General features: G+C 48.5%; 184 protein-coding genes, 2 tRNA genes and 1 other annotated feature (2 of these 187 only partly in view). Of the genes, 104 read left to right on the top strand and 82 right to left on the bottom strand.

Annotation, left to right across the window (positions count from 1 at the left end):
* Positions 1 to 672, top strand: partial view of a tyrosine--tRNA ligase gene (gene tyrS, locus ACZ5R2_RS05035; protein WP_464901279.1) — the 3' portion only. It extends 516 nt beyond the left edge of the window; the window shows 672 of its 1,188 coding nt (coding positions 517-1,188); its start codon lies off the left edge, out of view; it ends in the stop codon at positions 670 to 672.
* Positions 673 to 1,333: 661 nt separating this feature from the next.
* Positions 1,334 to 2,179 (top strand): magnesium transporter, encoded by an 846-nt coding sequence (locus ACZ5R2_RS05040; protein WP_438459109.1) that lies wholly within the window; start codon positions 1,334 to 1,336, stop codon positions 2,177 to 2,179.
* Here ACZ5R2_RS05040 and dacB read toward each other — a convergent pair.
* Together dacB and ACZ5R2_RS05050 are read right to left on the bottom strand one after the other, a co-directional pair.
* Positions 2,158 to 3,600, bottom strand: a complete 1,443-nt coding sequence (gene dacB / locus ACZ5R2_RS05045) for a serine-type D-Ala-D-Ala carboxypeptidase (RefSeq protein ID WP_464901280.1) — start codon at positions 3,598 to 3,600, stop codon at positions 2,158 to 2,160. The genes ACZ5R2_RS05040 and dacB overlap by 22 nt on opposite strands.
* 150 nt (positions 3,601 to 3,750) lie before the next feature.
* Entirely contained in the window at positions 3,751 to 4,746 is a 996-nt protein-coding gene (locus ACZ5R2_RS05050; RefSeq protein WP_464901281.1) for a porin, read from the bottom strand.
* 552 nt (positions 4,747 to 5,298) lie between these two features.
* Between ACZ5R2_RS05050 and greA the strand changes: the two genes are divergently transcribed.
* The gene (greA, locus tag ACZ5R2_RS05055) at positions 5,299 to 5,772 is read left to right on the top strand and encodes a transcription elongation factor GreA (RefSeq protein WP_438459106.1); all 474 of its coding nucleotides are present in this window, start codon (positions 5,299 to 5,301) and stop codon (positions 5,770 to 5,772) included.
* Between the two features lie 171 nt (positions 5,773 to 5,943).
* On the opposite strand, the gene yhbY is transcribed toward greA, so the two are convergent.
* Complete coding sequence (gene yhbY, locus ACZ5R2_RS05060) at positions 5,944 to 6,240, bottom strand: ribosome assembly RNA-binding protein YhbY (RefSeq protein ID WP_438459105.1); 297 nt, start codon at positions 6,238 to 6,240, stop codon at positions 5,944 to 5,946.
* Positions 6,241 to 6,516: 276 nt separating this feature from the next.
* On the opposite strand from yhbY, the gene rlmE reads away from it, so the two are divergent.
* The 12 genes from rlmE (at position 6,517) to truB (ending at position 18,709) form a co-directional block, all read left to right on the top strand.
* Positions 6,517 to 7,146, top strand: coding sequence for a 23S rRNA (uridine(2552)-2'-O)-methyltransferase RlmE (gene rlmE, locus ACZ5R2_RS05065; RefSeq protein WP_464901282.1), 630 nt, complete (start codon positions 6,517 to 6,519; stop codon positions 7,144 to 7,146).
* 108 nt (positions 7,147 to 7,254) lie between these two features.
* Positions 7,255 to 9,207: an ATP-dependent zinc metalloprotease FtsH gene (gene ftsH, locus ACZ5R2_RS05070; protein ID WP_464901283.1), complete on the top strand. Its 1,953-nt coding sequence runs from the start codon at positions 7,255 to 7,257 to the stop codon at positions 9,205 to 9,207.
* A 64-nt stretch (positions 9,208 to 9,271) separates the two neighbouring features.
* Entirely contained in the window at positions 9,272 to 10,108 is an 837-nt protein-coding gene (gene folP / locus ACZ5R2_RS05075) for a dihydropteroate synthase (RefSeq protein WP_464901284.1), read from the top strand.
* 65 nt (positions 10,109 to 10,173) lie between these two features.
* Positions 10,174 to 11,514 (top strand): phosphoglucosamine mutase, encoded by a 1,341-nt coding sequence (glmM, locus tag ACZ5R2_RS05080; RefSeq protein ID WP_464901285.1) that lies wholly within the window; start codon positions 10,174 to 10,176, stop codon positions 11,512 to 11,514.
* 226 nt (positions 11,515 to 11,740) lie between these two features.
* On the top strand, positions 11,741 to 12,076 hold the full coding sequence (secG, locus tag ACZ5R2_RS05085) for a preprotein translocase subunit SecG (RefSeq protein ID WP_464901286.1): 336 nt from the start codon (positions 11,741 to 11,743) through the stop codon (positions 12,074 to 12,076).
* 22 nt (positions 12,077 to 12,098) lie between these two features.
* Positions 12,099 to 12,182 (top strand) — tRNA-Leu (locus ACZ5R2_RS05090).
* Positions 12,183 to 12,229: 47 nt separating this feature from the next.
* A tRNA-Met gene (locus ACZ5R2_RS05095) sits at positions 12,230 to 12,306 on the top strand.
* Positions 12,307 to 12,514: 208 nt separating this feature from the next.
* Positions 12,515 to 12,970 carry a ribosome maturation factor RimP gene (gene rimP / locus ACZ5R2_RS05100; protein WP_464901287.1) on the top strand — a complete coding sequence of 152 codons (456 nt, stop codon included), beginning with the start codon at positions 12,515 to 12,517 and terminating at the stop codon, positions 12,968 to 12,970.
* A gap of 36 nt (positions 12,971 to 13,006) precedes the next feature.
* Positions 13,007 to 14,494: a transcription termination factor NusA gene (gene nusA / locus ACZ5R2_RS05105; RefSeq protein ID WP_464901288.1), complete on the top strand. Its 1,488-nt coding sequence runs from the start codon at positions 13,007 to 13,009 to the stop codon at positions 14,492 to 14,494.
* A 21-nt stretch (positions 14,495 to 14,515) separates the two neighbouring features.
* Positions 14,516 to 17,227 carry a translation initiation factor IF-2 gene (gene infB, locus ACZ5R2_RS05110; RefSeq protein WP_464901289.1) on the top strand — a complete coding sequence of 904 codons (2,712 nt, stop codon included), beginning with the start codon at positions 14,516 to 14,518 and terminating at the stop codon, positions 17,225 to 17,227.
* 118 nt (positions 17,228 to 17,345) lie between these two features.
* Positions 17,346 to 17,765 (top strand): 30S ribosome-binding factor RbfA, encoded by a 420-nt coding sequence (gene rbfA / locus ACZ5R2_RS05115; RefSeq protein WP_464901290.1) that lies wholly within the window; start codon positions 17,346 to 17,348, stop codon positions 17,763 to 17,765.
* Positions 17,765 to 18,709 carry a tRNA pseudouridine(55) synthase TruB gene (truB, locus tag ACZ5R2_RS05120; protein WP_464901291.1) on the top strand — a complete coding sequence of 315 codons (945 nt, stop codon included), beginning with the start codon at positions 17,765 to 17,767 and terminating at the stop codon, positions 18,707 to 18,709. Before rbfA ends, truB begins: the two co-directional genes overlap by 1 nt.
* 84 nt (positions 18,710 to 18,793) lie before the next feature.
* On the opposite strand, the gene ACZ5R2_RS05125 is transcribed toward truB, so the two are convergent.
* The 5 genes from ACZ5R2_RS05125 to gltB (ACZ5R2_RS05145) form a co-directional block, all read right to left on the bottom strand.
* Positions 18,794 to 19,225 (bottom strand): DUF1499 domain-containing protein, encoded by a 432-nt coding sequence (locus tag ACZ5R2_RS05125; protein ID WP_464901292.1) that lies wholly within the window; start codon positions 19,223 to 19,225, stop codon positions 18,794 to 18,796.
* A 48-nt stretch (positions 19,226 to 19,273) separates the two neighbouring features.
* Positions 19,274 to 20,686, bottom strand: a complete 1,413-nt coding sequence (locus tag ACZ5R2_RS05130) for an FAD-dependent oxidoreductase (protein WP_464901293.1) — start codon at positions 20,684 to 20,686, stop codon at positions 19,274 to 19,276.
* An 18-nt stretch (positions 20,687 to 20,704) separates the two neighbouring features.
* A complete protein-coding gene (gene gltB, locus ACZ5R2_RS05135; protein ID WP_464902311.1) occupies positions 20,705 to 25,168 on the bottom strand; it encodes a glutamate synthase large subunit in 4,464 nt (1,487 codons plus the stop codon).
* Between the two features lie 602 nt (positions 25,169 to 25,770).
* Complete coding sequence (locus ACZ5R2_RS05140) at positions 25,771 to 27,240, bottom strand: glutamate synthase subunit beta (RefSeq protein ID WP_464901294.1); 1,470 nt, start codon at positions 27,238 to 27,240, stop codon at positions 25,771 to 25,773.
* Positions 27,240 to 31,781, bottom strand: coding sequence for a glutamate synthase large subunit (gltB, locus tag ACZ5R2_RS05145; protein WP_464901295.1), 4,542 nt, complete (start codon positions 31,779 to 31,781; stop codon positions 27,240 to 27,242). Before gltB (ACZ5R2_RS05145) ends, ACZ5R2_RS05140 begins: the two co-directional genes overlap by 1 nt.
* A 558-nt stretch (positions 31,782 to 32,339) precedes the next feature.
* Between gltB (ACZ5R2_RS05145) and mnmL the strand changes: the two genes are divergently transcribed.
* The 3 genes from mnmL to ACZ5R2_RS05160 all read left to right on the top strand — a co-directional run bounded on the left by mnmL (position 32,340) and on the right by ACZ5R2_RS05160 (position 36,192).
* On the top strand, positions 32,340 to 33,272 hold the full coding sequence (mnmL, locus tag ACZ5R2_RS05150) for a tRNA modification radical SAM protein MnmL/YtqA (protein ID WP_464902312.1): 933 nt from the start codon (positions 32,340 to 32,342) through the stop codon (positions 33,270 to 33,272).
* 80 nt (positions 33,273 to 33,352) lie between these two features.
* Complete coding sequence (gene arcB, locus ACZ5R2_RS05155) at positions 33,353 to 35,755, top strand: aerobic respiration two-component sensor histidine kinase ArcB (protein WP_464901296.1); 2,403 nt, start codon at positions 33,353 to 33,355, stop codon at positions 35,753 to 35,755.
* 128 nt (positions 35,756 to 35,883) lie between these two features.
* Complete coding sequence (locus ACZ5R2_RS05160; protein ID WP_464901297.1) at positions 35,884 to 36,192, top strand: hypothetical protein; 309 nt, start codon at positions 35,884 to 35,886, stop codon at positions 36,190 to 36,192.
* A 166-nt stretch (positions 36,193 to 36,358) separates the two neighbouring features.
* Here ACZ5R2_RS05160 and arcA read toward each other — a convergent pair whose 3' ends face one another.
* Positions 36,359 to 37,075: a two-component system response regulator ArcA gene (gene arcA, locus ACZ5R2_RS05165; protein ID WP_438459086.1), complete on the bottom strand. Its 717-nt coding sequence runs from the start codon at positions 37,073 to 37,075 to the stop codon at positions 36,359 to 36,361.
* A 330-nt stretch (positions 37,076 to 37,405) separates the two neighbouring features.
* On the opposite strand from arcA, the gene ACZ5R2_RS05170 reads away from it, so the two are divergent.
* Both ACZ5R2_RS05170 and ACZ5R2_RS05175 read left to right on the top strand, forming a co-directional pair.
* The gene (locus ACZ5R2_RS05170; RefSeq protein WP_464901298.1) at positions 37,406 to 37,816 is read left to right on the top strand and encodes a DUF3293 domain-containing protein; all 411 of its coding nucleotides are present in this window, start codon (positions 37,406 to 37,408) and stop codon (positions 37,814 to 37,816) included.
* A 14-nt stretch (positions 37,817 to 37,830) separates the two neighbouring features.
* Positions 37,831 to 38,331: a putative 4-hydroxy-4-methyl-2-oxoglutarate aldolase gene (locus ACZ5R2_RS05175; RefSeq protein WP_464901299.1), complete on the top strand. Its 501-nt coding sequence runs from the start codon at positions 37,831 to 37,833 to the stop codon at positions 38,329 to 38,331.
* Positions 38,332 to 38,394: 63 nt separating this feature from the next.
* Here ACZ5R2_RS05175 and ACZ5R2_RS05180 read toward each other — a convergent pair whose 3' ends face one another.
* Entirely contained in the window at positions 38,395 to 38,859 is a 465-nt protein-coding gene (locus ACZ5R2_RS05180) for a hypothetical protein (protein WP_464901300.1), read from the bottom strand.
* Positions 38,860 to 39,187: 328 nt separating this feature from the next.
* Positions 39,188 to 39,301 (top strand) — a sequence feature (Thr leader region).
* Positions 39,302 to 39,331: 30 nt separating this feature from the next.
* Here ACZ5R2_RS05180 and thrA point away from each other — a divergent pair.
* The 3 genes from thrA to thrC are packed head-to-tail and all read left to right on the top strand — an operon-like array spanning position 39,332 to position 44,039.
* A complete protein-coding gene (thrA, locus tag ACZ5R2_RS05185; protein ID WP_464901301.1) occupies positions 39,332 to 41,791 on the top strand; it encodes a bifunctional aspartate kinase/homoserine dehydrogenase I in 2,460 nt (819 codons plus the stop codon).
* 2 nt (positions 41,792 to 41,793) lie between these two features.
* A complete protein-coding gene (thrB, locus tag ACZ5R2_RS05190; RefSeq protein ID WP_464901302.1) occupies positions 41,794 to 42,762 on the top strand; it encodes a homoserine kinase in 969 nt (322 codons plus the stop codon).
* The gene (gene thrC / locus ACZ5R2_RS05195) at positions 42,759 to 44,039 is read left to right on the top strand and encodes a threonine synthase (protein WP_464901303.1); all 1,281 of its coding nucleotides are present in this window, start codon (positions 42,759 to 42,761) and stop codon (positions 44,037 to 44,039) included. The genes thrB and thrC overlap by 4 nt, the downstream gene beginning before the upstream one ends.
* Positions 44,040 to 44,144: 105 nt before the next feature.
* Here the strand turns inward: thrC and grcA are convergent, their stop codons facing one another.
* The gene (gene grcA / locus ACZ5R2_RS05200) at positions 44,145 to 44,522 is read right to left on the bottom strand and encodes an autonomous glycyl radical cofactor GrcA (RefSeq protein ID WP_464901304.1); all 378 of its coding nucleotides are present in this window, start codon (positions 44,520 to 44,522) and stop codon (positions 44,145 to 44,147) included.
* A 351-nt stretch (positions 44,523 to 44,873) separates the two neighbouring features.
* Between grcA and nfo the strand changes: the two genes are divergently transcribed.
* The 3 genes from nfo to ACZ5R2_RS05215 all read left to right on the top strand — a co-directional run bounded on the left by nfo (position 44,874) and on the right by ACZ5R2_RS05215 (position 47,368).
* Positions 44,874 to 45,740: a deoxyribonuclease IV gene (gene nfo, locus ACZ5R2_RS05205; protein ID WP_464902313.1), complete on the top strand. Its 867-nt coding sequence runs from the start codon at positions 44,874 to 44,876 to the stop codon at positions 45,738 to 45,740.
* Between the two features lie 306 nt (positions 45,741 to 46,046).
* A complete protein-coding gene (gene ung / locus ACZ5R2_RS05210; protein ID WP_464901305.1) occupies positions 46,047 to 46,748 on the top strand; it encodes a uracil-DNA glycosylase in 702 nt (233 codons plus the stop codon).
* Between the two features lie 68 nt (positions 46,749 to 46,816).
* Positions 46,817 to 47,368 (top strand): hemerythrin domain-containing protein, encoded by a 552-nt coding sequence (locus ACZ5R2_RS05215; protein ID WP_464901306.1) that lies wholly within the window; start codon positions 46,817 to 46,819, stop codon positions 47,366 to 47,368.
* Positions 47,369 to 47,435: 67 nt separating this feature from the next.
* Here ACZ5R2_RS05215 and ACZ5R2_RS05220 read toward each other — a convergent pair whose 3' ends face one another.
* The gene (locus tag ACZ5R2_RS05220) at positions 47,436 to 47,615 is read right to left on the bottom strand and encodes a DUF3545 family protein (RefSeq protein ID WP_438459075.1); all 180 of its coding nucleotides are present in this window, start codon (positions 47,613 to 47,615) and stop codon (positions 47,436 to 47,438) included.
* A gap of 831 nt (positions 47,616 to 48,446) precedes the next feature.
* On the opposite strand from ACZ5R2_RS05220, the gene ACZ5R2_RS05225 reads away from it, so the two are divergent.
* The 10 genes from ACZ5R2_RS05225 (at position 48,447) to deoD (ending at position 58,172) form a co-directional block, all read left to right on the top strand.
* The gene (locus ACZ5R2_RS05225) at positions 48,447 to 49,883 is read left to right on the top strand and encodes an alanine/glycine:cation symporter family protein (RefSeq protein WP_464901307.1); all 1,437 of its coding nucleotides are present in this window, start codon (positions 48,447 to 48,449) and stop codon (positions 49,881 to 49,883) included.
* Between the two features lie 121 nt (positions 49,884 to 50,004).
* A complete protein-coding gene (gene yaaA, locus ACZ5R2_RS05230) occupies positions 50,005 to 50,781 on the top strand; it encodes a peroxide stress protein YaaA (RefSeq protein WP_464901308.1) in 777 nt (258 codons plus the stop codon).
* Positions 50,782 to 50,812: 31 nt separating this feature from the next.
* The gene (locus ACZ5R2_RS05235) at positions 50,813 to 50,983 is read left to right on the top strand and encodes a hypothetical protein (protein WP_464901309.1); all 171 of its coding nucleotides are present in this window, start codon (positions 50,813 to 50,815) and stop codon (positions 50,981 to 50,983) included.
* A complete protein-coding gene (locus tag ACZ5R2_RS05240) occupies positions 50,970 to 51,779 on the top strand; it encodes a TatD family hydrolase (RefSeq protein WP_464901310.1) in 810 nt (269 codons plus the stop codon). Before ACZ5R2_RS05235 ends, ACZ5R2_RS05240 begins: the two co-directional genes overlap by 14 nt.
* 203 nt (positions 51,780 to 51,982) lie before the next feature.
* A complete protein-coding gene (locus tag ACZ5R2_RS05245; RefSeq protein WP_464901311.1) occupies positions 51,983 to 53,245 on the top strand; it encodes a NupC/NupG family nucleoside CNT transporter in 1,263 nt (420 codons plus the stop codon).
* Positions 53,246 to 53,513: 268 nt separating this feature from the next.
* Positions 53,514 to 53,684, top strand: a complete 171-nt coding sequence (locus ACZ5R2_RS05250) for a XapX domain-containing protein (RefSeq protein WP_438459070.1) — start codon at positions 53,514 to 53,516, stop codon at positions 53,682 to 53,684.
* 203 nt (positions 53,685 to 53,887) lie between these two features.
* Entirely contained in the window at positions 53,888 to 54,664 is a 777-nt protein-coding gene (deoC, locus tag ACZ5R2_RS05255; protein ID WP_464901312.1) for a deoxyribose-phosphate aldolase, read from the top strand.
* Between the two features lie 69 nt (positions 54,665 to 54,733).
* On the top strand, positions 54,734 to 56,080 hold the full coding sequence (gene deoA, locus ACZ5R2_RS05260) for a thymidine phosphorylase (RefSeq protein ID WP_464901313.1): 1,347 nt from the start codon (positions 54,734 to 54,736) through the stop codon (positions 56,078 to 56,080).
* Positions 56,081 to 56,100: 20 nt separating this feature from the next.
* Positions 56,101 to 57,321 (top strand): phosphopentomutase, encoded by a 1,221-nt coding sequence (locus tag ACZ5R2_RS05265; RefSeq protein ID WP_464901314.1) that lies wholly within the window; start codon positions 56,101 to 56,103, stop codon positions 57,319 to 57,321.
* Between the two features lie 131 nt (positions 57,322 to 57,452).
* The gene (gene deoD, locus ACZ5R2_RS05270) at positions 57,453 to 58,172 is read left to right on the top strand and encodes a purine-nucleoside phosphorylase (protein ID WP_438459066.1); all 720 of its coding nucleotides are present in this window, start codon (positions 57,453 to 57,455) and stop codon (positions 58,170 to 58,172) included.
* Positions 58,173 to 58,256: 84 nt separating this feature from the next.
* On the opposite strand, the gene ACZ5R2_RS05275 is transcribed toward deoD, so the two are convergent.
* The 4 genes from ACZ5R2_RS05275 to mtnN form a co-directional block, all read right to left on the bottom strand.
* Positions 58,257 to 58,883 carry a TRIC cation channel family protein gene (locus tag ACZ5R2_RS05275; protein ID WP_464901315.1) on the bottom strand — a complete coding sequence of 209 codons (627 nt, stop codon included), beginning with the start codon at positions 58,881 to 58,883 and terminating at the stop codon, positions 58,257 to 58,259.
* A 73-nt stretch (positions 58,884 to 58,956) separates the two neighbouring features.
* A complete protein-coding gene (gene btuF, locus ACZ5R2_RS05280) occupies positions 58,957 to 59,754 on the bottom strand; it encodes a vitamin B12 ABC transporter substrate-binding protein BtuF (RefSeq protein ID WP_464901316.1) in 798 nt (265 codons plus the stop codon).
* 111 nt (positions 59,755 to 59,865) lie between these two features.
* Positions 59,866 to 60,816 carry a cobalamin biosynthesis family protein gene (locus tag ACZ5R2_RS05285; RefSeq protein WP_464901317.1) on the bottom strand — a complete coding sequence of 317 codons (951 nt, stop codon included), beginning with the start codon at positions 60,814 to 60,816 and terminating at the stop codon, positions 59,866 to 59,868.
* A gap of 38 nt (positions 60,817 to 60,854) precedes the next feature.
* Complete coding sequence (mtnN, locus tag ACZ5R2_RS05290) at positions 60,855 to 61,550, bottom strand: 5'-methylthioadenosine/S-adenosylhomocysteine nucleosidase (protein WP_464901318.1); 696 nt, start codon at positions 61,548 to 61,550, stop codon at positions 60,855 to 60,857.
* A 320-nt stretch (positions 61,551 to 61,870) separates the two neighbouring features.
* Here mtnN and ACZ5R2_RS05295 point away from each other — a divergent pair, with 320 nt between their 5' ends.
* The 7 genes from ACZ5R2_RS05295 to ACZ5R2_RS05325 all read left to right on the top strand — a co-directional run bounded on the left by ACZ5R2_RS05295 (position 61,871) and on the right by ACZ5R2_RS05325 (position 71,230).
* Positions 61,871 to 64,009, top strand: a complete 2,139-nt coding sequence (locus ACZ5R2_RS05295; RefSeq protein ID WP_464901319.1) for a metallophosphoesterase — start codon at positions 61,871 to 61,873, stop codon at positions 64,007 to 64,009.
* Positions 64,010 to 64,197: 188 nt separating this feature from the next.
* Positions 64,198 to 64,467 (top strand): 30S ribosomal protein S15, encoded by a 270-nt coding sequence (gene rpsO / locus ACZ5R2_RS05300; RefSeq protein ID WP_252019585.1) that lies wholly within the window; start codon positions 64,198 to 64,200, stop codon positions 64,465 to 64,467.
* 308 nt (positions 64,468 to 64,775) lie between these two features.
* On the top strand, positions 64,776 to 66,908 hold the full coding sequence (pnp, locus tag ACZ5R2_RS05305) for a polyribonucleotide nucleotidyltransferase (protein WP_464901320.1): 2,133 nt from the start codon (positions 64,776 to 64,778) through the stop codon (positions 66,906 to 66,908).
* A 162-nt stretch (positions 66,909 to 67,070) separates the two neighbouring features.
* Complete coding sequence (gene nlpI, locus ACZ5R2_RS05310) at positions 67,071 to 67,967, top strand: lipoprotein NlpI (RefSeq protein ID WP_464901321.1); 897 nt, start codon at positions 67,071 to 67,073, stop codon at positions 67,965 to 67,967.
* Positions 67,968 to 68,251: 284 nt separating this feature from the next.
* Positions 68,252 to 68,665, top strand: a complete 414-nt coding sequence (locus tag ACZ5R2_RS05315; RefSeq protein WP_464901322.1) for a MarR family winged helix-turn-helix transcriptional regulator — start codon at positions 68,252 to 68,254, stop codon at positions 68,663 to 68,665.
* Positions 68,666 to 68,739: 74 nt separating this feature from the next.
* Complete coding sequence (locus ACZ5R2_RS05320) at positions 68,740 to 70,056, top strand: MATE family efflux transporter (RefSeq protein WP_464901323.1); 1,317 nt, start codon at positions 68,740 to 68,742, stop codon at positions 70,054 to 70,056.
* Between the two features lie 148 nt (positions 70,057 to 70,204).
* Complete coding sequence (locus ACZ5R2_RS05325) at positions 70,205 to 71,230, top strand: IS110 family RNA-guided transposase (RefSeq protein ID WP_464900235.1); 1,026 nt, start codon at positions 70,205 to 70,207, stop codon at positions 71,228 to 71,230.
* Between the two features lie 306 nt (positions 71,231 to 71,536).
* Here the strand turns inward: ACZ5R2_RS05325 and ACZ5R2_RS05330 are convergent, their stop codons facing one another.
* The 3 genes from ACZ5R2_RS05330 to ACZ5R2_RS05340 form a co-directional block, all read right to left on the bottom strand.
* Positions 71,537 to 72,415, bottom strand: a complete 879-nt coding sequence (locus ACZ5R2_RS05330) for a U32 family peptidase (protein WP_464901324.1) — start codon at positions 72,413 to 72,415, stop codon at positions 71,537 to 71,539.
* An 11-nt stretch (positions 72,416 to 72,426) separates the two neighbouring features.
* Complete coding sequence (ubiU, locus tag ACZ5R2_RS05335) at positions 72,427 to 73,440, bottom strand: ubiquinone anaerobic biosynthesis protein UbiU (protein WP_464901325.1); 1,014 nt, start codon at positions 73,438 to 73,440, stop codon at positions 72,427 to 72,429.
* A gap of 213 nt (positions 73,441 to 73,653) precedes the next feature.
* Entirely contained in the window at positions 73,654 to 75,687 is a 2,034-nt protein-coding gene (locus ACZ5R2_RS05340) for a putative bifunctional diguanylate cyclase/phosphodiesterase (protein ID WP_464901326.1), read from the bottom strand.
* A gap of 179 nt (positions 75,688 to 75,866) precedes the next feature.
* Between ACZ5R2_RS05340 and ubiT the strand changes: the two genes are divergently transcribed.
* From ubiT to prfC, 5 genes are all read left to right on the top strand, one after another.
* Entirely contained in the window at positions 75,867 to 76,388 is a 522-nt protein-coding gene (ubiT, locus tag ACZ5R2_RS05345) for a ubiquinone anaerobic biosynthesis accessory factor UbiT (protein ID WP_464901327.1), read from the top strand.
* Positions 76,378 to 76,878: a GNAT family N-acetyltransferase gene (locus ACZ5R2_RS05350; protein WP_464901328.1), complete on the top strand. Its 501-nt coding sequence runs from the start codon at positions 76,378 to 76,380 to the stop codon at positions 76,876 to 76,878. The genes ubiT and ACZ5R2_RS05350 overlap by 11 nt, the downstream gene beginning before the upstream one ends.
* 98 nt (positions 76,879 to 76,976) lie before the next feature.
* Entirely contained in the window at positions 76,977 to 77,387 is a 411-nt protein-coding gene (locus tag ACZ5R2_RS05355) for a DNA polymerase III subunit psi (protein ID WP_464901329.1), read from the top strand.
* A gap of 5 nt (positions 77,388 to 77,392) precedes the next feature.
* Positions 77,393 to 77,842 carry a ribosomal protein S18-alanine N-acetyltransferase gene (gene rimI / locus ACZ5R2_RS05360; protein ID WP_464901330.1) on the top strand — a complete coding sequence of 150 codons (450 nt, stop codon included), beginning with the start codon at positions 77,393 to 77,395 and terminating at the stop codon, positions 77,840 to 77,842.
* A 137-nt stretch (positions 77,843 to 77,979) separates the two neighbouring features.
* Complete coding sequence (gene prfC / locus ACZ5R2_RS05365; protein WP_438473791.1) at positions 77,980 to 79,560, top strand: peptide chain release factor 3; 1,581 nt, start codon at positions 77,980 to 77,982, stop codon at positions 79,558 to 79,560.
* A gap of 179 nt (positions 79,561 to 79,739) precedes the next feature.
* Here prfC and srmB read toward each other — a convergent pair whose 3' ends face one another.
* Together srmB and ACZ5R2_RS05375 are read right to left on the bottom strand one after the other, a co-directional pair.
* Positions 79,740 to 80,966 carry an ATP-dependent RNA helicase SrmB gene (srmB, locus tag ACZ5R2_RS05370; RefSeq protein ID WP_464901331.1) on the bottom strand — a complete coding sequence of 409 codons (1,227 nt, stop codon included), beginning with the start codon at positions 80,964 to 80,966 and terminating at the stop codon, positions 79,740 to 79,742.
* Between the two features lie 122 nt (positions 80,967 to 81,088).
* A complete protein-coding gene (locus tag ACZ5R2_RS05375) occupies positions 81,089 to 81,811 on the bottom strand; it encodes a tRNA1(Val) (adenine(37)-N6)-methyltransferase (protein ID WP_464901332.1) in 723 nt (240 codons plus the stop codon).
* 296 nt (positions 81,812 to 82,107) lie between these two features.
* Between ACZ5R2_RS05375 and prfB the strand changes: the two genes are divergently transcribed.
* The 4 genes from prfB (at position 82,108) to ACZ5R2_RS05395 (ending at position 87,173) form a co-directional block, all read left to right on the top strand.
* Positions 82,108 to 83,206 (top strand): peptide chain release factor 2 gene (prfB, locus tag ACZ5R2_RS05380; RefSeq protein ID WP_438459048.1). Its coding sequence is split into 2 segments (ribosomal slippage): positions 82,108 to 82,182 and positions 82,184 to 83,206, totalling 1,098 coding nucleotides; the frame shifts between segments, so codons are not numbered across the junction.
* A 38-nt stretch (positions 83,207 to 83,244) separates the two neighbouring features.
* Complete coding sequence (gene lysS / locus ACZ5R2_RS05385; RefSeq protein ID WP_464901333.1) at positions 83,245 to 84,768, top strand: lysine--tRNA ligase; 1,524 nt, start codon at positions 83,245 to 83,247, stop codon at positions 84,766 to 84,768.
* A 347-nt stretch (positions 84,769 to 85,115) separates the two neighbouring features.
* Entirely contained in the window at positions 85,116 to 86,447 is a 1,332-nt protein-coding gene (gene vpsR / locus ACZ5R2_RS05390; protein WP_464901334.1) for a cyclic-di-GMP-binding transcriptional regulator VpsR, read from the top strand.
* 474 nt (positions 86,448 to 86,921) lie between these two features.
* Positions 86,922 to 87,173 (top strand): DUF1127 domain-containing protein, encoded by a 252-nt coding sequence (locus tag ACZ5R2_RS05395; RefSeq protein ID WP_464901335.1) that lies wholly within the window; start codon positions 86,922 to 86,924, stop codon positions 87,171 to 87,173.
* 41 nt (positions 87,174 to 87,214) lie between these two features.
* Here the strand turns inward: ACZ5R2_RS05395 and ACZ5R2_RS05400 are convergent, their stop codons facing one another.
* The gene (locus ACZ5R2_RS05400) at positions 87,215 to 88,249 is read right to left on the bottom strand and encodes an NADP(H)-dependent aldo-keto reductase (RefSeq protein WP_464901336.1); all 1,035 of its coding nucleotides are present in this window, start codon (positions 88,247 to 88,249) and stop codon (positions 87,215 to 87,217) included.
* A 215-nt stretch (positions 88,250 to 88,464) separates the two neighbouring features.
* Between ACZ5R2_RS05400 and ACZ5R2_RS05405 the strand changes: the two genes are divergently transcribed.
* On the top strand, positions 88,465 to 88,776 hold the full coding sequence (locus ACZ5R2_RS05405) for a DUF6482 family protein (RefSeq protein ID WP_438459043.1): 312 nt from the start codon (positions 88,465 to 88,467) through the stop codon (positions 88,774 to 88,776).
* A gap of 41 nt (positions 88,777 to 88,817) precedes the next feature.
* Here the strand turns inward: ACZ5R2_RS05405 and mutH are convergent, their stop codons facing one another.
* Complete coding sequence (gene mutH, locus ACZ5R2_RS05410) at positions 88,818 to 89,483, bottom strand: DNA mismatch repair endonuclease MutH (protein ID WP_464901337.1); 666 nt, start codon at positions 89,481 to 89,483, stop codon at positions 88,818 to 88,820.
* Between the two features lie 664 nt (positions 89,484 to 90,147).
* Between mutH and rppH the strand changes: the two genes are divergently transcribed.
* Genes rppH through ACZ5R2_RS05435 form a run of 5 tightly spaced genes read left to right on the top strand, consistent with a single transcriptional unit; the run spans position 90,148 to position 95,436 of the window.
* The gene (rppH, locus tag ACZ5R2_RS05415) at positions 90,148 to 90,666 is read left to right on the top strand and encodes an RNA pyrophosphohydrolase (protein WP_438459041.1); all 519 of its coding nucleotides are present in this window, start codon (positions 90,148 to 90,150) and stop codon (positions 90,664 to 90,666) included.
* 2 nt (positions 90,667 to 90,668) lie between these two features.
* Positions 90,669 to 92,912 (top strand): phosphoenolpyruvate--protein phosphotransferase, encoded by a 2,244-nt coding sequence (gene ptsP, locus ACZ5R2_RS05420; protein ID WP_464901338.1) that lies wholly within the window; start codon positions 90,669 to 90,671, stop codon positions 92,910 to 92,912.
* Between the two features lie 19 nt (positions 92,913 to 92,931).
* Positions 92,932 to 93,729 carry a sulfite exporter TauE/SafE family protein gene (locus ACZ5R2_RS05425; protein ID WP_464901339.1) on the top strand — a complete coding sequence of 266 codons (798 nt, stop codon included), beginning with the start codon at positions 92,932 to 92,934 and terminating at the stop codon, positions 93,727 to 93,729.
* Between the two features lie 31 nt (positions 93,730 to 93,760).
* On the top strand, positions 93,761 to 94,588 hold the full coding sequence (gene lgt / locus ACZ5R2_RS05430; protein ID WP_464901340.1) for a prolipoprotein diacylglyceryl transferase: 828 nt from the start codon (positions 93,761 to 93,763) through the stop codon (positions 94,586 to 94,588).
* Positions 94,585 to 95,436, top strand: a complete 852-nt coding sequence (locus tag ACZ5R2_RS05435) for a thymidylate synthase (protein ID WP_438459037.1) — start codon at positions 94,585 to 94,587, stop codon at positions 95,434 to 95,436. The genes lgt and ACZ5R2_RS05435 overlap by 4 nt, the downstream gene beginning before the upstream one ends.
* 164 nt (positions 95,437 to 95,600) lie before the next feature.
* Here ACZ5R2_RS05435 and ACZ5R2_RS05440 read toward each other — a convergent pair whose 3' ends face one another.
* Complete coding sequence (locus tag ACZ5R2_RS05440) at positions 95,601 to 96,203, bottom strand: YtjB family periplasmic protein (RefSeq protein ID WP_464901341.1); 603 nt, start codon at positions 96,201 to 96,203, stop codon at positions 95,601 to 95,603.
* 99 nt (positions 96,204 to 96,302) lie between these two features.
* On the opposite strand from ACZ5R2_RS05440, the gene serB reads away from it, so the two are divergent.
* Positions 96,303 to 97,280, top strand: a complete 978-nt coding sequence (gene serB / locus ACZ5R2_RS05445) for a phosphoserine phosphatase (protein WP_464901342.1) — start codon at positions 96,303 to 96,305, stop codon at positions 97,278 to 97,280.
* 41 nt (positions 97,281 to 97,321) lie between these two features.
* Here serB and ACZ5R2_RS05450 read toward each other — a convergent pair whose 3' ends face one another.
* Positions 97,322 to 99,679: a PilZ domain-containing protein gene (locus ACZ5R2_RS05450; RefSeq protein WP_464901343.1), complete on the bottom strand. Its 2,358-nt coding sequence runs from the start codon at positions 99,677 to 99,679 to the stop codon at positions 97,322 to 97,324.
* A 126-nt stretch (positions 99,680 to 99,805) separates the two neighbouring features.
* Between ACZ5R2_RS05450 and radA the strand changes: the two genes are divergently transcribed.
* Together radA and fusA are read left to right on the top strand one after the other, a co-directional pair.
* Positions 99,806 to 101,185, top strand: a complete 1,380-nt coding sequence (gene radA, locus ACZ5R2_RS05455) for a DNA repair protein RadA (protein WP_464901344.1) — start codon at positions 99,806 to 99,808, stop codon at positions 101,183 to 101,185.
* A gap of 212 nt (positions 101,186 to 101,397) precedes the next feature.
* Entirely contained in the window at positions 101,398 to 103,485 is a 2,088-nt protein-coding gene (gene fusA, locus ACZ5R2_RS05460) for an elongation factor G (protein ID WP_464901345.1), read from the top strand.
* A gap of 198 nt (positions 103,486 to 103,683) precedes the next feature.
* Here the strand turns inward: fusA and ACZ5R2_RS05465 are convergent, their stop codons facing one another.
* Together ACZ5R2_RS05465 and ACZ5R2_RS05470 are read right to left on the bottom strand one after the other, a co-directional pair.
* The gene (locus ACZ5R2_RS05465; protein ID WP_464901346.1) at positions 103,684 to 105,375 is read right to left on the bottom strand and encodes an AMP-binding protein; all 1,692 of its coding nucleotides are present in this window, start codon (positions 105,373 to 105,375) and stop codon (positions 103,684 to 103,686) included.
* Between the two features lie 129 nt (positions 105,376 to 105,504).
* Positions 105,505 to 106,239 carry a helix-turn-helix domain-containing protein gene (locus tag ACZ5R2_RS05470; protein WP_464901347.1) on the bottom strand — a complete coding sequence of 245 codons (735 nt, stop codon included), beginning with the start codon at positions 106,237 to 106,239 and terminating at the stop codon, positions 105,505 to 105,507.
* Between the two features lie 502 nt (positions 106,240 to 106,741).
* Between ACZ5R2_RS05470 and ACZ5R2_RS05475 the strand changes: the two genes are divergently transcribed.
* The 13 genes from ACZ5R2_RS05475 (at position 106,742) to ACZ5R2_RS05535 (ending at position 117,697) form a co-directional block, all read left to right on the top strand.
* Positions 106,742 to 106,906 (top strand): Flp family type IVb pilin, encoded by a 165-nt coding sequence (locus ACZ5R2_RS05475; RefSeq protein ID WP_464901348.1) that lies wholly within the window; start codon positions 106,742 to 106,744, stop codon positions 106,904 to 106,906.
* A gap of 26 nt (positions 106,907 to 106,932) precedes the next feature.
* Positions 106,933 to 107,097, top strand: a complete 165-nt coding sequence (locus ACZ5R2_RS05480; protein ID WP_464901349.1) for a Flp family type IVb pilin — start codon at positions 106,933 to 106,935, stop codon at positions 107,095 to 107,097.
* Between the two features lie 28 nt (positions 107,098 to 107,125).
* Positions 107,126 to 107,290 (top strand): Flp family type IVb pilin, encoded by a 165-nt coding sequence (locus ACZ5R2_RS05485; RefSeq protein WP_464901350.1) that lies wholly within the window; start codon positions 107,126 to 107,128, stop codon positions 107,288 to 107,290.
* Between the two features lie 249 nt (positions 107,291 to 107,539).
* A complete protein-coding gene (locus ACZ5R2_RS05490) occupies positions 107,540 to 108,052 on the top strand; it encodes a prepilin peptidase (RefSeq protein WP_464901351.1) in 513 nt (170 codons plus the stop codon).
* A 9-nt stretch (positions 108,053 to 108,061) separates the two neighbouring features.
* Complete coding sequence (locus tag ACZ5R2_RS05495; RefSeq protein ID WP_464901352.1) at positions 108,062 to 109,417, top strand: P-loop NTPase family protein; 1,356 nt, start codon at positions 108,062 to 108,064, stop codon at positions 109,415 to 109,417.
* Positions 109,414 to 110,163 (top strand): Flp pilus assembly protein CpaB, encoded by a 750-nt coding sequence (gene cpaB, locus ACZ5R2_RS05500; protein ID WP_464901353.1) that lies wholly within the window; start codon positions 109,414 to 109,416, stop codon positions 110,161 to 110,163. Before ACZ5R2_RS05495 ends, cpaB begins: the two co-directional genes overlap by 4 nt.
* Positions 110,164 to 110,173: 10 nt before the next feature.
* Positions 110,174 to 111,640 carry a type II and III secretion system protein family protein gene (locus ACZ5R2_RS05505; protein WP_464901354.1) on the top strand — a complete coding sequence of 489 codons (1,467 nt, stop codon included), beginning with the start codon at positions 110,174 to 110,176 and terminating at the stop codon, positions 111,638 to 111,640.
* A gap of 11 nt (positions 111,641 to 111,651) precedes the next feature.
* Positions 111,652 to 111,909: a hypothetical protein gene (locus ACZ5R2_RS05510; RefSeq protein WP_464901355.1), complete on the top strand. Its 258-nt coding sequence runs from the start codon at positions 111,652 to 111,654 to the stop codon at positions 111,907 to 111,909.
* Positions 111,910 to 112,016: 107 nt separating this feature from the next.
* Positions 112,017 to 113,237, top strand: a complete 1,221-nt coding sequence (locus tag ACZ5R2_RS05515; RefSeq protein WP_464901356.1) for an AAA family ATPase — start codon at positions 112,017 to 112,019, stop codon at positions 113,235 to 113,237.
* 19 nt (positions 113,238 to 113,256) lie between these two features.
* Positions 113,257 to 114,729: a CpaF family protein gene (locus ACZ5R2_RS05520; RefSeq protein WP_464901357.1), complete on the top strand. Its 1,473-nt coding sequence runs from the start codon at positions 113,257 to 113,259 to the stop codon at positions 114,727 to 114,729.
* A gap of 9 nt (positions 114,730 to 114,738) precedes the next feature.
* A complete protein-coding gene (locus tag ACZ5R2_RS05525; RefSeq protein WP_464901358.1) occupies positions 114,739 to 115,713 on the top strand; it encodes a type II secretion system F family protein in 975 nt (324 codons plus the stop codon).
* A gap of 1 nt (position 115,714) precedes the next feature.
* Positions 115,715 to 116,659, top strand: a complete 945-nt coding sequence (locus tag ACZ5R2_RS05530) for a type II secretion system F family protein (protein WP_464901359.1) — start codon at positions 115,715 to 115,717, stop codon at positions 116,657 to 116,659.
* A gap of 12 nt (positions 116,660 to 116,671) precedes the next feature.
* The gene (locus ACZ5R2_RS05535) at positions 116,672 to 117,697 is read left to right on the top strand and encodes a tetratricopeptide repeat protein (RefSeq protein WP_464901360.1); all 1,026 of its coding nucleotides are present in this window, start codon (positions 116,672 to 116,674) and stop codon (positions 117,695 to 117,697) included.
* A gap of 38 nt (positions 117,698 to 117,735) precedes the next feature.
* Here the strand turns inward: ACZ5R2_RS05535 and chrA are convergent, their stop codons facing one another.
* On the bottom strand, positions 117,736 to 118,878 hold the full coding sequence (chrA, locus tag ACZ5R2_RS05540; protein WP_464901361.1) for a chromate efflux transporter: 1,143 nt from the start codon (positions 118,876 to 118,878) through the stop codon (positions 117,736 to 117,738).
* Between the two features lie 107 nt (positions 118,879 to 118,985).
* Between chrA and ACZ5R2_RS05545 the strand changes: the two genes are divergently transcribed.
* The gene (locus tag ACZ5R2_RS05545; RefSeq protein WP_464901362.1) at positions 118,986 to 119,894 is read left to right on the top strand and encodes a LysR family transcriptional regulator; all 909 of its coding nucleotides are present in this window, start codon (positions 118,986 to 118,988) and stop codon (positions 119,892 to 119,894) included.
* Position 119,895: 1 nt separating this feature from the next.
* Here ACZ5R2_RS05545 and ACZ5R2_RS05550 read toward each other — a convergent pair whose 3' ends face one another.
* Both ACZ5R2_RS05550 and ACZ5R2_RS05555 read right to left on the bottom strand, forming a co-directional pair.
* The gene (locus ACZ5R2_RS05550; protein WP_464901363.1) at positions 119,896 to 121,266 is read right to left on the bottom strand and encodes an O-antigen ligase family protein; all 1,371 of its coding nucleotides are present in this window, start codon (positions 121,264 to 121,266) and stop codon (positions 119,896 to 119,898) included.
* A gap of 77 nt (positions 121,267 to 121,343) precedes the next feature.
* Positions 121,344 to 122,348: a substrate-binding domain-containing protein gene (locus tag ACZ5R2_RS05555; protein ID WP_464901364.1), complete on the bottom strand. Its 1,005-nt coding sequence runs from the start codon at positions 122,346 to 122,348 to the stop codon at positions 121,344 to 121,346.
* Between the two features lie 233 nt (positions 122,349 to 122,581).
* Here ACZ5R2_RS05555 and ACZ5R2_RS05560 point away from each other — a divergent pair, with 233 nt between their 5' ends.
* The gene (locus tag ACZ5R2_RS05560; RefSeq protein WP_464901365.1) at positions 122,582 to 123,766 is read left to right on the top strand and encodes an NnrS family protein; all 1,185 of its coding nucleotides are present in this window, start codon (positions 122,582 to 122,584) and stop codon (positions 123,764 to 123,766) included.
* A 4-nt stretch (positions 123,767 to 123,770) separates the two neighbouring features.
* Here ACZ5R2_RS05560 and glpD read toward each other — a convergent pair whose 3' ends face one another.
* The 4 genes from glpD to ACZ5R2_RS05580 all read right to left on the bottom strand — a co-directional run bounded on the left by glpD (position 123,771) and on the right by ACZ5R2_RS05580 (position 129,372).
* Positions 123,771 to 125,333: a glycerol-3-phosphate dehydrogenase gene (gene glpD, locus ACZ5R2_RS05565; RefSeq protein WP_464901366.1), complete on the bottom strand. Its 1,563-nt coding sequence runs from the start codon at positions 125,331 to 125,333 to the stop codon at positions 123,771 to 123,773.
* 212 nt (positions 125,334 to 125,545) lie between these two features.
* Positions 125,546 to 127,081, bottom strand: a complete 1,536-nt coding sequence (gene glpK, locus ACZ5R2_RS05570) for a glycerol kinase GlpK (protein ID WP_464901367.1) — start codon at positions 127,079 to 127,081, stop codon at positions 125,546 to 125,548.
* 163 nt (positions 127,082 to 127,244) lie between these two features.
* Positions 127,245 to 128,276 carry a 2,3,4,5-tetrahydropyridine-2,6-dicarboxylate N-succinyltransferase gene (dapD, locus tag ACZ5R2_RS05575; RefSeq protein ID WP_464901368.1) on the bottom strand — a complete coding sequence of 344 codons (1,032 nt, stop codon included), beginning with the start codon at positions 128,274 to 128,276 and terminating at the stop codon, positions 127,245 to 127,247.
* Positions 128,277 to 128,763: 487 nt separating this feature from the next.
* A complete protein-coding gene (locus ACZ5R2_RS05580) occupies positions 128,764 to 129,372 on the bottom strand; it encodes a peroxiredoxin C (protein WP_438459007.1) in 609 nt (202 codons plus the stop codon).
* A 212-nt stretch (positions 129,373 to 129,584) separates the two neighbouring features.
* On the opposite strand from ACZ5R2_RS05580, the gene ACZ5R2_RS05585 reads away from it, so the two are divergent.
* The 17 genes from ACZ5R2_RS05585 (at position 129,585) to ureG (ending at position 147,086) form a co-directional block, all read left to right on the top strand.
* Positions 129,585 to 130,490, top strand: coding sequence for a hydrogen peroxide-inducible genes activator (locus tag ACZ5R2_RS05585; protein ID WP_438459006.1), 906 nt, complete (start codon positions 129,585 to 129,587; stop codon positions 130,488 to 130,490).
* Between the two features lie 742 nt (positions 130,491 to 131,232).
* The gene (aceB, locus tag ACZ5R2_RS05590) at positions 131,233 to 132,810 is read left to right on the top strand and encodes a malate synthase A (protein WP_464902314.1); all 1,578 of its coding nucleotides are present in this window, start codon (positions 131,233 to 131,235) and stop codon (positions 132,808 to 132,810) included.
* A gap of 108 nt (positions 132,811 to 132,918) precedes the next feature.
* Positions 132,919 to 134,229 carry an isocitrate lyase gene (gene aceA, locus ACZ5R2_RS05595; RefSeq protein WP_438459005.1) on the top strand — a complete coding sequence of 437 codons (1,311 nt, stop codon included), beginning with the start codon at positions 132,919 to 132,921 and terminating at the stop codon, positions 134,227 to 134,229.
* A 106-nt stretch (positions 134,230 to 134,335) separates the two neighbouring features.
* On the top strand, positions 134,336 to 135,250 hold the full coding sequence (locus ACZ5R2_RS05600; RefSeq protein WP_464901369.1) for a histone deacetylase family protein: 915 nt from the start codon (positions 134,336 to 134,338) through the stop codon (positions 135,248 to 135,250).
* 266 nt (positions 135,251 to 135,516) lie between these two features.
* Positions 135,517 to 136,803: an urea ABC transporter substrate-binding protein gene (gene urtA / locus ACZ5R2_RS05605; RefSeq protein ID WP_464901370.1), complete on the top strand. Its 1,287-nt coding sequence runs from the start codon at positions 135,517 to 135,519 to the stop codon at positions 136,801 to 136,803.
* 126 nt (positions 136,804 to 136,929) lie between these two features.
* Positions 136,930 to 138,558 carry an urea ABC transporter permease subunit UrtB gene (gene urtB, locus ACZ5R2_RS05610; protein WP_464901371.1) on the top strand — a complete coding sequence of 543 codons (1,629 nt, stop codon included), beginning with the start codon at positions 136,930 to 136,932 and terminating at the stop codon, positions 138,556 to 138,558.
* Between the two features lie 10 nt (positions 138,559 to 138,568).
* Entirely contained in the window at positions 138,569 to 139,726 is a 1,158-nt protein-coding gene (gene urtC / locus ACZ5R2_RS05615) for an urea ABC transporter permease subunit UrtC (protein ID WP_464901372.1), read from the top strand.
* The gene (urtD, locus tag ACZ5R2_RS05620; RefSeq protein WP_464901373.1) at positions 139,723 to 140,574 is read left to right on the top strand and encodes an urea ABC transporter ATP-binding protein UrtD; all 852 of its coding nucleotides are present in this window, start codon (positions 139,723 to 139,725) and stop codon (positions 140,572 to 140,574) included. Before urtC ends, urtD begins: the two co-directional genes overlap by 4 nt.
* Position 140,575: 1 nt before the next feature.
* Positions 140,576 to 141,271, top strand: coding sequence for an urea ABC transporter ATP-binding subunit UrtE (gene urtE, locus ACZ5R2_RS05625; protein ID WP_438458999.1), 696 nt, complete (start codon positions 140,576 to 140,578; stop codon positions 141,269 to 141,271).
* Positions 141,268 to 142,179 (top strand): urease accessory protein UreD, encoded by a 912-nt coding sequence (locus ACZ5R2_RS05630; RefSeq protein ID WP_464901374.1) that lies wholly within the window; start codon positions 141,268 to 141,270, stop codon positions 142,177 to 142,179. Before urtE ends, ACZ5R2_RS05630 begins: the two co-directional genes overlap by 4 nt.
* A gap of 25 nt (positions 142,180 to 142,204) precedes the next feature.
* On the top strand, positions 142,205 to 142,507 hold the full coding sequence (gene ureA, locus ACZ5R2_RS05635; protein WP_438458997.1) for an urease subunit gamma: 303 nt from the start codon (positions 142,205 to 142,207) through the stop codon (positions 142,505 to 142,507).
* 10 nt (positions 142,508 to 142,517) lie between these two features.
* The gene (locus tag ACZ5R2_RS05640; RefSeq protein ID WP_438458996.1) at positions 142,518 to 142,853 is read left to right on the top strand and encodes an urease subunit beta; all 336 of its coding nucleotides are present in this window, start codon (positions 142,518 to 142,520) and stop codon (positions 142,851 to 142,853) included.
* A 72-nt stretch (positions 142,854 to 142,925) separates the two neighbouring features.
* On the top strand, positions 142,926 to 144,629 hold the full coding sequence (ureC, locus tag ACZ5R2_RS05645) for an urease subunit alpha (RefSeq protein ID WP_438458995.1): 1,704 nt from the start codon (positions 142,926 to 142,928) through the stop codon (positions 144,627 to 144,629).
* 35 nt (positions 144,630 to 144,664) lie between these two features.
* On the top strand, positions 144,665 to 145,117 hold the full coding sequence (ureE, locus tag ACZ5R2_RS05650) for an urease accessory protein UreE (RefSeq protein ID WP_464901375.1): 453 nt from the start codon (positions 144,665 to 144,667) through the stop codon (positions 145,115 to 145,117).
* 52 nt (positions 145,118 to 145,169) lie between these two features.
* Positions 145,170 to 145,733, top strand: a complete 564-nt coding sequence (locus tag ACZ5R2_RS05655; RefSeq protein WP_464901376.1) for a HupE/UreJ family protein — start codon at positions 145,170 to 145,172, stop codon at positions 145,731 to 145,733.
* A 15-nt stretch (positions 145,734 to 145,748) separates the two neighbouring features.
* Positions 145,749 to 146,441 carry an urease accessory protein UreF gene (locus ACZ5R2_RS05660; protein WP_464901377.1) on the top strand — a complete coding sequence of 231 codons (693 nt, stop codon included), beginning with the start codon at positions 145,749 to 145,751 and terminating at the stop codon, positions 146,439 to 146,441.
* A gap of 21 nt (positions 146,442 to 146,462) precedes the next feature.
* A complete protein-coding gene (ureG, locus tag ACZ5R2_RS05665; RefSeq protein ID WP_464901378.1) occupies positions 146,463 to 147,086 on the top strand; it encodes an urease accessory protein UreG in 624 nt (207 codons plus the stop codon).
* A gap of 142 nt (positions 147,087 to 147,228) precedes the next feature.
* On the opposite strand, the gene rsgA is transcribed toward ureG, so the two are convergent.
* The 19 genes from rsgA to ACZ5R2_RS05760 all read right to left on the bottom strand — a co-directional run bounded on the left by rsgA (position 147,229) and on the right by ACZ5R2_RS05760 (position 174,823).
* A complete protein-coding gene (gene rsgA, locus ACZ5R2_RS05670) occupies positions 147,229 to 148,323 on the bottom strand; it encodes a ribosome small subunit-dependent GTPase A (RefSeq protein ID WP_464901379.1) in 1,095 nt (364 codons plus the stop codon).
* A gap of 275 nt (positions 148,324 to 148,598) precedes the next feature.
* Positions 148,599 to 149,270, bottom strand: a complete 672-nt coding sequence (locus ACZ5R2_RS05675; RefSeq protein WP_464901380.1) for a YoaK family protein — start codon at positions 149,268 to 149,270, stop codon at positions 148,599 to 148,601.
* A 96-nt stretch (positions 149,271 to 149,366) separates the two neighbouring features.
* Positions 149,367 to 151,091 carry a sodium:solute symporter family transporter gene (locus tag ACZ5R2_RS05680; protein WP_464901381.1) on the bottom strand — a complete coding sequence of 575 codons (1,725 nt, stop codon included), beginning with the start codon at positions 151,089 to 151,091 and terminating at the stop codon, positions 149,367 to 149,369.
* Between the two features lie 430 nt (positions 151,092 to 151,521).
* Entirely contained in the window at positions 151,522 to 153,345 is a 1,824-nt protein-coding gene (locus ACZ5R2_RS05685) for a hypothetical protein (protein WP_464901382.1), read from the bottom strand.
* A 178-nt stretch (positions 153,346 to 153,523) separates the two neighbouring features.
* Positions 153,524 to 154,300 carry a WecB/TagA/CpsF family glycosyltransferase gene (locus ACZ5R2_RS05690; RefSeq protein WP_464901383.1) on the bottom strand — a complete coding sequence of 259 codons (777 nt, stop codon included), beginning with the start codon at positions 154,298 to 154,300 and terminating at the stop codon, positions 153,524 to 153,526.
* Complete coding sequence (locus ACZ5R2_RS05695; RefSeq protein ID WP_464901384.1) at positions 154,257 to 155,465, bottom strand: aspartate-semialdehyde dehydrogenase; 1,209 nt, start codon at positions 155,463 to 155,465, stop codon at positions 154,257 to 154,259. The genes ACZ5R2_RS05690 and ACZ5R2_RS05695 overlap by 44 nt, the downstream gene beginning before the upstream one ends.
* A gap of 68 nt (positions 155,466 to 155,533) precedes the next feature.
* Positions 155,534 to 156,802, bottom strand: coding sequence for a phenylacetate--CoA ligase family protein (locus ACZ5R2_RS05700; protein WP_464901385.1), 1,269 nt, complete (start codon positions 156,800 to 156,802; stop codon positions 155,534 to 155,536).
* 268 nt (positions 156,803 to 157,070) lie between these two features.
* Positions 157,071 to 158,141 carry a glycosyltransferase family 4 protein gene (locus tag ACZ5R2_RS05705; RefSeq protein WP_464901386.1) on the bottom strand — a complete coding sequence of 357 codons (1,071 nt, stop codon included), beginning with the start codon at positions 158,139 to 158,141 and terminating at the stop codon, positions 157,071 to 157,073.
* Positions 158,142 to 158,143: 2 nt separating this feature from the next.
* The gene (locus tag ACZ5R2_RS05710; protein WP_464901387.1) at positions 158,144 to 159,352 is read right to left on the bottom strand and encodes a phenylacetate--CoA ligase family protein; all 1,209 of its coding nucleotides are present in this window, start codon (positions 159,350 to 159,352) and stop codon (positions 158,144 to 158,146) included.
* A gap of 176 nt (positions 159,353 to 159,528) precedes the next feature.
* Positions 159,529 to 160,740: a hypothetical protein gene (locus tag ACZ5R2_RS05715; protein WP_464901388.1), complete on the bottom strand. Its 1,212-nt coding sequence runs from the start codon at positions 160,738 to 160,740 to the stop codon at positions 159,529 to 159,531.
* The gene (locus ACZ5R2_RS05720) at positions 160,730 to 161,905 is read right to left on the bottom strand and encodes a hypothetical protein (protein ID WP_464901389.1); all 1,176 of its coding nucleotides are present in this window, start codon (positions 161,903 to 161,905) and stop codon (positions 160,730 to 160,732) included. Before ACZ5R2_RS05720 ends, ACZ5R2_RS05715 begins: the two co-directional genes overlap by 11 nt.
* Positions 161,892 to 163,136: a UDP-N-acetyl-D-mannosamine dehydrogenase gene (gene wecC, locus ACZ5R2_RS05725; protein ID WP_464901390.1), complete on the bottom strand. Its 1,245-nt coding sequence runs from the start codon at positions 163,134 to 163,136 to the stop codon at positions 161,892 to 161,894. Before wecC ends, ACZ5R2_RS05720 begins: the two co-directional genes overlap by 14 nt.
* 45 nt (positions 163,137 to 163,181) lie before the next feature.
* Positions 163,182 to 164,306, bottom strand: a complete 1,125-nt coding sequence (wecB, locus tag ACZ5R2_RS05730; protein WP_464901391.1) for a non-hydrolyzing UDP-N-acetylglucosamine 2-epimerase — start codon at positions 164,304 to 164,306, stop codon at positions 163,182 to 163,184.
* A gap of 85 nt (positions 164,307 to 164,391) precedes the next feature.
* Entirely contained in the window at positions 164,392 to 166,620 is a 2,229-nt protein-coding gene (locus ACZ5R2_RS05735) for a GumC family protein (RefSeq protein WP_464901392.1), read from the bottom strand.
* Between the two features lie 272 nt (positions 166,621 to 166,892).
* Complete coding sequence (locus ACZ5R2_RS05740) at positions 166,893 to 167,417, bottom strand: polysaccharide biosynthesis/export family protein (protein ID WP_464901393.1); 525 nt, start codon at positions 167,415 to 167,417, stop codon at positions 166,893 to 166,895.
* Positions 167,418 to 167,447: 30 nt separating this feature from the next.
* The gene (locus ACZ5R2_RS05745; protein WP_464901394.1) at positions 167,448 to 168,686 is read right to left on the bottom strand and encodes an outer membrane beta-barrel protein; all 1,239 of its coding nucleotides are present in this window, start codon (positions 168,684 to 168,686) and stop codon (positions 167,448 to 167,450) included.
* A gap of 22 nt (positions 168,687 to 168,708) precedes the next feature.
* The gene (locus tag ACZ5R2_RS05750) at positions 168,709 to 170,148 is read right to left on the bottom strand and encodes an undecaprenyl-phosphate glucose phosphotransferase (protein ID WP_464901395.1); all 1,440 of its coding nucleotides are present in this window, start codon (positions 170,146 to 170,148) and stop codon (positions 168,709 to 168,711) included.
* Between the two features lie 592 nt (positions 170,149 to 170,740).
* Positions 170,741 to 171,559, bottom strand: a complete 819-nt coding sequence (locus tag ACZ5R2_RS05755; protein WP_464901396.1) for a protein-tyrosine phosphatase family protein — start codon at positions 171,557 to 171,559, stop codon at positions 170,741 to 170,743.
* A 327-nt stretch (positions 171,560 to 171,886) separates the two neighbouring features.
* Entirely contained in the window at positions 171,887 to 174,823 is a 2,937-nt protein-coding gene (locus ACZ5R2_RS05760) for a heparinase II/III domain-containing protein (protein ID WP_464901397.1), read from the bottom strand.
* 455 nt (positions 174,824 to 175,278) lie between these two features.
* Here ACZ5R2_RS05760 and recQ point away from each other — a divergent pair, with 455 nt between their 5' ends.
* Positions 175,279 to 177,420, top strand: coding sequence for a DNA helicase RecQ (gene recQ / locus ACZ5R2_RS05765; protein WP_464901398.1), 2,142 nt, complete (start codon positions 175,279 to 175,281; stop codon positions 177,418 to 177,420).
* A 153-nt stretch (positions 177,421 to 177,573) separates the two neighbouring features.
* Here the strand turns inward: recQ and ACZ5R2_RS05770 are convergent, their stop codons facing one another.
* The 8 genes from ACZ5R2_RS05770 to ACZ5R2_RS05805 form a co-directional block, all read right to left on the bottom strand.
* Complete coding sequence (locus ACZ5R2_RS05770; RefSeq protein WP_464901399.1) at positions 177,574 to 180,564, bottom strand: heparinase II/III domain-containing protein; 2,991 nt, start codon at positions 180,562 to 180,564, stop codon at positions 177,574 to 177,576.
* A gap of 357 nt (positions 180,565 to 180,921) precedes the next feature.
* Entirely contained in the window at positions 180,922 to 182,166 is a 1,245-nt protein-coding gene (locus ACZ5R2_RS05775) for a DUF1501 domain-containing protein (RefSeq protein ID WP_464901400.1), read from the bottom strand.
* A gap of 14 nt (positions 182,167 to 182,180) precedes the next feature.
* Positions 182,181 to 187,301: a LamG-like jellyroll fold domain-containing protein gene (locus ACZ5R2_RS05780; protein ID WP_464901401.1), complete on the bottom strand. Its 5,121-nt coding sequence runs from the start codon at positions 187,299 to 187,301 to the stop codon at positions 182,181 to 182,183.
* A gap of 640 nt (positions 187,302 to 187,941) precedes the next feature.
* The gene (locus ACZ5R2_RS05785) at positions 187,942 to 189,717 is read right to left on the bottom strand and encodes an ABC transporter transmembrane domain-containing protein (protein ID WP_464901402.1); all 1,776 of its coding nucleotides are present in this window, start codon (positions 189,715 to 189,717) and stop codon (positions 187,942 to 187,944) included.
* A gap of 113 nt (positions 189,718 to 189,830) precedes the next feature.
* Entirely contained in the window at positions 189,831 to 191,060 is a 1,230-nt protein-coding gene (locus ACZ5R2_RS05790; protein WP_464901403.1) for an ATP-grasp domain-containing protein, read from the bottom strand.
* Positions 191,038 to 192,228, bottom strand: a complete 1,191-nt coding sequence (locus tag ACZ5R2_RS05795; RefSeq protein WP_464901404.1) for an aminotransferase-like domain-containing protein — start codon at positions 192,226 to 192,228, stop codon at positions 191,038 to 191,040. Before ACZ5R2_RS05795 ends, ACZ5R2_RS05790 begins: the two co-directional genes overlap by 23 nt.
* A 137-nt stretch (positions 192,229 to 192,365) precedes the next feature.
* The gene (locus tag ACZ5R2_RS05800; RefSeq protein WP_464901405.1) at positions 192,366 to 193,130 is read right to left on the bottom strand and encodes a class I SAM-dependent methyltransferase; all 765 of its coding nucleotides are present in this window, start codon (positions 193,128 to 193,130) and stop codon (positions 192,366 to 192,368) included.
* A 356-nt stretch (positions 193,131 to 193,486) separates the two neighbouring features.
* Positions 193,487 to 194,389, bottom strand: a complete 903-nt coding sequence (locus tag ACZ5R2_RS05805; protein WP_464901406.1) for a LysR family transcriptional regulator — start codon at positions 194,387 to 194,389, stop codon at positions 193,487 to 193,489.
* Between the two features lie 206 nt (positions 194,390 to 194,595).
* On the opposite strand from ACZ5R2_RS05805, the gene ACZ5R2_RS05810 reads away from it, so the two are divergent.
* Positions 194,596 to 196,275 (top strand): amidohydrolase, encoded by a 1,680-nt coding sequence (locus ACZ5R2_RS05810; RefSeq protein WP_464901407.1) that lies wholly within the window; start codon positions 194,596 to 194,598, stop codon positions 196,273 to 196,275.
* A gap of 90 nt (positions 196,276 to 196,365) precedes the next feature.
* Positions 196,366 to 196,863 (top strand): hypothetical protein, encoded by a 498-nt coding sequence (locus ACZ5R2_RS05815; protein WP_464901408.1) that lies wholly within the window; start codon positions 196,366 to 196,368, stop codon positions 196,861 to 196,863.
* Between the two features lie 295 nt (positions 196,864 to 197,158).
* Here ACZ5R2_RS05815 and ACZ5R2_RS05820 read toward each other — a convergent pair whose 3' ends face one another.
* The 5 genes from ACZ5R2_RS05820 to ACZ5R2_RS05840 form a co-directional block, all read right to left on the bottom strand.
* Positions 197,159 to 199,033: a 5'-nucleotidase C-terminal domain-containing protein gene (locus ACZ5R2_RS05820; RefSeq protein WP_464901409.1), complete on the bottom strand. Its 1,875-nt coding sequence runs from the start codon at positions 199,031 to 199,033 to the stop codon at positions 197,159 to 197,161.
* Between the two features lie 326 nt (positions 199,034 to 199,359).
* Positions 199,360 to 200,145, bottom strand: a complete 786-nt coding sequence (locus ACZ5R2_RS05825; RefSeq protein WP_464901410.1) for a TSUP family transporter — start codon at positions 200,143 to 200,145, stop codon at positions 199,360 to 199,362.
* A 7-nt stretch (positions 200,146 to 200,152) separates the two neighbouring features.
* Positions 200,153 to 201,826: an ABC transporter permease gene (locus tag ACZ5R2_RS05830; protein ID WP_464901411.1), complete on the bottom strand. Its 1,674-nt coding sequence runs from the start codon at positions 201,824 to 201,826 to the stop codon at positions 200,153 to 200,155.
* Between the two features lie 65 nt (positions 201,827 to 201,891).
* The gene (locus ACZ5R2_RS05835) at positions 201,892 to 202,854 is read right to left on the bottom strand and encodes an extracellular solute-binding protein (protein ID WP_464901412.1); all 963 of its coding nucleotides are present in this window, start codon (positions 202,852 to 202,854) and stop codon (positions 201,892 to 201,894) included.
* A 10-nt stretch (positions 202,855 to 202,864) separates the two neighbouring features.
* Positions 202,865 to 203,845 (bottom strand): ABC transporter ATP-binding protein, encoded by a 981-nt coding sequence (locus ACZ5R2_RS05840; RefSeq protein ID WP_464901413.1) that lies wholly within the window; start codon positions 203,843 to 203,845, stop codon positions 202,865 to 202,867.
* A 240-nt stretch (positions 203,846 to 204,085) separates the two neighbouring features.
* Between ACZ5R2_RS05840 and ACZ5R2_RS05845 the strand changes: the two genes are divergently transcribed.
* On the top strand, positions 204,086 to 204,949 hold the full coding sequence (locus ACZ5R2_RS05845) for a hypothetical protein (RefSeq protein WP_464901414.1): 864 nt from the start codon (positions 204,086 to 204,088) through the stop codon (positions 204,947 to 204,949).
* A 558-nt stretch (positions 204,950 to 205,507) separates the two neighbouring features.
* Here the strand turns inward: ACZ5R2_RS05845 and ACZ5R2_RS05850 are convergent.
* The 4 genes from ACZ5R2_RS05850 to ACZ5R2_RS05865 all read right to left on the bottom strand — a co-directional run bounded on the left by ACZ5R2_RS05850 (position 205,508) and on the right by ACZ5R2_RS05865 (position 209,515).
* The gene (locus ACZ5R2_RS05850) at positions 205,508 to 206,293 is read right to left on the bottom strand and encodes an ABC transporter permease (RefSeq protein ID WP_464919426.1); all 786 of its coding nucleotides are present in this window, start codon (positions 206,291 to 206,293) and stop codon (positions 205,508 to 205,510) included.
* Entirely contained in the window at positions 206,271 to 207,059 is a 789-nt protein-coding gene (locus tag ACZ5R2_RS05855) for an ABC transporter ATP-binding protein (RefSeq protein WP_464901416.1), read from the bottom strand. The genes ACZ5R2_RS05850 and ACZ5R2_RS05855 overlap by 23 nt, the downstream gene beginning before the upstream one ends.
* A 4-nt stretch (positions 207,060 to 207,063) precedes the next feature.
* Positions 207,064 to 208,044: an ABC transporter substrate-binding protein gene (locus ACZ5R2_RS05860; protein ID WP_464901417.1), complete on the bottom strand. Its 981-nt coding sequence runs from the start codon at positions 208,042 to 208,044 to the stop codon at positions 207,064 to 207,066.
* Between the two features lie 577 nt (positions 208,045 to 208,621).
* The gene (locus ACZ5R2_RS05865) at positions 208,622 to 209,515 is read right to left on the bottom strand and encodes a LysR family transcriptional regulator (RefSeq protein ID WP_464901418.1); all 894 of its coding nucleotides are present in this window, start codon (positions 209,513 to 209,515) and stop codon (positions 208,622 to 208,624) included.
* Between the two features lie 140 nt (positions 209,516 to 209,655).
* On the opposite strand from ACZ5R2_RS05865, the gene ACZ5R2_RS05870 reads away from it, so the two are divergent.
* Positions 209,656 to 210,117: a DoxX family protein gene (locus tag ACZ5R2_RS05870; protein WP_464901419.1), complete on the top strand. Its 462-nt coding sequence runs from the start codon at positions 209,656 to 209,658 to the stop codon at positions 210,115 to 210,117.
* Between the two features lie 384 nt (positions 210,118 to 210,501).
* Here ACZ5R2_RS05870 and ACZ5R2_RS05875 read toward each other — a convergent pair whose 3' ends face one another.
* The 5 genes from ACZ5R2_RS05875 to cowN all read right to left on the bottom strand — a co-directional run bounded on the left by ACZ5R2_RS05875 (position 210,502) and on the right by cowN (position 216,087).
* A complete protein-coding gene (locus ACZ5R2_RS05875; RefSeq protein WP_464901420.1) occupies positions 210,502 to 211,212 on the bottom strand; it encodes an NlpC/P60 family protein in 711 nt (236 codons plus the stop codon).
* Positions 211,213 to 211,644: 432 nt separating this feature from the next.
* On the bottom strand, positions 211,645 to 213,171 hold the full coding sequence (locus ACZ5R2_RS05880) for a hypothetical protein (protein ID WP_464901421.1): 1,527 nt from the start codon (positions 213,169 to 213,171) through the stop codon (positions 211,645 to 211,647).
* A gap of 14 nt (positions 213,172 to 213,185) precedes the next feature.
* Positions 213,186 to 214,706, bottom strand: coding sequence for a hypothetical protein (locus ACZ5R2_RS05885; protein WP_464901422.1), 1,521 nt, complete (start codon positions 214,704 to 214,706; stop codon positions 213,186 to 213,188).
* A 369-nt stretch (positions 214,707 to 215,075) separates the two neighbouring features.
* Positions 215,076 to 215,492 (bottom strand): VOC family protein, encoded by a 417-nt coding sequence (locus ACZ5R2_RS05890; RefSeq protein WP_464901423.1) that lies wholly within the window; start codon positions 215,490 to 215,492, stop codon positions 215,076 to 215,078.
* Positions 215,493 to 215,799: 307 nt separating this feature from the next.
* Entirely contained in the window at positions 215,800 to 216,087 is a 288-nt protein-coding gene (gene cowN / locus ACZ5R2_RS05895; RefSeq protein ID WP_464901424.1) for a N(2)-fixation sustaining protein CowN, read from the bottom strand.
* A gap of 717 nt (positions 216,088 to 216,804) precedes the next feature.
* Here cowN and ACZ5R2_RS05900 point away from each other — a divergent pair.
* Both ACZ5R2_RS05900 and ACZ5R2_RS05905 read left to right on the top strand, forming a co-directional pair.
* The gene (locus ACZ5R2_RS05900) at positions 216,805 to 217,128 is read left to right on the top strand and encodes a helix-turn-helix domain-containing protein (RefSeq protein ID WP_464901425.1); all 324 of its coding nucleotides are present in this window, start codon (positions 216,805 to 216,807) and stop codon (positions 217,126 to 217,128) included.
* Complete coding sequence (locus tag ACZ5R2_RS05905; protein ID WP_464901426.1) at positions 217,128 to 218,369, top strand: type II toxin-antitoxin system HipA family toxin; 1,242 nt, start codon at positions 217,128 to 217,130, stop codon at positions 218,367 to 218,369. Before ACZ5R2_RS05900 ends, ACZ5R2_RS05905 begins: the two co-directional genes overlap by 1 nt.
* A gap of 47 nt (positions 218,370 to 218,416) precedes the next feature.
* Here ACZ5R2_RS05905 and ACZ5R2_RS05910 read toward each other — a convergent pair whose 3' ends face one another.
* Positions 218,417 to 219,412 carry a transposase gene (locus ACZ5R2_RS05910; RefSeq protein ID WP_464901427.1) on the bottom strand — a complete coding sequence of 332 codons (996 nt, stop codon included), beginning with the start codon at positions 219,410 to 219,412 and terminating at the stop codon, positions 218,417 to 218,419.
* Between the two features lie 168 nt (positions 219,413 to 219,580).
* On the opposite strand from ACZ5R2_RS05910, the gene ACZ5R2_RS05915 reads away from it, so the two are divergent.
* Positions 219,581 to 220,183, top strand: a complete 603-nt coding sequence (locus ACZ5R2_RS05915; RefSeq protein ID WP_464901428.1) for a sce7726 family protein — start codon at positions 219,581 to 219,583, stop codon at positions 220,181 to 220,183.
* Here the strand turns inward: ACZ5R2_RS05915 and ACZ5R2_RS05920 are convergent.
* The 4 genes from ACZ5R2_RS05920 to ACZ5R2_RS05935 all read right to left on the bottom strand — a co-directional run bounded on the left by ACZ5R2_RS05920 (position 220,116) and on the right by ACZ5R2_RS05935 (position 224,320).
* Positions 220,116 to 221,225 carry a beta family protein gene (locus tag ACZ5R2_RS05920; protein ID WP_464901429.1) on the bottom strand — a complete coding sequence of 370 codons (1,110 nt, stop codon included), beginning with the start codon at positions 221,223 to 221,225 and terminating at the stop codon, positions 220,116 to 220,118. The two genes, ACZ5R2_RS05915 and ACZ5R2_RS05920, sit on opposite strands and share 68 nt — an antisense overlap.
* On the bottom strand, positions 221,226 to 222,452 hold the full coding sequence (locus ACZ5R2_RS05925) for an ImmA/IrrE family metallo-endopeptidase (RefSeq protein ID WP_464901430.1): 1,227 nt from the start codon (positions 222,450 to 222,452) through the stop codon (positions 221,226 to 221,228).
* Between the two features lie 10 nt (positions 222,453 to 222,462).
* Positions 222,463 to 222,924 carry a DUF6932 family protein gene (locus ACZ5R2_RS05930; protein ID WP_464901431.1) on the bottom strand — a complete coding sequence of 154 codons (462 nt, stop codon included), beginning with the start codon at positions 222,922 to 222,924 and terminating at the stop codon, positions 222,463 to 222,465.
* A gap of 154 nt (positions 222,925 to 223,078) precedes the next feature.
* Positions 223,079 to 224,320 (bottom strand): integrase domain-containing protein, encoded by a 1,242-nt coding sequence (locus ACZ5R2_RS05935; RefSeq protein ID WP_464901432.1) that lies wholly within the window; start codon positions 224,318 to 224,320, stop codon positions 223,079 to 223,081.
* Between the two features lie 1,035 nt (positions 224,321 to 225,355).
* Between ACZ5R2_RS05935 and ACZ5R2_RS05940 the strand changes: the two genes are divergently transcribed.
* The 3 genes from ACZ5R2_RS05940 (at position 225,356) to ACZ5R2_RS05950 (ending at position 228,617) form a co-directional block, all read left to right on the top strand.
* Positions 225,356 to 226,438, top strand: a complete 1,083-nt coding sequence (locus tag ACZ5R2_RS05940; protein ID WP_464901433.1) for a site-specific integrase — start codon at positions 225,356 to 225,358, stop codon at positions 226,436 to 226,438.
* 65 nt (positions 226,439 to 226,503) lie between these two features.
* Positions 226,504 to 228,312 (top strand): DUF3987 domain-containing protein, encoded by a 1,809-nt coding sequence (locus tag ACZ5R2_RS05945; protein ID WP_464901434.1) that lies wholly within the window; start codon positions 226,504 to 226,506, stop codon positions 228,310 to 228,312.
* Positions 228,312 to 228,617, top strand: coding sequence for a hypothetical protein (locus tag ACZ5R2_RS05950; protein ID WP_464901435.1), 306 nt, complete (start codon positions 228,312 to 228,314; stop codon positions 228,615 to 228,617). Before ACZ5R2_RS05945 ends, ACZ5R2_RS05950 begins: the two co-directional genes overlap by 1 nt.
* 61 nt (positions 228,618 to 228,678) lie before the next feature.
* Here the strand turns inward: ACZ5R2_RS05950 and ACZ5R2_RS05955 are convergent, their stop codons facing one another.
* Together ACZ5R2_RS05955 and ACZ5R2_RS05960 are read right to left on the bottom strand one after the other, a co-directional pair.
* Positions 228,679 to 229,542 (bottom strand): hypothetical protein, encoded by an 864-nt coding sequence (locus tag ACZ5R2_RS05955; protein ID WP_464901436.1) that lies wholly within the window; start codon positions 229,540 to 229,542, stop codon positions 228,679 to 228,681.
* A 528-nt stretch (positions 229,543 to 230,070) separates the two neighbouring features.
* Positions 230,071 to 230,686, bottom strand: the 3' portion of a protein-coding gene (locus tag ACZ5R2_RS05960) for a PmeII family type II restriction endonuclease (protein ID WP_464901437.1). Its footprint extends 116 nt past the window's final position; 616 of the gene's 732 nt are visible here — the last part of the coding sequence; its start codon lies beyond the right edge, outside the window — the gene reads right to left on this strand; it ends in the stop codon at positions 230,071 to 230,073.

Consider the following 230,686-nt stretch of genomic DNA (forward strand, 5'->3'; position numbering starts at 1 on the left):
CAAGGCTATGACTCGGTGGCAATGGAAACCGACGTTGAGCTTGGCGGTACTGACCAGAAGTTCAACCTGCTGATGGGTCGTGAGCTGCAAAAAGCACACGGTCAAAAGCCGCAGGTTATCTTGACCATGCCACTGCTGGTTGGTCTTGACGGCGTGAAGAAGATGTCGAAGTCAGCGCACAACTACATTGGTGTTAGCGAAGCGCCAAGCGAGATGTTCGGTAAGATCATGTCGATCTCTGATGATCTAATGTGGAGCTACTACGACCTACTGTCGTTCCGTCCTCTAGGAGAGATCGCTGAGTTTAAAGCAGGCGTTGAAGCAGGCAAAAACCCACGCGACGTAAAAGTACTGCTAGCCAAAGAGATCATCGCACGCTTCCACTCAGAGGCCGATGCAGAAGCGGCTGAGCAAGAGTTTGTTAACCGTTTTGCTAAAAACCAGATCCCAGACGAAATGGCTGAGTTCAGCTTCGAAGCTGGCCTGCCGGTGAGCAACCTGCTTAAAGAAGCGGGTCTGTGTTCATCAACGTCTGAAGCGATGCGTATGGTGAAACAGGGCGCAGCGAAGATCGACGGTGAAAAAGTGGCAGATGCCAAGTTTACCCCTCAAGCAGGCACGTTCGTGTTCCAAGTGGGCAAACGTAAATTTGCGCGTATCACGATTCAATAATGCCCTCAGGGTGCAATAGTTGATGGGTGGGTCAGGATGGAAACATTTTGACCCACTTTTTTTTGAGGGGCGGGGAGCGGGGTTCACTTCGTTCCGAGGTGCGAGGTGTTTGCCACGCGTGAGAGATTCCTAGCGCATCATTGGCTTTGTCTCTCTAAATCTTATCCCTTTTATCATAAGGCCTTATAGCGGATTACAGTCCACTTCGACATGCGATTGAGTATGCCGCGCGTGATGGACACCTCGAACCCCGTAGGGCTTTGCCCGTCCCCGCGCCTCGCCCCTTTGTCTTAAAAATATCATGATCTGACTCACAATTGTTGTTATACTCCGCCGCGCTGCAATTGTTGCAGTACTTTTGGAGATAACTATGAACAATACCGACCATCCTCCTAGTATGAAGGGAGAAGAATAATCCGCTTCGGTATTGGCGATCTCTGTCTCTACCTTGCGGTAGAGAATCGACTTTTCTAAAGAGCTCACTTGTTTAAAGAACTTACTTTTTCAAAGAACGAGCAGCTCTAACAACTTCTTGAAACGTTCCTCTCTTATTTTTCTCCTGTTTATCTAGATTCGAGATATTCTGCAGTCGCAGCGCGAGTGTTGCGTGGCTGTGTGTGTCTTTGATGGTCGTTACCTGTTGCCAATCGGGAGATTCGCCATGACGGTAATGAGCAATACTACTTTGGAACAAGCGCCACGTTATTCTCGTGAAGAGATCGGGGCGGCACGGAATGCATTTTTACAGTACAACCAGGATAAGCAGGTTGAACTGTTGACTGTGATGCCAATGGAAGAGGCAGTGGCCATTTTGCACTACTGCTCACTGGGGCATGTACAAGATTTGATAAACCAACTCGATATCGATGGTCACGACAAACTGGCGCGTCACTTTGCGCACCACTTGGGTTTGATCCACTCGGAAGTCGAGCCGGCCAACACCTATTTATCGACCTCGGTGTTTGGTCACTTTAAGCAGCGTATCGGGTGGATTGTGGCGTTGGCGCTGCTGGGTATCGTTTCGGGCTTGATTATCGCCCAATACGAAGACACCTTGAGCCAATTGGTGCTGCTCGCTATCTATATGCCGGTAATCGCGGCAGCGGGTGGTAACACAGGTACTCAGGCGGCAACCCTGGTTATCAGGGCACTCGCCACGGGCGAGCTGAAAAAGCGCCAGTGGGTTGAGGTGCTGTGGAAAGAGAGTCGCGTGGCTATCTGTATCGCGGCGGTAATTGCGCTGGTGATTGTCGGTCGTATCCTAGTGTTTAGCGATAGCAGCTCAACTGGTGGTTTTGACCTGAATACCATCGCACTAGCGATTGCGGTTGCGCTGTTTATTCAGGTGACGATTTCGACCATTTTGGGTGGTTTGCTACCGATTTTAGCGCGTGCGTTTAAGCTTGACCCTGCAGTACTGGTGAGCCCCGTACTGGCGTCAATCGTTGATATTTCAGGCATGTGGATCTACTTCACCGTGGTGAACTACTTCTTAGGCATTGCCTGAGAAAACTCAACCACTTGCTGATAAAACTCGGTCTCAAATAGCGTAATTGGCGCGGTGGTAGCAATACCATCGCGCTTTTTTATTGGGTGGTAATCAGCAACAAACTGAACAAACAGGGTTTGCGGCTTACCTTGCTGATCTAAACCAAATCCCGCCATATTATAAGTGCCGTATACCGAGCCACTTTTAGCAATAATGTTACCCTTCACTGGCGCCTTGCGCATGCTGCGGCGGTATTGCAAAGTCCCGGACTCGCCCGCGGTCGGCATCAATTCAATTAAGCCCAAGCGCTCCTCTTGCTGCCAGATATAGCGCAGCACCTTAGCCATATCTTCACTGGTCAGCAGATTATTGCGTGAGAGGCCAGAACCATCGGCTAAGCGTGCATGGGTTAGGTCAATGCCACTGTGCTCAAGCACCACCTGCTTGATCGCCTCTGTACCATTGGTAAAGGTTCCCGGTGTTTGAAAGACCACATGACCAAGGGTTTTGGTTAGGTTATCCGCAATCAGGTTATTGGAGCTTTTGAGCATCTTGACCAGCAGTTGATCGAGTTCGACGGAAGTATGCTGCGCAAGCGGCTGACCATATTGGAAATCGGGCTTAGCACCGACGTGGATATGCCCTTCAAAGGCGATATTGTGTTGGATAAGCAGTTGTTCAAGCACGAGCGAGACATACTGCGCCGTGTTTTGCACCGCAAAGCGCAGGGGGAGCGGCTTATCTCTGGCCACTAGGCAGCCATCAAGATGATAGTGGTTATTGTCATCTGGGGTAAGCTCTAGCGTGCAGTGCGTTTCTTGCTGCACTTGTGTAGACACCGTGGTTGCGCGGGTGGTGGCGATGATCGGTTGATGCTGGGGAACGAACACCCGTGTTGAGCCGTCTTGATTGGTGTAAATCGACGCTTGGATACAGTTTTTATCTAGTGAGATAGCACTTGATGGCGCGCTGTAGCAGACGCCTAGGATATCCCAGGGCCAGCCAACGGCGCGCTCGTAGCCATCGAACACACTGTTATCGAGCCAGATGTCACCTTGAATAGTCGTGATGCCTTGCGCTTTGGCTTGGGTTAATAAATTGCTCAGGTGCTCACGTCTAAGTAGAGGGTCGCCGCTAAAGCGGATAATCAGGTCTTCTTGGTGTCGGTAGATCTCGGTCGTAAAGCGAAAGTCTTCGGCTAGAGTGAGCTTGGCCGCTAGCGCTGTGACGAGCTTGAGCGTACTGGCGGGTGGGAAGAGTTGTTGGTTGTTGCCCAATGCTTGTTTTGAGCTAGATTCACCTAATAGTTCGATCTGAGTGGTAACACGGCTTCCGTAAGGGAGCGTTTCGATAATGTTCTGCGCGGCAATCGAGGTGGAGATGATTAAGCTAGCCAAGAACAGCCCTTGGCGAGAAATATAAGCAAGCGGTTGTATCATCGGAGTCGGTCCATGACGTCAGGTTAGTGCTTGTTTATCTTAGCTTGTTTTGTATTAGGGTGTGACATTTGTTCGAAAAGACTTTGAATATTATTGTAAAAAACGCCTGCTATGTAAGCAGGCGTTATGTAGCTTAGTCAGAACTAAGACTTAAAAGTCGTAACGTAGACCAAGAGCCAATTCATCTTCAGCATCTGCGCTTGAACCTGCGTCTTTGGTGCTCAACAGGTTGAAGTTGTATGAGATATAGCTGCGGAAAACAGGGTTAAAGTAATAGGTTGCATCGATTGCGAAGTTATCTACTGCATCGTTGTCGTCAACTTCTAGGTAGTTATAGGATGTGGTGAAAACCAGCTGATCAAGGGTGTATGCAGCCGCGAATTCATAACCTGTAGAATCTGCTTTGCCAAAACTAGTAGCTTCGTTTGTGCCATCCACAAACACACCGGCCAAGTACAAATCGTTCAATGTGAAAGATGCTGCAAGCATATATTGGTCGCTTTCAACATTCGCATCTTTATCACCTTGAGCAGCATAACCTGCTCCCAGCGCTACACCAGTATCACCGATGTTGTAGATACCTGAAAAAGAGTAACCATCTGTTTTGTTATCACTAAAGTTACCACTGGCCGTTTCGATACGATCAGCAAATCTGTAGGTAGCCTTTAATCTAAGATCTTGAAACGCTCCAACATACCCTAGTGTGTTATCGATTCTGTTAGCAACTTCGAGCTTATATGCAGCTGAGTTACCGTGATATGCCATGATATCGGTGAAGTCAGTAATTACGCCCAGAGCACCATCATTTTTACCATAAGTTACTTCACCAAAATCCCCGCCGAGGCCTGCGTAGGTATAACGATGCTCGATGCCAGTGGTAAGGTCATTAGGGTCGGTGTCTGCTGTGGTGTACTCAGCTTCATAAAACCCAACACCGTATAGTTGATTGGTTATTTCAGTTATACCTTTGACGTTGAAACGGATTCGCGTTTTATCTTTTGCTTTGCCATCTTGGATGGATAATCTGGCTTCAGCACGACCACCGATAGATAGTGACGTGCCATCTTTGCTATATACTTCGCCAGCGTTTGCGCCGGTAGCCACTGCAGCAGCTGCCACTGCTAATGCGATCACATTTTTTTTCATCTTATTAGTCCTAATTTATTGTCCATAAATCATTGTCGTTATTGTCGCGAGGTGAAGGGGACCTCCCCCGCGCGAACCATCTTGTGATTAAATTTCAACCAGTTCAAGGGGGTTGTGTCACGTTTGTAGGTTTCTTATTGCCAAATTGTGATCTGTGCAGCGTAAATATTGTGCTTTGGTTGATAAATTGATAATTAGTTCTTATGAATCAGTTACTTAATGACGTATCTTTTATAAGGGAATGATAGATTTATTATCCAAGCTGCTGATTTTTAGGGGTTTAATCGCAGTTTTGGTGAAGGCAAAAAAGTGCTACAGGTGAACTTTTTCACTATTTGACTGTCACGTTCGAGAGAGAAGGTTCAATTCTGCCGATAAAGGGCCTTGCGACTTCGCAAGTCGTGATTCAACGCGCAGAATGATCAATTTAGATGATTTACCGCGCGAGTTTGTTTACACTCAACACATCATCCAAGTTCTATCCACTTCCTGATCATATGATTGGGCGGTGTTTTTTTGTCCAAAGACATCTTTGGCATAGGGGTAAAAATAATGGAAAAGGTTCCAATGACTGTTCGTGGTGCGGATCTTCTGCGCCAGGAGCTTGATCGCCTACTTAAACTGCGCCCACAAATTTCTGAAGCTATCGCAGAAGCGCGCGAACTCGGCGACTTGAAAGAGAATGCCGAATATCACGCCGCGCGTGAAGAGCAGGGGATCTGTGAAGCGCAGATCCGTGACATCGAATACAAGCTGTCTGTGGCGCAAATCATCGATGTGACGCAAATGGACAACAACGGTAAGGTTATCTTTGGTTCAACCGTTACGTTGATCGATATCGATACTGACGAAGAGAAGACCTACCAGATCGTTGGTGACGACGAGGCAGACATCAAAGCCGGTCGTATCTCAGTCAGTTCACCGATTGCTCGCGGCCTTGTGGGTAAGATGGAAGGTGATGAGGTGACGATTACCACGCCGGGTGGTGCGAAAGACTTCGAGATTGATAGCGTCGAATACCTATAAAACACAGGGGCGAGGTGCGGGGACGGGCGTTGCCCTGCGGGGTTCGAGGAGTTTTGCGCACTTGGTATGTTCTTCGAACACAGTCTGTTTCGCTCAGCGCTTGTGAAAATTTGGTACAAAAAAGGTCGCTTTGGGCGACCTTTTTTTTGCTCTGCGACTGGAGTAATTTGATTACTTGCGCGGCAGCTCGATTTTACGCTCTTCGGTTTGGCGGTACAGTACCAGTGTTTTACCGATAGTCTGTACTTTTTCGCCGCCGGTTTCACGCACGATAGCATCGATGATCAGGTTCTTTGTCTCACGGTCTTCCGATGCAACTTTTACCTTAATCAATTCGTGGTGGTTGAGAGCAATTTCAATTTCCGCTAGAACAGCCTCTGTCAGTCCATTTGCGCCAAGTAGCACAACTGGTTTTAGAGAGTGTGCTAGGCCTTTTAGATGCTGCTTTTGTTTAGTGCTTAGGTTCATTACGCGGCCAATTTTCTTTAGTCTTAGGGTTGAAAAGCACCATTTTAACGCCATCTATGGTGGAAGACTATAATTTATTAACCCAATCCTCACTGCGCTTAAGGTTGCGGCGCCCACTTTTAGCAAATAAATAATTGGTTTTTTTACCATAATTGCATAGTTAGACTATCATGTTAGTTAATGACCCTGTCAATAACTGCGCTGCTTCTCCAACCTAGAGTCTGAGGATTGGACCATTGATACAACCGCTCCGTTTGGTGCCTTACTGGGAATAGAATGAGTAAACAAAAGCACTCGGCCAGCTCTGGTCGCTGGTTGAAGGAACACTTCGATGACAAGTACGCGAATGAAGCACGCAAAAAGGGTTACCGTTCGCGCGCGTACTTCAAAATGGAAGAGATCCAAACAAAAGATAAGCTGCTTAAACCCGGCATGACGGTGGTGGATCTTGGCGCTGCGCCTGGGGGATGGTCACAATATGCTGCTAAAATTGTTGGTGAAGCGGGACAGATCATTGCGTGTGACCTGTTACCTATGGATCCAATTGCCGGCGTGAGTTTCCTTCAGGGTGATTTTCGTGATGATGCAGTGCTTGAGGCTCTGCTAGAAAGAATCCAACCGTCGATGGTTGACGTAGTAATGTCTGATATGGCTCCCAATATTGCAGGTAACAACTCAGTCGATCAGCCCAGAGCGATGTACTTGGTAGAGTTAGCGCTGGATATGTGTCGACAAGTTCTAGCCACTAATGGTAGCTTTGTGGTTAAGGTCTTCCAAGGAGAGGGCTTTGACCAGTACGTAAAGGAAATACGTGAGATGTTTAGAACCGTTAAGGTGCGAAAACCAGATTCATCACGAGCGCGTTCTCGTGAGGTATTTATTGTAGCCACTGGTTACAAAGGCTAACTATTTTGCCCTTGCTGGCGAGAGTTAACACTATAGCTACAGCCAATAAACTGTAGTACCCTACCTTTAATTACAATTAGTTATCGAGAGGCTGACACCTTGAGTGACATGGCAAAAAATTTAATTCTGTGGCTAGTAATCGCTGTCGTGCTAATGACGGTTTTCCAGAGCTTTGGCCCTGGAGACGGGAATAGCAGAACAGTAGACTACACCGCGTTTGTACAGGATGTTGGCCAAGGCCAGATTCAGGAAGCAACCTTTAAAGACAGTGAAATTACCTTTACGCGTAGAGGTAATGGCACTCGCTTTGTAACTTACATGCCAGTGTATGACCAAAAACTGCTGGACGATTTGATTAACCAAAACGTGAAAGTTCAGGGCACCCCACCTGAAGAGCAAAGCTTGCTTGGCTCGATTTTCATCTCTTGGTTCCCAATGATCTTGCTGATCGGTGTATGGATTTTCTTCATGCGTCAGATGCAAGGCGGTGGTGGCAAAGGCGCGATGTCGTTCGGTAAGAGCAAGGCGCGCATGATGAGTGAAGAGCAAATCAAGACCACCTTCAGCGACGTCGCCGGTTGTGATGAAGCAAAAGAAGACGTAAAAGAGCTGGTGGACTACCTGCGTGACCCAAGCCGTTTCCAAAAGTTGGGTGGTAAGATTCCAACTGGCGTATTGATGGTCGGTCCTCCGGGTACCGGTAAAACGCTACTTGCAAAAGCGATTGCGGGTGAAGCGAAAGTACCATTCTTTACCATCTCAGGTTCAGACTTCGTTGAAATGTTCGTTGGTGTTGGTGCATCTCGTGTGCGTGATATGTTCGAGCAGGCGAAGAAAGCTGCACCTTGTATCATCTTTATCGATGAAATCGATGCCGTAGGTCGCCAGCGTGGCGCGGGTGTCGGTGGCGGTCACGATGAGCGTGAGCAAACCCTAAACCAAATGCTGGTTGAGATGGATGGTTTCGAGGGTAACGAAGGTATCATCGTTATCGCGGCAACCAACCGTCCTGACGTGCTTGACCCTGCACTACTGCGTCCTGGTCGTTTTGACCGTCAAGTCGTGGTTGGTCTACCGGATGTACGCGGACGTGAGCAGATCCTCAAAGTGCACATGCGTAAAGTGCCACTATCGGGTGACGTTGAACCGTCGCTGATTGCACGTGGTACGCCAGGCTTCTCTGGTGCAGACCTTGCAAACTTAGTTAATGAAGCGGCACTATTTGCAGCACGTGGCAACAAGCGCAACGTATCAATGGTTGAGTTTGAACTGGCGAAAGACAAAATCATGATGGGTGCAGAGCGCCGCTCTATGGTGATGTCTGAAGAGACCAAAGAGTCAACCGCCTACCATGAAGCCGGACACGCGATTGTCGGCCGCTTGGTGCCTGAGCATGATCCTGTGTACAAGGTGTCTATCATCCCACGTGGTCGTGCACTGGGTGTGACCATGTATCTACCAGAGCAAGACCGTGTGAGCATGTCTCGCCAGCACTTAGAGTCGATGATTTCGAGTCTTTATGGTGGTCGTCTAGCAGAAGAGCTGATTTACGGTTCTGACAAGGTGTCAACGGGTGCTTCGAACGATATCGAGCGAGCAACCGATATTGCGCGTAAGATGGTCACTCAGTGGGGCTTCTCGGATAAACTTGGTCCACTGCTCTACGCAGAAGAAGAGGGCGAGGTCTTCCTTGGCCGCAGCGTGACCCAGACCAAGCATATGTCGGATGACACCGCTAAGTTGATTGATAATGAAATCCGTCAAATCATTGATCGCAACTACGATCGAGCAAAGCAAATCCTCGAAGACAACATGGATATCATGCACTCGATGAAGGACGCGTTGATGAAGTATGAGACCATCGATGCCGGTCAGATTGATGATCTGATGGATCGTAAAGACGACATCCGCGAGCCTGCTGGTTGGGGTGATCAAGCGAAAGCACAGTCTGAAGCACCTGCACAAGCTGCAGAAGCGAAACCTACCGAGCAAGCTCAGCCTGAGAGTAAGCCTGAAGCGAAACCAACCCAAGAGCCGTCAAGCGACCAAGATGCTGACTAACGCTCTTTGAGTTAACTCACAATCAAACCCCGACATGCTCGGGGTTTTTGTCTATTTAGTGATTATGTTTATTCAATCCAAACACAAAACACTCGATTTATCCTCACCCCGAGTAATGGGTATCCTCAATGTCACGCCTGATTCCTTCTCTGACGGCGGTCAATACAACTCGCTAGACTCCGCATTGGCACAAACTCAAGCTATGATTGATGCGGGTGTCAGCATCATAGATATTGGCGGCGAGTCGACACGTCCCGGTGCGCCAGATGTGATGTTAGAGGAAGAGCTGGGTCGGGTGATCCCGGCCATCAAAGCGATACGCCAACATCACCCTGATGTCTGGATCTCTATCGATACCAGCAAGGCTGAGGTCATGCGCCAAGCACTTGAGAGTGGCGCAGACCTGATCAATGATGTACGTGCGCTGCAAGAGCCCGGTGCACTAGCGGTTGCTGCCGAGTATCAGGTCCCTGTATGCCTCATGCATATGCAGGGTCAGCCGCGTACCATGCAGCATAATCCGGAGTATGATGACTTGCTGCAGGATGTCAGCGAATTCCTTAACGAGCGCGTCGCCGCGTGTGAGCAAGCCGGTCTTGGCAAAGATAAGCTGATCCTAGACCCAGGCTTTGGCTTTGGTAAGACGTTGGAGCACAACTATCAGCTGTTAGACCAGCTCGATGGTTTCCATCAGTTGGGCCTGCCTCTTTTGGCAGGAATGTCGAGAAAGTCGATGATTTTTAAGCTGCTCGATAAAGCACCCGCACAAAGCGTCAATGGCAGCGTGGTGTGCGCGACCATTGCCGCAATGAAAGGCGCGCAGATTATTCGCGTGCATGATGTTGAGGAGACGGTAGAGGCGATGAAGATTGTCTCTATGCTCAAGAATTCAGAGCGTTAGACTGATGCAAGTTGTCAGTCTGCGACGATAACAATATACAATGATTAACAACGAAGGTTATTACTATGTCTAATACACGACGTTATTTTGGCACCGATGGTGTGCGTGGTAAGGTAGGTCAGTACCCAATCACGCCAGATTTTGTTCTAAAACTTGGCTGGGCTGCGGGTCGCGTCCTAGCTAAGCAAGGCACCAAGAAGGTCATTATTGGTAAAGATACGCGTATCTCTGGCTATATGCTGGAGTCGGCGTTGGAAGCCGGTCTTGCGGCTGCGGGTCTGAAAGCAACATTCACCGGTCCAATGCCAACCCCAGCGGTGGCCTACCTGACCCAAACCTTCCGCGCGGAAGCGGGGATCGTGATTTCAGCGTCGCACAACCCGTTTTACGACAACGGCATCAAGTTCTTCTCGGCTGAGGGCACAAAGCTACCAGACGAGGTTGAGTTGGCGATTGAGGCTGAACTCGATAAAGAGATCGAGTGTGTGGAGTCTTCACTGCTGGGTAAAGCTACTCGTTTGAATGACGCGGCAGGTCGCTATATTGAATTTTGTAAAAGCACCTTCCCGCACGCTCTGAGCCTAAAAGGCCTTAAGATCGTGGTCGACTGTGCGCATGGCGCGACTTACCATATCGCGCCGTCGGTCTTCTCTGAGCTGGGTGCTGAGGTGATTGCGATGGGTGTTGAGCCAAACGGCACCAATATCAATCATGAGGTCGGAGCGACCGATGTACGCGCTCTGCAGCAGCGCGTAGTCGCTGAGCAGGCGGATCTAGGTCTTGCCTTTGACGGTGATGGTGACCGCATCATGATGGTTGATCACCTGGGTAACAAACTTGATGGCGACCAAATCGCCTACATCATTGCCCGTGATGCATTGCGCCGTGGCGAGCTTAAGGGTGGTGTCGTTGGTACGCTAATGACCAACCTTGGTATGGAAAATGGCCTTAAACAGCTCGGTATTCCTTTTGCACGTGCCGCGGTCGGCGATCGCTACGTGATGGAGCAACTGCTTGAGCGCGGCTGGAAGATTGGTGCTGAGAACTCAGGCCATGTTATCTTGCTTGATAAGGTCACCACAGGTGATGCAATTGTAGCAGCGCTGCAAGTACTGGCTTCTGTCGTCGGTAGTCACATGACGCTTAACGAGCTGTCTCAAGGCATGACACTATACCCTCAAGTACTGGAAAATGTGCGTTTTACCGGTGATTCGAACCCACTAGAGGCGCAAGCGGTACAAAGTGCCACTGAAGAGGTTGAGGCGCAACTCGGTGACAAAGGACGTGTGTTGCTGCGCAAGTCTGGCACTGAGCCTTTGATCCGTGTGATGGTCGAGGGTGAGGATGCTGAGCTGGTACAAGCAAGTGCAACTAAGATTGCCGATGCTGTGCGAGCAAGTTGCTAATTTTTAGCTATATTCTATCGACGTTAGGCTGAAAATAGGTCTTGGCGTCGATATTTTGAGCACTTGACGGCGGTATTACACTTTTTTGTGAAATATCGCTTGTCAGGGTATGATGGTTCGGCTAGTATTGGCTCCGCCTCCAGAGAGGAGGGTGCTTGTTTGACGCTGGAGTTCATGATGAACTCAAAGCGTATTTAGCTGAACAATTTAGACATAGGTGGAAAATATGTTTCAGGTTCTACTTGTGATTTATCTGTTGGCGGCGCTTGGTGTCATTGGCCTTGTGTTGATTCAACAAGGTAAAGGCGCAGATATGGGAGCTTCTTTCGGCTCTGGTGCTTCAAACACTGTTTTTGGTGCATCGGGCTCAGGTAACTTCCTAACTCGAATGACTGCATTATTTGCAACAGTATTCTTTGTGATTAGCTTGGTTCTAGGCAATATGTCAACACATAAGCCTGAATCTAACTGGGTTGACCCACTACAAGGTCAAGTTATCCAGCAAGCTGATGACAGTGCGAATGATATCCCTGCTGAAAGCGGTGACGAAATTCCACAATAATTGAAGCTTTAATTAGCTTTGTGCCGAGATGGTGAAATTGGTAGACACGCTAGCATGAGGTGCTAGTGCCTTTGGTGTGAGGGTTCGAGTCCCTCTCTCGGCACCATTTTTTACAAACTTGTAAACTGAGTATATAATGCTCAGCAAGTCGGACGCGGGGTGGAGCAGCTTGGTAGCTCGTCGGGCTCATAACCCGAAGGTCGTCGGTTCAAATCCGGCCCCCGCAACCAATCTTAATTGAGTGACACACTGATTAAGATATTGCAAGTTTGGCAGTGCGCGTCACTGCAGATTGGGTCATACTCAATCTATCAGGGTCCAGCAACAAAAAACCCCGACTTTCGGGGTTTTTTGTTATCTGAATTTTGTAAATTCAGGTAATGCATGGAATTTAAATTGGGCTCTTATGCCCTTTTTTTGTTTCTGGAGTACGTCTAAATGACAGGTTTAGAGCGACAACTTACTGAAATGCTTGAAGTGCCAGTGGAAGCTTCAGGCTATGAACTGGTTGGCATCGAATTTATTCGTGCGGGCCAACACTCGACACTGCGCATCTTTATTGACCACGAGAATGGCATCAATGTTGACGATTGCGCGGAAGTTAGCCACCAAGTGAGTGCAGTATTGGATGTTGAAGATCCTATTTCTGTCGCTTATAGCTTAGAGGTGTCTTCTCCAGGACTAGAAAGACCGCTATTTAAAGCGGCTCACTATGAACAGTTTATTGGTCACGAGGTAAATCTTGTCTTGAAGATGGCCGTGGGCAACCGCCGTAAGTGGAAAGGAACGATCCACGCTGTGGATGGCGAGACCATCACGGTAGCTGTTGAAGGACAGAATGAAGAGTTTGTTTTGAGTAACATCTCAAAAGCCAACCTTATCCCGAAATTTTAGTTCTCCTAGAGAAATTGAGCTTAAGAGGCTAGATAAATGAGCAAAGAAATTTTAGCGGTAGTTGAAGCGGTTTCTAATGAGAAAGCGGTACCTCGTGAGCGCATCTTTGAAGCGCTGGAGATCGCACTAGCGACTTCTACTAAGAAAAAATACGAAATCGAAATCGAAACTCGCGTTGAGATCGATCGTAAAACCGGTGAATTCGAGACTTTCCGTCGTTGGGAAGTGGTTGAAGAAGTAGAAAACCCAACTCGTGAGATCTCATTTGAAGCGGCACGCTATGAAGATGAGAACATCCAACTGGGTGAGTTCATTGAAGATGATATCGAGTCGGTAACTTTTGACCGTATTACTACTCAAACCGCGAAGCAAGTGATCGTACAAAAAGTACGTGAAGCTGAGCGCGCGCAGATCGTTGAGCAGTTCATCGATAACGAAGGTGAGCTAGTCACTGGTGTGGTTAAGAAAGTAAACCGCGACACCGTGATCCTAGACCTAGGTAACAACGCAGAAGCGGTTATCCTACGTGATGATCAACTACCACGTGAAAACTTCCGTCCAGGTGACCGAGTACGTGGTCTACTGTACCGTGTTGCACCAGAAGCGCGTGGCTTCCAGTTGTTTATCACTCGCTCTAAGCCTGAAATGTTGGCTGAGCTATTCCGCGTTGAAGTCCCTGAGATTGGTGAAGAGCTGATTGAACTAAAAGGTGCTGCACGCGATCCTGGTTCTCGTGCTAAAATCGCGGTGAAAACCAACGATAAGCGTATTGACCCTGTGGGTGCGTGTGTTGGTATGCGTGGCGCACGTGTTCAAGCCGTTTCTGGCGAACTGGGTGGCGAACGTATCGATATCGTACTTTGGGATGATAACCCAGCGCAATTTGTTATCAATGCAATGGCACCAGCGGACGTAGCTTCAATCATCGTAGATGAAGATGCCAACTCAATGGATATTGCGGTTGAAGCTGACAACCTTGCCCAAGCTATCGGTCGCAGCGGTCAGAACGTACGTCTAGCTTCACAACTGACAGGTTGGACGCTAAACGTAATGACGGTTGAAGACCTACAGAAGAAGCACCAAGAAGAGTCTCAAGCGTCAATTGACAACTTTATGAAGCACCTAGACATCGAGCAAGATTTTGCTGAGATGCTAGTGGAAGAAGGCTTCTCAACACTTGAAGAAGTTGCTTACGTTCCTGTAAACGAGCTGCTTGAAGTAGAAGGCCTAGACGAAGACCTAGTTGAAGAGCTACGTGGTCGTGCGAAAGATGCACTGACGACACTAGCCCTGGCACAAGAAGAGTCTTTCGACGGTCTAGAGCCAGCAGACGATCTATTGGGCCTTGAAGGCCTTGAGCGCGAAATGGCGTTCAAACTAGCTGCAAAAGGTGTAGTTACTCTAGAAGATCTCGCTGACCAAGGTATTGATGATTTAGAAGGTATTGAAGGCCTAACCGAAGAGCGTGCGGGCGAGCTAATCATGGCTGCGCGTAACATCTGTTGGTTTGGCGAAGAAGCATAATTTCAGCGAGGAGGGAGCTACATGACAGAAGTCACAGTAAAGGCCTTAAGTGAAGAGATTGGTACGCCAGTTGAACGCTTAGTAGAGCAACTTGCTGATGCAGGAATGAAAAAAACGGACACGGACACTGTTTCAGAAGATGAGAAGCAACAATTGCTTACTCACCTTAAGCGTGAACACGGTGATACGTCGGGTGAAGCTCAACCAACTCGTTTGACTCTACAACGTAAAAAGCGTAGTACACTAAGTGTTAATGCTGGCGGTGGTAAGAGTAAGGATGTTCAGGTTGAAGTGCGCAAGAAGCGCACCTACGTTAAACGTAGCTCCATTGAAGATGAAGCGAAGCGCGTCGCCGAAGAAGAAGCGAAGCGTCTAGCGGAAGAAACGGCAAAACGCGAGGCTGAAGAGCTAGCCAAGCGTGAAGCTGAAGAAAAAGCAAAACGTGAAGCTGAAGAAAAAGCCAAGCGTGAAGCAGACGAAAAAGCGAAGCGTGAAGCTGACGAAAAAGCGAAACGTGACGCAGAAGAGAAGGCGAACAGCCAAGCAGTAGAATCTGCGAAGCCATCGTCGGAAGATAAATTGAAGCAAGAAGCAGCGCAAAAAGAAGCCGATGAGCTAAAACGACGTCAGGAAGAAGAAGCTCAACGTAAAGCTGAAGAGGAAAGTCAGCGCCAGCTTGAAGAAGCACGCGAAATGGCAGAGAAGAACAAAGAGCGTTGGTCTGCAGAAGAAAAGAAAAAGGGTAGTATGGAAAATACAGATTACCATCTGACAACTTCGAGCTACGCTCGTGAAGCTGAAGACGAAGCTGATCGCCGTGAAGAAGGTGGTTCTCGTCGTAAGAAGAAGAAGAAAGCAACTTCTAACGACCAGAACCGTAATGCACGTGGCGCGCGTGGTGGCCGTAAGGGCAAACTCGCGAAACCAGCAAAACCTGCTTCAATGCAGCACGGTTTTGATAAGACAGCAACCGTAGCGAAATCTGACGTTGTTATCGGTGAAACCGTTGTTGTTTCTGAGCTTGCTAACAAGATGTCGGTTAAAGCGACTGAAGTTATCAAAGTGATGATGAAGATGGGTGCAATGGCAACCATCAACCAAGTGATTGACCAAGAAACTGCTCAACTTGTAGCAGAAGAAATGGGTCACAAGGTGATTCTGCGTAAAGAGAACGAGCTTGAAGAAGCGGTTCTATCTGATCGTGATAACGATGCAGACGTATCACCTCGTGCTCCGGTTGTTACCATCATGGGCCACGTTGACCACGGTAAGACCTCAACACTGGACTACATCCGTCGTACACACGTTGCTTCAGGCGAAGCGGGCGGTATTACCCAGCACATTGGTGCCTACCACGTAGAAACTGACAACGGTATGATCACCTTCCTGGATACTCCAGGACACGCAGCCTTTACAGCAATGCGTGCTCGTGGTGCACAAGCAACGGATATCGTTATTCTTGTGGTTGCAGCGGACGATGGCGTAATGCCACAAACGGTTGAGGCAATTCAGCACGCGAAAGCGGCAGAGGTTCCTCTTATCGTCGCGGTAAACAAGATCGATAAAGAAGGTGCAAACCCAGATAACGTTAAGAACGAGCTTGCTCAATACGACGTTATTCCTGAGGAGTGGGGCGGTGAGAACATGTTCGTTCACATCTCTGCGAAACAGGGCACGAACATCGATGGTCTACTAGAAGCTATCCTGCTTCAGTCTGAAGTTCTTGAGCTGACGGCTGTGAAAGAAGGCATGGCATCTGGTGTTGTGGTTGAATCACGTCTTGATAAAGGCCGTGGTCCAGTAGCAACTGTACTGGTTCAATCTGGTACGCTGAACAAGGGCGACATCGTTCTTTGTGGTCAAGAATACGGCCGCGTTCGTGCAATGCGCGACGAGCTAGGCAAAGAGATCACAGAAGCCGGTCCATCTATTCCAGTTGAGATCCTAGGTCTTTCTGGTGTCCCTGCATCGGGTGATGAAGCGACAGTTGTACGTGATGAGCGTAAAGCACGTGAAGTAGCGAACTACCGTGCTGGTAAGTTCCGTGAAGTTAAGCTAGCGCGTCAGCAGAAATCTAAGCTAGAGAACATGTTCTCTAACATGGCTGCAGGCGAAGTTGCTGAGCTAAACGTGGTACTGAAAGCGGATGTACAGGGCTCTGTAGAAGCAATTGCAGACTCACTACTGAAACTATCAACTGACGAAGTGAAAGTGAACATCGTTGGTTCTGGTGTTGGTGGTATCACTGAGACTGATGCTGTACTGGCTGAGGCGTCTAATGCTATCATCCTTGGCTTTAACGTTCGTGCCGATGCATCTGCTCGCCGTGCGATTGAAGCTGCAAGTGTTGATCTACGTTACTACTCAATCATCTACCAGCTAATCGACGAAGTGAAACAAGCGATGGGCGGTATGCTTGCACCAGAATTCAAGCAAGAGATCATTGGTCTTGCTGAAGTTCGTGACGTGTTTAAGTCGCCTAAACTTGGTGCCATCGCAGGTTGTATGGTAACTGAAGGTCTGATTAAGCGAAGCAACCCAATTCGCGTTCTACGTGATAACGTGGTTATCTACGAAGGTGAACTTGAGTCACTACGTCGCTTTAAAGATGACGTTCAAGAAGTTAAGAACGGCTACGAGTGTGGTATCGGCGTTAAGAACTACAATGATGTTCGCGTTGGTGACCAGATCGAAGTCTTCGAAATTGTCGAAGTTAAACGTACTCTGGACTAATTGACAAAAATTACTAATGTTATCTTGTTAGATACTTAGTGATTGGTTGTTGAATACACCATGGGGGGCTGGTATTTACCATCCCCCCATTCTTGCTAATTGAGAGTAATAAAAATTTATGTCTAAAGAATTTAGCCGCACGCAGCGTGTTGCACAGCAGCTGCAAAAAGAATTGGCGTTGATCCTCCAGCGCGAGGTGCGTGATTCTCGCCTTGGTATGGTGACGATTTCTGACGTTGAGGTCTCTCGTGACCTAGCATATGCCAAAGTGTTTGTGACCTTCCTGTGTGTGGGTGAGCAAACGCCTGAGTCTTGCCTAGAAGCGCTACGTGAGCACGAAGTGCACATCCGTATGATGCTGGGCAAGCGCATTCGTCTACGCCTAACGCCTGAAGTGCGTTTCTTCTACGACAGCACCTTGGTTGACGGCATGCGCATGTCTAACCTCGTGTCTGAGATCGTCAACGAAGACAAGCGTAAGATTGAACAAGCCGGTCGTGGCAACGATGAAGAGGCTTCATCGGGAGAAGAGAGCTAATGGCACGTCGTCGTAAAGGTCGCCCAGTCAATGGGGTGATCCTACTGGATAAGCCAACGGGCATTTCATCGAACGATGCGCTGCAGAAAGTCAAACGCATCTATTTTGCTGAAAAAGCCGGTCACACAGGCGCACTTGACCCGCTTGCGACGGGCATGCTGCCAATCTGTTTGGGTGAAGCGACCAAGTTTTCTCAATTCCTATTGGACTCAGATAAGCGCTACCGCGTGATCGCTAAGCTTGGTGAGCGCACCAACACCTCAGACTCTGATGGTGAAGTGGTTGAGACGCGTCCTATCGATGTCGATCTTGCTAAGCTTGAAGCGTGCATCGATAAGTTCCGTGGTGAATCGGACCAAGTGCCGTCAATGTTCTCGGCACTTAAGTATCAAGGCAAGCCTCTTTATGAGTACGCTCGTCAAGGTATTGAGGTGCCGCGTGAAGCGCGCAAGATCACCGTGTATGAGATCATCTTACACCGCTTTGAGGGCGATGAGGTAGAGATGGAAGTGCACTGCTCTAAGGGCACTTACATCCGTACTATCGTTGATGATCTTGGTGAGATGCTTGGCTGTGGCGCGCACGTCACTATGCTGCGTCGTACCGCCGTTGCTAAGTACCCTTACGAGAGCATGGTGACCCTTGAGCAACTTAACGAGCTGCTTGAGCAGGCACACCGCGAAGACAAAGCGCCGCGTGAGCTACTTGATCCTCTGCTACTGCCTATGGATACTGCTGTTCAGGATTTACCTGAAGTTAACTTGGTGCCTGAGTTGGTGGATATGGTTCAACATGGCCAGCCGGTACAAGTCTTTGGCGCACCAGAAGGGCCATTGCGCCTAACGGGCGGTGAGGGTGACAACAAGCTGTTCGTTGGTGTGGGGGAGCTCAACAACGATGGTAAGGTCGCACCTAAACGCCTCGTTGTTTATCGCGACCAATAGTCTTCTCTCGATCAATAGTTTTCCGCGATCAATAGAGCCAGACTCAAATTAGAAAACCCGAAGCTTGGCTTCGGGTTTTTGTTTTTATGGGATAAGTAAATCCGCCTCGCGCAGTTTACTGCGCAGCTGCTCAGCACGTTTCCTATTGACCCCAAAATCGGAGTGTCCAACCCGTGATTCAGAGCGGACTATCAGGTTTTGCCCGTCAATTTTAAGCTCTAAGTCATCGACAAAGCGCATGACCCGTGAGGTGCACTCGATGCGCAGGTAATCTGCCGCTTTATCAGTGCGCTTAGCGCCAGGAAGAGTAACAGCAACTTCTTCAACTTGTTCTAATGTCACTCCTTGTTTGAGTGTAAATGGCTCAAGGGTGAACCTTTCTCGCTCATCAATGGTCGAGACACAATTGGGCTTGTCACCACACGGCTGCGCTGTGCGATCGGTCATCTGTTCTACTCCTTGGCTGCATGCGGTCAGCGCGAATAGACTCAGCGCTACAAAAACCGTTTTACTCATACCAGCATCCTATGGTTTCAACCCGATTGGGTTATTGCTTGGTAAAGATTAGATCTCGAGATAGTCGAGGATCCCTTCGGCGGCTTTTCTGCCTTCATCGATTGCGGTCACGACCAAGTCTGAGCCACGCACTGCATCACCGCCAGCGAAGATTTTCGCATTGGTGGTTTGATATTGAAACTGTTGATTTTTCGGCGCTTTGATTCGACCCCAGTGATCTATCTCGACATCATACGGCTCAAGCCAAGCCATTTGATGGGGCTGAAAGCCAAACGCCATGATCACCGCATCGGCCTCTAGTACGTGCTCACTGCCCGCGACAGGCTCTGGTCGCCGGCGTCCTGCTTGATCGGGCTCTCCGAGTGCTGTTTTGACTACTCTAACGCCACTGACCTGCCCCTGCGCATTAACCTCAATGCCGACGGGTTGAAGGTTAAATAAGAAGTTCACGCCCTCTTCGCGCGCATTTTTGACTTCACGCCTTGAGCCGGGCATGTTTTCTTCATCACGGCGATAGGCACAGGTCACCTTCGCTGCGCTTTGGCGTATCGAAGTGCGTACACAGTCCATCGCGGTATCACCACCCCCTAACACCACCACACGTTTGCCTGCCATGTCGATGAATGGCTTATCATGAGCCATCTCCATCACCTTGTAGGTGTTAGAGACCAAAAATGGCAGGGCGTCATAGACGCCTTGAGCATCTTCATTATCGAGATTCGCGCGCATATTTTTGTAGGTCCCTACGCCAATAAACACGGCATCATACTCATCGATGAGTTGCCGCATGGGCACGTCTTTACCCACTTCGATGTTCAAGCGAAATTCAACGCCCATCTCGGTGAAGATCTTGCGCCGATTCTGCATCACCGACTTCTCCAGTTTGAACGACGGGATGCCAAAGGTCAGTAGGCCGCCAATCTCCGGGTAGCGATCAAACACCACTGGTTTGACGCCATTGCGTACTAAGATATCGGCTGCGGCTAAGCCCGCTGGCCCTGCGCCGATAATCGCGACTTTCTTGTCGCTCCATTCCACCTTGGACATATCGGGCTTCCAGCCCATCTCAAAGGCTTTATCGGTGATGTATTTTTCGATGTTGCCGATGGTCACGGCACCAAAGTCATCATTGAGGGTACATGACCCCTCACACAGGCGATCCTGAGGGCAGACTCGTCCGCACACCTCTGGCAGGCTATTGGTTTGATGTGCAAGCTCTGCCGCCTCAACGATTCGCCCTTCGTTGGCGAGCTTTAGCCATTGCGGGATATAGTTGTGTACTGGACACTTCCACTCACAATAGGGGTTGCCACAGTCTAGGCAGCGATCGGCTTGCGCAGTCGCTTGCTGCTTGGTAAATGGCTCATAAATCTCGACAAACTCAATCTTACGGATATTGAGCGGCTTTTTAGCGGGGTCTACGCGCTTGACGTCAATAAACTGATACACGTTCTGACTCATTGCTCTTATCCTCCTTGATTACTGGGCTTGCACGCGCAGCTCAGCAGCGCTGCGACTCTGATGACCAAGCAAGGTACGCAGGTCGGCAGCCTTGGGTTTGACTAGGTAGAAGCGGGGGATCCACGCATCGAAGTTGGCGAGAATACTTTCCGCATGCACAGATCCAGTCTCGTCAAGGTGCTCGGCAATCAGCCCGCGCAGGTGCTCTTGATGGATATACAAGTCTGACAATGCCACGGCCTCAACCGACTCGTGATTGACACGTCCTGTGAAGTCGTCATTCTCATCCAATACATAAGCAAAGCCTCCGGTCATCCCCGCACCGAAGTTGACGCCAGTGGCACCCAAAATTGCGATGATGCCACCGGTCATATACTCACAAGCATTGTCTCCAGCGCCCTCTATCACTGCAATGGTGCCAGAGTTACGTACCCCAAAGCGCTCACCGGCGGTGCCTGCAGCAAACAGCTTTCCGCCGGTCGCGCCATAGAGGCAGGTATTGCCGATAATCGAGGCCTGATTACAACGAAAGGCGGTGCCCAGATGAGGCTTAATCACCAGCTTGCCCCCTGCCATGCCTTTGCCCACATAGTCGTTGGCATCACCGGTCAGATAGAGCTCAACACCACCGGCATTCCAAACCCCAAGTGATTGTCCAGCTGTGCCATCAAGGTAGATTTTGATTGGGGTTGCGGCCAGTCCTTGGTTGCCATAGCGCTTGGCGACCTCACCAGATAAGCGAGCACCAACCGAGCGGTCGGTGTTTCGTACCTGATAAAAAAGGCTTATCGATTGCTGATGCTCAAGAGCTGCCTGTGCGTCGTCAACCATGGTTTGATTGAGCGTGGCTTTATCAAACGGTGAGTTTGGCTGTGTCCAGTAAACAGGCTGGCCAGTCGGAGAGAGCGGTGCGTCCAAGATGCCACTGAGATCGAGTTTGGTTTGCTTAGCGGTGACGCCATCGACGACCTCGAGCAGGTCAGTACGGCCGATGAGATCAGTTAGCTTCTCTACACCCAGCATCACGAGCAGCTCGCGCACCTCGTCTGCAAGACCAGTGAAGTAGTTGACCACCATCTCAGGCAGCCCTTTGAAATACTCTTTGCGCAGCGTTTCGTCTTGAGTGGCAACGCCGGTCGCGCAATTGTTGAGGTGACAGATACGCAGGAACTTACAGCCCATCGCCACCATAGGCGCCGTACCAAAGCCAAAACTCTCTGCGCCGAGAATCGCTGCTTTGACCACATCAAGGCCGGTCTTAAGGCCGCCATCCACCTGCAGGCGGATTTTATGTCGCAGACCGTTAGCAACCAATGCCTGCTGAGTTTCAGCCAGGCCAAGCTCCCACGGACTACCCGCATACTTGACCGAGGTAAGGGGGCTAGCAGCCGTACCGCCATCGTAACCAGAAATGGTGATCAGGTCGGCGTATGCTTTAGCCACGCCAGTGGCAATGGTGCCCACCCCTGGCTCTGAAACCAGCTTGACGGAGACCAGTGCGTTTGGATTGACCTGCTTGAGGTCAAAGATCAGCTGGGCGAGATCCTCAATCGAGTAGATATCGTGGTGTGGTGGCGGAGAAATCAGGGTCACGCCTTGCACAGAATAACGCAGCTTAGCGATTTCTGCTGTCACCTTATGACCGGGGAGTTGCCCGCCTTCACCGGGTTTAGCCCCTTGTGCGACCTTGATTTGTAATACATCGGCATTGGATAGATAGTGCGGGGTGACACCAAAGCGACCCGAGGCCACCTGCTTGATGCGTGAGTTGCGCTCTGTACCAAAGCGGCGTGGGTCCTCACCCCCTTCGCCTGAGTTCGAGTAACCACCGAGGCGATTCATCGCGATAGCCAGCGCCTCATGGGCCTCAGGGCTGAGGGCGCCAATCGACATAGCTGCAGAATCAAAGCGTTTGCACAGCTCGCTGTTTGCTTCGACTTTATCAAGGGTAAGGGGCGTTTGGGCTGGCTTTAGCTTGAACATATCACGCAGCATCGCAATAGGGCGCTGGTTGACCTGATTGGCAAAGCGCTGATAATCACTCTCTTGCCCAGATTTGACTGCGGTTTGCAACGTGCCAACCACATCGGGGTTATAGGCATGAAACTCACCGCCGTGGACGTATTTGAGTAGCCCACCGTGTTCAACGGGTTTGCGTTTCGCCCAGGCGCGGCGAGCAAGGTTGTGCAGGTCCTGCTCGAAATCACTAAAGTCAGCCCCCTCAATGCGGGTAGCAACGCCGTGAAAACACAAATCAACCACGTTTTGACTAAGACCGACCGCTTCAAACAGCTGTGAGCAGCGATACGAAGCCACCGTAGAGATACCCATCTTGGACATGATCTTAAACAGTCCTTTGTTGATCCCTGCTTGGTAGTTGAGCATCACATCACGATAGCTTTTATTCAGTGCGCCATTGTCGATGGCCTTACCCAGCGCTTCATAGGCGAGATAAGGGTAGATAGCGGTCGCGCCAAAGCCGAGCAGCACGGCAAAATGGTGTGGGTCACGAGCGGCTGCAGTCTCAACCACGATGTTGGCATCGCAACGCAGGCTCGCCTCGGTGAGGCGGCGCTGCACAGCCCCCACCGCCATTGCAGCAGGAATTGGCAGCTTGCCCTTGACTAGCGCGCGGTCAGACAGGACTACGAGTACTGTGCCGTCACGCACCACCTGTTCCGCTTTATCACACAAGGTGATGATCGCCTCCTCGAGGGTGCTCTCTTGCGGGTCGAAGTTAATGTCTAAAATCGTATTGCGATAGTGCTCATCACCGAGCTCAAGCAGTTGCTGCATGTCTGAGAACAACAATACCGGTGAGCTAAAGGTCACGCGGTGGGCATGGCCGTCGGTTTCGCAGAACACATTCATCTCTTGGCCAATGCTACTGGCAAGCGACATCACGTGTTTCTCGCGCAGTGGGTCGATAGGCGGGTTAGTCACCTGAGCGAACTTCTGCCTAAAGTAATCGGTGATCAAACGCTCTTTTGACGACAGCACCGCCATCGGTGTGTCGTCACCCATTGAGCCGGTGGCCTCTTGACCGAGATCGCCAAGCACGCGCACCACTTGATCCAGCTCTTCATTGGTCATGGCAAACTGCTTTTGATAGGTGCTTAGCAGGTTATCATCAAAGCTGCGGGTGCCAACCTGATCATCGGGAAGTTCAGTGAGTGGGGTTAGGGTCTGGACATTGCTTTGCATCCACTCTCGGTACGGATGGCGCGACTTGAGGTCATTGTCTATCTCCGATGAGTTCCATAACTTGGCCTCTTTGGTGTCGATAACCAGCAGCTCGCCCGGTCCAACGCGCCCCTTGTGAGAGACCTCGTCAGGTGCATAATCCCAAATCCCAACCTCAGAGGCGAGGGTGATCAAGTTGTCCTTAGTGATCACATAGCGCGCCGGACGCAGCCCGTTGCGATCAAGATTACACGCGGCGTAGCGTCCATCAGAGAGCACGATACCGGCGGGGCCATCCCACGGCTCCATGTGTTTGGAGTTAAAGTCGTAGAAGGCGCGCAGGTCTTGGTCCATATCGGGATGGTTTTGCCAAGCTGGCGGCACGAGCATGCGCATCGCGCGAAAGATATCCATCCCACCGGCTAGAAATAGGTCGAGCATGTTATCCAGGCTCGAAGAGTCAGAGCCGACCTCATTAACGAACGGAGCGGCGGTCTGCAGATCAGGCAGCAGCGGTGAGGCAAACTTATAAGCGCGGGCACGCGCCCATTGGCGGTTGCCCTCAATGGTGTTGATCTCACCATTGTGCGCGAGGTAGCGAAACGGCTGAGCCAGTGGCCAGCGGGGTTGGGTATTGGTTGAAAAGCGCTGGTGGAACAGGCAGATCGCAGACTCCATCCGCAGATCAGCAAGATCAAGGTAGAAGCGTGGTAGATCGGCCGGCATGCATAAGCCTTTGTACACTACAACTTGAGTTGAAAGGCTACAGATATAAAACTCATCATCGTCGCTGATGTGTTTTTCGATTCGGCGCCGCGCAATGTACAGGCGCCGCTCAACGTCTTTTTCTCGCCAACCGGCGGGTGCTGAGATAAACACCTGTTGGATACTTGGCATTGAAGCCAGGGCGATGGGGCCAAGCACCTCGGGATTGGTCGGTACCTCGCGCCAGCCTGAGATGGTGAGTGTCTCTTGAGCAAGCTCTTTGTTGATAATATCGCGTGCTGACTGGGCCTTAATGGGGTCTTGACTGAGGAACACCATGCCAACGGCGTATTGCTTGGCAAGATGAAAGCCGAGCTCTTCGGCGACCAAGCGCAGATAGGTATCGGGCTTTTGTAGCAGCAAACCGCAACCGTCGCCGGTTTTGCCATCGGCGGCAATCCCACCGCGGTGGGTCATGCGATCCAGTGCGGATATCGCGGTGCGCACTAGCTTGTGGCTGGTTTCACCCTGCATGTGCGCAATGAGGCCAAAGCCACAATTGTCTTTCTCTAATGAAGGGTCATATAACGCCATAGCAAACTCTCCCTGTGCCATCTGCTTCCGTGCCATATTTTTTTGCTCTTGAGACAAGTTTAGCTGCCAAGCGCATTTTTGTTATTAGGCGACAAACTGCATACGTACCTTCTAGTACGACGGAGGTAGATGGATCATTCTTCAAACAAATTCACCACTTAGGTGATTTTTGAATGTAAATATACCCAAGTGACCTCAAGATGCCGCTTCAGCGAGATTTGCTTGGTTTGCAGCCAAGGCGGTCACTTGAAGATTTAGTGGCTCTAAATCGAGAGTGACCAACGCCGGCTGCGAGCCAAGCAAACTCGCCCGAAGGGAGCCAATATACAGGCTCATCTCCGCGTCAAATGACCTTGAAAGGGGTTGCCATTTCTGCAGCCATTTTCCTTGATATGAGCCTGTATATTGGCTCTGAAGTCTGCATCTTGAGGTCACTTGGGTATAAAATGCTGCCATCTCTGGCGTGAATTTAACAAATTATATGGGCGATCTGAAAAGATCAAGCTTTAGATTGGTTGATTCGACGTGCTGCATTAGAAAAGAGACAGAAAAAAGACCAGCCAAAATGGCTGGTCAAATTTCAAAAGGAAGGAAATTGAAAGTTACACAGACAGCATCAGCGAGTCTGCTTTTGCTTCTAGATTGGTGCCACCCATAAGGTACTCATCCACCGCACGAGCACACTCACGACCTTCATTGATACAACGCACAACCAGTGACTGACCGGTGCGCATATCACCTGCAGCAAACACACCGGCTTGGTTTGTTTGGAAGTCTTGGGTTGCGACATTGCCGCGCTCATCAAGCTTGATATCCAATTGTGCAAGCACGCCGGTTGGCTCTGGATGTAAGAAGCCCATGGCCAAGAACGCCATATCACAAGGAATCACGCGCTCAGAGTTCGCCACCTCTTCAAAGCCCGGGCGCTCACCTGGCTTGGCGTCTTGCCACACGATGTCAGCAATACGCAGACCAGTAACCTCGCCTTGATCGTTACCGATAAACTCCTTGGTTAGGATGTTCCAGTGACGCTCACAGCCTTCCTCGTGCGAGGTCGTGGTCTTCATGATCATTGGGTATTGCGGCCATGGCATGTTTGCCGGGCGCTTCTCTGGCGGTACTGGCATGATCTCAACCTGAGTGATGCTCGCCGCTTTGTGGCGGTTTGAGGTACCGACACAGTCTGAGCCAGTATCACCACCACCAATCACCACCACATGCTTATCTTTGGCATGGATCTCTTCACCTTTGAGGTCCATGTCATTGGCACGGCGGTTGTTTTGCGCTAGGAAGTCCATTGCAAAATGCACGCCTTTGAGCTCACGACCCGGTACAGGCAGATCGCGCGGCACGGTTGAGCCACCGGTCAGCAGCACGACATCAAATTCTTGACGCAGCTGCTGTGCATTAACCTCAACGCCAACGTGTTGGTTGACCTTGAACTGTACTCCGGCCTCGGCCATCAGGTTGACCTTGCGATCAATGATGTCCATGCCCAGTTTAAAGTCAGGGATACCAAAGCGCAGCAGACCACCAACCTTCTCATCACGCTCAAACACGGTCACAGAGTGACCGGCGCTATTAAGCTGCTCGGCCGCCGCAAGACCCGCTGGGCCAGAGCCGATGATCGCCACGGTTTTACCGGTGCGCGAGCGTGGCGTTTTTGGCTTAGCGTAGCCCTCACGGTAGGCGGTCTCGACAATCGTCTTCTCGATATTACAGATAGTGATTGGGTCTTGGTTTATCCCTAGCACACACGCGCTCTCACACGGCGATGGGCAGACACGACCAGTAAACTCAGGGAAGTTGTTGGTCGAGCTTAAGATGTTCCATGCCTCTTCCCAGCTGTCACGATACACCGCATCGTTAAACTCAGGGATGATGTTACCAATCGGACAACCGCTGTGACAGAACGGCACACCACAGTCCATACAACGTGAGGCCTGGGTGTTGATCTTGTCACCAAACTCCTCGTTGAGGACAAACTCTTTGTTGTTCTCGATACGAACCTCAGGAGCGAGCTTGCCTGGCAGCTCGCGACCATGTTCTAAAAATCCAGTAGGCTTACCCATTATACGGCCTCCGCTTCTGCTGCTTGCTCTTCCTGTGCCTTGCGCTTTTGCAGTACTGCTTTGTAATCGCGTGGCATGACTTTCACCATAGTCGCTAGGCTGGCTTCAAAGTTGTCTAGGAACGACTGAGCGACTTCACTTGCTGTGAATTCGACCTGCTTGGTGAGCATCTCTTTGAGTAGTTGACGATCTTCCTCTTCGATAGGGTCAAGGTCGACAAGTTCAGGGTTCAGCTTGGTTTCAAAGTCACCAGACTTGTCCCACACGTAAGCGACACCGCCGCTCATACCCGCCGCAAAGTTGCGACCTGTTGAGCCAAGGATCACCGCAACACCACCGGTCATGTATTCACAGCCGTGGTCACCCACGCCTTCAACTACGACTTTCGCGCCTGAGTTACGTACACAGAAGCGCTCGCCGGCCATACCACGGATGTAAGACTCACCTGATGTCGCGCCGTAGAAACACACGTTACCCACCACGATGTTGTCTTCGGCAACAATGGTTGATTTCGCGTCTGGGTACAGTACCAAGGTACCGCCTGATAGGCCTTTACCCCAGTAGTCGTTCGCATCACCCTCAACCTCGAACTTGACGCCTTTGGCTAGGAAGGCACCAAACGATTGACCCGCAGAGCCGGTGAACTTGACGTTCATTGGCTGTGGCAGACCTTGGTCTTTGTAGACCTTCGAGATCTCATTCGACAGCATGGTACCTGCTGAGCGGTCCGTATTGATGATTGGGAACTCAGCGTTGACCGCTTCACCCTTCTCAAGCGCTGGAATTGCCGCTTGAATCAACTGACGGTCGAGAACTTGCTCTAGGTTGTGGTTTTGTTCCGTCTGGTTGTACACGCCATCTTCTTCACGTGCCTGCTCGATGTGCAGCACTGGCGTCAGATCGAGGTTCTTGTATTTCCAGTGGTTAACGTCGTCACGAACTTTGAGTTTGTGTGATTGACCGACCATCTCATCAATGGTGCGGAAACCAAGCTCAGCCATGATCTCACGCAGACCTTCTGCAAGGTATTGGAAGAAGGTCACCACATCTTCTACGCGGCCATCAAAGCGCTCACGCAGGGTCTTGTTCTGGGTGGCGATACCGACAGGACAGGTGTTCTTATGACACTTACGCATCATGATACAGCCTTCAACCACAAGCGCTGCGGTTGCGACGCCCCATTCTTCTGCGCCAAGCAGCGTTGCGACGGCAAGGTCACGTGGCGTTTTCATCTGACCATCCGATTGCACCACGATACGGTTACGTAGGCCGTTTTTCAGCAGTGTTTGGTGCGTTTCGGCCAAACCAAGCTCCCACGGCAGGCCCGTGTGGCGAATTGATGACATAGGTGAAGCACCCGTACCACCGTCAAAGCCAGCGATCAGAACTACGTCCGCTTTGGCTTTTGCAACGCCTGAAGCAATCGTACCTACACCTGCTTCAGAAACCAGTTTGACGTTGACACGACCATCGCGGTTTGCGTTCTTCAGGTCAAAAATTAGCTGCGCTAAATCCTCGATCGAGTAGATATCGTGGTGTGGCGGTGGAGAGATCAGACCCACGCCTGGGGTGGAGTGACGTGTCGCACCGATCCAGTCATCGACCTTATCACCTGGTAGCTGACCGCCTTCACCTGGCTTAGCGCCTTGCGCCATCTTGATCTGAATCTCATCAGAGTTAGTGAGGTAGTAAGAGGTTACCCCGAAGCGACCAGAGGCCACCTGTTTGATCGCCGAGCGCTCCCAATCACCGTTTTCTTTACGCTCGAAACGGGTTGGGTCCTCACCACCTTCACCTGAGTTAGATTTCGCGCCGATGCGGTTCATTGCCACGGCTAGGGTTGAGTGCGCTTCGTAGGAGATCGAACCAAACGACATTGCACCAGTGGCAAAGCGCTTAAGGATGCTCTCGATCGGCTCGACTTCCTCTAGCGGGATAGAGCCGGCTGGGTTTTTCACAAAATCGAGCTGGCTGCGCAGGGTCGCTGCATTATCACCTTGGTCATCGACCGCTTTGGCGTACTGCTTAAACTGAGCAAAGTCTTTATTGCGAGTTGACTCTTGCAGCAGTGAGATGGTCTCTGGGTTGAACAGGTGCTTTTCACCACGCTGTTTCCACTGGTACACGCCGCCGACATCCAGTACTTGTACCGGGATCTCGCGAGTAGGGTAGCCGATACGATGACGAACCAGCACTTCTTTGGCGATATCATCGATAGTCAGGCCTTGAATACGCGATACGGTGCCGGTGAAGTATTTATCGACGACAGACTTGCTGATACCCAGCGCCTCGAAGATCTGCGCGCCGTGGTATGACTGCAGGGTCGAGATACCCATCTTGGAGAAGATCTTCAATAGACCGCCGTTGATGGCTTTGCGATAGTTATCGAACAGATCGCGGATGCTGGCTTCAGGGTCAAGCTTCTTGATGCGCTGCAGCTCAACCATGCTCTCGATCACTAGGTATGGGTTAACCGCGTTTGCGCCGTAACCAACCAGAGTCGCGAAGTGGTGCGTTTCACGCGCATCACCCGTCTCAACCACGATGTCACACTTAGCACGCAGACCCTTGCGGATCAGGTGGTGGTGCACAGCGCCAACCGCCAGCATCGCTGGGATGGCTGCGTGGTTCGAGTTCACCGCGCGGTCAGTCAGGATGATGATTGAGTAACCGTCAACCACGGCATCTTCAGCGTACTGACAGATACGCTTAAGCGCACGCTCAAGCTTGCCTTGGTCTTCGCTCGCTTGGAACACGATATCTAGCGTTTTCGCTTGCAGGTGCTCGTTATCAATCGCACGTAGCTTCTCAAGCTCAGAATTAGCCAATACTGGCGACTCTAGCTCGACTTTTTGACAGTGCTCTGGCGATTCTGCCAGCAGGTTCTGATCCTTACCGAGGTAAGTATTCAGCGACATTACCATGCGCTCACGGATCGGGTCGATCGGTGGGTTGGTCACCTGGGCGAACAACTGCTTAAAGTAGTTGGATAGGTGCTGAGATTGATGTGAAAGAACCGCCAGCGGCCAGTCGGCACCCATGGCAGACAGAGGCTCTTTCGCGTCTTTCGCCATTGGGATGATGATCTCGTTGATTTCTTCAGAGCTGACGCCAAACGCCTGCTGTTTATGCAGCAGTTTTTCCGCCGATGGTTGGCTGAACTGGTTGCTCGCATCCGGCAGTTTTTTCAGGCTCAATAGGTTCTCTTTAACCCATTTCTCGTACGGCTGAGCGTTGGCGATACCGTCTTTAACTTCTTCATCTGAGATGATGCGGCCTTGCTCTAGGTCGGCAACGAAGATACGACCTGGCTGGAGACGACCACGGAACTCAACATTCTCAGGCTCAATCTCAACCACGCCAGACTCAGAGGCCATGACCAGGAAGTCATCTTTGGTCACTGTGTAGCGCGATGGGCGCAGGCCATTACGGTCAAGCGTTGCACCAACCTGTACACCGTCAGTGAAACACACCGATGCCGGGCCATCCCATGGTTCCATCACGTTCGCGTGGTACTGATAGAACGCACGACGAGTTGGGTCCATGTTTTTGTTTTCTTGCCATGCCTCAGGGATCATCATCATCAGCGCATGTGGCAGGCTGCGACCAGAAAGAACTAGGAGCTCAAGTGCCATATCGAAGTTAGATGAATCCGAGCTGCCCTCTTGACAGATCGGCAGTAGCATATCGATCTCAGCCTGGGTAAACAGGTCTGATTCAATGATCGCCTCACGCGCCTTCATCCAGTTGAGGTTACCGCGGACGGTGTTGATCTCACCGTTGTGGGCAATGTAACGGAAAGGCTGCGCTAGGCGCCATTTCGGGAAGGTGTTGGTCGAGAAGCGCGAGTGAACCAGCGCCAGCGCCGTCACCATAGTTGGGTTTTGCAGGTCAAGGAAGTACTGCGGTACTTGCTCAGTGGTTAGCTGACCTTTATAAACCAAGGTTTTGTATGACATTGAGTTGATGTAAAAATCATCACCAATGTTCGACACGCTCTCTAGACAAACGCGTACTGTGTAGTTACGCAGTACATATAGCTTACGCTCAAGCTCTTGTGGCGTGATGCCAGGGCCGCCAGAGACAAACACATGCTCAAACTGAGGCTCAGTGCTAAGAGGGTCGGCACCAATCATTGAGTTGTCGGTTGGCAGTACGCGATAGCCGATCACATCCAGCTCAAGGCGTTTGGCGTTGCGCTCTAAAATATCACGACACTGTGCGCGCTTGTGTTCGTCTTTCGGGAACAGCACGACACCCACGCCGTATTTATCGAAAGAAGGCAGCTTGATACCAAGCTTCACCGCTTCTTCGAGGAGGAATTCATGGGGTTTTTGCAGGAGTATGCCTGCGCCATCACCCGAGCATGGATCGCAGCCTTGACCGCCACGGTGTTCCATGCGAGCAAGCATATCCAATGCCTGTGTTACGACGTCATGTGATTTACGGTTCTTGAGGTGAGCAACAAAACCGATACCACAGGCGTCATGCTCCAGCTCAGGAGTATACAGACCCTGTGTATTTTGCTCTCTATCTACCATAGATACATCCTTCCAATTTAATTGCAGACGCACTCAGCCAAACGTTTGTTCCGCGCGAGGGCGCGAAATAGGGACGCTAGGTCACTTTGTGAGGTGTCTATTCCTTTCTAATAATGATTCCCAGCCACCATGCTGGTGGCCTGATTCCATTCTGTCACTCGCAGGAAATGTGTTGCGAGAAAAACAATCCTTGGAGATATTGCGCAGTTATTTTTCACTTTATAGTGATTTATATAGGTGGGTTGCAATACCATCCGAACATTTCGTCACTTAATCTGGTGTGTCAATCTACTAGATCATCAGAAACGTGTAAGTATCCTACAATTTTGCACCACAGTTTGGCAATCGAAAACCATACTGGTGCAGAGAAAAATCGTCATAAAAATGCCGCATATCGATTAACAGACAATTAACAACCGAGAAAGACACACAAGGCGAGGTTTTGTTGTCCCCAGCTATCCTCATTTCCCCCAACTGGTGGTATTATGCGCGACCTTCGTTGACACGGATGTAATTTACTTTCATTGAACGAAGCCAGCACGACTAACAGGTGAGATGATGCAACTACATGAACTGGTCAACACAATTGGGCAAGACTTGCAGCGCCGTTACGGTGAGAAAGTCCATAAGCTAACCCTGCATGGCGGTTTTAGCTGTCCAAACCGAGACGGCACCATAGGTCGCGGCGGGTGTACCTTCTGTAATGTTGCCTCATTTGCCGATGAAGCGACTCAACAAAAATCGATTCAGCTCCAGTTGCAAGACCGCGCCGGTGAGGTTAAGCGAGCGAAAAAGTACCTTGCGTACTTTCAGGCCTACACCAACACCTATGCTGAGGTGCAAGTCCTCAAGAACATGTATGAGGAAGCGATCTCTTCTGCTGATATCGTTGGCCTGTGTGTGGGCACGCGCCCGGACTGTGTGCCGGATGCTGTACTTGAGCTTCTCGCGGGTTATGTTGAGCAAGGCTATGAGATCTGGCTTGAGCTGGGTTTGCAAACGGCCAACAATGGCACGCTCAAGCGCATCAATCGCGGCCATGACTTTGAGTGCTACGTTGAGATGACCCAAAAAGCACGTGCGCTAGGGATTAAGGTCTGTACCCACTTAATCGTTGGTCTGCCCAAAGAGACCCATCAAGACAACATTGAGACTATGGGTAAGGTCCTTGAGGTAGGCACCGATGGTATCAAGCTTCACGGCCTACACATTGTTGAAGGCAGCACTATGGCCAAGGCCTGGCGTGCAGGGCGCCTAGACGCGCCAGAGCTTGAGACTTACGTCGAGACCGCATCAGAGATGATCCGTATGACGCCGCCAGAGGTGGTGTTCCATCGCGTCTCTTCCTCAGCAAGACGTCCGACACTGCTTTCGCCGCTATGGTGTGAAAACCGCTGGTTGGCGATGACCGAAATTGGTCGCTCATTGGATAAGTTAGGTGCTCAGGGCAGCCTAGTCGGACAGCCATTTGTTTATCAGCCGCCGGCGTAACACGAAACTTTAACGAAACCATTGAACCTGCTAGGTAGGGTGATACCCTTATTAAACTGCATTCAGGTTTGGAGTCGTTAATGAAGCAAATCAAAGGCCTTGCCCAGTTCTATGTTGACCTGTTGGTCAAGCTGGGTATCGTGCGCTTCTCTATGCTGCTCGCCATCGCTTTGGTAGCGTTGGCGGTGGTGGTCCAAGTGGGTATTACCCTCGCTTTTGAGGGGAGTGTTGATGACCTTGATATCGTCCGCTCGGTCTTTTTTGGCCTATTGGTCACGCCGTGGGCGGTGTATTTCTTATCGGTGGTGGTCGATCAACTCGAAGAGTCGCGTCAGCGACTGTCTAAAATGGTCTCCAAACTGCGTGATATGCGCAATCGTGACCAAGAGCTCAACTACCAATTGCAGCAAAACATCGCCAAGCTCAATCAACAGATTGAAGAGCGGGTCAAGGCGGAAGAAGCGCGCGAGGAGGCAATGCTCGACCTCGAGAACGAGGTTTACCATCGCGAGAAGACCCAGCTTGAGCTGGCTGAGCGTACCGCACTGCTGCGCTCATTTATCGATACCTCACCTGACCTTATCTACTACCGTAACGCCGAAGGGCTTTTTTCTGGCTGTAACCGCGCCATGGAAGAACTGCTTGGCCGCACTGAGCGTGAACTAGTCGGACTAACCCCGTGGGATGTTTATGACGAAGAGACCGCAGAAACCATTGTCACTACTGACCAGCAGGTGTTCTCCGAGAATCAATCCGTGACCTATGAGCAGTGGCTTGAGTACCCCGACGGTCGTAAGGCCTACTTTGAGCTGCGCAAGGTACCGTTTTACAGCAAAAATGGTCGTCACCTTGGGCTAGTTGGCTTTGGGCGTGACATTACCGAGCGTAAGCGTTATGAGGAATCCCTTGAGCAGGCCAGTCGCGATAAGACCACCTTTATCTCCACCATCAGCCACGAGCTGCGCACCCCCCTCAATGGCATCGTCGGCTTGAGTCGAATGCTGCTCGATACCCAGCTGGATAAAGAGCAGCGCAAGCACCTGCAAACGATCAATGTCAGTGCCGTAACTCTAGGTAATATATTCAACGATATCATCGATATGGATAAGTTTGATCGCAGTAAGCTTGAGCTGCTGCCTGCGCCGGTCAATTTTGAGGATCTGGTGGTGGAGATTGAGAACATCGCTGCCCTGATGGCCGAGCAAAAAGGTCTGCGCTTTAACCTAGAGCGCTTGAGTGACTTGCCGAGCATGATTGAGGTTGATGGTACTCGCCTGCGTCAGGTGCTGTGGAACTTGATCAGTAACGCCATGAAGTTTACCAAAGAGGGCGGGGTCGTGATGAGCGTTAGTGCCACGGTGCAGGCTGAGCGCGCTCAGATCACGATTGAGATTGAAGATACCGGGATTGGTATCCCAGAGCCCGAGCTCGAAAAGATCTTTGCGATGTATTATCAGGTAAAAAGTGGCGAACACAACCTGCATGCCGTGGGCACTGGTATTGGACTGGCGGTATCTAAGCTTCTGATCAATATGATGAATGGAGATATCACCGCCTCAAGTGAAGAGGGCTTTGGTAGCGTGTTCACCATTGACATCGATGTGCCGCTGGCCGACGCACCCGCAGAGATGCAACTGGCGGAGTATCAGCAGTGCAGCCTGAACATCTTTATGGTTGAAGATATCGAGCTGAATGTCACTGTGGCACGCTCACTGCTCGAAAGTCTTGGTCATTCGGTGACTGTGGCCATGACGGGTCAAGAGGCGCTAAGCCGCTTTGAGCCTGATGTCTATGATCTGGTGCTTTTGGATATTCAACTGCCCGACATGACGGGCTTTGAGGTGGCACATCAGCTGCGTGAGCGCTACACCAACCTGCCACCTTTAGTCGCGCTAACGGCAAATGTGATTAAAGACAAGACGGAGTATCTTAACCAAGGGCTCGATAATGCCATCAGCAAGCCGCTCTCGGTTAAGGCCATCTCAAAAGTGATCGGCAAGGTCTGTTGTGATCAAGGTTGTGGGAATGCAACGCTGGGTAAGGCAGTTGGCGGTGACGTTGAAGCCGCTCAGGCCCCAAGCAGTCCACCAGAGCCATCGAATAATAAGGTCATCTCAGCAGAGAAGTACCAGCAAATGCTCGATATCGAGATGCTGACCTCCTACATTGATATAGTCGGCACAGCGCCTGTGCTCGATAACGTCGCGTTGTTTGAGCAGAGTATGCTAGATTACATTGAGATTTTAGACTCCAACATGATGGCCAAAGATAAGGCCGGAATCGTGTCGGAGGCACATAAAATCAAAGGGGCGGCGGGCTCAATTGGGCTTAAGCACATCCAAAGTGTGGCGCAAAAGGCACAATCACCGGATTATCCAGCCTGGTCGGAAAACATCGATGACTGGGTCAATGAGATAAAATCGCAGTATGTCGCGAACATCGAGATACTCAAGCAATGGCTACAAGAGAGGGACGCACAATGAGGCGAATGCTAGTATCCACCCTAATTTGTATTGCAATACTTGGCTGTCAATCCATGCCCAACTCGCCGTTTTCTAGGTCGGTCGAGTATCACTGGTCAGTCACACTTAACAGTGTATTGTGGTTCAATATGATGCCGGCACTTGGTGATACCCCAGAGTTGCGTCTTCACGGGGCGTTGACACTGATTAATATTGATGGATTTAGTGCAGCAATGGAGATCATTGAGGTTGAACTGCATCAAAACGGTGAGAAGTATCGGATCGGTGCTGAACAATATGAGCTTCGCGCCCACTCGCAAAATCAATGGGAGGTGGTGTTTAACCTACCCATCCCCCTAGATGACCGCCGACCTGTCGACGTCTTGGTGAAGGTCTCTGAACAAGGGAAGACGTTTTGGGTGGTTGAGGAGGATGTGGGGATTGATGTCGTCTATTAAACACAGGTTCGAGGTTCGAGGACGGGCGTTGCCCTTCGAGGAGCGAGGAACCCATCGCGCGTGAAAGACTCCTCGCACCTCGGAACGCAGTGTAACCCGCACCTCGCCCCTGCAAGCATAAAAAAAGCCGCACATTTTTGTGCGGCTTTTTTTATGCTTGTGTCGGTTAGTCTTCCAACTCACCACAAAAACGGTAACCCTCACCATGGATAGTGGCGATGATTTCAGGTGTGCCTGATACCGATTCGAAGTGTTTACGGATGCGACGGATAGTGACGTCTACTGTGCGATCGTGTGGTTTAAGCTCACGGCCAGTCATCTTCTTCAGTAGGTCAGCACGTGTTTGAATTTTGCCTGGGTTCTCACAGAAGTGCAGTAGTGCGCGGAACTCAGAGCGAGGCAGCTTGTAGCTCTCGCCTGCTGGGCTCACTAGTGAGCGGCTGTTGATGTCGAGCGTCCAGCCGTTAAAACTGTACTTCTCAACCACACGCTTCTCTTCCGGCGCAGCGGCAGCGTTCATTGAGCGGCTAAGCAGGTTGCGTGCACGGATGGTCAGTTCACGTGGGTTAAATGGTTTGGTGATGTAGTCATCCGCGCCGATTTCTAGGCCAAGGATCTTATCGACTTCATTATCACGACCGGTTAAGAACATAAGTGCGATGTTGGCTTGCTCGCGAAGCTCGCGCGCAAGAAGAAGACCGTTCTTACCAGGAAGGTTGATGTCCATGATGACTAGGTTGACGCGTTGTGCTGAAAGCACTTGGTGCATCTCTTCACCATCGCTGGCTTCGAAAACAGCATATCCCTCTGCTTCAAAAATGCTCTTTAACGTGTTGCGAGTTACTTGCTCGTCTTCAACGATAAGAATCTGCGGAGTCTGCATTGGCGGTTCCTAAACTTGTAAAAATAAATGCTAAATATGAAACTCAAGCAACTGATCAACATACGAGCTACCAATTGCTAATAATAAACCAAAGTCGTTAAAAAATCAGGGGCTTTGGCAATCCGCCATCCGTGGAGCCATTCTATTATGCAGATACAATCGCTTATACGATCATACCTACTAGATTTTGATGAGCGGATTCTATAGATTTAACAGCATTCTAACAATAGTTTGATGTTAAATTCCTGCTTTTTTTTGATTTGTATCAATAGTAAACGGTTCAGTAATATCAATCAAAAATAGGTCAGGCTATAAAGAGTGATAACTGATATGACCAAGCCGCTACAAAATGAGTATACGCAGGTGCGTTTCGAACTCAGTACACAAGACTATCAGTGCTGGCGTCATTTATCGTTTGTTATTGTGACAGCATGGAACCCTGGAAGCCTGCACTTGTCACAACAAGAGAATGGAAAAAGAAATGCAGCGCTTGAAACAGACTTGGAGTCTGTTTTTTCACATAAGCTGTTGGTTGGTAACGAAAATCTTTCGTGGTCTGAATGGTCTTACCTGGTAAGGTTAGACATAAAAGACGGATTAAAACTGGCCAAAAAGTATCAACAAAAAGCGATTTATTGGGTGGAAAATGAGCAGGTTTTCTTGGTGTATTGCCAGGATAAACAACCTATAGCGATAGGCCATCTGGGCTCTTTTTTACGCCAGAAAAGGATTCAAAATTAACTCATGGAGGATATATGCAAGATATTACACCAGATATCTGTGACCACTATTCAGAGCAGGTAAAGTTGATTGATCTGCCTCTGCAGAACTATGGGCGAAGGACTGCATTTTGGGGTGAAGTTGTAACAATTTGTTGCTATCACGATAACTCCAAGGTGCGAGAGGTATTATCTCAACCAGGTCAAGGCAAGGTGTTGTTTGTTGACGGTAATGGTTCTTGCCAGAAAGCGCTACTCGGCGATCAGTTGGCTATTCTGGCGATTGAAAATGGTTGGGAAGGGATCATCGTCTATGGTGCGATACGCGATGTTGCCGCATTATCTGAGATGGACCTGGGTGTTAAAGCCCTTGCTGCTTGCCCTTTTAAGACCGAAAAACGTGGCCTTGGTAAGGTTAACGTCACCCTAACAATGCAGAACTACATGGTTCAGCCCGGTGACTATATCTATGCCGATTGGAACGGCACGCTGCTATGTGATCAAGCTCTTGATCTAGATACTGTTTTGAGTAACTAATGTTACTTTAGTGAGGTTTGGGGAGCGTTTAGAAATGCAAGCGTGTATTAAAGGTAAATAGGCCTAAAAGCGGAACCCCAAACCGAACTCAACCCCACCTTCAAGGTCTTGATAATCAAGCGTGGCATGGATATCGAGGTTTTCATGCAGGCGTAAGCGGCTCGTCAGCTCAGCAGAAAGCGTAGTCTCCGCTTCAGCTTCGTCAACTTGGTCATAGTCTTTATAGGTGTGCAGTGTTCCGTGAATTGACAATCGCTCAGTCACACTATAACCCACACCACTGAGAAGACTATTATCCCCCTCATTGAGGCGCGCCCCAATGTAGACATCAAAATTATCAAACACGCTGTAGGCATAGCCGCTGTCGATGCTCATAGTTTGATAAGCAGAGGTGATGGTGTAGCTTGAGACAAATAGCTTGTGCGATGAGACTGCTTTTTGATTGGGTAGTTGAGGTAGAATAGTGGCCGAAACCCCTGTGCTGGTACAGGCGGCAACAATGCACAGTAACGGCATAAACTTACGCATTGTAATCCTCCCTAAAACCAGCTCCTTAGCCAAATTAGTAAAGCACAGTTTGAGCGATGCGACTACGTTAAGCACAAATTTATCCCCCCTTTATCTCGATTTTTCGCAGTGGCTCAAATTTTAGTCAGAATATGTTTCTATTCCGTTACTTAAGTCACGGGGAATTGACGGGCTGCAAGGCATTTGCCTAATTTGCTCTAACTAAGTTAAATAGGGTTAATTGATTGTTTGTATAAATTAACGATTGACTTACCTATCAAAAATACGGTACTCATAGATACAGTTCACTGAAATATTGAAGAAATAGCTGTTATGTTTGCGCCACGCACTGTAATCACCACAACCACGATTATTACCGACATGACCACTGTTGGGGCGGGCTGCTGAACGAAATAAATTTCAAAAAAAGGCCTGTATCCCCAGCGGAACAGGCCTTTTTTTATAACCAAATTTGACCATTGGGAGTGAAGGGATGCGAGTTTTAAAATTTGGGGGCTCATCGTTAGCCGACGCTGATCGATTTTTGCGTGCTGCAGATATCATCGCTAATAATGCCCAGCAAGAAGAGGTGGCCGTGGTGCTCTCTGCGCCGGGCAAAACCACCAACAAACTGGTTGCGGTGATCGATGCTGCGCTGGCTGGCGGTGAGGTGGATCAGCAGATCAATGATCTAGAAATCGGACTATTCGAGTTGTTTGAGCAGGTACAAGCGGGCGTGGGGCAACTCAACGCACAAGGCTTTACCAGCCAAGTCAAAGACTCGATGGAGAATCTGCGTCAGTTTGTGCACGGGATTGCGTTATTAGGGATGTGTCCAGATAACGTCAATGCTCGGATTATCTCTAAGGGGGAGCGTGCCTCAGTCGAGCTGATGAAAGCCGTGTTAGAGGCGAAAGGCCAACCAGCCAGCCTAATTGACCCGGTAAAATACCTGCGTGCCCAAGGCCCTTCTCTCGAGGCAATGGTCGACGTCGAAACGTCATCGCATAACTTCTTCACTCACCCGTTGCCGGTAGAGCACGTTAAGATCATGCCAGGCTTTACAGCAGGTAATGATCAAGGCGAGCTAGTGACTCTAGGGCGCAACGGCTCTGACTATTCTGCGGCGGTTCTGGCTGCCTGCCTACGCGCTGAGTGCTGCGAAATTTGGACCGATGTCGACGGGGTGTACAACTGTGATCCTCGCTTGGTCGAAGATGCACGCTTACTCAAATCGCTTAGCTATCAAGAGGCAATGGAGCTTTCCTATTTTGGTGCCTCGGTATTGCACCCAAAAACCATCGCACCTATCGCGCAATTTCACATCCCATGCTTGATTAAGAACAGCTTTAATCCTCAAGGTGCCGGTACGTTGATCGGTCAAGACACCGGTGAGGACAACCTATCGATTAAAGGCATCACCACGCTGGATAACTTGGTGATGGTCAATGTTTCTGGCCCAGGTATGAAGGGCATGGTCGGCATGGCTAGCCGCGTCTTTGGTGCAATGTCTTCGGCAGGTGTCTCGATTGTCCTCATTACTCAGTCTTCATCTGAATACAGCATCAGTTTCTGTATAGAATCGGGTGACCGAGTGAAAGCGGAGATGGCGCTGAGCGAACACTTTGAGCTTGAATTGAAAGATGGCCTGCTAGAGCCGGTTGAGTTTATTAACGACCTTGCGATTGTCACACTGGTTGGTGATGGCATGCGCACCTCACGCGGTGTTGCCTCACAGTTTTTCTCCTCTTTAGCTGAGGTGAACGTCAATATCGTTGCGATTGCTCAAGGCTCATCTGAGCGTGCAATCTCGGCGGTGATCCCGGAAGATAAAATCTCAGAAGCGATCAAGGCGTGTCACGAAAACCTATTTAACTCGAAACACTTCCTTGATGTGTTTGTCGTTGGTGTCGGCGGCGTCGGTGGTGAGCTGGTGGATCAGATCCAACGTCAGCAAAGCAAGCTGGCCGGGAAGGGAATCGTGATCCGAGTGTGCGGCCTTGCGAACAGCAAAGGGTTGCTCCTTGATGGTGATGGGCTGCCACTAGAGAGCTGGCGCGATCGCATGCGTGATGTGTCAGAGCGATTCTCAGTGGCGAGTCTTGCCGCTCACGTGCAACGCAATCACATTATCAACCCAGTCTTAGTCGACTGTACTTCCAGTGAGGAGATCGCCAACCAATACGCCGACTTCCTCGCTGCGGGCTTCCACGTGGTAACACCAAACAAGAAAGCCAACACAGCAAGCATGGCTTACTATCACCAGCTGCGTGATGTGGCGCGTAACTCTCGTCGTAAGCTGTTGTATGAGACTACCGTTGGCGCAGGTCTCCCTGTTATTGAGAACTTGCAGAACCTCATCGCGGCAGGTGACGAGCTTGAGAAATTCAACGGCATCTTGTCAGGCTCACTGTCATACATCTTTGGTAAGCTTGATGAAGGCATGACGCTGAGTGAAGCGACCAATATCGCCAAAGAGAATGGTTTTACTGAACCTGATCCACGCGATGATCTATCGGGCATGGATGTGGCGCGCAAGCTTTTGATCCTTGCACGTGAAGCGGGTATGAACCTCGAGCTTGAAGACGTGGTTGTCGATCAGGCGCTGCCACCGGGCTTTGACGATTCAGGCTCAGTGGATGAGTTTATGGCGCGCCTACCACAAGCGGATGAATACTTCCGTGAGTTGTCGGCCCAAGCGGCCGAGCAGGGTAAAGTGCTGCGCTATGTGGGTGAGATCCTCGATGGTCAGTGCAAGGTTCGCATTGCATCGGTCGATGACAACGACCCTATGTTCAAGATCAAAGACGGTGAAAATGCACTGGCGTTCTATAGTCGCTACTATCAGCCGATTCCACTGGTGCTGCGCGGTTATGGCGCGGGTACAGAGGTGACTGCAGCGGGTGTCTTCTCGGATGTGATGCGCACCCTTGGCTGGAAATTAGGAGTATAAGCATGAGTCATGGACTAGATGTTACTGTTTATGCCCCGGCATCGATTGGCAACGTGAGTGTTGGTTTTGATGTGCTTGGGGCGGCGGTGTCGCCAATGGATGGGCAGCTTTTGGGCGATTGCGTCAAGGTCACTCGCGGCGTGGAGCCATTTTCGCTGCGCTGTGTTGGGCGGTTTGTCGATAAACTGCCTCAAGACCCAGAGCAAAACATTGTGTTTAACTGCTGGCAGGTGTTTGCGCGTGAGCTGGAAAAAAAGCGTATCGACCTGCTTGCGGTTGATATGACCCTTGAAAAGAACATGCCAATCGGCTCGGGGTTGGGTTCTAGTGCTTGTTCGATTGTGGCTGCGCTTGATGCACTCAACCGCTTTCACGGTCAGCCGCTGAATGAGATGGAGCTGCTTGCCCTGATGGGTGAGATGGAAGGTCAGATCTCTGGCGGCGTACATTATGATAATGTAGCTCCCTGCTACCTTGGTGGCTTACAACTGATGCTTGAAGAGCTCGGCATTATCAGCCAGTCAGTACCCTGCTTTGAGGAGTGGTACTGGGTAATGGCATACCCAGGCATCAAGGTCTCAACGGCTGAGGCACGCTCGATATTGCCATCTCAATATCGACGCCAAGATGTCATCGCTCATGGTCGTCACCTTGCTGGCTTTATTCATGCCTGTCATTCAGGGCAAGATCAGCTGGCAGCGAAGATGATTAAAGATGTGATTGCCGAGCCGTATCGAGAAAAACTCTTGCCAGGGTTTGCCAAAGCGCGGCAATATGCATCAAGCGCGGGCGCCTTGGCAACCGGAATATCAGGCAGTGGCCCGACTCTGTTCAGTATCTGTAAAGAGCAGGATGTGGCAGAGCGTGTGGCCAACTGGTTGGAACAAAACTATGTACAAAATGAAGAAGGATTCGTCCACATTTGCCGATTGGATCAAATGGGTTCGAGAGTGACAGGAAGCGAGCTATGAAGCTGTACAACATTAAAGAAAACGATGAACAAGTCTCCTTTGGCCAGGCGGTGCGCCAGGGGCTAGGGCGCAATCAAGGGCTATTTTTCCCAGCCGAGCTACCGTATTTTGATGATATTGATGCGTTGCTGGAGCAAGACTTTGTTACTCGCAGCAGTAAGATCTTATCGGCCCTGATTGGTGACGAGTTATCGGCCTCTCAAGTTGAAGCACTCGTCGATGCGGCCTTTCAGTTCCCAGCACCAATCAAGGCAGTGAAAGATGGTGTGTATGCCCTTGAGCTGTTCCATGGTCCGACACTGGCGTTTAAAGACTTTGGCGGTCGTTTTATGGCTCAGTCTCTGGCTGCAGTCTCCGATGGTGGCAAGATCACTATCCTAACGGCCACCTCGGGCGATACTGGCGCGGCTGTGGCGCATGCCTTTTACGGTATGGAAGACATCAATGTGGTGATTTTATATCCAAAGGGTAAGATCAGCCCGCTGCAAGAGAAGCTGTTCTGTACGCTGGGTAAGAATATTCATACTGTTGCGATTGATGGTGATTTTGATGCCTGTCAGGCGCTGGTTAAGCAGGCCTTTGATGATCAGGCGCTACGTGAAGAGATTGGTCTTAATTCTGCCAACTCTATCAATATCAGCCGCCTAATGGCGCAGATTTGCTACTACTTTGAGGCTGCCTCACAGCTGACCAAGCAGCAGCGCGAGAACTTAGTCGTTTCCGTACCAAGCGGCAACTTTGGTAACCTCACCGCTGGCCTGTTGGCCAAAGCCATGGGGCTGCCAATCAAGCGCTTTATTGCGGCCACTAACGCCAACGATACCGTGCCTCGCTATCTAGAGACGGGTAAGTGGGAACCAAAACCAACTGTCGCAACGACGTCAAATGCTATGGATGTCAGTCAGCCAAACAACTGGCCGCGCATCGAAGAGCTTTGCCGTGTTAAGCAGTGGGGGCTTGAAACCCTAGGTAAGGGTGCAGTAAGCGATGCGCAGAGCAGCGAGTCGGTGAAAGAGTTACATCAGCAGGGTTACCTATGTGAGCCCCATGGTGCGATTGCCTATCGCGTGCTGGATGAGCAATTAGCTGATGGCGAGACCGGCCTGTTCTTGTGTACCGCACACCCGGCCAAGTTTAAAGAAGTCGTCGATGAGATCCTAGCGACCGATATCGAGCTGCCAGGGCCTCTGGCGAAGCATGCAGCGATGGAGCTTCTGTCTGAAGATCTTGCCAACGATTTTGACGCTCTTAAGGCGGTACTGCGTAAAGTACAATAATTAGTGTGGGGGAGCCGTGGCTTCCCTGTCATTTGAAAATCCGATGATTTTTGAAAATAAAAAAACGGCGCTCATTGAGCGCCGTTTTTCAATTTGGATTACAGATTATAGAGACTCTGTAAAGGTACGTGCGATTACGTCACGCTGCTGCTCTGGAGTTAGAGAGTTGAAGCGAACTGCGTAACCCGATACACGGATAGTCAGCTGTGGGTACTCTTCTGGGTGCTTAACAGCGTCTTCTAGCGTTTCACGCTTAAGAACGTTCACGTTTAGGTGTTGACCACCTTCGATGCGTGCAGCTGTTTCGATAGCCACTTCGCGAGACTCGAATTCGCCTAGGTCAGAAGCTGGAACAACTTGGTCAGCTTCGTAGCCAGTGTTAGCCACAACACAGCGAGCTTCGTTAGTCTCGCTATCTAGTAGCCAGATAGAGTTAAGTAGAGCGTCGTTTGCTGATTTTGTAATTTGAATGCCTTGAATCATCACTTTCTCCTAGTCCACTTAGTGGAAATATGTTGATGTTAGTTTTCAGTATTATTGTTGAGCTATGTATCTTGTAGCTGATGGAGTCTATTCTAATATTGATTTGAGTCAAAAAACAACTAAAAACCACATCTTTTTTAAGTTAATTTTTTTGTTCTATATCAATAAAACCCCGTAAAATAAGGTCTGGTAACTATATTTTAATGTTTAAAATATTTTTAAATGGACATTTTGTAGTAAATTTACTACAAAATGTCGCTGGAAATTTGCTCAAGCTCCCAAGTTACGGTGGGCAGCTTGGGTGTCATGTAAGTTTAGAGAGATCAAATGTTACAAACGAAAAATGCGGCGATGGCAGGCAAATTTGCTGACGCAAATGTGAAATTTGTTGGCGCGCACGTGTCGGCTGCGGGTGGGGTGGAGAATGCACCATTGCGAGCGCACCAAATTGGTGCCAATGCATTCGCTTTGTTTACCAAAAATCAGCGTCAGTGGGTCGCAAAGCCATTGACCCCAGAATCGATTGAGCAGTTTCAATACAACTGTGAGCAGTATGGCTTCTCGGCGCAGCAGATCCTACCGCACGACTCCTATTTGATTAACCTAGGCCATCCAGAGGAAGAAAAGCTTGTCAAGTCCCGCGCCGCCTTTATTGATGAAATGGAGCGTTGCCAGCAGCTTGGGTTGACTCTGCTTAACTTTCACCCTGGTAGTCATTTAAAACAAATCGATGAGGATGCGTGCCTCGACTTGATTGCCGAATCGATCAATCTTGCCCATCAAGCGGTGCCCGATGTGATAGCGGTGATTGAGAACACTGCAGGCCAAGGTTCCAACTTAGGCTGGGATTTTGCTCACCTAGCGCACATTATTGATAAGGTAGAAGATAAAAGCCGTGTTGGCGTGTGCTTAGATACCTGTCATCTGTTTGCCGCTGGCTACGATTTGAGTTCGGAGTCGGCCTGTGAGGCGACCTTTGCTGAGTTTGATCGCGTGGTTGGTATGCACTTTCTTAAGGCGATGCACCTAAATGATTCAAAGACACCACTGGGTAGCCGAGTGGATCGCCATCATTCTTTAGGGGAAGGGCATATCGGCTGGGCATGTTTTGACTATATATCGCGTGACCCTCGCTTTGGCCAGATGCCGCTGATCCTTGAAACCATTGACTCCGAGCGCTGGCCAGAGGAGATCATTGCTGTGCGTGAGGGGCGCTAAGAATAATTTTGTGAGGTGGCTGAAAAGTTGGCACTGTTTTTTCATATAGAAAATTGAATAGTGAAAATAGAGCACTATCTAGTGAACCATCAACCATCGGAGATTTTGCCATGACAACTCGTTTCTCAGCCCCTCGCACCAGCCTACACAGAGCCGTTCCTAACCGTCACGTTTCAGGAAGAGGCCACTTCCGTGTACCTCAACCGAGACGCTAATTATGAACCTAAGACTTATCTGTCCAATGATGACCCAGGCTCGGTAACGCGCTACAATCTACCGCTTACTTGGTTGTAACGAGATTGAGACATGGTCACTTGGACAGAGGTCATTGGCTGCGAGAAGCAGCAACCCTACTTTCAGCAAACCCTAGAATTTGTTCAGCAGCAGCGTAATGCGGGTAAAACCGTTTTTCCACCAGAGAAAGATGTCTTCAATGCCTTTCGCGCCACCGAGTTCGCTGACATCAAAGTGGTCATCCTAGGCCAAGATCCCTACCACGGTCCCAACCAAGCCCATGGCTTGTGCTTCTCTGTGCTGCCCGGCATCAAAACCCCGCCATCTTTGGTGAACATGTACAAAGAGCTTGCCTCCGATATTGAAGGTTTCACTATTCCAGCGCATGGCTACCTGCAGAGCTGGGCTGAGCAAGGTGTACTGCTGCTCAACACGGTACTGACGGTGGAGCAGGGTAAGGCACACTCTCACGCCAAGTCAGGCTGGGAGACGTTCACTGACAGAGTTATAGAGGCAATAAACCTGCACCAGTCTGGCGTGGTGTTCTTGCTTTGGGGCGCTCACGCGCAAAAGAAGGGACGTTTTATCGACCGAGACAAGCATCATGTTTTATCTGCGCCGCACCCGTCGCCTCTGTCTGCGCATCGAGGCTTCTTTGGCTGCAAGCATTTCTCTATGGCAAACCAGATACTTAAATCTCAATCAAGAGCGGAGGTTGATTGGTGCCTGCCGACGCAGGTTGGTGTGGTAAAAGAGCAATTGTCTAAAGATTGAACAGGGTCAAGCTAATGTTGTCTACCTTGCTATACACTTACTGAATGTAGGTGTTAAGGAGAAACATCATGATGATCGAACGCATCAGGCGCGAGCATGGCTATATGGTGCGCCTGTTGGCCATGTTACGTCGCAAGCTGGTCTCTATCAAAGACGAGCAGACAATCAACTACAGCTTGATCCGAGAGATAGTCGCGTATCTTGCCAATCATTCAGAGAAAGTTCACCACCCAAAAGAGGATATTCTCTATCGTTACTACATTGAGCACTATGATGCCAATGGCGCGATGGCCAACCTTGAGCAGGAACACGAGCAGTTATCGGGCAAGACCCATGACTTTTTAGATACGCTGGATATGATCCTGGCTGATGCAGTCATACCGCAAGATGTGTTTGTTGCCCAGCTTGAAGAGTTCCTCAATCTGCAGCGCAACCACCTCGACTTCGAAGAACAATCAATCCTGCCTCAGATTGCCAACTCGTTTACCACCAAAGATTGGCAACGCGTTGAGGCGTTATGGAGCACTGAAGAGAGCGATCCGGTATTTGGTGATACCATTGCCGATGAATACTTGCTGCTGGCGGATAGGGTACGCCGTGGTGAGCGAGAGTGTGTATAACCCAACCTATCTAGGAATCACGGGATACATAACTAAAAAGGCACCATCAGGTGCCTTTTCCATTCATTTAGTAATCCAAATCATCGATATCGTAGGAGATATCCATCTCCATCAACTCTTTGCGTAGGCGCTGCCTATCTTTAATTGCCTCAATCTCGCGCCACTTTCTCTTGATCGGTTTTGAGCGCGATGCTTTTACTACTGGGATTTCCATATCTAGCTGGTCATCGAATTGTAAGCCTTCCATAAGCTACCTCTGACGTAGTTCCTGACAAATAGGGTCAATATTGTTGTGGCCGCCCAAGCGAGCCGTTCTAATAGCATGCATGCCGTGTGCCAAACGTGTGGTACTCGCCGCATTGCGATCGTTTCCTCGCAACGGTTTATTGCGGCAATTTCATGCGACACTAACGATATATCATGAACATCCCCAACCTAACCATGATTTATTTCTCATTTGTTGCACAGGGGTGAAGGTTTTACGACGCTTTTGACGTCGAATTCACACTATTAAGGCTGTTTGAGTTCTACGCTTTAGCCTGTCGCCCTAGCTCGGACGCAAGCTGAGGGCGTCATTCTCGACACTAACTGTCTAATTATTCATCGTTTGAATGTTTGCGGCGAAAAAAATTCGATGCAATGACCTTGTTAAGTGACAGTAGGAACTTTGTGCTGCAATTAGGGGGTAAATTTTAGGTCGTTGGGAGGGAGAGTTATGCTGAGCTTGAGTGTGACTCCGGTAGTGCGTGCCTGATGATGTCGGGTCTAGTGAGCATCTTACCTCTTTTCTCCCTCTAAGTAGGTAGATAACGAGATAGAAGACGATGTGAGATGAAAATTAAACACACATTTCGTCATGCCCATGTAGTATTAATGTAAATATTCTGTTTGGTTTTGCTTTGGGTGTGTAATGTTGCATATTGATTTTTGAACTGGCTCAACGCATCATCCCGCCGTCAAAATTCGACAACTACAAGTCATAATGCATGACTATGCATTAATGAACGGATAACTTTCGCCTAGATCATGTTTTTTTGCATGAAGATACATCGGCCGTTATTCGCAATGAGAGGTTACAGTGACAGATATCATCAATCTAATGAACGATCTCCTTTGGGGCTCGATCCTAGTTTATTTGCTCGTCGGTGTCGGTATCTACTTTACCGTCCGTCTGGGCTTCATTCAGTTCCGCCATTTCCGCCATATGTTCTCGGTACTGCGCAACAGTCGCAAGGCCGATAAAGCGGGCATCTCTTCCTTCCAAGCCTTGTGTACCAGTCTCGCAGCGCGTGTTGGTACCGGGAACATGGCCGGTGTGGCTGTGGCGTTGACCGTCGGTGGTCCTGGCGCGATCTTCTGGATGTGGTTGATTGCCATGCTAGGTATGGCGACCTCGTTCGCAGAGAGCACTCTGGCGCAGCTATACAAAACCAAAGATGAAGACGGTAACTACCGTGGTGGTCCGGCTTACTACATGGAGAAGGGCCTTGGTATGCGCTGGATGGGCGTGCTGTTCTCTATCTTCTTGATCATCGCCTTTGGTTTGGTGTTTAACGCCGTTCAAGCTAACTCTATCGCTAGTGCGATGAACACCGCTTTTGGCTGGGATGAGACTTACGTTGGTGTCGGTGTGGTTGTTTTGTCTGCAGTGGTGATCTTTGGTGGGATCAAGCGTATTGCGCGCACAGCTGAGCTTATCGTGCCTTTGATGGCGCTGCTGTACTTGTTGCTTGCACTGTTCATCATGCTGACTAACCTAGACAAGCTGCCTGCAGTCTTGTCACTCATCATCAAGAGCGCGTTTGGTCTGCAAGAGGCTGCAGCGGGTGGCCTAGGCTACGCCATTGCTCAAGCGATGATTAATGGTATCAAGCGTGGTCTGTTCTCGAATGAAGCGGGTATGGGCTCTGCGCCAAACGCAGCTGCTTCTGCAACGCCTTACCCGCCGCACCCGGCATCTCAAGGTTATGTTCAGATGCTTGGCGTGTTTATGGACACTATCGTGATCTGTTCAGCGACAGTGGCGATCATCTTGATGTCGGGCGAGTATCTAGGCACTGAAACGGCTGTTACGGGTATTGAGCTAACTCAGCGCGCAGTGAGCTCGCAAGTAGGTGACTGGGGCGCGGTGTTCGTCGCGGTAGCTATCTTCTTCTTCGCCTTCACCTCGATCATCGCGAACTACTCTTACGCGGAAACGAACTTGATCTTTCTAGAGCATAACCACAAAGGTGGTTTGGGTCTGTTCCGTCTTGTGGTGCTTGGCATGGTCATGTTTGGTGCAGTGGCTTCATTACCTGTAGTATGGGCGTTAGCGGATGTCTCTATGGGCTTGATGGCGATTGTTAACTTGGTGGCCATCCTATTGCTATCGGGTATCGTGGTGAAACTGGCCAAAGACTACAACCGTCAGTTGTCTGAGGGTAAAGTGCCAACCTTTGATGCCAATGACTTCCCTGAGCTGCAATCTCAGCTTGAAGAGGGCATCTGGGATAACAAACAGCCAAAGCAGTGAGCGATAGCTGTTGCCGATTGAAATGATTGAAAAAGCCATGCAGACAACGCATGGCTTTTTTTATAACCTATAAACACCCGGTCATGTGGGAATAAGAAAAAGATTATAAGGAAGTGTTGTCATGCTTATCGTTGTTTCTCCAGCCAAAACGCTCGATTATGAGTCGCCACTGGCGACGGAGCGCTATACTCAACCTGAATTGATTGAGCACTCTGCTGAGCTGATCGAAGAGTGTCGTAAACTGACGCCGGCCGATGTCAGTGCACTTATGAAGGTCAGTGATAAGATTGCCGGACTCAACGTGGCGCGCTTTGAGCAGTGGAGCGAGAGCTTCACCCAGGACAATTCTCGTCAAGCGATCTTAGCCTTTAAGGGCGATGTCTATACTGGTTTAGAGGCGCAAACATTGGATGAGGCAGGGTTTGATTATGCTCAGCGTCACCTGCGTATGCTGTCAGGCTTGTATGGTCTACTCAAACCTCTGGACTTGATGCAGCCCTATCGCTTAGAGATGGGCACCAAGCTTGCCAACCGTCGCGGTACTAACCTGTATCAATTCTGGGGGGAGATCATCACCAATAAGCTCAATCAGGCCGTTGCTGAGCAAGGCGATGACATCTTGGTTAACTTGGCCTCAAACGAATACTTTAAAGCGGTCAAGCCAAAACAGCTGGCAGCGAAAGTCATCACCCCAGTTTTCAAAGACTGCAAAAATGGTCAGTACAAGGTGATCAGTTTTTACGCCAAAAAGGCGCGCGGTATGATGGCTCGCTATATCATCGACCATCAGGTGGACACTATCGAAGCGCTGAAGAGTTTTGATGTCGCCGGCTACTATTTCGTCGCAGCCGAATCTACTGATAGCGAGTTGGTGTTTAAGCGCGAAGAGCAACAGTAGGCGTAAGAGTTGGCGGTAAAGGAGAGGGTGTATGTGGAATCGGTTTAAGCAATGGATAGCGCGTGGCATAGCACGCTACGATGCGTGGTGTCAGTCGCTCGGTCTCACGCCAGAGAATAAACGCAGTTGTGTTCCGTACCGCCGCGACCCTGCCTCTGATCCCGAAATGACCTGTACATCGAAGTCCAATGACGATCATTAACGATCAGATTGAGGGAGCCAGCCTCCCTCTTTTCGACACCCATTGTCACTTTGACTTTGCGGTGTTTGAGGGGCAGTTTGATAAGCACCTCTCCTCTGCTCAGCGGCAAGGGGTACAGAAGATCATGCTGCCCGCGGTTGGACCGCAAAACTGGCATCGACTTGAGTCACTCAGCCAGCGTCATTGTGCGATATACTGGGCGCTTGGTTATCATCCAAATTTTCTCACCACAAAATCACTCGATCTCACCCCCTCTCTGTCCAAGGCGTTCGACCAAGCAACACAAAAACCACTCGCGATAGGAGAGTGTGGCTTAGATGGTTTGACCGATATCGACGCTCAAATGCAACAAGCAGTGCTGCAATCTCATCTCGATGCTGCTAACGAGCTTGAGCTACCTGTCATTTTGCACTGCGTAAAAGCGCATAATGAGCTTTTACGCACCTTGAAGCAAACACCTGCCAGGGCGGGCGGGGTGCTGCATGGCTATTCTGGCAGTTATGACCTGGCGATGCGTTTTGTTGATAAAGGGATAAAAATTGGTGTCGGGGGTGTGATCACTTATCCGCGAGCAAACAAAACTCGCAACGCAATCAGTGCTTTGCCAAACGATTGCCTAGTGCTTGAAACCGATGCCCCCGACATGCCCCTAAGCGGTTTTCAGGGGGAGCCCAATCACCCCAAGCGTTTACCGCTGATCCTCAACACAGTTTGTGATCTAAAGCAAACGGATACGCAAACGATTGCCTCACAGTTTTGGCGAAACTCTCTAGAATTGTTTTCGATTTGTGAATAATCTAGAGGTTTTCTGTGTTTTAGAACTGCTCATTTAAATTTGAGTGTGATCTTTGTCACATTTTTGATTGTGCGTGTCATGAATACCCTAAAAAAGTGTGAGGGTGGCATTACTTTCTACCTAAAGTGATGAGTATAATTGCGCCGCTTTTGAGCTTCACTATCTAATCGCCTAACAAATAACCTATAAGGAAGTCATAAACTATGAGCCTGTTTATGAGCCTGGTTGGTATGGCTGTGCTACTTGGTATCGCCCTTGCACTGTCTAGCAACCGCAAAGCTATTAATCTACGAACTGTTGGTGGTGCATTCGCTATCCAATTCATCATCGGTGGTTTCGTTCTTTACGTCCCTTGGGGTCGTGATCTACTTGCTGGTTTCTCAGCAGGTGTACAAAACGTTATCGACTACGGTAAAGACGGTACTGGTTTCCTATTTGGTAGCCTAGTTAACTTCTCAGTTGACGGTATCGGCTTCATCTTTGCGTTCCAAGTACTGCCAACACTAATTTTCTTCTCTGCACTTATCTCAGTACTTTACTACGTAGGTATCATGCAGTGGGTCATCAAGGTTCTTGGTGGCGGTCTGCAAAAGGCGCTAGGTACTTCTCGTGCCGAGTCTATGTCTGCAGCAGCAAACATCTTTGTTGGTCAAACTGAGGCTCCTCTAGTTGTACGTCCATTCGTACCTCGCATGACTCAATCTGAGTTGTTCGCGGTAATGTGTGGTGGTCTAGCTTCTGTTGCTGGTGGTGTACTAGCGGGTTACGCATCTATGGGTGTGCCTCTTGAGTACCTAGTTGCAGCGTCATTCATGGCAGCACCTGGTGGTCTACTGTTCGCTAAGATCATCATGCCTGAGACGGATACACCAAACGATGACCTAGACTCTGACATCGACGGCGGCGACGACAAGCCAGCTAACGTTATCGATGCAGCGGCAAGCGGCGCGTCTGTTGGTCTACAACTGGCTCTAAACGTTGGTGCAATGCTACTGGCATTCATCGGTCTAATTGCTCTCGTTAACGGCGTACTTGGCGGCGTTGGCGGTTGGTTCGGCATGCCTGAACTGACTCTAGAACTACTCCTAGGTTGGATCTTCTCTCCACTAGCATTCCTAATCGGTGTGCCATGGGATGAAGCTGTACTAGCAGGTTCTTTCATCGGTCAAAAACTGGTTGTGAACGAATTCGTTGCTTACCTAAACTTCGTACCATTTGTGGGTGAAGGCGCTCAAATTGTTGAAGCGACTGGTCAAGTAATGACAGAGAAGACTCAAGCAATCATCTCATTTGCACTATGTGGTTTTGCGAACCTTTCTTCTATCGCAATCCTACTAGGTGGTCTAGGTGGTCTAGCGCCAAACCGTCGTCACGACATCGCTCGTATGGGTGTTAAAGCCGTGGCAGCAGGTACGCTATCTAACCTAATGGCAGCAACTATTGCTGGTCTATTCCTATCTTTCTAATTACTTAGAAAGAAATATATAGACGCTAAAATGTCGCCCCGCAGCATCCCCATGCTGCGGGGCTTTTTTATGAGGGCGACGGTTTTGGGGGCGAGGAGATTTAGCGCGTGATGCACTCCTCGTTACTCGTAGGGCAAAGCCCGTACCCGCACCTCGCCCCTGTGTTTTAAGTTTTTTTGAGATACAAACCGTTTGCTTTTCTCATTTGGCTACAGGGCCGCGACAAATATCTATACTCTGAGTATCGATAAACAAACAGGTAACACACATGAACGAAGTTCTCCTTGCCACCGTCGCGGGCTTCGCGGTTGGAATGCTCTTTACTGCCATTAAACTGCCAATCCCAGCGCCGCCGGTTTTATCTGGTGTGATGGGCATCGTTGGCGTCTATCTTGGCGGCCTCTCATACCAGTGGATTGTTGAGCGATTTTTTAGCTAAGCAAACCTGAGATAGCGATGGGGTGTTCTTACAGCACGAGAGAGAAAAGTAAACGTGCCCCTAGCGGTGAAAAGGAAATCAATTGCTCAAGTGAGCGCTTGAGCAAGTCTTCAAGGAACCAAGTCCGTTCATCATTAGCAGCGAAGTTGTGCATCAAGAGTGCACTTGGCTGAGATAATTTTGAATATTGATCGGAGATAGAAATGAGCGACTTAAAAACAGCAGCACTGCGTGCATTGAAACTAATGGATTTGACCACACTGAATGACGATGACACCGACGCTAAGGTGATTCAGTTGTGTCATGATGCAAAATCAGCAGTGGGCAACACGGCTGCAATCTGCATCTACCCTCGCTTTATTCCTATTGCGAAGAAAACCCTGCGCGAGCAAGGCACGCCTGACGTTCGCATTGCCACAGTCACTAACTTCCCACACGGTAACGATGATATCGAGATTGCCGTGGCTGAAACCAAAGCCGCGGTTGCTTATGGCGCCGATGAGGTTGACGTCGTGTTCCCATACCGTGCGCTGATCGCAGGCAATGAAGAAGTCGGCTTTGAGCTGGTGAAACAGTGTAAGGCTGCTTGTGGTGATGTGCTGCTGAAAGTGATCATCGAAACCGGTGAGTTAAAAGAAGAAGCGCTTATCAAGAAAGCCTCACAAATCTGTATTGAAGCAGGTGCTGACTTTATCAAGACCTCTACCGGTAAAGTGGCTGTCAATGCAACCCCAGAGTTCGCGCGCATGATGCTCGAAGTGATCCGTGATATGGGCGTGGCTAAGTCTGTGGGCTTTAAACCAGCAGGCGGTGTACGTACCGCAGAGGATGCCGCTCAATACTTGGCGATGGCCGATGAGATCCTCGGCGATGACTGGGTAGATGCACGTCACTACCGCTTTGGCGCATCAAGCCTATTAACCAACCTATTGAATACATTAGACGTTACCGACCAAACGGCCGATCCTTCAGCGTACTAACACAAGGTTGCAAAGGGGCTTGCCCCTTTGCATGAGTCTGATAGCCACGCAATAACGTGGGAGGCAATAATGTATTTACCTCAAGAGATCATTCGTAAAAAACGCGACGGCGGCATCCTAAGCGACGAAGAGATCCAATTTTTCATTCAAGGCGTCGCCGATAACAGCGTCTCAGAAGGGCAGATTGCCGCCCTAGCAATGGCGATCTGTTTCAATGAGTTATCGATGCAAGAGCGCATTGCCCTGACCTGTGCCATGCGCGACTCTGGCATGGTGATCGACTGGAGTGCTCAGCAGTTTGGTGGTCCGATTGTGGATAAACACTCAACGGGCGGTGTGGGGGATGTGATCTCGCTGATGCTGGGGCCTATGGTGGCGGCCTGTGGTGGCTTTGTACCGATGATCTCGGGACGTGGGTTGGGTCATACAGGTGGCACACTGGATAAGCTTGAGTCGATTCCTGGGTATAACGTGACCCCGACTAACCAAGTATTTGGTGATGTCACCAAAGATGCCGGAGTAGCGATAATCGGCCAAACTGGCGATCTGGCACCGGCGGATAAGCGCATCTATGCCACGCGTGATATCACAGCCACTGTTGACAACATGAGCTTGATCACCGCGTCTATCTTATCCAAGAAACTGGCCGCAGGCCTTGAGTCTTTGGTGATGGACGTCAAAGTGGGTAGCGGGGCCTTTATGCCGACTTATCAAGAGTCGGAAGATCTGGCTCGCTCGATTGTTGCCGTTGCCAACGGCGCGGGGACCAAGACCACAGCCATCTTAACCGACATGAACCAAGTGCTTGCCTCATCAGCGGGTAATGCGCTTGAGGTGCGTGAGGCGGTACGCTTCTTGACTGGTGAGTATCGCAATCCGCGCTTGTATGAAGTGACCATGACCTTGTGCGCTGAGATGTTGGTGCTGGCCAAGTTAGCGACTGATAGCGAGGATGCACGAGATAAGCTCGATCAGGTGCTCGATAATGGCCAGGCTGCCGAGTGCTTTGGCAAGATGATCGCAGGCCTTGGTGGTCCGGCAGATTTCATTGCCAACTACGCACAGTACCTCGAAACCGCACCACTGTTGAAGCCTGTGTATGCCGATAAGACCGGTATCGTCAGTGCGATGGACACCCGCGCGATCGGTATGGCGGTGGTTGCTATGGGCGGTGGCCGCCGGGTTGCCAGCGATAAGATTGACTTTGCTGTGGGCTTTGATGGTTTTATCCGTCTGGGTGAGTTCGCCGATGACAAGACGCCATTGGCTATGATCCACGCCCGTGATGAAGCGCAGTGGCAACAAGCGGCGGATGCACTTAAAGCGGCGATAGAGATTGGTGGCAACTACCAAGCTACCCCAGATGTCTATCGACAAATCCGCGCAGAGGACATAGACAATGAAGAGTTGGCCTAGCCAGCTTTAAGGATGATGTTATGAAAAGAGCCTTTATTTTAGTACTCGATTCGTTTGGGATCGGCGCTGCAGCAGATGCAGACAAGTTTGGTGACGTGGGCTCAGACACTCTAGGCCATATCGCTGATGAGTGCGCGGCTGGCCGCGCGGATAGCGATGAGCGAGCAGGCCCGTTGACCCTACCCAATCTTTCCAAGCTTGGTTTGGCAATGGCGCACAAAGAGTCTACCGGGCACCTAGCACCGGGTTTGCGTGATGATATTGAAGTGATTGCCGCCTACGGCCATGCCGCTGAGCTGTCTTCGGGTAAAGACACGCCATCAGGGCATTGGGAAATTGCTGGTGTGCCTGTGCTGTATGACTGGGGTTACTTTACCGATAAGGAAAACAGCTTTCCCAAAGAGCTGACTGACCGCATCCTTGCGCGTGCGGGGCTCGACGGTTTTCTCGGCAACTGCCATGCCTCTGGCACACAAGTGCTAGAAGACCTGGGTGAAGAGCATATGCGCACAGGGTTGCCAATCTTCTACACCTCGGCTGATTCAGTGTTTCAGATTGCCTGTCACGAAGAGAGCTTTCGCCTAGATCGCCTGCTTGAGTTGTGCCAAATCGCCCGTGAAGAGCTTGAGGGCTATAATATTGGCCGCGTGATTGCACGACCATTTATCGGTAGTGGTAAGGGTCAGTTTGAGCGCACCGGTAACCGACGCGATCTGTCGGTTGAGCCGCCATCGGCAACGGTATTGCAAAAACTGGTGGATGAAAAGCAGGGACAAGTTGTCTCTGTGGGTAAGATTGCCGATATCTATGCCAACTGCGGGATCACCAAGAAGGTGAAAGCGACCGGCCTTGCGGCGTTATTTGATACGACGCTAGAAGAGATCAAGCAAGCAGGCGACAACACGATTGTGTTCGCGAACTTTGTCGACTTTGATTCGCATTACGGGCACCGTCGTAACGTCAGCGGTTACGCGGGGGCGCTCGAGTACTTTGACAGTCGTGTCGATGAGGTGCTGGAAATCATGCAGCCAGATGATGTGTTGATCCTCACTGCTGACCATGGCTGTGACCCAACCTGGCAAGGCACTGATCATACCCGAGAGCATATTCCAGTACTGGTTTATGGTCATAAGGTTCCCGCGGGCTCACTGGGCAAGCGCGAGACCTTTGCTGATATCGGTCAAACTTTGGCTAGCTACTTCGGTACAAGCCCGATGGATTACGGCAGCAACTTTTTGTGATGAACATCGCTGGGCCTTGCTCGGCATTAGACAATAATGACTTTATTACCCAAGTGAGTGGCGTAATGCGTTAAAAACTATATTTACACTCACTTGGGTCTATAACAACAAGAGAAACAAAGGAATAAACAATGGCTACTCCTCATATTAATGCAGAAATGGGTGATTTTGCTGACGTCGTATTGATGCCAGGTGATCCACTACGCGCCAAGTACATCGCAGAGACGTTTCTTGACGATGTTGTTCAGGTGTGTGATGTGCGCAATATGTATGGCTACACCGGTACGTACAAGGGTCGTAAGATCTCAGTAATGGGTCACGGTATGGGTATCCCTTCGTGCTCTATTTATGTTACGGAATTGATTAAAGATTACGGCGTGAAAAAGGTCATTCGCGTGGGTAGTTGTGGTGCTGTGCGCGATGACGTAAAACTGCGTGATGTGGTGATCGGCATGGGGGCGTGTACCGACTCTAAAGTTAACCGTATCCGCTTTAAAGATCACGACTTTGCTGCAATCGCAGATTATGACATGGTACGTAATGCCGAAAAAGCGGCCCAAGCACGCGGTATCGACGTTAAGATTGGTAACCTATTCTCAGCCGAGCTGTTCTACACCCCGGAGCCAGAGATGTTCGACGTAATGGACAAGTACGGCATCTTGGGTGTTGAGATGGAAGCGGCGGGTATCTACGGTATCGCAGCAGAATATGGCGCCAAGGCGCTGGCTATCTGTACCGTTTCTGACCACATTAAACGTGGCGAGCAAACCACCTCTGCTGAGCGTCAAACCACCTTCAATGAGATGATGGAGATCGCACTCGATTCAGTATTGCTTGGTGATGAAGAGTAATCGACTCTTACCCTAGAAATATGGGTTTAGTAACAAAAAACCGCCAACGTGATGGCGGTTTTTATTTGCTTGTTGCTCAAGACATTAGCTGTTTGGCTTGATGGCAAAAGTTGGTAAGGAAAGGTGCCAACGGATCGCACCAAGGCGAATGATCAGAGTCGAGCTTACACCTGCGACCAGTGCTGTGGTGGTGTCATAGCCAAGCGCCAGCGCACCGGTGTGAAAGATGCCACCCATGATACAAGCGGTGGCGTAGACCTCACTACGCAGCACCATTGGGATCTCGCGCGCTAATACATCGCGGATGATGCCGCCGCCACAACCAGTGATCACGCCCATGATGATCGCCACCATGTAGGAGTCTTGAAAGCTGAGGGCTTTCTCCACGCCGATACTGACAAAGAATGCCAGGCCAATCGCATCGCTCACAGGCAGAACCCACCAAGGCAGGCGTTTCGGGCGTCGCACCACCAGCATGGTGAGAATACAGGTAATAAAGATCACCCACAGATAGGTAGTATCACCAATCCAGAAAACCGGCGTTGCGCCGAGAGCCATATCGCGGATAGTACCGCCGCCAATTGCCGTAACACTCCCTAGTACGATTACGCCGAAAGGATCCATTTTCAAGCGTCCAGCCAGTAGAACCCCTGACACGGCAAACACTGCTGTGCCGAAGAGATCCACTAGATACAAAAGTAGTGAGTCCATAGTTGTGAACGTTCATTGCAGACCAAAGAAGAATGGCGGGAATTGTACTCAGTTTGACCGTGTTATAAAAGGCTTATGGCACGTGATTATCGCGCGCTTGGTCAAGGTAATAACAAACTTGCTCTGTCGCGAGCAGTGAACGCAAGGTTGGACGGTTCAGCCAATCGGTATTGAGTGTCCAAATATGTTGCTGTTCTATGGCTGGGATCTGTTCTTGCCAGCGCTGCCAAGTGCTCATATCAAAGTTGGCGTGACGCGAGGTAAATAGCACCTCGGGCTGCGCCACCACCACTTGCTCAATACCCACTTGAGGATATGGCGCACTACTAGTGGCAAAGATATTCTCACCGCCACACAGGGCAAACACATCGCTTGGCCAGTGAGGGTCAGAAACGGTGATCAGTGGCGCAGCACTGAGCTGGTAGAAAAAGCGCACTTTGGGTTTGTTTTGATAGCGCTGTTTAAGCTCACTGATCCGATCACGCATCATCTGAGCTTGTTGCTGCCCCTTGGCTGGCTCCTCGGTGTAAAGGCTAAGATCACTGATGATATCGGGTATCGTCTCTAGGCTTTGGCTATCGGTATACACAATTGGGTAGCCTAAGCTCTTTAGTTGCTCGAGTGATTTGTGTGGATTGCCGCCTCGCCAAGCCAAGATAAGGTCAGGCTTGAGCGCAATGACGCGCTCGAGATTAATGGTTTTATGGTTGGCGATGCGTTCAAGTTGCTGTGCTTGAACGGGAAAATCACTGTACTCACTTGCGGCGATAAGATGCTCTCCCAAGCCTGCGGTATAGGCAAGTTCAGTGGCCGACGGAGCGAGCGAGATTACGCGTGTAGCAACAAAGGGTGTCTCTTGTGCTGTAGCCATCGAAGCGAAGAGGTGCAAGCCGCAAAGCAAGAGGCTTTTTAACCCCAAACCCTTAGGCGCAAAAAGAGTGTGGTACAACATGACAAGCAAACCTCAGGTGGACAGAGTCGGTTACAGACCCTGGTTGATAGTAAGTAAAAATAGGCTGAGCAGGGCCACCCATATTAGGGTTCGAGCCGTCATCATCTGACGTAATTGTGATAGGTGGATTGCAGCCGGAGCGATACGTCCTCCAATCTTAGCGCGCAAGCTCTTACGGGATTCATAAATCGCCGGGCCACCAAGGGCCAGCTGGTATTTTGCCGCGCTGCTAATCAATAGCCAACTTGGGCCGGGCAGTGCCCAAGAGGTCGCTTGCTGACGAACCAAACTGAGGTTGTGCTGGGGGTGCTTGCCAATCAGAATAAGTAGGCTGAACAGGCGCAGAGGGATGATATCCAGCGCGGCGGTCAGGCGAGTACTAGCCTGGCCAAAGGGGCTATAGCTTTGACGAGAGGGAGACCACACTCGCGCAAGCTCAATTGTTAATCGGTAAAGTATCGCGCCAATGCCGCCAAGCAAACTAAACCAGAACAACACACCAATCACGCCACGTCCCATCGCCATGAGGTAGGTCTCTGCCCCCGCTTTACCCAATCCAAGCATGGAGAGGCTGTCAGTTTGACGATTAACCCAGGGCGCGAGCAGGGCGCGAGCGCGAAATTTGTCTTCATCCGCCATCGCTTGAGTGAGTTCGCGCACCAAGCCATCGCTGTTGCGCCAGTCCAGTGCGAGGATAAGCAGTCCGAGTTGAAACAGCTCACTTTGCCAAGACAGAGTATTTAACGCTATCAGCAGCAGGGCGGTTGGCAATAGCATCAGTGCCATTGCTAGGCTCCCGGCGAGAGCCGCTTGCTGAGGATTGTGGCTGTTGACCTTAGCAGAGAGTAGCAGGGCGAAACGGCGCCACCACTCGATAGGATGGCTAAGGCGAGGGATAGGAAGGGCTAGGTGTGCCAGTAGCGCGCCCCACATAACGAGCACCATGCCATTGGCGTAATACGGACCAAGAATGCCTTCCACTGAACTCCCTCTCCTTTAAGATTGATGACTTAAGTTGATTACTTAAGTAGGTCAACCATCTTAATCACCATCTCAGATGAGCTTTGCGCAGCCAGAGGCAAGAACTCTTCAAAGCTCATTGGTGACTCTTTATCGGCAACATCAGAGATGGCACGCACGACCACGAATGGAACGTTGAACTGGTGACAGGTTTGAGCAATGGCTGCTGCTTCCATTTCTACCGCGATCACGCCTGGGAAGTGCTGGCGAATAAATGCTTGGCGCTCAGCCGTACAGACAAAGGCATCGCCGGTACAGATAAGGCCGCGCACCGCGTGCTTATCTTCCATTTGTGCTAGTGCTTGCTCAGCAATATCCATTAGCTTGTTATCTGCACTAAAGGCTGCCGGTTGACCCGCCATCTGACCAATCTCGTAACCAAACGCAGTTACGTCAGCGTCGTGGTGGCGCACTTCCGTTGAGATCACCACATCACCAAGGTTAAGGCTGGCGTCAAATCCGCCCGCGCTACCCGTGTTAATCACCACATCCGGTTGGTACTCATCAAGTAGAATTGACGTGCCAATCGCCGCCGCTACTTTACCAATGCCCGATTGCAGCAAAACAACCTCAACGCCGTTAAGTTCACCAGAGAAGAAAGTGCAGTTGGCTTTGTTCACCTGCTCAAGGTTAGTAAGGGCGTTTTTTAGGATGGAAACTTCTTGTTCCATGGCACCGATGATACCGATTTTCATAACTAATTCCGTCATTTCAATGTTGCTTGAATTTGCCGCTAAGGATAGCAGAAGAGTAGGGCTCTAGGCTATGGCTGTACTCGGGCACAAGAAAAAGTCAGTTAATTGAGTGATGTTTAAGTGGCCACTTATTATGGCGCAAATGTAAGTATATCGATGGGTTTTAGTAAATCAGTCGTGTCACGTTACATTGTGTGGCAAAAAAAACGTGATCTTTATCCATTTGATATTTGAGTGCAGTAAAAAAGCAATCAAAGAGCAATAAAATTGTCATTTCATCACTTTAGCCTGCCGCTGTTTTTGTATTTGCCGAGAAAATCATGAAATTAAAGTCACTCTCTGTTGCGATGCTCAGCGCACTTGCGTTGTCAGGTTGTAACTCTTCAAGCTCAGATGAGCAGCCTTCACTTCCTCTTGAGGGCATGAAAGTTGCCTTCATGCCAGATATCCATTTCCATGATGTTTATGGCGACTTTGAAGATGGTTCGTTTGATGGCCTGCCAAATAGCATCACGGGTCAAGGCGCGACCATTCGCACCATGCAGTCACAGATGAAATCAACGCGTCTGTTTAATGAAAACTACTTTGCGATGATTGCTGCTCTTGATGACGTTGTTGAGCGTGGTATTAAATACGTGGCGTTGCCGGGTGATTTTAGTGATGACGGTCAGCCAGTACATATGCGCGGTCTAGTCAGCATCTTTGATGAGTACCGCGAAAAGCATGGCCTAGAGTTCTTTGCCGCTCCTGGTAACCACGATCCAAATCGTCCTTTCAGTATTCCCGCTGGTAAAAATGATTACCTAGGTGAAGAGGGCAGAGATCAGCGCATCAAGAGCCGTGGCAAAGATGAGTGTGACTTTGACTATGAAGGCGATTGGACCACAGTTGATGGTGGTCATGACTTACTAACTATCTGTACGGAAGAAGTTCAAGAGTGGGGATATCTGGAGATTATGGATATCCTAGGTCACCACGGCTTCTACCCACAGGAAGAGTATGTTTACTTCGAAACTCCGTTTAGCTCAGACGAAGCGCGTGAAAACTACTCGCTAGAGCTCGCACAGAAGGAAGCGGCATTCGAGCTGCGTCAATACGAGATCTGTCACGAAGGTGCGGGCGGTGAATACAAACAAGACGATTACACCAGCTGTTCGATGGTGCCAGATTCAACTTACCTAGTTGAGCCGGTTGAGGGGCTATGGCTGATGGCGATTGACGCGAACGTATACCGTCCGAGAGCTGATCGACCAGACAACTCAACTAATGGCGATGACTTTGAAGGCAGCAGCAATGCCGGCTACAACATGATGCTGACACATAAAATCCATGTTATTGATTGGATGAAAGAGGTCACGAAGGCTGCGAAAGAGCAAGGTAAGGTACTGATGTCATTCAGTCACTTCCCTATGACTGACTTCTACAACGGCGCCTCAGAAGAGATCGAAGATATCTTTGGGGCAGGCAACTTCCAGCTGGCTCGTGAGCCAGAGGATGATACCAGTAAAGCCTTGGCCGCTACGGGTCTGAGCATCCACGTTGGCGGTCATATGCACTTCAACGATACAGGCATGAAGCAGTACACCATTGACGGTGAAACTTATACTCTGTTCAATATTCAAGCGCCTTCATTGGCGGGTTACATCCCTGCCTATAAGATCTTAGAGATCAAACCAGACAACCAGATTGAGGTTGAGACGGCAGTGATTGCTGACGTGCCACGCTTTAATGAGCTGTTTGAGCACTATGCAGTCGAGGCTGACTACCTAGAGTCGATTGATTTTGAAGGCCGTTGGAACCGCGATATCCTTGATGCCGAAACTTATTATGACCTGACGGATTGGCATATTATTGAGCTGACGCGCCTACGCTTCCTTCCAGAAGAGTGGCCTGATGATATCAAAACGATGCTGTTTAATCTTGATGGCGCTGAAATGTTGGTTCTTTCTCAATTAGAGACAGACATCACGGTATGTCAGCTGCGTATTCTTCTTGGTCTAGATGCGTGCGTTGAAGGATTTAACTCAGACGATGATGTTCTACAGCAATTGCTGCGTGACTGGTCGATTGCGACAATCAAGGCAAACAACCTTGCGAATGAAGCAGGTCTAAACATTGAAGACTTCACCCTTTGGAATGGTGAAGACTTGGCACTCGATTTCTACCGTCTGCGTAACGCCGATGAGCTGGCTTTCCGTGATATCGACCCTGAACGTCTGCCACTTTACAAGTTGCTAAGTGAAGCGCTGTCTGAGATGGATATTAAAGTGACTATCGAAGGTGTAGAAGAGAACGAAAACGAAATCACGATTGATTACGCGTTTAAGGTTCGCTTTGGTACGCTGTTCTACATTCTTGACCGCTTCGCGACGGGAGAGGCAAGTGACCACTTCCTGATCGATGTAGACAAGGGAGAGCTTTACGACCTGAAAACAGCTTACGATCGAGATAGCCTATAATCCTAAGTTATAGACTCATATCTTCATCGCTGAAAAGCCAGTCCTAAGTGACTGGCTTTGCTCTTTTCTTTTGCGCCAGATTTTAGTTGCGCAGCTACTACGCTTCGCCTATAATTCGCGCTCCTCGTGTCGGCTGAATCAGAGATTGGCGGCACAAATATTAACCTAACTCTTATTAGGAGAGAATTATGTCTCTGAATGCAGAAACTAAAGCAGCAATCGTTGCAGAATACGCACAATCTGAAGGCGACACTGGTTCACCAGAAGTACAAGTAGCACTACTAACTGCTTCTATCAACCACCTACAAGGTCACTTCAAAGCGCACAAAGGCGATCACCACAGCCGTCGTGGTCTTCTACGTATGGTTTCTCGTCGTCGTAAGCTTCTAGATTACCTAAAAGGTAAGAACCTAGAGCGTTACCAAGACCTAATCAAGCGTCTAGGCCTACGTCGCTAATCAGCGACTGCTTAGCAGTTTGTCAAAAAAGGGGCTTTATGCCCCTTTTTTGTTGGCTAAATTTAGCCAAACCCCATTTATACCGTTATACTACGCGTCAAATCCCCTCGGGGTTTCAATTAGCTCATTGCATTACAACTACTAAACGAACTCAGTCATAGAATTTAGTTTCTAGCTTCTCGTGTTAGATAGACAATCCCATATTGGGAGCTAGCAACTAAACTCTAGACTGTTTAATTTGTAATGCCTTGAGTGTCATAAACTCACTAAGATTCTCTTAGAAACTTTCTTAGAAACAAGGAATAACAATGTTTGAAAAACCAGTTGTTAAAACGTTCCAGTACGGTAACCACACTGTTACCCTAGAAACTGGCGTTATTGCACGTCAAGCGACTGCTGCCGTTATGGTAACAATGGACGATACCACGGTATTCGTTTCTGTTGTTGGTAAAAAAGAAGCGGTAGAAGGCCAAGACTTCTTCCCACTAACGGTAAACTACCAAGAGCGTACTTACGCTGCTGGTAAAATCCCTGGTGGTTTCTTCAAGCGTGAAGGTCGCCCATCTGAAGGCGAAACGCTAACGGCACGTCTAATCGACCGCCCAATCCGTCCTCTGTTCCCAGATTCGTTCAAAAACGAAGTACAGGTTATCGCGACAGTAATGTCAGTAAACCCTGACGTTCAACCAGATATGGTAACTATGATCGGTACTTCAGCAGCACTTGCTATCTCTGGTATTCCGTTTAATGGCCCTATCGGTGCAGCACGTGTTGGTCACATCGACGGTCAGCTAGTACTGAACCCAAGCAACACTGAGCTAGAAACGTCTAAGCTTGACCTTGTGGTTGCTGGTACTGAAGGCGCTGTTCTTATGGTTGAGTCAGAAGCAGACAACCTAACTGAAGAAGAGATGCTATCTGCAGTGGTTTACGGCCACGACCAACAGCAAGTTGTGATCAACGCGATCAACGAATTTGCCGCTGAAGTTGCGACTCCAGCTTGGGATTGGGTTGCTCCAGAAGAGAACACTGCGCTGGTTAACAAGATTGCAGAACTTGCTGAAGCTAAGCTAGTAGAAGCTTACCAAATCACTGAAAAGATGGCTCGTTACGACCGCATCCACGAGATCGCTGGTGAAGTAAACGATGTTCTTCTTGCTGAAGATCCAGAAGCAAACACCAAAGAAATCCACACTATCTTCCACGATCTAGAGAAGACAGTAGTACGTCGCAGCATCATTGCGGGTAACCCACGTATTGATGGTCGTGAGAAAGACATGGTTCGTGCGCTAGACGTACGTACTGGTGTACTTCCACGTACACACGGCAGCTCACTATTTACCCGTGGTGAGACTCAGGCAATCGTAACGGCAACTCTAGGTACACAGCGCGATGCTCAAATCATCGACGAGCTAACAGGTGAGCGTAAAGATCACTTCCTACTACACTACAACTTCCCTCCATACTGTGTAGGTGAGACTGGTTTTGTAGGTTCTCCTAAGCGTCGTGAAATCGGCCACGGTAAGCTAGCTAAGCGCGGTATCGCGGCAGTAATGCCTTCTGTAGATGAGTTCCCGTACACAGTACGTGTGGTTTCAGAAATCACTGAATCAAACGGCTCATCGTCAATGGCTTCTGTATGTGGTACTTCTCTAGCGCTTATGGATGCTGGTGTGCCAATCAAGTCTTCTGTTGCGGGTATCGCAATGGGTCTGGTTAAAGAAGGCGATGATTTCGTGGTTCTTTCTGACATCCTGGGCGACGAAGACCACCTAGGCGACATGGACTTTAAAGTAGCAGGTACTAACACAGGTATCACTGCACTTCAGATGGACATCAAGATCGAAGGTATCACTAAAGAGATCATGCAAATTGCTCTTAACCAAGCGCAAGGTGCACGTAAGCACATCCTATCGGTAATGGATGAGGCTATCTCTGGTGCTCGAGACGATATTTCTGAGTTCGCTCCGCGTATCCACACCATGAAGATCAGCGCTGAGAAGATCAAAGACGTTATCGGTAAAGGTGGCGCGGTTATCCGTCAGCTAACGGAAGAAACCGGTACAACTATCGAGATCGAAGACGACGGTACTATCAAGATTGCGGCAACCGAAGGTACCGCTGCGAAAGAAGCTATCCGCCGTATCGAAGAGATCACTGCTGAAGTTGAAGTAGGTCGTATCTACACTGGTAAAGTTGCCCGTCTAGCAGACTTCGGTGCATTCGTTACTGTTTTACCTGGTAAAGATGGCCTAGTACACATCTCACAAATCGCTGACAAGCGCGTTGAGAAAGTGTCTGACTACCTAAGCGAAGGTCAGGAAGTAAAAGTGAAGGTTCTTGAGATCGACCGTCAAGGCCGTGTTCGTCTGAGCATGAAAGAAGCGGTTGAGCAGCAAGACGCACCTCAAGCAGGCGCACCAAGCGCTGACGCAGAGTAATTTGCGCATTGGCTAAATTAGCTGAATGCACTTAAGCGTGTTATAAAAGGGGGCAGTTATGCCCCCTTTTTTTATCCTACCCAAGGACTTCAGGGCAGATAGTTACCGACTCAGGTTGCTAACTAAAGCCTGTGAATATCAGGGTATACAAGGAGTTTGTTAGTGAAATGGTTTAAATCGGCAGCGATAGGTGTTGCCCTAGCGGTATTAAGTGGCTGCAGTGCGATAGATGATCCGCAATCTAGCAGCAGTCAGTGGCTGTATCCGCCGATGGCTGTACCACTGCAGGCAAGCATGCAACAAGAGGTGCAGATCGCAAGATTGACTCAGTTGCTACAGCGCGGCGATTTAAGTGATGATGTTCGAGCTAAGATGTTGTACGAGCGTGGTAATTACTATGACAGCGTCGGTTTGCGTGACTTAGCGCGCCTAGATTTCAATCAGTCTCTTGCGCTCAATCCAGCCCAGCCAGAAATCTTTAACCTCCTTGGTGTGTACTACACACAAATTGCTGAATTTGATGCAGCGTACGAGGCATTTGATTCAACACTTGAGCTTGATCCCGCCAATAGCTATGCCACGCGCAATCGTGCCATTGCACTCTATTATGGTGGTCGCATAGAGCTAGCACTTGAAGATATTCAGGAGCATTTTGCCGAAGATCCAAACGATGCTTTCCGAGCGCTTTGGCTCTATATCATTGAGAGTGAGCTCAACCCCGAGCAAGCACATGCTGAGCTAACGCAACGCTATCAACAGCGTGATGAGCAGTGGGGGTGGGTGCTGGCAGCGCTGATGCTGGGTGAAGTCTCGGAAGAGCGCGTCTTTCAGATCATCTATTCGACCAGCACAGACAACACCTTGCTGGCTGAGCAGTTGACCGAGGTGTACTTCTACCTAGGTAAGCGCTATCAACAGCAGGAGCGCTACGCCGACGCGATCTCCCTCTATAAGCTTGCGATGTCGTTTAATGTCTATGAGTACGTTGAACACCGCTATGCCTTCTTAGAACTTGGACGAATCTATAAGCTGCTTAGTCAAGAGACGGATATCTATTGATTTTAAAGCCGCGACGAGTTCGCGGCTTTTTCAATGGGCGAGAATCGGGTTACGCTTCGTTCCAAGGAGCGAGTATTTTGTAGCAGCTGAAAGCTCACTAGTCATAGAAAACCGCAGAGGAGTAGTTCTCTAAGCTTGGCCTTTTCAACTAAACTCATCATTATTCTATAGGCTACTCGCTCCTAGTAATGTAACACCCGTCCTCGCGCCTCGGTACTTGGTCTTGCTTTAACTTGCTAAAAGATTAAGATAGTTAGTCTAACTAACTACTTGGTCGAAATCCGATGTCATTAGAAAAAGCCCTGATTGATCTTGAGCGTTACTGTGCCAAAGCATGGCGGCAGTATGCTAAGCATGACGAGTTGTCTCAGCTGAGCTTTAATGAGTTTGATTATCTGCGGATGATCAAAGAGGCGGGGGATAACGGTGTGCGTATTACTGACCTCGCTGAGGAGATGTCGGTTACTAAGCCATCGGCGTCGAATATGGTGGCGCGACTAGAGCGTAAGCAGTTGGTTATGCGCCGTCCCTGCCCGGAAGATGCTCGTTCAAGCCGAATTGTTGTTACACAGCAATTGCTTGAGCAGTGGGCACTGGAGAATGTGGTCTATCGAGATATCGTCTCTAAGTTAAGTTCGAAGCTCACTGACGATGAGACAAGCCAACTCATCCATCTATTGAATAAGTCACTGTCCTAATTACCAGCTCGGGTCGGCTTTAGTCTTAATTAACGACAATTTAGTTAGCTTGGCTAACTGCTACTGGAATCATTATGAAAACCTCAATTGTGCGTCAGTTTTGGCGCTATACCATCCCAACGGTTGCCGCGATGCTGGTCAATGGCCTTTATCAAGTCGTCGATGGGATATTTATCGGGCAGTATGTTGGCGCCGATGGTTTGGCGGCAATCAATGTCGCCTGGCCTTTGATTGGTACTATCTTAGGCATCGGCATGCTGGTTGGGGTGGGGACTGGCGCCTTGGTCTCGATTCGCCAAGGTGAGCAAAAAATGCAGCAAGCCAAACAGCTGTTGGCAACCGGCTTACTCTTGCTGGTAATGATCGCGCCGATTATCGCCACGCTATTGCACTTGGTCGGTGACGATTTTATCCGCCTGCAGGGTGCCGAGGGGCGAGTCTATCAGCTTGGTTGGCAATATGTTTCAGTCTTGGTCTATGCGTGTATCTTCTCGCTTGGCTCGATTGCACTGCCCTTTTTACTACGCAACGATAATAGTCCTAATATTGCCACTCTACTGATGGTGATTGGCGCGATTGCCAATATTGTGTTCGATTACCTGTTTATCGCTTGGCTCGGTTGGGAGCTGCGCGGCGCCGCTTTTGCGACGGCTTTGGCACAATTGATTGTTACTGTGCTGGGACTCGCCTATTTCTTCTCACCGCGGGCAACGCTGCGCTTGAAATTGAGTGATCTCAAGGTGCAGTGGGCGAGCATTCCACAAATTGCTTCGATTGGCACCTCCAGTTTCTTTATGTATGCTTATGGCTCAATGATGGTCGCAGTGCACAATGGACTGTTCGCCAGTTATGGCAGCCCAGTACTTATCGGTGCTTATGCTATCTTAGGCTACATTGTCACCGTCTACTATCTCACAGCAGAAGGTATTGCCAATGGTATGCAGCCCCTAGTCAGCTATAACCACGGCGCAGGCAATCAAGACAATATTCGAACTTTGCTCAAGGTGGCAATGTCAACGGCTGTGCTGCTCGGCTTGGTATTTGTTGTTGTGCTTAACCTCTACCCATACCAGTTCGTATCCATCTTCAACGATCAAGATCGGGCTCTGATAGATGGGGCGGTATTAGGGATTAGATTGCACATGTTTGCGCTATTCTTAGATGGCTTTTTAGTCGTTGCCGCGGCTTATTATCAAGCGATCAACAAAGGCAGCCGCGCTATGTTTGTCACCGTAGGGAACATGGCAGTCCAATTACCATTCCTATTTATTCTGCCACCGCTTTTGGGCGTAACTGGTATCTGGCTAGCCTTCCCAATCTCCAATGTCGCGCTGAGCTTGGTCGTCTTTCTAATGCTGTATAAAGACGTCAAGCGAACGCTCTATAGATAAACCCAAGAGGGTGGGGTACGAGGACGGGCGTTGCCCTTCGGGGAGCGAAGAGTTCAACGCGCGTATATTCCTCAATGGTATGGACTCCCCACCTTAACCGACGTTGTCAGCTAAAGTTAAAGCGTCAACCAAAAAAGGAGCCCATACCATGAATAAGCCTAACACCATTTCTATCGATCTTGCCAAAACTGTCTTTCAAGTTGCGTTGTTCAACCAGGCTGGAAAGTTAAAATCTAATCGAGCTATGTCACAAAAACAGATGCTGGCTTTTATTGCCCAGCATCCGTCTGCTCACATCTATATGGAAGCCTGTGGGTCTGCGCACCATTGGGGACGTTACTTTCAAAAGCGCGGGTACCAAGTTCGTCTTCTTCCTGCTCAAATAGTGAAAAAATATCGTTCTGGCAATAAAAATGATGCCAATGATGCACTGGCGATCTACGAAGCTTCTAAGCGCTCAGATATTCACTTTGTTCTAGTAAAAACCACTGAACAACAAGACATTGCAACTATCTTGCGCTTGCGTCAAAGCTACCTTAAACAACGAACCGCTACTGCGAATCGAATTCGAGGTTTTGCAATGGAATACGGCGTTAAGTTCCCACAAAGCATCAAAAAATTACGCCAATTACTTCCTCAAGAATTAGAAAATCCAGACAATGGGTTAACTCCTGCTATCCGGTTCAGCTTACAATTACTGCTTGATCAGCTGATTGCTCTTGATAAGCCCATCGATGATGCAAATAAGCAGTTGATTGCTTATGTGAGGCAGATCCCTGCCTGTCGTTTACTGACGTCATTGAGAGGTGTCAGTTGGATAGTTGCAGCAGCTTTATACGCCCGGATAGGGGATGCTTCAACTTATAAGTGCGGTCGCGATGCCAGTGCTAGCATTGGGGTTGTTCCAGCACATACAGGTAGTGGCGGTAAAAACAAAAACCTTGGTATTACCAAAAAAGGTGACCGAACACTTCGCTCTCTGGTAGTACACGGAGCGCGAGCGGTGGTCAGTAATATCAAAGATAAAACTGACCCATTAAGTTGTTGGATACGCTCCTTGCTGGAGAGAAACCACTTCAACAAAGTCGTTCTGGCCTTAGCCAACAAGACCATCAGAATAGCATGCGCTATGCTGAAAAAAAATGAGCCTTATAGAGAAGAACTATCCGCTTAATAGTATCTAGATAAGGCTGACTGAGAGGTTAAAGAGCGACAGCTCACCAATGTAACTGCAAGAAACTATGGACAACGTGCTATCAAAGCCGGCAAGGAAAACTCTGAGAGGAGCGGTGGTACTGAGATACCTTAACCTCGTTTAGAATCCTTGCTATGTGGATGAAGCCATACAGGTTCGGGGTAGCGCCCCATTTAGAAACCGAATATACGTGCACTTGCTAACACGCGTCCTTGATTACTTGCACTACTAGGGGAGTCCATATACGCTCCTCGTAGCGCAGCGTCCCCGCACCTCGCACCTGTTTTAGAGGTTTTTGATTTCAAGTCCCGCTAGCTGATGCCAGAAGCCATTACACTGCCTGTTTGCAATCGGTTGGGGTTTTTGGCCTTTTTCATTGCCGCGGAACTGCTCGAGCTCGGAGAAGGTACTTACCCCAAGTGGGCTGAGGCGCACGACATCGACCAAGCCTTGCATGCTTGGTAAATCATTGACCAGATTGTAGCAGTAACCGGACTGGGTCTGGATACCATTGAGGTTAAACACCTCTTGTCCTTCCTGGCTGCGCACCTGAATACCGGTAGGGTATTTGATGCAGCAGGTCTCGCAGTCATCTTTAGAGCGGTTCTCGGCGCGAGCAGTAAAACAGCGTGCGGAGTAGGCCAGTGGCAGGTAGCCATGACTGAATACCTCGACCTCGAACTGATTGCGGATCCCTAGCTCGTCACACTGCGTAAGTGTGTTACTTAGCCAATCGCGCGAGAGCTCAACCGGCATACACCAACGAGTCATGCCCTGCTTGAGAAACAGCTTGAGCGTGTGGGCGTTATAGGTATTGATGGCCGGTCCCACCACAAACGGTACCTTGCTTTGGCTGGCAAGCTGGATAGCGGAGACATCATTGGCCTCAATGGCAAAGTCGCCATTATCAATGTACTTTTTCATCACATTAACCTCGCTTGGTGCTTCAAGCAAAGCCATGGTTGAGATCACCACCTGTTTACCGGCGTTCGAGAGCTCTTTGGCGATATCAAGCCAATGGTTGGCCTTCATCTCACGGCGCTTAGAGCACACAGACTCACCAAGATAAACAATATCAGCTGAGCTATTTTTGGCTTGCTGATAGAAGTCTTCCACGTCCTGTTTTGGCCAGAAGTACAGCAGGGGTCCTAGGGCGTATTTCATTGAGTGTTCCTCTATTGCCATTTGCGGTGGTAGGCACCAAGGGTGGTTTGCGAGCCCTCAGAGACATTAGCCAAGGCACTGTCCCAGGCAGGCTCGACAGTGTAGCCTTCTGGATCGGCTAGGTAGCGATCGATAGCGGCGCGCCAAGTGCGAGTGACTTGCTCAACATAGGCCGGGCTACGTTGGCGTCCCTCTATCTTGACTGAGGCGACATTAGCTTTAAATAGCTCTGGTAGCATCGAGAGGGTATTGAGACTCGTCGGCTCCTCCAGAGCGTGGTAGTGGTTGGTATCACCAGTGAGGTCAGTGGTAAAACGGCCCTTACATAGGGTCGGGTAGCCAGCGTTCTCTCCAGCGGCATAGCGATCGATCAAGATATCGTTCAGGCGTGACTCCAGGCCTTGCTCGGTTTCTTGCCAACGAACAAACTTTGCAGGTGAGCACGCGCCGACGGTGTTAGGTGACTCGCCGGTCATATACGAAGACAGATAACAGCGTCCCTCAGACATGATACATAAGCTGCCGAAGGCGAAGACCTCAAGTTCGACATTAGAGGTGATATTACGTGATAGCTGTTTGACTTGATGAATCGATAGTACACGAGGTAGTACGACGCGCTTGACGTTAAAATTCTGCTGATAGAAGTCGATGGCTGCCACATTGGTGGCCGAAGCTTGCACTGAAAGGTGCAGCTCAAGATGAGGGTGTCGAGTTGCCGCATACTCTAGCACGGCGATATCTGCGACGATAAGGGCATCTACGCCGATCTGAGCCGCCATGTCTACCGCTTGGGTCCAGCGCTCAAAACCATCAGGGTGAGCAAAGGTGTTCAGGGCAACGTGGATTTTTTTGTTGTGATCGTGAACGTATTGAACCGCTCGCTCTAACTTTTTACCAGTAAAGTTTAATCCAGCAAAGTGACGGGCATTGGTGTCATCTTTAAAGCCGATATAGACTGCATCCGCACCGCAGTCGATGGCCGTTTTTAGTGCAGGTAAGTTACCTGCAGGACATAGTAATTCCATTACACATTGTTCATTTTTATTTGTGAGTAACTGGTGATTTTATGCAGAAAGCTCGAGGTTAGATTTGATATAAACCAGATTTGGCAGAGTTAATCGGCGATCGGGATGATTCTATACCCAAGTAAACTCACCCAGCGCGCAGAGATGTGTCGGCACCGACGTGTGTATCTTGATAAGCTTTGGGTTTAAGCCCAGCAACAGCGTGTCTAGAGGTTAGTTTTTATGTTGACGATGCTGCATAAATAGCTCTTCGACATCTTGCTTCGGCTGTGGGCGATAAAAGTGAAAGCCCTGAATCGAGTGGCAGCGTAAATTGGACAAAACGGTCGCTTGGTGCTGAGTTTCTACCCCCTCGGCAACAATTTTTAGCTCGAGGGACTTGCCAAGGTTGATGATGTTCTCGATAACCGTAACCTGCTTAGGCTGCTTATCCATTTGCTGAATAAAGGTTCGGTCAATCTTAAGCTCATCAATCGGAAAGCGAGCTAGGTAGGCCAATGACGAGTAGCCAGTACCAAAGTCATCAATTGACAACGCAAAGCCGAGTGTTTTGATCGCATTGAGCATTTGAATCGTGTATTCGCTGTCGATCATTACTGCACTCTCAGTCAGCTCAAAGGTAATCAAGCTTGGTGTGAGATTGGTCGACTTGAGGAGTTTTTGCATGTAATCGATCAGCTTAGGATTGGCAAACTGCTCTGGTGACAGGTTGATTGCCACGGGGCCTGGCAAAATACCTTGCCGATGCCAGCCCTTGACGGTATTGAACACCTCACGCATGACTACCATTCCCATCTGCTCAATTAATCCGGCTTTCTCTGCCACGGGGATAAAGGAACCAGGACTGATGTAACCCTCAACGGGGTGTTTCCAACGTATTAGCGCCTCTGCACCATTGATACTAAAGTCCTTGGCACTGACTTTGGGCTGATACCACACCTCGAGCCCGTTTTGCTGCAGCGCTTTTTGCAGCTCAATCTCGAGCCAAAGGCGCATTCGCGCCTCCTTATTCATCTGCTCACTAAATCGGATCAGTCGGTTTCTTCCACGGGCCTTAGCCTCATACATCGCTGTATCGGCATTTTGCAGCAAGATACGCGCATCATTGCCATCGCCAGGATAGACGACACTGCCGATTGAGCAGGCGAGTCGCTTGCTAAAGTGGAGCAGATCAAACGGTTGGTTAATTAAAGCGATTATTCTCTCAGCCAGACTCTCAGTGCGCCGATTGTTTTCCTGACAAGGCAATAAAACCCCAAATTCATCGGCACCTAAGTGACCAAGTGTTGCCGACTCAGGCAGGACGCGCAGCAGGCGTGATGCGACCTCTTTGATCACCATATCTCCAACGTGATGACCAAGTGAGTCATTGATATTTTTGAAGTTATCAATATCAAGGTAGAGTACGGTTAAAGGAGTTTCACAGTTGATGTAATACGCCACTCGGTTACTAAACCCAAAACGATTGATAAGACCGGTTAGTGGGTCAACGTCGGCGATGCCTTGAGCCGATACGGCTGGGCGATGACGCTGGTCCAGATCTTGGACGATGACAATCGAGCTGCGCTGCGCGCGTGACGCGAGGGTATCGGTGTAAAGCCTGACGCGTTTGCACTGTTTGTCGTCTTGGTAAGTCATACCGTCTAAGGTGCTTTGCTCTGCCTCGATAAGTTGATCTTGGCTCAGAGGGTTACCTTGCTCGTCGAGCACGTAATCACTTAGCGTTTGACCAATAAGATCATGATAGTGATTGCAGCTGAAGATTTTTGCGGCATTGGTGTTGGCGGAGACAATCGACTCTCCCTCGAGGATGAGCAAACCCTCGGGGAGAATATGTGAGAGGGTGAAATACTTGTCTTCTAGTTCCTCTAACGAGCGCGCGAGGATCTGCTTTTCTGATGTATCAATTGCATGAAATAAAATGTGCTCTATCTCATCACCGCAGCTTATGGGCGAGATACAAAAGCGCAAACTGGTGTCTGTATCGACGAGATTTAGCGTCAACTCAGTGTCGATAGTTTCGCCAAGAAAGGCACGCTGGTAGTAAGGTTTGAACTGTTGGTAGAAATGCTCCCCAAGTACTTGGACATCGCTCATGCCAATTAGCTCATGCGCTTCTAATCCTGTTAGCTCTGAGTAGCGGGCATTGACGCTGGTGTACTGATGTTCGCGGTTAAGGATCGCGAAATAGTAGGGACTCGTCGAGGTAAACTTGGAAAACCAACTTTTTAACTCTGTGGTGGGCATCAATAACAACCGATTTGTGACGTCTGCGAAAATTCCATGGTACTCGTACACTATAACGCGCTATCGTGGCGGTGAAAAGAACTTGCCCAATGAAGGGTTTTATTGATACACAACAGGAATGATGAAATATAACTCCCATAATATGGAGAGTTATCAGGATAAATTAACGGAAAATACGCGTGATTAACAAGATTCGCACTCAATTAGTTAGAAATGCGGCTTCAATTTTGAGATCTCCGATCCACTTGTTGCCACAGGCGTTACAAAAAAAAGCGCTGCTGGAAGGACTTAAGGTCGTTTTTCAAGAAGCCTTAGAAGATGGCGACTTCGAGTTTTTAGAGCGTAAGTGGCTTAAAATTGCAATTTCCGATTTACAGGTAAGCTGGCTGATCAGTTATCAAGGTGACCAGTTGGTGGTCGCCGACAGTCCCATAGATGAAGACGTAAGCTTTAGCGGCTCTCTCAATGATTTAGTGCTTATTGCTGGGCGTAAAGAAGACCCTGATACCTTGTTTTTCCAGCGCCGTTTGTCAATTGAAGGCGACACAGAGCTTGGTCTTGAGGTTAAAAACCTGATGGATAGCATTGATTGGGATTCATTACCAAAGCCGATGCAAGTGATGATCAATCAACTGGCGGACTTCGTGCAGAAAGGCCTGCAAGGCAATCAAGAGCATAGTGAGGTCAGCAATGCTTATTAGGAGTGAAGCGCCAGCCGATATGCTGGTTATCGATCAGCTGTTACGTGAGGCTTTTCCAACCGAGGCGGAAGCAAAGTTGGTGCAGAGTTTGCGCGAGAATGGCCAATTTACTCTCTCGCTGGTGGCGTGTACTGATGAAGGGCAGGTGGTTGGACACTTATTGTTTACCCCGGTTTCTATCGAGGGGCACGATGTTACATGGCAAGGGTTAGCACCACTGTGTGTGCACCCCGATCACCAAGGCCAAGGTATTGCGCGGTTGCTGATCGATGAGGGATTTGCCACCCTACCTGAGCTTGGGTACGCCGGTGTGGTTGTATTGGGTGACCCGGCATTTTATGGCAAGTTTGGCTTTGAAGCCGCTGAGCAATCAGGCTTTGACTGTCAATGGGAGGTGCCGCCGGGAGCATTTCAAATTAAGCCACTGATCGCAGGCACATTCGATGGCCACTCTGGGCTTATCCACTATTGCCCAGAATTCTCTGAGTAAGAACAGATAGCTGATGCCGGCTGGCCGTCAAAGGGTGTGGAGATATGCCGCGCCATTTGCTAGTATCTCCCACCGTTTCAACCCATCAAGTGAGAGTAATGACCAATCCGACCCCAGCCCAACGTCGTGCCGCTTATCTTACCGAAATGGGGATCACCCAGTGGGTTGTCACGCATCCGGAACGTTTGACTGGCGTGAGCATCGCTCCGCAGTCTCTCCCTGACGACTGTCGTTTATTGTTTGTTTCCTCTCAGTGCCCAAAGGGCCCCTTGGCTGAGTTTCTCGAAAAAGTACTTAAAGCGATGGGGCTGTCGCTAAGTCAGGTGCAACACATTGAGCCACAGCATTGGAACGAACTCGATAGCTCAACGGCCGAATGGGTATGGTTCGCAGGTTGCGATGAGCAGCCAACAGGCGCAAAGCGCTTGCTCAGCCCTAAGCTTGAGATGATCGACGGTAATAATCAGCAGCGTCGAGCACTTTGGTCACAGATCCAATCACAGCAGTAACAATTATGGCTAATATCTCTATTGTCGCACTTGAGCGTACGCATCTTCCTGCGGTGAAGGCCATTGAACCGAAAGCCCATAGTCACCCATGGAGTGATAAGCTACTTAGCGACCTCGACAGTCGCGGCGCCGAGCATCATGCGATGCTGGTGGACCAAGAGTTGGTCGGGTATTTTTATGCCCAACATATCGTTGGTGAGGTGACTCTTCTGAATATTGCTATTGCGCCTGCTTGGCAGGGAAGAGGCCTTGGTAGGCGCTTACTAGAGGCCTTTTTAGCCCGCTGTGAGGCGCTTAATGCCGAGAGTGCCTGGCTTGAAGTGCGTCAGAGCAACCTGCGCGCGTTCGAGCTCTATCAAGCCGAAGGGTTCAATGAGGTTGATCGTCGCCGCAACTATTATCCAACCGAGCGTGGCAAAGAAGACGCGATTATCATGAGTTATCTCTTCCTCTAGCTTGGTCTAAGCCGAGCCTACAGGGAAACAGTCGCTAATCTAGCGACTTTTCTGTATAATCCGCGCACAAAATTTTAAGGTAGAGAGTCGCGCAAGGCTCTCTACGCTTCACTCATGAATGACAGCAAAGGGCGTTTATGTCTTTTCAACAAGAAGTAAGCAAGCGCAGAACGTTTGCGATTATCTCTCACCCGGATGCGGGTAAAACCACCATCACCGAAAAAGTGCTTTTGTTCGGCAACGCGATCCAAAAAGCCGGTACAGTTAAAGGTCGTGGCTCGGCGCAGCACGCTAAATCTGACTGGATGGAGATGGAGAAAGAGCGTGGCATCTCGGTCACGACCTCGGTGATGCAGTTCCCATACAACGACTGCTTGGTGAACCTGCTCGATACCCCGGGACACGAAGACTTCTCGGAAGATACCTACCGTACCCTAACGGCGGTTGACTCGTGTCTGATGGTGATTGACGCAGCGAAAGGTGTCGAGGATCGTACTCGTAAGCTGATGGAAGTGACCCGTCTGCGTGACACCCCGATTGTGACCTTCATGAACAAATTGGACCGTGATGTGCGCGATCCAATGGAAGTCCTTGATGAGGTTGAGAGCGAATTGGGCATGGCGTGTGCGCCAATCTCATGGCCAATTGGTTGCGGTAAAGAGTTTAAGGGTGTTTACCACATCCACCGCGATGAGACGATCTTGTACGAATCTGGCCACGGGCACGAGATCCAAGAAGTGCGTATCATCAAGGGTCTAGATAACCCTGAGCTTGACGAGAAAGTTGGCGCTGACTTGGCCGAAAGTGTGCGAGAAGAGCTTGAGTTGGTGATGGGTGCTTGCCCTGAGTTTGACCTAGAGCTATTCCTAGCTGGTGAGCTAACGCCAGTTTACTTCGGTACCGCACTGGGTAACTTTGGTGTCGACCATATGCTGGATGGCCTGACCAAATGGGCTCCTGAGCCTAAAACGCGTCAAGCGGTTGAGCGTGAAGTGGAAGCGACTGAAGAGAAGTTCTCTGGCTTTGTGTTCAAGATCCAAGCGAACATGGACCCGAAACACCGTGACCGTATTGCGTTTATGCGTATCGTTTCTGGTACCTACAAGCAAGGCATGAAGATGAACCATGTGCGTACGGGTAAAAACGTCAGCATTTCTGATGCCGTGACCTTTATGGCGGGCGATCGCTCACGCGCAGAAAATGCCTACGCAGGCGATATCATCGGTCTGCACAACCATGGCACCATTCAGATTGGTGACACCTTCACTCAAGGTGAAGCGCTGAAATTCTCGGGTATCCCGAACTTTGCGCCAGAGCTGTTCCGTCGTATCCGTCTTAAAGATCCATTGAAGCAGAAGCAGCTACTGAAAGGTCTGGTTCAGCTCTCTGAAGAGGGTGCGGTACAGGTTTTCCGTCCATTGCAAAACAACGATTTGATCGTTGGCGCGGTCGGTGTACTTCAGTTTGACGTGGTTGTCGCGCGCCTGAAAGCAGAATACAACGTGGAAGCGATCTACGAGGGTGTTAACGTAGCAACGGCTCGCTGGGTTGAGTGTGGCGACGATAAGAAACTTGAAGAGTTTAAGCGTAAGAACCAGGCGAACCTAGCGCTGGATGGTGGTGATAACTTGTCGTACATTGCGCCGACCATGGTGAACCTGAATCTCGCGCAGGAGCGTTTCCCTGACGTTGAGTTCCGTGCTACTCGCGAACACTAAACCCAGAGGCGGGAGTCGAGAGGCGAGATGCGAGGTGGTTTACCTGCGCTGTAATTTGCTCGCTTTTTGAAACGCAGTGTTACTTGTTGCTCGATTCTAAAAAAGCCACTTGCTTAGCAAGTGGCTTTTTTGTGTCTAGTCAGAAACGAGGACTGTGGGCTCCTCACGCATAAAAAGTGCTACTTTTTCTTCTTGCCGGCGGTTTTTTTGGCGTTTTTCTTTTCAGCTTTTTTCTTGTTCTTTTTCTTAAACACAGGTTTTTTGTGTTTTGGACGTAGCTCTTTGATGTAGCGCTCTTTGATTTCTTCTTTTACGTAGCGGGCGACGCGGTCCATCATTGGTTGGTCGTGGGCTTCGACTAGCGAGATTGCGTTGCCTTTTTTGCCTGCGCGGGCGGTGCGGCCGATGCGGTGCAAGTAGACGTCGGCGGTGCGTGGCAAGTCGTAGTTGATCACGTGGCTGACATCTGGAAGATCGATACCACGCGCGGCAACATCGGTGGCCAGAAGAACGTTGACGGTGCCATCGCGAAAGCGAGAAATCGCGTTGTTGCGGCGATCTTGTGGCATCTCACCTTGGATCCACGAGCATGGGATCTGGGCACTCTCAAGTTGGGCGCGCAGCTCGGCTAGGCGCTCGCGGGTTTTGAGGAATACAATCGTGCGCTCGGCTTGCTCGGTGAGGATCACCTTAAGTAGCGCCAGTTTGTGCTCCATATCATCCGCGCGGTGGTACCACTGAGCGATCTTTTTGCGCTCACGGCGTGATGGCTCGGCATCAACCTCAGCTGGGTTTTTTAGCAGATCCGCAGTAAAGCCTTCCACACCGCGACCTTCTAGGGTTGCAGAGAACAACAGGGTCTGCTTACGCCAGCGACACTCGCCCGATAGGCGATCGACAGTCGGACCGAAGCCCATATCCAGCATGCGGTCGGCTTCGTCGAGGATCAGCCACTCAATCGCGCGGCAATCAAAGCGCTCAGCATTGATGTACTCCATCAAGCGTCCCGGAGTCGCAACCACGATATCTTGGGTCGTCTTTAGGATGTCAGCATGTTCTTCGTACTGCACGCCACCAGTGATGGTAAAGATGTTCAGACGCGTGTTCTTAGCCAGTGCACGTGCTTGGTCGGCAACCTGCATGGCAAGCTCACGGGTTGGGGTGAGGATCAGTACGCGTGCTGGGCCAGACTTCTTACGTGGAAAATCTTGTAGGTATTGCAGCGCTGGGATCACAAACGCGGCAGTTTTACCTGTGCCAGTTGGCGCTGATGCTAAAACATCACGTCCATCTAGTGCCTGTGGAATGGCCTCGGCTTGCACTTGCGTTGGGCGAGAAAAGCCCATTTCTTCAATAGCGTCAAGCAGGTTAGGGTCGAGGTCTAAATCTGCAAAGTTTTTAATCACAGTGGTTTCTCCACAAGCAGGGTCAAAGGAAAGGGCGCGTATTATATACCCAGTCTAGACAAGATGCGAGTACGAGTGATCTAGATCACTGATAAGTCAGGCGGCCTACACCTTGAGCAAGCCTACATCTTAAGATAGAAGTCGTGAGTTAAGGCGATAAAGTCATCGCTGTAATGACCATCTTTATGAATCGTTATTTCATTCTCTTGGCACTGTGTGGTGCCAAGCCGCTGCTCATTGCTTAGCTCAATCAGCAGGCGAGAGACGGGTTTGGTCGCTGTTGGGCGCACTCGACATAAGCGCGTCAGGTGCAACCCAGACTCGCGAGCGAGGTCAATAAACTGCTCCCCCTCTGTTTTAGGCAAGATCAGGCAAGCACGACCAAATTGCGGGGCAAGCAGACGCCCAATGTGCTCAGCCAGCTCTTCGTGACTGAGTGAGCCGGTATGGCGCGCGGTGGCACGCTGCTGATTTTGCGCTGATTCACCGGCGTTGAAGTAGGGTGGATTGCAGATAATGGCATCGTAGCTAGGATGGTGGTGCTGCGCTACTGGATGATGAAAGACCTGAATGCGTGCAGACCAAGGACTATTAGCGATATTATCTGATGCGGCTTCAAAGGCTTGCTGGTCAATATCAATCGCGTCAACACTCAGTGATTCGAAACGCTGCGCGCACATCAGTGCCAACAACCCAGTGCCCGTGCCAATATCGAGTAGGCGCTCGGCATTGGCAAAGTCAGCCCAAGCTCCGAGCAGCACCCCGTCGGTGCTGACGGCCATACCCGCATGGCCACCGATAATACTGAATTGCTTTAAGTGAAAATTCTTGGTTTTGCGTGCCATTGCCCGTCTGCTGTTGGGATGAAAAAGTGGGGGAATAATAGCAAATGCCTTTTCGCGGGGAAATCTCAGTAGGAAGTCATGCGTCGAACAAGCTTGGCAATCATGGGAAGTGGACTCCTAGACAGACCACATCGTAAGCAAAATCAACACCCTTTAATGCCTAGCCAGCAAGGCGCGCCTATGGGGCTACCAGTTTTAGAAATTTCAATCCAGTCAGCGGCGATTTTTTCTGTATCTTCATCACATTTTTGAGTACACTTCCTCGGTTAAATTCTATTCTAAAATGTTGAGTAAACATGTTTGAAATCAATCCTATTAAAAACCGTCTAAAGGACGTGACTGAGCGCACGAATGTCCTTAGGGGGTATCTTTGACTATGACGCCAAGAAAGAGCGTCTAGAAGAGGTCAATGCAGAACTTGAACAACCGGATGTGTGGAACGAGCCTGAGCGTGCACAAGCGCTGGGTAAAGAGCGCGCCTCACTGGAAGCGGTTGTTGAAACCATCGACCTTCTTGACCAGGGTGTGGAAGACGTAGACGGTCTTCTTGAGCTGGCGGTTGAGGAAGAAGATCAAGAAACCTTTGATGAGATCGAGCCAGAGTTGGCTGAGCTTGAAGCCAAGCTTGAGAAGCTAGAGTTCCGTCGCATGTTCTCAGGCGACCACGACAGCTCAGATTGCTACATCGACTTGCAGTCAGGCTCAGGTGGTACTGAGGCGCAAGACTGGACATCGATGATGCTGCGCATGTACCTGCGCTGGGCAGAAGCTAAGGGCTTCAAAACCGAGGTGATCGAGGTTTCAGAGGGTGAAGTAGCCGGTCTGAAAGGCGCGACTGTGCGTATTTCCGGTGAGTATGCTTATGGTTGGTTGCGCACGGAGACAGGCGTACACCGCCTTGTGCGTAAGTCGCCGTTTGACTCAAGCGGCCGTCGTCACACCTCATTTGCGTCTGCATTTATCTACCCAGAGATTGACGACAACATCCAGATCGACATCAACCCATCTGATCTGCGTATCGATGTGTACCGTGCCTCGGGCGCGGGTGGTCAGCACGTTAACACCACCGAATCGGCAGTGCGTATTACCCACGTACCGACCAACACCGTGGTGCAGTGTCAGAATGACCGCTCTCAGCACAAGAACAAAGATCAGGCGATGAAGCAGTTACGTGCGAAGTTGTTTGAGCTTGAGATTCAAAAGCAAAATGCTGAGAAGCAGGCCAACGAAGACGCCAAGTCTGACATCGGTTGGGGTAGCCAAATCCGCTCTTATGTTCTTGATGACTCGCGCATCAAAGACTTGCGTACTGGCGTTGAAAACCGCAACACTCAAGCCGTTCTTGACGGCGACCTAGACAAATTTATTGAAGCTAGCCTGAAGTCAGGTCTTTAAGCTTTTCACCGAAAAAGAGAAAACAGGGTACATCGAAAATGACTGATGCTGTTAACCAAGAGAATCAACAAGAAGAAAACAAGCTGATTGCTGAGCGTCGTAGCAAGCTGGATCATATCCGCCAAAGCTGCAAAGCAAACGGCCACCCAAATGACTTCCGTCGCGAGCACCTAGCGGGCGATCTTCAGGCGGAATTCGGTGAAAAAACCAAAGAAGAGCTAGAAGAGCTAAATCACGTAGTAGCGATTGCGGGTCGTGTAATGGCTAAGCGTGGTCCATTCTTGGCTATCCAAGAAACTTCTGGTCGCATCCAAGCATACGCTGCAAAAGATGTGCAAAAAGAGCTGAAAGAGAAGTACCAGGGCCTAGATATCGGTGACATCATCGGTGTAAAAGGTGCACTGCATAAATCAGGTAAGGGTGACCTTTACGTGAACATGGAAGAGTACGAGCTACTGACTAAAGCGCTGCGTCCACTGCCAGAGAAGTTCCACGGCCTGACTGATCAAGAGATGCGTTACCGTCAGCGCTACGTTGACCTGATTGTGAACGATGACTCACGTCAAGCATTCATCATCCGCTCGAAGCTGGTATCGGCAATCCGTAACTTCATGAGTTCAAAAGGCTACCTAGAAGTGGAAACGCCAATGATGCACGTGATCCCGGGTGGCGCGACGGCACGTCCGTTTATCACTCATCATAACGCGCTAGATATCGACATGTACCTACGTGTTGCGCCTGAGCTATACCTTAAGCGCCTAGTTGTGGGTGGCTTTGATCGCGTATTTGAGATCAACCGTAACTTCCGTAATGAAGGTCTATCACCGCGCCACAATCCAGAATTCACCATGATGGAATTCTACCAAGCTTACGCAGACTACAAAGATCTGATGGATCTAACCGAAGAGATGCTAAGCACAGTCGCGCTGGAAGTCCTTGGCTCGACGTCTATGCCTTATGGTGAAGAGACAGTTGAGTTCGGTGGCACCTACGCGCGCATGAGCATGTTTGAAGCGATCAAGCACTACAACCCAGACCACGCAGAGATCCAAGCGCTAACTGAAACGGATCTGCAAGACCGTGAGAAGATGGTTGCGATCGCGAAATCAGTCCACGTTGAAGTAGAAACCTTCTGGACCTGTGGTCAGCTTCTAGAAGAGATCTTCGGTGAAACGGCTGAGCCTCAGCTTATCCAACCAACCTTCATCACAGGCTACCCAGCGGATATCTCACCACTGGCACGTCGCAGCGATGACAACCCATTCTTCACTGACCGCTTTGAGTTCTTTATCGGTGGCCGCGAGGTCGCGAACGGCTTCTCAGAGCTGAACGATGCAGAGGATCAAGATGCGCGTTTCAAAGCTCAGGTTGATGCAAAAGATGCTGGTGACGACGAAGCAATGTACTACGATGCAGACTACATCACCGCTCTAGAGCACGGCCTACCGCCAACAGCAGGTCAAGGTATCGGTATCGACCGTCTAGCGATGCTATTTACCAACACGCACACCATCCGCGATGTAATCCTGTTCCCAGCAATGCGCCCACAAGCGTCTGCTTAAACTTAATCGTTTAATTGCATATCAAGAGCTGCCTTCGGGTGGCTCTTTTTTTTTCCTATCGGAAAGAGGCGAGAGGCGAGATCACTTCGTTTCGAGAGGCGAGAGGTGCTTGCGGAAATTTCTCGCTTCTCGCCTCTCGATTCCCGCCTCTGCTTTTTAGTTTGATTTTCTCAAATTTGTCCTACCTTAATATTTAGGTAGTTGGGTGAATTTTGTGCTCAACCTAGAATGTTACAAAATGTTACTGTAGTCTTAACGTTGAAACGGAATCACGGGCTGACACGTTTGATGCATGTTTGTGGCTAGCAAATAAAAAGTGGATAGCAAATAAAAAAGAAGGAAAGGACATGGGCTCTAACTTTAAACAAGACACAATACCCGGTTCCTTAATCGTCGTTGGTGGTACCTCTGAGCCTTGGCTAAAAGTACTGGAAAACGCCGGTTGGCGCTGTACCATCAGCGGTGACTTGCGCAAGGCTGATGCACTGTTTACTGAAACCGGGCCCTGTATCGGTGTTGTTGACCTCAGCCATGATGAGTTCAGTCTTAATGGCATCGCGAGCCTGGTCAGCCAGCATAAACACGTGCGTTGGCTTGCGCTTATCCGCGAATCGCAGATCAAGTCAGATACCATTTGCCAGTTTATCGTCAATTTCTGTATTGATTTTTTCACCACTCCGATCCCCGACGCACAACTGCTGAGCACGATAGGTCATCAATTAGGCATGCTCAAGCTTGAGACACGGGTATGGCCACACTACGGCACCAATCACGATCTTGGCTTAGTGGGTGAATCAATGCCAATGAAACGCTTGCGTGATCAGGTCAAGCGTATCGGTCCGACCGACGTCAGTATCCTCATCTATGGTGAAAGTGGATCGGGTAAGGAGAAGGTTGCAAGAGCCATCCACAAAACCTCTTCACGTTCACAGCGTGAGTTTATCTCTGTCAACTGCCGAGCCCTATCAGAGAGCAGCCTCGAATCAGAGCTGTTTGGCATCAATGGTGAAATCGGCTGCAAGTCAATGTTAGAGCGTGCTGATGGTGGGACGGTACTGCTTAATGACATCCTTACCTTACCTAAATCGCAACAACTGAATCTATTAAGGTTTTTGCAAGAGGGAACAATTGAAACTCAAGATGGCCTGAAGAAAGTCGATGTGCGCATTCTGGCAGCTAACTCGATGGATATTGAAAAAGCCCTGATCGACGGTGATTTTAACGAAGATCTTTACCACTATATCAATGTGTTGCGGATCAATGTGCCAAGCCTCAAAGAGCGCTCGGGTGATATAGCGCTGCTGGCTAAACACTTCCTTCAGGTTTATGCCAAGGATTACAACGCCCAAGCACGGAGCTTCAGTGAGGAGTCTATTAAGTCTTTGGCTCGTTATCATTGGCCAGGCAACGTCCGCGAGCTGATGAACCTTATCAAGCGGGTAGTGCTGATGTCGGAGCAACCGATGATCGAAGAGTCGCAGCTTGAGCTACCGATTCGCAATAACGGCAAGCGTAGTCTGAAGAGTATTCGTGAGCGCAGCGAGCGGGATGCTCTGATGTTGGTACTAGAGTCGCACGATGGCCAGGTTTCTCAAGCGGCAAAAGAGCTGGGGGTATCAAGAGCAACCATGTACCGTTTACTGAATAAGCATAATCTGATAAGTGAAAGCTCGGTTTAGCTCATTTTGCTAATCACTCTCTAACTAAGGCAGCGTAATCGCTGCCTTTTTTCATCTATGATAAACAGCAAATTCATTGATAAATATAGAATAATCCACCAGTTTTTTAGACTTAGGGCAGACATATAAAGAGCTTTGTGTGTTTTTTACTCTTAAAGTGATTTATGGGTTGTTTTAAGCGACTAGTTGCGTAAATATTGACCATGAGTCTGATGAGACTCTCAATATATTCAGGAACTTATTTAGATTTGGAGGTAAGCATGATTTTGATTCAAAAACATAAATTTGTCGCTAAACCTTCACTTGTGCGCGTAGGCGGATCGATGTCGCATGCGTCCGATATCGCTCGACCTAAAGCGATGGCTAAATAACGTTCCCGTAGTCTTTTCCAGCTGCGGTTAACTGCAGCTGAGTCCCCACCCTAGTTAGGATCCCTGCAGTTCTCCGCGATACATCTTCAACAGGAGAACCACAATGAACCACTCAATCTACCTAAAACTTGCCGCTTGGTGTGTACTTGCCGATCTCAAACAAGAGGAGCGAGCATGGCGTCGTCGCGTACGCAAGAGCAGCTATGCACTGCCTCTACATAGTGCCCACCTATTGCGTGATATTGGTCTGGATAAAGATGGTCGTCCGCTCGGCTGTGAGCAGCAACCACAAGCCTTAGCGAATCGCCGTATTAGACATCTTCGGCGCATCCTCCAATCTAGATTAACCACGTAACACTAGGGGGAGAGCAGATTTTGCTCTCCCCCGGTAACACGTTATGGGCAGGGATTGGAGTAGCGTACTCCGATTTGCGCGATGCCCTCAAGCAACTCTTCACTAAGCTGTATCTCGACACTGTCGATATTATCTTTTAATTGCTCCATCGAGGTCGCACCGATGATATTAGCAGCAACAAATGGGCGCTGATTGACAAACGCCAGCGCCATCTGCGCGGACGTTAAACCATGCTGTTTAGCCAGTTCAACATACGCTCGTGTGGCCTCAATCCCTTGTGGAGTAAAGTAGCGCACAAAGCGTTTGTACAAGGTGCAGCGGGCGTTATCTGGCCATTGGTCATTGAGGTATTTGCCGCTTAAACAACCAAAGGCGAGCGGCGAGTAGGCTAGGAGCTTGATGCCCTCATAATGACTCACCTCAGACAGCCCAATTTCAAAGGTGCGATTGAGCAGGTTATACGGGTTTTGAATCGACACCACCCGCTCTAAACCATGTTTCTCGGCGAGCCTGAGCAAAGACATCACCCCCCAAGGTGTCTCGTTAGAAATTCCAATATGACGTACTTTTCCTTCTTTCACCAGCTTACTCAGAGCTTCGAGTGAATCGAGCAGGGTCACCTCTTCCTGTTTTTCAGGGTAGGGGTAGTTCAGTTGGCCAAAGCAGTTGGTCTGACGCTGTGGCCAGTGTAATTGGTAGAGATCGATGTAGTCGGTTTGCAGTCGACGCAAGCTATCGTTGACCGCATCATTGATATTGTTGTGATCAAGTGCCATGTTGTCGCGAATATAGGGAAGATTGCGCGGCCCCGCTACCTTGGTCGCGATAATGACTTTGTCTCGTTTGCCCGATGCGCGCAGCCATTTGCCTATATAGTCTTCCGTGGTGCCCTGAGTATTGGGCTGAGGCGGAACCGGATACATCTCTGCGGTATCGATAAAGTTAACCCCGCGCTCAAGCGCATAATCAAGCTGCGAATGTGCCTCGGCAAGCGTATTTTGCTCACCAAAGGTCATAGTACCAAGACAAATCTTACTCACCTCAAGCGATGAGTGGGGAAGCTGAGTATATTCCATTATAAAAACCTCAAATTAAGGTGCGAGGACGGGCAGAGCCCTACGAGGTGCGAGGAGTCTTACGCACGCTGTGAACCCCTCGCATCTCGGAACGAAGTGATCCTCGCACCTCGGAACGGAGTGAAACCTTTTTCTCAACTATAAGCGAAGAAATTCACTGAGAAAAGAATCACCTTCGATTCCCTTGACTACAATAAAAAAGATGGAGGTGTGCAATGCAAAAACGACAACTTGATAAGTGGTTGCATGGTTATCACAAAGCGACGTATCGCACTCCTAAGGTCTTTGTGATTGGCTGTGCAGACTTAGCCAAATACCAAATTGCGGTGGAATATAAACACAAGCTTGAGCCTGTTACGATTGACGATGAACCGATCCGTTTTGACTCCTTGGAGTTAGTTAAGGAAGAGCTGACCCGTCTAGGTCTTGATAAGGCCTATCTGCGTCTTCACAACGCCTATGATGAGTGCGGGTCGAGTTCACCGGTGGGGTACAGTGATATTGAGCTATCACTGATGACTCACTAGGATACTTGCGGTCCAATTTATGAGGTCTCTTGGGTACATGCTTATGAATAGTAATTGGTGAGAATCTGGGCGGTAAACTGGGTGCGTAAATAAAACCCGCGAGGGCGGGTGCGGATCACTTTACCGCTCGCACCATAGGCCTCGGTGAGTGCCCGACCATTCGCGGCCTTGGGCCGAAGCTGCAAGACTTCGCCATGCTTAGCAGTAACCTGTTCAATTCGACCTAGCACGATCATATCCATCAACTCCTCCCAATCTTGGCGCAGTTGCTGTTCCTCTTCAGAGCTAGGTGACCAAAGTAGCGGTGCCCCGACTTTACGCTCGGCTAATGGAATCTCTCGCTCTCCCTCGACGGGCACCCAAAGCACGCGAGAAAGCTTATTACGTACGTGGCTGCTCTCCCAGGTCAGGCCATGCACGCCAATAAGCGGTGCCACACAGACAAACGTTGTCTCGAGTGGTTTGCCCTGATAGCTGATTGGAATGCTCTTTAATTCGATGCCCAGTTGTTCAAAGTCTTGTTGCGGTTTGCTGCCGGCAGTCGCACCTAAGTGCCATTCAAGCAACTGACCCACCCATCCCTTATCGCGAGTGAGATCATCGGGAACCGTCATCTTGGCTTGTTCTGCGAGCTCCGCAAAAGTGACTCCTGCCATCAGCCATGCGCGCTCGATCAGCTCTTGTTCGGTTTTGGGTTCAGGTTTCATAGTCAAATGGGCAAATAGTCAAATGGGTAACGATGATGTTGAAGGGGATATATTAACAGATAGCTTTGTATGGGAAAGCAAGGATTGGACGATAGCTTTACTGTCCAAAGGTTCACATTAAGTCAATCTAACGGCTAATTGACAATGGTTTTACTTTACTTATCCACAGTCTTTGATTAGCTAGTTGACTCATGTATGAATTAACAGGAGTTTAATCATGATTAACTGCTTGAAAAAAAGAAAATATCCTAATTTTACATCCCTTAGTGTGGATAAAAACGTGGTTGGATGTTTTTTGTGCAATTTAAGTGAGTGTTAGCACAATAGTCAATCAATACAATGTAAAAACAAAATAGCTTCAACTAAACTAATGAAAATTAGATGGTTTTATTTTGGCAGCTAGGTTTGTGGGTTTTAAGTCCTGTGCGGGTTTAAGCAGTTATCACATTCCATATGGTTATTTTGCACATAGTTATTCACAGAAAAGGTGAATAAATGTGGGCTAGGTCGCATTCTTGTGTTGATAAGTATTAATTCGGCTAAAATCTATCCATATCTGCCTGTGGTCCGCATAAATTATGCATTTATCACATTTGTGGGTTTGCTAGTGTTGGGGATATGTGGAAAAATCACTGTCATTAAAATTTTATTTTGAGGTTGGCCAGTGATCGATGGCGATGGTTACCGCTTAAATGTGGGAATAGTGATTTGTAACAACCATGGTCAGGTATTCTGGGCTAAACGATTCGGACAACACTCATGGCAGTTCCCTCAAGGGGGAATTGATGAAGGCGAGAGCGCAGAGCAAGCCATGTACCGTGAGTTATACGAGGAAGTCGGCTTAACAAAGAAAGATGTGAAGATCGTTGCGACTAGTCGTCATTGGTTGAGATACAAGCTCCCCAAACGCCTGGTTCGATGGGATTCAAAGCCGGTCTGTATTGGCCAAAAACAGAAGTGGTTTTTGCTGAAGTTGGACTGTGATGAGTCACGGATCAATATGCAGCGAGGAAACATGCCTGAGTTTGATGGGTGGCGCTGGGTAAGCTATTGGTATCCAGTGAGACAAGTAGTATCTTTTAAACGTGATGTGTATCGACGCGCGATGAAGGAGTTTGCCTCAGCAGCCATGCCATTTCATGAGCGTAAGCAGAAGTCCAAGCGCAAGCACCGACGGGGATAAATATGCTCTCTCAGCTAAGGGACATAGTTGAACAAGTATCACGGGTTGATGATCTTCAGCAGGCATTATCAATCCTAGTAAAACAGACTTGCAGCGCGATGAGTACCGAGTGCTGCACGGTCTACCTCGCTAATGAAAAGATGGAACGCCTCGAGTTGATGGCCACCCAAGGCCTTATCTTCAAGGGTGATAGTGTCCACATTCGCTTCTCTGAGGGATTGGTGGGCATGGTTAAGCGTACCGCTGAGCCGATCAATGTCGCCGAGGCCTCCAAACATCCTAGTTACAAATTCTTCCCCGAGCTTGGTGAGCAAGTTTACCAGAGCTTCCTCGGTACTCCGATCATTCACCGCAAGAAGGTGCTTGGTGTTTTGGTGGTGCAGCAAAAGCAGCCGCGCCTATTTGATGAAGCAGAAGAGTCCTTTTTAGTTACCTTATCAGCTCAGCTTGCGGTACTGATCGCTCATGGTCAGACGCTGGGCCATTGGTTACCGACTCAGAATGCGCGAACACTCAAGGGTGTTCCTGCCTCGAGTGGTGTTGCGATTGGCGAGTTTTGGCTCGATAACACCCAGCCCAGCTTGGCAGAGATTGCACCAGCTTCTTCGGTGGATATTGACCAAGAGCATGAGCGTCTTGCCCTTGCGATGGAAGCCGCTCAGGCCGATTTCCGCCGGATGAGAAAAAAGCTTGAGGGGGAGATCACCTCTGAGGCGAAAGGTATCTTTGACCTGTTTGCCCACCTGCTCAATGACCCAATGCTCAAGCAGGATCTGAAAAAGCACATTCAGAATCACGACCGTGCTGAATGGGCGCTGCGCCAAGTGATTGACTCTTATTCAAGTCGCTTTGCCAAGATGTCCGACCCTTATCTGAAAGAGCGTGCTCAGGACTTTCGCGAGCTAGGGCAGCGATTGTTGTTTTTCCTCCACAACACTGAGCAGACGCATCAAAGTATTGATGATCCGATTATCTTGGTGGTGCAGGAACTGACCGCGAGCTTGCTCGCCTCTGTGCCCAAAGACAAGCTACTGGCTGTGGCCTCTATAGAGGGGGCGGCGAACTCTCACGCTGCGATCTTGTCGCGTGCGCTGGGTATACCCGCCGTGATGGGGCTTGAATGTGATATCAGTCAGCTCAATGGTCTTACCGGCATCGTGGATGGCTACAGTGGCAAGCTGTTTATCTCACCAAATCAACAATTGCTGCATGAGTATCGTGGCCTGTTGCATGAAGAGCGAGAGCTGGCGTGTATGGTCAGCAGTCACAGCGACAAGCCGGCCATTACCGAAGATGGGCTCGGCGTGAATATCATGCTCAACTCCGGGCTCAGCGCCGATAGTAGTATCGCGGTGAACCAAGGGGTTGATGGAGTTGGCTTGTATCGCACCGAGATCTCCTTCTTACTTCAGCACCGCTTTCCCTCTGAAGAAGAGCAGGAGGGTCAGTACCGGGCCGTGCTCGCAGCGTATCCGAACAAAAATGTTGTGATGCGCACACTGGATATTGGTGGCGATAAGGCGCTGCCCTATTTTCCGATTGAAGAAGAGAACCCTTTTCTTGGTTGGCGGGGGATCCGCTTTACCCTCGACCACCCGGATATCTTTTTGATCCAGATGCGCGCTATGCTGCGTGCCAGTCAAAACAACGACAATTTGAGCATTTTGCTACCCATGGTCTCAAATGTTCAAGAGCTGGATGATGCCTTAAAGCTGTTTGAGCAGGCGTTTACGGAGGTGAGTGCTCTGTATCCGATCCAGCGGCCTTTGATCGGTGTGATGATTGAAGTGCCTTCGATGCTGTACCTGCTGCCACACTTGGCAGAGAAGATCGATTTCGTCTCCGTTGGCACCAATGACCTGACGCAATATTTGCTAGCGGTCGATCGTAATAACAGCCGTGTCTCGACCCTGTATGAAACCATGCATCCAGCGGTGTTATCGGCGCTCAAACACATCCATGTGATCTGTGAATCGGTGTCGCTGCCCGTATGTGTGTGCGGTGAGCTCGCTGGTGATCCTATGGGGGCCCTGTTGCTGGTTGGGATGGGCTATCGCTCATTGAGTATGAACACCTCAAACGTGGCCAAGGTGAAGTACCTGTTGTGCCACAGTAGCCAGCAAGAGTTAGAGCAATTGGCGGAAACCGCTCTTACTCAACCCTATGCCCAAGCCATCTATGATATGATGCTAAGTCACTTTGAGTATAAAGAGTTTGCCGGTTTTGTCCGTGCTGGTAAGCACTAATTGTCTGTAAGGAAGCCTAGTGTCGATTGAATTCTTGCTTGTGTTGTGTCTGCTTGGTGGAGTGGTTGGCACATTAGCGGGCCTATTAGGCATCGGCGGCGGCTTGATTGTGGTGCCGGCACTCACGTTTCTTCTGCCCCTGATCGGCACGAGCCCCGAGTACGTGATGCCAATGGCGCTGGGTACCTCATTGGCGACCATCATTGTCACTTCGGCTTCTTCCGCTGCTAATCACCTTAAGCTGGGCAATGTTGACCTGTTTGCGATTAAATGGCTGATGCCCGGAGTGGTGCTTGGTGGCTTTTTCGGGGCTTATCTGGTTGAGTTAATAGCTAGCGATTATCTACCTAAAATCTTCTCCTTGATTGTTTTTATGCTTGCTGTGCAAATGTTTGTCTCGTCGAGGAGTCTGGCGTCATATTCGATGCCCTCGAAACCCACTACACTGACTGTCGGCTCGGTCATTGGTGTGGTGTCAAGCTTGGCAGGGATCGGTGGCGGCTCGATGTCGGTACCCTTTTTAAGTCGTCATGGCGTTGAGATGCGCCATGCGGTTGGCTCCTCATCGGTCTGTGGCTGTATGATTGCCATCGCCGGGATGCTGGGCTTTGTCCTTAACGGGATTGGGGTTGAGGACCTACCTCAATATAGTGTCGGTTATGTTTACCTACCGGCACTTATTGCGATTTCATTGGTCTCAGTGTTTACCACGCGCATTGGCGCGGTGATGGCGACATCAATGCCTACAGGGCAGCTAAAGCGAGTGTTCGCCGTTTTTTTATTATTTGTAGCGGGTATCATGCTGTTTAAGTCGTGATGCTGATTGAATTTTTTTAGAGAAAATAACTATGTCTCAAGGATTTATTGACTTTCCCAATATCGATCCGGTGCTGTTTAGCATCGGTCCATTGTCTGTTCGCTGGTATGGTTTGATGTACTTGGTTGGCTTCGCCTTTGCCTTGTGGCTGGCCAATCGTCGTGCCGATAAAAATGGCAGCGGCTGGACGCGCGAGCAGGTTTCAGACCTACTGTTTGCCGGCTTTCTCGGGGTAGTGATTGGCGGTCGCGTCGGCTATGTATTCTTCTATAACTTTGACCTGTTTATTCAGAATCCACTGTACCTGTTCCAAGTCTGGACAGGGGGGATGTCATTCCATGGTGGCTTGCTGGGTGTGATTGCGGCCATGTTCTGGTACGCCAAGCGCAATGGTCGAACCTTTTTTGGCGTCGCGGACTTTGTTGCTCCGTTAGTGCCGTTTGGACTTGGTATGGGTCGCCTGGGCAACTTTATGAACAGTGAGTTATGGGGACGCGTGACGGACGTGCCATGGGGGGTAGTATTCCCCAACGGCGGACCACTACCACGTCATCCATCGCAGTTGTATGAAATGGCCCTTGAAGGGGTAGTACTGTACTTTATCCTTAATTGGTTTATCAAAAAACCACGCCCGCTTGGCTCAGTTTCGGGACTTTTCCTGCTCGGTTATGGTACCTTCCGTTTCCTAGTGGAATATATGCGAGAGCCGGATGCTCACTTAGGTCTCTTCGGTGACTTTATTTCGATGGGACAGATCTTGTCTCTACCTATGATTATTATTGGTGGACTGATGATTGCCTGGGCATACAAGCGTGGCCAATTTTCAGAGCAGCAATCGGCAAAAAAGAGTGAATCGTGAAACAGTATCTAGACTTATGTCAGCGTATCGTCGAGCAGGGCGAGTGGATTGAGAACGAACGTACCGGCAAGCGCTGCCTGACGGTCATCAACGCTGACCTCACTTATGACGTCGCGAACAATCAGTTTCCTTTGGTCACCACACGCAAAAGCTTTTGGAAAGCGGCAGTGGCAGAGCTACTAGGCTACATTCGCGGTTATGACAGTGCCGAGGACTTCCGTAAGCTGGGCACCAAGACTTGGGATGCCAACGCTAACCTAAACCAAGCATGGCTAGACAACCCATACCGTAAAGGTGAGGACGACATGGGACGAGTTTATGGTGTTCAAGGGCGTGCCTGGGCCAAGCCAGATGGTGGCCACATCGACCAACTGCGCAAGATAGTCGATGACTTAACTCGTGGCGTCGACGACCGTGGTGAGATCCTTAACTTCTACAACCCAGGTGAGTTCCACATGGGCTGCTTGCGCCCATGCATGTATAGCCACCACTTTTCGCTGCTTGGTGATACCCTGTACCTGAACAGCACACAGCGTTCTTGCGATGTGCCGCTGGGTCTGAACTTCAATATGGTTCAGGTGTACGTATTCTTGGCGATCATGGCTCAGATCACTGGTAAGAAGCCAGGCGTGGCGTATCACAAAATCGTCAACGCACACATATACGAAGATCAGCTCGAATTGATGCGTGATGTGCAACTCAAGCGCGAGCCGCTGGCCGCGCCACAGTTTAAGATCAATCCAAAGATCAAATCTCTTGAAGACCTTGAAACCTGGGTGACCCTAGATGACTTTGAAGTGATTGGCTACGAGTCACACGAACCGATTAAGTATCCTTTCTCGGTATAAAAAAGATCGGGCTTTTAGCCCTGCGAGAGTCGAGATCGGGCTTTGCCCTGCGAGTACGCTTCGCTCGAGGGGGCGAAACACTTGACGGCGGTAGTTAGAGTTGGAAAACTTTCTCGCCTCTCGCCTCTCGCCTCTCGCCTCTCGCCTCTCGCTTCTCGCCTCTTCTAGAGTCCTTTAAGCAACAAGTTCTCAGTCTTCTTACTCGGCTTACGACGTAGCAAAATGACCATCAGCATGCCACAGACAAAACTGAGGGCGATGAGCCCGTACATGTAGCGGTCACTCTTGCGGTAGAAGTGATCCGAGATTGCGGTTACGCGGCCGGTTTCAAAGGTGATGCGCACATAGCCGATGATCACGCCGTCGTTGACCACGGGCTCAACCAGCTGCTGGCGACCGATACGCGCGGTGGCTAAAGGGGTATCCAAGCCAAGCGCCTCGCGAACGCTCTGTGCATTGTCGCTGGCGGCCAGTCGTACCCCCTCAGCGTCATAGACGCTGGCATCAAATACCAAGCGATCTTGCGCCAGTTGGTTAGTCAGAGTGCGAAGGCGCTCTTGCTCGTCGTTAACGATTTCTTGGCGTGCGGAGAGCGAAGCCTGAGAGATAAGAATTTTGGTCAAGGTTTCAAGCTGGTTTGCTTGAATACGCTCATTCTCTTTACTGATACGCAGACTGTTGACGGCAATGACTATAACCATAGTGGTAAGTAGAATCAGACCGATCACCTTGAGTGCCGTGCGAAATGAGAACAGAGACTGGTTCATTGCCGATGCTCATGAAAATTTGGGATTGTGTCATATTGAGACTTGCGTTTATAAAAAGCAATAGGGTAAGTTTGACCAAACGGATATGGAACAAAGGACATGGAATTGTTATCTAAACTACCGATTCATCGGCACACCTCACTTCTCAAACGCTTCCCTGAGGTAAGAAACGTCTCACAATGGGAAAAAAGCAAAGCCAACTGGCTTATTTATGGTCACTTCCTCGCGTGTCGTCAATTGGAAGATATCGACTTTTTTACCGGTGTATACAACCACATTGTCGACGTTTGGCAGGTCGGCCCTTATGAGGTTGCTTTGATGCGTGGTAACTTGACGCCAGAGCACAAGCAGATTCTTGATGAGCTAGAGCTGGAGTATGCCTCACTCAACGATGTGCCCGATCTGTCTAAACCAGGCCTGATTGTGTTTGATATGGACTCAACCGCCATTCAGATTGAGTGTATCGATGAGCTGGCAAAGCTCGCTGGTGTTGGGGACGAGGTGTCGGCGGTCACTGAGCGTGCTATGCAGGGGGAGCTCGATTTTGAGCAGAGCCTGCGTCAGCGCGTTGCTAAGCTGCAAGGCGCTGACGAGTCTATCTTGCAAGCGGTACGCGCTGAGCTACCACTGATGCCTGATTTGGTTGAACTGGTGACTGCGTTGCAAAGCTTTGGCTGGAAGACCGCGATTGCCTCAGGCGGTTTTACTTACTTTTCGGACCACCTTAAGGCGATGCTCGGATTAGATTACGCGCGTTCAAATCAGTTAGAGATTGTCGATGGTAAGCTGACCGGACAAGTGCTTGGTGATGTGGTGTGTGCCCAAACCAAGGCCGATATCCTGCTTGAACTTGCCGAGCAATACGATATCGAGCTGCACAACACCATTGCGGTCGGTGATGGAGCAAATGATTTGGTGATGATGCGTGCTGCTGGACTTGGCATCGCCTACCACGCCAAGCCGAAAGTTGAGCGTGAGGCGCAGGTCGCTGTACGACACCTTGGCCTGGGGGGAGTATTGTGTGTCCTTTCCGCTCAATACGCGAAGCAGGGCAAACTGAGCTGGCGCCCAAGATAACCTTGGAGCACTCAGGATAACGATGACATAAGCGCTTGGAGCTAATCTGTGATCTCCAGGCGCACCAGCACCTCATCGGTAATATCTACCATCTCACTATAACCAACAATTGCCAGCATCTCTCTCTCTAGCGTGCGCGCTTGAGCCAGGCTTATCGACAAAAGCTCTTCTATATCGTCACGCAACAGGTTGGTGATTGGGTTAAACACAGGCGCGGCACTGAGTCGGAACGCGTAAAAGTCACCATGAAGCTTGGCTTTCTTAATGAAGGTTAACCGCTCTTGCAGGCTATTGAATTCGCTGAGTAAACGCGTTTGGATATGTTGGGTACGGTCATTGAGCAGTATCGCATGCACGTAAACCTCAAAATATTGTGGGCCGTAACCATCAATGCGTTTCATTGGGCTGGCCATTAGGGTGTTGGTTCTGCCTTTAAAGATCGGGTCGAGCACCAACTGCTCTCCCGGCTCTAGGCGGGTAAAGGGAGTCAGGAAGTTCGGCAGAGGATAGTTGACTCCGATAGTGCGTGGCAGGAGGGTATTTTTCGGTTTGTCATAAAATATCGGGATAGTGACAATCTTATCGAGCAAGATATTGTGTAACCCTTCCAAGACATGATTGCTCGGCAGGGCCTCTCCACGCTGCTTCAACTTATCAAGATTGTGCTTGATGATCCGCTCGAATAGGGCAGAGATGTGCCGTTGGCTATCATTTGGTTGTAGCTGGAGCTGCAGTTGTCGTCCGCCTCGACAGACACGAACGGTTTGATAAAGGACCTTATCAAGCCCTAAGTCTGTTTTGTATTGCTGTAATTGAGTAAAACTGACCACGCACTCTTGCTGAGCGACCAGGTTGGCCCGGCGCTCAAGCAATATGCCCAATCCGCGCTTAGAGATATCGGTGGTAAAGCCACGCACTTGCTCCCCATCTGGGGTTGTGATTACTAGCGGTGACTTGAGGGTGTAGCGTGGCTCCTTGCGACGACTGCAGGCGTCGAAGTAGAGTGAACGAATTTGATGGCCCGGTACCCTGGGGTGACAAAACTTGCGCAAGGCCTTGCCACTCAGGGTTGACTTCTGTGTTAGTAAGTAGTCACTTGCAGCTTGCTCGTCACCAAGCTCTTGTAAGATCCCACAATGGGTTAGCTCCTCGATAGCGTGATTTGATTGAATCAAACCAAGCTCTTGAGCGTGTTGTGTCAGCTCGTCTCGTTCCGCTTGTTTAAGCTCGAAGATATGCAGCCTAAAGACTTTCCAACTGGGCTTGCAAGCGCCAACGCGCCAGAATAGGTGCCGCTCTTCGCGCGTCGCCTCCGGCACCATCATGGAGTAATGCAGCAGCTTCCCCTGGTGTTCATGCTGAAAAGCGTACAGGATATTGTTTGATGTACTGAGGCCTTGTGGCGCCATTCTTTCCATGCGCTGCTGATGAAATAGGGAGCTTAACACCTCTTGATTGCGTTCATTCTGCCAGTATTGCCAAATCGGTTGGTTGTTCTCAGTTTGCAGCACTAGCTTAAGCTGCTGGTGGCTAAAAAACACCGGAAGGTTACCGGTGTGTTTGAGGAAGTTGTGTTCAAAGCCTCGCGTGCGTGCACGAAGTAGCTTATCTTGGTTATCGTGACGCAAGCGTTGCTCCGAACTAGCTAACGTCTCACTGATCAATTGGCTAGGGATGTCACTCTCGGTTAACTTGAGAACGCGTAGATAACAAATCGCCTCATGCTCACTGCAATCATCAATACCGACTACGCGATAATTCAAGGCCTGATTGATGTCTTTGAGCTTAGGGTTGTGATTCAATTCGGTGAACACGATTTCAACCACTTCCCCCAATTTATAGTTAAACGCCGCCGGGACCTTGAGTTTGGCCCCAGAGGCAGACAAGTCGACGGTAGTCGCGTGGATCAATTGCCCGCGAGATAAGGTGATCTCTATCTGCGAGCCAACCTTGAGGCGGTTTTCTTTGCGTTTTAGGTCATAGCCAAGCTGGAGCGGCTCAACTCGATATTGATGTTTGGGGGGATTACCTTGAGTGGAGGATGGCTGTTTTTGGTTCATTACCCGATAGTTGTTGTGGGTGTTGATCAGCGCTTCCCACACGCCCTCGGTATAGCGACCAAAGCGGGCAATGTTTTTGTTGTAGGCATTAAAGGCCACATCATCTAGCCAGTGATCAATGCCATCAAGAGAGAACTGGCGACATTCACCCTGGACTCGACCGCGTAAATCGATCTTTTTGGTGCAGGGCGCCATCAGTCGTTTGAGCTCCATTTTGACCAGTAACCGGGTCGACGGAGAGTATTCGCTTGTTACTTGACCCAGCACTTGCTCAAAGTCTGCAGATTGGTAAGCAGGAATTAGGCGGTTAACGATGGAAAGAATTTCAGCTTGCTGCATGATTTTTTGTTAGACTTCCTATTCATCAAATCTATCGAAATGAGACCGTTAATCCGTAACGGTGTACCGTTTATATGGCACTTCGCTAGTATCAATGAATTTCTTCAATTTATCAAATAGGTAGCTATGGCTAAGGCAAAACGCGCCTACGTGTGTAATGACTGTGGCGCGGACTTTCCGCGCTGGCAAGGGCAATGCAATGCGTGCGGCGCATGGAACACAATTGCGGAGGTGCGACTTGCCGCATCACCAACAGTGGCGCGTAACGAGCGCCTGACGGGTTATGCAGGTGCAACCAACGATGCCCAAGTGCAAACGCTGGCGGAGATCGACCTGCAGGAGGTCCCGCGTTTTAGTAGTGGCTTTAAAGAGCTCGACCGGGTGCTTGGCGGCGGTGTGGTGCCAGGGGCCGCGATATTGATTGGCGGTAACCCAGGCGCTGGTAAATCCACCTTGTTGCTGCAGACCATGTGTACGCTCGCAAGTCAAATGCCAACGCTGTATGTCACCGGTGAGGAATCGCTTCAGCAGGTGGCACTACGCGCCTCACGCTTGGGCCTGCCTAAAGACAACCTAAAGATGCTCTCAGAAACCAACGTCGATCGTATCTGTCAGATCGCTGAAAAAGAGCAGCCTCGCTTGATGGTTATCGACTCGATTCAGGTAATGCATGTCGCGGATGTGCAGTCATCACCGGGCAGTGTCGCCCAGGTGCGAGAGGCGGCAACCGCCTTGACGCGTTATGCCAAACAGAACAATGTCGCGGTGTTTATTGTTGGGCATGTGACCAAAGATGGCACATTGGCCGGTCCCAAGGTACTCGAGCACATTATCGATTGTTCGGTATTACTTGATGGCGGAGCGGATAGCCGTTTTCGTACCCTGCGCAGCCACAAAAACCGCTTTGGTGCGGTTAATGAACTGGGCGTCTTTGCTATGACGGGACAAGGCCTGCGCGAGGTGAGTAACCCATCAGCGATTTTCCTCTCGCGTGGTGAAGAAGAAACCTCGGGCAGCTCAGTGATGGTGGTGTGGGAAGGCACGCGTCCACTGTTGGTGGAGATCCAGGCGCTGGTAGATTATTCGCAACTGGCCAATCCGCGCCGTGTCGCTGTAGGTCTTGAGCAGAACCGCTTATCTTTACTGTTGGCGGTTTTACACAAGCACGGCGGGCTGCAGATGGCTGATCAGGATGTGTTTGTTAACGTGGTTGGTGGTGTCAAAGTCACCGAGACCAGTGCCGACTTAGCCTTGGTGATGGCATTGCTGTCGAGCTTTAGAGATCGCCCACTGCCAAAAGATGTGGTGGTGTTTGGTGAGGTCGGCTTAGCCGGCGAGATCCGCCCAGTACCGAGTGGCCAAGAGCGACTCAATGAAGCCTTTAAGCACGGCTTTAAAAAAGCCATCGTCCCTGCGGCGAATATGCCAAAAGGCGGAATTGAGGGCATGCAAATTCACGGGGTAAAGAAGCTTTCGGAGGCTATCACGGCATTTGACGAGCTTTAGTGAGCGACCCTGCCCACATATATAATGCTAGGTGAGGGTGATAGTTGTGGAAACGCAAAATTTCACCTAGCTTTACCTACCAGAGATATGAAATGCACGGTCCCAATCGACTGTGTAACTTTTTTTTCACCTAGCGGCTCGCAGGGCTATGAGTTTTAACCGAATGTGATATACTCTGCGCGCACTTTATACCTTATTAACAGAGTAAGACAATGGCAGATTTATCGAAATACAGAAACATTGGTATTTTCGCGCACGTTGATGCGGGTAAAACAACTACCACTGAGCGTATCCTGAAGCTAACAGGCCAAATCCATAAAACTGGTGAGGTTCACGATGGTGAATCTACAACTGACTTCATGGATCAGGAAGCTGAGCGTGGTATTACAATCCAGTCAGCTGCTGTAAGCTGTTTCTGGAACGGTCACCGTCTAAACGTTATCGATACTCCTGGACACGTTGACTTCACAGTAGAAGTATACCGTTCTCTAAAAGTACTTGATGGCGGTATCGGTGTATTCTGTGGTTCTGGTGGTGTTGAGCCTCAGTCAGAAACCAACTGGCGTTACGCGAACGAATCAGAAGTATCTCGTCTGATTTTCGTAAACAAACTGGACCGTATGGGTGCAGACTTCTTTAACGTTGTTGACCAAGTTAAAAACGTTCTAGGCGCGAACCCACTAGTAATGGTTCTACCAATCGGTCGTGAAGACGACTTCGTTGGTGTTGTTGACCTACTAAGCAAAAAAGCTTACGTATGGGACGACTCTGGCCTACCAGAAAACTACGAAGTACAAGACATCCCAGCTGACATGGTTGACGACGTTGAGCAATACCGTGAAGAGCTTATCGAGACTGCTGTAGAGCAAGACGATGACCTAATGGAAGCTTACATGGAAGGTGAAGAGCCTTCTATCGAAGACATCAAGCGTTGTATCCGTAAAGGTACACGTGACCTAGCATTCTTCCCAACATTCTGTGGTTCTGCATTTAAGAACAAGGGTGTTCAGCTAGTACTAGACGCTGTTGTAGATTACCTACCAGCACCAACAGAAGTTGATCCTCAGCCTCTAACTGACAAAGAAACTGGTGAGCCAACTGGTGAAGTTGCACTTGTTTCTGCAGAAGAGCCACTACGTGCACTAGCATTTAAGATCATGGACGACCGTTTCGGCGCACTAACGTTCATCCGTATCTACTCTGGTGTTATGAAGAAGGGTGACACTGTTCTTAACGCTGCTACAGGTAAAACTGAGCGTATCGGCCGTATGGTTGAGATGCAAGCAGATGAGCGTAACGAGCTGACTGAAGCACAAGCTGGTGACATCATCGCTGTAGTTGGTATGAAGAACGTTCAAACTGGTCACACTCTATGTGATCCTAAGAACGAGTGTACTCTTGAGCCAATGATCTTCCCTGAGCCAGTAATCTCAATTGCCGTATCTCCGAAAGACAAAGGTTCTACTGAGAAGATGGGTATCGCTATCGGTAAGATGGTTGCAGAAGATCCATCATTCCAGGTTGAGACTGATGAAGAGTCAGGCGAAACTATCCTGAAAGGTATGGGTGAACTTCACCTAGACATCAAGGTAGATATCCTTAAGCGTACTTACGGCGTTGAGCTAGAAGTAGGTGCTCCTCAGGTAGCTTACCGTGAAACTATCACTCAACCAGTTGAAGATAGCTACACGCACAAGAAGCAGTCTGGTGGTTCTGGTCAGTTCGGTAAGATCGATTACCGCATCAAACCAGGTGAGCCAAACTCAGGCTTCACGTTCTCTTCTACAGTTGTTGGTGGTAACGTTCCTAAGGAATTCTGGCCAGCAGTTGAGAAAGGCTTTGCGTCAATGATGGACAACGGTGTTCTAGCTGGCTTCCCAACGCTAGACGTTGAAGTTGAGCTATTCGACGGTGGCTTCCACGCAGTTGACTCATCAGCAATCGCTTACGAAATTGCTGCTAAAGGCGCATTCCGTCAGTCTATGCCAAAAGCTGGCGCGCAACTTCTTGAGCCAATCATGAACGTTGACGTGTTCACTCCAGAAGACAACGTTGGTGACGTAATCGGTGACCTTAACCGTCGTCGTGGTATGATCAAAGACCAGCAAGCTGGTACTACTGGTGTTCGTATTAAAGCTGACGTACCTCTATCAGAGATGTTCGGCTACATCGGTCACCTACGTACTATCACTTCTGGCCGTGGTCAGTTCTCTATGGAATTCGGTCAATACGCACCGTGTCCACAGAACGTTGCTGAGCAAGTAATCGCAGAAGTTAAAGAGCGCAACGAGAAGAAGTAATTCTTTTTTAAACGCCAAATAGCTTAAAAAAGCCCCACTGGTTTTCCGGTGGGGCTTTTTATTTTCGGGGCAGGGCTTTTTCAAGGTGCGAGGTTCGGGTTACACTTTGTTCCGAGGTGCGAGTAGCCACCGCGCGTGATAAGCCCCTCGCTCCCCGAAGCGAAGCGTCCCCGCACCTCGCCCCCTTAGCCCTTCGGGCTATAAGTCTTCTTCCCATTGCACAAGTACGCCCTTCGGCCAGACTTGACCGAGCTGGTGGTATTTCTTCTCAAGCTCGTGGCGTTTTATTTTTAGGGTTGGGGTTAGGATGCCGTTGGCGATGCTCCAGGGCTCTTTGATCATCAATACGCCCTTGATCTGCTCATGGGACTCGAGCTGCGCGTTCATCTTGGCGATGACCTTATGTGAGCTTGCTTCGTATCTGGCTTTATCGAAGTTGGGGAAGTCATGCGGAACGACCAGTAGCACGGGTGCGGGTAACCCTGACCCAATCAGGCATAGCATCTCCACTCTGCTGTATTCGACCAACTTCTTCTCTATTGGCACTGGAGCGACGAATTTGCCCTTGGCGGTTTTGAAGGTGTCCTTTTTGCGTCCTTGAATGGTCAAGAATCCCTCTTCATCAATGGAGCCAATATCGCCAGTATGCAGCCAACCTTGCTCATCGAATGACTCTTTGGTGGCTTGATCGTTTTTGTAATAGCCTGAGAATAAGCCCAATCCCTTCACCAAGATCTCTTCATCATCGGCGATTTTCAATTCAATACCGGGGCCAGCCTGCCCCACCGAGCCTATCTTGTCAGCACGAAATGGGTAGTTAAGTGTGCTGTAGGCAAAGGACTCTGTCATGCCCCACGCCTCAGTGATGTTCAGTCCGACACTGTGATACCACTCGAGAAGCGCAGGAGAGACTGGGGCAGAGCCGCAGCCGAGTACACGTGCCTGATCCAGTCCCAATCCATCGGCAATTTTTCGCTTGATGATGTTATTAATGAAAGGCACTTTGAGTAAGATAGCGAGTTTCTTCTGTGGCAATGTGTCTTGAATGCGCTGCTGAAACAGGGTCCAAAGCCGAGGTACCGAGATAAATAAGGTTGGCCGATGCATTTTGACATCTTGGATAAAGGTGTCCAGTGACTCAGGGAACGCGGTGGTGACCCCACCGGCGATGGATGAGCCAAAGATGTACACACGCTCGGTGATATGCGCCAGTGGCAGGTAAGAGAAAAGTCGATCGCTAGGCTCAATTCCTATCAAAGTTTTGAGTTGTTCAACCGACCAACTGAAGGCCCCATAAGTCAACATCGCTCCTTTAGGCAGTCCTGATGTACCCGAGGTGTAAACCAAAGACATGACTTTATCATCATGGTGCTCTGCTCTAAGCTCACTGGGTTGGTGCTTAGCGATCAACTCATTGAGTTGATACTGGCATGTAGGGGCAGTGTCATAGGGCAAGGCGATGGATATCAGCTCGGGTTTACTGTCCAAAACTTGTTGTGTTTCAGCAGGATCATCGAGCTTTCCTGCGAGCACCACCTTACTCTCACTGTGAGTGATACAGTAGTCAATCGTGTCAGCAGCGGCGGTCGGAAAGATGGGAACACTGACGAAGTCACCCAGCATCAGGGCAAGATCGCAAATAAACCATTCAGCACAATTTTTCGATATTAGGGCGACTCTATCACCGGGTTTTACCCCAATTTGCTGCAGTGCACTGACCAATCTCAGTGCCTTGTCTGCGACTTCAGAGAAGGTAAATTCGACAAACTGTCGGTTAATTATCTGCTTGAGGTACACCTCATCGGGGCGCTCTTGGGCCCACTTTAGGATCAATTCGTTGGGCGGGGGAAGGGTACACGATGTTTGAATAGCGTTACTGGGCTGACTCATTATTGGTGCTCCACTTTTTATGCATGGCCATCGGTTAGTGTGATTAATTGACGGAATCAATGGGTGTTAACGTAATGTTAAACGTAGCATAGGTGTGCAAAAAGTAGAAAGGCAACTCAGTGATTATCTTCAATATTGTTGTCGGTAGCCTGCCGGAGTGAGGCCAGTTTTTTTCTTAAATATTCGCGAAAAGTAGGAGACGTCTTTATACCCGCATCGGTAGGCAACAGTGGCAATTTTTGACTTACGATCTTCGATTAGAATCTGCTTTGCCATCCCGATACGCTTTTCAACCACGTAATCGCGAAAGCTGACACCCATGGTTTTGCGAAACAACTTGGAAAAATAGGTGACAGAATAGTGGCATTGCTCAGCGAGGTGCTCCTCCCGTATTGCATTAGGCAGATTATTGTTGATAAATTGCACTACTTTATCTATCTCGGGGGAATTAGTGGGGATGATGGCTTCAATTGTGTCACCGGTATCAAACTCAAGGTCGACATAATCGTGGTTTAGATTAGTACTCAGGTTTGCGGCCCATTTGGCCGAGTCTTTTGAGGCGGTGTTGAATGCCGAGTAGATATACGTTGATCCAGAAGTGACAAGGGAGCTCACAGACCCAGAGTGGATAAGAATGACCTTCTTATTCAGGTTTTTACACAGGCGCAATGCAAATTGAAGTAACTCGAGCTGGCTTTGGCCCTCAAGGTAAAAAAAGCAGTAGTGGACGTCGGGCTCACTGAGTATCGAGATATCCGCGCCGATCTCAATAAGCTGAAAATGAAACAACAGATCGTTTCGAATCGTACTAGGAACTCCAGTGCTGCTCGCACCCAGCCAATAACCTTTATGCAAATTGTTCATCCACTCCCCTGACTATCAACCTGTTGCGTGTCTGATCTAAGGTTAGGATCGCTCAACAGGCGTGTAAACCTGCCCAGTGTCTACGGAATGATAATGAGTCGTTGTGAACTATGTTGGTAGTACTTTCTAATTAAATCGTGACTGAAATTAGACTGAAAATAGACAAAAAGACGTAGTCTCAACTCTTAGATTAGGATTTTTATGTTGTACGATAAGATTGCGCTTTTTAATCTCTTAAAGGAAAAATAATAGCTATTAATATCATTGATTTATTAGTGTTAAATGGGTTTCTTATATCTGGGATTATATCGATTGTTTCATATCAAATTATAAATTTAAGTCGTTGATTTAGATTTAATGCTCAAGTTTTAATGACAAGAAAGTGCCAGAAATAATCAAGAAAGTCCTAACTCCAAAGTTTATTCGCTCCTAAATTAAGACTTAATCACAGCGCAACGTGCCTCGGTTGGTATGGTGCAAAATTCAAAAGGGAGAGAGTGATATGCGTAACTTAGTAACCAGCATTAAAACATTTATGCAAGATGAAGAAGGCCTTTCAGTGGTGGAATACGTGGTAGGAGCAGGCCTGCTTGTTACCGCTATTGGCGTTGTATTTGGGGAATGGGGTACCACTCTAGATACAGAGCTAGACAACGTATTCTCATAAGCATTCACTCATCAAGGAGAAAAACAATGAATAGCATGATTAATAACGTCAAGGCGTTTATGCAGGATGAAGAAGGTTTATCAGTGGTGGAATACGTAGTTGGGGCCGGTCTTCTGGTTACTGCGATTGGTGTTGTGTTCGGTGAGTGGGGTACCACGTTGGATACCGAGCTAGACAACGTATTCTCTTAAGAGCAGAGAGACAGAAGGAGAGAGCGATATGCGTAATTTGGCAGCAAGCATTCTGAATTTTGTTCAGGATGAGCAAGGGCTCTCGGTCGTTGAGTATGTCGTTGGTGCAGGGCTGTTGGTGACAGCGCTGGGGGCTGTCTTCCTTGATTGGGGAACTCTGCTAAACACCGAATTAGACGACGTATTTTCATAGACTTATTTAAGTTTAGGGAAGAGCACGGATGCAATAGCGAGAAAGTACCATTCTGTGGGGGCAGTGCAACGAGTCATGACATGTACCTGCCCCCCCCCTCTACACGCTAATCCTTCCGGATAAAAACGGATATAAAGAGAGTTGATTTTAGAGACGATTAATTAAAGCAGGCACGTAGTCGTTTGCAAAATCAACCCATTTATATGTCTTAAAAGCTGTTGGACTCTTTATTGTTATGGAAGACAAATAATGTACTTATCAATCGTATGCTGGTCATTGTGGGTGCTGATAGGCACCTTCGATGCGCGGGAAAATAGAATCCCTAACCAGCTAGTACTTCTACTGATTATTGCTTCACTTACCCAACACTGGGCACAGACCCATGATCTAGGCAACGTGTTGGCTGCGGCTGGCTGCGGGGCTGTGGTCTTTGCGGGGGCATTGGTTTTGCACTTACTCAAAATGATGGCACCGGGCGACGTAAAGTTAATGGCGGCTTTTGGTTGCTTCGTTGGATGGGTAAGCATCGGTTCTGCATTGTATTGGGTGTGCGTGGCCACAGTCATTGTGGGGTGTTTTTACTGGGTACAGAAGCAGGTATTTAATCTCACACAACAACAAAGCGATGTGTCGTTAGCACAACACGTCATCGGGTCCGCAGTCGTGAGTGCGTCACTCAAGGGACTCAACAAGAAGAAAGCACTGATGCCTTTTGCTCCGGTGGTGGTGATTGGCCTTGCATTACATAATTACTTTATCTAGGGGGCAGGGATGACAGAAGCAGTGACAGGGATAGCTGAAGAAGCAATCTTTAATGCGGTGGATGCACCTATTCCAGCAGTGCCGACTTCGTTTGAAGAGGTAGATATCCCACGAGTCGTACTTGACAACCTTATGCTTAAGATCCTCTCGGCGTACCCAAAGTCAGATGCAATGGAACTGACACGAGCTATTGGGCTAAATAGCCATTTAGTTGATGAGATCTTGGCTGACCTCAAGCGCAAAGCTCTGGTCGAAGTATTTCAAGCCGATGGCGCATCCCCCCTTCACCAGAGTCTGGGCCATGTGCGTTTTGCGTTATCGGAAGCGGGTATGACTGCCGCTGATGGCTGTTTTGCTCAAGATGCTTATATTGGTCCGGCGCCAGTTTCAGCAAAACAGTATGAAGAGATGGTTCAAGCCCAGGATGTGCGGTTGAATCAGATTTCAAGAAGCGCGGTCTGTAGCGCGCTCAGTGACGTCTATGGGGCAGAGCGCATTATTAGTCTGTTTGGACCCGCGATTAACTCAGGTCGGGCTTTGCTGCTCTATGGTGATGCTGGGACAGGTAAAACCTTTGTCGCGAGCAAGATTTTAGCGTCTTTGGACTCGTCAGTTTTCATCCCTTATTCCGTTTACGCTTCAGGCAACATCATTAAGGTCATGTCGACCCAGCACCACACTGTGTTGGACGATGGCTGTCACAGAGACAGTGTAGTTTTCAAAGAGCAATTCGACCGCCGTTGGGCGCGCTGCTCGCGTCCTAACATCCAGGTGGGCGGAGAGCTAACCATGGATATGCTCGAGGTCAACCACAGCGGGCACAACCGTGTATGGTTAGCACCTCTCCAAATGATGGCTAATAACGGCGTGCTGGTAATTGATGATTTAGGTCGTCAGGCGATGTCTGTTGAAAGGCTGCTCAACCGCTGGATCATCCCGATGGAGTACTGTTTTGACCAGTTCTCATTACCTAACGGTCAGCAGATGACCATTCCATTTATTTTAACCTTGGCGTTCTCGACTAACCTCGACCCCGACGTCATTGGCGACCCAGCGTTTTTACGTCGCTTGGGTTACAAGATTCAATTCAAGCCTTTGGAGCAGCATGACTACCTTGCACTATGGCAAGAGGTCGCGCAGAAAAAAGCGCTGGTAATTGATGAAAATACAGTAACAAAGCTTCTCTCGCTGCATCGCCAGCGCGGGGTTAGCTATTACCCTTGCCTACCCAAAGATCTGGTTGGTATCAGTAGTGACATTATTGCCTTTGAAGAGGTAGCAAGCGTGATTACACCAGAGATTTTGGCGAAAGCTTGGGAGGTCTACTTTACGGCTGAAAAAAATGAGCAAGGAGGCGCCCAATGAGCCGGAGTCAATTATTTTTAATCTTTCTACTGTCGATCGTCTTGGGATTAGCAGCGGTATTTTTTGCCAAGAAATGGATGGATAGACAAGTGCAGCCGCAGGTAGAGGTAGAGGTGGTCGAGCGCGAGCCTGTCGTGGTCGCCATTCAAGAAATCCCTGCTGGTACGGTGATTTCAGGCCAGCACCTAACTACGCGCTTACTCGAGAAAGACTGGCGCAGTGAGGAGCAGTACCCGTCAGAAGAGCAGTTGATTGGTCAGATTGCTGACACCACAATTTTTGCGCAGGAAATCGTGATTAAGTCTCGCGTAGCCCTACCTGGAGAAGGGTCAACCTTGGCAGCGCTAATTCCTGAGAATAAGCGCGCGGTAACCATCCGGGTTAACGACGTGATTGGTGTCGCTGGCTTTCTTTTGCCGGGTAATAAGGTCGATGTATTGAATACCGTGAATTACTCGAAAACTTCTGCTAATACCTCAACCATTTTACGCGACATTAAAGTCCTGGCGGTCGACCAAACGGCCAAAACCGATGATAACAAACCAGTTATAGTGCGCGCCGTGACGCTTGAGGTCACTCCGATTGAAGCAGAAAAATTATTGACCGCGCAGAATAAAGGTGACATTCAGCTGGCGCTGAGAAATCCGCACGATGATTACAAGCCGGTTGCAAGAAAGCGCTACGTTGCCCCAAGCGTCACTATTATCAAGGGCACAGAATCTTCCAATGTTCGAGTCAGCAATTAAGGTGTGACACATGAAAAAAATAATATCTATGCTGTTCACCCTGTTGGTTATAAGCAGTGGTAGCATTGCGGCGACAAGCCAAACGGGACAAACAATCACAGTTCCTCATCATAAATCGATTCAAATCAACCTCGCGGGTAAAGCGAAAAAGGTTTCGCTCGGGGATCCAGAGGTGCTCGATATCGTGATGTTAAAGTCCAACGAGTTATTCTTAATTGGTAAGAAACTCGGCTCGACCAACCTGATGGCTTGGGACAGTCAAGGCCGTTTGATTGAGTCGGTAAACATTCAGGTTACTCATGATCTAAACAGTCTTAAATCCAAGCTGTTTGAGTTTCTGCCCAACGAGCCCATAGAAGTGCATAGTGCGCAAAACCGCTTGGTGTTGAGTGGTCAGGTAACCAATCAAGCGGCAATGAGCATGGCACTGCGTATTGCTGAAACTTACGCTGCGGGGCAGACAGCAGACGAAGAAAATGAGTCACTGAGTACTCAGGTCGATCAGACGGGTGTTATCAATCTGATGACGATTGGTGGCGCCCAACAAGTCATGCTAGAGGTGACCATTGCTGAGGTGCAGCGCAGTTTAGTTAGACGCTTTGATGCTGATTTTAACTTTTTCCAAGACAACGGCAGCTTTTCATTTGGAGCAACCTCTGCTGGTGGTGCGTTGTTGGGCGGTCTTGGCCCCATCCTTAATCCGCCGACCGTTCAGGACACCGGGCTACTAGGCTCGTTTATTGATAGCAACACCTTATTTACTTTTGCACTAGACATCGCTAAGCAGAATGGTACGGCTAAGGTGCTAGCAGAACCCAATCTCACCGCGTTAAGTGGTTCAAAAGCCGAGTTTCTTGCCGGAGGTGAGTTCCCAATTCCAGTGCCCGATGACGATGGTATTACTATCGAATACAAAGAGTACGGTGTTGGTTTGAAGTTTATCCCAACAATATTAAGCGACCAAAAAATCAATCTGAATCTGGCGGTTGACGTGAGTGAGATTGCCAACTCTAGCTCGCTTACCCTGCAGCCTGGTGGCACCAATGGTACTTATGTTATTCCTCCAATTACTCGTCGTAGTGCTTCATCAACGCTCGAGCTTGCTGATGGACAGACCATAGGGATTGCAGGGTTGCTGAGTGAAAACGTTCGCGATGTGATCGATGAAATGCCTGGCTTTAGTGACATTCCTGTGCTCGGGCAGATGTTCAATAGCCAAGAGTACATCTCGGGTGAGACCGAGTTAGTCATCCTGGTCACACCTCGCCTCGCTAGGCCGGTCGATCGCAGTCGGATCACTTTGCCAACCGATGCGTTTGTCGAGCCAAATGACTTCGAGTATTACCTCCTTGGTCGCGGGGCAAAAATCGATACAGAGGCGTCGTCACAAGCAGCCTCAAGTGCGCTATCTTCTTCAGACTCAATTATTGAGAACTCGAGAGGTGGTACTGAAGGGTCTTTTGGACACAGTTTATAGGGTGAATCAGGATGAAACCAATCATTGTTGTATGCAGCATATTTGGGCTATTGCTGGGATGTGCAAATCAGGCCCCGCTGGGCAGCCACGTGGCAAAACTTAGTGCTGAGCAAACTTATAACCCCAGTGCGACGAGCGAGAATTTAGGGGTAATCCCAACGGGAAGTGGTGAGCGAATGGAAGGCGCTTATCAGGTTTATACCGGTAAACAGGATGCGGATTTGCGAGGAAGTGATAGTCAATTTGTTGATGGCTTCGCGAGCGACTAAGCCGTGGTAAATTGGGCGCACGACACGTGCGCCGGGGTTGCTGAGGTAGGAGTTACCTCGAGCCAAAAATAGCATTTTAAGCGTTGTGTAAGGATGAGGAGCGAGTTATGGCAGAGGCACTAAAGCTGACGACTGAGGCGGATGAGCGCCCGAGGCTGAGAACCAATCTTGTGGTTTGGGTTTTCTATATGAGTGAGTCATTTCTCAACCACATCACCACCCAACTGAAAAAGTGCGACAACATTCATTGTGAGTCTGTGTCACTGATGAACGTGAGTCTGGTTGAACTGTCGAAACTGGCACCACCGGACATCATTTTCGTTGAAACTGGTGAGCACTGGGCGCAGCGCGTGGTGGAGCTACAAAACTCAGAGACCCCGATTGTGCCTGAGGACAACGAGGCATCGCTAATCGTCTTTGGTGACGAAGAGGACAATCGTTCGTTGCGTGTTGCGCTTAAGCTTGGTGCGGCAGATTTTCTTTCCTCGAAGTCACACCTCATTGATTTTTTCCCGATTCTAAAGGGCGTTGCAGACGAAAAGCTGAGTCGCCGCCAGATGGGCGAGTTTATTGTGTTCATCAATAGTAAAGGAGGCAGCGGCGCTTCAACCTTGGCGCTTAACTCCGCGCTTGAAATTGCGGCTCATCATCCAGAGCAGGTGCTGTTGCTTGATTTAGACTTACAGTTTGGCGTGATAGAGGACTATTTGAACATCAGTTCATCGTACAGCCTTGCCGATGCCATTGCTCAAGTAGGTGACATTGATGAAAGCTCACTCGGCGGACTGGTCTCAAAACACTCCTCAGGGCTGCATGTGCTGGCTTTTGACCATGATCATAGCCATGACAATTATGAGAAAGCCCCGCAACTGCGCAAGCTTCTGCCGGTTTTGCGTGAGTACTATCAGTTCGTTATCGTCGATATGTCGCGTGGCATGGATCGTTTGTTCGCCAATGTATTGGCCCCTGCGACCAAAACCTACATTGTCGCCCAGCAGAATCTTGTCTCTATCAAAAATGCCGGCCGAATGATTAAGCAACTCTCTTATGAGTTTGGCATTCAAGCCCCGCAGATCGAGGTCGTTGTCAATCGTTATGAGAAACGGGGAGAGATAGGCATCAAGGACATGGAAGCAACAATAAATGGTTGTGATCTGCACTTGATACCTAACGATTTCAAGGTGGCAATAGAGAGTGCCAACTTGGGCAAACCTTTGATTGACGTGAAAAGCAACAGTGCGATTTCCAAGGGAGTCAAAGAGTTTGCGCATACCATGATGCCAAAACAAGATGAAAAACAGAGTTGGATTAAACGTCTGTTTACCTGAAAAAAGCTAGGGGAATATTATGTTTTTCAAGAGAAAAGCGATTAACCCTGAGTTGCAGGATAAGTTAGCCACAGCGGATGTGAGAGCACAAAACACACGAGATGAGGCAACTTTGGAGAGGGGTGTCGTACAGCCCCTGCCGACTCAGGCTACTCAGTCGAAACTGAGCGAGAAAGAGGTACAAGCGCAAAAAAACGCCGTGCAAAAGGTACTTCAGCAGCAAGAGCAAGAGCAAGAGATTAAGCACTTTTATCACAAGAAACTGTTGGAGACACTTGATCTTGGATTGTTGGCAAGTCTGGAGACAGAGCGAGCGAAAAAAGATCTTCATGAGGCAACCGTGCAGCTCATGGCAGCGGATCAAACTCATGTGCTCAGTGCTGAGGGACGTAAGCGTATTATTCAGCAGATCGAGGACGAGGTATTTGGTCTTGGCCCCCTTGAGCCGCTGCTCAATGACTCTACCGTTTCTGATATTTTGGTTAATGGTCCCAAAAGTGTGTACGTCGAGCGTCATGGTAAGCTTGAGCGCACTCTCTATACCTTCTTAGATGAACGCCACTTGCGCAATATTATCGATCGTATCGTCAGTCAGGTCGGCCGTCGTATCGACGAGGCCTCCCCAATGGTAGACGCTCGTCTGCTTGATGGCTCGCGTGTTAACGCCATTATTCCCCCTCTAGCCCTCGATGGTCCATCCGTCTCTATTCGTCGTTTTGCGGTTGATAAACTGACCATGGATAACCTGCTTGGCTACAACTCCCTGTCGAATGAGATGGCGCGTTTTCTCGACGCTGCCGTTCAAGGCGAACTCAATATATTAATTTCTGGTGGTACAGGCTCAGGTAAAACCACGACATTGAACATATTCTCAGGCTTTATTCCTGAGACGGCACGCATCGTGACCATTGAAGACTCTGCAGAGCTGCAACTTCAGCAACCCCATGTGGTTCGACTAGAGACTCGTCCAGCCAACCTTGAGGGGAAAGGGGAGATCACCCAGCGTGACTTAGTCAAGAACTGTCTTCGTATGCGACCAGACCGAATCATTCTTGGTGAGGTACGTGGCGCAGAGGCTGTTGATATGCTTGCTGCCATGAACACCGGCCATGATGGCTCTTTGGCGACGATTCACGCTAATACCCCAAGGGATGCGTTGAGTCGAGTAGAGAACATGTTTTCGATGGCAGGCTGGAATATGTCCACCAAGAACCTGCGCTCGCAAATTGCCTCAGCAATCCACTTAGTCGTTCAGATGGAGCGTCAAGAGGATGGTAAACGACGCATGGTCAGTATTTCTGAGATCAACGGCATGGAAGGAGAAATCATCACTATGTCAGAGATCTTCCGTTTCAAGCGTCAAGGTGTGGATTCTGAGGGCAATGTAATAGGCGATTATACCGCCATGGGTATCGTTCCAGACTGTCATGACCAGCTGGTAAAACGTGGCTTAGATGTGCCGTATGAACTGTTTAATGAGCGCAATTCGTAGGGGGTTGTCATGACTGAAACACAAGATGCGGGCTACTTTTTTTTCCTTCTATTTCTCGCTGTGGTCTTTATCTCACAGGCGTTGATACTTCCTGCGGCGGGCAATAAAGTTCGCCACAAGGAACTGACCAAACGATTAAAAGAGTCTCAAGCTGATTTAGATGATGAAACAACCTCTTTGCTCAATGAGCATTACCTTAAAGAACTTACACCACTGGATAGGAAGCTAGTCTCTTTCAAGTTTCTAGCCTCTCTTAAGAAGTCTATTGAATTATCAGGGTATAGTTGGAGTCTATCTCTCGTGGTGTTTCTTGGGTTAGTGGCATCAACGTCACTTGCCTTGGTCATGGTGGTGCTCAAGCAGCCTTTTTATATTCCGGTGGCCGCATTTGGCCTGGTTTGGGCTTGTATTCACTTCTTCTTTCAACATAAAACCAGTCAGCGGCTGGCAGAGTTTGAGAACCAGCTCCCGGAGGCGCTAGACATTATGCGTCGGATGCTCCAGGCAGGCCAGCCGATCAGCCAGGCATTTGGCGAGGTAGGAAGAGAGATGCCATCCCCTCTTGGACCAGAATTTACCCACACCTTCAATCTGCTGAACTACGGGTATGATATGCGACTAGCAATTATGCAGATGGCAGAACGTACCCCAACGGTATCAATGCTGGCATTCTCTAGTGCGGTGTTATTGCAAAAGGAAACCGGTGGTAACCTATCAGAGAATTTGGAAAAAGTAAGTCAAATTCTGCGGGCACGCTTTAAGCTGGCAAGAAAAATCAAGACTATCTCTGCAGAGAGCCGTCTGTCTGCCTGGATTTTGGTGCTGTCTCCCTTTGTGTTATTTGTTGTGATGTACCTTATGCATCCGCATTATGTCGACCCTCTTTTGACGGATCCACGCGCCCCTTCCGTGATTATATATGGAGTGATTAGCTTGTGTATTGGGTCACTGTGGATCAGAAAAATAGTGAACTTTGAGGTGTGATATGGAAACGATTTTTAGTTGGCTGGAGAGTTTCGAGCTCAATGAACAGACTGTGTTCCTTTCTTTGACCCTAGTCTCAACAGTACTAGTGGTCTTAACCGTATCGGTCTTGCTCGTTGGAACACGTAACCCTTTACAAGACAAGTTAGACACGCTCAAGAGTGACGATAGCGGATTAGGTACACAGAAAAATCAACGCCTGGAAAATACTCTTGAGTCGTTGGCACCGATAATGGCGCCAAGCAGTGGTAAAGAGCGGGAAAGTGTCAGGCATCGCCTGATGCATGCGGGTTATCACAACGCTAGTGCATTGAATATCTTCTACGCCCTAAAAGGAATTGCTTTGTTTAGTGGTGGAGCCATTGCTGCCATGCTGTATTTCCTGCGTCCGGATATGTCCAATGTGGAGCTTTGGATGATTGCCAGTGTCGCCGTCGGGCTCTATTTACCGAATGTGGGACTAAACCGTTTAGCAGACAAACGTCAGTCAAAAATGCGAGCGGGTGTTCCTGACGCTCTGGATTTACTCGTGGTATGTACCGAATCGGGTCTCGGTTTCAACGCCGCTCTGCGCCGCGTAGCGGATGAGCTGGTCATTTCTCACCCTGATTTGGCCGACGAGTTGGACACGGTTTGTGTCAAGATAAAAGCTGGTTTTGAGATGTCCGATGCGTTTCAGGATTTGGTGACGCGAACGGGCTTAAAGGATATATCGGGCCTGGCGTCTATGTTAGCTCATGCCAACAAAATCGGTGGTAGCTTATCGCAAACCCTACGCGAATACATTGATGACTACCGTGATCGTAGAAACCAAGAGGTGGAAGAGATTGCAGCGAAGATCCCAACCAAGATGATTTTTCCATTGCTGATGTTTATTTGGCCATGCTTCTTTATCGTCGCCGTTGGCCCTTCTATTCTCTCTTTGACAGCAACGTTGGGTAAGTAATAAGGACAAACTATGAAAACTATACAGATAGGATGTATAACCCTAGTCATGTTATTGGCTGGCTGTGCCAATACCAACTCAGATTCTGCCTCGGCGCTAGATACGTCCCTGTATGAAGGCAAGCCGATCGACTCAATCGCAGGTAAAACGCCGTCAACCAGTGAAATAGAAGCCATTCAGCGTGGTGACCAAGCATTGAGTGAGGGTAACTATGACCTTGCGCTGTACGAGTATATTCGCTCTCTATCCTTTGATGATGCGGCAATGAAAGACCAATCGCTCTACCAGATTGGTCGAATACATCAAGCGAGAGGCAACGGGCCATTAGCTGAAAAGGCGTATTTACAAGCGGTAGAAGAAAACCCCAATAACGCACAGGTTCTTGAACAACTTGGTGTACTTTATACCAAGTCTGGGGATGTTGTTCTGGGAGAGACCTACTTCTATCGTGCCATCAATGCAGACCAAATTCGTCAAGGCCATAATGTCTCGATCAAGGTCCAGGATGAGGATAGAGGTATTAAAGTAAACGGTTTGGTGATTGACCGACAGTCTCCTCTAAAGGCCTACTCTGGGCTTGGGGTGATTTATGATGTTGAAAAAGAACATGACCTAGCACAGGTGTTCTACCGTAAGGCATTGCAAATCGATTCGGCTTCTGTCAATGCACTGATTAATACCGGGTATTCCTTCTATATGTCCGGCGATTATTCCGCAGCGCGACGTTATACCTTGTCCGCTCTGGATAAACAGCCTGACAATGAGAAAGCTTTGAACAACCTCGCCCTGATTTATCTGGGTGATGGCGAGATCAAGCGTGCCTTGAATGTTTTTCAGCAACAGATGGATGTGGCTGAGGCGTTAAATAATGTCGGATATTTCCTCATGCTTCAGGGTAACTATGAGCAAGCCATCCCATATTTAGAACAGGCGATCGATAAGAAGCCTACCTACTATAAGGTTGCCAATGAGAATCTAGCTCGAGCCTTAGAGAAGGTAAGAGAGGCGAATTTAGTCGTCGCCCAAACCAATGAATAATCCCTGCCCCCAAAGGCTAGCTTTGGGGGCTTTTCTCTTTACCACATCTGCGTGATCAGGCCGCTGACAGAAAAGAGCGCGACCATCCAAACGATCGGCAACTTTTTGTGCTTAAGCAAATAAAGACCGGCAACCACCAAGGCAAAATCTACTCCGGATAAAACCGCACTGGTGAAGACAGGTTGATACAGCGCTGACAGCAGCAAGCCAACGACTGCAGCATTGACCCCTTTTAGAGCGCCCGATACCTTGGGTATGGCGGCCAGTGCGTCCCAATGCTTTAACACGCCCAGTAGTAGCAAGAAACCTGGCAAAAAAACTGCTAGGGTAGCCAACACTGCCCCCCAGATAGGTGCAGTTGGTAGCAGGTCATAGCCGAGGTAAGTCGCAAAAGTAAACATCGGCCCTGGTACGGCTTGAGCCGCGGCGTAGCCAGTTAAGAAGGTATCGGGACCTAGCTGCTCACCCACTAAATTTTGTAGTAGGGGCAGGACCACATGACCGCCACCGAAAACCAAGCTGCCTGCTTGGAAGAAGCTATTGAACAGGTTCAACTCTGGAGTGAGGTGGGCGATAAATGGCAGACCCGCAAATAAGGCGAAGAAAAGAAGCAAGGGTGACCAACTCGCGGTAAAGCGCACATTGCTTTTTGGCGCCTCACCTTGCAGGGTTTGCATTCCGATGACTGCGGCAATCATTAACACAATGATTTGAGTGGCAATACTTGGCAAGATAAGTAAGGCGAGCGCAGTAAACACAAACAGGCTAAGCCCCACTTTGCTCTTGCAAAAATTGTTATACATTCCAAAGGTCGCATCAGCAACCACTACAACGGCGAGCAGTTTTAGCCCATGAATGACAGAGTCAAACCAGGTTAAGTCTGAGAGCTCGGCACTTAAGGTGGCCAAAACCAACATAATGATCACAGAAGGCAATGTGAAGCCAATAAATGCCAGCCCCCCCCCGATGAGCCCGGATTTCTTATAGCCTACCGCAAAACCAACCTGACTGGAGCCGGGGCCTGGCAAGAATTGACTGAGCGCTACCAATTGAGCGTATTCATCATCAGTAAGCCATTTTAGCTTTTCAACGAAGGTCTTGCGAAAGTAGCCAATATGAGCCGCAGGCCCACCAAAGCTCACCCAGCCGAGCAGAAAGAAAGTTTTAAACAGGGAAAACATGATCCAGAGTCTCTTCTCAAATTAGTTAGTGCACACCTTAAAGAATGGATTAAAATTACTCAAATTAATGCTTTTAATACATTGTATGAATCAAATGGGATTTACCAATGAATCAGTTCAATTGGAAAGGCGTTGACCTCAATCTGCTGGTCGCCTTTCAAGCCCTTTACCAGACGCGCAGTGTCAGCCTCGCTGCAGAGCAGTGCTTTGTCAGTCAATCTGCCATGAGTCATACCTTACAGAGAATTCGTCACCTGTTTGCCAATCCGATGTTTGAGCGCGTGGGCACACGCATGGAGCCAACACGGCGTGCAATTGAGCTTGCACCCAAGGTTGACTTACTACTTAGCACCATTCAGTACGAGTTTTTAGCTCAAGGCGAGTTTGTTGTTGATGCATTTAAGGGGGTGTGCAAAATCGGTTTAACGGATTATGCAGAGCAGTTGTTTGCCCCTGCTTTGTATGATGCTATCAAGAGTCAGGCGCCGCAAGCACAGGTGAGTTTCTTCAATGTCAATCGTAGCAATTACCACGAGATGGTTGAGCGTCATGAGATCGATGTCGTCATCGGCAGTATCGAGAAAGCCCAGTCAAGGTATTGCTCAGAGCGGCTTTATACCGAGCAACACTTATGCTTGTTTGACCCCAAAATGGTGCGTTTTTCCGACCCTGTTTCATTAGAGGAGTTTATTCAAGTAGAGCAGGCTCTGGTGAGCCCGGATGGGAACTTACAAACTATGGTGGATGCTTTGCTGGCGCAGCAAGGCATAAGCCGCCGGGTCGGAGTAAGCTCTCGTCACTTTTTAACCATCCGCCGCCTGCTTTCAGGGCGAGAGTTGGTGTGCACAGTACCAAAGCGCTTTGCTGAAATGGAGATGGACAATCATGCGCTTAAAGCGGTTAAGGCGCCGATTGAAGTTGCCGATTTTGATATTCAACTGCTGTACCTCAAATCTCGCCAACATGAAGAGCCGCTAAAATGGTTAATTGAGTGTGTGCGAGCTGTGGTCAAGTGAGTCACTTCCTGTCGGGGTCTGCGCTGCAGTTGTATCCCAACCAGAACTGAGTTTTTATCTGCGGTTGATATTCTGGGTAGTGGCTTGCTCTCTGGTAACCTTTGTAGGTGAGTGAGCCAAGAGAAATCAGGGCAACAGCGATCAGTATAAACCCCAGGCGGTGAGATTTTTTTTCCGTGCTTGGGGGAGATGGGTGCAGTGCCCCCCAAAAAATCGCACAGCTCAGCACGGCTAAGAGCTGACTGAGCGGTGAGTCTAGTACCCCCGAGACTAGGCTATAGGCTAGTCCCGCCAAGAGTGTTGCCCCAGCGACACGAATGCGGGTGCTGGTGGCGCGTAAGGTAACCAGCAGTGCCTTACCGCTCAATAATACGTAGGATATCGCTGCCAATACCCCCCAATGAACCAGAACATTGAGAACCGAGTTGTGTGGCCGGCCAAACTTATCGCTATCACAAACAAAAGCTTCACCTCCCAACCCCCAAAAGTTGCTCATCGACAAGGTCTCTTTCCACAGTTGAAGGCGGGCAGACTCCTTAATCTCCTCTGAGACAAGTTCAAAAGTGTGGCCAAGCAGGAAGCTTGGCAAAGGGTAAAGAAAAATCTTGCTGACTATAAAGCCGATTAATGCGCTCTGCCACATAAGTTGCCACCACAGTTGGCGATTTGGTTTATCTGCGTAGATGAGCAGCAAAGACGCACCGAGCAAGGCGACAACTGGCCCTCGTGCGTTGGTGGCGGCGATAATAGCACAGTGGAGAATGAGTAAACTACGGGTGAGAAGAGTACTGTTTCCTTGCCGCGTTTGGAGAATAACCAGGTAGGCTATTGGGATCACGAGCCAGATCTGTACCTGATTGAGAAAGCGCGGATTGACAAAGCTTAGCACCGTTGACTGGCTGACATTGAGTCCCTGTCCAAGCCGCATCCAGAAGCCAAGAGCAACACTTAAAAATAGCAACACACTGATCCAACAAAAGTACAGCCAAATCCTATTTCGCTCACGATAGGCGATAGGCTGAAGGGTAAACAGCAGAGCCGTTAAACCAATCAAATATAGCCAGTGTGTTATAGCGCCAAATGGATAGACAGCAAACAGGGTAGCAATCAGGCTAGAAGAAAAAAACACGCCAACTAGGCTTTGTGTCGTGAGAGTGAGTGATTGCCAACTGGCGACAATAGACTGTCTAACCAAGGGGATTAGCGCTATCGCCATGAGGCTGAGACCGATCACCGCCATGGCAAAAAAACGCTTACTGTCATAGAGGAGTAAGGTCTCCTCACGGGCTATAAACGGGTTGAAGGCAAAAAGCGCGATGCCCATTAACAACAGGATTAGCAGATTGGTTATCAGGGTGTGTTGCTGTCTCATACTTTCCCTAGTGTTTGCCAGTAACTAGGCATAAGTCTAGGAAAGTATGAGACTTAGTTCTTTAAGAGCGCGAGTTTTTAGCTAAGATGTCGCGTCACTGAGTCACGACGCACTAGGGTAGGCGTGTAGCAAATTGAATCTTGATTACTTTGATCATCGTGAGCCAAGGCCAGGGCAAGCTCGGCAGCCTTTTCTGCCATCATAGCGATAGGGTAGCGCACGGTGGTCAGTTGTGGGTAGACGTAGCGGGCGATCAAGCCATCATCAAAGCCGACAATCGACAGCTGATCAGGCACAGATATGCTGTTTTCCTGGGTGATCGACAGCGCGCCTGCGGCGATATAGTCGTTGTACGCTACGACCGCAGTCATATCGAGTGACTTACTCAGCAGGGTAGTCATCGCCTGCTCTCCACCTTCACTGTTCGGCTCACAGTATTCGATATAAGAGCTATGCAGCTCGATACCATTGTCTTTGAGCGCCTCTCGATAGCCTTTAATCCGCTCTTCGGCATCGTCAATTTGATGCGTTGAGGAGATACAAGCAATTTTGCTATGACCCTGTTTGATCAGGTGTTCGGTAGCCAGGTAGGCACCACGATAGTTATCCAGCGAAATGCAGCGCTCTGCGATCTCAGGGATGGTGCGATTGATCAGTACTAAGCCTTTGACTTCTCGGGCATAGGCGATCAACTCCTCATCAGTCAAGCCCTTAGAGTGGATCACCAGCGCATCACAGCGACTATTGATCAGCAGTTCAATCACGCGGCGCTCACTCTCAGCATCGTGGTAACCGTTACCAACTAGGATGTGCTTGTCATTTTGATGGGCGATACGGTCGATGGACTTAAGCATCACACCAAAAAAGGGGTCCGAGACATCACTTACCAGCACACCAATGGTGCTAGAGCTCTTACTAACCAGTGCTCTGGCTGTGGCATTAGGGCGGTAACCCAGCTTTTTCATCGCTGCACTCACCACATCGATGGAGTTTTTGCTCGCTTTCGGCGAGTTGTTAAGAACCCGAGAGACCGTGGCGACAGAAACACCTGCTTCTTTCGCGACATCCTTGATGGTAGCCATTGGTTCTTCTCCCTTATGTTTTGCGCATCTTGAGGTTAATTGGGTATAGCTATTACAACCTAAGTGTAACAACAGAGCAATAATAGAAATGAAAAAAATATCTTATAATATATATCATTGATAATTATCAACTTAACAATATGGAAACGTTGACATATAAAACATGTATATGTTGTGCATGTTTTAAAGTGTAGATACACTGAGCAAAAATGCACCGCAGAGGACTTTTTTCCATGTTAAACATCACTGACCGAAAGGTTGAAGAGGGCATTACCCCGGTATTGCGACTTGGCTTTCGACCTTTTTTCTTACTGGGTAGCCTCTACGCCATCGTGGCTATCGGGCTTTGGGTATGGATGTTTCGCACTGGAGCCCCCTCGCAGCTGTCCGTTCCTCCACTGTGGTGGCATGTACATGAAATGATGTTTGGTTTTGGTATGGCGATTGTTGCTGGCTTTGTGCTGACGGCAGTGCAAAATTGGACGGGAATACTTGGAGTTAAGTCTTACCGGCTAGGGTGGCTTGTTACCCTGTGGCTTATGGTGCGAGTATTATTCTGGACACCAGCCCCTTTGTGGCTAGTGGCGACAATTGAGGCGGCTTTCTTGACTTTGACTGCATTTGAAGTTGGTAGCCGAGTGTTTAAGGCTAAGGGTTGGCGCAACCTCTTTTTTGTTCCGCTATTCTTACTTGCCATCGCAGCCAACTTTGCCAGTTATGCGACGATCAAGGGAGTCGCCCCGTTCAGTGCCTCGGTGGTTTGGCAAGCGATGCTGTGGTGGTTCGCCTTGCTTCTTTCTGTGATGGGGGGGAGGGTTATCCCTTTTTTTACTGCGCGACGGCTTGAGTTTAGTAAGCCACAGCCATTGCTTTGGCTAGAGTGGCTCAGTAACCTGCCTTTGATTGGATTGTTTATTTTAAGCTTTTTCCCTCTGAGCTATCTCCAACTCGCCCCCACCCTAATGCTTTCAGGTGGCCTGTTTCAGCTTGCGCGTGTGTTACGTTGGCGACCATGGTTAACCTTAAAGGAGCCGCTGCTGTGGTCATTGCAACTGAGTTATTTGTGTTTACCAATTAGCTTGGTGCTGCGTGGCGCTTGGGACAACCTCGTAGCACAGCACGCACTTATCCATTTGTTTGCGATTGGTACGTTTGGCGGTGTTATCTTATCGATGATTGCTCGCGTCACTATGGGGCATACTGGGCGCGCCATTTATCAAGGCCCCTCGATGAGTCTGGCCTTTGCTGCCATCATCGCTGCCGCATTGTTCCGCAGCCTTGGGACCGCCTTGTATCCTGAGCTGATGTTGCGCTGGATAGAGTTAAGTGCTGGCTTATGGGTGTTGGCGTTTAGCCTATTTGTGGTGAAATTTGCCAGAATGCTCTATACACCAAGAGTGGATGGGCATCCTGGCTAATAGGTTACTTGCGGAATAAGTAGCAAAGCTTTGAGTGTTGTTGTTGAATATACTGTTCAACGCTTTGCACTTGTGAAGCGGATAGCTCGAGGCCGACCTTGGTACGACGCCACAAGATATCCTCGGCATTATAGGCCCACTCAGTGTTCATCAGGAAGTCGACCTCGTGCTGATATAAACTGCCACCAAAGTGCTGTCCCATGTCCTCAACCGATTTGATCCCCTCGAGAAGTTGCTTGACCTGCGAGCCATACTGCTTGGCATAGCGAGCAAGCTGAGTCTTTTCAACAAAACGGTAACGCACCTCAAGCTGCAGGGTATAGCTGCGAAGGTCAGTATCTAAATCTCCCCCAAACAGTGGCTCGGCGCACTCTAGTGGTGGGGCGATATGACGAAAATAGGGCGTGAGCTTGTCGATGGCCGTTTGGGCCAGTTTGCGATAGGTGGTGAGCTTACCACCAAATACTGACAGCAGCGGCGCTTCATCCAACTCTTGCTCTAACTCTAACGTGTAATCGCGGCTGATCGCCTGCGGTGAGGCTTCTTCGTCATCACACAGAGGGCGTACCCCACTAAAGGACCAGACAATATCGTCACGCTCAATACCCTGCACAAAATGCTGGCCAATGATATCGATCAGGTAGTCAATCTCATGGTCTGAGATAGCCACATCGCGTGGGTCGCCATGGTACTCTTGGTCGGTGGTGCCAATCATGGAGTACTTGTCGAGGTAAGGGATCACAAACACAATTCGTCCATCTTGGTTTTGCAAGATGTAGGCTTCATCACTGTCGTAGAGCTTGGGCACCACGATATGGCTACCCTTAATCAGGCGAACATTATGCGGGGACGGGTTGGTTAAATGGTGATCATAAAAGTGTTTAACCCAAGGACCGGTTGCGTTGACAAGTGTTTTGGCAAAATACGTTTCTTTGCGCTTGGTACGCAAATTATCAACCCAAACCTTCCATAAACCTTGCTCGCGCTGCGCACTCACCACGCGAGAGTAGTTTTGCACCACCGCACGATTATCTCGAGCCGTCTGCATGTTGGCTAAAACCAAGCGCGCATCATCAACCCAACAGTCGGAATACTCAAAACCAATACGGATATCAGGCTTGAACAAGCCTGTCTCACTCAGGTTGACCCGCTTGCTACTGGCTAATACTGAGTCTTCACGACCAACCACAGGATATTTACCAAGGGTATCATAGAGAAACAGACCGGCACGTATCATCCATGCCGGGCGCAGAAACGGCCGATGGGGTAGGCGAAAGCGCATTGGAAAAGAGAGGTGGGGCACCTTCTTAAGCAGGATTTCCCGCTCAGCAAGCGCCTCTGCCACTAAACGAAATTCATAGTGCTCTAGGTAGCGTAGTCCACCGTGTATCAGCTTGGAGCTTGCCGAAGACGTCGATGAGGCAAAGTCTGCAGCATCAAAAACACCGACCGATAAGCCGCGAGTCGCGCCTTCCGCTGCAATACCGGCACCGTTAATCCCCCCACCAATGACCAAAAGATCAAGTGGGTTGCCTGGGTGTGCATAAGGGTTGTTCAATCCATTCATTCTGTAGTGCCTAATCTTGTGTCATCCGCAGCCATTTTGACGTGAACGAATTAGGGGTATCGCTTACGTAAAAACACCATGGATATGGAGACCTGTAGTCAGTATATTGAAAACGTTTTCAGGCTAACCGTGAGCAACCCAGTGTTTTGGCTTGAAGCTGCGGCTCAATATTCATTTTTGCGAGACTGAGCCAGTGAAAACTTACTTTGGTTTTATTGGTTATCACCACTTTCTAACTCGGCCCAAACCCGGGCACACTTGATGGCCCGCTGCCAACCTGTATAGCGCTGCTGACGCTTAGTGTCATCGGGGTGTGGTTCGAAACAGGTATCGATATCCGCTTTGTCTCTGAGCACATCAATATCGGGCCAAAAATCCACTGCCAGTCCCGCTAGGTAAGCCGCGCCGAGTGCCGTGACTTCGGTGATCTTAGGTCTTATCACTTTACAGTCGAGCAGATCGGCTTGGTATTGCATCAAGAAGTTGTTGGCAACCGCCCCGCCATCCACTTTGAGGGTGCTGGTGCTTAGTGCCGCATCGGCTTGCATGGCATTGAGAACATCATAGGTTTGATAGGCGATGCTCTCTAATGTGGCGCGGATAATGTGATTGCTGCTGGTACCGCGGGTGAGGCCGACAATGGTGCCACGCGCATAGGCATCCCAATGTGGCGCGCCCAGGCCAGTAAAGGCGGGTACCACATAGACACCGTTTGAGGAGTCAACTTTAGTCGCAAAATACTCACTGTCTTTGGCGTCGGCAATCAGCTTCAGCTCATCTCGCAGCCACTGGATAGCTGCTCCGCCCATAAACACCGAGCCCTCGAGCGCAAAGCATGGCTTTCCTTGGCTATCACAAGCGAGGGTGGTCAGCATCCCATTTTGAGACACCACCTTCTCTTTGCCCGTGTTCATCAACAAAAAACAGCCTGTCCCGTAGGTGTTCTTGGCTTGCCCTGGCGAGACACACATCTGACCGAACAGCGCTGCTTGCTGATCGCCCGCAATACCAGCGATGGGGATTCGAGTACCGCCCTTGCCACCGATATTGACCTGCCCGTACAGGGACGAAGAGGGTTTAACCTCTGGCATCATACTGGCCGGAATGGTGAAGAGATCAAGCAATCGCGGGTCCCACTCGAGCGTGTTGATATTAAACAGCATGGTGCGTGATGCATTGGTGTAGTCGGTGGCATGCACTCGCCCTGCCGTCATTTTCCATACCAGCCAGGTGTCTATGGTGCCAAACAATAACTCGCCAGCCTCGGCTTGCTCTCGAGCCCCTTCGACGTTATCCAAAATCCACTGCACTTTGGTGGCAGAAAAGTAGGGGTCAAGCACCAGGCCGGTTCTATCGCGGATCTCTGGTTCCAGTCCTTGTTTCTTCATTGTCTGACAGATTGCCGAGGTGCGCCGACACTGCCATACAATGGCGTTATGCACGGGCTTGCCAGTGTGCTTATTCCACACCACGGTTGTTTCACGCTGGTTGGTAATGCCGATCGCTGCGACTTGATCGCTGCGAATTTCAGACTTAGCAAGCGCTTCGACCAGAGTAGCGCTTTGGCTTGCCCAGATCTCTAGCGGGTCGTGTTCTACCCAGCCAGCGTTAGGATAGATTTGGCTAAACTCGCGCTGTGAGGTAGCGACAATATTGGCATCATGGTCGAGAACCACGGCACGCGAGCTGGTGGTGCCCTGATCAAGAGCAACGACATAACGAGGGGTGGAGATAGCATTGACTGGCATAGGCACATCCATACTTAATTCATCATTGAGTAAAGTATGCACCGAACTGGGTCATTCTACAGGGGAAGGGGAGAAAACTGTTGCAATAGACGAAAAAACGGCCTCATCGCGAGACCGTTTTGTGATATTCAATAGGCAGTTGTTTACTGCATGAACAACCTAATTAGTTGTTTTTGTGCAGCTCGCTGTTCAGCTCAACCGCTGACTTGTTCGCCAGACACTCAATTTGACCAGTTACCGAGTTACGACGGAACAGTAGGTCGGAAACACCGGCAAGGTCACGCGCTTTAACCACTTCCACTTCGTTGCCCGTAGAGTCAAGCATGCGCACTTTTGAGCCAGCAGTCACGTAAAGACCAGATTCAATCGTACAACGGTCACCCATAGGGAAGCCAAGACCTGCGTTAGCGCCAAGTAGTGAGTTCTCACCGATAGACACAACCACTTTGCCGCCGCCCGATAGCGTGCCCATGATAGAGGCGCCACCACCGATATCTGAGCCATTACCAACCACAACGCCGGCAGAGATACGGCCTTCAACCATGCTCACGCCAGTGGTACCTGCGTTGAAGTTGATAAAGCCTTCGTGCATGACTGTGGTGCCTTCGCCTACGTGTGCGCCAAGACGCACGCGAGAGGTATCTGCGATACGCACGCCTGTTGGTACCACGTAATCCACCATTTTCGGGAACTTATCCACGCAGTCTACGCTGAGCGCACGACCCGCTAGGCGAGCTTCGATTTGGCGATCAGCTAGCTCAGGCAGATCGATTGGGCCTTCGTTAGTCCATGCAATGTTGTGCAACAGGCCAAAGATGCCATCAAGTACTGTGCCGTGCGGTTGAACTAGGCGGTTTGAGATAAGTTGCAGCTTAAGGAAGCCCTCAGCAACGCTCTGTGGCTGCTCATCAGTCGCTAGGATAACCAGCACCAATGGCTGCGCTGATTGCGCCGCTTTTTCAGCAAAAGACGCGTTAGCCGCATCGCCATTTGCAGCAAAAGCTGTTGCTAGCTCAGCTGCTTGCTCAGCAGAGATTTCAATAGCCTGGTTACCTTGCTCGTAGCCTGCAACGCTAGCAAGTGCTTGAACAAGTTCGTCAGCAGGGTTAAAAACAGGGTTTGGAAAAAACGCTTCGATGATTTTACCGTCACGGTTTTTGGTTGCCGTACCGAAGGCTAGAGAGAAGTAAGCCATGATTGAATCTCCATGTATCAATTCGTTGTTGTATGAGCCCAGTGTAAATGTTTGCCAGCACTCATCAGTTGAGAGCCATCTTAAATACACACCGACAGACTTTAAAGACCCTAAGCACTTAAAGTCCGTAAATGAATACCATCTGTCTTTTTAGCGATAGGTTTGTCTATTCAGCAAAACACGGGACAAAAAAAGGGTGCGAGGTGCGAGTACGGGCGTTGCCCTACGGAGAGCGAGGAGTTCAGCGTCAGCTGTACATATATTCGACAGATGGGCATACAACACCCGCTAAAACTCTCGCTTCTCGCAGCGCAGCGATCTCGAATCTCGCCTCTTGTTCAAAACAAAAAAGCCCGAAGAAAACTTCGGGCTTTTATCGTTAAGACTTTACTTGCTAATGCTAAAACTGATTGGCGTTGGTGCTTTTTGCACCGATTGTTTTATAACTTTCCAACCAAGGCACCAGTTGAGCGCTGGTGCGAGACCCTTACTTAGCTAGGTCTTCTGCGTGCTCAGATAGGAACGCTGCAACACCTTTTGGTGATGCGTCCATACCTGATTTACCTTCTTCCCACTGTGCAGGACATACTTCGCCGTGCTTCTGGTGGAAGTTTAGAGCGTCTACCATGCGTAGCATCTCGTCGATGTTACGGCCTAGTGGTAGGTCGTTAACAACTTGGTGACGTACTAGACCGTCTTCGTCGATTAGGAAAGAACCACGGAAAGCAACGCCTGCTTCTGGGTGCTCAACATCGTACGCTTTACAGATTTCGTGCTTAACGTCAGCAACTAGTGGGTACTTAACTTGACCGATACCGCCATCTTCGATAGCAGTGTTACGCCATGCGTTGTGAGAGAACTGAGAATCGATTGATACACCGATAACCTCAACACCTTTAGCTTGGAAGTCAGCTAGGCGGTTATCGAAAGCGATCAGCTCTGATGGGCAAACGAAAGTGAAGTCTAGTGGGTAGAAGAAAACAACCGCTTTCTTACCTTTAGTGAACTCTGCAAAGTTGAAGTTATCAACGATTTCACCGTTACCTAGAACCGCTGCTGCAGTGAAGTCTGGGGCTTGACGACCTACTAGTACCATTTTTTTGCTCCTAAAAAATTGTTTTATTCCAAACCGTTAATTATCAGGTGTTGGTTTGGGTCTCGTTTGTACGGGACAAATACTAGTACAAAAGTTAATATAGAAAAAAGCGAATTAAATAGATTGAGTTAATCGAAAAAAGCGATAGTTAAACCTATGCCGCCTGCGATGTTAGCTCGGTTACAAATTGATGATATTTACCTGACATTCCTATGAATAAGTGGCCCAGTTTAAAGCAGATCCATTACCTGATCACCCTGCACGAAACCCGTCATTTCAGCGAGGCCGCTGAAAAGTGTTTTGTCAGTCAATCGACGCTGAGTAAGGGGATCCAAAACCTCGAAGAGCTGATTGGCTGTCCGCTGTATGAGAAAAAAGACAAAAAGAGCCCGCTGGTGTTCACCCATGCCGGTGAGCTAGTGGTTGAGCATGGTCGTGAGCTTCTTGCCAAGGGGCAAGATATCGTCGAGCTTGGCTATCTGTGCCAGGGTGACTCGATGCAAGGTCAATTGCGCGTCGGTTGTATCCCAACCATTGCACCGTTTTTACTCTGTGATTTGGTCCAAGAGGTCAATGCCCGCTACCCACAGCTGGACTTGCTGCTGCGAGAAGACACGACGACTAACTTGTTAGCGGCGCTGCGCCAAGGCTCGCTGGATGTGCTGATCTTGGCCTTGCCGGTGGATATCGACGAGATGCACAGCCGTATCGTGGGCGAAGATCCGTTTAAGATGATCATCAGCCGCAATCAGGCCGATCAGATCACCGCTCCCATCCGTTACGATGATTTGCCCAATGAGTCGGTATTCTTACTCGAAAAAGAGCACTGCTTGACCGAGCATGCCGTGTCCGCGTGCGCACTGACCGAGAAAGAGAAGATTAACCCATTTAGCGCCACTAGCTTGCACACACTTGTGCAAATGGTGGCTAACGGCCTTGGCACCACTTTTATCCCACAGATGGCGATTGAGCACGGCTTGCTCGATAACCAAAACTTGGTCATCGTCGATCCACCTGGCCAAGAGGCTTATCGTAAGATTGGCCTGGTGTGGCGCCCAAGCTCCTCGCGCACGGCGACCTTTGATGAGTTGGCCGAGGTGGTCTCTGAGCTTCTATAACTTGCACACAGCCAGCAAGCCCAAATATGCTTAGTTTTTTCGCGTAGGAGGCACACAATGTGCCTCTGAAATGAGTCAAGTTAGTCGCATTCAGCACATTTCACCCTAGTCTCATGCCAGTATAAATCTAATTTTCCAGTTATTATGCTGAGTTTTCTGTTCCGATTGGTTTTTTTAACTATCTGTGATTTTTTTATTGTCAAATTTCACAGCTTTTCTGTGGGGAAGTTTTCATAAAATTGTGAAATTTCACAATGTTAATTTTACACTCATTACGGATACGCTCGCTCATTGTCTACCCCTTCATAATTGCAAAACCTCTCTAAATTACAGTGCCTTGTCAAACGTGCTACAAATCATATCGATGCGGTAGGTAATTCAGTAGCAGGATTGGTGTAATTAAATTACGTAAGTCTTACTAAATAAGTCGATTAGGCAAGGCATTAGAACAGACAATACAAAACTTCAAATTTAACTTTTGATTAACTTTGAAGGTTTTCCTTTTTCGCCCTTTGATATAAGGTTTTACTATGTCAAGCAAGCTAAATTAGCACCTAAGGTATGACGACTAAAAAGGATGAAAAGTGAGGTTTTACTCAGTAGTCGCGGTGTCGATATCGAAGGAAAGGATAATAAAAATGTAGTTTGTAAGTTACAAATGAAATCTGACTAAGGACGACGGATCATGTTAACGCAACCGACCTCAAGCAACTCAAACAGTCACGCCCAAGATAACCCACCTATGGTCTCGCTAACGCACAGCCTAAGTATCGAGCATCAAGGAATATTTCCCGAGCAAGCGCAAGTCTTCTTAACTCAGTTGTGCGCACGATTCGCCGGTCGAGTCGACGAGTTGCTTGTCGAGCGCGAAACTCGTCAGCAGGCGATTGATAATGGACTATTACCAGACTTTAACCCCGACACCGCAGATATTCGCGAGGGAAGTTGGAAGATCATGGGTATCCCTGCCGATCTGCAGGACCGACGAGTGGAGATCACCGGTCCCACTGATCGTAAGATGGTCATTAACGCTCTCAACGCCAATGTTAAGGTGTTTATGGCCGACTTTGAGGACTCAATGTCGCCCGCTTGGACCAAAGTACTCGATGGCCAAGTAAACCTGCGCGATGCGGTGCGCGGTGAAATCGACTACACCAACCCAGATAATGGTAAGCACTATCAACTGTCTGACGATCCGGCAGTCTTGATTTGCCGCGTGCGTGGTTTGCACTTAAAAGAAAAGCACGTTGAATTTAACGGCGCCATCATTCCCGGTGCACTGTTTGATTTCGCTTTGTACTTCTACAACAACCACCAAGCCTTGCTAGCTAAGGGCAGTGGTCCCTACTTCTATTTACCCAAGCTACAGTCGCACCATGAGGCCAAGTGGTGGAGTGAGGTATTCCACTTTACTGAGGATTACTTTGGCCTTGATACCGGAACGATCAAAGCCACAGTGCTGATCGAGACCTTGCCGGCCGTGTTTGAGATGGATGAGATCCTATTCGCCCTCAAAGAGCACATTGTCGGGCTTAACTGTGGGCGTTGGGATTACATCTTTAGTTACATCAAAACCCTGAAAAAATACCCTGAGCGCATCTTGCCTGACCGCCAGGTTGTCACCATGGATAAGCCTTTCCTAAATGCATATTCGCGCCTGTTGGTGCGCACCTGTCATAAGCGCGGTGCGTTTGCGATGGGCGGTATGGCGGCGTTTATCCCTGCCAAAGACCCACAGCAAAACGAGCAGGTGCTCACCAAGATCCGCAACGACAAATCCCTTGAGGCCAACAATGGTCACGATGGTACATGGGTCGCTCACCCAGGCCTTGCCGACACGGCTCGAGAGATATTTGATGCCACACTTGGCGAGCGTACTAACCAGCTTGATGTGCTTAGGGACACCGATGATCCAATTACTGCCGAGATGCTGCTTGAGCCTTGCCAGGGCGAGCGCACCGAGCAGGGCATGCGCCACAATATTCGCGTCGCTTTGCAATACATCGAGGCCTGGATCTCAGGTAATGGATGTGTGCCTATCTACGGCTTGATGGAGGATGCGGCCACCGCAGAGATCTCACGCGCCTCAATCTGGCAATGGATCCAGCACGAAAAAGCACTCGATAACGGGCAAGTAGTGACTAAGGACTTGTTTGAGCAGTATCTGGCTGAAGAGATCGAGGTGGTTAGACAGGAAGTGGGCGAAGCCCGCTACCAAAGCGGTCGCTTCACTGAGGCTGCTGCGCTGATGGCAAGACTGACCACCAGCGACGAGCTGACCAACTTCTTAACCGTACCGGGATACGACTATTTAGATTAACCATAACTATAACCACCATAAAGGTGACACTGAACTCGCTTTAGTTTCGTTCACGAAATCATTGGTACTGCGAGCAATAACTAACATGAAATGAAAGAGGGAACGACCATGACACTTACTCGCCGCCAACAAATTGAAGCACTAGAAAAAGACTGGGCAGAAAACCCACGCTGGAAAAACGTTAAACGCACCTACACCGCAGAGGAAGTCGTCGAGCTACGTGGCTCTATGGTGCCGGCGAATACTATCGCCCAGCGCGGGGCGGACAAGCTTTGGTCACTGGTCAATGGCAGCGCGAAAAAGGGCTATGTGAACTGCCTTGGCGCGCTAACTGGTGGTCAAGCAGTGCAGCAAGCCAAAGCAGGCATCGAAGCGATTTACCTATCAGGCTGGCAGGTAGCAGCAGATAACAACACCGCCTCGACCATGTACCCAGACCAATCGCTTTACCCGGTAGACTCTGTGCCTTCTGTGGTGAAACGCATCAACAACTCGTTCCGCCGCGCAGACCAAATCCAGTGGTCAAATGGCAAAGCGCCGGAAGATGAGGGTGGTGTTGATTACTTCTTGCCTATCGTCGCCGATGCGGAAGCGGGCTTTGGTGGTGTGCTCAATGCTTACGAGCTGATGAAATCGATGATCGATGCAGGAGCGGCTGGTGTGCACTTTGAAGACCAGCTGGCTTCAGTGAAAAAATGCGGTCATATGGGCGGTAAAGTATTAGTACCAACTCAAGAAGCTGTACAAAAGCTAGTGGCAGCACGTTTGGCAGCAGACGTAGCGGGCACCACTACTTTGGTTATCGCGCGCACCGATGCCAATGCGGCTGACTTACTGACTTCCGACTGTGATCCGTACGATCAGGACTTTATCCAAGGTGAGCGCACGCCAGAGGGCTTCTACCGCGTTCGTGCGGGTATTGATCAGGCGATCGCACGTGGCTTGGCCTATGCGCCATACGCAGACCTTATCTGGTGTGAGACCGCTAAGCCATGCCTTGAAGAAGCGCGTAAATTTGCTGAAGCAATCCACGCTGAGCACCCAGAGCAACTGCTAGCGTATAACTGCTCGCCATCGTTCAACTGGGAGAAGAACCTTGATGCGGAAACCATTGCTAAGTTCCAACAAGAACTAGCGAACATGGGCTACAAATACCAGTTCATCACCCTAGCAGGCATTCACAACATGTGGTTCAACATGTTTGAGTTGGCTCACGCGTATGCACAAGGCGAGGGTATGCGCCACTATGTTGAAAAAGTGCAACGCCCTGAGTTCGAAGCAGCAGAAAAAGGTTACACCTTTGTCGCGCATCAACAAGAGGTGGGCACCGGCTACTTTGACCGTATGACCAACACGATTCAAGGTGGCAACTCCTCTGTCACGGCGTTGACCGGCTCAACAGAAGAAGACCAATTCTGATGGTAGCCGATTAATCATCGTGACCTGATAACCGCGCGGTTGGCTTACTGCCAAGCGCGCGGTTTTCTTTTATACTGCCCATAACATGGAACGACGAGTCTAGGGCATGCTGCCGTTAATTTACCACCCCATCTATTCCCAACTGCCACTGCCCGAAGGGCATCGTTATCCGATCAATAAGTATCGTTACTTGCACCGCGCCGTACAAAAGCGCTGCAACGCTGATCCTCACTGGGACGCTCAAGTGGCCTTTTTCCAACCACAAGTGCTCGAGCTTGAGGTCGTCAAGCAAACCCACAGCTCTGATTATGTCGATGCGTTGGTTTCAGGAGATATTGCTGCTGCCAAGATGCGTCGAATTGGCTTTCCCTGGAGTGAGCAGTTGATCACCCGAACTCTTACCTCAGCCGCGGGCACTGTGCTAGCGATGGAGAAAGCGCTAGAAACTGGTCGGGCGATTCATTTAAGTGGTGGCTATCATCATGCGCATGCGGATTTTGGCAGTGGTTTTTGCCTGTTCAACGATTTGGTGATTGCCGCGCAGCAGGCACTAGAGCGTGATGAGATTGGCACCGTGCTGATTGTGGATAGCGATGTCCATCATGGCGACGGCACGGCTACATTGTGTGGCAATAATCCCGATATCATTAGCTTGTCTTTTCATTGTGAGAAAAATTTTCCCGCCCGTAAGCCGGCTTCGGATTTGGATGTGCCATTAGCGATAGGGACACAAGATGATGAGTTTTTGAACAGCTTTGAGCAGGTGGTGCGAATGGCGATAAATTTGCACCAACCAGACATGATTATCTACGACGCTGGAGTGGATATTCACCAATCTGACGAACTCGGCTATCTGTCTATCTCGGCACAAGGCATCTTACATCGAGACAAACTGCTGTTTGAAATCGCCAGTCAGGCAGGTTTACCGGTCGCCACGGTGGTCGGTGGGGGCTATCGCACTAATCATGATGACCTGACGGGGTTGCATTTAGGCCTAATAGAGGCTGCGCTTGCCCCATAATGTTTCTCAATAATATCCACTTGCACTGGTAGTGCGCAGTGTATGCACCTATCTCTAAGCAAATTCTTCATTTTGGTTCAATAGAGTCAATATTGCACCAAGCTGAGGCAGTGATGGTGGAGGTTAAAATGCAGTTAATGAGGTGCCCCCTGTTTTATGTCCTTATAAATCAATGCTTTAAGTTTTGATTCTAACTCTAAGACAATCTGGCACCGTTTTTGTAATCCATTGAATGAATAACAATTCACTTTGATGGAGTATCCTCTATGAACAAGAAGTTCAACTTATCGGTAGCAGCACTGTGCACCTCTTTAACCCTTTCTTGCGGTGCGGCTTTCGCTGCAGACGACACAATTAAAGTCGGCGTTCTGCACTCGCTATCAGGCACGATGGCGATTAGTGAAACCACACTGAAAGATACCGTGTTGATGCTAGTTGATGAGCAGAACAAAAAAGGCGGCCTGCTAGGCAAAAAGCTTGAGGCAGTTGTCGTTGACCCAGCGTCTAACTGGCCAATGTTTGCGGAAAAAGCCCGTGAGCTGATCGAGAAAGAGAAGGTCGACGTGGTGTTTGGTGGCTGGACGTCGGTATCGCGTAAGTCGATGCTACCAGTCTTCGAAGAGCTCAATAGCATTCTTTTCTACCCAGTACAGTACGAAGGTGAAGAGTCATCGAAAAACGTATTCTACACAGGTGCCGCGCCAAACCAGCAAGCTATCCCAGCGGTTGATTACCTGATGGAAGAGCTGGAAGTAGAGCGTTGGGTACTGGCGGGGACGGACTATGTTTACCCACGTACAACCAACCGTATCCTTGAGGCATACCTAAAAGCTAAGGGTGTCGATGAAGCCGACATCATGATCAACTACACGCCATTTGGTCACTCAGATTGGCAATCAATCGTTTCAGACATCAAGCGCTTTGGCTCGGAAGGCAAACAGACTGCCGTTGTCTCTACCATCAATGGTGACGCGAACGTACCATTCTATAAAGAGCTCGGTGCGCAAGGTGTGTCATCGGAAGACATCCCGGTTATCGCTTTCTCGGTCGGTGAAGAAGAGCTATCTGGTATGGATACAGAGCCACTAGTCGGTCACCTAGCCGCTTGGAACTACTTCATGAGCGTCGATACTGACCAAAACGAAGAGTTCGTCGAAGCTTGGCACAGCTTTATCAAGAACGAAGACCGCGTCACTAACGACCCAATGGAAGCGCATTACATCGGCTTTAACATGTGGACTCAAGCGGTCACCATCGCAGGTACCACTGACTCTGAAGCCGTTCAAGATGCGATGATCGGCGTCTCAGTACCAAACCTATCAGGTGGCTACTCGACTATGATGCCTAACCACCACATCACTAAACCAGTACTGATTGGTGAGATCCAAGACGATGGTCAGTTTGATATCGTATGGGAAACTACCGGTCTAGTCGCAGGTGATGCCTGGTCTAAATACCTTCCTGAATCGGCCAAGCTGTACTCGAGCTGGTCTAAGCCATTCTCTTGTGGCGCATTCAACATCGAAACCAAGACATGTGCAGGCGGTAACTAATCCCTGACTGTTACGGCGCCTCAGGCCTTGAGGCGCCGTTATTCGTGGTACCCAAGCAAAAAGAACATGGTAGGCCAAAAGCCTAACCAACCAATAACAATGCTTGGTTGATGAAGGACCTAAGAAATGAAGAATGTATTAAAAATATTTCAAGCAGTGTGCTTACTGCTTGCCTCGCTAAGCGTGAGCTGGGCGGCGGTGAGCGATCAGGCAAGCTTCGAGCAAGCCTTGATTGGTAAGAACAACAGCCACAAACAGCAAGCGATTGAATGGCTGGTGGCCAACAGTGAAGCCAATCAGGCCAAACTCATCCTTAACAGCTGGCTGAACGGCCAATTGTACTATTTTGATCAATCCTCAAGCGAGCACCATCAGGCGCTGTTCGTGATTGATGATCCGAAAAAAGCGCCACTGGCACAGTATGCTTGGAGCGAGCAAACGCTGGCGATCGAGAACAGTCGTCAATTTAAACGGGTGCGAGTTAACAACCGCTTACGGCGTGAAATTCGTGCTGAGCTTGCCTCGCTGGGTATCAATAGCGATGAGGCCAGTGTGCGTCAGAGCGCCGTGATGGCCCTGCTAGGTACCGAAGATGATGAGCTTCTTGAGGCACTGGCGACTCGTCTGACGATTGAAGACGATAGCAAGGTCGCTGAGCTGATTGAGCTGGCCCTGGCGATAGATATCGCTAATGACGCAGAGCAAAGCGATGCTAAGCGCGTCGCGGCGCTTGATACCATCGGTGACTATAAGCTGCCGATTGTGGCGCAGACCCTTAATAAAGTTTTGGCGACTGAACCTGCAGCCGAGGTTGCGTCTGCTGCAAACAAAGCCTTGTCCCAGTATCAGCAATCCCAAAGCCTATATGCTGGCGTTGAAACCGTGTTCTTTGGCTTGAGCATGGGCTCAGTGTTAGTCCTCGCCGGGATTGGTCTTGCGATCACCTTTGGCGTGATGGGCGTGATTAATATGGCCCATGGTGAGCTGATCATGATTGGTGCCTATACCACCTACGTGATGCAGCAACTGCTGCCACAGCAAGTAGGCCTTGCATTAATCCTATCGATTCCAATGGCCTTTATCGTCTCCGGTCTGGTCGGTATCTTGATTGAGCGCAGCGTGATCCGCCATCTCTATGGCCGCCCGCTGGAAACCTTGCTTGCGACCTTTGGTATCAGTCTTATCTTGCAGCAAGCGGTGCGCTCTATCTTCTCTCCACTCAACCGTTCAGTAAGTACCCCAAGTTGGATGTCAGGGGCGCTTGAGATTAACCCAATGCTCTCGCTGACTTATAACCGCCTGTACATCATCGTCTTCTGCGTGATGGTGTTCTTTGGCCTTCTGATGGTGCTTAAGAAAACCCCGCTAGGCTTGCAGGTTCGTGCGGTTTCGCAAAACCGCGCCATGGCGCGCGCAATGGGCATTCGCTCTGAGCGCGTCGATGCGATGACCTTTGGTCTTGGCTCTGGTGTGGCCGGTATCGCTGGGGTTGCATTGTCGCAGCTGACTAACGTCGGGCCAAACATGGGCCAAGCGTACATCATTGATTCGTTTATGGTGGTGGTGTTTGGCGGTGTCGGCAACCTATGGGGCACGCTGGTGGCAGGTCTCAGCCTTGGCCTGTTTAACAAGGTGCTTGAGCCATGGGCCGGTGCGGTTCTAGCCAAGATCTTAGTCCTGGTGTTTATCATCCTATTTATTCAAAAACGTCCACGAGGCCTGTTCCCTCAACGTGGCCGTGCGGCTGAAGGTTAAGGAGCGCATTATGCAGTCGAAATCGTTTGTTCTTTCAGCCATGCGCGGCGATCGTGGTGGGCAAATTACCCTCCTGGTTCTGCTTGCTGCTGTTATTTTTGTCCCGTTGGCCAATACGTTACTCCCCATTGGCCACCCACTGCACGTTGAGACTTTTACCGTCTCACTGCTAGGTAAATACCTCAGCTATGCGATGCTGGCACTTGCCTTGGACTTGGTCTGGGGTTACCTCGGCATTCTAAGCCTTGGCCATGCGGCATTCTTTGCCATCGGTGGCTATGGGATGGGTATGTACCTGATGCGCCAAATTGGCGACCGTGGGGTCTATGGTGACCCAATCCTGCCGGACTTTATGGTGTTTCTTAACTGGGAGGAACTGCCGTGGTTCTGGCATGGCTTCGATCAGTTCTGGTTTGCAGCCTTGATGGTGGTGCTGGTACCTGGTGCTCTGGCGTATGTGTTTGGTTACCTAGCTTTCCGCTCACGGGTGTCTGGCGTTTACCTATCCATCATGACTCAGGCATTGACCTACGCCTTGATGCTGGCATTTTTCCGCAATGAGATGGGCTTTGGTGGCAACAATGGCCTGACCGATTTTAAAGATATTCTTGGCTTTAGCCTACAAAGCGACAGCACTAAGGTTGCCCTGTTTGTGATCACTGGCGTGGCACTGATGCTGAGCTACCTAGTGTGCCGCATGGTGGTCACCTCGCGTTTAGGACGAGTAGCACTGGCTATTCGTGATACCGAGTCGCGCACCCGCTTTATGGGCTATGACGTTGATGGCATCAAGCTGTGGGTGTTTGTGCTATCGGCAGTGATCGCCGGTATTGCTGGTGCCCTATATGTGCCTCAAGTCGGCATTATCAACCCAGGTGAATTCACGCCAATCAACTCGATTGAGGTGGTGGTTTGGGTTGCGCTTGGCGGCCGTGCAACCTTGTTCGGTGCTATCTTCGGCGCGCTTATCATCAACTACGCCAAGAGCTGGTTTACGGTTGAGTTTCCAGAAGTATGGCTGTTTGCCTTAGGTGGCATCTTTGTTCTATCGACCATGTATTTCCCGCAAGGGGTGATGGGCTTTATTAGCAGCAAAACTCAGCTGCTTGCCAAGCTATTTAAGCGCGATAAGAAAGCAGAGACACCAGTGAAGGAGGCCACGGCATGAGTGCATTGCAATCGGTACAGCAAATCAAGAGTAACTACCAATCCTTCACGCGACGTGATGAGGTATTTTCTTTTCTAAGGCCGGATGTGCACCCGGCGATCGATACCCGCCACAACGTACTGTTGTATGTCGAAGGGGTGAACAAGAGCTTTGATGGCTTTAACGCCATCAATGATCTCAACCTCTATATCCGTGAGGGTGAGTTGCGCTGCATCATCGGCCCCAACGGCGCTGGAAAAACCACCATGATGGACATCATCACGGGTAAGACCAAACCTGATAGTGGTCAGGTGTGGCTTGGCTCAAACATCAACCTGCTTAAGATGAACGAAGCCGAGATCGCGAATGCGGGTATCGGGCGTAAGTTCCAAAAGCCAACCGTGATCGAGTGTCTCACCGTATGGCAAAACCTTGAGCTGTCGATGGCGGGCGTGCGCTCGGTGTGGGGAACCTTCCGCGCACAGATGAGCGGCGAGCAGCGCGACAAGCTGGAGTCGGTGCTAGAGCTTATCCATCTCAAAGATGAAGCGACCAACAGCGCCGGTAACCTATCTCACGGTCAGAAGCAGTGGCTGGAGATCGGCATGCTGCTGATGCAAAACCCAAAACTGCTGCTGGTCGATGAGCCCGTTGCAGGGATGACCCACCAAGAGATGGACCGTACCTCAGAGCTGCTTAATTCACTGGCCGGTAAACACTCGGTAGTGGTGGTTGAGCACGATATGGACTTTGTGCGCTCGATTGCCAGCCACGTGACCGTGTTGCACCAAGGTCACGTACTGGCTGAAGGCAGCATGGACCAGGTTCAAGCCCACCCAGAAGTTAAACAAGTTTATCTCGGAGAATAGGATGTTAGAGATTCAATCGTTAAACCAGTTTTATGGTGAGAGTCATACCCTGTGGGATCTAGATATGACTATTCCCGAGGGTAAGTGCACTGTGCTTATGGGTCGTAACGGCGTGGGTAAAACCACGCTGCTGCAATGCATCATGGGCCTAGTGAAAGTCCAGAGCGGTGATATCAAACTTGGCGAGCAGTCGCTACTCAAGCTGGATGCCGAAGAGCGTCCACGACAAGGGATTGGCTATGTCCCGCAGGGAAGACAGATTTTTCCAATGCTGACGGTCCAAGAGAACCTTGAGGTGGGTCTGCCGATCCGCGCTAAGGGCGATCGCAAGATCCCTGAGTTTATCTTTGAGCTCTTCCCAGTGCTGAAAGAGATGCTTCATCGCCGCGGCGGTGACCTTTCCGGCGGTCAGCAGCAGCAACTGGCGATTGGTCGCGCGCTGGTGGTTAACCCGAAACTGCTTATCCTCGATGAGCCTACTGAGGGCATCCAGCCCAATATCGTCCAGGAGATCGGCGATATTATCCGCATGCTGAATGAAAAGCTCGGCCTGACTGTGCTCTTGGTGGAGCAGAAACTGCCGTTTGCGCGTAAGGTTGGTGATCGCTTCTGTATCCTCGACCGCGGTCGCCAAGTCGCACAAGGTGAGATTGATGAGCTGGATGAGCGCTTGATCAAGGAGTATCTGACCGTATGAGTGCAGTGCTGGAGTGTGATACGACGGCGAGCCACCAGATTGGTGGTGCAATTGAGCAGGATATCCGTGATGGCTGGAAGGCGCAGCTTGACCTGACCTTTACCCAGCGCGGCGATAAAACGGTGCTCAAGCACCGTTCTCAACGTGGACCGCTGGCAATCCAGCGGCCGCTTTATCCTGATGGCACCACTTGTCATACCTATCTACTCCACCCGCCAGGTGGAGTAGTGGGTGGCGATACCCTATCCATCAATGTCGATGTCGACCATGGTGCCGAGGTCCTAGTGACCACACCGGGGGCGACCAAGTTCTACCGCTCTGATAATAAATACGCGCGCCAAACCCAAGTATTGCGGGTCAAATCGGGGGCGCGATTGGAGTGGTTTCCCCAAGAGAATATCTTTTTTCCCAACGCGCACAGTCGCTTGGACACCGAAATCCACCTGGATGCCGATGCACAGTTTTGGGGCTGGGAGATGCACTGTTTTGGTCGCCCTGCACTAAATGAGGGATTTGACCGTGGTCATCTGATTGGCAAAACCGAGATATTCGTCGATGAAAAACGAATTATCACCGAAGGGTTAAATTTTATTGGTGGTGATAAGTTAATGATTAATAAAGGTTTGCTTAATTATCCATTGGTTGGAGCTCTGTATATCAAAACCAATGATATGCACTTGCTTGAGTTGGTACAGAGCTTGCTCTGTTCTAGTACAACAGGGATCCCAAAGGTCAATGGGCAGCCAGGTATCTTACTTGGTGTAACTCAGGTTGAACAGATGTTGGTCGTGCGAGCACTCGGTCACTGGAGCGAGTCGATGATCGATATTTTCAGCGCCGTGTGGCAACTCACCCGCGCGCATCTCACCGATACCACGCCAGACCGACCTAGGATTTGGGCAACATAATTTCAAATAAGATGTGAGCGGTAACATGGAATTATCACCAAGAGAAAAGGATAAGTTACTGATTTTTTGTGCAGGCCTACTGGCTAAGCAGCGCAAAGACAAAGGTTTAAAACTTAATTACCCAGAGGCGATCGCCTTTATCAGCAGCGCCATCTTAGAGGGCGCTCGCGAAGGAAAAACTGTCTCTGAGCTAATGGATTATGGGCGCACCCTGCTTGGCGTTGAGGATGTTATGGAGGGGGTGCCCTCGATGATCCCGGATGTTCAAGTCGAGGCAACCTTTCCTGATGGCACCAAGTTGGTCACAGTGCACGAGCCGATAGTCTAAGGAGGCGATGATGGCAGCAAGCAAAGTAGCCGTCGGTGGCTTCGTCCCTGGCGCAATTGAAACCCCAAGCGGTGAGATAGAGATCAACCAAGGACGTGATACCTGCAAAGTGGCCGTCAAGAACCTTGGCGACAGGCCGATTCAGATTGGCTCTCACTATCACTTCTATGAAGCCAACCAAGCGCTCGAGTTTGACCGTGAGCAGACCAAAGGCTTTCGTCTCAACATTCCTGCTGGTACCGCGACGCGCTTTGAGCCGGGCCAATCGCGCACGGTTGAGCTGGTGCGTTACGCCGGCAAGCTAGAGGTGTATGGCTTCCAAGGTAAAGTGATGGGTAAGGTCTAACCGCCTGCCTGAAAACTTCAATTTCTGCCCGCAAGCTCTGCGGGCAACCAAAACAAAAACAAAGGATTGAAAATGGCGACGATATCCAGACAGGCTTATGCCGAGATGTTTGGTCCCACGCTGGGAGACCGGGTACGTCTAGCAGATACAGAGCTGTGGCTTGAGGTTGAGAAAGACTTCACCGTGTATGGCGATGAAGTGAAATTTGGCGGTGGCAAGGTGATCCGCGATGGCATGGGGCAGAGCCAGCGCCCAAGTGCAGAGACCCCCGATTTGGTGATCACCAATGCCGTGGTCTTGGATTACTGGGGCATCGTTAAGGCCGACGTGGCGATCAAAAATGGTCGTATCCAAGCGTTAGGTAAAGCGGGCAACCCAGATGTGCAGCCGGGCGTTGATATCGTAATTGGCCCAGGTACTGAGGTCCTAGCGGGTGAGGGCAATATCCTCACCGCGGGCGGTATCGACTCACACATTCACTTTATCTGTCCACAGCAGATTGAAGAGGCGCTAGCCTCTGGCGTCACTACGATGATTGGCGGCGGCACCGGGCCTAACACCGGCACTAATGCGACTACGTGTACCCCAGGGCCTTGGAACATGCATCGGATGCTGGAATCGCTCGATCAGTTCCCAATGAACTTTGGCCTGCTGGGCAAGGGTAATGCCAGTCAGCCTGAGGCGCTGCGCGAGCAAGTTGCCGCTGGTGCAGTCGGGCTCAAGCTGCATGAAGACTGGGGTACCACACCGGCTTCCATCGATACCTGCCTTACCGTGGCGGATGAGATGGATGTGCAGGTAGCCATCCACACCGATACCCTTAATGAGTCGGGCTTTGTCGAATCGACCCTAGGCGCGATTGGTGATCGCGTGATCCACACCTATCACACCGAAGGAGCAGGTGGTGGTCATGCGCCAGATATTATTCGCGCCGCAGGCGAGGCGAATGTTCTGCCATCTTCTACCAACCCAACTCGCCCTTACACCATCAACACCGTTGATGAGCACCTCGATATGCTGATGGTGTGTCACCATCTATCGCCATCGATAGCCGAAGATGTGGCGTTTGCCGAGTCACGTATCCGCCGCGAGACGATTGCGGCCGAGGATATTCTCCATGACCTTGGGGCATTCTCGATGATCGCGTCCGACTCACAAGCCATGGGCCGCGTGGGTGAGGTGATCACCCGCACCTGGCAAACCGCGCACAAGATGAAAGTGCAGCGCGGCAGCCTGCCGGAAGACTCTAGCTACAGTGATAACTTCCGCCTTAAGCGCTATGTTGCTAAGTACACGATTAACCCTGCCATCACCCATGGTATGGCGCACGAGATTGGCTCGATTGAGCCGGGCAAGCTTGCCGACCTGGTGCTGTGGAAACCGGCCTTCTTTGGCGTTAAGCCAAGCGTGATCCTAAAGGGCGGCATGATAGCGATGGCGCCGATGGGTGATCCAAATGCGTCTATCCCGACCCCGCAGCCCGTTCACTACCGCTCGATGTTTGGTAGCTACGGTAAGGCGAGTCAGAACACATCAATGCTGTTTGTTTCACAGCAAGCAGCCAAAGACAACATCGCTGAGCAGTTGGGTCTCAATAGCCTGATTGGTGAGGTTAGCCACTGCCGTGATATCAGCAAGTCAGATATGAAGCTCAATGACTGGATGCCGAAGATTGAGGTTGACTCGCAAACCTATCAAGTGCGCGCCGATGGTGAGCTTCTAGTGTGTGAGCCAGCCGACGTGCTGCCGATGGCCCAGCGCTATTTCTTGTTTTAATTTCCTGATTAAGTTGTATAGGAGCCGATAACAACATGATTGAACTAACTCAGATCGACAGCCAAGGCAGTAATCAGGCCGACGGTTACTTGAGCCTGCCCATCGATAGCCGGATCAAGAGTCGCCTAAAGGTCACCCTCGACGATGGTCGTGAGGCCGGGCTGTTTTTGCCGCGCGGGCACATTCTACGTGGTGGTGAGCAGCTGCACAGTGAGTGTGGCTTAGTGGTTGAGGTCAAGGCTGCCCCTGAGCAGGTATCGAGTGTGTATTGCGATGATGCGCATCTGTTGACCCGCGTTGCTTACCATCTTGGTAACCGTCACGTGCCGCTGCAAGTTGAAGCGGGCTGGGTGCGCTACCAGCACGACCATGTGCTTGACGAGATGGTGGAAGGCTTAGGGGCAACCGTGACCTCAGAGCTGCAACCATTTGAGCCAGAGGGCGGCGCTTATGGCGGCCGCTCAGGTGGTCATCATCATCACCATTAATGCAGATACGCATCGTTATTACGGAATAAAAATACCCCTAAAGGAATCGATTATGAAAACCAAATTTACTGCAGCTCTAGCGCTGTTGGCTACCCCTTCTCTGGCATTGGCACACCCAGGTCATGACCACCACTCTTTCTCTGCAGGCCTTTTGCACCCTGTGACCGGTGTGGATCACCTGATCATGCTGGTCGCTTTTGGTCTACTGGTAGCCTGCGTTGCACTGACGCGCACGAAAGCACTTAAACTGGCAGGTGCAGGCATTGCGTCATTGATGGTGGGTCTGTTTGCAGGTCAAATGCTGGGCTTTGCCGCTATGGTTGAACCTGCGATCATTGCTTCATTGTTTGTGGTGAGCGTTTGTCTATGGCAAGCCTTCTCACCTTCAACTGCACGCGTTAACGTCGCTAGTGGCGCCGCGGTAGCGATGCTGTTTTTCCACGGCTACGCTCACGGCGTTGAAGCGACCGGTAGCGTATCTTTGTTTGCAATGGGTATGTTGCTCAGTGCGGCAGCGCTAATGGCGGCAGGGAACATGGTAGGCCAAGTGCTCCGCTCTAAGTGGCTATCGCTTGGTGTTGCTTCAGCAAGCGCCGTGCTACTACTGGCTGCATAAGCGCGGAGCCTGCCAATGAATCCGCTCAGCACAAGCCCGAAGCAGATCGCTTGCTACCGCTTGTTTCAGTTGATCAGCCCATCGCTCCCGATTGGCGGCTTTACCTACTCTCAAGGGCTAGAGTATGCCGTGGAGGCGGGATGGGTACATGATCGCGCCAGCATGGAGCAGTGGCTTGAATACATGGCGCAGTCGAGCATTGCGACCCTCGAATTGCCAGTACTAGAAAAGTTCTACCACGCGCTGGGTGAGCAGGATACGGATACCTTAATTCACTGGAGTGAGGTGCTGTACACCAGCCGTGAAACCAGTGAGCTGCGCGCCGAAGAGCGCCAGCGTGGCCTGGCAATGAGCACCTTGCTTGGCAAACTGGATATCGATTTAAGCCTGATACAGGACTTACCCTGTCAGCCCAACCAGCTATTAGGGCTGTGTGTTGCGGCTAGGGCGTGGTCTATCGATATCGATACCTTAAAGCAAGGCTATCTATGGAGCTGGCTTGAGAACTTGGTGACTGCCGGGGTGAAATTGATTCCCCTTGGGCAGACCGATGGCCAGCTGGCCTTGATCAATATTACCGACAGCTTTCCTCGCGTGATCGCGAGCGCATTACAAATAGAAGAGTGGATGATTGGCAGCTTTACGCCGTCGATTGCCCTAGCCAGTGCCCTGCATGAAACCCAGTACACGCGGCTATTTCGCTCATAAAAAAGATAGGAACAGAACAGAATGGAAACTTACAAACAACCACTACGTATCGGGATTGGTGGGCCGGTGGGCTCGGGTAAAACAGCCCTGCTTGAGGTCTTGTGTAAGTCGATTCGCGATAAGCTCAATATCGCCGTGGTGACCAATGATATCTACACCCAAGAAGACGCAAAAATTTTGACTCGCGCTGAGGCGCTAGAGCCGGATCGGATCATCGGTGTCGAAACCGGTGGCTGCCCACACACAGCGATCCGCGAAGATGCCTCAATGAACCTCGCCGCGGTTGAAGAGCTGGCGAAAAAGCACAAAAACCTCGATGTGGTGTTTGTCGAGAGCGGCGGCGATAACCTCAGCGCCACCTTCAGCCCAGAGCTCGCGGATTTGACCATCTATGTGATTGATGTTGCTGAAGGCGAGAAGATCCCGCGCAAAGGTGGTCCGGGCATCACTCGCTCAGACCTTTTGGTCATCAACAAAATCGACCTCGCCCCATATGTAGGCGCTTCCCTCGAGGTTATGGAGCAAGACACCGCCCGCATGCGCCCAACCAAGCCTTACGTTTTCACCAACCTCAAAGAGAGCCAAGGCCTAGACACCATCATTGACTTCATCGTCACCGAAGGCATGCTCACGCTCAAAAGCTAGCGTTTTTGAGCAGGTGCGAGGTTCGAGTTTCACTTCGTTCCGAGATGCGAGGAGTTTATCACGTGCGTTTGACTCCTCGCACCTCGTAGGACGCAGTCCGTCCCCGCACCTCGCACCCTAGCGCAAGTCCCCTCGAATCTTCTTATTTACCTTTGAACTGACGGCTTGCGCTTTGCACGCTTCGGTACATTTTCCCAAGCTGTTTGTCATGCGCACGCTGTTCGGCTAGGGTGGCGCCGTTGTGGCGTTGCTCGCGGAGGAGTTTGAGGTAGTTGTTGAGTCGGCGGGGCTCGAGCTCGCCGGAGTCCAGTGCGGCTTGGATGGCGCAGCCTGGTTCGGTTTGGTGGGCGCAGTCACTGAAGCGACAAGCACTGGCGAGCGTTTCGATATCGGCGAAGGTCTCGCTGACGCCTTGTTCGCAATCGGCCAACTGCAACTCGCGCATTCCCGGTGTATCAATCAATACTGCGCCAGCAGGCAGCACGTGAATGGAGCGTGAGGTAGTGGTATGGCGACCCTTGCTGTCATCCTCGCGGATCGAACCGGTGGCTTGTGCCTGTTGCCCCATCAGGGTATTGACCAGGGTTGACTTGCCGACCCCCGATGAGCCCATAAAGGCGACGGTTTGCCCTTGCTTGCACCAAGCCTCTAAGCTTTGGACGCTATCGGCGTCTAGAGCATTGACGGCTTCAACCATCATCAGCGGATTCAGTGCGCTGACCTGCTGCTTGAGCATGTCGCTATCGAGACACAAGTCTGCTTTAGTCAAAACCACCACAGGCTCAACCTCAGCATCCAGTGCAAGTGCTAGGTAGCGTTCAATACGACTAAGGTTAAAGTCATCGTTAAGCGAAACCACAATAAACAGGGTATCGATGTTGGCGGCAATTAACTGCTCCGCTACCTTGGTTCCGGCTGCTTTACGACTAAAAAGACTACGACGATCCAAAAGCCTCACAAACTGCTGGCCTTCATCGAGGATCACCCAGTCGCCGACCGTCATTGCAGGTAGGTTATGGTGAATATCCAGACGGATCTCACCTTGTTCAGAGCAGAGCACATAGCCGCTGCGATGGTGTGCGATAACGCGCGCAAACACTCTGCCCTCATAGTCTTCGAGTGACAGTTGCTGTTGAAAATACCCTTTCCATCCAAGCTGTTGGATTGAAGGTGTTTGAGTGTTTGTTGTGGTTTCTAAATTAATAGTTGATTGAGAAATAATCGTTTTTTGGTTCATTGCCGAATTGTCCCAGACGCGATCTTTAGATGTGACGATGCGCCTAAAAGTAATAACACGATTAGGGTCAAATTCGAGATGAGTTTAGACCCCGGATAGTCCGGGCTATGAAGATAAAAGTAGGGAAGTACTAGTAAGGAAAGGGTTGTGGTTTTCGTTACTTCTGCATAGCCCAGTGGTTAAAAGTCATTACAATCATTCGTGTCCTCCAGTTTTTGTTAGTCGTTACAGTTAATATACGTGGCGATTATAGCGATGAAATAATCGCCTTGTCTCTATTTTTTTCGTTTTGCGGCACACTGCAGGTAAATTCGATAACCCATTGCTAGTAGCGCGCAGATGGCCGAGGGCGCCATCAAGGCAAAAAAGGCCCAGCGGCTGAACAGGTAAGCTCCGACTGCGCCACCGCTGATAAAGCCGAGTGTGATCAGGCTAAACAGCAGTACGCGTCGACGGTTAAATGACTCACCGCGCAGCATAGAGCCAAGCATGATCCCAAGGTCGGTGATGATCCCCGTTAGGTGCGTGGTGCGGACAATCGCGCCGCTGTAAGTGGTCACCATGGCATTTTGCAGGCCGCATGCGGCAGAGGCAGCAAAGTGGCCATAGAAGGAATCATTCGCCAGCAGATACATCGCAATCAGCAGTAATAAGGCCTCAATCGCGAGGGCGGTATCGTAATGACGGCCAAGCTTAACGGCCGTGCTCGGTAGCAGTACGCCAGAGAGGGCAGCACCGGCAAAAAAAGCCACCACGACACCAGCGAGGTGCAAGGTGACTGAAGGGGTATGATTAAGCAGGCTGGCACCGATCAGCGTTGCCGTGCCAGATAGGTGTGACACCGATTGGTGCTCAAAGCCGAGCAAACCAATAGCATTAATACACCCCGCGACAAACGCGAGAAGAAATGCACCGTACTCGATCCATTTGGGGAGTTTTGTAATCAACCTATACCTTGCCTAAAAAATGTGCCGCTTATTACCCTCAACCAGAAGCTGGCGTGCTGGTCACGGGCGAAAAAGCGGCGCATTATATCGGCGAAATTAGGCTGCGGCTAGTGCTAGTTTGTGCAGGCGCTGCGACATCGAGGCAAGGCCAGCGCCGCACAAGAAGATGGCCCCACCAATGCCAATGAAGATGGCAGCATCTGATATGCTTTCAGTGGTGAAGGCAAACAGCGAAACAATGACTCCAAGTGCCACCATTGCTCGGCCCATAAAGATACCATTGGCATGGTCAATCGGTGTTTGCTCTTGCTCGCTCATCGGTGTGGCAAGGCGTTGCCCTACCTCTGAGCTATGACTATGGCTTGGCGCCATCCAACGCGTAGCGATAAAGAAGCCACCGGTGACCACGATATGCGCAACCAGCGTCAAACCAATCACCAAATCAATCTGCTCGCGACCATTGAGCACGCCCGTCCAAGGCTCAAGCCAGTGCACGTCAAAGATAAAATGCATGAAGGCCGAGACCAGCAAGCCAACACATACGGTCGCCCAGCCAGACCATGATGGGGTGCGCAAGTTCACCAGCGCGAGGAAAGAGGGTACTGAAAGCGGCATCTGCAATAGCGCGGTAAAGATCATCATGATATCAAACAGGCTGTAGCCCTCGATACGAGCGAAGATCAGCGCGACTGCGCCAGCCAAAATACCGGTGGCAAGGGTCGAGGCTTTACCCCACAGCATCTGCTGTTGATCGCTTGCTGTCGGATTAATCAATGATAAGTACACATTGTTGACCACGATCCCTGCATTGCGATTGAGCGCGGTGGTCATGGGTGACACCGTCGCGGCCAACATCGCGACCATCACCAAGCCTAATAGACCATGGGGCATGTAGTATTCGATGTAGTAGAGATAGGCGGCATTGTTCGCGCCCGCACCAAGGTTTGGATAGGTTGAGGCTAAGTCGACATCCAGCGAGGCAACAAACCATGGCGGTGAGAACCACAACAGCGGTGCGAAAAGAAACAAGAATCCAGCAAGCAGTGCAGAGCGTGTTGCTTCTTTTTCGTTACTGGTGATTAAAAACCGGTAGCTGCTCAGGGCATTATTGGTGTTAAGGGTTTGCTTGAGCATCATCACCCCGGCCCACAGAACAAAGATCTGCCATACCGAGATATCATCGCCCATCATCATCTCAGGGACGGACTCTACCGGCAGGCTTACCACATGTTTTGCTGCGGTAGCGCCGACCACGACGGTGATGGTGACCAGCAGCACCAACTGGATCACGTTGGTGGCGGAGACTGTCCATACCCCACCTGCCACTGCGATAAAGGTCACCAGTGTGGTAATCGCAATAATCGTGATATCGATACTGATGCCAAAGGTCGCCGATAGGAATGCCCCCAAGCCATTGAGCCAGATGGCGGCACCGACCAGCGTGATCGGAAAGCTTGACCAGGTAAAGACTTGCTCAGACAGCTTATCAAAACGCAGGCGGATCACGTCCATGGCCGTCGCCACGCGCAAGCGGCGATAGCGCTTGGCAAAGTACAGCGCCGAGACAAAAAAGCCCAGCGCATTGCCCCAGAAAACAAACATAATACTCAGGCCGTCTTCAAACGCTTTCGCGGCCGCGCCGGTAAAGGTCCAAGCGGAAAACTGAGTCATAAAAGCGGTGGCACCCGCCATCCACCAAGTCATGGCGCCATTGCCCTTGATAAAGCCATCGGCGCTGCTGGCATGGCGCTTAAACGCCGAGGTTACGATTAGTAAAAACACAAAATACAGTGCTAGTACTGACCAATCGAGATGTGTCACGTGAGTTACCCAAAATGTGAGAAAAACAGGGAGGCGCTATTTTTGCAAACAGCCTTTTCAAAGAGTATTTTCAAAATAATGTTTTAAAAATATTGTATGACAAAAGCATGATCGCATTTTGCGATATCGATCACTATTAGTGGAGAAAGCACTCTTATTGTAAAGCCTTACCCAGGCGACCAATAACGTGGCTTGGTGCACTTTGACGAAAGTTAACAGTATGTCAGTGCGCTCTCGGAGGGGCTATTTAGCCCAGTCTACTGGGCTGTGATGGCAGGAGGTGGAAATGAAACCCGACTGCTGGTCGCAATGCCGGCGCTCTCGCCTGCTGGTGCCGCCAGCGTGGTGAGCATGGTGAACGGTATCTATCGCGGAATTAAGCTGATAGCGCGCGACTAACATCGCGCTATCAGGTAACTTATATCGTGACCTATTCTGGTCGCTTACGACTTTGTGCTACGGACTTTTGGTTACGTGATGACAGGCGTTGATAGCACTGAGTTAGGCGGTAGTTTACTTGCTCCATCATATCCGCAAGCACTCGCACCACACCTTTACTCTTTAGCTTGTGCATCAGATAAAGCAGGTAGGCGTTACCCGTTTTTGTGCTCTGATTGATCACACCAGAAAGTTGTTCAGCAAGGCGTTGATATACTCTGCGCTTATAGTGGCGAATATCATAGGCGTAGTCGCTGGTGCTGGTGATGAGCTTCCTCACATCCACTAGAGTAACCCGCTCTGAGTTCTCACTTACAAAGCGATCAACAACCTTGTTCATCTCCTTGTGCCTTGCTACACAGCCAGGCTCAACCTTTAAAGGCGGCTCAACCTCAGCACCATTAATCAATATTAAGCGTGTGTTAGGTGCGATAACGTTCAGCAGTTGGTTGAGATTGGTATAGAACTCTTCACCGCTAATTGGGCCAATGTTGGTATGTGTCTTATAAAACTGCTCAAGCTGGGCAACTTCTCGCTCATCGATGCCCTTGGTTTTGAGGGGGCGGTAATAACCCGCAAACGGTGTGATATGACCATCTTCAGAGCGATACAGGTCCTGGGTATAGTCCATCAGTACACTGAAGATCACGTAGTCAAAACGTGAGTCTGACAGTTGGGACTCAAAGGCTGAGCGCGGCAGGAATGGAACATTGTCGCGATAACGTGTCTTACCCAACATAACGTATGAGTGATCAGGGTGAATGGGCATATTGCCTGAGCTGGTATAGTTCACTTCCTCTTCAATATCGTTTTTGCTGGTCAGATAGATGGTCATTTGGGTCAAATCACACCCACCTTTTAGTAGGATATGTAATTGCTTTGTCTTGGCTTCTGGCTGTGATTGCACACCCTGCGTCGTATTCTCGCTTAGAGCTATCCAGTCTGGGCAAAAGTCGCTATCTAACTCACCGGATACATCACCTACAATGTTGAGTTTGGGGGCCCCTAGGTAATGATAAAGAAATTGCTCCACACCAAGGTTGAGGATCCGGCAAGAAAACACAAAGTGGACTAGCTGCTGATGCTGCTTATGCACCGCGATAAAGCCAGTTAAGCCATAATCACCATAGTTATCGGCCACCTTGACACTCAAAGTCTCGAAATCGTCTGAGCGTATTAGCGTCGTCAGTGCTGATTGAGAGTCACGCTGCTTAGTAAAATTGAGCTGATTGGTGCGTGATACTAACTCGGTGAGTCGTTCAATATCGGACTCAACACTTGAGTTGAGGTAAACATGAATATTGGAGTCGCGCAGAAAATCCAAGTCAGTGTCGTAGTGGCTCTTGGCTTGATGCTTTTGTTCCAATAGTTTGTATTGGTTTAGGCGGCTGTGTTGTCTATCATCCTTGCCTTTTACGTCATACAGCGATTCTAATTGTGACAACTGATCTGGATGCATGGTGTGGATCGACGGAACAACGGTCTGTACTTCTTTGAGGTTTAAGTGATTATCGTCAATAAACAGCACATTCACTGGCCGCAGTCCCATCGCCTCAATAGTGTCTTTGACCGCGTTGCCCTTGGCATAAAAACCAATTTTGGCGAAGACAAAATAGGACCAAACCCCCAAATCCTCGAGCTTTTGCTGAGTTTGGTCATAGTGGTTTTTCGAAGAGATTGAGTTGATGATCCCACGGTCGGTCAAGCGCTTGACCAAATCAATGTTGCTCTCTATCGGCGTGATCCCTTCTTCAGAAAGCGTCCCGCTCCAGAAGGTCTCATCCAGATCCCAAATAATGGCTTTAATCAACGTCATGTCGAACCTACCAAATTTTCTCAATCAAAGTGAATATAGTGTGAAGGTGCAGCTCTGTTGGCTGATGCTTCATGGGTTGCAACGTGACGTACTGTGTAAAGTTATTATTTTCATATTGTAAGGTTGCTTTCTATCAGCAGTACCTCCCTCCTTGGGTGTACGTACTTTCATCGCTGGGCTAAATCCTATCCGCATCTTGACCAGAGGTAGGTGTCGGCGACTTGAAGGTTTTCAGTCGCTCTTTGATGAGTAACCAGGCAAAGGTGGAGTTGGTGACCAGGTAGCGCCTCCACATCCGACGTGGCTCTTGAATGACTCGATGTAGCCACTCTAAACCGGCACTTTGCATCCACAATGGCGCACGTGTGACCTTGCCTGCCACAACATCAAAAGTCCCACCCACTCCCATAACGAAGTTAACGCCAAGTTTATCTTTCCACTGGTTGATAAAGTTCTCTTTTTTTGGCGAGGTGATCGCCACGAATAGAAGCTTGGCACCAGAGAGGCGGATCTTGTCGACCACGGCTTGCTCGTTATCCCAGAAATAGCCATGGTGGTAACCTGCTATTACTAGGTCGGGGTGTTGCTGACTCAAGGTCTGAGCCGTTTTTGCCACCACTTCCTCTTGGGCACCAAGCAGAAAAATGGGCAGCGAGCGCTTTGCACTCATGGTGACAAGGCTGTGGAACAGGTCCACACCAGCCACACGTTCAGGGATGTCATGACCGCAAAAACGAGCGCCCCACACCACACCCATACCATCGATATTGATTAAGTCACACTCTGTCACCGACTGGGCTAGCTTTGGGTCGTGTTGCATGTTCACCAGTTTGGCGGCATTGACGACCACGTGTTGAGTAAACTGGCCATCAAGTATCGCGGTTTCAATCTGCGATACGGTTTCATCCATACTAGCGACATCCATAGGACTGTTGAGAAAGTTGATTCGTTTCACCGGGAGCTCCTTGCGACTTGATTCGGCTAAAGTATGAAAAAGAATAGTAAACCCAGGCCTGTGTCCATCGCATGTAGTTTACTGAGTTGGTCATGAGCGAATGCTTTTGATAAACAAAGCGCCGCTGTCTTTTGCTGTAGAGGGTATCGATTGAGCGCTGGCATATTTTCTCCACCCAACGCATGTCTTGGGGCGTGCCTCCAACTTTGGTGAAAGTCAGGACCGCCTGAGCAACAGAGTGCATATCAAGGGGATAGCGAGATTGCTGGTAATACTTAGCTGTACCATCTTGCTCGAACAAGGCGCGGCGATAGAAGTTCAATCCTTTTTTTATTACCACATCAAACTCGCTGATACTGAGACTCTCTCTGATCAGGTGCAGCGCCTCTAAGTTGTACCCGGTGTGGAACCCATCGATGAACTGGTGGTGACTGCGGGTGCCATAAACCCAGGAACCATCATCTTTTTGTGCGCGAACTGAGCTGCGAGCACAGCGCAGGGCCAACTCGATCATCGCATAGTCGTGAGTGATACTGGCAGTTTTAGCCAGCCACGCCGCTCCCCATAAGTTGGCATTGTGAACAAAGGCTGTCTCTCCAGGAATGTAGGCGATATAGCTCTCATCCCCTTTATCAACCACTAAGGTTTGCGCGATAAAGTGGGCTGCATCCAATGCTGGTCGCATGTACTTTAGATGATCCGTAATCTTGCCAAGCTGGTAGAGCGCTTGTGCTACATAGATGGTAGTGATCACATTGGGTTTGCCTTTGGGGACATAAAACGCTCGGGCATTCCAGTCAAAGTGATAACCCCAGCAGCTGTGTTGCCAAACATCAGGGTCGCAGCGTTGATCAAGAAGCCAATCACCCAACTCGATGGCTTGAGCAAGATAGGCTTGCTCGCCTGTTCTTTGGTAATTCTCTAATAGGCCGAGTATAAATAGCCCAATGCCCTTTGGGTTGCGATTTTTTGCTACACCTAACAGAGGTCGAAAATTAAAAATTGAGCGTTTATTAAATTGAAGCCATATTAGTCCAAAGAGACTTTTGCGCAATTTAGGGTGCTTAGTCAAATATTTGCTGTTTAGACCGTCAAAGGGATCATAGCCAGCAAAATTATCCTGTTTTGCATTATTAAGAATGTCTTTAGAAATCCTGTCTAACATTATACAGCGTCCATTGTGTTCAAGTTAGTTTATGGTTTTTGGATTCCTAGCCAATAAACGATGCGTCTTTACATATTAGAAATAACTTGTATGACTTTGCCATTTTCAGTTCTTGGAATCTGCTCAACTTCTTTAATGATCACATTCATCGATTCGCCGAGCTTAAGCTTGCATTTAGCAATCAGTAGGTCTTGCTGGTGGCTATCAAACGCCTCATTGACCACCACATGGGCCTCAATGGTATTCTCTGAGTGCTGAATGATCTGTGTATCAAGCAAGCCGTGAATCCCTTTCGAGATGTGCGCCACCGACGAGACATTATTGCCGAGCTTGTCGGTAATGTAGTCACACACCCGTCCTTCGATGTAATCAAAGCTCGGTGTGACCTTACCGCATTGGCAAGGCCCTTCGCTGGTGATGGTCACGAAATCTCCGGTGCGATAGCGCAAAATGGGGTAGAGATGATTAATAAAATTGGTGCCGATGATCTCAAAGCGGTTGTCACCAACCGGATCCAGCTCAACATAGCTGTAGTCCTCATTGATGTGGTAGCGACCATGCTCACACAGGCCTGCACTGGCGACACGCTCAGACAGCCCATACCAGTCAAAGACCTTACACTTAAAGCGCTCTTCGACGATGTGGCGCATCTCTGGTGGCAGCCATTCTGACGAAGTAATGATCGATTTGAGCGTGCCTTGATAATAAGCGTCATTGGCCTCAAGATACTTCGCCAGCGCTAGTATCGACGATGGGGTCGCCTGGATGATTTGAGTGCCAAACCTCTCTAGTGCCTTTAGGTATAAGGGAATCGATTGGTTAGTCAGGTGAAATGAGGACATCAGCATCATATTTTCGAAATAGGAATAACGCCAGTACGGTGGCTGTTTCGAGGCGAGCGGCACAATCAACTCTGCACGTATCCAAGCGCGCTTGTCACCCTTGACATAACCAGCCTGTTGCAGGTAACGGCTAACGAATGCCTGCTCGATCTTGACCGTGCGCAAGTCTTGGCGAATGGTGACCGGAATACCACTGGTACCACTGGTGCAGTTTTTGATGGTGACCCCTTTCTGGTTTACGTTGACAAAGGCGTGTGGGTTGTCCACCAGGTCCTGTTTGTTGATGGTGGGGATCTGCTTGAGTATCTTATAGGGGTCGGACTCAGTTTTGAGCAGATCGCGGTAGGGGCGATAGTATTCGGTATTTTCCAGTGCGTTATGCAGCGTGTCGCTCAGGCACTGTTTCTTATAGGCGTCCATCGCGGCACGGTCATATTCTAGGTTGAGGACATTTTCCATTATTTCATTGGTATCACCACGTTCTCGGACCAGCATTCTCAGTAATCCTCGGATCGAGATGAGGATGCTCTGAATATAGTGGTGACTTCTAATGTATATTTGAGTTCTGAACATTACAGTTTGCCTCTCAATACCAAACTGGCTGCATCGCTAGTCATATTTGCTATTTTGTAGGTTCTTAATATTGCTCGTTCATTATTAAAATGCACTAATTAGAACGATGTAAGCTATTTATAAGTTGTTGCTTAGAATCGAGTTAGGTGCCTCGGGGCTTGGGTCCTAAACACGCCTTGTTGAGAGCTCGTCAGGTCAGAAGCTCTTTATATATTCTTTCTAGCTTGGGCATGATCACCATAGGGCTGAAGTTACTACAGTACTTCTTGTACGCCTGCTGGGAAATGGTGTCGCGCAATGCATCGCTGGCCAGCAGTGAACTGAGCGCTTCGGCCAACGCCTGAGTATCACCAGCTTCAATCAACAGTCCCTCTTTGTCGCTGGTTATGGCATCAGGGATACCACCGGCAAAAGAGGAAACCACCGGGATTTTGGCCGACATTGCCTCGAGTATTCCCATCGGAAAGCCCTCATTATAGCTGGGTAAGACGTAGATACTCGATTTGGCCATCCAGTCGTTTTTTTCCTGGCCAGATATCCAACCGAGGAACAGCACCTGGTCGTATATCTCAAGCCGTTTGGCCAAATCTTTGTAAACCTCGATATCGCCATCCCCTCCGAGCACCAAGCGACTGTCGGGAAACTGAGGAGCGATGCTGGCAAACGCACGCAGCAGGTCTTCGGTGCCCTTGCGTTTGCTCAGTCGCCCGAGGAAGAGGATGTTACTGGTGCTGCTGGGAATCGTCTCTAGGTGCATCTTGGGTACCGAGTTATGCACCACAGTGACTTTGGCTGGCTCGTCGACTATGGCCTCCATCCAGCTCAACCACTGAGTGGAGAGGACGATCACCTTGTCTGCTAGGTTAAAGGTATTCCGGATGGCTTGCTGCTTGGCGGGCGTGCACTCGTTAGCGTAGAACTTTCTGAACTCTGCACCATGCAGGTGAATAATGATCCGGGCACCGAGCCATTTCCCTAAACGAACAACTTGAGCCTTACGCATATAGCTACCGCGTGAGGCCATATGAACGTGGATCAGGCCAATTTGGAACCTTAAGCCATAAGCTATGATGGTTGCCAAGCAGCGCAGGTGGGTCAGCAGCGCTTGCAGTTTGGTGGTATTACGTGAGGAGTGGCTGGCGATGTAACGAAAGTTATGCTTGTGCAGCAACCCTTCTTGCTGATAAATGCTGACGACGGTGGCGATGCCTCCCTGCCCCGACCGGTCGGTGCCGACCATAAGATTGATAGATTGACGCATGGCTACAGTCCCCCAGTTCTGATTACTGAGCGGAACTTGCCCGCTGCGGTACGAGGAATCTCCTCGGTTGCCTCAAATTTGAGCTGGACCAGTGATCCAAGCCGAGATCGCAGCCCCTCTTCCATTGCCGATTCCAACTTAACCAAGTTGGTGTTTTGGTGGGGGACGTAGCGAACAATCAGTTCATCGTTGAGACGCTGCTCAATTTGACACTCGATAAGGTCATTGAGCCCCTTAAAGGCCACGTCTAGACGACCAATACGTCGCCCATCTGCCAACACCACGTAGTCATCATTCCGCCCGAGGATACGGGTGACAAAGGGTGCCGAGTTACCACACGGGCAGCCACCATCGGTATGCAGCCCCTCAACGTAATCCTTAGTATCATAACGCAGCAGTGGCATGGCGTTGTTGTGGACGTTGCTACCAACAATCTTAGTGCCGTACTCATCTTCAACGAACTCGACTATCGAATAATCATCTCGCACGTGATAATTGCCATAGCGGCACTGCTGGAGGGTAGCCACACGCTCAGCTTGACCATAATGGTCAAACACGCTGCCAAAGACACGCTTGACCAGTTGTTGATTTTCATCGCTAAAGGTTTCACTGCTGGTAAATACACATTTTAGATCCCAACATGGCTGCCAGCCGATACTTTGCGCCATTTTAGCTAATGGTGTGATTGTGCTTGGATACGCCATGATTACATCTGGCTTGTAGTGCTCCAGCTCCGTCAAATAGTCGACGAAGGTATGCTCAGATAGGTGAAAAGAGGACATCATCAGTCGTTTGGTGAAGGGCATTTTTCGCCAGTATGGAGCTACTTTCCTGTCTGGGTCGCATACATTGTCGCCGCGTAGCACCGCAATATTAGGCCGAATGGGAACACCTTGTGCTTTGAGGTGGGTCTTAACGATGTACTCTTCGAGAATCACTGATTTATAACTGCGATACACCGTCATTGGTGAATTAGTCGTGCCACTGGTGTAGCCCTTAATGAAAAAGCGGCTGTTTCGCCGCTCAGACTCGGCTCGTTTCATTAAGTCGGTTTTATCAATGATGGGCAGATTCTGGGTGCTAACTTGGTATGGGGTAAAGTTCTTGAAAATCTTCCCTAAATGGTTTCGATAGATAAAATTGGCGGCATGATTCTCCTTGAGGAGCCACCAAAAAAAATCTTTTGTGTATACCGGCAACTGCTTAAACATTGATTTATATCCTATAAACTTGCAGTCAGTAAAATGACATCAATAAGGTTAGCCGCGCTCAAGTCCCTGTGCTAATGAAGTTAGTTGGGTATTGAGTTATTGCGAATCGGCGCAGACTTTTTTGGCCATCTTGTTGTCATCTGGTCAATCATGGTCTTTTGTTTTTTATCAGGCGCTTACAGTGGTGAGCCCTTTGAGTGTTTGACCTCAATATTGGTTGTTGTCTTCAGTGACGTTGGGCTTGCCGTATGGTTACGGTTCATTATTTGTGACGCGTAAAGGTGGTTGAGATACAGTTTTATGCACTGAAAGCCAACAAATAACAGCATCAATAACAAGGCACGATCGTAGCCTTGATCCATGGTTAAAAATGCAAGACCACTGGCTAAAGCGAGCAATAGCGACGAGAAGGCATTGATCTTCATTATCGTGCTCGAACGGCCACAAACTTGCAGAACATTCGAAAAAGGTAGGCTAAGCTGCGAGACCTGCATGGCAACAAAAATCAGCAAAAATGCCAGCCAGCTTTCTGGGTAGACATATTGGACCACCTGCCACACCGTAAAAATGGCCACACTGGCAAAAGCGAGGATGCAAAAAAAGAAGGTGTAAACATTTTGCTTGTGGATGCCATTGAGGCGCATATCGGGAATATGCTTGGCTGACATTGCTCGTGGGATCAAATAAGCCACACCCGAGATATAGAATACCTGGGTGATCTGAGGCGCGAGGTCTTCACCCAGCTCTCCAATCAAGACTAAGGGAACGAAACACATCAGAGAGGTAGAGAACATATTTGATGCGGCGTACCTAAAATAGTGTGAAATAGCCTCCCGATGCCCGACTGACGGCGCTTGGTCAGCACATTCGTCCTCGGCCTTATCAATCAACAATAGTGGCAGGAAAAACAGTAAGATCGACATGGTGAGCAGCAAAGGCGCGTTGTCGATGACAAAGTAAGCGCAGACACTAAATAATACCGTAGTGGCAAAACTAGCCTTGAGGAGTGGTTTAAAAGCCGCGATATTGAGGTGCTCTCGCTTGGCTACTTCATAAAGTGATAAGAAAATCGTCGACAGCAGCACCGCGACACAGTAGGCAGTGCCATCGTCCTTTAGAGTGAGGGCGTAGGCAATCAGAAATGCCAAAAATGAGAAGATAATCGGGATAAGATATTTCTGCTGAAGGCTGAGTTTATAATCTTTTGACATCATGATTGAGGCGATCGGTAGCCCGGTAAATGACGACAAAAACGCCACCCAAAAGAAGCCCTGCGAGAACTCTTTAGCGACTTCATGCCCAGCTAAAACGGTGGCGACCAACACCACGAACAGCTTGTAGCCACTGGGAAAAGAGATAGCGAGTAAGGGATAAATTTTATTGATCATGCTGTTCTTCTTGATAAAAGTAGGCGAAGGCTAGGGCCAGCGAGACGTAAAACACGTACGCAGGTAAAGGGCGTGTAATCAGCCCGTTACTAAAGGTGATGGTGAACATGAAGGCCAGGATGATGAAGCGCACGCCTGATTGGGCGAACATTCGATACAAGTAGGCAAAAGTCGCCAAAGCTAGCCCAAGATAAATCACGCCCCCTTCAACCAAGAAGGTCAACACGTCACTGTGCGCCCCTTTCTCCTCCCACCACCATATCTCAGTGATGATCAAGTCGCTGCCGGCACCGTTACCGATTAGCCAGGCGAGAGGCTCATTGTTGCCCAGTTGCTCGACTTTTTCCATGTACATCGAGGTGCGCCCAGAGGTGAACAGTTCAAACTCGGGCGTAGCGACCACAAAGGCAGCGATAAAGAGTAGGACGACCCCAAGCAGCGGTAAAAGCGACTCAAATAACGATGACTCACCAAGCCGCATTCGGTTTGAGAGTAACAACCCGAGGAAGATCAGGCCGGCACCGGTTGCGGTGCGCACGCCCCAACCGACACTAATGGTCACAAGGATAGCCAAGCCACATAGCGTCAGTAGCCGCAGGCTGACTTGGTGACTAATGTGCAGTACGTACAGAATAAAGAACACCGACAACGCGACATAGGCTGTGGTATGCAAGCCACCAAAGTAGGAAGGTAGCCACAACTCAAGGCGGTTTCCTGAGTCGGGTAAAAGTACTAAACCGGCAATCGTCAAAACGGCAATGTACAGACACAGCCGCTTAGCGATCAGCGATGCAAGGGAAAAGTCCTTAGAGAAATAGGACGCTAGCATCGGGAAAAGCATCAAAGGCAGATAAACGCGCAGGTGTGCGGTGATGGCGCGCACTAAGCTTTCGTCGGTGTATATCATGGTCGACAAACAGAAGGTCAGTCCTGAAATCAGGGCAACCACGTACAAGAAAGAGAAGGTCCGTAAGGTGAATGGGATATAAATCAGCACGCTGCATAGGATCAGGATATCGAACAACTGCGCGATACTATTGACTGAAGCTGTTTCATAAACCCCGGTCGCCCAAGGAGAAATCAGTAGCTTCATGCACAAAGCAAACAGTGCGATATTGACGTACACCCGCTCTATCGGGTGTACTGAGAGTCTAGATAATTCCATGAGTATCTATCACCACTTTTGCGGTTAGCTGAGTCTTATCGATATCAGCAAACTCTTTATGGTTCACCAGTGCCACAATGATGTTAGCACCCTCAACGGCCGAATCGAGTGGCATCAACTCAACCCCAGCCCGCACCAAGTCTTCCGGCAGAGCATGGATGTTTGGCTCCACGACGTACATCTTGTTGCCATAGTGTGCGGCAAGCTCTTGAACAATCTGTAGTGCTGGGCTCTCTCGCATGTCATCAATATCAGGCTTGTAAGTAACACCCAAGCAAGCGATCACTGGCGCTTTAAACTCTTCGGCATGGCGGGTCACCTTGTCGACGACGTAATGAGGTTTGGCGTCATTGGTTAAGCGTGCCTGGAGAATAAGCTTAGCCTCCTCTGGGCAACTATCGACAATAAACCATGGGTCGATTGCGATGCAGTGTCCGCCAACGCCGGGACCTGGGCTTAGTACATTGACGCGTGGATGGCGATTGGCCAGTCGAATGAGTTCCCACACATTGATCTTGAGTTTGTCACAGATGACGGAAAGCTCATTGGCATAGGCGATGTTGACATCACGAAACGAGTTCTCGGTTAGCTTGGACATCTCTGCGGTGCGCGCGTTTGTCGTGATGCAGTCACCACGGACGAAAATCTTGTACAGCTCGACCGCGCGTTGTGAGCAGGCCTTGGAGAGGCCACCGATGATGCGATCGTTGGATACCAGCTCTTGCAGGACATAGCCTGGCAATACTCGCTCTGGACAGTGGGCAATATGAATATCCGCTTGATCAGTACTATCACAAGGAAAGCACAAGTCCGGACGTGCATGTTTTAGCCACTCAGCAACCATTTCCGTTGTGCCGACAGGTGAAGTGGACTCGACGACCACCAAATTGCCTTTTTCTAGCACAGGTGCGATGGCTTTGGCCGCTGCTTCCACATACGAGAGGTCGGGTTGTTTGTTGTCAAGAATCGGGGTGGGCACGGCAATCAAAAAGGCATCGCTTGGTTCCGGCGTTGTGGTGGCACGCAAATTTTCAGTCTGAACCACACTGCGGACGACGATATCCAAATCTGGCTCGATAATGTGGATCTTTCCTTGGTTGACGGTATCGACGGTGTTCGGGTTCACATCGACGCCCAGTACGTTCACGCCACGCGACGCTAGCACAGCTGCGGTAGGTAGGCCGATGTAGCCCAGTCCGATAACAGATACATTTTTGAATGGCAAAGACATAATTACGCTCTCTATTCCGTGAGACAAAAAGTTGAACTAGTGTGTTTAGCGTGTGGCTAGCGCTGCCAAAATTCGCTCTGTTGCCTTACCATCCCCATAAGGGTTGGTCGCTTGCGCCATGCTTTGATAGGTGCTCGGGTTGGTCAGCAATTCGTCCAAAGCTTGAGAAATGGTGTCAGCGTCAGTGCCGACCAGTTTGACTGTGCCTGCGTCAACAGCTTCTGGCCGCTCGGTTGTATCGCGCATCACCAAGACAGGCTTACCCAGCGATGGTGCCTCCTCTTGGATACCGCCGGAGTCAGTCAAGATGATGTGGGCTTGATTCATCAGGTATACAAACGCCAAATACTGCTGCGGCTCAATCAAGTGCACGTTGTTGATGCCATACAACAGCGCATTGACCGGCTCTTTGACATTTGGATTGAGGTGCACTGGGTAGACGATCTGACAATCGGGGTGTTTAGCCGCGGTAGTGGCAAGAGCCTGGCAAATCTGCTCGATACCAGAGCCGAAGTTTTCTCGACGATGCCCTGTGACCAATATCAGCTTTTGCTCTAGGTTAAGTTGCGGGAACATTACCGCTAAGGTGGCCTTGAGATCGTTATCACTCTCAATGCGATCGCGAATCATAAACAGCGCATCAATCACAGTATTGCCGGTGACATAAACATGGTTAGGGTCAATGTTTTCTGCCAAAAGGTTGTCTTGTGACGTACTGGTCGGAGCAAAATGGTATTTGGTCAGGCAGCCTGTTAACTTGCGATTTGCCTCTTCTGGCCATGGCGAGTAGATGTTGCCGGTGCGCAAGCCGGCCTCAACATGTCCAACGGAGATATGCCGATAGTAAGCCGCTAATGAAGCTGCAAACGTGGTGGCAGTGTCACCGTGAACTAACACCACATCAGGCTGAAACTCCTCAAGTACGGCATCAAGCGCCTGAAGGATATTCGATGTAACCTGACCAAGGGTTTGTTTGGGACGCATAATATCTAGGTCAAAGTCGGGTGTGATTTGAAACAGATCCAGTACTTGGTCGAGCATCTCCCGATGCTGACCAGTGACACAGACTTTAGCGTCAAATCGCTCATCGTCCTTAAGCGCTTGTACCACAGGCGCCATTTTTATCGCCTCAGGTCGGGTACCAAAAACAGACAGTACTTTCTTACTCATCGGTCTCTAAATCCATTTAATCAGTGAATCAAACAAGGTGCTATTAATGCTTCGAAAGGCAAAACCTTGGCAACAGCTGCCTCGGTTACTGCCCCGAGATCTTGTGCACCGTAGCGCTCTTTTGGTAGTTGTTGCTGTAGCCATCGTAATAGCTGTACAAATCGGAGTGCTTCTTCTCGACTTGGTTTAAGATCACGCCACCGATGTTGATGTCACAGTTGATCAGCTTTGAGATGGTTGACTTCACCAAATTGACCTTGGTTGAGCCAGCGTGCACAACAAGTTCCACTGAGCCAGTCTGGCGGGCAATCAATAGGGCATCACTTACAGCCTGACATGGCGGTGTGTCGACCACGACCTTGTCGTAGTGGTTCTGTACCGTTTCAAGCAAAGTCTCGAGCTTCTTCGAGCTAAGAAGCTCTTGTGGATTTGGTACTAACAAGCCCGCAGGCAGTACATCCAAACCAGACTTCTCATCACGATAGATACACTCCTCAATGGCCGTCCCTGAAACCAAAATATTGGATACGCCAGGATGCTTCGGGTCGAGGCCAAAGCGCTCGCCAACCGATGGTGAACGCAGGTCAGTATCAATCAATAGCACCTTGCCGAGGCCAGCGAGTGAGATCGCCAGGTTAAGAGAGGTCGTGGTTTTCCCTTCCCCTGGGATCGCCGATGTCAGTGTGATGAGCTTGCTGTGTTGTCGGTGCGCATTAAGTTGTAAAGTGGTGCGAATCGAGCGAATCGCCTCGGTATATGGGTGATGTTTAGGGTCAAAATACAGGTCAGAGTCGAGTGCTTTAGACCCAAGGCGGCGAGACTTCACCAGAGGCACCGAGCCAAGCAGGGTCAGGCCGAGTTTACTTTCCACATCTTCTGGCTTTTCAATCGTGTCACTGAGTGCTTCAAAGAGCAGCACCACCGACATGGAGCACAGAGCAGACATGATGGTTGCTAAGCCAACAATCAAGCTCTTGTTTGGCTTAACGGGTTGTTGCGGCGCAATCGCTACATCAGAGAAGCTGGCGTTAACGCTGTCGAACTTGCCACTGGCATTGGTTTCTTTCTGACGAGTCAAAAAGGTATCGTAAAGCTGGCGGTTACTCTCGACTTCGCGTTTGAGGGCGTTAAACTCAGCCTCTTTGATTGTAAGTTGTTGGTACTCGCGTTTCTTCTCAGCCAGCATCTGCTTAAGGCTTCGCTCTTGTTGTAAGGCCGCTTGTCGCTCCTTATCTTGCTCAGCTAATAATTGATTGAGTAGCGCGTTGGCACTGCGGCGCGTTGCTTGCAATTGTGCTTGTGCTTGAACCATTCTGTCATGTTTTGGGCCGTAGCGGTTGGACAGCTCAGACACATTCCGCTCAGCCTCAAATTGTGCCATGCGGATGTCACGCATTTGTGGGTGGCGAGAGATCTCAGAGATGGACGATGAGTTGCGACTGCTACGCAGTTGGCTGGCGGTTGCCTCTGCAGCGATGCGTCTCTCATTAGCTGCGGCGATACGACTGGTCAGATCTGACAACTCACTCGAAGCCAAGCTGTCGATACCACCGATAGCACCGAGATCAACCAAGCCTTCCTGCTTAAGGTAATCGGTCAGGGCCTGCTCAGAGTCCTCAAGTTGCTGCTTGAGCTCGGTCAAGCGATCGCCAAGCCAACCAGAAGCGTCATTAGTCACACTAATACGCGCCTCAAGGATTGAATTGATGTATGCCGTGCCAACCTCGTTTGCCACTTGAGCGGCTAATTGTGGGTCTTGCGACTCAAAACTGACATTAACTAGACGAGTCTGCTTGATCGGAGTTACGGTGAGACGCTCCTTAAATCGACCCAGCACACGGTGCTCTATGCTGGTCTGTTTTTGCTCAGCAGTAGGTACTGGCTGGGCAGGTAAATAAGGTTGAAGTAACTCGATTGAGTAGACTTTTTGCTTAATCTGGTCAATTAGGCCCGGCGATTCACCTTCACCACTGAACTCGGGTAGCGCGGAAAGATTGAGGGTACTAATTACGCGCTCGGCGATACGGTTTGATCTCAGCACCTGGTACTGGGTTTGATGGTACTCTTGCTGGCTGGTATCAATACCCATAACATCTTCTACAGACACAATGTTTGGCTGCTGGTTATCGATCAATAATACGCTGGTTGCTCGATATATTGGGGTAATAGAGATAGCAGCAATAACAGCGATAATTGCTGCACTCAGCGTGATCAAAATAAGCCAGGTGCGATATTTATTGAGTATATTTAAGTACTTTTTAATATCGATAAGCTCATTTTGACGGCTAATATTTGTTTTGTTTGTATCCAACATGGTTTTTTATCCATAAATATGAGATGCGCAAGTCCGTGGCTGTGTTGTACAGACAGCATGCTTATTTCTCAATGGTCATTGTCTACCATTATTTCCATGGTTTATCGTGTGTAATTGCCGTGTCCGGCGCTACGATATGATTTTAGTTTCACTGGGAGGGAATGATGTGTAGTAAAAGTAAGATTCAGGAGAGTAATTAAAACTTTTAGTTTAATTATCTCAGCCTGAATTCATACTTTCTTAGCTAGGCTGTTGAGTTTTAAATAAAAGGCTTAGAAAAAACTCTCATCAACTACGATGATTTCGCCAGGTTTGACTTCAGTGTCTAAGCTGACTTTCTTAGCCTTGGTACTATTGGGTTTATTAATCGTGATACCTCGACGAGAGGCTCGGTCAGTAAAGCCACCAGCTAACGCAATGGCTTTATCAACCGTTAAACCAGGGCGGTACTCATACCCTCCAGGTCTTTGTACCTCACCGTTGATGTAGATATTTCGAAACGTAATGATATTGACCCGGATTTTTGGCGCGACTAGGAACTCACCATCTAATCCGGTGTAGATCTCCTGTTGTAGTTGCTCTGGAGTTTTGCCCTTTGCTAAAAGCTTGCCCAAGTAGGGGTAGTCGAAATTGCCGCTGGCCCCAATAAGTAACTGGTCAATCGACAAGTCAGGTTCATTGTAAACCTCAATCTGGATAGTATCGCCGGCATCCAATTGGTAGTTTTGCTCATATTCATTCGCATGAGCGCCTAAGCTAGCGGCGAGAGCAATAAGTGCGAGGTGTTGTTTTAACATGGGTCTAATACTCCGTGATGTGTACTGTCCTTAAAGGGAGACATCAGCAGTGAGATACCATATATGTTGCTGATGACCGATCCCGTCTTGCGTTGACTCTTTGTCGTTGTAGCGCCACCCTAAAGAGAGGGATACCCAACGACGCAGGTCATAGGTCGCTTCGAGATTCCATAGATTGGTCTCGTCGTCGCGATTGTCACCGGTGTACTCTTCATCTAGGTAAGTATAACCGGCGAGTGTTGAGAATCGCTGGCGCCAAAAATGACGCCAGCTAACGGCGTAGCGATTTTCTTCAATAAAGTCACCAAGCTGATCTGGGTCCTTGGCGCGTTGTGAGGTCTCGAATTCCAAACGCGAATGACGCTTGGGTAGGTAGGTGAGGTTGGCGTCCCAGCTAGTGCCGTCAAAGTCTTCACGCCCGCTATCGTCAAATTGTTTATCTTGTAAACCCAGGCGCACTCGCCCAGTGGTTTTCTCGGTGATATCCCACTCGACGCCCCCGTAATAGAAAATAGTATCGCTACTCAGGTCAGGCTGATTAGTTGCTTGTTGCTTGTAGGTGCGATCCTCTTTGAGGATATTGGCGAATACTCGAGTCGCGGGCCGAACTCGAACGTAAAGAATAGCCTCATAGTGATTCTGGTCATAATCACGAACTCGAGTCCGTTCAGTAAAGTTTTGATATCTTCGATCGGAGTAGCCAATTGTTCCTTCGATACGCCCACGCGCACCGTCTGCGCCATAACCATAGGTCAGTTCAATCAGATTGGTTGAGTATTCCAGTGGAGCATCAAATGCATTGGGCACTCCCTCGGTCAGCTCCGTCCCACGTTCCTCATGACTGAGGTTGTACTCATAATTGATGTACAGGTCGTTACGAACGTTGATATCCCACTCGGCATCAAGATTAATCCTATGGTCGAGGTAATTATCTTCGCTACTGCTAAAGTAAGTGCCGCTGCTCAGCAGATACTCTGCACTGTAGGTTTGCTTCCCACGTTCAGCGACTGCCCTGACTGAGGGTGTAATAACGAACACGCTCGAAGATATCTGATCACCGCTTCTAAGCTCATTGGTGACGTTGTCGTTATACTGCAAGGAAGTGGAAACTTGCGGGATAATGTCAATACCGAGCTCGGTGGTGTATGGGGCTGGTGATACGGCTGCCCAGCTTGGCATAGCGGCTAATCCGACAATTGCCCAATGAACTTTTGCCCCATAAAATTTTGTCCAATAAACACTGTTTTCCTTAACGTTTTTTTTATCCATAACCGACCCACTTTATAATTGTTTAGTAAGCGACGTCGTCGGTAAACCCCTTGTGGATCGTGGCAAGAATAATTTTAAGATCCATCAAAAGTGACCAACGCTCTATATAAGCTAGGTCATACTTCACCCTACTTTCCATTTTATTTAGGGTGTCAGTTTCGCCGCGGAAGCCGTTGATTTGTGCCCAACCGGTGATCCCGGGTTTCACCTTATGACGCAGCATGTACCTCTCAACAATAGTACGATATTCCTCGTTGTGGGCGACGGCGTGTGGTCTAGGGCCTACTATTGACATAGTTCCTCGTAAAACATTGAAAAACTGTGGGAGCTCATCGAGTGATGTGCGGCGGATAAAAGCGCCAAATCGAGTTACTCTGGGGTCATTTTTGGTGGCTTGTTTGACGATGTTGCCGTTATCAGTACAGGTCATCGAACGAAACTTCCAAACCTTGATCCGTTTTCCGTCCAAGCCATAGCGGTCTTGCTTAAATATGACGGGGCCTGGGGAGGAGAGTTTGACACCAATCGCGACGGCCAATAAAACGGGTGAGATCAAGGTCAGGATCACAGTGGATAGAACGATATCTTCTGCGCGCTTAATAAATGCAGAAATACCGTTGAACGGCGTGTCGTAGACACTGAGCACTTGCACTTTACCTATGTTGACCCAGCGTGAATACAGTAAGCGGTAATCAAAAAAGTCCGGAATCAAGTAGGTGTTAGCCGTCGTATCGGAGAAGCGTGCCAATAGTTGTTTTATCCGGTCTCGTGCATACAAAGGCATTGCGATGTAGATCTGCTGGAGATCGCCTTTCTTGGCTCGTTCCAGAGCATCTTCAATAGTGCCGCATAGCTCTGCGGGTAACCGTTGGTTTAGTTCAGTCTCAATGCGCTCAGGGGAGCGTTCATCAAAAAAACCCACTAGATTGATACCTGAGTTGTCATGATGTTGTAGCTCTTTGGCTAACTCGTAGCCGCCGGTTGTTACCCCGATTATCGCCGCTCGTTGTGCATACATACCTTTTTGATACAGATGACAAACCAGGGTTCGCAGAACAAAGCGCCAGCCGAGTAGCAGGCATGGGGTGGTGAGTAACCAGACACCGATAACCACCCGCGAAAAAATGGCCCCGGTTTTGGTAAAGTAACCGAGCATCGCGAGGATAAAGGCGGTGATGACCCACGGGATCAAAGTGACAATCGCATGGTCACGGAAAGAAATATTTTGCCAGCAGCGATACAAATCACTAGATTCTGCCACCAGCAGGAAGCACAAAATGCCAAAAGCACCGACAATCACAAATTCAACATCGACACTGCCAGTATACAGCCTGGCTGAGATATATAAGGTTAGCCCGACAACAATCATATCGACCAATCGGTAAAAAATCCCAAACCCGGGCTTATTGGCTCGGATTTGGTTGAGACTCTTAAGATCCTGGTTTGTCTCATTCTGTTCCATGTTGCTACCTATCAATTGTTCTGGGTTAATATTCTCACCGCAAAAAGAGGCTTTAAAAGGCGCTTAGAATATTGAGACTAAAAATAGTGCTATGCCAATTTTGGCACGCTACCGCCCATGGGTCTCAGCCCCCAATATGCTCTGTGTTTAATATTGTTTTTAATCATCTAAGTTGAACGACAAGCGCTTTGCTGGCTTATTATTTTTTTCTGAATGTTCGACCTAGAGTAAATACTACTTAAGTTCATTCGAGTTAATTTTAATGTCGCTAATTAGTATATTATTGTCACGATGGGTTGCTTTTATTATGTAGCGTGAATTAAATGTGGTCTTAAATTGTAGACGATGTATGAGTCACTAGAGTGATCAACACTGTCGACTGCTGTGAATATTTTTAATGCCAAGTAAGCCATTGTCGAGCTAGGGTTTTTCTATGCTCTAGTAAATAGGTGTATGATTTGATGGGTTTAATTTCTTGGACGAATTCAGTTGCGGTAGCAGCGGGGTAGAAAACGACCACTATATTTTTAGGGATAGAGGTTAAAATATAAAATGTTCGGTTTTACTTTTAGCGTGTGTATTTTTCTGCTTGTCAACCTATAGAGAGGTTGAAGTTAGTACTATTTTTCTGCTCATATATTTCAACTAAGGTCTCCATTTGAGCCAGCGTTTGTACCATAACATCATTTCTAGAGCGGCGAATATCTCTGATAATTTGAGCGAGACTGAGCGTTGGGTATTTGCTCATTGCCAGCGCAGCGATCACTTGCCCAGTGCGTCCTACACCAGCTCGACAATGGATGACGGGTAGTAAGTTGTGCGATGACTGAGTGATTGATGCACCGAGTTTGCTGTAGTGGGCGTGCTTTTGAGTGATTTTTTCCTCGATTAAGTGGACAAGACCACAAGTCGCTTGAGCGGAGACCGTCTCGTGGTCAAGCCAATCGTATACATGGATAACAGGTACATTGACAAAAGCTCGCGAACGAGTGATCTCAATGTCGTAAAGATCAACATCTATTTCATCTGATAAACAGTGTTTGCCAATTTTCTTGACTTGAGTTTGAATTGGGCCGTAATTGCATGAGTGGGCGAAATAGCACGGAAGGAAGTGACTCTCGATATCCTTATGACTGGCAAGAACCACCAGTACAGGCGTGTAGTTATCCATCAGCATTTCAAGATAAGGAGCCAGCTGCGAAACCGTTGGGTATTGGGTCGCGATAGCGATTTGTTGGCCATTGGTGAAGATACGATTAGCATTTAAATCAGGCCTGACGTTAGTCTCAATATTGTGTGGAAGATTAAACCTATCACGTTCACCGTTGTAGGCTAGCTGTTTGGCCTCACCCTTAATATTCATTAACTCGCTCGCCATGAGCATTTCCGTGTTTGAAAGTGCTTGTTGCATACCTACACCCATGTACTGACCTTAACAACCCATCGCGAACAATGGTAGCTCGCGCCTAGCCAGAGGAGCAAAGAAAGGTCGGTGATATCCTTTTCCCTCTTTATGTACATTGTCCAACAGGGGACCAACGCATCTCCCTACTTTAGTTTAGTGTGATCACCTTTGCCTGAAGAGTTGTAGGTTTTTTGCTGATGTATCAATAATGCTGCACCAGATGTGGTAACCCATTTCAACTTGAATTGCTGATTGGAGCTACCAAGATTGGTGTTTAGGGCTTATCTCCTGGTTGCGGCCATGGCTAGGCATGTCATTGGAGTAGGGCTCTTCTCAGTCATCGACATCTAAGATGTCGAACTGTGAGAGGTACAAGGTACCTTGTGGATGGCTATAAAAACGACCTTGTGAGTTCTCACGAATGGTGAGACTTCCGTAGCTATCAGTCACCTCGTAGCGGGTGCTGGGTGCTAGGCCGATAAACAATACATCAGAGTAGGTTTGGTTGGTCACCACATCGAGCTCTATCGACTGGTTGAGCCCGTCTTGCTGCTTAGCAAACACGACTAAGGTATGCTTTTCCTCGTCAGCTGAGATTAGGGCAGCGTCTAATTGATCTGATGAAAGATAAGCCGCCTCGACCTGACCACTGCTTGAGCTGCCATCGGCGATACTCAGCACGTTCAAGAAGCGATCCTCGAGGTTAGCGGTGGTGGGTGATACCTCAACTCGCCAGTTACCCGCTTCAACACGTGCTAGGTTGTAGGCGGTTGAGCTACCGCTATTTAGCCCATCAATATAGTTATAACCCACCGGTGAGCATGAGCTGTTTCCGGCACAGCTGCCATCATCATCAACCCAAAATCGATAGTTGTCTCCACCGACAATTTGCAATGGTCCTCCTGTTGGGAGTAGGGTTTGTTGGTAAAGGCTTGCGATATCGTCGGGGTCGACCCCAGTATCAATACTCATGCGCACGGTGTCAGGCTCGGAGACCATTACGGGTTGATTGATACTGTGCAGTAGATAGGTCTTTTTGTACTCAGCATCGGTTGAGACTACCACGTCGTAAACGATCACCACCGGGTGACTGCCAGAATAATCGCGCAGTGAGACAAGATGGCGTTCAAAGCGGTCGAGTTTGTGGCTACTGTAGGCCTTGGTCGCATCCCCCATGGTGTAGGTGTAGTCATTGTGCTCTTCAAAATGAATAATGCCGTCGATATGGCTTGCGCCCCCTTCTTTAACATCTTCGAGGGTTGGGTAGGTGTCCCACTGACGGTAACGCTGACCGCCATCGTTGGACAGTTGTCCGTGCTGATAGACGCTGCCAAAGTCTTCTGTTTGGTCGTATATCAGCACCGTATTGTGGGCAACGCTGCGCGTATAGTAGTTCCACCAGTGATCACTGGCATAGGCACCCATCACGTTGTACCCCCCGGAATCAATCGCCAGTGGTCCTTTGTAGTAAATGGTAAACGAATTGGCATCGAGGTGATGGTGGTTGACCGAGTTAAACGAGGTGGACTTGAAAATCGTCAAAGTGTTTTGCTCTGGGTCCCAAGAGTCGCGGATCACCACGAGTCCCGAGTTATAAAAGTGTCGAGCCAGCGGGAGACTGCTGGGGTGGACTGGACTTATCGGGTATGGGTCTGCATATAAGATGTGCCAGTAGTAGTTTGACTGATTAAATTGCTCGTAAAGCCATTGTGCGTAGCCGTTATCAAAAAAGGTTGAGGCGACCATCAAGGGTACACCTTGAAACTGGCGAGAGTAGTCGGTAGCCCATACATCGCCATAATAGGGGAAGTTATAGTAGCCAGGGTCGTAGTGACTATAGCTATTGAAGTTACGGTAGCCGTACAGGTAGAGATACACCTGTTCAACGTCTGCTTCCGTAAGCCAAGACTCTTCTTGGGTAGCATATTCCCAGAGAAGGTTGACATCGAGCGAGCTGTAGCTGGTGGCGTATGCCCAGGCTTTTTCGCTTCCTCCATTGCGCCCACTCCAGGCTAAATACGGGTTGTAGCCTGCCTCAAAATTATTGATCACCGTCGCCAATCGTGCATAGTACTGAGTCTGAAAATCACCGCTTTCTTGGCCAACATCATTAAAGATGGCCAGCAGTGCTGTCAACGCACAAACATTGGCTGCGCGGCTGTGACCACCGCTAAATTGAGGAGCAGAGAAGTAGCTCCATTTATCATCGATTGCGTTATATTGCTCTAAAACGGCGAGACGGAGCTGACTCTTTTCCGTGTCAGAGAGTTGTGAGTAAGCCCAGTCGTAAATCGCTCCTAGGGCAAACAAACGTCCACGTGGTATGTCATCACCCGACTGTGATGCCGCGACGTCCAGTAGCGCCAGTGCGTAGGCTCGCGCATGGGTGTTGGCTTGGTCGGTCGGGTTAAAATTGGCCTCCATGCCATAGTACATCGAGGCATCAATAAAGCTTGCCATATTGTTGAAAGATTTAATTTTATTGCTTACATAAGCGTAAGGGTCTGAGCCATCCGTGGCAAAGTAACCCTTGGAGCTGATCAGACTGCTCAGTCGAGAGCGGTCGGTGGCCTTATCAGAAGAGAGGATCTGCTGGATAAGTTCGCTGTCGACAAATAGATATGGGTGCTCAGTATTCACTTTAAGTGAGCGGACACTGTTCCCTGCGCCTTGGTCGCTCCAAACGATGGGGGCCACTGTCACGATTTCCTGATCCTCAAGCGAAGCCGCACCATCATTATCAAATGCGATAGCGCTAAATCGCTGCTCACCAACGGGTGGGATGTAATCTATTGCGTAGGGGGCACTGGTGTCTCTTTCTAGCTCGTAGCCGTCCAGGTAAAAGATCACGCTGGAGATGGCACCATCGGCATCATCGACATCAGCACTGATTTGCAGGGTTTGATAGTGATCAATTGAGGTGCTGCTAACCGCCAAGGTTAAAGTTGGGCGTTCATTCTCATCACACTCAAAAACCTCACAGTCGTTGTCACCACCACTGCCGCCACCGTCGCCGCCACCGTCACCGCCACCATCACCACCGCTGCCACCACCATCGCCGCCACTTCCATCCTCACAATCGCCGGCGTCATTGTAATATTGGCACTCGTCTTCACGTCCGTCGTTGCTGTCACTCTCCTCATTACACCCCGCGAGGGTGACACATGCAGCGATGAGAGTAAGCTTCAGGACACCAGGTGACCCTTGTAACAGCTTGGGTAAAACCAAATCAGATTTTGCTTCAGATTGACGTTGTGACCGCTGAACCATATCGTTACTCCTGTACGCTGCAAGTGGGATGATAGGTAAACAGATAAACCTAGGCCTGAAAATAAGGGTAGGTCAGATTGTCCAGCGTGTCGCGAAAATGAGAGGGTGCTTTTGGTGGTTAATCGACGAGAGGGAAAAGTTAACTTAAGGGTTAGTTGGACAAGGTCTAGCCAAACTTTCTAGCGTACGATGGTTGATTAGTGATTGAAAAGCAAACAAATCTCATTAACCCAAAGAATAAGATTGATTCGCGCGTCAGGTCGATCCACTCCGTGTGCCTAAACCAGCACAGGTAGTGAGTCATCTCTCGAACCGGCAAGTGATTAAAGTGTTGATATATCGATTATTACTCGTGCCAGCGTGAGTAAATAGCGACGCATTTCTCACTAATTACGACTAATAATCGTCAAAGTTTCGTTAAATATCCGCTAGGATGGTGAGCATTGGTTTTGATTATGAGTAAGCGCGACGTGAATCCAACCCCTCTTGATGTCTTAAAATCCACCTTTGGCTATGACCACTTTCGTCATCAGCAGCAAGCTATCATCGATACTCTTGTTGCCGGTCAGGATGTCCTCACTCTCATGCCAACCGGTGGTGGTAAGTCACTCTGTTATCAGATCCCTGCGATTGTGCGTCATGGCGTTGGGATTGTTGTCTCGCCACTGATCGCTCTAATGAAAGATCAGGTCGATGCCTTGCATCAGGTTGGGGTAGCGGCGGCCTACCTCAATTCTACCTTGAGTAGTTATGAGCAGCGTGAGGTGGAGGACCTACTCCGACGCGGTGAGATCCAGCTTTTGTATATCGCCCCAGAGCGATTGATGATGGAGCAAACGCTGGCGCTGTTATCGCAGTGTCATATTTCGCTGTTTGCTATCGATGAGGCGCACTGTGTCAGCCAGTGGGGACACGATTTTCGGCCCGAGTATCAGCAGCTATCGGTTTTGCATCAGCGCTTTCCCGATGTGCCGAGAATTGCCTTAACCGCAACGGCCGATGAGCGAACCCGCGGTGAAATTATCACTCAGCTTGCCCTTGAACAGGCCGAGGTGTTCGTTCACAGCTTTGATCGCAGCAATATTCGCTACCATGTCAGCGAGCCATCGAACGCGAAAAATGACCTTTGGCGCTTTATCAGTGAAGCGCATGCCAATGATGCCGGAGTGGTGTATTGCTTATCGCGCAAAAAGGTCGAAGAGGTGGCGCAATGGCTGGTTGATAAGGGGCGCGTTGCACTGCCGTATCACGCGGGTCTGCCCGTCGAGCAGCGTAACTTACACCAGCAGCGATTTTTGCGCGAGGAAGGGGTGGTTATCGTTGCTACTATTGCCTTTGGCATGGGGATCGATAAGCCCGATGTGCGCTTTGTCGCCCACTTGAGCCTGCCGAAAAGTATCGAGTCCTACTATCAGGAAACTGGTCGAGCGGGGCGTGATGGTGAGCCAGCCAATGCCTGGATGGCCTACGGTATGCAAGATATGGTGATGCAGCGTCAAATGGTGGAGAACTCTGAGGGCAGTGAAGCCTATAAGCAGGTACAGGTGCAAAAACTAAATGCGCTGCTTGGCTACTGTGAGCTTATCACCTGCCGCAGGCGAACCTTGTTGGGATACTTTGGCGAGACGCTTGAGCGCCCTTGTGGAAACTGCGATAACTGTCTTTCGCCACCACAAACCTGGGATGGGACTCAGGCGGCGCAAAAAGCCTTATCGACTGTGTACCGCTGCGATCAGCGCTTTGGTGTCACCTATCTGACCAACGTGTTACTCGGTAAAGCCGATGAGCGCATGACGCGGTTTGGTCACGATAAGGTCTCCACCTTTGGCATCGGAACGGAACTCAATGCCAACCAATGGAAAGGGGTGTTTCGTCAGCTGATTGCGATGAATTATCTCAGGGTGGAAGGGGAGTACCACAGTCTCAAATTAACCCCACAGTGCCGCGCGATCTTAAAGGGTGAGCAGCAAGTGCAGATGCGTGAGTTAAGAAAAACCAAGGCGAAAAAGTCATCTTCGAGCAAGTCGGCTGCCACAGACCTTTCGGCGTCTGACCTGAAACAATTTGCGGCACTCAAGGCGGTGCGCTCCGAGTTGGCTAAGCAGCAAAATGTACCAGCCTATGTGATATGCCACGATGCGAGCTTGAAAACGGTGGCGAAGTTAAGACCAAAGAGCCTGATACAACTGAGCGAGATCTCGGGTTTTGGTGAGGCCAAGATCGAGAAATATGGTGAGCAACTGCTTGCCGTGGTCGAGCAAAAGCCAGCTGAGGTGCGCGCTTTATCCGAGACCGAGCAGAAATCCCTCGAGCTTTTCCAAGCACATAACAGCATCGATGAGGTCGCGCGGCTAAGGGAGCTTAAGGCAACCACTGTCTATAGCCACCTGAGCGCGGCAATCGAGAGTGGTGCCTGTCAGCTAGAGCAACTGGTTCGTTTAAGCAAGGATGAGATAGAGCATATCGCTCAGGCTGCGAATAGGCTCAACGCGGTCGAGGCGTTTAAGCTCAAGCCCTTGTTCGATGAGCTGAACGAGCAGTACGATTACGGCACACTGCGCTGCGTACTCGCCCACCTTAAACACCTTCAGGCCTAGCTATAAGCGCAAAGCCTAACGCATTTGAGGGCGGTGACTCACTAAAAATGCAATCAAGCCCGTAGCTAGATTTCATATTTAGGGTTATTGGCCTATGGGTATCCCCACCGATCATTAGGGCAGTAATAGCAAGTATGACTCCGCCATGCTGGGCTATTGCTCGGCGTCCAGCACATCCAACTGTGACAAGTAGAGTGTGCCCTGAGAGCTGCTGTAAAAACGCCCTTGACTGTCTTGCTTAATCGCGAGCTTGCCATAGCTGTCCGTCACTTGATAGCGAGTATGGGGCCGCAAACCGACAAACAGCACGTCGGAGTAGGTTTGATTCTCTACTACATCTAGGTCAATCGATGAGTTGAGGTCATCTTGCTGTTTAGCAAAGACCACCAGCGTGTGCTGATCGTCGCTAGCCGAGATAAGTGCAGCATCGAGCTCTGAGCCGGCAAAGTATTGGGCATCCACTTGACCAGAGCTTGAACTGCCATCAGCAATCGTGAGCACGTTCAAAAAGCGATCCTCAATACTCTTGTAGCTAGGCGTGACCTCAATGCGCCATTCTCCCGCTTCAAGCAGAGCTAACTTGTTGCTAGTGTTGTTGCCCGTCCCGCGCCCCTCGACATAGTTATGACTGACCGGGGTGCAATTGTTGTCGCCGGCACAACTGCCATCGTCATAGACCAAAAACTCAGCGCCATCGCCGCCGACAATCGTGACCTGACTATCGAGCGGTAGCAAGGTTTGTTGATACAAGCTGGCTATATCTTCATCGTCCACACCGGTGTCGATAGTGACACGCACCGTATTCGCCGCACTAAGCTTGGTGGGCTGATTGACGCTGTGCAGCAAGTAGGTTTTGCGATAGTCGGCATCGGTCGACTCAACCACATCATAAACCAGTACAACCGGGTGAGAGCCGGAGTGGTGACGCAGAGAGACGAGGTGGCGCTGAAACAGAGCGAGCTTGTGACTGCTGTAGGCCTCTGTCGCGTCACCCATGGTATAGGTGTAATCGCCTTGCTCCTCATAATATACAATCCCCTTTATGTGGCTAGCACCCCCGGCTTTCACATCCTCAAGTGTTGGATAGATATCCCATTGACGATAGCGCTGTCCGCCATCATTGGAGCGCTGTCCGCCATCATTGGAGCGCTGGCCGTGAGTCGCCACTGAGCGAAAGTCTTCAGTTTTGTCGTACACCAAAATCGTATTGTGGGCGATACTGCGGGTGTAGTAGTTCCACCAGTGTTTGCTGGCATAGGCGCCCATGATGTTGTAGCCGCCAGAGTCGATCGCCAGTGGCCCTTTGTAGTAAATCGTGAACGCGTTGCTATCGAGATGGTGGTGGTTGATGGAGTTGAATGAGGTCGACTTGAAGACAGTTAAGGTGTTTTTCGATGGATCCCATGAGTCACGGATCACGACCTGACCTGAGTTATAGAAATGGCGCGAGAGCGGCAGTGACGAGGGATAAATCGGGCTAATTGGACTTGGGTCGGCGTAAAGGATATGCCAGTAGTAGTTAGTCTGAGAGAGCGATTCATAGAGCCACTGGGCATAGCCATTGTCAAACAAGGTCGAGGCGACCAGCATCGGCAAGCCCTGGAATTGACGCGAGTAATCGGTGCCCCAACTGTCACCGTGATAGGGGAAATTGTAGTACCCGCCGCTGTTATAGGCTGACCAGCCGTTAAAGTTACGAATGCCGTACAGGTAGCGATAGAACTGATCAGCATCGACCTCGGTGAGCCAGGAGCTCTCATTGGTGGCATACTCCCACATCAGATTGACATCCAATGAGCCGTAGCTGGTGGAGTAGCTGTAGGCTTTCTCGCTACCACCGTTGCGCGATGTCCAGGCGAGGAAGGGGTTATAGCCCGACTCAAAGTTGTTCACCACGCTAGCGAGCAACTCATAATAGCGATTTTGCATATCGCTGCTGTCTTGGCTGATGTCGTGGAAGATGGCCAGCAGCGCCGTCAAGGCGGTGATGTTGGCTTTACGGCTGTGCCCGCCGCTGTAGGCAGGGCGAGAAAAATAACTCCACTTTTGATCGACATAATCGGCCTGCTCCATGATTGCTGCGCGTAAAAGGCTGCGCTCACTACTAGAGAGCTCATCATAGGCCCAGTCATAAATAGCACCGAGCGCAAACAGTCGGCCGCGTGGTGGACCATCATTGCCCCAGATTGCCGGGTACTCGAGCAAGGCTAAGGCAAACGCACGGGCGTGGGTTTTGGCATTATCACTGGGGTTAAAATTGGCCTCCATTCCGTAATACATTGAGGCGGTAATAAACTGATCCATACTGGTGAAGTTACTGACTTTATTCTCGACCCAAGCATAAGTGTCGGAGCCGCTTGGGGTATAGTAACTGCCCATTAGGCTACTCAGGCGACTTCGATCCTCTGCTTTCCCCGCCGAGAGGATCTGAGTAATCAGACCACTATCAACAAACAAGTAGGGGTGCTGGGTATTCACATTCAATGAACGAATGCTGTTAGTGCCGCTCTGGGCTGTCCACACTAGTGGTGCGACTGAGACGGCTACGACATCCTCATCGGATGCTGCGCCATCATTGTCGACCGCTACGGCGCTGAACACCTGCTCACCAACCGGGGGCACGTAATTTAGGGTGTACGGAGCTTGAGTCAGGGTTTGCAACTCATAGCCGTCGAGCATAAATCGTACCGCTTTGATGGCGCCGTCTGGGTCATTGGCGTCTGCTTCAATCTGCAGCTCTTGGTAGTGCTCGATGGAGGTACTGCTAACCGAGAGGCGCAGGCTAGGTGGCTGGTTATCGTCGCAGTCATCACCACTACAGCCACCGCCACCAATCGGTCCCTCATCGCCGATATCGCCGGTGTCACCAGGTCCGCCAACGATAGGTCCTTGGTCACCGACATCACCAGTATCGCCGGGGCCGCCAACAATCGGCCCCTGGTCACCAACATCCCCAGTATCTCCGGGCCCGCCCGCGACAGGTCCCTCATCACCGATGTCACCGGTATCGCCTTGGTCACCAACAATGCCGCCACGGTCGCCCTCTTCACCGACCTCACCCTCTTCACCAATAATGATGTCGTCACTGCTGCTATCACCGCCATCATCACACCCAACAAGCATTAGGCTAGCAACGACCAACATAAAAGTGCTGCAACAATGAGTGAGTGAAGAAGTGCGTTTCGTAAGCTCCGACTCAGGGTCGGTAGCCGTGTTGTTTGAGGGGGAAGTCATACTAGCTGTCCTGTTTAGCGCGGGGAACCTTGGACTAGCGTAGACTATTTTTACCACTCTCGATGGCAGGCCGAGTACCATTTAAGTGGGATACGCTTGCCGATCTGCCCTCAACTCTTGAACCAAAGGCTTGTGTCTCACTTGGTAGAATCGTCGGCAACTATTGCAGCGTGTTGCAACAAGTGAAGGGGTTACCTGACTGAAAAAAGAAAAATCTCTCTGCGTCGCAGAGAGATTTTTACCAACGTCATTTAGGTTTTGACCAACCTAGGAGAGCAGGTCAAGGAAGTCGGTGGAAAGCGGAAACAGCTTATCCAACGGACTATCACTAATACCTAGGTGTTTGCGCAGCGCCAGGTGGAGGTGAGCTGGTGTCAGCTCAACGCCGCTCTCGTCGGGCTCGAAGGTTTCTGGATTGATCTTAACCGATTTGAGCTGACCGTTAGTGGCACCAATCACTCGATTGCCTGGCAGCATGCGGCTCCAGACGATTGAGCTGCCTACTGTCCAGTGATCCTTACCATTATTGACGTTGTAGTAAGGCGTGCGACCAAAATCTGAGCTGAGCAGAATCGTGGTTCTATCGGCAATACCATGGCGCTCGAGCTCACTGATCAGGTGATTGACTGTGGCAAAGTAGCTCATCAAGGATTTGTGCTGTCTTGAGTCATTACTGCCATGTGTGTCAAAACCACCAAGGGTGATGAGGGCGCTATTGGACATCCCTGAGCCAAATGCGGCTGCAGCGATCTCCGCCTCCTTTAAGGCACCCGAGGATAGGTTCGTGGGCAACGCATTCAGCAGGGGATTAAGCTCACCTGCATTGGCGTGTCCCTCAAGGTATTCCCTCATCGCTTGAAGGTCTGCATTGGTATTTAGTGCCGCTTGAGTTGCAGCGCTGGAGAGCTGATGCTGAGCGGCGATTTCTGAGCCAATCGTATCTGAGAGATAGCGGTTTGGGTTGGCCAGTTTATCGAGGGTAGACACATCACTTAGCCTTGTTGCAGCGACGGTACCAGCCGTCGTGGTACCGCCCGAACCAAGGTAGTAGGCCAAAGGCTTCGTGTCTTTTTTCAAGGCGCCCATTAGTGCCGTGGTATCGGGTTGGCTAGTGCTACTATCACCGGAGCGATTGAGCCGTTTGCCAACCGGGTGGGCATTGGTCCCCCCATTGATGCCATTGAACACCCGAATATTGGGGTAATGGTTTTGAAAGAACACATCAATCTGATCAACACCGGTGTAATTGGGATCGAGCAGGGGGGCGTAGCGTAGACGCCCAGCCTGACGAATGGCATCGACCGAGTACTTATTGATCACGCCGCGACTCTCGCTGTGCAGAATATCCCCTTTAGGGTCACAGAGCGACGTCGTATCCCAACCACCTGCTGCGAGAATATTAACGAAGTAATGCTCGCGAGTTTGCGCTGACCAGGCGAGATTCAATCCACCGAGTTTTAGGTATGTGCCACCCGCAATCAGTGCTTTTAGTAAGTTTCTTCTTTGCATCATTTGATCCCTCGTGGTTACTCGTAGAAGAAACGCTGGTCTTGGAGCAGGTAAGTCATGACTGCAATCCAGCTTCGGGTGTAATAGTGAACATCGCCACTGACGTGTTCGTTAATCGCGATCACCTCGTCGCCACGCAGGTGCTGTGACGCGCGACAATCGTAATCAAGGCGATAATCGACACTGCGTTCATACACCTCTTGCTGACCAACTTGCTGTGCAAAACGTAATAGCTGATAGGCACGCTCAACCTGGTCATCGCTGACATCGACCTCTTCGCCATAGAAGCGCCAATGCAGGTCTGCTAGTAACTGACGAACTCGCTCTTCATCGGCTGCGAGCGGTCTGAAGCTAATATTATCCAGCAGTATGTAATTGCCATTAGTAGATTTGACTATCTGAACTTGGTGTTGGCCTGCCTCGAGGTAGATTGGGTCAACGATAGCATTGCGCCAGCGTCCACCACCGAAGGATCTTTCCAGTACCAACTCTTGAACAAACTCGCCGTCGATCCATAACTCTAGGTAACGAATCGGATCGGTATTGGTTTGGTAGCTGATATTCAACTGATATTGATCAGAATGAACAAGATTTACCTGATGGGTGATGCTCTGGCCCTTGCTGGTCATGGTTACGTAACCCGTGCCCGTGTGATTGCCGTAGCTTGCCTCGACCACAGCCCCTTCAAGCTCACCCTCCTCAAGCTCAAAACGCTGACGATAACCTTCAGGCGACAGCTCATTGAATATCTGCCGATTATCAGGTAGTTGCGAGAACTCGAACGGCACGATTTGACAGGCAAAATCATGAGCAAAGAAGTTTTGCACCGCGGCACTTACCCCATTGAGACGATAGTCGCGCTCGGTTACTGATTTATCATCGGTCCCGCCATACATCAAGTTGAGCTTATCGGCGTCGCGCGACAGCCATTGTGTGTCACCGCGATAGCGCCACTCTCGGCCAAATAAACTGCTGACTTTGCGGTCCAACAGCTCAGGTGTGAGCAAGCGACGCGTGCCACCGAAGCGGTTAAAGCGCGGTGCATACTCTGAGAGTAGGAGATCTTTTGTCAGTGCTTTGAGTTGATAGCCACCGGCAATAAAGCGCTCAGCCAGCTTACTGATGTCCTGTTGCTGGCGCTGATACGCGCCGACTTCAATATCACTGGCTCCCTCAATTGGTGCGCTCATCAGTTCATGACCGGTGATCGGAACGAAAAGATGCTTGACAGTAGCACGGGCAAACCTTGGATCCTGCGCTGCTCTCTCGGTTAGCCAAGGCAGGGGCTGTGGCTCATAGTAGTCTGCGCTCTCACCATTAAATGCCAGTGGAAGCAGGGTCGATAACGGCCAATCTTTTTCACTCAATAACGACTTATAGTTGATGTAGGTCTCACCAACCCAGTGCTTAAACGCTGAAGCGACCGGATCCATCACCGAGTGGCACCCGGTACATGCCGGATTAGCAAGCGTAGCGTTAGCCGCCTCTAAATCGTCACTACTGGGTCGCGATCCGCCAATCGCCATAATATCGGTATCCAAGAACTTAGCGTAGAAGGTCGCTGATCGAGCTCGGTTGATATTGGTGGCCGTGGTTGGGTAGGTGATCAGATAGGCCGGTGTCGACACCACCCCAGCATGAGGGTAGCCAAGATTGACCATCTGATAATCCGCCGGATCCCATGGTGCTTCAGGGTAAGCCGGATCATCCAAGCTGCGGAAGTGGACCTGTCCCTGCACGCCGTAATAATGCGCCGAGAACGCATTAACCATGGTGTAATTGGCGGTGAGGATCTCACTAAATGGCAGGTTGTTATCCACCACAAAACGGATCAATGCTAAGGCTTCACCTTGCAACGCTGCGTTGGTCTGAGTGCGTAAGTAATTACGCAGAGCGTTGTTGCCATTAGCATACTCTTCATACCACTCGTGGTGACCACCATTACGGCTGGCAACATTACGTGCATAGCTGCGCACATTCGGCGTTTTACGCATGTGTAACAGATCGTTATAGATCTCCTCGATCCGGCTAAGGTAATCCTCTTCCTCGATGAGTTGGTCAAGGATACCCTCAAGCGCGCCCGCGCCATATTGATCAACCTCACTAAGCTCATCATCGGTTGGCTGACGACTAACCAGGTTCTCGGTGAGTTTGTACAGATAGCCACGCGCCTCCCAGTTAGCAACTAAATGATCGAGGCCCGTATCACCGCCTCCAATAGGCGGATTGCCACCACCACCGTCGATAAAGGTTGTATACATCCAGTCATAAAGCTTTTGCGCACAATCAAGATCACAAGAGCCGACCTTACCGTAAGGCATAGTCATCGAAATCAGGTCGAGGATATCCTCACGATAGAGAGAATCGATAATAGGTGTTTGCCCGCGGCCATCGGTACCATGACAAGCTACACAATTTAAGGCTTGGTAGATTTGTGCACCATCCATATCGGCAACGGGTGGGCGAGAGCCATTATCGCCATTATTGTCATCGATACTATCAAGGCCTGAGTTATCTGCCATCTGGTGGAGTGCGAGTACCTCTGCAGGGCTTAATACGCGGCTGTAGACGCGTGTCTCGTCGATTTTACCCAAGTTACTGTTCGCGTTCATTGCCAGATTGGGCAGTTTAATATCAAGGTTATGAATACCGCTGGCGACTTTCACTCCATCGATATAAAGAACGGCTTGCCCATTTGATTCGCGGGTGTAAACAACGTGCACCCACTGGTTAAGAGGGAAGTTGCCAATCGAGAAGCGTTGCTTTTCTGGATCAGGACCTATGCGGAAGGTTGTACCCCAGAGGAAGCGGCTAAACCAACCGTATTGAGTCTCGAACAGTTTATTTTGCTGACCAGTTGGTTTGACGGCATAAGTCCAGAAAGACACCGACATACCATTCGAGCTTAAGTCCATCTGTTGCTCATCACTGAGGAAAAAATCTTGACGGCCGTTATTTGGTAGTAGGGCCTCACCAACCAAACCTTGTGGAGTAAAGCGTTGCGTAACCAGCGGCAGATGGCGCTGATGACCAGAGTGATCACGCACTTGAAACACATCCGGATCGTCAAAATTCCAGTACAGCTCAAGAGATTGATTGCTTACCGACGAGGTTGCTAGGGTATCGACCGTAATCAATTCTGACTCAGAATAGGTGATCCCACCCTGTTGGTCGAAGCTAACGACTCTGACTTCAATTTCACCGCCAAATTCAAGCTCAAGGGTCGCTGTCCGCTGATCCAAGTCATCGAGCTCAAGTCGCTTCCAAGCGCTTGGCTCGGGTTGAAGGTAGCGATAGTCGATAAAATGTGACGCCAGTCTTGGGTAGCCCCCATCAGGCATATAGTTGATACTACCAAGCAGTGGCGCAGCAATAACTTCAATGTTGCCATCGTCCATTTGCCAGCCAACACTGACGTGGTCGTTACCCGAATTTTCCATATACAGCGCTTCGAGGTAGTAGAGCTCACCCTTGATGAGGTGCTGCAATGACGATTTTTGCTCGGCAAATCTGTTCCACTGATTGAAACCAGTGGATGAGTTGCGGCCCGCTATTTTACTCATTGAGGCCAAGCTACTGCCTAGGTAGAGCTCATAATGATCATTACCAGCGATATACAAGTGATAGTCACCAGTGACTTCTGGAACAAAGAATCCGCGAACAACGCTGGAGTAGTAGTTACCAATCCATTGTGCCGTCTGCATCTGCTCTAGGTGCCAAACCTCATCGGCTGGCTGGCCACTTTCAAGGATCTCGCGCGCCCCTGCTAGGTTCACATTCCCCCACCACAGCTGTTGGCGGGCGCCAGTTACCGGTGCCCAAGTGAGGTCGTGCTCTTCACTGGAGTAGGTAAAGCTGACTTGTAAGGATGAGTCGCTTGATTGAACTAGTGGAGAAAGGATGGCTTTTGGCGCATCGCCAGCCGTAGGCTGACCATCTCCCGGCAGTTCAGGCGGGTTATACGCTCCCCAGCGGTCAAGCCATAATGTGCGCGCGGTTTGCTGAGCACAGACATCGTCGCACTGAGCAGACATTCTATCCACCGTGGCGACCAAACCATCGAAGCCGAGTCCAAACCAACGCTCGGCATAACTCTCTTTGTTTAGCCTGTACGAGTCTTCACCATGACAGCGCTGACAGGTTTCGGCGAGCACCACATTGCCCACGTCACTGGTTGAGCGCATCTGCCATGAGAGTTCGTGAGTACGGCTGTGCTTATCAACAACAACCGAGCGACTGGTTGGCGCAGGGATGGCGTCATATTGATAACCAAAGTAAATTTGGTAGCTGTCAAAGTCGAGCTCAAGCAGCTTGGTTTCGTTCCAAGCCATTGAGACTGTTTTAGTGGAATCACTTCCAACGATGGTGACCTTGGTCGCCTCTGCCTCAACACCGAAAGGTCTCGCTGGCGCATGAAGTGTGAGTGTCCCCTCAACCGAGGATAAGTTAAGCTTATAATCACTACTTGGTGCCAGCACCCGATTGCGCTTGGGCTCTAAATTGGGCAAAAAAGTGCCTGATAGGGGGTCAATTTGACCAGCGACTAGCAGATTACTCTCGTTGTTCAGGCAGTCACTAAGTGCAAACGACCAGCTTGCTTGAGAGGACCACTGCTGCGATGACAACTCACAATTGAAAGACTCGCTGATGAGTGACCCGCGTTTGAGCTCGATACGTACTGGTGTGTCGTGGGTCAGTGAGTTGTATTGTGATTGCAGATGGGTGATCTCAACCATATCCAACGCGTTTGAGTGGAGCTTAGAGCCATAACTGGTATCCGGCGCCCAGATGCGGTTGTTGGATTCATGATTTGGCGTAGATAAAACGCCTTTGTCATTGAAACTACCCGCGAGGATGGTCTGACTATTTTTATTAATGCATGTAGCAACCTGTTGCGCCCAAGGTGCATTTTTCTTCCAAGTAGCGGTCCAATGATGGCAATAAAAGCTCTCTATCTCACTGCCTTGTTGGGTGATTTCTACTTTATAGGGTGATCGCTTTAGCATCTCTTGATATTGGTACCCAACCGAGTCGATCTCGACCCATTCACTGTTGGCATAAGTGCTGCTCATTGACAATATCAGCCAAAGCGGCGCAAGTCTGAACAGGGCGTCGAATTTTCTTCGGTAATTTGACATACGAATACACACTCCTTTGTGGTAATTGATATCAAAAAAAGCTGTAGCACGGCAGCGTATTACACTAATTGAATAGAAATGTAATTAATAGTGCATGGGGATTAATATGGAAGATAAATTAATACTTGTGAGCGTTATTCAGTTGTCTTAGCTTGTTAGTGATAATATACTTTTCTATTAAATAGTACCTCATGCTATATATTGGCTGACATCGAAGTGGGAATGATAACTGTTAGTTCGTGCCCACTATTTTTTTGGGTGCTTAATCTACTGGATTTGCTCTTATTTATCTATGACTGCCGTGATTGACCTTAAAGTAGATCTTTGGTCTAAGTTACTGGTTTTAAATGTCTGTGCGAGGGTGTGTAAATTCTAATATCTATATAGATTATACTTGGACTTTTTTAAGTGTTAATTTTATGATGACCCTTTGGCTTGATTGCCATGTTTGGCAGGTATGGTTGGTTTGCTCATTTTTAGTTTTATTTTCTATTAACAAATGTTGTAATTTAAAGTTGGCCGAACTGATGGGCAAATTAGTTTCTTTACTCTAATTGCTTTGATTGTTTATTAAAAGTGGCGTGATATTTTCAATGAAATGGATAGGTTTGAATAAGAAAGTGAGTTGTGATCCAATCAACTACTCGTGATGCTGCTTAAACTGCAATTCAACCAGTCTTTGGTAAAGCTCACATCGACCCAGCAATGTGGTGTGATCACCTAAATCAATCAAGTGCCCCTGGTCCATAACTGCAATCTGATCGGCATGCTGGATGGTTGATAGGCGATGCGCAATGATCAAAGTGGTTCGATCGCGCATCAGCTCGTCAAGGGCCTGCTGAACATGATGTTCACTCTCGCTGTCCAGGGCGCTGGTGGCTTCATCTAAGAGTAAGATATCCGGGTTGCGCAGAATCGCCCTTGCAATTGCAATCCGTTGACGCTGGCCACCAGAGAGTCTTACACCTCTATCGCCCAAGAAGCTGTGATACCCGTCGGCGAGTTGTTCGATAAAGTGATGGGCATGCGCCTTTTTAGCCGCTTCAATTACCTGTTCATCAGTGGCATCCGGGGTGCCGTAACGAATGTTATAAAATACATCGTTGCTAAATAGAGCTGGTTGTTGCGGCACCAGTGCCATATGCTGGCGAAGTGCTTGAGGCGATAGCGTGCGGATATCAGTGCTGCCAAGTGCGATAGCGCCCTGTTGCGGATCGTAAAAGCGTTGTAGCAACTCGAACAAGGTCGTTTTGCCTGCGCCAGATGGGCCAACAAGTGCCAGTACTTTGCCCTTTTGCGCCTTAAGAGAGAAGTGTTGAATGGCTTTATATTCGGGTCGAGTCGGGTAGTAGAATGACACGCTATCAAAGGTGACCTCGTCATGCTGGATGACCGTTGCAGCGTTATCAGGCGCTTTTATTGGGTTGTCTATCTCCAGGATCTCAATCAGGCGCTCGGTGGCACCAGCGGCGCGTTGCAGCTCGCCGTAGATCTCAGATAATGTTGCCAATGAGCTGGCTAGCATGACGGCAAAAAACACAAACGCACCGAGGTCTCCCTCGGACATGTTGCCCGCCAGCACATCACTGCCACCAACCCATAGCATGCCGGTGATGGCGCTAAACACAATCACGATGACACCGGCAATCAGTATTGCTCGCTGCTTTACCCGTTGACGCCCGAGTTGATAGGCTTTTTCGACCTGAATGGAGAATGCGGCTTTTTCATGCTCTTCGCTATTAAAACTTTGCACAGTCTTGATGTGCTCAATCGCCTCTCCGGCGTAGCTGCCCACATCCGCCATTGAATCTTGGCTTCGTCGAGACAGTGCTCTCACTCGACGGCCATATATCAGCAGCGGCATCAGGACAAAAGGCACCGCCGCTAACACCACCAAACTTAGCTTTGCGTTGGTGGCAAACAACATAATCGTGGCACCAATACTCATCAACACGCTGCGCAGGGCCATCGAAAAGGACGAGCCAATGATGCTTTGCAGTAACGTCGTGTCAGTGGTAATGCGTGACATGATATCGCCGCTACCACGGGTTTCAAAATAGCTTGGATTAAGGTTGATCACATGGTTAAACACCGCCGCACGAATATCGGCACTGACCCGCTCGCCAATAGAAGAGATAAGGTAGAAGCGAAAGAAAGTGCCAAAGGCGATTGCCAATGTGATACCAAGTAAAAACAAGATCGCGTTTTCTAGCTCATGCTGAGACTGCTGACTAAAGCCATTGTCAATCAGTAGCCGCACACCTTGCCCGACCGACAAGGTCATTACCGCGGTAAACAGCAGTGCGAGCATCGCGGCAAGCACTTGGCTTTGATAGGGGCGAATGAAGGCCACAAGTTTAAAGAGTATGCCGAGGTTTTTGCTGGTCTTGGGTGTGGATGAAGCAGGCTCTGACATCGTGGTGACCTTTTGTGTGAGTGATCTTTGAGATCGTGATTGTAGGTGCGCTAGTCTGCACCATAAAGGCAAGGCTTACGCTGATTAGTAAGCCTTTGTCCTTTAATGATAATCTAATTCGAAAGTATCATTTTTCTCTCTTGAAGTTCAGCTTCTTTACGGCGGATCTTCTGCACATAATCTTGATACTCTTGCTCCATCAGTTCAAGCATAGCTTGGTCAAACCCTCGCTGCGCCTTGGGGAAATACAAAGCGAATTTAGCGATGTCGAGTTTATCGATATCACTCTCACAATCGCTCTCTATACCAGCGCTTTCAACCAACAGAGCAATATCATCACAGCCTAATATCGCGCTGTCTTGATTGTATACCATCACGATCGAACCAAAATTGACCATGGCAGATTGGCTTGCTAACGGCGTCCCTGTAGTGAGGTAGTTGACCAGAGATTGAGTTTGGCTGTTGTTATAAGCATACTCCATCAGTTTATTGACGGTCCCAGAGGCGCCACTGATGCGTGGGTTTGCTTCAATCAGCCGGAAACTGCCATCCGCCAATTGAAAGACCTCGGTGTGACAAAATCCATTATGAAAACCCATCGCGTCGAGCGTCTTAGTGGTAAAATCCGTTAGTGCCTGGAGTAGGGTAGGGTCATTAATCACATCGATAGACTGGAAAAAGTATTTGTTTTTGATTCGGTACTGGCATACGCCGCAAATATAGTGCTTACCATTGACTGTAAAAGAGTCGACAAAATACTCCTCACCCTCAATATACTCTTGAACGATATAGCTATCGACGGAGAACACCTTAGTACCTTTTGCCTTCTTAAAACCAGCAAGCAGCTCAGCAAGGTTATTGGCTTGGAAGACACCAATAGAGCCATGACCGTATCGTGGCTTGGCAAAGACAGGGTAGGCTAGGTTTTCAACCATAGTGTTATCAATGTTGTCGATATTGATTTCAACTTGAGGTACGTAAGGCAGCCCTGCAGTTTTTAACGCCTCTTGCTGATTATATTTGTCGACCCGCTTGTAAAGGGTGCTGTTATCACTGGCAAACTTTGGGAGCAGTGACTCGGTCAAGAACTCGGTCAGTTCCAGTGAGTCATCAGTGCCACAAAGAATATAGTCAAACTGTTCTTCACTCTGCTTGAGGGTGTCCAACATCATGCTGCCGGAGTAGCCAATGCAATCAAAAATCACATCGGCAAGGCGAATGTCGAAACTGTCTCTGTAGCATTCTCGACTAAAGATAACACTGATTTGAACCTCATTTTGATGTAATGCGCCAAACAGATGCTCAACAGAGCTGTATGGGTTAACAACTAATAAGCTTTTCATTGATAAAGTCCTTTTTATTCTTCTCACTAAAATAGTCATTTAGTGATTCGCAGAGCAATGACAGAGTGGGGGCAATGTCATTTTCGTTAATACGTGTAAAGTTAATTCTGATCGCCGGCTCGACATTGTCCATTGACGGGTAGAAGGACACACTTGGCATCACTGCGATGTGTTTTTGTAATAGAAATCGGGCTAAGTGTAGTGAGTCACAATACGGTACTTTTATCCATAAAAACATACCCCCTTCAATCTTGTTAACCGTAAAGCGATTTGATAGTAACCGACCAAGAACTTGGTCAGCAATTTGATATTTATCACGATAGTGACTGACGGTGGTCTCCAAATGGACTGGGAAGCGTGGGTCTTTGAGTAACCCCAGCAACACGCTTTGCAGCGGGACGGATGAGTGAACATCGGTTATCTGTTTGGTCGTGGACAGTGCAGAAATCATGGCTCTAGGACCATATATGGCGCCTAACCTGATCCCAGGTGCGACCGTTTTAGAAAATGAGCGCAGTACAATCGAGTGATCAGGACAGTAGTCCGAGGCCAAAGGCAATGGTTGGCCTGAGTAGCGGAGCTCTCGATAGGGAGCATCTTCAACCAAAACCACATTGTGCTCGACACACAGCTTGGCAACGTGTGCTCTCTGCTCTTGAGACCAGGTTAAACCGGTTGGGTTAGAAAAGTCGGGGACGGCAAAAAACAGCTTTGGGCAATGGGTGGCAAAGACAGATTGCACGGAAGATGCCCAACTGAGTGGATCGACTTCAATGATCTCTGCCCCAACCAGCTTTAAAACTTGGATTAAGCCCGGAAAGCAAGGGGTTTCGACAGCAACCTTGTATCCTGGCTGGAGAAAGGTGCGACAAATAAGGTCGAGTCCTTGCTGCGCGCCATTGCTGATCATCAGCGCTTGGTTCGTGTTGAGCTGATACCGCTTAAACAGGTGATCGATCAGCGGCTGGTAACCCGACGGTGATGAGTATTGGTAAAGGCTACGCTCAGTCAGTAATTGGGTTGCATGCTCATTAATCAGGTCTATGGGAAAAGATCTCTCTGATGGCAGGCCTCCGGCTAAGTGCTTTATGTTGTTATTATTGATAGATGAAAATATTTCTTCCACAAACGGAATATTCGACAAAGTTATTTTATCAATCGGATCCAAAATCAACATCCTACAGGCTGACGGCAATTCAATATTAAGCGCATGAGCAAGCTCGTATGATGTGACAACAATCATACACGGTTATGAATTACTCATGGATTATTTACAATGACTAACGTATGAAGCTAAGTTTACTCTTAGTCAGCTTTTGATATCATCAGTGTCATTGGCCAGTTTAAATAGAAGTTGTCATCAATATATTCAATGCCGAGTATTGCTTCTGCAATGCCGGTAGTATCTTCTACACTCACTCCTGGCTTTGTTGACAGTAATTGGGATATAAAAACACCGATATCGCTTTTAAGATTAAATTTCCAACGCAGAGGAATATCGATAAACTCGGGGGCCTGCCAGCCGGTATTGAGACATAGTGAGGTCGCAAATTCTTTGCTAAGGAAACTGACCTCATGACCCGTTGTACAGGTTTGTGCGACAAATTGATCGAAAAACTTAGCCGTAGAGCTGCCGGTAAAAATATCAAAAATCACGCAACGTGCATCATCTTTACTCTGTGCTCTGAGCTTACTCATGACAGCGGTTTTGTCTTTGACATGATGAAAAGCACCGCGACTCCAGATGAGATCCAAACATACGTCTGAGGGCATAACTGCATCCTCAGCGGTGGCGCAGTGGATAAGTAGATTGTCTGCCTTGTGCTCATACAAAGGGGCAAGCTGTTCACTAGAGGGGTCTATCACCACCAATGTGCCCGTTGCTTGGATCTTATCCAAGATTGAAAAGCTAAAGAAGCCGCTCCCAGCTCCCAGTTCGGCAATTGTGTTTCCCGGTTTAGGGTCGAGGTATTTCGCCATGATGTCGAGGTCTTGTTCCCACACATCGGGAAAATTGGATATCGCGGCTTTATAAGATTTAGAGCGATTTTCTTCAAACTCTACTACCATTTTACTTTCCTTGTAAATTGCTGCTTATTTATTTGACAATTACCGACGTGAAATAGAATTTATGGGCGGTGAAATGCCATGTATATATATATTATACTGAATGCTATGCGTATAGTTGGGGTTGGAATAATAACTCTAATAATACCCTGAGAGATACTATCAACCGACTTTTGTTAGTGTTTGGTACGATGGGTATTATACAAGTGCGACAGAGGGTGTCTATTATTTGTATAAAACTTATTGCGTATGCGATTTGGTTAAACAGAGCTGGACTATTTTAGTGATGAATTACACTATAGAGGTTTAATATCCACAATATTGCAATGAAATTGTCAGATGATTTTGCTTTGTCTATGCTAAGTTGCATCGCCAGTAAGGTATTTTTGAGCACAATCTAGGATAATCGCTTTAATTTCAACCACGGTCTTGTTCGCCTCAAACGCATAGGCATCAAAAAGCGAGATGTTGATGGTATAGGGTTGTGGAAGCTCTTTGAGTCGAACCTCTTTAAGCCAACCAACCTGCTCGTACTTTTTGGCATCCAGTCGATTCAGTGCACTCCATCCACGATTCTCCAGCAGGCTGACTATCAGGTCATTATTGCTGACAATATGCTGAAAATTCGAATGCTTCAAAACATTAAGGTTGATTGAGTCGACGTTTTCACTCACATATTGAATCTCTTCAGCGAGATCTAAAAGGGTGATCTCTTGTCGACTAAATAGTGGCGAGCTCGGATGAGCATACGGTGCAAACTGGGTTACGCCCAGATGAGACACCCCAACAGCATCGTTGGGAAAGGCATCGCCCTGCGCAGTGAGCAGCGCAAAATGGGCCGCGCCTTGCTCTAGCGCATGCATACTCTCGCGGCGGTTTTTATGCAGCAGCTTTATTTTGATGCTCGGAAAGCGTTGATTGATACTGTTCTCAAGATGGGTAAGGTAGGTCAGTGGCAACAGTGTCTCATGAATAATGATGACTTCATTCAGTTCAGTTTCAAAGCTGGCCAATGCGACACGCTCAAAATCTGTCATCTGCTTGGTGATGTGTTTAGCGCGAGGGTAGAGCTGATCGGCGGTTGAGGTTGGCTCGAGCCTTTTGCCCACGACAGTAAATAGCGATTTACCAATACTGTCTTCAAGCGCCATCACATGCTCGCGAACCGTGGCGCGATCTTTACTAATCACACGTCCCGCCGCGCTATAGCCTGAGGTTTCATAAGCGGCTTTAAAGCTGACTAATTGGTCGATGGTCATCATAAAAACACCTTTGGACGGAAGTTCCGTCCATTATGCAGTTGTTGTGTTATTCGTGCCAGTCTTAAACTTGCCTAAATCTACCTTGGTCCCTAAATCGCTGAAAGATAGGAGTCGATGTGATGGCGGATGAAAGGAACTCTGCGCCGCTGAAGTAGAGAACACCACCTTTTCTAAATAAAGTTAAAAAATATAAACGGTTATCTTCAATGACAATGATTCAAAAAACCAGCATTGCAGCGGCATTGGCAACCCTTATTGGTTGTGCTGACGTAGCACCAGAGCAGCAAATCCAAGACGTCACACTATTGGTAAACGCTGACATTATCACCATGAACCCAGAGCAGCCTTCAGCACAAGCGATGGCCTACAGCAATGGCCGTATTCTAGCGGTTGGCACCGAGCAAGAAGTGCGCGCCGTGGTCGGCAAGAGTGCGGTGGCGGTTGATTTAAATAATCAAACCGTCATTCCAGGTCTCTTCGAGACCCATGATCATATCTTCCTCTCGAGCGCCACCTCTGTGATCACCGATGTCGCACCATTTACTAACCCTAAACTTGCTGATGCTATGCAGCAACTCGCTCAGGCTGAGCCGAATGAAGACGGTTGGGTGCAAGCCTTTGGCGCAGACCAAACCCTTTATGAAGAAGAGCGTGGACCACATATTGATGAGCTGGACGAGTTGTTCCCTGATGTTCCTGTGGTCGTTTACCACTTGAGTGGGCATGGCGGTTTCGTTAACAGTAAAGCACTCGAGATTGCTGGCGTTGACGAGAACACACCTGATCCACAGGGTGGCTACTTTGAGAAAGATGAGAATGGCCGCTTAACCGGTTTCCTATCGGGTCAGCCGGCGCTATTCATGGTGACTAACTATCCAACTGCAAATGCGTACACCACCACAGTGGCGGCGCAGCAGCGCGCCGCGATGGGGATCACGACAGCATCAGATTTCAGTGTGATGAACCAGAGTATCCTGACGGCTCTGTCTGAGGCGACATCACAAGAGGGCTTTGCAACACGTATTGTGGGCGGTCTCTCTTCAGCCGCAGCCGACTTTGAACAGCTGGTGGAGGCCATCAGTGAGCACGAGAATGAGCTGTTTACTGTACCTTTTGTTAAAACCTGGACTGATGGCTCAATCCAAGGTGGTACTGGCAACCTGACGGAAGGTTACTACGATGATTCATACGGCAGTGGCGGCGCGCAGGGCACTCAAGAGTTCTTTAATCAGCAGATGCTCGATATCTACGGTCATGGCTTATGGCCAGCATTCCACACCAATGGTGATGGCGCGACGGATATGGCGCTCAACGCGATTGAGCATGCGCAGAAGAAAACCGGTAACCACGTGATCCGCCCACAGCTGATCCACGCTCAGTACACGCGCCCAGAGCAGATCGAGCGCATGGCAGAGCTGCAGGCCAACCCAACTTTCTTTACCACTCACGTGTTCTACTGGGGTGACCTGCATTACGAGCATACCTTAGGTGCAGAGCGCGCCCAGCGTATGAGTGCGATGAAAGACGCCTATGATGTGGGCCTTAAGCCATCAATGCACAACGACAAGCCGGTTTCTGATATTGACCCGCTGCTTAACATGCAGATTGCAGTGATGCGTGAGTCAACATCAGGCCGCGTGATTGGTGCAGACCAAGCGATCACACCTTATCAAGCGCTCGAGTCTTACACTATTAACGGTGCGTATCAGTTTGGTATGGAAGAGGTTGCGGGTAGCCTTGAAGCAGGCAAATACGCCGACTTCGTGGTATTAGACGCTAACCCTCTAACAGTAGCGCCTAACACTATCCGTGACATCGAGGTTCAAGGCACAGTGATGGGTGGCAATGTCACTTACTCTGCGTCTAGCGAGTTTGAAGCCCTATAATCGGCTTATCGAATAGCCAGACCTATCGCCCCCAAAGCCTTATTTTGGGGGCGATGTTATACCAATACACGGAAGTCTTGAGGAGTCGTAATGAAACGTATTATTTCGCTTGGGCTTGCGGTATTACTTGCCAGTACCAATACCTTTGCCTGTGGTTTCCACGATGGTGCAGGTGCGCTCAATATTCCCAATTACCCCGGGATCATGTATACCCTTGCAAGAGTTAAAGCCGCTACCGATGTTGAGATGATCTCAGAGATGGAAAAACCAGCAGCGATGTTGAATTGGCAGCTTGCTCAGTTACTTAGAGAAACAATGCCAGTGGAGAGCATCACTTTCTATCAGGTGATCGAGGGCCATTACTCAACCATCACTAATGACTCTTACCGCTGGCTGAGTGATTACCTTGGTGATACGAGACCCGTGTTAGGGGAGCTAATGATCCTAAGTGAACTGAATGTGCTCAATGCGTTGCTTGAAGGGGAAATCACGATTGATAAGGCGCTGGATGAGATGTGGATTAAGGTCAATGGTCCTCGTGAGCAACGCGAGGCCGTGACGCATTGGTTGCGCACGTCTTTCGGGTAAGCCTAAAAAACGTGTTGATTTAAACTGAGCTGTTTTTTTAAATCTTTAGTCCAATTTAGTGATGAATCAACTCGATAGCGTATGGCTTGAAGTAGAGTTCACAAGAGCTCCAAGTTCATCATACGTTATGTTGCTTTATAGGATTGGTGCAAGACCGTATTGTCGGGGCTGGATAATGAGTTTTTCATTCATTGAATAGAGATATTCGTAAAAACCGAGTGCACAGAATGCACTCGGTTTTTAATCAGATGAGAGGTTGATTCAACCAATCATTGCCAACTTTATCGTTTAAAGCTTAGTTCAGCGCAACAAAGCTTTTCACTGCCATCTCAGACTCATCAGGAATGTCGAGGCTTTCACCACGAGCTTCCAGCTTCTTGATGTAGTTGATCAGCGAGTCAGTGTATAAAAGGCCGGTATCTTCGCGACGCTCTTCATCTTCATAGACAGGAACAAACGAGTCGTAGCGGTCACCACCTTGAGCGATGAAGTCGTTGGTGACAACAACATAATCTCCGTCTAGCTCAATGGCGTGCCATTCACCAAATGAACCATCTTCATTCTTGCGACGTGCTTCCACATTGGTGATGCGTGCACCCTTCGCTGCATTCATATCGACATCAAAACGAAGGTTAGCGGCCACAGGGAAGGCACCACTTGAACTGTTTACAACCACATTATCGATGGCATCTTCGATGGTGTTGATGATCTCTTGTCCTTTCATATCTAGGTTGACTAGCAGGTTATCAAACGGCAAAACGTTAAACGCATTACCGACAGAGACTTCACCTTTTGAGATTGTATTGCGAACACCGCCACTATTCTGGATAGCGATATCGGCTCGGATAGATAAATCCACAAACGCTTCTGAAACCACGTTACCCATGATACTCCCATGCTGGTTCATGAATTCACGCTCAGGGCTTCCTGCCACACACTCGGCACCAGAAGAGTGGTTAGAGCCTGGTGTACGTTCATTACATAGAAGTCCATCGCTAAAACCAATGATCTCTTGCATCTTCTCTTCAACCTGATCGGCATAGTAAGATAGCTTTTCAGCGGTGGTCTCATCCTCAGCAACTGAACTCAGCGCCTTCTCACTAGCAATGAACTGCTGGATTGCCGCTAACTCTTCAGTAGTGTGTGTGGCATCAGGGTTTTCTTCTGCATCAAAGTCTGGGTGAATAAACTCATCGCCCAATAGTAAGTGAGGTGTGCCTGAACATTGAGTCACGTTACCGTTCGTATCAAAGCTGACGTTTAGCTCACCAAGCAGTAGAGCATTTTCCCATGCTTGGACAACACACACATCGTTACCATCTGCATTTTGCACTATGGTTGGGTACTCACCATCAGGTGTACCAAAGCCGATTTCTGCGTGCAAATCACCGTCAGCTAGAAGTGAATGACTATCACCACCGACAATCACATCAACCCCATTTAGCTGCTTCGCCATTGCGATGTCATTGCTGTACATGTAGTGCGTCAGAAGGACGATTTTATCGACGCCTTTTTCTTGCAGGATATCGATATAACGTTGTGAAGTTTCAACTTCATCGAAAAACTCAGTATCAGGGGATGGTGAAGAAGAAGCCTGAGTCTTGCTAGAGATATCGATACCAATGACACCAACTTGCTGGCCTGCAATATCGAAAATCTTGTATGGTTCGTAGATACCATAGATAGGGTTGGTTGATGGGACTTCAATGTTCGCCGCTAGAACTTCAGTACCACAAGCGTCTTCACCGTTCTTCAGGGTAGCAATAAAGTGAGCAAGCTGCACGTTACCATCATCAAACTCGTGGTTACCCAGAGCAAATGCATCAAAGCAGACCTGATTCATCATCAGGGCATCAGGCAGCTCCTCTCGGAATAAACTGTAATACATGGTGCCTGTAATAGCATCACCGGCGTGCAGGCGAAGCGTGTTACTATTTTGTAGCTCGTTAAACTTCGTTACTAAGCGTGGAAAACCACCGATCTCAACTTGAGTGTCAACACCACCAAGATTCAATGATACTGGTCCAGTTGCATCGAGTTTAGAGTGATGATCATTAATATGGAGGATACGAAGATCCAGTGCTACTTGGTTATCTGAGTCGGAAGAGTTACATCCAACCAAACCTACGGAACCCAAGGTAACAGCTAACGCTAATAGTTTCTTGTTCATTTTATATCCAGGTATATTTGATTTCGACTATAAATAGTCAGACCGAAAGACGAGATTATCGACAGAGGGTTAAATTACTATGTCAATTTTATGTAAATTAAACTATTACGGAAACATGAGCTGTTAATTACATGGGCCTGTATTCATCTGTGGCGGTTTGAATCTCTATTCGATTTTCACCCTACTTTTGTGGCAAGGTTGGGAGCGGTTACCCTGATGGATGTCACTTGATTTTCTTGCCACTAAATCTTTCGGGCTAGCCACCTCTCAATGGGCGTTGATATGCTGAAAAGCATTAGAGAGGTAGTAAGGACTTACATAGCAAACTAGATCATACGCGACACAGAGCCAAAGATAATCATCAGTGATGAGATTAAAATAGATGATTTAAATATCTTATCAAATAACGATTTATTGACTTTATCAAGTAGGCTACGGCCAAGGTAGGTGCCTACAAGCGAGAATAGAAACATCGCAAAAATGATCGGTAGATAGGTGCTAAAGTCATCATACACGGTATAGCTATTGATGGTGTTGGTTTTATAAAGTAAATAAAAAACCACAATTTTAAATATATGCCCCATCAGTTGGCAGTAAGACGAGGTGGCCACAATCTGACGTTTACAGCTTATATCTTGAGCTATTTTCTTACCAATCAAAGCACCATTGGCACCAAAGGAAACACTGACTGGCATGGCAAACATGCCCAGCTTCCAGTAGTTAGTGGATTGATTATCTTTTTCAGTCTGTTTTTTCTTGCGCAGAGTCGAAAGTATGTACAAGCCTATCGCCATCTTGAATCCATCCTCAAACCAGCTTACCGTTGCAATCAAATGATTAAACACGAAAACAGTGGCAATGGAACTGGGCAGCCCGCCAAGCAGAAACAGAGCGACCTTTCTGTGCTGCACATCTTTTCTCAGGGCAATCGCACGAGAAATATTACTCGATAGGCCAAACCAAGAGTGTAGCGTGAGCGCGAGTAGTACGTTGGACATGGTTGAGTACATGACTGCCAGTACAATAATGCCACCGCCCATGCTAGTGATGGCCGAGATGGTGGAGGCAAGCAGTGATGCGATAACAATGATCAGGTTATCGAGTTCGAACATGGTCTATTTATACCTTCTTGATATATCGAGTCTCAATTACCTTGAGGAGTGATAGGATAGCGACGGTGACACTCACCACAACCAGTGCCATCGCCATGGCAAGACTGGTATTACCCTGGTCAAATTCACTAAAAATAAAGGTCGCCGTCGTGTCTACGCCCGGTGGTTTAACCATCAGTGAGCCCACCAGCTCGCGTTGGCCAATAATGAAGCTCATCGTCCAACCAGCAAGAACGCCTGGGAAAATCAGAGGTAAGGTAACTTTAGTCAACTGGAACCAATCAGATGCCCCTCCGACTCGCGCAGCATCTTCCAAGCTGGAGCTGATTTGCTCGGCGGCGGATTTAACATACTGGACAGTGTAAGGCAGAAACAGCACGACATAAGTCAGGACAAGCATGGCGCTGGTGTTGTATACCGGGGCAGGATTGAGTGGTGAATTCCAAAATAGTATTAAGCCAAATACCACCACAATGCCGGGCACGGTATTAGACAACAAGCTCGAAAAATCAATGACTTTGCTAAGTTTAGTTCGACCTTTTACGATGATTAGCCCATACCAAATACCCAGTACAGCACACAGAGTTGCTGCATAGAAGCTGAGCTTAACGCTGTTGGTTAAAGCGCTAAATGCTGCGCCATCGACATCAAATACGCTGGCAAAATGCTTTAGAGTGAGGTTGCTCCAGCTCAGTCCTAGTCCCGCGAGATCAAGCAGAGCGGTCGCTGTGATAGAAAAGTAGGGAATGCCGATGGACAAAAACAGCACAGCACCAATGATCAGCCAACACAGTACTTGTTGCCAACGCCCCAATGTAATTAAGCGCGACTTGTTACCTTTACCACTAATAAGTTGATACTGATAGCGGTTAGAGATATGCAGCTGAGCCATCCACATCAGCATACTGACGGTCAAAAGCACTAATGAGAGCGTGGCCGCTTTAGCAAAATCGATTGGCCAAGTGGAGGTGAAACGGTGGATTTCAGTGGTCAGTACGTAGTAACCAATTTGTTTGCCTAGGGTCGCGGGTGTACCAAATTCAGAGATCGTCTTAACAAACACCAGTAACGCCCCCATGACATAACCAGATAACACCAGAGGTAGGGTCACTTTTGTCAGCGAATAGAGCGGGGTGGCGCCATAAATAACTGCCGCTTCTTCAACGCTGGCATTGATGCGCAATAGACTATTTTTAATCACCAAATACATGAATGGAAACAGCGATAAACTCATGATGAGTACCATTCCAGCCAGAGAGAAAAAGCCAGACTGGAAACCCGCTAAACTTGGTAACAGCTGCTCAAGATAGCCGCGTGGACGCATAAAGATCATCCAGCCCATTGAATCGATGAACGGTGGTGTCATAAATGGGATCAGCACCACGATATCCAGCCATTTGTGCTTCCCCATCGAGGTTTTAGCCGTGATCCATGCCAGGGGGGCTGCCAGCAGCGTGGCAACGAGGGTCACCAATAAAGCCAACTGGATCGAGTTCCAAAGTACATTTAGGGTGTAACTATCGACAAGTTGACGAAATAAGCTGACAAAGTGCCATTGACCTTGTTGATAAATGCTATGGGCTAAAATCGTGCTCACAGGCAGCAGGATCAGGATAAACAAACTGAGTAAAGCGAGTAGTACATGTTTAGGTGGGGTTGAGGGAGAAGCAAAGGCGGTCATAGAGGTTCTTAGACTAGAAGTAAAACAGGAGCTGGAGAGGCACATTACCTCTCCAGTTGAGAGTATTAGCGGAACATATTGCTAAATTTTGTAGTGACCGAGGCTTGGTTATCGAACATCCAGTTCCAGTCATAATCCAGCAATTTGATATCGGCATAGTCAGGGCGAGAAGGGTGAGCTGGCACGTCGCTGCGGCCAGGCAATAGCATTTCGTCTGCGACTATTTGTTGTGCGCGCTCGCTCAATAGGTAGGAAACAAAGTCCTCAGCGGTTTGCTTGTTCTGGCTTGATTTTAGAACCATTGCCGCGCGAGGAGCAATAACGGTGCCTTCTTCTGGATAGATAACCTCAATCGGATTCCCCTTGTTTTTCTCGCTGTAGCCCATGTAGTCAACCCCGGCTAGCACAACGGCCTTTGAGCCATTGACGACTTGGTTGAGTGCAGGGCGGTTGGCACCATTCACATCAATACCGTTGTCTTGCCACGCAGAAAATAGCTGCCATGCTTTGTCAGCGTCGTCAGCAATAAAGCCCGAGAGAAAGTCGAGCGCTGAGCCTGACTCAGATGGGTCTGGGATCACAACCTGATCCTGCCACTTTTTTTCAGCATAACTTGTTAACGAGGTTGGCGCTTGCTCAACCAAAAGCGTGTTATAGGTGATCCCCAGTGCAGAGCCAGAGTAGGCAAACAGTTGGTTGTCGCTATTCCAGCCTTCGCGCAGGTGTTCTGCGTGCTCAGGCTCAAAGCTGTGCAGTAGGCCTTCACTTTGCAAACCCATCGCTGCTGGCCAAGAAGCCAGAATCACCGCATCGGCAACTGGGCGTGCTTGCTCTGCTTTCAAGCGACCTAAGATACGACCTGTCGTCGCTTCATACGTTGCGACTTTTTTACCTGATACTTGCTGGTAGTCGTTGATGAGTTTATCCGATAGCCCTTTTGGGCCTGCTGTGTAGACAGTGAGATCAGCGGCAGAGACAGCGCCCGTAGCCAGACCAAGAGAGATGGCTAAGAAAGTCAGCTTTTTCATTGTATGTACCTTATGCAGGAATTGAGTAGATATGTTCACGGTTACAGTACAGAGAAACTGACTGACCGGCTGTTAACGGCTGGTTGGCACTGAAGTGCCACTTTTCACCACTCATATCGGCTTGGATAAGGTAGTGCTGACCGTGAAACTTGGAGGCGGTGATCACAGCGTCAAACTTAAGATCATCACTGTTTTGATTAGGTTGTGAGCGGGTATGCTCCATACGAACGAAAGAAACTCGCTCACCTTGACGAATTCGATTGTTTTTACCAATAAAGTTGGCGACAAATTCAGATTTTGGCTGGTGGTAGATCGCTTCTGGTGTTGCAAATTGCTCCACCTTGCCATCGCTAAGTAGCATTACTTTATCTGCCATCGACATCGCTTCCGATTGATCGTGGGTGACATAGACAGCCGTCAGCTGGTTCTCCTTTAGCACAGATACCAACAGGTGCTGAATTTGCTCTTTTAGTACAGCATCGAGGGCTGATAAGGGCTCATCAAGCAGGATTAAGGCTGGCTGGGTCACAATAGCGCGTGCAATGGATACACGTTGCTGTTGGCCACCAGAGAGCTGACTTGGGTAACGGTTTGCAAACGCACCGAGTTGAACCTGCTCTAATGCGGCACTAACACGCTGGCTAAGGTTCTTGGTATCTTTGCGTGCTTTTAAGCCAAATGCGACGTTTTCGAATACGGTCAAATGAGGCCATAGTGCGAAGTCTTGAAACACCATGCCTAGCTGTCTTTGCTGAGTCGAAAGGGCGACTTTTTTGCCGTCTTTTTGACCAAAGATCAAACGATCACCAATCATAATCTCACCGCTGGACGGCTGTTCTAAACCGGCAATACAGCGTAAGAGAGTGGTTTTACCACACCCTGATGGGCCAACGAGTGCAACGAGTTCCCCTTTGTCTAGCGACATATTAATATCGCTAAGAGCATGAACATCATCAAAGTACTTATTAATTTGGTTTAATTGCAGGCTCATCAAAGCTACCTATTCTTTTTTTTCGTTAGGTTAGAGTGATGATATGACATAACTAAGTACTTAATATGACACTCATGTTAAAGCCCACAATGATGTGTTTTGTCGCGTAACTGTTTTAATTGTCAATTGTAATAAATTTGCTGTAGAAATGACATAATACTGAATTATAGATTAATTAGACCCTTAATATTGTTCAGATATCTTATTCATTACTAGTGTTAGGTGTTTAAGGGAAATGATATGAAATATATTATAATGACGGGAGTAGTTTTGCTCTCTGCAAGCTGCTTAGCGAGTCCAGATGTAACCTCTCGTGAGTACAAGCTTATCTTGAACCATGAAAAGTTTTCTTTTGACAATGAATTTCAACAAGTTGATGGATTTCTTTCTTTAGCGGCCAAAAATATTGAAGAATCAATTGATAGAAAAGTGAATGGCAGCCCATTTTTGTCGAAAGAGCGAAGTGTCGCATTTTACGATGTGCCAAGAGAATGCACGTTAAAAAATATAGGTTACTCTTTTCGAGATCGCGTTACGGATGGGGACTCAGAAGTGACACTAAAGTTCCGCAGTCCAGATAGGTACATATCTGGATTTGAAGACCTATCTTCTTCATCGAGTTCATCAAAAACTAAATTTGAGAGTGATATTGGTGCGAATGCAATAAATGAATTTAAAGTCATCTATAGCTACTCCACGCGAGTGCCGAACTCACGCAAAATTAATGACATGAAGGATATTAATTATCATTTTCCTGGATTTGAAGATGATTATAGCTTTGATAATAATATTGCCATCGCCCCAGTTAGCGACCTAATTATTCATGAGAGAGTCTATGAAGGTCTAGAGATTGACTTAGGAAGTATCGATGCAGAAATGTCATTAACGCTTTGGTATTTGTCAGCGCCTTCAGGACAAGATGTGCCACTGCTCGCAGAAGTCGATTTTGATTATGCCGACAACTCAGCCAAGTACACGAAGAAGGTAGTTAATCGTGCCAAAGTTGCCTTTGATACTCTGCGAGCCATGGATGATTGGGTTTCTCCTGACTCTGAGACTAAAACTCAATTTGTCTATAACTACGATCCCTCGTTCTGTAATTAATGTCGAACGGCTATGGAAGTTATGCTGACACGCGTAACTTCCTCTTGATTTTGTATACGGCGGCGATCGAGTCCAAAGCTATGGTGATGAATTCCCCAATCTCGAAAGGACGGCCGACCAGGAGATAGAGACGTCTAAAGCAACTCTGGGTAGCAGCCAGAGACTAGAATGTGATTAGCCAAATTTCCTTTGACTGACTGATCGACAGGCATATTGGGTTGAGTCTGTTTGCTCTGGCAGGCATACAGCAATAATACGGGCAGCTTGATCCTCTCTATACATCCTTAGAATGAATACTTAGTTGTATTCAGAGAAACGCGCTAAATTGATAGTCTAAGCTATCACTGGGTATCACTTTGATAGCGATTGGTGCGCTCAATAACCTTGGTCTACTCACGCTCGCCGCTGGACACTTCATTGATATTTCTAAACTGATTGTTGGACTTGCTGTAACAGATCCGTTCTTAGGTGCCATAGATACCCAAGTAACTCTGACTAAAGCTGCAGTTTGAGGTTACTTGGGTATAGTCATTGAGAATGGGCGAGCTGTTTTACCCGTTACTTAGTGAGACTCCATGGGAAGAAATAGGATTGCACCCAGTGAACTAATTTGAATAACAGTAGACTGACTAATGCCAGAAAAACCAAACCTGCAAATGCTTGCGGTATCTTAAAAAATGACGTTGAAAATTGAATGAAATAACCCAGCCCCTTTTCGGCAGCCACAAACTCAGCTACTACTGAGCCAATAATTGCCAATGTGATCGCCACGCGCAATCCACTAAAAATATGTGGTAGTGCATACGGCACTCTGATTTGCCACGTCTCTCGATAGCTTGGCGCCCGCAGCGAGCGACTTAACTCGATAAGTTCAACCGGCGTCTCTTTCATCCCGGTTGTTGTCGAAACGACGATTGGGAAAAAAGAAATCAAACAGGTAACCAGGACTCTTGATGAGTCGTCGGTGCCGAGCAGGACGATGATCAAAGGAGCAACCGCTACAATAGGGGTTGACTGAACGACCACCAACAATGGATAGAGTGTTCGATTGAGCAACTCGGAGCGAGCCATTCCAATCGCCATAGGGATGGCGATCAGCACCGACAAAGCAAAGCCCATTAGGGCCACCCGCAGCGTTGCCCATAAATGATCCAACCAACGAGATGCGTCAACGTCAATAAATGCTCGAGCAATGGTCGTAGGGCTTGGCAGCATATAGTCAGGTACTTGACCAATATGACACACCAACTCCCAGACCAAGACAAGACTGACAAAAAAAGCCACCGGAGCAATTTTATAAGTTAACTCAGTTGTTGATAGTTTATGCCGTCGCAATTGGTGCATAAATGTGCCCTCGAATTTGTTCTGCTAGTTGGATAAAACGTGGCAATGTCACGGTATGATTTGTGCGTGGTCGTGGGAGATCAATATCAATAATGTCGAGCACTGTGCCGGGCCGTTCACTCATCACCAAAACACGATCAGCAAGCAGCACGGCTTCGCTGATCGAATGGGTAATGAAAAGGACGGTTTTAGGCTTTTCCTGCCAAATCCTGAGCAAATCAAACCCAATTTGTTCTCGCGTCAAGGCGTCGAGCGCGGAAAAAGGCTCATCCATCAGCAGAATGTCTGGGTCTAAAAGTAAAGCCCTGGCAATACCCAATCGCTGCTGCATTCCTCCAGACAATGCACTTGGTAAACTGTCTGCAAACTGGGATAACCCCAACATCTCAAGCAGCTCATCAGCACGTTGCTCGTCTTTGACGCTATAGCCGCCATATTTGTGTTTTAAAGGAAATAACACATTCTTTTTGGCGCTGAGCCAGGGGAGCAAACTGGCTTTTTGAAACACGATCCCAACATCATCACGAGGCTGTGTCACGGGGCGATCAAAGACTGAGACAGTGCCTTGTGAGGGCAGTAATAGCCCTGAGACTAAGCGTAATAGTGTTGACTTGCCACAGCCAGAAGGGCCGACAACGGCAATAAACTCATGACGTCGGATTGAAAAATCTATGCCTTTGATGGCCATTGGTGCGTTTGGGTTTGGATCATATTGATGTCCAACGCCATTCATCTGCACGTAAGCCCGGTTGTTAGTGCTTTTCATACTACTACTCGCTTAGAAAGTCAGAGCTAATCACTGTCTGAGGATCTAACACGTCAAAGTCTATCGAGTTAGCCGTTGCAACATATTCCCATGTCTTCTCGACCCTTTGAGGATTAAAGACACCAAAGCCATCATCTTGTGTCACATCGTTGTACACCAGATCAGTAATGCTCCTGATCTGATCCGCTGCAATCGCTGGATCGACTTCTGGTACCATTGCGTGGATCGCTGCTGCGGCTTGATCGGGATGCTGATAAGTAAACTCTATCGATTGGGCGAAAGCCGTGACAAATCGTTTGGCCACATCGGGACGCTGCTCAAGAAAACGCTCTGAGGCCACGAGGGACGAGCTATATAAATCAAACCCTTGGGTATGCCACGGCATAACATTGATTTGCTTGCCAACCGTAGCAGCTTGCGCACGAAAGAGAGGTGCATTGGTTACCCACGCGATCACTGCGTCGGTATTACCCGCGACCATCATCGGCCCAAGTGCGCCAGGATCAGCCTTGAGCAAATTCACCGCATCCTCACTTAACCCGCTTTTACCCAATATGAGTGGCAGATACACATTCGATGCGGAGAATGGAGATGTGGCGACTCTTTTGCCCTCGAGATCGTTGAACGACTCGATGCCGCTGCCTTGTAAGCTATAAAACGCTTGGGGTGGCTGGGTAAAATAGGGCAATACTGCCTTAATTGCGACATCATCTTGGCCTTTGGCCATCATTAAGGCACCGATATCAACCGTACCAATATCAGCGCGACCCATAGCCATTCTGGTTAATGCATCCGTTGCGCCGCGCCCATTTGCGATAGAGACCTCAATGTCTTGCTCAGCAAAAAAACCTTGTTGGATACCGACATAAACAGGCGCGTAATCGCCACCTGGCAACCAATCCAACTGATAAGTCACTTTATCTGCTGCAACAACTGGTGAGAGTATGGTGTGCACAACGAGTGCTAGCTTGATTAATTTTTGCATTGTTTTCCCTAACTTAGCTATAAATGAAACTTGTAATTCATCTATGAGAAGCAAAAATAGCGCCAAATAGTCACTGACAACACCCTTACTTATGTTATTGATATTTATATATAAAAATCAGCATGGGTATTTTGGATGAATACGTTGGGCCAAGGTGGTGCGAAAAGCAGTTTACTTGGTGGGAGCTAGTGCGCACTGTTTTCCCAACAGCAGGCGCTTTTGTATGATCCGCAAATCTTGTACGGTTTGCTCGTTGCTGTCACGCCATATCAGTTGACTGAGCTTGATGCTGTTTTATGGGTTTGCAATGTTGAATACAGTGTTACTGGTGAATTGTCTGACCATGCGACCAATAGTCACCTAATTAAAGTGCTAACAAGTTCACCATTCATGTATGCGATTAGCTTCTGCACTACCAGCTCTCATCATCATTGTGATCTAATGAAGTTACCTGTCGTTTTTCTTGGATACTCAATGTTGCCAATGTTTTTATTGGCAAAACGTTTACTCAAGCCTCTAAATCGTCGCTTGGAAGTGTAATGTTCAGTACCTACAGCATTCTTAACGCGAGTAAACCCTACCAGTCATGCTGATGAGAAAATCGCTCAACCAAGAAATCAATTAGCCCTCGCAAGGCAGCGGACATATGCTGACGCGACTGATAAACAGCCCAAATATTCATCGGCTTTGCTTGCCATTGTGGCAATACTTCAACTAAAGCGCCGCTGAGGAGTTCCTCACTGACTAGGTATCTTGGCAGTCGGGCGATACCCGCGCCATGCCTAGTCGCCTCGAGTAATGCCAAGACATCGTTAGAGCGTAATCGGCCACACACCGTCACACTTTCACTGGTGTTGCCATCACTAAGGTGCCACTGATGGGTATCAAACTGAGCAAACAGCAAACAGTTGTGCTGGCTCAAATCAGACAACTGTTTGGGCTTTCCACTGGCCTGTAAGTAATCTGGTGAGGCGCATAACACGGAGTGGCACTGGGCAATCTTTCGCGCAATTAGCCCTGGGTCGAGCTGATCAGCGATTCGGATTGCAAGGTCTACCTGATCATCAATCAAGCTGACTTTCTCGGATACCATCATCATATCCACGGAAACTTTGGGATATAGGGAGAGGAAATCGGTAATCGCTGAGGAGAGGTGGCTAATGGCAAAGGCCGTTGTGGCCGTAATACGCAACTGCCCCTGCGGAATGGTTGCTGCACCTGCAACGCAATCCTCCATTTCTTCAGAGATGGCCAACAATGAATAACATTGTTGGAGAAAATTCTCGCCTGCAGGTGTGAGTGATAAACGTCTTGTGCTGCGATGAAGAAGACGTACACCCAACCAACTCTCGAGCTCAGTAACATAGCGTGTGACTTTAACTCGATTGAGTTCTAGGTGTTTTGCCGCTAGCGTAAAGCTGCCTTTCTCAATAACGACAACAAACACCCGCATTGCACTCAATCTATCCATAATTTGCACACTATATGAAACAATCCTTTTCATATTAGAGCATATATCTGGACAAATATTCGAATTATATTTAACTCAAACTTGCCACCTCTTCTCCACTTGGCTCGAGTATTAGTTTAATCAATAGAGAGAATGCTGTTATGAAGTCAATCCTTACGATTGTTACCCATTCAAACCGTTTACCCGTACTTGAGGATGTAAGCTTACTGTTGGTTCGTATTGGTATTGGTTTGGCGATGCTGACCCATGCAATACCCAAGTTAGTGAACTACTCGACGCTGTCACAAACTTTTTTTGACCCATTTGGTCTTGGCTCACAGGTAAGTCTTACCATGGCACTCTCGAGCGAGTTGGTTTGCTCACTGCTTTTAATTCTCGGCCTTTTCACCCGTTTTAGCGCAGCTATGCTTCTGTTTACTATGGGTATTGCAGTGTACATGGTTGGGATGGCTAAGGGGTGGGCCGGCAACGAACTGGCGACAGTATACTGTTTTGTCTATGTCTTGCTGATCACCTTTGGTGGAGGAAAATATTCGCTAGAGCGTCGAATCGTACCATCGGAGTCTGAGGCTGTTTCACCACAGAGCGCTAAGCTTGCCTGATAGGGCAGTCACCATGGTTTATCGATTTTTATTTTAAGTGTTAGTGAAGACTCCTGAGCTAAACGCCGAGGGGCAGTAGGGCACCTAAGCGACTGTGAAACGGCGCTTTGCTGCCCTGCAATGTTATGAGTGCCATGATAACGTACGCTGAGTTAAAGCGTCTCAGATATAGTTTTTCTACTCTTAAGCAAAGCTCTCCAACAGCTTGGCATTTACTGCCAATGGAGGAGGTATACTTACCAGACTTGTCTTTGGTTGCTGCTTTCCAGTAGTGGATAAGCTTGCTACAGCGTCCCTGATATGACTCGTCGCACTATTATGCTTCTCATATTCACCTCTCATAGCATGAATTGGTCGAGTGCCCCAGGCGCAACTAAAAGTAACTTAGGCTTCATTAACCGAAATCAGCGTGCCATTGGCAGCGGCCAGCCGAGTCTGACCATCAACATCAAGGGCGCTAGTGGGCCATCTGGCACTGAGTAAGCGATTTTTTGCCACGCGCGTGATGCTGACTGAGTTTGATTGATTACCACCAAGAATGTGGTAATAGTCTTGATCTTCGGCCCAGTAAAAACCTACATGTCCTTTGCCACAATCAGGGTTTTGGCGCCAAAACACCATCACAGCACCCAGTTGAGGGCTGAGCGAACAGCCAAAATTCAGCCAACTTCTGGCCCTTAGCGGATAGACAGGGAGGCTTTCTTCACTGAGTTGGCTACCAATGCAGTGAGCGACAAACAGGCCACACCATGGGATATCGTCATCGTGATAGTCGCTGATGCCAAGATTTTGTGCCCAGCCAATGATCGCTTCGTTAGAGCCGAGCCCTGGTTGCTCTCGGGAGCCAATCAGTTGAAAGGCGCTCTCAAGCCAAGGCATCGAGGTCGGAATACGAAACGCTTGTTCAGCCTCTGGCTTTTGGTTAGCAAACAGTATCGCACGGGTTTGTGGCCCAACTAGGCCATCAACTGCCAGTTGGTGGGCCGCTTGAAAGGCTTTAATGGCCTTGATGGTGAGTCGACCTGGAATACCATCAATTGGGCCGGGGTTGAAGCCGTGTGTATGCAACGCTCTTTGAATATCGATATAGCTCATTTTGATTCCTCAGTTTGTGGTTGCCGCTGGCGTGATTGTTCGACTTTTTGCTTACGCTAAGCTGGGCTGCGGATCACTCGTCGAGTTAATGGTTCCAAATACGATGTGACTACCACCAGCGATAAGAGGCGCGGCGAGTAAAATAATCCCTGTTTTCATTGCGCTATGCTGCTGCCTCCCTAGCCAGACGGAATATCAACTTAAGACATCATTAGCATAGGTAGGGCGACTTTTATCTTCATCCCCCAAATGGGGGATGCTGAGCATTAAAGTAGACTAGATTTGATTTAGATCAAGTGAGACTAAAGAGCAGCAAGTGGGAGTGCTCACGGTTATTCGATAGCAAAAGATAAGGCCAGAGAATAGATATCTTCTCTGGCCTTTGGTTTAAGTGAAAGTATGATAGTGTGCTAGTTTTGCGTTTAACGTAAACTAGTAGATATCAAACCTAAGATTCTCAACTTCTATGAGACTACCAATTGGGTCAGAGCTCGAATCTTTGAAGACAACCTTAACTGTAGAATGAGATAAGTTGTAACCCGAAGCAGTTGGTAGGTAGGCTCTTTTGTTTCTGTTCGTTGTACGGAAGGCTTCCCAATCCTTGCTGCTTGGATACCATCTTACTGGAGGGTCGTTGGCCGGATCTCTTTGAGTAAATTCGATGAAATCAAGGTCATCCCATGTCAATTGACTATTTTCACCAAACTCAATGATTGGCTTTTTAAGATCGCCTATTCTAGTTTCATCAGCAATAAGATCACTGAAGAATATAGCTTCGCCATTGTGCGCGTAACCACTAAATTGTCTCTGCCCTTTACAGGATATGAAGTTTTCCTCATTAAGCATGTTCGTTGGTAAGTCGCAACCGTTATCAAATAGGTGAAAATCAACGACGGTGGACTCGTTAGTTTCTGCGTCTGGGTCAGTATACTCAACACTGATTGAGGCAAACTCATTCAAGTTACTATTGCGACTGCTTGTGAAACGATAGTCAGCATGCTCTCTGAAGTACTTTATAGGGTCTGTCACTCCCGTTACTAGAACAACGTCTTCCCCATCATTCGTGATAGCATAAAAAACTGCATGAAAGTAATTCATGCCGTCTTGTCGTAGTTCAAATAGAGATTCTGCAAGTGCTGAACCTAATATTGGTTTGCCAAAAGTATTCCCTACACCAAAGGCATGGTTATAAGTTTTATTTTTCCCATAAATCTTGTACCCATTGCACACGGTATTAGAGGAAGTTGAAGTGATGAACCCACACCAAGCCTCACCAATATCAATATCTTCCATTTCCCAATCAGCATCAATATCAAAGTCTGCGTCGCTATCGCTAGAATCATCACCAATTAAGCGATAGTGATGATGCATACCTACGACTGCATCGACTCTTCTTTCTACAATGCCACCAGGCATCATGAATTGAATGTGATAATCAGTGCCATTAACGAATCCATGGCGATACCATTTTTCTTTACTCTCCACGTATTGGTCGTTGATGACAAGATCATTTAACATCTTGTTGTCTTGAACAGTAACAAAAGTGAAGTCGTTATTTTTCATTTCAATAGTGACATTGCCCTCATCTTCTATTGAGACAACATGTCGACCTCGCAATACATACTCATCCGTCACAGGCTCATCAAGATAATATGACTCGTCATCAGAGTATATCGTCAATACAGCGCCAGCATTCAGTGTGATTGAAACAGTTTCATCAAGATTAAAATAGCCGACTGTATCATCTACCGTACCATTGACTGCCAATAAATAGTTTTGGGTATTTAGATAACTGCCAAACTCTTGAGTGCCCAATTTACGGGCCATAGGACTACTCTCCATACCCACATCGAAGCCGAGCGTAATCGTTTTTTGGTTGCTATTTACAATTGAGTCATCTTCACTGACGCAACCTAATATGGCGCTTATAAATAGTGCAATAACAATAATTTTCTTCATTTGTAGTTCTTCACTTACTTGTTATAATTGAGCTCTATGCCTGTAATGTGAATAGTCGCATCAGGATCAGTTGGAGCTTCCATTACTACGGTCAATTGATTGGTATATTGATCTCTATGTGTTGACAAACTAAACCAAGTTCCTATTGTATGGGCTCCATTCACATGCACAAACTGATCCCAAGTATGACGTTCAAGCTCCCAACGCACCGGATGTTCACTTTGCCCCTTATAATAAAATTCCACCCACCATATTTGATCATAACTACCGGGAGCAAAGGTAATTCTAGGCTCATGCAAAAGATCTTTTATTAAGATTTCATCATCTTCATCAAATAGATCGCTGAAATAGAGATAAACATAATCACCATCGGTTTTTACTTTAATTGAATGCCCGTCGCAATCAACAATATTCATTGAGCCAGAGTTATAATATAAAGCAGCACCAACTTTACACTCATTCGAAACCAATTCTATTTTGCGTACAACTTCATCATGACCTACACCACCTGTTTTCATTTTTCCAACGAACTTCATAAACCCATCTTCATATGAGCTTTTAAATGGTATAAGCCTTTTATTGACGTGGAAGTGCTCATGATCATTCCACCATTCATAAAAAGACTGTTCTTCACTATTATATGTGAATGTACTGTAGCTATCTTGAAAGGTCAGTTTAAAGTCAATGAGTTCCTCTTCAAAATCGAGAATCGATTCAAATAAAGATTGTGCCGCAATAGAGTCCTCTGGGAAATCAATATTAAAACTAAATTCTGAATAGCTATCGATTGGTTTAATGGCATATCCGTTACAGGTCGCATTTTTAACCTGTGTGTATGCACACCAAGGATTGTCTATGTCGACATCTTCACGGATCCAATCTTCTTCATAGTCAAAGTCAAGATCGCCATCACTCCCCACATTGATCGTATAGTGATGGTGAATACCCGGTTGCACCTTTTCAACTTTAGTTACCACATCACCATTAGGAGAAGTAAAAGTAGCTTCGTATTCACCATCATTATTTCCACTGACAATGGCGTGGCGGTACCATTTTTCATCGACGTAGGGGATATCTTGGTCGTTTACGATAAATGACTCCAACCCATCGTTACCGACAGTAACCAACGTAAAATCATGGTTCGTTAGTCTTAATCTAACGCTTTCCTCTTCACCTTGAGTAACAGTGTGCTCACCAGCGACGGTGAACACTAAAGAGGCGTCTTCTGCGATTAATCGCTCCTCATCGAGAGAATATACGTAGAGTTTATACCCGTCAGCAACTTCGACCGTGATGGTTTCATCAAGTGAAAACACACCTACTGCATCGTCAATTTCGCCATTAACCTTGATTACATAGTTATCGCTTTGAAGATAACTCGCAAACTCATCTGTTTTCAATCGATGTGCCATTGGACCGCTGTCCTGATAAACATCGAAACCAAGACTGACACTTCTTGTATTTTCGTTTTTATTTTCTTCAGCGGTACACCCAATCAATAAGGTGATCACTGAAAGAGCTATGATTTTTTTCAACTTTCTACTCCAGTTGTCGGTTCATACGTTAGCTGAAAGCTAAGTCGCAGATGACGTTCAATTAGACAATGTCATCAAAGCATTAATAAGCAAGCGATTTCAGCCAACACCTATGCATATAAACCGACACAAAAGCCAGAAAATTAAATAAGTTTGGTTACATAGACTAAACTAGTAAAAAATAAAACCAAGCACTAACATTATTGCAAAACAAGAGAAATCAAACTTGTTGCAATTTAACAGAGAGTCAACAAAGATGGCCTGGTATGCTCACTGAGTTTGATAAGCTGAAAAGTAAATCCAGATAAACAAGATAGACTTAACTCGATTGGCTAAGCTTGCTATTGGCTCTCTTAGTTGGTGACTTTACTACCCCATACTTTCATCCCAAAACGCCGCTTCGATCTTGTGCCCGTCTAGATCCCTAACAAAGCAGCCATAATATGGCGCCCCATACTCTGGTCTCGGGCCAGGCTTACCATCGCATATGGCCCCCAACTCTATTGCTTTATCATAGAAAGCATGTACCGCCTGTTTTGAGGGGGCAATAAACGCGAAGTGAACGCCGTTGGCCACCTGTGCGGGCTTTTGGTTATAGGGTATTTGTACCCAAAACTCTGGAAACTTCTTACCATAAGCGACTGCGATTTCAGGTACCTCTTCTTGGCGACTGGCACCGATGGTGGCCAGCACTTGGTCGTAAAAGTTTAGTGCTTCATCGAGCTTGTTTGTGCCTACTGAGATATGAGAAATGATGGAAGGGATATCGTCGATAGTTTGAGACATAACAATGTTCCTTTTGTTTTTCAAAATACGATTTGATCCCCATAACAATAACATGTGACCGAAGATGGCACGAATAGCTGATGGTTTTTTGCCTTGTTACAAGCGTAGCCATGAAGTCTCTTTTGTACATTTTTGCTCTTTCTGCAAATTTTTGGAACATCTAGGGCAGAGGTTATGATGAGTAAAATGTTTGGGGGCCATTATCATGGGTGTCTCATGGTTTAGGTCATCTATTTAGTTTAGATAGATTTGCAAGATACCTGACAGCAAATTGGAGTATTTTTACCAAGTTAAGCTTCGTTATTACCTAGCAACACTCTTGCTCAATTTTGTAAAGTAAGGCTTGTGCCTTATCATCTGAACAAAGGCTAAAATACTGATATAACGTATTGATTTGATTTCCTATAAAGTGCAAATTGTCTCTTTCCATCTTTAGTTGTTCTTTGCGTTTTTCAACAAAGTAATTTACCCATTTGTCAGGCCCAGCGCCTTGAGCGAGATACTTATCGAGTACCTCAATTAGTGCGTTGGCATTCTCTTCGCAATTGATCCCGCAAAAGCTTATATAGCGATCGGTCACAGGCTCTGTCATCATTTCCTCCTCATCGTGAATTGATTACACAGAGAATTGCATAATATGCGCCACATTTATGCGATTATAAGTGTATGATTTTATGTGTTATAGACTTATTGATGAATCTACTTTGTTACTAAGTTGACAAATTGATACATTTCATTGGCTGGATAGAAGTCAACGTCGCGGACACTGTATGTTGGTCTTGTCTTGATATAATTGCTAATAATATGAGTGTCTTGATAATTTCCCAAATTAACTAATGCCATTAACATGGGTGTCTTGTGATCTTTTTCCTTTGATTAGTGCTTGAACTTGTCGCAAAGGAGGGATGGACAATTATCCCGACTAAGCTGATCGATCGGGAAGGAACTCGCGATGAGTATAAAAAGCTAAACTTGGTGTTTCTGCTGGTCGATGCACGAGTAGGCTATGTACTATTTTCAAAGGTTGAACCTCTGAAAGGCAAAGCAACAAGATATCTAGAGGGGCTTGTCGTGGAGAGCTTTAAGCTACTTGATGTCTAATCAATCAGCAATATCGTAGGTGCACTAAGTTCAGTAGAACTCATCATAGAGCACTCTCCTTGGCATCCCTCACCTTCACAGAAAGTATTGAAAAACAACTTTAAGTTGTTGGTAGATAGACATACAACTTAAAAGTTGTGATTTGACATCTATACAACTAAAATGTTGTAAAGGTGTTCTGGAACAACTTTTAGGTTGTTTGGTGGAAATAATGAAAAGCGTAGAAGAAATTGCAACCTTGCTTACTGAGCAGCGCAGAAAGCTCGGTATCGAGCAAAAAGACATGTATATGCGGATTGGCATGAAGCAGCAACAATATCAGCGCATTGAAGCGGGCAGTGATGTAAAGCTATCCACCTTACTTAGGGTATTGGAAGGGCTCGACTTGGAACTCTCGATCACGCCCAAAGGCAGAAAAGCGCATCCAGCTCTTCAAGCGAGTGCTATTCAAGGTCAGGGCGAAGGTTCAAAAAGTGACCAATTACCAGACGACGGGGATGACCTTGGTTTTTGGTTTGGCTCTGAGGATAAATAATGAGTAAGCAGATAGAGAAGGTTGAAGGTCTGAATATTCAGCTTCATGGTATCGATGTTGCGGTTATTGCTCATTATGCTGGTGGCAAAAACATTCTGACTTTCAATCCTGATTTTGCTGCCATACCAGATCACCAGCGCCCTGTTTTTACTTTGAGGCAGTTGCTTGACCCTGCTTATTTGAACAAGCCGCAAATTAGAACCGATAAGATTCCCCCAGTCCTGTCTAATCTGTTGCCTGAGGGGGCGTTAAGAGAACTGACAGCGCGATCGCTTCGTTGCCACACCAATAATGAGTTTTCAATCCTTGCCTATCTAGGCTCCAATTTGCCGGGAGCCATTATTGCCCGGCCAATAAAAGCAGGGGATTTACCTGATTGGGCGTTAGAGCAACGACTGTCGACAGAGCCTCAACAGATTGATGTGAAGCATGCCGATACCAAGTTTTCTTTGGCTGGTGTACAGATGAAGTTCTCGTCGTCTCACGTGGATGGCCGTTACCATATCGATCAGGAAATCTCTGAGGATATGTGGATTGTCAAAACACCATCGACGGTTCACAAAGGTGTCCCTGTCAATGAGTATACCTGTATGAAGCTGGCTGAAGCCGCTGGGGCGGATATTCCGCAAGTACGACTGATCGAACTTAGTGAGCTAGAAGGGTTACCAAGCATCCGATTGCCAGATGAGCAGTACGCCTATGGTATCAAGCGGTTTGATCGTAGCAGCGCTGGTCGTATCCATACTGAGGACTTTGCACAAGTTTTTGGTCTGTATCCCTCAGATAAGTATCAAAAAGTCAATTATGAGCAACTTGGCAGCGTACTTTATCGAACAAGCGCGGAGCGATTGAAGGATATCCAACAAATGGCTCGAAGACTGCTTATTAATATCTTGCTTGGTAACGGTGATGCCCATTTAAAGAATTGGACGCTTATCTATGCTGATCAGCAATCTCCGCGTCTATCTCCACTTTATGATGTGGTGTTTACCGCCCCATACATCGAGCATGACAGCCTAGCGCTTAACATGGTGGGGACCAAGCAGTGGTTTGGTATTACGATCGAGCATTTCGAAGTATGGTCAGACAAGGTGGGGGCTCCTTGGATTGCTATTAAGCCTCATCTGCTGGAAGTCATGACCGTTGCGAAAACTAAGTGGCCGGGGTTGTTAAAGGAGCTTCCAATGCTTGAGGAACACAAGACTAAACTTGAACAACACTGGCAACAGTTGAACTTTTGATTCGAAGGTTGGGTCAATGGGGAACAAAGGCTTGCTGTACTTCGTCTCTATGCAGCTTTGAAACAACGCTTTGCGGCCCCAACGCCTCTGATCCGCAGTAAACCCTTGTGACTTTGATATTGACGCAATGATTGCTCACCTCCGATTGGGCCAGTGAACTCTTTCTCAAGCGTAGTGATCAGTGACTCCCAAACAGATTCGCTGATTTGCAACCGCGTAAGGATGGGAAGGTGTTGCTCCGAGATAGCACCACGCTTGTCTTGCCGGAGAATTCGTCCACTGATGTCAACTAGAGCCAGATAATCTTTGAGTCGAAAGGGCAGCCCTTGAGGCATGTGCTTGCGTGGGTTACCGACGAATGGAAACAAGGCCTTAGGCTGAGGTGGCTTATTAGCGCTCGATTGATGCAGGCTCTCGACCCGCTTTTTAACGCTAGTATAGTTTGATTGCTCTGGTGTCTCAGCGATCTTAGCTCGAACCGGGTTTAGGTCAACGTAAGCCATGCAAGCCGCTAAGGCTGCTTCATCAAGCAGTGCCTGTGATTTAAATCGCCCCTCCCAAAAACGACCAGTACAACCATCTTCTTTGTTGGCTTGACGAGCAATGCTCTCATTGAGGTTGCGCATAAACCAACTGATGTCATACAGCCGCTTGCGATATACTTCAACCGTTTCCATCACTGACTGCAGTGAGGCCTTGTCCAACGATTCACCATTGATAAATCGGGTGGTGAGCAAGGTGCCTTTATGCAATTGATGCCAGCGCCGTAATATCTCGTGCGTATCCCAAGCCATCGCTTGCTCTTCATTAATATGCAGCACAATATGAGTGTGATTACTCATCACGGCATAAGCACAAACATCAATCGCGAAAATGCTAGCAAGCTGCAAAAGTCGGCTCTCTACCCAACCGCGACGATGCTCATAGCTCTTACCCGAAGCGTCATCAAACCCACACAAAAAGGCACGACGAACACATCGCGACACGCAATGGTAGTAGGCGGTATCTTCAAGGCTGATTTGTTGTGAGCGTGCGGTTGGCATTTTGAAGCTCCTTTGGTGGGGTGCTGTTTGAGTGTAGGAGCCTCAGGTTGATAGTGCCAATATCATGGGTGTCTTAATATCTCTTCTGTATCTGTCAGCCGGGCTGAGGAATATGGTGTAGAATAATGCTCAGAGACAATCAACACATTGAATTGAGATAAAGCAAGTATGTATGCAACCAATGATCAGGAGATAAGAGAAGCCTTTCACAAGAAAAAGCTCAAACGAAAGCATGAGGACAAACACACACTTGTGATAGATGAGTTAGGTCTCATGCATGGATCTAGCAGAATTGATATAGCGGTCGTGAATGGGTGTATTCATGGCTTTGAAATTAAGAGCTCCAAAGATACTCTTTCGCGATTTAACGATCAGCTCAGCACTTACCTAAAAACGATGCAAAAACTTACACTGGTAGTTGCACCAAACCATTTGAAAGGTATTTTGGAGCTAGCACCTGATTGGGTGGGGGTTATTGTTGCTGAAAAAGGTGCGAAAGGAGGAATACACTTCAAAACAATCAGAAATACTAGAAAAAACCCCAATGTGGAGGCCATAAGCATCGCTCACTTGCTATGGAAGGGAGAAACTCAAGCTTTGTTAGAAAAGCTTGGAGTTCCATCCAGTGTCCGGCGCGGCACAAGGCTTGATTTGTATAAGGTTCTAGTTAGCCATATCAATCTTGAGGAATTGGTCAGAAATATTAAGGTAACTTTTGAGACCCGTTCAAATTGGCGATCTGGCTCACAACTAATGTCAGGTGGTGACTGATACTAGCCTCTTTCCAAGTGCTTAGGTTGCCAGTGCCGCAGGCCCCTGTAGAACAGTCTGAAATCTTCTTGTCCCCCGGGGAGAAGTTCTTGCCATAGAAATAATTATGGGGACTGGATATTAAGCTATTGCATAGCGTTTTCATTTGAGAAGGGTTGTCTCGGAATGAACCACCTTTATAGACAAGCCACTTGTCTTCATAGGAATACACAAGTTTTGCAGCCGGTTTCATCATTCGCATGTCTAAGGATGTAAAATCTGGTGTTTCAACAGTGTAGTCTCCAAAACCTAAGTTAGGAAAATCTGCTTTTAAAGCGGAGTGTAATTGCTTGTAAAATGCCCAATCATCGCGTTCTTGTTCTGCTCCAGGTTTTTTTACCATCTCTAGCTCAAGTGAAGTACCAATAACGTAGATTGAGCGATAGGTAGCAATTTTAGGGATAACGCCAAGCAAGGTTGATGTCATACAAACAACATCTTCAGTTGGTTTGTAGTTTGCTCCTTTCCTGAAATCAACGATTAGGTCCACTTCATGGCTATTGCATCCAATTTGAATGAGCAATTGTTCTATCTTGTTGTAACTAGACGGATCAGCTAGCTCATCTAGAGAGACTCTAATACCAATCCCATATGAGCGATCACAGTAGGTTTTTTTTACTGCACGAATATAACTAACGTCATAATCCAAGTGAATCACTGGGGAAAAATGGCCACCGATTGAGCTGATCTCATCAAAAATAAACTCAGGTATTGTCCTACCATCCTTGACACTGTCTAAGTGGAGGCTCGGATCTATATCAAGTAAACAAGGTAAGGCTCCCCATTTATCCCAGTAACGCCTAGCGAGTTTTTCTACGTGCTCCTCTGCGGTCTTTTTGGGTTTTTGTTCCTCAAAATCATATTCAACAGGGGGAATGACAAACAAAGGGTAAAGCAATTTTTTTATGGATTTATCCAGGCGCAACAAAGCCTGATACTCACCTTGTCTCCACTTTAGGACGGGAAGGTATTTAACATATGAATGCTGGTTATCATCGATCATTTAAAACCACTCTCTCACTTTTCCATAGCCGACGAGGTTACTAAACTTGGTATAATCTTTTAGCTCTTTCCTTAATCTTCCGGCAACAATTGCGGGGTGCACTCCCATTCTTTTGGCATCTCCCAAAATTGCTGGTTCGGTTACCATTACTCTTGAAACTGCAGTTTTCCAAGTTTCAGGTGGAATAAGAGCATTTAACGCAAAGAGGTCTGCTTCTTCTTCGATAGAATCTGTATTTTCACCTACATTCTCATCAACGAAATCACTCCCAAAGTTTGCTAAGTGCAGAAAAACATGCCCAAGTTCATGCATCAATACAAACCAAAAATTGTCTAATCTATCATGCCTTATAGTGATACCAATGATTGGAGTGCCATTTTCAGATAACATTGCTGCTCCATCCAGGTATGTTCCTTTTAAATGAGGTTCATAAACTAGAAGAATACCTTTGCTTCTTAGGAGGGTGCGAGCTTGCAAAGGGCCTTCATCCTCTGTGCTCAGGGCAACTAGCTCAGTGAGCCAGCCGTCATCGAATTCGAATGGGGGAACTGCTGAAGTTTCTAGCTCCTGCTCTGCACTAGATAGAACTTTTGCTTGCCAAGCTAACAATGAAGCCTGATGTGCCGTTTTTCCTGAATAACTTGTCTTTCTGTGAAGTGCTGGTTGTAACCCGTGACCAAAAGCCGTTTTAATGAAGGATTCTGCCGCCTTGATAGCATTCCTTCCTTCTGATATCCAACCACGCTTTTTCATCTCATCTATAGGGAAAGTGTTCCATTGAATCTCAGCAGCTTCATCTAAGTCAAAGATGACTTGGCCCGAATCATCAAATACTTTTCTAATGGCCAGATTCAAGTGATCAGCGATTTTTAAGGCCCTCGATAAGCTGACTCCAAAGTAGTTGCCAGACTCGATACCTTTGAATTTGGCTTCAGAAATGTTTAAAAAGTTAGCCAGTTCTTTTTGGCTGACACCTTTTGCTATACGAGCTTTGATTAGATAATTTGCAAGCGCTTTAACGTTCAGCTCTGATACTTCGGTTAGTTCGCCACTGATGAGTCTGGTATAGCTCTCAACCTGGCCATCAAGGTCAAGAATTTGATTTTGGAGTGACTGTCTTTGCAAATCCCCCACCCACGATGAGTCGGTGGCTAGCGAGTTTAAAGCCTCTACTAGTTTTGCTCGAGCTTGTGTTGAAATTTTTAGTTCAATGTCATTGAGTATCATGTAACACGCCCTAACAATCGAATTCACTGTTGAGTTCTAGCAATACAATTCCTTTACGTAAGCCGGAGTGCTTTTCTTGCTGAAAGAACTCCATATAAGGGGTTCCCAAGTTGTCAGCGTGAAATTGTGCAGGAAAAAACTCCCCTTCATACTTAGCTTTCTGAGATGCTCTTCCATTTGAAAAGTCTAAGAAAACGGGCTCCAATTTGTATTGATTAACATTTGTAACATCCCAACATGCATCATAATCGCCTGGTATTGGTTTTTTCGTAACATAACTACCATCAATATAGACCTTAGAACAGCCAGCGTGCTTTAAGGCCTTCATAGCTAGGACTAATCCATTGAATTGTTTTCTTCTATGAGGGTTGAAGGCAAAAATTTCCCCAAATTCGTGTATGTCTAGTTTGTGTATACCCTCTGTTAGTACAGGCCAAGGTGCTAGAGGAATTTCATGAAAGCTAATTGACATTATTTAATACAAAAGCAGTTAAATATAAACTAGTTGTATATCATAAGTCGGACGTAAGCTCAGTGATAGAAGTTTTAAAGTTAAAAAAATATCGTTAATCGTCAATAGATACCTAGATCAGTAAAGTCACATAAAGTTGGTGGCGTTACATAAACTAGATAACAGATTTTAAGGCTAGCGTATTAGTAACCGATAGCTTTCCTGTAGCTGCTTCATCAATGTGTTCACTCCACCAGATCATCATTGGGCGGCGACGTTCCAAATAGTCGGTACGGTTATAGGCACTACGAACCTGATTGTCGTCAACATGTGCCAAAGCTGCTTCAATTATATCTTTATCAAAGCTCTGCTCGTTGAGGGTGGTACTTGCCAGCGAGCGAAGACCATGACTCACTAAGCGACCTGCAAACCCCATACGTTTGAGGGCCATGTTTGCTGTTTGGCTATTACATGGCTTCTTAGGGTCCCGATCAGAAGGAAATATGAACTCACGGTGGCCGCTTATCGGTTTGATGACTTCGAGCAGTTCAAGCATTTGTTCAGTCAGCGGTACGCGGTGTTCTCTGCGTTTTTTCATCCGTTCGGCAGGGATAGTCCACACCTTTTCATGCCAATCAATTTCTTCCCAGCGAGCTCCAGAGGCTTCACTAGGGCGTGTCATTGTATGAAGTTGCCATTCTATCAAGCAGCGTGTCGTGCGCTTTATGCTTGCATTGGCTATTGCTCCCATAAGCTCAGGTAGCTCTGCAGGCTTTAGGGCAGCCATGTTCTCTTTCTTGGGCTTTTTGAATGCAGCCTTGATACCTGTGAGTGGGTTGGCTTGCACGAGCCCACAGTTGGTCGCATAGTTCATTACTTCGTTGAGGCGCTGAGCAAGACGTTTGACGGTCTCTAAGCTGCCTTTGGCTTCAATTGGTTTGAGAAGCTCTATAACTTGCGGAGCGTTGATTTCACGGACAGGTACATCGGATAGGTGAGGGAATATGTGTAACTCAAGAGAGCGCCATATATCGACTGCATAGTCGGGAGTGACATCATCTTTTTTGATTTCAAACCACTTGGTCGCCACATTGAGGAAGGTGTCTTCATGAACGGCTTTTAATTCTTGCTGGTGGCGCTTTCGCTCTTCTTGAGGGTCAATGCCTTGAGCTAGGAGTTCTTTCGCTTCCATTGTCAGCTTGCGAGCATTGGCCAAGGATAGGTCAGGGTACTTGCCGAGACTCAGGTTAGCTCGTTTGCGATTGGTTGGCCGATAGTAGTTGAGTATCCAGTGCTTTGAACCATTCGGTTTGATGCGCAAGCGAAGCCCTTCGCCATCGAAAAGGTTGTATTCCTTATCGGTTGGCTTTGATGCTTTGATTTCCTTGTCGGTAAGGCGTGTTGTTGTTTTTGCCATTGTGGGTACACCATATTGAACTCTTAAATTCAGTGTACCTTGTGATGTACCTAAAGATCAAAGAAGCCCTGGGATACTATAAGACGCAAAAGACGCTAAGTTATTGATTTTACTTTGCTGTAGGCACAAAAAAAGACGCCCTAGGACGTCTTTAAATGTAGAATTGGTGGAGCTGGCGGGAGCCACCTACATTGGTTTAAGTTACTGATTTATTGTGATTTTATCTGATGGTTTTTCTATGGTTAGTACCACAATCTAGGCAGGTTCACTTAGTTCGTCAAATACTTTTTTGAAGATTTTAGATATAACGAATAGATCCTTAACGGCACGGGAGCTTTGGAAATGTGGACGCCAGTTCAACTCCCTAAGTCAGTGGAAACAAGGTTGTTCTTGAAGTAGCACCTAAAAAGCCCTCAATATAATTCGTCTATCTCTAGACATAGAGTCACCTAGTTTGCGAAAAGGTCGCTTTCGCACCACTCCTACCAACACACCTATACCTCCCGTAGCCCCTCAGTATCGTTTACCAAAGCATCGTTAGAAGAACATCTAATGTAACCGTAACTTCAAACGCATCGATTGCTTGCTATTGATATGGCTGTGCGGCTTGGAGTTTTTACATCAAGAGTTGTTCCTTAGAGTGTAAAACCCATAGCGCAAAGCAACCCCTTTGGAATTTGCTAAGTCGTCCAAAAAGCCAAACTACGACGTTTATTTAAACGGTTGACTAAAAAATAAGCATTCGAACAACTATTTTTAATAAACACATTATTATCATGGTAATAAGAGGTGGACTACATTGGCTATAACAGTTTAGTTACATCTGAGTGTGGTTTAATCAAATTTAGGCTTGCTATAAGACTCTTTGAATGCCTTTATGTTGTTGCCGGGCGAGGTTGCAAGTAAAAAATACTTGCAATTATGTTGTCATATGGTTTTGTTGTTTGCATTAATGTTACGCCCTCAGGTGAGGGTGTGTTTGCATTATTTTAAAGGGTTGGTAAGGTGGCCGCAGTTGTTTGACGGGGGCTAAAATTGAGGAAGAAAAAAGTAGACGAAATAATGGAGCGTTTTTGTACTTATAGGAAAGCTAAAGGAGTTAGTAAAAAAAGTATAAATGATTACCGTGACATGAGTTATAAGGTTCTATCTATGGTTGATAAACCTTTAAATAGATGGACTAGGGAAGATGCCATTCATGTTTACAGTTCAATATATATAATGCCTCCATACACGGGAACGAAACCAGAATTCAAAAATATCTCAATGATAGAAATTATCAAGTTGGCTGAACAGGGTGGCTACGAGAGGATATCGATTGAAACTGCTAATAACTATTTTCGAGCATTCAAAGCATTTTTTAAATGGGCTATGAGTTCTGGATATGTGAAAAATGATATTTTTCTAGGAATTGAAGTTAGACCTAATAAGAAAAAGCCCAATAAACAAAGGGACATTTTCTCCAATGAACAACTTAGTGAAATATTTGGAATGAGAATATTCAATTCGAAAAGTCAGTCAGCTTCATTTAAGTACTGGATTCCGATAATAGGACTGGAAATGGCAATGAGACAGGGGGAAATCGCACAGTTAAATTGCAGTGACATAAGACAAGAAGACGGAATATGGTTTATATCTGTAAGTAGTAATACAGAAGATCAGAAAGTTAAAAATCCCAGTTCAATACGAGATTTACCAATAACATCGAATCTTATTAGATTAGGTTTTTTAGATTTTGTAAAAGATAGAGGACAAGGTAAGCTGTTTTCTGACGTTAGATACAGTGAAATAAATGGATATGGAGACATTGTATCTAAGTGGTTTAGTCATGAAAAAAAGCAGCTAGGTTATAGTAGAGAAAATACATTTCATTCTCTCAGGCATAACGCTATAGACAGAATGAAAAAATATGAAATTAATGAAGCGTTAGCCGCGGAAATATCTGGGCACTCATATAGAAGTGAAACATACTCTCGGTATGGAAAGAGCTACCACCTAAAAGTAAAAAGAAACATTTTAAATAAAATTAGTCATAAAGTAATTAAAAGGCTCCCGAGAGTTTATGGCAATATTGGGATAAAACACAAAGTAAGTAACACTATAAGAAAGTTAATTTAGATATTTAGATATCAATACAAGTGATAGCGGCTTTCGGATAGTTACAACCAAAATTTGAGGAATATATGAAATCAATCCTAGCTAGTTTCATTGATAAGGCAAAGGTTAAATTTTCTGGCGATGGGAATAAAGTAAACCTGCCTAAGGACTGTAAAATATCAGAGTCCTTAGACTTTCCGAGTGAAAATATGAGTATTTCATATAAGAGTAATAAAGACACAAATAACTCAAAATTAAATCTTGGAGTTATAAATGAACATCATGATGAAGTTGAGATGAAAAATTTAATGGAAGTGGAGCAGGAGCATTATATTTACACAGTTGAAGATAAACCTAATCAATTAGGAGGTATTGATAGTCTTGAAAAAAATACTAGCTATGAAAATGTAGAAGAAGTTAATTGGGATGACGTGCAAGATATACTTTCTTATAACAGCCTCAGAGCTGACGAATTAGATATAGCAATGCTTCCCAATGTTTTAGGTGAGTATGTCTTCGAGCAGTCAAAATCTGTCAACGATACCAGTCCAGACTACTTAGCTGTGTCTACCGTTGTTGCTGCCGCAAGTTTGATTGGAGGCAGCGCTATAATTACACCGAAGAAAAATGATAAGTCTTGGGAAGTAAAGCCTACTTTGTGGGGGGTAATTATAGGTGAACCTTCTAAATATAAAACTCCAATGTTAAGCAAAGGGATATCACCAATAATTAATGCCCAAAAACAATATATTGACAAGAAGAATATTGAAGGTCTGAAAAGACAAAAATTTAAAGATGAAGTAGTAAGGCTAAAAAAGCAAGAGCTTGAAAAAACCTTGAAGAAGGCAGTGCTTGAAGGGAAGGAAAGTAAAGTCAATCAGATAGGCATAGAGCTTAGTTCGCTAGAGTTAGATAATTTCTTAGAAAGAGAGGTTCTTATAACCGATGCTACTCCTGAAGCATTATTACAAAAGCTTCAAAGTAACCCTTTAGGCATTTTATTATATAGAGATGAACTGTCCGGAGTGTTTGCATCCATGACAAAAGCAGGTAGAGAGCAAGAGCGTGCGTTGTTATTAGAAGGATTTAATGCTTCAGGCTCACCATACACTCAGGAACGAATAGGACGTGAAAAGCTCATCGTACCTTGCGTGCACATTAATATATTAGGCGGAATACAACCAAAGATGCTGCTACCAATTATTGCAGATAGGAAATCAGGTATAGCAGATGATGGTCTACTAGAGAGGTTCCAGTTGATGGTATACCCCAACGATAAGACTACATCGTACACTGATGTATTGCCGTCTACTAAATCGAAAGAGAAAATTAATAATATCTTCCTCCTATTAGCAAAGCTAGGGGATTTTGAAGAAAAAAAATACAGTTTTGATAATAAGGCACAATTGCTTTGGGATCAGTGGTCAATTGAATTTCACAAACAATTAGGAGGCCTTACCCACGACCAGCAATCAATTGAAACTAAATATCCAGCTTTGGTGGCAAAACTTGCGTTAGTTTTTCATATTTTATTAGAAGCTGAAAACCATAGTGGTGGCGAGTTCTCACCACTAGGCGAAGTTAGCCCGGATAGTTTGAAGATGGCACTAGACTGGTTACAGTACTTGAGAACACACTCAAATAAAGTCTTACATATGGTAAGCAATGAAGAGGATAAAAGCGTAAGTGCTTTAATTACTAAATTACCTCAATTAGGAAAAAGCTTCACACGACATGTTCTAAGTCAAAAGTGCTGGAAGAATTTGACTAAGTCAGAAGATCGGAACCGTGCTCTTAAAGTGCTAGAAGGTGCTGGTTATATAAAAGAAATAACAAAACCTAAGACAGGTTTTATTGTAAATCCCAAAGTGTTGTATAAAGGAAAAGTATCATAATGAATTGTATTAAGAATAAAGGTTTAAAGGTTATTAGTGAGTGGAGCCTTGACTATCGAGGGATTGATCCTATTCAAGAAAAATTCTGGAATAATGCAAGGTGTAAAATTGAGGGTAATATTGATTTTACAAATAAAGAAAAAAAGAATTACTCAGATGAGATTAATATGCGTATTCATACTAGTTTTATATTACCATTGGCTGTTGGTCAGGTCGATGTAAGTTGCATCACAGAAATCGCGTCGGAAACGATTTTCTTGTTTGAAAATTTTGAGGAAGTTTTTGGTTTTAAACAGTTAGATTAGAACTTGAAACCCTGCATAGCCTGCAATATCTAAAATTTGCAGGCTATGCAGGTTATTTTTACTAAGAAATCTTCTTTTTTGATAGTGTCTCTATAGTTGATATTTTTCTATTTAATAGATCCAAATTCTCTGGGCATGTGTTGATTTCAACAAGTTCTAAGTAACTTTTTTTAATTCTATTGAACTGTCTGTTCATTTGTTTTGTGTTGCTACCATTATAAGATTCGAACCATTTGTCTATTTGCTTTTGAAGTTTTACTAGTGTTTTTGAACTATCGATGGCTTTTTTGTTATTATAAAAATGATGCTTCCAAATTTCCATTTTATTAGTCTTGTTTAACTCTGATGGGGTGTAGTCTTTATAGCTAATTCCTAAATGTTTAGTAACTGCAATGTTAAAGGAAGATTTGATTATTTGAGTTGCTTTTTTCTTTTGTAGTTCTTTCAAAACACTAGGTTGCGAGCTATTAAGTATTTTTCCAATTATTAAATGCACATGATCTCCAGTCCCTGATTTTATACTTTGGTCTTGCCTATGGAGAACTGCTCTGATATTTCTTTCAAAGAGCACTAGATCCTTATCATTTAATTTACAGAAACGAGCTAGGGATCTACAACAATATTTGATAATTTCTCGCCACTGACTATCAGTAGCATTAATTCCTTTAGGAAGGGTTAAGCAATACTCCATGGCATATGAAGATAAGTGCCGCCCTCTTTTCCCTGATAACTTCTGGTTTAACTTGTATCTTTCACCTAGTAGAGATATATATCGTACAGTACTTTTGTTCCCGACAATTGATTTTATTGACGATGTATTTTTGTGATTCGGGTGGCTTTTTGATGTCAAATACCTTTCTCTAGCAATTAACCCATCAATTCCATTCCTTACTGGTTGAGTAACGACCGTCCAATTTTTAATCATTTATTTGTATGGTACAAAAAATTGTCGGCTATTAACAATAATTTTCTTGGGTTCAAGATAGGACAAATTGCTTCGCTTAAATTTATCCATCTTGTTGGGGAGTCCCCAAGCCCCTTTCTTTTTTTATCTATGAAATGTATTATTGTAATAAATATGACTTTTACCGAGTTCGCTATTAACGATTATTATCGTAATCAATTATATCTTAAGGTTAAGGAAGAATTTTATATCAGATGTTTGAAATGTGGAATTATTTCAAGCAAAGATGTTATAAAAAGGACAGAGTTATTTCTGGTTTTGGAAAGAATTTCTACAGTATTAATATGTTCGATGTCTATTTATTCTGAAGTAGAGAATGAGAAGGAATTTGCTCTAGACAAAAATAATATACAGTTAGTTGTGAATCAGAAGGTTGATAGTATGATGAAAATCGTCACTAAAGATTTGGTTGGTTCAGTTTCTGATTACAACTTACATAAATACATAAGCTAGATATATCTAGCTTATGTATTATTGGCTGATAACTTGTTAATTATAACCTGAGTTAAAGCTTAACAACTTATCCCAATCTATTTCGCCCTCTTCAGTGCAATACTCGAGGGTGAACTCCATAGTGAACTTGTTCAGAACCTTTGCGTACTCGTCATCAAAGCGGCTGTTTCTTTCTTCAGCTTTATGTCCCAGTGGTTCAATTATCTTTGTATATAGCTCATTATCCCCTGAAATTTTAGTCCAGAACTTCTCACCACAAAGCTTATGATACTCTTCTTTTTCAGGCTTCTTATCCTTACCATAACAGCAGCCATTAATAGCAACTACTGGTATTGGTTTACCCTGATTAGTTCCCAAAATCCTTTTAGCTTTTCTAAAATGATCTTTCATTTTAGCTATTTGAGAGCTATTTCCCCAGTGTGGCCCTGATTTTATAGAGATGATATACCTCACGTCTTCATGGATAAACTCTAAATCGATTCCTTCCGCTGAGGATTTAATGCCTCCATATGTTCTACCACATATAAAAATCGCTAACTCTTCCAACAGTCCACCAAAAATCGCTTCTTCTTGAGAAGATAGGTGAGCATCCAAAATGGACTTTATTAGGTCATGACTAGTGTTTAGATTCTTTACCCTAAACAGGTAAGGA

Source organism: Vibrio sabulosilitoris (assembly GCF_055391395.1).

Excerpts from the sequence above, each read along its gene's own strand:
- ACZ5R2_RS05040 (WP_438459109.1), top strand. The coding sequence starts at position 1,334 with ATGACGGTAATGAGCAATACTACTTTGGAACAAGCGCCACGTTATTCT.
- dacB (WP_464901280.1), bottom strand. The coding sequence starts at position 3,600 with ATGATACAACCGCTTGCTTATATTTCTCGCCAAGGGCTGTTCTTGGCT.
- ACZ5R2_RS05050 (WP_464901281.1), bottom strand. The coding sequence starts at position 4,746 with ATGAAAAAAAATGTGATCGCATTAGCAGTGGCAGCTGCTGCAGTGGCT.
- greA (WP_438459106.1), top strand. The coding sequence starts at position 5,299 with ATGGAAAAGGTTCCAATGACTGTTCGTGGTGCGGATCTTCTGCGCCAG.
- yhbY (WP_438459105.1), bottom strand. The coding sequence starts at position 6,240 with ATGAACCTAAGCACTAAACAAAAGCAGCATCTAAAAGGCCTAGCACAC.
- rlmE (WP_464901282.1), top strand. The coding sequence starts at position 6,517 with ATGAGTAAACAAAAGCACTCGGCCAGCTCTGGTCGCTGGTTGAAGGAA.
- ftsH (WP_464901283.1), top strand. The coding sequence starts at position 7,255 with ATGGCAAAAAATTTAATTCTGTGGCTAGTAATCGCTGTCGTGCTAATG.
- folP (WP_464901284.1), top strand. The coding sequence starts at position 9,272 with ATGTTTATTCAATCCAAACACAAAACACTCGATTTATCCTCACCCCGA.
- glmM (WP_464901285.1), top strand. The coding sequence starts at position 10,174 with ATGTCTAATACACGACGTTATTTTGGCACCGATGGTGTGCGTGGTAAG.
- secG (WP_464901286.1), top strand. The coding sequence starts at position 11,741 with ATGTTTCAGGTTCTACTTGTGATTTATCTGTTGGCGGCGCTTGGTGTC.
- rimP (WP_464901287.1), top strand. The coding sequence starts at position 12,515 with ATGACAGGTTTAGAGCGACAACTTACTGAAATGCTTGAAGTGCCAGTG.
- nusA (WP_464901288.1), top strand. The coding sequence starts at position 13,007 with ATGAGCAAAGAAATTTTAGCGGTAGTTGAAGCGGTTTCTAATGAGAAA.
- infB (WP_464901289.1), top strand. The coding sequence starts at position 14,516 with ATGACAGAAGTCACAGTAAAGGCCTTAAGTGAAGAGATTGGTACGCCA.
- rbfA (WP_464901290.1), top strand. The coding sequence starts at position 17,346 with ATGTCTAAAGAATTTAGCCGCACGCAGCGTGTTGCACAGCAGCTGCAA.
- truB (WP_464901291.1), top strand. The coding sequence starts at position 17,765 with ATGGCACGTCGTCGTAAAGGTCGCCCAGTCAATGGGGTGATCCTACTG.
- ACZ5R2_RS05125 (WP_464901292.1), bottom strand. The coding sequence starts at position 19,225 with ATGAGTAAAACGGTTTTTGTAGCGCTGAGTCTATTCGCGCTGACCGCA.
- ACZ5R2_RS05130 (WP_464901293.1), bottom strand. The coding sequence starts at position 20,686 with ATGAGTCAGAACGTGTATCAGTTTATTGACGTCAAGCGCGTAGACCCC.
- gltB (WP_464902311.1), bottom strand. The coding sequence starts at position 25,168 with ATGGCGTTATATGACCCTTCATTAGAGAAAGACAATTGTGGCTTTGGC.
- ACZ5R2_RS05140 (WP_464901294.1), bottom strand. The coding sequence starts at position 27,240 with ATGGGTAAGCCTACTGGATTTTTAGAACATGGTCGCGAGCTGCCAGGC.
- gltB (WP_464901295.1), bottom strand. The coding sequence starts at position 31,781 with ATGGTAGATAGAGAGCAAAATACACAGGGTCTGTATACTCCTGAGCTG.
- mnmL (WP_464902312.1), top strand. The coding sequence starts at position 32,340 with ATGCAACTACATGAACTGGTCAACACAATTGGGCAAGACTTGCAGCGC.
- arcB (WP_464901296.1), top strand. The coding sequence starts at position 33,353 with ATGAAGCAAATCAAAGGCCTTGCCCAGTTCTATGTTGACCTGTTGGTC.
- ACZ5R2_RS05160 (WP_464901297.1), top strand. The coding sequence starts at position 35,884 with ATGATGCCGGCACTTGGTGATACCCCAGAGTTGCGTCTTCACGGGGCG.
- arcA (WP_438459086.1), bottom strand. The coding sequence starts at position 37,075 with ATGCAGACTCCGCAGATTCTTATCGTTGAAGACGAGCAAGTAACTCGC.
- ACZ5R2_RS05170 (WP_464901298.1), top strand. The coding sequence starts at position 37,406 with ATGACCAAGCCGCTACAAAATGAGTATACGCAGGTGCGTTTCGAACTC.
- ACZ5R2_RS05175 (WP_464901299.1), top strand. The coding sequence starts at position 37,831 with ATGCAAGATATTACACCAGATATCTGTGACCACTATTCAGAGCAGGTA.
- ACZ5R2_RS05180 (WP_464901300.1), bottom strand. The coding sequence starts at position 38,859 with ATGCGTAAGTTTATGCCGTTACTGTGCATTGTTGCCGCCTGTACCAGC.
- thrA (WP_464901301.1), top strand. The coding sequence starts at position 39,332 with ATGCGAGTTTTAAAATTTGGGGGCTCATCGTTAGCCGACGCTGATCGA.
- thrB (WP_464901302.1), top strand. The coding sequence starts at position 41,794 with ATGAGTCATGGACTAGATGTTACTGTTTATGCCCCGGCATCGATTGGC.
- thrC (WP_464901303.1), top strand. The coding sequence starts at position 42,759 with ATGAAGCTGTACAACATTAAAGAAAACGATGAACAAGTCTCCTTTGGC.
- grcA (WP_464901304.1), bottom strand. The coding sequence starts at position 44,522 with ATGATTCAAGGCATTCAAATTACAAAATCAGCAAACGACGCTCTACTT.
- nfo (WP_464902313.1), top strand. The coding sequence starts at position 44,874 with ATGGCAGGCAAATTTGCTGACGCAAATGTGAAATTTGTTGGCGCGCAC.
- ung (WP_464901305.1), top strand. The coding sequence starts at position 46,047 with ATGGTCACTTGGACAGAGGTCATTGGCTGCGAGAAGCAGCAACCCTAC.
- ACZ5R2_RS05215 (WP_464901306.1), top strand. The coding sequence starts at position 46,817 with ATGATGATCGAACGCATCAGGCGCGAGCATGGCTATATGGTGCGCCTG.
- ACZ5R2_RS05220 (WP_438459075.1), bottom strand. The coding sequence starts at position 47,615 with ATGGAAGGCTTACAATTCGATGACCAGCTAGATATGGAAATCCCAGTA.
- yaaA (WP_464901308.1), top strand. The coding sequence starts at position 50,005 with ATGCTTATCGTTGTTTCTCCAGCCAAAACGCTCGATTATGAGTCGCCA.
- ACZ5R2_RS05235 (WP_464901309.1), top strand. The coding sequence starts at position 50,813 with ATGTGGAATCGGTTTAAGCAATGGATAGCGCGTGGCATAGCACGCTAC.
- ACZ5R2_RS05240 (WP_464901310.1), top strand. The coding sequence starts at position 50,970 with ATGACGATCATTAACGATCAGATTGAGGGAGCCAGCCTCCCTCTTTTC.
- ACZ5R2_RS05245 (WP_464901311.1), top strand. The coding sequence starts at position 51,983 with ATGAGCCTGTTTATGAGCCTGGTTGGTATGGCTGTGCTACTTGGTATC.
- ACZ5R2_RS05250 (WP_438459070.1), top strand. The coding sequence starts at position 53,514 with ATGAACGAAGTTCTCCTTGCCACCGTCGCGGGCTTCGCGGTTGGAATG.
- deoC (WP_464901312.1), top strand. The coding sequence starts at position 53,888 with ATGAGCGACTTAAAAACAGCAGCACTGCGTGCATTGAAACTAATGGAT.
- deoA (WP_464901313.1), top strand. The coding sequence starts at position 54,734 with ATGTATTTACCTCAAGAGATCATTCGTAAAAAACGCGACGGCGGCATC.
- ACZ5R2_RS05265 (WP_464901314.1), top strand. The coding sequence starts at position 56,101 with ATGAAAAGAGCCTTTATTTTAGTACTCGATTCGTTTGGGATCGGCGCT.
- deoD (WP_438459066.1), top strand. The coding sequence starts at position 57,453 with ATGGCTACTCCTCATATTAATGCAGAAATGGGTGATTTTGCTGACGTC.
- ACZ5R2_RS05275 (WP_464901315.1), bottom strand. The coding sequence starts at position 58,883 with ATGGACTCACTACTTTTGTATCTAGTGGATCTCTTCGGCACAGCAGTG.
- btuF (WP_464901316.1), bottom strand. The coding sequence starts at position 59,754 with ATGGCTACAGCACAAGAGACACCCTTTGTTGCTACACGCGTAATCTCG.
- mtnN (WP_464901318.1), bottom strand. The coding sequence starts at position 61,550 with ATGAAAATCGGTATCATCGGTGCCATGGAACAAGAAGTTTCCATCCTA.
- ACZ5R2_RS05295 (WP_464901319.1), top strand. The coding sequence starts at position 61,871 with ATGAAATTAAAGTCACTCTCTGTTGCGATGCTCAGCGCACTTGCGTTG.
- rpsO (WP_252019585.1), top strand. The coding sequence starts at position 64,198 with ATGTCTCTGAATGCAGAAACTAAAGCAGCAATCGTTGCAGAATACGCA.
- pnp (WP_464901320.1), top strand. The coding sequence starts at position 64,776 with ATGTTTGAAAAACCAGTTGTTAAAACGTTCCAGTACGGTAACCACACT.
- ACZ5R2_RS05315 (WP_464901322.1), top strand. The coding sequence starts at position 68,252 with ATGTCATTAGAAAAAGCCCTGATTGATCTTGAGCGTTACTGTGCCAAA.
- ACZ5R2_RS05320 (WP_464901323.1), top strand. The coding sequence starts at position 68,740 with ATGAAAACCTCAATTGTGCGTCAGTTTTGGCGCTATACCATCCCAACG.
- ACZ5R2_RS05325 (WP_464900235.1), top strand. The coding sequence starts at position 70,205 with ATGAATAAGCCTAACACCATTTCTATCGATCTTGCCAAAACTGTCTTT.
- ACZ5R2_RS05330 (WP_464901324.1), bottom strand. The coding sequence starts at position 72,415 with ATGAAATACGCCCTAGGACCCCTGCTGTACTTCTGGCCAAAACAGGAC.
- ubiU (WP_464901325.1), bottom strand. The coding sequence starts at position 73,440 with ATGGAATTACTATGTCCTGCAGGTAACTTACCTGCACTAAAAACGGCC.
- ACZ5R2_RS05340 (WP_464901326.1), bottom strand. The coding sequence starts at position 75,687 with ATGCCCACCACAGAGTTAAAAAGTTGGTTTTCCAAGTTTACCTCGACG.
- ACZ5R2_RS05350 (WP_464901328.1), top strand. The coding sequence starts at position 76,378 with ATGCTTATTAGGAGTGAAGCGCCAGCCGATATGCTGGTTATCGATCAG.
- ACZ5R2_RS05355 (WP_464901329.1), top strand. The coding sequence starts at position 76,977 with ATGACCAATCCGACCCCAGCCCAACGTCGTGCCGCTTATCTTACCGAA.
- rimI (WP_464901330.1), top strand. The coding sequence starts at position 77,393 with ATGGCTAATATCTCTATTGTCGCACTTGAGCGTACGCATCTTCCTGCG.
- prfC (WP_438473791.1), top strand. The coding sequence starts at position 77,980 with ATGTCTTTTCAACAAGAAGTAAGCAAGCGCAGAACGTTTGCGATTATC.
- ACZ5R2_RS05375 (WP_464901332.1), bottom strand. The coding sequence starts at position 81,811 with ATGGCACGCAAAACCAAGAATTTTCACTTAAAGCAATTCAGTATTATC.
- lysS (WP_464901333.1), top strand. The coding sequence starts at position 83,245 with ATGACTGATGCTGTTAACCAAGAGAATCAACAAGAAGAAAACAAGCTG.
- vpsR (WP_464901334.1), top strand. The coding sequence starts at position 85,116 with ATGGGCTCTAACTTTAAACAAGACACAATACCCGGTTCCTTAATCGTC.
- ACZ5R2_RS05395 (WP_464901335.1), top strand. The coding sequence starts at position 86,922 with ATGAACCACTCAATCTACCTAAAACTTGCCGCTTGGTGTGTACTTGCC.
- ACZ5R2_RS05400 (WP_464901336.1), bottom strand. The coding sequence starts at position 88,249 with ATGGAATATACTCAGCTTCCCCACTCATCGCTTGAGGTGAGTAAGATT.
- ACZ5R2_RS05405 (WP_438459043.1), top strand. The coding sequence starts at position 88,465 with ATGCAAAAACGACAACTTGATAAGTGGTTGCATGGTTATCACAAAGCG.
- mutH (WP_464901337.1), bottom strand. The coding sequence starts at position 89,483 with ATGAAACCTGAACCCAAAACCGAACAAGAGCTGATCGAGCGCGCATGG.
- ptsP (WP_464901338.1), top strand. The coding sequence starts at position 90,669 with ATGCTCTCTCAGCTAAGGGACATAGTTGAACAAGTATCACGGGTTGAT.
- lgt (WP_464901340.1), top strand. The coding sequence starts at position 93,761 with ATGTCTCAAGGATTTATTGACTTTCCCAATATCGATCCGGTGCTGTTT.
- ACZ5R2_RS05440 (WP_464901341.1), bottom strand. The coding sequence starts at position 96,203 with ATGAACCAGTCTCTGTTCTCATTTCGCACGGCACTCAAGGTGATCGGT.
- serB (WP_464901342.1), top strand. The coding sequence starts at position 96,303 with ATGGAATTGTTATCTAAACTACCGATTCATCGGCACACCTCACTTCTC.
- ACZ5R2_RS05450 (WP_464901343.1), bottom strand. The coding sequence starts at position 99,679 with ATGCAGCAAGCTGAAATTCTTTCCATCGTTAACCGCCTAATTCCTGCT.
- radA (WP_464901344.1), top strand. The coding sequence starts at position 99,806 with ATGGCTAAGGCAAAACGCGCCTACGTGTGTAATGACTGTGGCGCGGAC.
- fusA (WP_464901345.1), top strand. The coding sequence starts at position 101,398 with ATGGCAGATTTATCGAAATACAGAAACATTGGTATTTTCGCGCACGTT.
- ACZ5R2_RS05465 (WP_464901346.1), bottom strand. The coding sequence starts at position 105,375 with ATGAGTCAGCCCAGTAACGCTATTCAAACATCGTGTACCCTTCCCCCG.
- ACZ5R2_RS05470 (WP_464901347.1), bottom strand. The coding sequence starts at position 106,239 with ATGAACAATTTGCATAAAGGTTATTGGCTGGGTGCGAGCAGCACTGGA.
- ACZ5R2_RS05475 (WP_464901348.1), top strand. The coding sequence starts at position 106,742 with ATGCGTAACTTAGTAACCAGCATTAAAACATTTATGCAAGATGAAGAA.
- ACZ5R2_RS05480 (WP_464901349.1), top strand. The coding sequence starts at position 106,933 with ATGAATAGCATGATTAATAACGTCAAGGCGTTTATGCAGGATGAAGAA.
- ACZ5R2_RS05485 (WP_464901350.1), top strand. The coding sequence starts at position 107,126 with ATGCGTAATTTGGCAGCAAGCATTCTGAATTTTGTTCAGGATGAGCAA.
- ACZ5R2_RS05490 (WP_464901351.1), top strand. The coding sequence starts at position 107,540 with ATGTACTTATCAATCGTATGCTGGTCATTGTGGGTGCTGATAGGCACC.
- ACZ5R2_RS05495 (WP_464901352.1), top strand. The coding sequence starts at position 108,062 with ATGACAGAAGCAGTGACAGGGATAGCTGAAGAAGCAATCTTTAATGCG.
- cpaB (WP_464901353.1), top strand. The coding sequence starts at position 109,414 with ATGAGCCGGAGTCAATTATTTTTAATCTTTCTACTGTCGATCGTCTTG.
- ACZ5R2_RS05505 (WP_464901354.1), top strand. The coding sequence starts at position 110,174 with ATGAAAAAAATAATATCTATGCTGTTCACCCTGTTGGTTATAAGCAGT.
- ACZ5R2_RS05510 (WP_464901355.1), top strand. The coding sequence starts at position 111,652 with ATGAAACCAATCATTGTTGTATGCAGCATATTTGGGCTATTGCTGGGA.
- ACZ5R2_RS05515 (WP_464901356.1), top strand. The coding sequence starts at position 112,017 with ATGGCAGAGGCACTAAAGCTGACGACTGAGGCGGATGAGCGCCCGAGG.
- ACZ5R2_RS05520 (WP_464901357.1), top strand. The coding sequence starts at position 113,257 with ATGTTTTTCAAGAGAAAAGCGATTAACCCTGAGTTGCAGGATAAGTTA.
- ACZ5R2_RS05525 (WP_464901358.1), top strand. The coding sequence starts at position 114,739 with ATGACTGAAACACAAGATGCGGGCTACTTTTTTTTCCTTCTATTTCTC.
- ACZ5R2_RS05530 (WP_464901359.1), top strand. The coding sequence starts at position 115,715 with ATGGAAACGATTTTTAGTTGGCTGGAGAGTTTCGAGCTCAATGAACAG.
- ACZ5R2_RS05535 (WP_464901360.1), top strand. The coding sequence starts at position 116,672 with ATGAAAACTATACAGATAGGATGTATAACCCTAGTCATGTTATTGGCT.
- chrA (WP_464901361.1), bottom strand. The coding sequence starts at position 118,878 with ATGTTTTCCCTGTTTAAAACTTTCTTTCTGCTCGGCTGGGTGAGCTTT.
- ACZ5R2_RS05545 (WP_464901362.1), top strand. The coding sequence starts at position 118,986 with ATGAATCAGTTCAATTGGAAAGGCGTTGACCTCAATCTGCTGGTCGCC.
- ACZ5R2_RS05550 (WP_464901363.1), bottom strand. The coding sequence starts at position 121,266 with ATGAGACAGCAACACACCCTGATAACCAATCTGCTAATCCTGTTGTTA.
- ACZ5R2_RS05555 (WP_464901364.1), bottom strand. The coding sequence starts at position 122,348 with ATGGCTACCATCAAGGATGTCGCGAAAGAAGCAGGTGTTTCTGTCGCC.
- ACZ5R2_RS05560 (WP_464901365.1), top strand. The coding sequence starts at position 122,582 with ATGTTAAACATCACTGACCGAAAGGTTGAAGAGGGCATTACCCCGGTA.
- glpD (WP_464901366.1), bottom strand. The coding sequence starts at position 125,333 with ATGAATGGATTGAACAACCCTTATGCACACCCAGGCAACCCACTTGAT.
- glpK (WP_464901367.1), bottom strand. The coding sequence starts at position 127,081 with ATGCCAGTCAATGCTATCTCCACCCCTCGTTATGTCGTTGCTCTTGAT.
- dapD (WP_464901368.1), bottom strand. The coding sequence starts at position 128,276 with ATGGCTTACTTCTCTCTAGCCTTCGGTACGGCAACCAAAAACCGTGAC.
- ACZ5R2_RS05580 (WP_438459007.1), bottom strand. The coding sequence starts at position 129,372 with ATGGTACTAGTAGGTCGTCAAGCCCCAGACTTCACTGCAGCAGCGGTT.
- ACZ5R2_RS05585 (WP_438459006.1), top strand. The coding sequence starts at position 129,585 with ATGAATAAGTGGCCCAGTTTAAAGCAGATCCATTACCTGATCACCCTG.
- aceB (WP_464902314.1), top strand. The coding sequence starts at position 131,233 with ATGGTCTCGCTAACGCACAGCCTAAGTATCGAGCATCAAGGAATATTT.
- aceA (WP_438459005.1), top strand. The coding sequence starts at position 132,919 with ATGACACTTACTCGCCGCCAACAAATTGAAGCACTAGAAAAAGACTGG.
- ACZ5R2_RS05600 (WP_464901369.1), top strand. The coding sequence starts at position 134,336 with ATGCTGCCGTTAATTTACCACCCCATCTATTCCCAACTGCCACTGCCC.
- urtA (WP_464901370.1), top strand. The coding sequence starts at position 135,517 with ATGAACAAGAAGTTCAACTTATCGGTAGCAGCACTGTGCACCTCTTTA.
- urtB (WP_464901371.1), top strand. The coding sequence starts at position 136,930 with ATGAAGAATGTATTAAAAATATTTCAAGCAGTGTGCTTACTGCTTGCC.
- urtC (WP_464901372.1), top strand. The coding sequence starts at position 138,569 with ATGCAGTCGAAATCGTTTGTTCTTTCAGCCATGCGCGGCGATCGTGGT.
- urtD (WP_464901373.1), top strand. The coding sequence starts at position 139,723 with ATGAGTGCATTGCAATCGGTACAGCAAATCAAGAGTAACTACCAATCC.
- urtE (WP_438458999.1), top strand. The coding sequence starts at position 140,576 with ATGTTAGAGATTCAATCGTTAAACCAGTTTTATGGTGAGAGTCATACC.
- ACZ5R2_RS05630 (WP_464901374.1), top strand. The coding sequence starts at position 141,268 with ATGAGTGCAGTGCTGGAGTGTGATACGACGGCGAGCCACCAGATTGGT.
- ureA (WP_438458997.1), top strand. The coding sequence starts at position 142,205 with ATGGAATTATCACCAAGAGAAAAGGATAAGTTACTGATTTTTTGTGCA.
- ACZ5R2_RS05640 (WP_438458996.1), top strand. The coding sequence starts at position 142,518 with ATGGCAGCAAGCAAAGTAGCCGTCGGTGGCTTCGTCCCTGGCGCAATT.
- ureC (WP_438458995.1), top strand. The coding sequence starts at position 142,926 with ATGGCGACGATATCCAGACAGGCTTATGCCGAGATGTTTGGTCCCACG.
- ureE (WP_464901375.1), top strand. The coding sequence starts at position 144,665 with ATGATTGAACTAACTCAGATCGACAGCCAAGGCAGTAATCAGGCCGAC.
- ACZ5R2_RS05655 (WP_464901376.1), top strand. The coding sequence starts at position 145,170 with ATGAAAACCAAATTTACTGCAGCTCTAGCGCTGTTGGCTACCCCTTCT.
- ACZ5R2_RS05660 (WP_464901377.1), top strand. The coding sequence starts at position 145,749 with ATGAATCCGCTCAGCACAAGCCCGAAGCAGATCGCTTGCTACCGCTTG.
- ureG (WP_464901378.1), top strand. The coding sequence starts at position 146,463 with ATGGAAACTTACAAACAACCACTACGTATCGGGATTGGTGGGCCGGTG.
- rsgA (WP_464901379.1), bottom strand. The coding sequence starts at position 148,323 with ATGAACCAAAAAACGATTATTTCTCAATCAACTATTAATTTAGAAACC.
- ACZ5R2_RS05685 (WP_464901382.1), bottom strand. The coding sequence starts at position 153,345 with ATGACGTTGATTAAAGCCATTATTTGGGATCTGGATGAGACCTTCTGG.
- ACZ5R2_RS05695 (WP_464901384.1), bottom strand. The coding sequence starts at position 155,465 with ATGTTAGACAGGATTTCTAAAGACATTCTTAATAATGCAAAACAGGAT.
- ACZ5R2_RS05700 (WP_464901385.1), bottom strand. The coding sequence starts at position 156,802 with ATGCTGGTCCGAGAACGTGGTGATACCAATGAAATAATGGAAAATGTC.
- ACZ5R2_RS05705 (WP_464901386.1), bottom strand. The coding sequence starts at position 158,141 with ATGCGTCAATCTATCAATCTTATGGTCGGCACCGACCGGTCGGGGCAG.
- ACZ5R2_RS05710 (WP_464901387.1), bottom strand. The coding sequence starts at position 159,352 with ATGTTTAAGCAGTTGCCGGTATACACAAAAGATTTTTTTTGGTGGCTC.
- ACZ5R2_RS05715 (WP_464901388.1), bottom strand. The coding sequence starts at position 160,740 with ATGATCAATAAAATTTATCCCTTACTCGCTATCTCTTTTCCCAGTGGC.
- ACZ5R2_RS05720 (WP_464901389.1), bottom strand. The coding sequence starts at position 161,905 with ATGGAATTATCTAGACTCTCAGTACACCCGATAGAGCGGGTGTACGTC.
- wecC (WP_464901390.1), bottom strand. The coding sequence starts at position 163,136 with ATGTCTTTGCCATTCAAAAATGTATCTGTTATCGGACTGGGCTACATC.
- wecB (WP_464901391.1), bottom strand. The coding sequence starts at position 164,306 with ATGAGTAAGAAAGTACTGTCTGTTTTTGGTACCCGACCTGAGGCGATA.
- ACZ5R2_RS05735 (WP_464901392.1), bottom strand. The coding sequence starts at position 166,620 with ATGTTGGATACAAACAAAACAAATATTAGCCGTCAAAATGAGCTTATC.
- ACZ5R2_RS05740 (WP_464901393.1), bottom strand. The coding sequence starts at position 167,417 with ATGTTAAAACAACACCTCGCACTTATTGCTCTCGCCGCTAGCTTAGGC.
- ACZ5R2_RS05745 (WP_464901394.1), bottom strand. The coding sequence starts at position 168,686 with ATGGATAAAAAAAACGTTAAGGAAAACAGTGTTTATTGGACAAAATTT.
- ACZ5R2_RS05750 (WP_464901395.1), bottom strand. The coding sequence starts at position 170,148 with ATGGAACAGAATGAGACAAACCAGGATCTTAAGAGTCTCAACCAAATC.
- ACZ5R2_RS05755 (WP_464901396.1), bottom strand. The coding sequence starts at position 171,559 with ATGCAACAAGCACTTTCAAACACGGAAATGCTCATGGCGAGCGAGTTA.
- ACZ5R2_RS05760 (WP_464901397.1), bottom strand. The coding sequence starts at position 174,823 with ATGGTTCAGCGGTCACAACGTCAATCTGAAGCAAAATCTGATTTGGTT.
- recQ (WP_464901398.1), top strand. The coding sequence starts at position 175,279 with ATGAGTAAGCGCGACGTGAATCCAACCCCTCTTGATGTCTTAAAATCC.
- ACZ5R2_RS05770 (WP_464901399.1), bottom strand. The coding sequence starts at position 180,564 with ATGTTGGTCGTTGCTAGCCTAATGCTTGTTGGGTGTGATGATGGCGGT.
- ACZ5R2_RS05775 (WP_464901400.1), bottom strand. The coding sequence starts at position 182,166 with ATGATGCAAAGAAGAAACTTACTAAAAGCACTGATTGCGGGTGGCACA.
- ACZ5R2_RS05780 (WP_464901401.1), bottom strand. The coding sequence starts at position 187,301 with ATGTCAAATTACCGAAGAAAATTCGACGCCCTGTTCAGACTTGCGCCG.
- ACZ5R2_RS05785 (WP_464901402.1), bottom strand. The coding sequence starts at position 189,717 with ATGTCAGAGCCTGCTTCATCCACACCCAAGACCAGCAAAAACCTCGGC.
- ACZ5R2_RS05790 (WP_464901403.1), bottom strand. The coding sequence starts at position 191,060 with ATGAAAAGCTTATTAGTTGTTAACCCATACAGCTCTGTTGAGCATCTG.
- ACZ5R2_RS05800 (WP_464901405.1), bottom strand. The coding sequence starts at position 193,130 with ATGGTAGTAGAGTTTGAAGAAAATCGCTCTAAATCTTATAAAGCCGCG.
- ACZ5R2_RS05805 (WP_464901406.1), bottom strand. The coding sequence starts at position 194,389 with ATGATGACCATCGACCAATTAGTCAGCTTTAAAGCCGCTTATGAAACC.
- ACZ5R2_RS05810 (WP_464901407.1), top strand. The coding sequence starts at position 194,596 with ATGACAATGATTCAAAAAACCAGCATTGCAGCGGCATTGGCAACCCTT.
- ACZ5R2_RS05815 (WP_464901408.1), top strand. The coding sequence starts at position 196,366 with ATGAAACGTATTATTTCGCTTGGGCTTGCGGTATTACTTGCCAGTACC.
- ACZ5R2_RS05820 (WP_464901409.1), bottom strand. The coding sequence starts at position 199,033 with ATGAACAAGAAACTATTAGCGTTAGCTGTTACCTTGGGTTCCGTAGGT.
- ACZ5R2_RS05825 (WP_464901410.1), bottom strand. The coding sequence starts at position 200,145 with ATGTTCGAACTCGATAACCTGATCATTGTTATCGCATCACTGCTTGCC.
- ACZ5R2_RS05830 (WP_464901411.1), bottom strand. The coding sequence starts at position 201,826 with ATGACCGCCTTTGCTTCTCCCTCAACCCCACCTAAACATGTACTACTC.
- ACZ5R2_RS05835 (WP_464901412.1), bottom strand. The coding sequence starts at position 202,854 with ATGAAAAAGCTGACTTTCTTAGCCATCTCTCTTGGTCTGGCTACGGGC.
- ACZ5R2_RS05840 (WP_464901413.1), bottom strand. The coding sequence starts at position 203,845 with ATGAGCCTGCAATTAAACCAAATTAATAAGTACTTTGATGATGTTCAT.
- ACZ5R2_RS05845 (WP_464901414.1), top strand. The coding sequence starts at position 204,086 with ATGAAATATATTATAATGACGGGAGTAGTTTTGCTCTCTGCAAGCTGC.
- ACZ5R2_RS05850 (WP_464919426.1), bottom strand. The coding sequence starts at position 206,293 with ATGCACCAATTGCGACGGCATAAACTATCAACAACTGAGTTAACTTAT.
- ACZ5R2_RS05855 (WP_464901416.1), bottom strand. The coding sequence starts at position 207,059 with ATGAAAAGCACTAACAACCGGGCTTACGTGCAGATGAATGGCGTTGGA.
- ACZ5R2_RS05860 (WP_464901417.1), bottom strand. The coding sequence starts at position 208,044 with ATGCAAAAATTAATCAAGCTAGCACTCGTTGTGCACACCATACTCTCA.
- ACZ5R2_RS05865 (WP_464901418.1), bottom strand. The coding sequence starts at position 209,515 with ATGGATAGATTGAGTGCAATGCGGGTGTTTGTTGTCGTTATTGAGAAA.
- ACZ5R2_RS05870 (WP_464901419.1), top strand. The coding sequence starts at position 209,656 with ATGAAGTCAATCCTTACGATTGTTACCCATTCAAACCGTTTACCCGTA.
- ACZ5R2_RS05875 (WP_464901420.1), bottom strand. The coding sequence starts at position 211,212 with ATGAGCTATATCGATATTCAAAGAGCGTTGCATACACACGGCTTCAAC.
- ACZ5R2_RS05880 (WP_464901421.1), bottom strand. The coding sequence starts at position 213,171 with ATGAAGAAAATTATTGTTATTGCACTATTTATAAGCGCCATATTAGGT.
- ACZ5R2_RS05890 (WP_464901423.1), bottom strand. The coding sequence starts at position 215,492 with ATGTCTCAAACTATCGACGATATCCCTTCCATCATTTCTCATATCTCA.
- cowN (WP_464901424.1), bottom strand. The coding sequence starts at position 216,087 with ATGATGACAGAGCCTGTGACCGATCGCTATATAAGCTTTTGCGGGATC.
- ACZ5R2_RS05900 (WP_464901425.1), top strand. The coding sequence starts at position 216,805 with ATGAAAAGCGTAGAAGAAATTGCAACCTTGCTTACTGAGCAGCGCAGA.
- ACZ5R2_RS05905 (WP_464901426.1), top strand. The coding sequence starts at position 217,128 with ATGAGTAAGCAGATAGAGAAGGTTGAAGGTCTGAATATTCAGCTTCAT.
- ACZ5R2_RS05910 (WP_464901427.1), bottom strand. The coding sequence starts at position 219,412 with ATGCCAACCGCACGCTCACAACAAATCAGCCTTGAAGATACCGCCTAC.
- ACZ5R2_RS05915 (WP_464901428.1), top strand. The coding sequence starts at position 219,581 with ATGTATGCAACCAATGATCAGGAGATAAGAGAAGCCTTTCACAAGAAA.
- ACZ5R2_RS05920 (WP_464901429.1), bottom strand. The coding sequence starts at position 221,225 with ATGATCGATGATAACCAGCATTCATATGTTAAATACCTTCCCGTCCTA.
- ACZ5R2_RS05925 (WP_464901430.1), bottom strand. The coding sequence starts at position 222,452 with ATGATACTCAATGACATTGAACTAAAAATTTCAACACAAGCTCGAGCA.
- ACZ5R2_RS05930 (WP_464901431.1), bottom strand. The coding sequence starts at position 222,924 with ATGTCAATTAGCTTTCATGAAATTCCTCTAGCACCTTGGCCTGTACTA.
- ACZ5R2_RS05935 (WP_464901432.1), bottom strand. The coding sequence starts at position 224,320 with ATGGCAAAAACAACAACACGCCTTACCGACAAGGAAATCAAAGCATCA.
- ACZ5R2_RS05945 (WP_464901434.1), top strand. The coding sequence starts at position 226,504 with ATGAAATCAATCCTAGCTAGTTTCATTGATAAGGCAAAGGTTAAATTT.
- ACZ5R2_RS05950 (WP_464901435.1), top strand. The coding sequence starts at position 228,312 with ATGAATTGTATTAAGAATAAAGGTTTAAAGGTTATTAGTGAGTGGAGC.
- ACZ5R2_RS05955 (WP_464901436.1), bottom strand. The coding sequence starts at position 229,542 with ATGATTAAAAATTGGACGGTCGTTACTCAACCAGTAAGGAATGGAATT.